General features: G+C 61.5%; 232 protein-coding genes, 2 tRNA genes and 4 pseudogenes (2 of these 238 running past the window's edge). 110 read left to right on the top strand and 128 right to left on the bottom strand.

Features of this window, described 5'->3' with window-relative positions:
• Window positions 1–277, top strand: partial view of an AI-2E family transporter gene (locus tag QEO92_RS03775; RefSeq protein ID WP_227702215.1) — the 3' end only. 884 nt of this gene lie to the left of the window's left edge; 277 of the gene's 1,161 nt are visible here — the last part of the coding sequence; its start codon lies beyond the left edge, outside the window; the stop codon is at window positions 275–277.
• Between the two features lie 23 nt (window positions 278–300).
• On the opposite strand, the gene QEO92_RS03770 is transcribed toward QEO92_RS03775, so the two are convergent.
• Window positions 301–687 (bottom strand): DUF930 domain-containing protein, encoded by a 387-nt coding sequence (locus QEO92_RS03770; protein ID WP_037157703.1) that lies wholly within the window; start codon window positions 685–687, stop codon window positions 301–303.
• 181 nt (window positions 688–868) lie between these two features.
• On the opposite strand from QEO92_RS03770, the gene QEO92_RS03765 reads away from it, so the two are divergent.
• The 5 genes from QEO92_RS03765 (at window position 869) to QEO92_RS03745 (ending at window position 4,859) form a co-directional block, all read left to right on the top strand.
• The gene (locus QEO92_RS03765; protein WP_037157706.1) at window positions 869–1,090 is read left to right on the top strand and encodes a type II toxin-antitoxin system HicB family antitoxin; all 222 of its coding nucleotides are present in this window, start codon (window positions 869–871) and stop codon (window positions 1,088–1,090) included.
• A gap of 86 nt (window positions 1,091–1,176) precedes the next feature.
• Window positions 1,177–3,285, top strand: a complete 2,109-nt coding sequence (locus tag QEO92_RS03760; protein WP_227702214.1) for a S9 family peptidase — start codon at window positions 1,177–1,179, stop codon at window positions 3,283–3,285.
• A gap of 100 nt (window positions 3,286–3,385) precedes the next feature.
• On the top strand, window positions 3,386–3,901 hold the full coding sequence (locus QEO92_RS03755) for a DUF1697 domain-containing protein (protein WP_227702213.1): 516 nt from the start codon (window positions 3,386–3,388) through the stop codon (window positions 3,899–3,901).
• Window positions 3,902–3,914: 13 nt separating this feature from the next.
• On the top strand, window positions 3,915–4,439 hold the full coding sequence (locus QEO92_RS03750) for a hypothetical protein (RefSeq protein WP_227702212.1): 525 nt from the start codon (window positions 3,915–3,917) through the stop codon (window positions 4,437–4,439).
• A gap of 150 nt (window positions 4,440–4,589) precedes the next feature.
• Window positions 4,590–4,859: a hypothetical protein gene (locus tag QEO92_RS03745; protein ID WP_052183127.1), complete on the top strand. Its 270-nt coding sequence runs from the start codon at window positions 4,590–4,592 to the stop codon at window positions 4,857–4,859.
• Between the two features lie 30 nt (window positions 4,860–4,889).
• Here the strand turns inward: QEO92_RS03745 and dmeF are convergent, their stop codons facing one another.
• Both dmeF and dmeR read right to left on the bottom strand, forming a co-directional pair.
• Window positions 4,890–5,876, bottom strand: a complete 987-nt coding sequence (gene dmeF, locus QEO92_RS03740; protein WP_227702211.1) for a CDF family Co(II)/Ni(II) efflux transporter DmeF — start codon at window positions 5,874–5,876, stop codon at window positions 4,890–4,892.
• Between the two features lie 21 nt (window positions 5,877–5,897).
• Entirely contained in the window at window positions 5,898–6,170 is a 273-nt protein-coding gene (gene dmeR, locus QEO92_RS03735; protein WP_227702210.1) for a Ni(II)/Co(II)-sensing transcriptional repressor DmeR, read from the bottom strand.
• 158 nt (window positions 6,171–6,328) lie between these two features.
• Here dmeR and QEO92_RS03730 point away from each other — a divergent pair, with 158 nt between their 5' ends.
• On the top strand, window positions 6,329–6,886 hold the full coding sequence (locus tag QEO92_RS03730; RefSeq protein ID WP_227702209.1) for an HAD family hydrolase: 558 nt from the start codon (window positions 6,329–6,331) through the stop codon (window positions 6,884–6,886).
• Window positions 6,887–6,943: 57 nt separating this feature from the next.
• On the opposite strand, the gene QEO92_RS03725 is transcribed toward QEO92_RS03730, so the two are convergent.
• On the bottom strand, window positions 6,944–7,102 hold the full coding sequence (locus QEO92_RS03725; protein WP_161784807.1) for a hypothetical protein: 159 nt from the start codon (window positions 7,100–7,102) through the stop codon (window positions 6,944–6,946).
• A gap of 142 nt (window positions 7,103–7,244) precedes the next feature.
• Between QEO92_RS03725 and QEO92_RS03720 the strand changes: the two genes are divergently transcribed.
• From QEO92_RS03720 to pip, 4 genes and pseudogenes are all read left to right on the top strand, one after another.
• Window positions 7,245–7,661, top strand: a complete 417-nt coding sequence (locus QEO92_RS03720; RefSeq protein ID WP_037157722.1) for a MerR family transcriptional regulator — start codon at window positions 7,245–7,247, stop codon at window positions 7,659–7,661.
• A gap of 31 nt (window positions 7,662–7,692) precedes the next feature.
• Window positions 7,693–8,044: pseudogene (locus QEO92_RS03715) on the top strand (type II toxin-antitoxin system RelE/ParE family toxin).
• A gap of 1 nt (window position 8,045) precedes the next feature.
• On the top strand, window positions 8,046–8,363 hold the full coding sequence (locus QEO92_RS03710; RefSeq protein WP_227702207.1) for a helix-turn-helix domain-containing protein: 318 nt from the start codon (window positions 8,046–8,048) through the stop codon (window positions 8,361–8,363).
• A gap of 68 nt (window positions 8,364–8,431) precedes the next feature.
• The gene (pip, locus tag QEO92_RS03705) at window positions 8,432–9,394 is read left to right on the top strand and encodes a prolyl aminopeptidase (protein ID WP_227702206.1); all 963 of its coding nucleotides are present in this window, start codon (window positions 8,432–8,434) and stop codon (window positions 9,392–9,394) included.
• Here pip and QEO92_RS03700 read toward each other — a convergent pair.
• Window positions 9,385–10,299, bottom strand: a complete 915-nt coding sequence (locus QEO92_RS03700) for a LysR family transcriptional regulator (RefSeq protein ID WP_227702205.1) — start codon at window positions 10,297–10,299, stop codon at window positions 9,385–9,387. The genes pip and QEO92_RS03700 overlap by 10 nt on opposite strands.
• A gap of 98 nt (window positions 10,300–10,397) precedes the next feature.
• Here QEO92_RS03700 and QEO92_RS03695 point away from each other — a divergent pair, with 98 nt between their 5' ends.
• The 3 genes from QEO92_RS03695 to QEO92_RS03685 all read left to right on the top strand — a co-directional run bounded on the left by QEO92_RS03695 (window position 10,398) and on the right by QEO92_RS03685 (window position 12,026).
• Window positions 10,398–10,892: a DUF6152 family protein gene (locus tag QEO92_RS03695; protein ID WP_227702204.1), complete on the top strand. Its 495-nt coding sequence runs from the start codon at window positions 10,398–10,400 to the stop codon at window positions 10,890–10,892.
• Between the two features lie 4 nt (window positions 10,893–10,896).
• Complete coding sequence (locus QEO92_RS03690; protein ID WP_037157728.1) at window positions 10,897–11,340, top strand: hypothetical protein; 444 nt, start codon at window positions 10,897–10,899, stop codon at window positions 11,338–11,340.
• A gap of 197 nt (window positions 11,341–11,537) precedes the next feature.
• Window positions 11,538–12,026 (top strand): GNAT family N-acetyltransferase, encoded by a 489-nt coding sequence (locus QEO92_RS03685; protein ID WP_407720806.1) that lies wholly within the window; start codon window positions 11,538–11,540, stop codon window positions 12,024–12,026.
• A gap of 248 nt (window positions 12,027–12,274) precedes the next feature.
• On the opposite strand, the gene QEO92_RS03680 is transcribed toward QEO92_RS03685, so the two are convergent.
• The 4 genes from QEO92_RS03680 to QEO92_RS03665 all read right to left on the bottom strand — a co-directional run bounded on the left by QEO92_RS03680 (window position 12,275) and on the right by QEO92_RS03665 (window position 15,107).
• The gene (locus QEO92_RS03680) at window positions 12,275–13,189 is read right to left on the bottom strand and encodes a cytochrome c (protein ID WP_227702203.1); all 915 of its coding nucleotides are present in this window, start codon (window positions 13,187–13,189) and stop codon (window positions 12,275–12,277) included.
• 64 nt (window positions 13,190–13,253) lie between these two features.
• Window positions 13,254–13,697 carry a c-type cytochrome gene (locus QEO92_RS03675; RefSeq protein ID WP_227702202.1) on the bottom strand — a complete coding sequence of 148 codons (444 nt, stop codon included), beginning with the start codon at window positions 13,695–13,697 and terminating at the stop codon, window positions 13,254–13,256.
• A 174-nt stretch (window positions 13,698–13,871) separates the two neighbouring features.
• Window positions 13,872–14,300, bottom strand: coding sequence for a c-type cytochrome (locus QEO92_RS03670; protein WP_407722039.1), 429 nt, complete (start codon window positions 14,298–14,300; stop codon window positions 13,872–13,874).
• 174 nt (window positions 14,301–14,474) lie between these two features.
• Entirely contained in the window at window positions 14,475–15,107 is a 633-nt protein-coding gene (locus QEO92_RS03665) for a LysE family translocator (RefSeq protein ID WP_227702200.1), read from the bottom strand.
• Between the two features lie 133 nt (window positions 15,108–15,240).
• On the opposite strand from QEO92_RS03665, the gene QEO92_RS03660 reads away from it, so the two are divergent.
• Window positions 15,241–15,939, top strand: coding sequence for a helix-turn-helix transcriptional regulator (locus QEO92_RS03660; protein WP_227702199.1), 699 nt, complete (start codon window positions 15,241–15,243; stop codon window positions 15,937–15,939).
• On the opposite strand, the pseudogene QEO92_RS03655 reads toward QEO92_RS03660, so the two are convergent.
• The 3 genes and pseudogenes from QEO92_RS03655 to QEO92_RS03645 all read right to left on the bottom strand — a co-directional run bounded on the left by QEO92_RS03655 (window position 15,936) and on the right by QEO92_RS03645 (window position 17,975).
• Window positions 15,936–16,778: pseudogene (locus QEO92_RS03655) on the bottom strand (metallophosphoesterase). The gene QEO92_RS03660 and the pseudogene QEO92_RS03655 sit on opposite strands and share 4 nt — an antisense overlap.
• A gap of 71 nt (window positions 16,779–16,849) precedes the next feature.
• Complete coding sequence (locus tag QEO92_RS03650; protein WP_227702198.1) at window positions 16,850–17,221, bottom strand: nuclear transport factor 2 family protein; 372 nt, start codon at window positions 17,219–17,221, stop codon at window positions 16,850–16,852.
• 151 nt (window positions 17,222–17,372) lie between these two features.
• Window positions 17,373–17,975: a superoxide dismutase gene (locus QEO92_RS03645; protein ID WP_227702197.1), complete on the bottom strand. Its 603-nt coding sequence runs from the start codon at window positions 17,973–17,975 to the stop codon at window positions 17,373–17,375.
• A gap of 172 nt (window positions 17,976–18,147) precedes the next feature.
• Here QEO92_RS03645 and QEO92_RS03640 point away from each other — a divergent pair, with 172 nt between their 5' ends.
• The 4 genes from QEO92_RS03640 (at window position 18,148) to QEO92_RS03625 (ending at window position 20,038) form a co-directional block, all read left to right on the top strand.
• Window positions 18,148–18,471, top strand: coding sequence for a hypothetical protein (locus tag QEO92_RS03640; protein WP_037157757.1), 324 nt, complete (start codon window positions 18,148–18,150; stop codon window positions 18,469–18,471).
• A gap of 92 nt (window positions 18,472–18,563) precedes the next feature.
• A complete protein-coding gene (locus QEO92_RS03635) occupies window positions 18,564–19,307 on the top strand; it encodes a sulfite exporter TauE/SafE family protein (protein ID WP_227705076.1) in 744 nt (247 codons plus the stop codon).
• Window positions 19,308–19,430: 123 nt separating this feature from the next.
• Complete coding sequence (locus QEO92_RS03630; RefSeq protein WP_037157760.1) at window positions 19,431–19,718, top strand: ribbon-helix-helix domain-containing protein; 288 nt, start codon at window positions 19,431–19,433, stop codon at window positions 19,716–19,718.
• The gene (locus QEO92_RS03625; RefSeq protein ID WP_037157763.1) at window positions 19,715–20,038 is read left to right on the top strand and encodes a type II toxin-antitoxin system RelE/ParE family toxin; all 324 of its coding nucleotides are present in this window, start codon (window positions 19,715–19,717) and stop codon (window positions 20,036–20,038) included. Before QEO92_RS03630 ends, QEO92_RS03625 begins: the two co-directional genes overlap by 4 nt.
• A gap of 24 nt (window positions 20,039–20,062) precedes the next feature.
• Here QEO92_RS03625 and QEO92_RS03620 read toward each other — a convergent pair whose 3' ends face one another.
• On the bottom strand, window positions 20,063–20,950 hold the full coding sequence (locus QEO92_RS03620; protein WP_037157766.1) for a branched-chain amino acid aminotransferase: 888 nt from the start codon (window positions 20,948–20,950) through the stop codon (window positions 20,063–20,065).
• A 186-nt stretch (window positions 20,951–21,136) separates the two neighbouring features.
• Between QEO92_RS03620 and tam the strand changes: the two genes are divergently transcribed.
• Complete coding sequence (gene tam / locus QEO92_RS03615; RefSeq protein WP_227702196.1) at window positions 21,137–21,907, top strand: trans-aconitate 2-methyltransferase; 771 nt, start codon at window positions 21,137–21,139, stop codon at window positions 21,905–21,907.
• A gap of 34 nt (window positions 21,908–21,941) precedes the next feature.
• Window positions 21,942–22,451: a P-loop nucleotide/nucleoside kinase family protein gene (locus tag QEO92_RS03610; protein ID WP_227702195.1), complete on the top strand. Its 510-nt coding sequence runs from the start codon at window positions 21,942–21,944 to the stop codon at window positions 22,449–22,451.
• A gap of 191 nt (window positions 22,452–22,642) precedes the next feature.
• Here the strand turns inward: QEO92_RS03610 and QEO92_RS03605 are convergent, their stop codons facing one another.
• The gene (locus QEO92_RS03605; RefSeq protein WP_227705075.1) at window positions 22,643–23,527 is read right to left on the bottom strand and encodes an alpha/beta fold hydrolase; all 885 of its coding nucleotides are present in this window, start codon (window positions 23,525–23,527) and stop codon (window positions 22,643–22,645) included.
• Window positions 23,528–23,720: 193 nt separating this feature from the next.
• On the opposite strand from QEO92_RS03605, the gene QEO92_RS03600 reads away from it, so the two are divergent.
• Together QEO92_RS03600 and QEO92_RS03595 are read left to right on the top strand one after the other, a co-directional pair.
• Window positions 23,721–24,443: a gamma-glutamylcyclotransferase gene (locus tag QEO92_RS03600; protein ID WP_227702193.1), complete on the top strand. Its 723-nt coding sequence runs from the start codon at window positions 23,721–23,723 to the stop codon at window positions 24,441–24,443.
• 107 nt (window positions 24,444–24,550) lie between these two features.
• Window positions 24,551–25,210 carry a glutathione S-transferase family protein gene (locus tag QEO92_RS03595; protein WP_227702192.1) on the top strand — a complete coding sequence of 220 codons (660 nt, stop codon included), beginning with the start codon at window positions 24,551–24,553 and terminating at the stop codon, window positions 25,208–25,210.
• A 12-nt stretch (window positions 25,211–25,222) separates the two neighbouring features.
• On the opposite strand, the gene QEO92_RS03590 is transcribed toward QEO92_RS03595, so the two are convergent.
• Window positions 25,223–25,558, bottom strand: a complete 336-nt coding sequence (locus QEO92_RS03590) for a hypothetical protein (RefSeq protein ID WP_227702191.1) — start codon at window positions 25,556–25,558, stop codon at window positions 25,223–25,225.
• 85 nt (window positions 25,559–25,643) lie between these two features.
• On the bottom strand, window positions 25,644–26,537 hold the full coding sequence (locus tag QEO92_RS03585; RefSeq protein WP_037157781.1) for a LysR family transcriptional regulator: 894 nt from the start codon (window positions 26,535–26,537) through the stop codon (window positions 25,644–25,646).
• A 204-nt stretch (window positions 26,538–26,741) separates the two neighbouring features.
• On the opposite strand from QEO92_RS03585, the gene QEO92_RS03580 reads away from it, so the two are divergent.
• The 4 genes from QEO92_RS03580 to QEO92_RS03565 all read left to right on the top strand — a co-directional run bounded on the left by QEO92_RS03580 (window position 26,742) and on the right by QEO92_RS03565 (window position 31,450).
• On the top strand, window positions 26,742–27,932 hold the full coding sequence (locus QEO92_RS03580) for an MFS transporter (protein ID WP_227702190.1): 1,191 nt from the start codon (window positions 26,742–26,744) through the stop codon (window positions 27,930–27,932).
• A 24-nt stretch (window positions 27,933–27,956) separates the two neighbouring features.
• Entirely contained in the window at window positions 27,957–28,994 is a 1,038-nt protein-coding gene (locus tag QEO92_RS03575) for an aldo/keto reductase (protein WP_227702189.1), read from the top strand.
• A gap of 140 nt (window positions 28,995–29,134) precedes the next feature.
• Entirely contained in the window at window positions 29,135–29,962 is an 828-nt protein-coding gene (locus tag QEO92_RS03570; protein WP_037157790.1) for an aldo/keto reductase, read from the top strand.
• 189 nt (window positions 29,963–30,151) lie between these two features.
• Complete coding sequence (locus tag QEO92_RS03565; RefSeq protein ID WP_227702188.1) at window positions 30,152–31,450, top strand: alpha/beta hydrolase; 1,299 nt, start codon at window positions 30,152–30,154, stop codon at window positions 31,448–31,450.
• Between the two features lie 56 nt (window positions 31,451–31,506).
• Here the strand turns inward: QEO92_RS03565 and QEO92_RS03560 are convergent, their stop codons facing one another.
• From QEO92_RS03560 to QEO92_RS03550, 3 genes are all read right to left on the bottom strand, one after another.
• Complete coding sequence (locus QEO92_RS03560; RefSeq protein WP_265105660.1) at window positions 31,507–32,898, bottom strand: Ig-like domain-containing protein; 1,392 nt, start codon at window positions 32,896–32,898, stop codon at window positions 31,507–31,509.
• 150 nt (window positions 32,899–33,048) lie between these two features.
• Window positions 33,049–34,062: a magnesium/cobalt transporter CorA gene (corA, locus tag QEO92_RS03555; RefSeq protein WP_227702187.1), complete on the bottom strand. Its 1,014-nt coding sequence runs from the start codon at window positions 34,060–34,062 to the stop codon at window positions 33,049–33,051.
• A gap of 226 nt (window positions 34,063–34,288) precedes the next feature.
• On the bottom strand, window positions 34,289–34,678 hold the full coding sequence (locus QEO92_RS03550) for a hypothetical protein (protein ID WP_227702186.1): 390 nt from the start codon (window positions 34,676–34,678) through the stop codon (window positions 34,289–34,291).
• A gap of 246 nt (window positions 34,679–34,924) precedes the next feature.
• Here QEO92_RS03550 and QEO92_RS03545 point away from each other — a divergent pair, with 246 nt between their 5' ends.
• Window positions 34,925–36,469, top strand: a complete 1,545-nt coding sequence (locus QEO92_RS03545; protein WP_227702185.1) for a helicase HerA-like C-terminal domain-containing protein — start codon at window positions 34,925–34,927, stop codon at window positions 36,467–36,469.
• Window positions 36,470–36,576: 107 nt separating this feature from the next.
• On the opposite strand, the gene QEO92_RS03540 is transcribed toward QEO92_RS03545, so the two are convergent.
• From QEO92_RS03540 to QEO92_RS03525, 4 genes are all read right to left on the bottom strand, one after another.
• Window positions 36,577–36,879, bottom strand: coding sequence for an alkylphosphonate utilization protein (locus tag QEO92_RS03540; protein ID WP_210049667.1), 303 nt, complete (start codon window positions 36,877–36,879; stop codon window positions 36,577–36,579).
• A gap of 81 nt (window positions 36,880–36,960) precedes the next feature.
• Window positions 36,961–37,770, bottom strand: coding sequence for a VOC family protein (locus QEO92_RS03535; RefSeq protein ID WP_227702184.1), 810 nt, complete (start codon window positions 37,768–37,770; stop codon window positions 36,961–36,963).
• Window positions 37,771–37,809: 39 nt separating this feature from the next.
• Window positions 37,810–38,280 carry a DUF1579 domain-containing protein gene (locus QEO92_RS03530; RefSeq protein ID WP_227705074.1) on the bottom strand — a complete coding sequence of 157 codons (471 nt, stop codon included), beginning with the start codon at window positions 38,278–38,280 and terminating at the stop codon, window positions 37,810–37,812.
• Window positions 38,281–38,324: 44 nt separating this feature from the next.
• Window positions 38,325–39,086 carry a DUF899 domain-containing protein gene (locus QEO92_RS03525; protein ID WP_227702183.1) on the bottom strand — a complete coding sequence of 254 codons (762 nt, stop codon included), beginning with the start codon at window positions 39,084–39,086 and terminating at the stop codon, window positions 38,325–38,327.
• Window positions 39,087–39,136: 50 nt separating this feature from the next.
• Between QEO92_RS03525 and QEO92_RS03520 the strand changes: the two genes are divergently transcribed.
• From QEO92_RS03520 to QEO92_RS03510, 3 genes are all read left to right on the top strand, one after another.
• Window positions 39,137–39,622, top strand: coding sequence for a MarR family winged helix-turn-helix transcriptional regulator (locus QEO92_RS03520; protein ID WP_227702182.1), 486 nt, complete (start codon window positions 39,137–39,139; stop codon window positions 39,620–39,622).
• 229 nt (window positions 39,623–39,851) lie between these two features.
• Entirely contained in the window at window positions 39,852–40,556 is a 705-nt protein-coding gene (locus tag QEO92_RS03515; protein ID WP_280107488.1) for an aldo/keto reductase, read from the top strand.
• Window positions 40,553–42,100: a GMC oxidoreductase gene (locus QEO92_RS03510; RefSeq protein ID WP_227702180.1), complete on the top strand. Its 1,548-nt coding sequence runs from the start codon at window positions 40,553–40,555 to the stop codon at window positions 42,098–42,100. Before QEO92_RS03515 ends, QEO92_RS03510 begins: the two co-directional genes overlap by 4 nt.
• A 124-nt stretch (window positions 42,101–42,224) precedes the next feature.
• On the opposite strand, the gene QEO92_RS03505 is transcribed toward QEO92_RS03510, so the two are convergent.
• Window positions 42,225–42,647 (bottom strand): organic hydroperoxide resistance protein, encoded by a 423-nt coding sequence (locus tag QEO92_RS03505; RefSeq protein ID WP_227702179.1) that lies wholly within the window; start codon window positions 42,645–42,647, stop codon window positions 42,225–42,227.
• 140 nt (window positions 42,648–42,787) lie between these two features.
• On the opposite strand from QEO92_RS03505, the gene QEO92_RS03500 reads away from it, so the two are divergent.
• The 3 genes from QEO92_RS03500 (at window position 42,788) to QEO92_RS03490 (ending at window position 44,106) form a co-directional block, all read left to right on the top strand.
• On the top strand, window positions 42,788–43,249 hold the full coding sequence (locus QEO92_RS03500) for a MarR family winged helix-turn-helix transcriptional regulator (protein ID WP_227702178.1): 462 nt from the start codon (window positions 42,788–42,790) through the stop codon (window positions 43,247–43,249).
• Window positions 43,250–43,326: 77 nt separating this feature from the next.
• A complete protein-coding gene (locus tag QEO92_RS03495) occupies window positions 43,327–43,533 on the top strand; it encodes a class I SAM-dependent methyltransferase (protein WP_227702177.1) in 207 nt (68 codons plus the stop codon).
• Window positions 43,534–43,539: 6 nt separating this feature from the next.
• On the top strand, window positions 43,540–44,106 hold the full coding sequence (locus QEO92_RS03490; protein WP_227702176.1) for a class I SAM-dependent methyltransferase: 567 nt from the start codon (window positions 43,540–43,542) through the stop codon (window positions 44,104–44,106).
• Between the two features lie 15 nt (window positions 44,107–44,121).
• On the opposite strand, the gene QEO92_RS03485 is transcribed toward QEO92_RS03490, so the two are convergent.
• From QEO92_RS03485 to QEO92_RS03435, 11 genes are all read right to left on the bottom strand, one after another.
• The gene (locus QEO92_RS03485; RefSeq protein ID WP_227702175.1) at window positions 44,122–44,529 is read right to left on the bottom strand and encodes a DUF6766 family protein; all 408 of its coding nucleotides are present in this window, start codon (window positions 44,527–44,529) and stop codon (window positions 44,122–44,124) included.
• Window positions 44,530–44,589: 60 nt separating this feature from the next.
• On the bottom strand, window positions 44,590–44,742 hold the full coding sequence (locus QEO92_RS03480; RefSeq protein ID WP_161784809.1) for a hypothetical protein: 153 nt from the start codon (window positions 44,740–44,742) through the stop codon (window positions 44,590–44,592).
• Window positions 44,743–44,798: 56 nt separating this feature from the next.
• Window positions 44,799–45,521, bottom strand: coding sequence for a L,D-transpeptidase (locus QEO92_RS03475; protein WP_037157833.1), 723 nt, complete (start codon window positions 45,519–45,521; stop codon window positions 44,799–44,801).
• 224 nt (window positions 45,522–45,745) lie between these two features.
• Window positions 45,746–46,570, bottom strand: a complete 825-nt coding sequence (locus QEO92_RS03470) for a L,D-transpeptidase (protein WP_227702174.1) — start codon at window positions 46,568–46,570, stop codon at window positions 45,746–45,748.
• A gap of 78 nt (window positions 46,571–46,648) precedes the next feature.
• Window positions 46,649–47,368, bottom strand: coding sequence for a nucleotidyl transferase AbiEii/AbiGii toxin family protein (locus QEO92_RS03465; RefSeq protein ID WP_227702173.1), 720 nt, complete (start codon window positions 47,366–47,368; stop codon window positions 46,649–46,651).
• Window positions 47,368–47,592: a hypothetical protein gene (locus QEO92_RS03460; RefSeq protein WP_227702172.1), complete on the bottom strand. Its 225-nt coding sequence runs from the start codon at window positions 47,590–47,592 to the stop codon at window positions 47,368–47,370. The genes QEO92_RS03465 and QEO92_RS03460 overlap by 1 nt, the downstream gene beginning before the upstream one ends.
• A gap of 62 nt (window positions 47,593–47,654) precedes the next feature.
• Complete coding sequence (locus QEO92_RS03455; protein WP_227702171.1) at window positions 47,655–48,608, bottom strand: alpha/beta hydrolase family protein; 954 nt, start codon at window positions 48,606–48,608, stop codon at window positions 47,655–47,657.
• Between the two features lie 18 nt (window positions 48,609–48,626).
• Window positions 48,627–48,881: a hypothetical protein gene (locus tag QEO92_RS03450; RefSeq protein WP_200884011.1), complete on the bottom strand. Its 255-nt coding sequence runs from the start codon at window positions 48,879–48,881 to the stop codon at window positions 48,627–48,629.
• Window positions 48,878–50,515, bottom strand: coding sequence for a cisplatin damage response ATP-dependent DNA ligase (locus tag QEO92_RS03445; RefSeq protein WP_037157839.1), 1,638 nt, complete (start codon window positions 50,513–50,515; stop codon window positions 48,878–48,880). The genes QEO92_RS03450 and QEO92_RS03445 overlap by 4 nt, the downstream gene beginning before the upstream one ends.
• 229 nt (window positions 50,516–50,744) lie before the next feature.
• Window positions 50,745–51,755, bottom strand: a complete 1,011-nt coding sequence (locus QEO92_RS03440; protein WP_037157841.1) for a ligase-associated DNA damage response exonuclease — start codon at window positions 51,753–51,755, stop codon at window positions 50,745–50,747.
• 40 nt (window positions 51,756–51,795) lie between these two features.
• On the bottom strand, window positions 51,796–53,322 hold the full coding sequence (locus QEO92_RS03435) for an MDR family MFS transporter (RefSeq protein ID WP_227702170.1): 1,527 nt from the start codon (window positions 53,320–53,322) through the stop codon (window positions 51,796–51,798).
• A gap of 117 nt (window positions 53,323–53,439) precedes the next feature.
• Between QEO92_RS03435 and QEO92_RS03430 the strand changes: the two genes are divergently transcribed.
• Genes QEO92_RS03430 through QEO92_RS03420 form a run of 3 tightly spaced genes read left to right on the top strand, consistent with a single transcriptional unit; the run spans window position 53,440 to window position 54,617 of the window.
• Window positions 53,440–53,985 (top strand): MarR family winged helix-turn-helix transcriptional regulator, encoded by a 546-nt coding sequence (locus QEO92_RS03430; protein WP_227702169.1) that lies wholly within the window; start codon window positions 53,440–53,442, stop codon window positions 53,983–53,985.
• A 56-nt stretch (window positions 53,986–54,041) separates the two neighbouring features.
• Window positions 54,042–54,287, top strand: coding sequence for a type II toxin-antitoxin system ParD family antitoxin (locus QEO92_RS03425; RefSeq protein WP_227702168.1), 246 nt, complete (start codon window positions 54,042–54,044; stop codon window positions 54,285–54,287).
• Window positions 54,288–54,617, top strand: a complete 330-nt coding sequence (locus QEO92_RS03420; RefSeq protein WP_037157853.1) for a type II toxin-antitoxin system RelE/ParE family toxin — start codon at window positions 54,288–54,290, stop codon at window positions 54,615–54,617.
• On the opposite strand, the gene QEO92_RS03415 is transcribed toward QEO92_RS03420, so the two are convergent.
• Window positions 54,614–56,131, bottom strand: coding sequence for a sensor domain-containing protein (locus QEO92_RS03415; protein ID WP_161784810.1), 1,518 nt, complete (start codon window positions 56,129–56,131; stop codon window positions 54,614–54,616). The two genes, QEO92_RS03420 and QEO92_RS03415, sit on opposite strands and share 4 nt — an antisense overlap.
• Before the next feature lie 230 nt (window positions 56,132–56,361).
• Here QEO92_RS03415 and QEO92_RS03410 point away from each other — a divergent pair, with 230 nt between their 5' ends.
• Window positions 56,362–57,741 carry a TIGR03808 family TAT-translocated repetitive protein gene (locus tag QEO92_RS03410; protein WP_227702167.1) on the top strand — a complete coding sequence of 460 codons (1,380 nt, stop codon included), beginning with the start codon at window positions 56,362–56,364 and terminating at the stop codon, window positions 57,739–57,741.
• On the opposite strand, the gene QEO92_RS03405 is transcribed toward QEO92_RS03410, so the two are convergent.
• Both QEO92_RS03405 and QEO92_RS03400 read right to left on the bottom strand, forming a co-directional pair.
• Entirely contained in the window at window positions 57,738–57,998 is a 261-nt protein-coding gene (locus tag QEO92_RS03405) for a type II toxin-antitoxin system RelE/ParE family toxin (protein ID WP_265105659.1), read from the bottom strand. The genes QEO92_RS03410 and QEO92_RS03405 overlap by 4 nt on opposite strands.
• 50 nt (window positions 57,999–58,048) lie before the next feature.
• A complete protein-coding gene (locus tag QEO92_RS03400; protein WP_227702165.1) occupies window positions 58,049–58,336 on the bottom strand; it encodes a ribbon-helix-helix domain-containing protein in 288 nt (95 codons plus the stop codon).
• Between the two features lie 179 nt (window positions 58,337–58,515).
• Between QEO92_RS03400 and QEO92_RS03395 the strand changes: the two genes are divergently transcribed.
• Window positions 58,516–59,175 (top strand): glutathione S-transferase family protein, encoded by a 660-nt coding sequence (locus tag QEO92_RS03395; protein WP_227702164.1) that lies wholly within the window; start codon window positions 58,516–58,518, stop codon window positions 59,173–59,175.
• A gap of 13 nt (window positions 59,176–59,188) precedes the next feature.
• Here the strand turns inward: QEO92_RS03395 and QEO92_RS03390 are convergent, their stop codons facing one another.
• Window positions 59,189–60,079, bottom strand: coding sequence for a LysR substrate-binding domain-containing protein (locus QEO92_RS03390; protein ID WP_037157869.1), 891 nt, complete (start codon window positions 60,077–60,079; stop codon window positions 59,189–59,191).
• 102 nt (window positions 60,080–60,181) lie between these two features.
• Here QEO92_RS03390 and QEO92_RS03385 point away from each other — a divergent pair, with 102 nt between their 5' ends.
• Entirely contained in the window at window positions 60,182–60,379 is a 198-nt protein-coding gene (locus QEO92_RS03385; protein ID WP_037157872.1) for a hypothetical protein, read from the top strand.
• Window positions 60,380–60,383: 4 nt separating this feature from the next.
• Here the strand turns inward: QEO92_RS03385 and QEO92_RS03380 are convergent, their stop codons facing one another.
• On the bottom strand, window positions 60,384–61,007 hold the full coding sequence (locus QEO92_RS03380; protein WP_227702163.1) for a glutathione S-transferase family protein: 624 nt from the start codon (window positions 61,005–61,007) through the stop codon (window positions 60,384–60,386).
• Between the two features lie 46 nt (window positions 61,008–61,053).
• The gene (locus QEO92_RS03375) at window positions 61,054–61,419 is read right to left on the bottom strand and encodes a DUF4406 domain-containing protein (RefSeq protein ID WP_227702162.1); all 366 of its coding nucleotides are present in this window, start codon (window positions 61,417–61,419) and stop codon (window positions 61,054–61,056) included.
• 128 nt (window positions 61,420–61,547) lie between these two features.
• Here QEO92_RS03375 and QEO92_RS03370 point away from each other — a divergent pair, with 128 nt between their 5' ends.
• Window positions 61,548–62,303 (top strand): DeoR/GlpR family DNA-binding transcription regulator, encoded by a 756-nt coding sequence (locus QEO92_RS03370; RefSeq protein WP_227702161.1) that lies wholly within the window; start codon window positions 61,548–61,550, stop codon window positions 62,301–62,303.
• A 163-nt stretch (window positions 62,304–62,466) separates the two neighbouring features.
• Here QEO92_RS03370 and QEO92_RS03365 read toward each other — a convergent pair whose 3' ends face one another.
• A complete protein-coding gene (locus QEO92_RS03365) occupies window positions 62,467–63,474 on the bottom strand; it encodes an asparaginase (protein ID WP_227702160.1) in 1,008 nt (335 codons plus the stop codon).
• Between the two features lie 98 nt (window positions 63,475–63,572).
• Here QEO92_RS03365 and QEO92_RS03360 point away from each other — a divergent pair, with 98 nt between their 5' ends.
• The gene (locus tag QEO92_RS03360) at window positions 63,573–64,310 is read left to right on the top strand and encodes a DUF3750 domain-containing protein (protein WP_227702159.1); all 738 of its coding nucleotides are present in this window, start codon (window positions 63,573–63,575) and stop codon (window positions 64,308–64,310) included.
• Window positions 64,311–64,383: 73 nt separating this feature from the next.
• On the opposite strand, the gene QEO92_RS03355 is transcribed toward QEO92_RS03360, so the two are convergent.
• The gene (locus tag QEO92_RS03355; RefSeq protein ID WP_081953003.1) at window positions 64,384–64,530 is read right to left on the bottom strand and encodes a DUF1127 domain-containing protein; all 147 of its coding nucleotides are present in this window, start codon (window positions 64,528–64,530) and stop codon (window positions 64,384–64,386) included.
• A gap of 182 nt (window positions 64,531–64,712) precedes the next feature.
• Between QEO92_RS03355 and QEO92_RS03350 the strand changes: the two genes are divergently transcribed.
• On the top strand, window positions 64,713–65,000 hold the full coding sequence (locus QEO92_RS03350) for a hypothetical protein (RefSeq protein WP_227702158.1): 288 nt from the start codon (window positions 64,713–64,715) through the stop codon (window positions 64,998–65,000).
• Between the two features lie 60 nt (window positions 65,001–65,060).
• On the opposite strand, the gene QEO92_RS03345 is transcribed toward QEO92_RS03350, so the two are convergent.
• The 3 genes from QEO92_RS03345 to QEO92_RS03335 form a co-directional block, all read right to left on the bottom strand.
• A complete protein-coding gene (locus QEO92_RS03345; protein ID WP_227702157.1) occupies window positions 65,061–66,062 on the bottom strand; it encodes an NAD(P)H-quinone oxidoreductase in 1,002 nt (333 codons plus the stop codon).
• A gap of 79 nt (window positions 66,063–66,141) precedes the next feature.
• Window positions 66,142–67,947, bottom strand: a complete 1,806-nt coding sequence (locus QEO92_RS03340) for a bifunctional diguanylate cyclase/phosphodiesterase (RefSeq protein WP_227702156.1) — start codon at window positions 67,945–67,947, stop codon at window positions 66,142–66,144.
• Between the two features lie 169 nt (window positions 67,948–68,116).
• On the bottom strand, window positions 68,117–68,665 hold the full coding sequence (locus tag QEO92_RS03335) for an HdeD family acid-resistance protein (protein ID WP_227702155.1): 549 nt from the start codon (window positions 68,663–68,665) through the stop codon (window positions 68,117–68,119).
• Between the two features lie 545 nt (window positions 68,666–69,210).
• On the opposite strand from QEO92_RS03335, the gene betC reads away from it, so the two are divergent.
• The 3 genes from betC to betA all read left to right on the top strand — a co-directional run bounded on the left by betC (window position 69,211) and on the right by betA (window position 74,104).
• The gene (gene betC, locus QEO92_RS03330; protein WP_227702154.1) at window positions 69,211–70,740 is read left to right on the top strand and encodes a choline-sulfatase; all 1,530 of its coding nucleotides are present in this window, start codon (window positions 69,211–69,213) and stop codon (window positions 70,738–70,740) included.
• A 1-nt stretch (window position 70,741) separates the two neighbouring features.
• The gene (gene betB, locus QEO92_RS03325) at window positions 70,742–72,205 is read left to right on the top strand and encodes a betaine-aldehyde dehydrogenase (protein WP_227702153.1); all 1,464 of its coding nucleotides are present in this window, start codon (window positions 70,742–70,744) and stop codon (window positions 72,203–72,205) included.
• Window positions 72,206–72,451: 246 nt separating this feature from the next.
• A complete protein-coding gene (betA, locus tag QEO92_RS03320; RefSeq protein ID WP_037157909.1) occupies window positions 72,452–74,104 on the top strand; it encodes a choline dehydrogenase in 1,653 nt (550 codons plus the stop codon).
• Window positions 74,105–74,273: 169 nt separating this feature from the next.
• Here betA and QEO92_RS03310 read toward each other — a convergent pair whose 3' ends face one another.
• Both QEO92_RS03310 and QEO92_RS03305 read right to left on the bottom strand, forming a co-directional pair.
• Window positions 74,274–74,744 carry a hypothetical protein gene (locus QEO92_RS03310; RefSeq protein WP_037157912.1) on the bottom strand — a complete coding sequence of 157 codons (471 nt, stop codon included), beginning with the start codon at window positions 74,742–74,744 and terminating at the stop codon, window positions 74,274–74,276.
• Window positions 74,745–74,751: 7 nt separating this feature from the next.
• Complete coding sequence (locus QEO92_RS03305; protein ID WP_037157915.1) at window positions 74,752–75,135, bottom strand: DUF6152 family protein; 384 nt, start codon at window positions 75,133–75,135, stop codon at window positions 74,752–74,754.
• Between the two features lie 202 nt (window positions 75,136–75,337).
• Between QEO92_RS03305 and QEO92_RS03300 the strand changes: the two genes are divergently transcribed.
• A complete protein-coding gene (locus QEO92_RS03300) occupies window positions 75,338–76,714 on the top strand; it encodes a chloride channel protein (RefSeq protein WP_227702152.1) in 1,377 nt (458 codons plus the stop codon).
• Between the two features lie 16 nt (window positions 76,715–76,730).
• Here QEO92_RS03300 and QEO92_RS03295 read toward each other — a convergent pair whose 3' ends face one another.
• Window positions 76,731–77,777 carry a sulfate ABC transporter substrate-binding protein gene (locus tag QEO92_RS03295; protein WP_227702151.1) on the bottom strand — a complete coding sequence of 349 codons (1,047 nt, stop codon included), beginning with the start codon at window positions 77,775–77,777 and terminating at the stop codon, window positions 76,731–76,733.
• Window positions 77,778–78,095: 318 nt separating this feature from the next.
• Here QEO92_RS03295 and greA point away from each other — a divergent pair, with 318 nt between their 5' ends.
• Both greA and QEO92_RS03285 read left to right on the top strand, forming a co-directional pair.
• Window positions 78,096–78,578, top strand: a complete 483-nt coding sequence (gene greA, locus QEO92_RS03290) for a transcription elongation factor GreA (RefSeq protein WP_227702150.1) — start codon at window positions 78,096–78,098, stop codon at window positions 78,576–78,578.
• A gap of 17 nt (window positions 78,579–78,595) precedes the next feature.
• Complete coding sequence (locus QEO92_RS03285; RefSeq protein ID WP_227702149.1) at window positions 78,596–79,336, top strand: carbon-nitrogen hydrolase family protein; 741 nt, start codon at window positions 78,596–78,598, stop codon at window positions 79,334–79,336.
• Window positions 79,337–79,372: 36 nt separating this feature from the next.
• Here QEO92_RS03285 and QEO92_RS03280 read toward each other — a convergent pair whose 3' ends face one another.
• Window positions 79,373–79,831, bottom strand: a complete 459-nt coding sequence (locus QEO92_RS03280) for an RrF2 family transcriptional regulator (protein ID WP_227702148.1) — start codon at window positions 79,829–79,831, stop codon at window positions 79,373–79,375.
• Between the two features lie 362 nt (window positions 79,832–80,193).
• Here QEO92_RS03280 and QEO92_RS03275 point away from each other — a divergent pair, with 362 nt between their 5' ends.
• Genes QEO92_RS03275 through cysN form a run of 3 tightly spaced genes read left to right on the top strand, consistent with a single transcriptional unit; the run spans window position 80,194 to window position 83,472 of the window.
• Window positions 80,194–80,979, top strand: a complete 786-nt coding sequence (locus tag QEO92_RS03275) for a phosphoadenylyl-sulfate reductase (RefSeq protein WP_227702147.1) — start codon at window positions 80,194–80,196, stop codon at window positions 80,977–80,979.
• A 38-nt stretch (window positions 80,980–81,017) separates the two neighbouring features.
• A complete protein-coding gene (gene cysD, locus QEO92_RS03270) occupies window positions 81,018–81,971 on the top strand; it encodes a sulfate adenylyltransferase subunit CysD (RefSeq protein WP_227702146.1) in 954 nt (317 codons plus the stop codon).
• A gap of 1 nt (window position 81,972) precedes the next feature.
• Window positions 81,973–83,472, top strand: a complete 1,500-nt coding sequence (cysN, locus tag QEO92_RS03265) for a sulfate adenylyltransferase subunit CysN (protein WP_227702145.1) — start codon at window positions 81,973–81,975, stop codon at window positions 83,470–83,472.
• 247 nt (window positions 83,473–83,719) lie between these two features.
• Here the strand turns inward: cysN and QEO92_RS03260 are convergent, their stop codons facing one another.
• The 13 genes from QEO92_RS03260 to QEO92_RS03200 all read right to left on the bottom strand — a co-directional run bounded on the left by QEO92_RS03260 (window position 83,720) and on the right by QEO92_RS03200 (window position 97,537).
• The gene (locus QEO92_RS03260) at window positions 83,720–84,676 is read right to left on the bottom strand and encodes a bile acid:sodium symporter family protein (protein WP_037159753.1); all 957 of its coding nucleotides are present in this window, start codon (window positions 84,674–84,676) and stop codon (window positions 83,720–83,722) included.
• A gap of 231 nt (window positions 84,677–84,907) precedes the next feature.
• Complete coding sequence (locus QEO92_RS03255) at window positions 84,908–85,234, bottom strand: DUF4387 domain-containing protein (RefSeq protein ID WP_227702144.1); 327 nt, start codon at window positions 85,232–85,234, stop codon at window positions 84,908–84,910.
• A 21-nt stretch (window positions 85,235–85,255) separates the two neighbouring features.
• A complete protein-coding gene (locus QEO92_RS03250; RefSeq protein ID WP_227702143.1) occupies window positions 85,256–86,614 on the bottom strand; it encodes an acyclic terpene utilization AtuA family protein in 1,359 nt (452 codons plus the stop codon).
• Window positions 86,615–86,780: 166 nt separating this feature from the next.
• Window positions 86,781–87,809 (bottom strand): sigma-54 interaction domain-containing protein, encoded by a 1,029-nt coding sequence (locus QEO92_RS03245; RefSeq protein ID WP_227702142.1) that lies wholly within the window; start codon window positions 87,807–87,809, stop codon window positions 86,781–86,783.
• A 9-nt stretch (window positions 87,810–87,818) separates the two neighbouring features.
• Entirely contained in the window at window positions 87,819–88,913 is a 1,095-nt protein-coding gene (locus tag QEO92_RS03240) for a C45 family autoproteolytic acyltransferase/hydrolase (protein WP_227702141.1), read from the bottom strand.
• A gap of 10 nt (window positions 88,914–88,923) precedes the next feature.
• On the bottom strand, window positions 88,924–89,928 hold the full coding sequence (locus tag QEO92_RS03235; RefSeq protein WP_227702140.1) for an ABC transporter ATP-binding protein: 1,005 nt from the start codon (window positions 89,926–89,928) through the stop codon (window positions 88,924–88,926).
• Window positions 89,925–90,932 (bottom strand): ABC transporter ATP-binding protein, encoded by a 1,008-nt coding sequence (locus tag QEO92_RS03230; protein ID WP_227702139.1) that lies wholly within the window; start codon window positions 90,930–90,932, stop codon window positions 89,925–89,927. The genes QEO92_RS03235 and QEO92_RS03230 overlap by 4 nt, the downstream gene beginning before the upstream one ends.
• Window positions 90,929–91,825 carry an ABC transporter permease gene (locus QEO92_RS03225; protein WP_227702138.1) on the bottom strand — a complete coding sequence of 299 codons (897 nt, stop codon included), beginning with the start codon at window positions 91,823–91,825 and terminating at the stop codon, window positions 90,929–90,931. The genes QEO92_RS03230 and QEO92_RS03225 overlap by 4 nt, the downstream gene beginning before the upstream one ends.
• Window positions 91,822–92,823, bottom strand: a complete 1,002-nt coding sequence (locus QEO92_RS03220; RefSeq protein WP_227702137.1) for an ABC transporter permease — start codon at window positions 92,821–92,823, stop codon at window positions 91,822–91,824. The genes QEO92_RS03225 and QEO92_RS03220 overlap by 4 nt, the downstream gene beginning before the upstream one ends.
• Before the next feature lie 17 nt (window positions 92,824–92,840).
• A complete protein-coding gene (locus tag QEO92_RS03215) occupies window positions 92,841–94,373 on the bottom strand; it encodes an ABC transporter substrate-binding protein (RefSeq protein WP_227702136.1) in 1,533 nt (510 codons plus the stop codon).
• A 272-nt stretch (window positions 94,374–94,645) separates the two neighbouring features.
• Window positions 94,646–95,350: an ABC transporter ATP-binding protein gene (locus QEO92_RS03210; RefSeq protein WP_227702135.1), complete on the bottom strand. Its 705-nt coding sequence runs from the start codon at window positions 95,348–95,350 to the stop codon at window positions 94,646–94,648.
• A complete protein-coding gene (locus QEO92_RS03205; RefSeq protein ID WP_227702134.1) occupies window positions 95,347–96,588 on the bottom strand; it encodes an ABC transporter permease in 1,242 nt (413 codons plus the stop codon). The genes QEO92_RS03210 and QEO92_RS03205 overlap by 4 nt, the downstream gene beginning before the upstream one ends.
• A gap of 7 nt (window positions 96,589–96,595) precedes the next feature.
• Window positions 96,596–97,537 (bottom strand): efflux RND transporter periplasmic adaptor subunit, encoded by a 942-nt coding sequence (locus QEO92_RS03200; RefSeq protein WP_227705073.1) that lies wholly within the window; start codon window positions 97,535–97,537, stop codon window positions 96,596–96,598.
• A gap of 212 nt (window positions 97,538–97,749) precedes the next feature.
• On the opposite strand from QEO92_RS03200, the gene QEO92_RS03195 reads away from it, so the two are divergent.
• The gene (locus QEO92_RS03195; RefSeq protein ID WP_227702133.1) at window positions 97,750–98,439 is read left to right on the top strand and encodes a TetR/AcrR family transcriptional regulator; all 690 of its coding nucleotides are present in this window, start codon (window positions 97,750–97,752) and stop codon (window positions 98,437–98,439) included.
• Window positions 98,440–98,532: 93 nt separating this feature from the next.
• Here QEO92_RS03195 and QEO92_RS03190 read toward each other — a convergent pair.
• Window positions 98,533–98,609: transfer RNA gene (locus QEO92_RS03190), tRNA-Pro, on the bottom strand.
• A gap of 259 nt (window positions 98,610–98,868) precedes the next feature.
• Between QEO92_RS03190 and QEO92_RS03185 the strand changes: the two genes are divergently transcribed.
• The 5 genes from QEO92_RS03185 to QEO92_RS03165 all read left to right on the top strand — a co-directional run bounded on the left by QEO92_RS03185 (window position 98,869) and on the right by QEO92_RS03165 (window position 103,575).
• Window positions 98,869–99,225 (top strand): hypothetical protein, encoded by a 357-nt coding sequence (locus tag QEO92_RS03185; RefSeq protein WP_227702132.1) that lies wholly within the window; start codon window positions 98,869–98,871, stop codon window positions 99,223–99,225.
• A 196-nt stretch (window positions 99,226–99,421) separates the two neighbouring features.
• The gene (locus QEO92_RS03180; RefSeq protein ID WP_227702131.1) at window positions 99,422–100,192 is read left to right on the top strand and encodes an ABC transporter permease; all 771 of its coding nucleotides are present in this window, start codon (window positions 99,422–99,424) and stop codon (window positions 100,190–100,192) included.
• Window positions 100,189–100,848 (top strand): ABC transporter ATP-binding protein, encoded by a 660-nt coding sequence (locus QEO92_RS03175; RefSeq protein ID WP_037157970.1) that lies wholly within the window; start codon window positions 100,189–100,191, stop codon window positions 100,846–100,848. The genes QEO92_RS03180 and QEO92_RS03175 overlap by 4 nt, the downstream gene beginning before the upstream one ends.
• On the top strand, window positions 100,845–102,182 hold the full coding sequence (locus QEO92_RS03170; RefSeq protein WP_407722036.1) for a KpsE/RkpR family capsule polysaccharide export protein: 1,338 nt from the start codon (window positions 100,845–100,847) through the stop codon (window positions 102,180–102,182). The genes QEO92_RS03175 and QEO92_RS03170 overlap by 4 nt, the downstream gene beginning before the upstream one ends.
• Window positions 102,183–102,267: 85 nt before the next feature.
• Window positions 102,268–103,575 (top strand): capsular polysaccharide export protein, LipB/KpsS family, encoded by a 1,308-nt coding sequence (locus QEO92_RS03165; RefSeq protein WP_227702130.1) that lies wholly within the window; start codon window positions 102,268–102,270, stop codon window positions 103,573–103,575.
• 15 nt (window positions 103,576–103,590) lie between these two features.
• Here QEO92_RS03165 and QEO92_RS03160 read toward each other — a convergent pair whose 3' ends face one another.
• Entirely contained in the window at window positions 103,591–104,622 is a 1,032-nt protein-coding gene (locus QEO92_RS03160) for a hypothetical protein (RefSeq protein ID WP_227702129.1), read from the bottom strand.
• Between the two features lie 171 nt (window positions 104,623–104,793).
• On the opposite strand from QEO92_RS03160, the gene QEO92_RS03155 reads away from it, so the two are divergent.
• The gene (locus QEO92_RS03155; RefSeq protein WP_227702128.1) at window positions 104,794–106,281 is read left to right on the top strand and encodes a ribose-phosphate diphosphokinase; all 1,488 of its coding nucleotides are present in this window, start codon (window positions 104,794–104,796) and stop codon (window positions 106,279–106,281) included.
• Window positions 106,282–106,356: 75 nt separating this feature from the next.
• Here the strand turns inward: QEO92_RS03155 and QEO92_RS03150 are convergent, their stop codons facing one another.
• The 3 genes from QEO92_RS03150 to QEO92_RS03140 all read right to left on the bottom strand — a co-directional run bounded on the left by QEO92_RS03150 (window position 106,357) and on the right by QEO92_RS03140 (window position 112,355).
• Window positions 106,357–109,587: an autotransporter outer membrane beta-barrel domain-containing protein gene (locus tag QEO92_RS03150; protein ID WP_227702127.1), complete on the bottom strand. Its 3,231-nt coding sequence runs from the start codon at window positions 109,585–109,587 to the stop codon at window positions 106,357–106,359.
• A 366-nt stretch (window positions 109,588–109,953) separates the two neighbouring features.
• Window positions 109,954–111,012: a helix-turn-helix domain-containing protein gene (locus QEO92_RS03145; protein WP_227702126.1), complete on the bottom strand. Its 1,059-nt coding sequence runs from the start codon at window positions 111,010–111,012 to the stop codon at window positions 109,954–109,956.
• Between the two features lie 116 nt (window positions 111,013–111,128).
• Window positions 111,129–112,355 (bottom strand): GGDEF domain-containing protein, encoded by a 1,227-nt coding sequence (locus tag QEO92_RS03140; RefSeq protein WP_227702125.1) that lies wholly within the window; start codon window positions 112,353–112,355, stop codon window positions 111,129–111,131.
• Window positions 112,356–112,586: 231 nt separating this feature from the next.
• On the opposite strand from QEO92_RS03140, the gene QEO92_RS03135 reads away from it, so the two are divergent.
• Window positions 112,587–112,802, top strand: coding sequence for a DUF2905 domain-containing protein (locus tag QEO92_RS03135; RefSeq protein WP_227702124.1), 216 nt, complete (start codon window positions 112,587–112,589; stop codon window positions 112,800–112,802).
• Between the two features lie 84 nt (window positions 112,803–112,886).
• Here the strand turns inward: QEO92_RS03135 and QEO92_RS03130 are convergent, their stop codons facing one another.
• From QEO92_RS03130 to QEO92_RS03115, 4 genes are read right to left on the bottom strand one after another with little or no spacing between them, the layout of a single operon-like run.
• A complete protein-coding gene (locus QEO92_RS03130) occupies window positions 112,887–113,693 on the bottom strand; it encodes a PfkB family carbohydrate kinase (protein ID WP_227702123.1) in 807 nt (268 codons plus the stop codon).
• A 7-nt stretch (window positions 113,694–113,700) separates the two neighbouring features.
• Entirely contained in the window at window positions 113,701–114,546 is an 846-nt protein-coding gene (locus tag QEO92_RS03125) for a carbohydrate ABC transporter permease (protein WP_227702122.1), read from the bottom strand.
• A complete protein-coding gene (locus QEO92_RS03120; RefSeq protein WP_227702121.1) occupies window positions 114,543–115,427 on the bottom strand; it encodes a carbohydrate ABC transporter permease in 885 nt (294 codons plus the stop codon). Before QEO92_RS03120 ends, QEO92_RS03125 begins: the two co-directional genes overlap by 4 nt.
• Window positions 115,428–115,438: 11 nt before the next feature.
• Window positions 115,439–116,686 carry an extracellular solute-binding protein gene (locus QEO92_RS03115; RefSeq protein ID WP_037157989.1) on the bottom strand — a complete coding sequence of 416 codons (1,248 nt, stop codon included), beginning with the start codon at window positions 116,684–116,686 and terminating at the stop codon, window positions 115,439–115,441.
• Between the two features lie 230 nt (window positions 116,687–116,916).
• Between QEO92_RS03115 and phnF the strand changes: the two genes are divergently transcribed.
• Window positions 116,917–117,666: a phosphonate metabolism transcriptional regulator PhnF gene (gene phnF / locus QEO92_RS03110; RefSeq protein ID WP_227702120.1), complete on the top strand. Its 750-nt coding sequence runs from the start codon at window positions 116,917–116,919 to the stop codon at window positions 117,664–117,666.
• A gap of 112 nt (window positions 117,667–117,778) precedes the next feature.
• On the opposite strand, the gene QEO92_RS03105 is transcribed toward phnF, so the two are convergent.
• Both QEO92_RS03105 and QEO92_RS03100 read right to left on the bottom strand, forming a co-directional pair.
• Window positions 117,779–118,336, bottom strand: coding sequence for a hypothetical protein (locus tag QEO92_RS03105; protein WP_227702119.1), 558 nt, complete (start codon window positions 118,334–118,336; stop codon window positions 117,779–117,781).
• Between the two features lie 658 nt (window positions 118,337–118,994).
• Window positions 118,995–119,069, bottom strand: a tRNA-Gln gene (locus QEO92_RS03100).
• A gap of 194 nt (window positions 119,070–119,263) precedes the next feature.
• Between QEO92_RS03100 and QEO92_RS03095 the strand changes: the two genes are divergently transcribed.
• A complete protein-coding gene (locus tag QEO92_RS03095; RefSeq protein ID WP_037157997.1) occupies window positions 119,264–120,175 on the top strand; it encodes an MBL fold metallo-hydrolase in 912 nt (303 codons plus the stop codon).
• Here the strand turns inward: QEO92_RS03095 and QEO92_RS03090 are convergent.
• Window positions 120,172–121,065: a DUF1499 domain-containing protein gene (locus QEO92_RS03090; RefSeq protein WP_037158000.1), complete on the bottom strand. Its 894-nt coding sequence runs from the start codon at window positions 121,063–121,065 to the stop codon at window positions 120,172–120,174. The genes QEO92_RS03095 and QEO92_RS03090 overlap by 4 nt on opposite strands.
• 196 nt (window positions 121,066–121,261) lie before the next feature.
• Between QEO92_RS03090 and QEO92_RS03085 the strand changes: the two genes are divergently transcribed.
• Window positions 121,262–121,528 (top strand): hypothetical protein, encoded by a 267-nt coding sequence (locus QEO92_RS03085; protein WP_037158003.1) that lies wholly within the window; start codon window positions 121,262–121,264, stop codon window positions 121,526–121,528.
• A 63-nt stretch (window positions 121,529–121,591) separates the two neighbouring features.
• On the opposite strand, the gene QEO92_RS03080 is transcribed toward QEO92_RS03085, so the two are convergent.
• From QEO92_RS03080 to QEO92_RS03060, 5 genes are all read right to left on the bottom strand, one after another.
• A complete protein-coding gene (locus QEO92_RS03080) occupies window positions 121,592–122,023 on the bottom strand; it encodes a GNAT family N-acetyltransferase (protein ID WP_227702118.1) in 432 nt (143 codons plus the stop codon).
• 197 nt (window positions 122,024–122,220) lie between these two features.
• Window positions 122,221–124,902 (bottom strand): pyruvate, phosphate dikinase, encoded by a 2,682-nt coding sequence (gene ppdK, locus QEO92_RS03075; protein ID WP_227702117.1) that lies wholly within the window; start codon window positions 124,900–124,902, stop codon window positions 122,221–122,223.
• A 371-nt stretch (window positions 124,903–125,273) separates the two neighbouring features.
• On the bottom strand, window positions 125,274–128,735 hold the full coding sequence (locus QEO92_RS03070; RefSeq protein ID WP_227702116.1) for a chromosome segregation SMC family protein: 3,462 nt from the start codon (window positions 128,733–128,735) through the stop codon (window positions 125,274–125,276).
• 36 nt (window positions 128,736–128,771) lie between these two features.
• Complete coding sequence (locus QEO92_RS03065) at window positions 128,772–129,476, bottom strand: DsbA family protein (protein ID WP_227702115.1); 705 nt, start codon at window positions 129,474–129,476, stop codon at window positions 128,772–128,774.
• A 146-nt stretch (window positions 129,477–129,622) separates the two neighbouring features.
• Window positions 129,623–130,132, bottom strand: coding sequence for a DUF721 domain-containing protein (locus tag QEO92_RS03060; RefSeq protein ID WP_227702114.1), 510 nt, complete (start codon window positions 130,130–130,132; stop codon window positions 129,623–129,625).
• Window positions 130,133–130,231: 99 nt separating this feature from the next.
• On the opposite strand from QEO92_RS03060, the gene mutY reads away from it, so the two are divergent.
• Window positions 130,232–131,317 carry an A/G-specific adenine glycosylase gene (gene mutY, locus QEO92_RS03055; protein WP_227702113.1) on the top strand — a complete coding sequence of 362 codons (1,086 nt, stop codon included), beginning with the start codon at window positions 130,232–130,234 and terminating at the stop codon, window positions 131,315–131,317.
• 19 nt (window positions 131,318–131,336) lie between these two features.
• Window positions 131,337–131,951: an HAD family hydrolase gene (locus QEO92_RS03050; protein ID WP_227702112.1), complete on the top strand. Its 615-nt coding sequence runs from the start codon at window positions 131,337–131,339 to the stop codon at window positions 131,949–131,951.
• 113 nt (window positions 131,952–132,064) lie between these two features.
• Here QEO92_RS03050 and QEO92_RS03045 read toward each other — a convergent pair whose 3' ends face one another.
• Window positions 132,065–133,195, bottom strand: a complete 1,131-nt coding sequence (locus tag QEO92_RS03045) for a site-specific DNA-methyltransferase (protein ID WP_227702111.1) — start codon at window positions 133,193–133,195, stop codon at window positions 132,065–132,067.
• Between the two features lie 180 nt (window positions 133,196–133,375).
• On the opposite strand from QEO92_RS03045, the gene QEO92_RS03040 reads away from it, so the two are divergent.
• Window positions 133,376–133,567, top strand: a complete 192-nt coding sequence (locus tag QEO92_RS03040; RefSeq protein WP_227702110.1) for a hypothetical protein — start codon at window positions 133,376–133,378, stop codon at window positions 133,565–133,567.
• Window positions 133,564–134,016: a hypothetical protein gene (locus QEO92_RS03035; protein WP_227702109.1), complete on the top strand. Its 453-nt coding sequence runs from the start codon at window positions 133,564–133,566 to the stop codon at window positions 134,014–134,016. The genes QEO92_RS03040 and QEO92_RS03035 overlap by 4 nt, the downstream gene beginning before the upstream one ends.
• A gap of 7 nt (window positions 134,017–134,023) precedes the next feature.
• On the opposite strand, the gene QEO92_RS03030 is transcribed toward QEO92_RS03035, so the two are convergent.
• Window positions 134,024–134,371, bottom strand: coding sequence for an antibiotic biosynthesis monooxygenase family protein (locus tag QEO92_RS03030; protein WP_037158031.1), 348 nt, complete (start codon window positions 134,369–134,371; stop codon window positions 134,024–134,026).
• Window positions 134,368–134,697, bottom strand: coding sequence for an NIPSNAP family protein (locus tag QEO92_RS03025; RefSeq protein ID WP_037158034.1), 330 nt, complete (start codon window positions 134,695–134,697; stop codon window positions 134,368–134,370). The genes QEO92_RS03030 and QEO92_RS03025 overlap by 4 nt, the downstream gene beginning before the upstream one ends.
• Window positions 134,698–134,767: 70 nt before the next feature.
• Here QEO92_RS03025 and QEO92_RS03020 point away from each other — a divergent pair, with 70 nt between their 5' ends.
• A complete protein-coding gene (locus QEO92_RS03020; protein ID WP_037158037.1) occupies window positions 134,768–135,451 on the top strand; it encodes an ArsR/SmtB family transcription factor in 684 nt (227 codons plus the stop codon).
• Here QEO92_RS03020 and QEO92_RS03015 read toward each other — a convergent pair.
• From QEO92_RS03015 to QEO92_RS03005, 3 genes are all read right to left on the bottom strand, one after another.
• Window positions 135,402–135,875, bottom strand: coding sequence for a DUF1284 domain-containing protein (locus tag QEO92_RS03015; RefSeq protein ID WP_227702108.1), 474 nt, complete (start codon window positions 135,873–135,875; stop codon window positions 135,402–135,404). The genes QEO92_RS03020 and QEO92_RS03015 overlap by 50 nt on opposite strands.
• Window positions 135,875–136,462, bottom strand: coding sequence for a biotin transporter BioY (locus QEO92_RS03010; RefSeq protein ID WP_227702107.1), 588 nt, complete (start codon window positions 136,460–136,462; stop codon window positions 135,875–135,877). Before QEO92_RS03010 ends, QEO92_RS03015 begins: the two co-directional genes overlap by 1 nt.
• Window positions 136,463–136,651: 189 nt before the next feature.
• Window positions 136,652–137,320: a GntR family transcriptional regulator gene (locus tag QEO92_RS03005; protein WP_037158044.1), complete on the bottom strand. Its 669-nt coding sequence runs from the start codon at window positions 137,318–137,320 to the stop codon at window positions 136,652–136,654.
• Between the two features lie 155 nt (window positions 137,321–137,475).
• Here QEO92_RS03005 and QEO92_RS03000 point away from each other — a divergent pair, with 155 nt between their 5' ends.
• Window positions 137,476–138,165, top strand: a complete 690-nt coding sequence (locus QEO92_RS03000; protein ID WP_227702106.1) for an HAD family hydrolase — start codon at window positions 137,476–137,478, stop codon at window positions 138,163–138,165.
• 27 nt (window positions 138,166–138,192) lie between these two features.
• On the opposite strand, the gene QEO92_RS02995 is transcribed toward QEO92_RS03000, so the two are convergent.
• Window positions 138,193–138,753, bottom strand: coding sequence for a PilZ domain-containing protein (locus QEO92_RS02995; protein ID WP_227705072.1), 561 nt, complete (start codon window positions 138,751–138,753; stop codon window positions 138,193–138,195).
• 139 nt (window positions 138,754–138,892) lie between these two features.
• Between QEO92_RS02995 and thrC the strand changes: the two genes are divergently transcribed.
• From thrC to QEO92_RS02975, 4 genes are read left to right on the top strand one after another with little or no spacing between them, the layout of a single operon-like run.
• Window positions 138,893–140,293 carry a threonine synthase gene (gene thrC / locus QEO92_RS02990; RefSeq protein WP_200884012.1) on the top strand — a complete coding sequence of 467 codons (1,401 nt, stop codon included), beginning with the start codon at window positions 138,893–138,895 and terminating at the stop codon, window positions 140,291–140,293.
• Between the two features lie 30 nt (window positions 140,294–140,323).
• Entirely contained in the window at window positions 140,324–141,622 is a 1,299-nt protein-coding gene (locus tag QEO92_RS02985; RefSeq protein ID WP_227702105.1) for a M16 family metallopeptidase, read from the top strand.
• Window positions 141,623–141,640: 18 nt separating this feature from the next.
• Complete coding sequence (locus QEO92_RS02980; protein ID WP_227702104.1) at window positions 141,641–142,252, top strand: GNAT family N-acetyltransferase; 612 nt, start codon at window positions 141,641–141,643, stop codon at window positions 142,250–142,252.
• Window positions 142,249–145,161: an EAL domain-containing protein gene (locus QEO92_RS02975; protein WP_227702103.1), complete on the top strand. Its 2,913-nt coding sequence runs from the start codon at window positions 142,249–142,251 to the stop codon at window positions 145,159–145,161. Before QEO92_RS02980 ends, QEO92_RS02975 begins: the two co-directional genes overlap by 4 nt.
• Window positions 145,162–145,164: 3 nt before the next feature.
• Here QEO92_RS02975 and QEO92_RS02970 read toward each other — a convergent pair whose 3' ends face one another.
• Complete coding sequence (locus QEO92_RS02970; RefSeq protein ID WP_037158057.1) at window positions 145,165–145,866, bottom strand: winged helix-turn-helix transcriptional regulator; 702 nt, start codon at window positions 145,864–145,866, stop codon at window positions 145,165–145,167.
• 216 nt (window positions 145,867–146,082) lie between these two features.
• On the opposite strand from QEO92_RS02970, the gene QEO92_RS02965 reads away from it, so the two are divergent.
• A complete protein-coding gene (locus QEO92_RS02965; protein ID WP_227702102.1) occupies window positions 146,083–147,237 on the top strand; it encodes an acyl-CoA dehydrogenase family protein in 1,155 nt (384 codons plus the stop codon).
• Window positions 147,238–147,472: 235 nt separating this feature from the next.
• Here the strand turns inward: QEO92_RS02965 and QEO92_RS02960 are convergent, their stop codons facing one another.
• The gene (locus QEO92_RS02960; RefSeq protein ID WP_227702101.1) at window positions 147,473–148,540 is read right to left on the bottom strand and encodes a zinc-binding metallopeptidase family protein; all 1,068 of its coding nucleotides are present in this window, start codon (window positions 148,538–148,540) and stop codon (window positions 147,473–147,475) included.
• Window positions 148,541–148,551: 11 nt separating this feature from the next.
• Window positions 148,552–149,157: a YqgE/AlgH family protein gene (locus QEO92_RS02955; RefSeq protein ID WP_037158068.1), complete on the bottom strand. Its 606-nt coding sequence runs from the start codon at window positions 149,155–149,157 to the stop codon at window positions 148,552–148,554.
• 164 nt (window positions 149,158–149,321) lie between these two features.
• Here QEO92_RS02955 and QEO92_RS02950 point away from each other — a divergent pair, with 164 nt between their 5' ends.
• Complete coding sequence (locus QEO92_RS02950) at window positions 149,322–150,179, top strand: protein-disulfide reductase DsbD domain-containing protein (RefSeq protein WP_227702100.1); 858 nt, start codon at window positions 149,322–149,324, stop codon at window positions 150,177–150,179.
• 117 nt (window positions 150,180–150,296) lie between these two features.
• On the top strand, window positions 150,297–150,782 hold the full coding sequence (locus QEO92_RS02945) for a peroxiredoxin (protein WP_227702099.1): 486 nt from the start codon (window positions 150,297–150,299) through the stop codon (window positions 150,780–150,782).
• A 94-nt stretch (window positions 150,783–150,876) separates the two neighbouring features.
• Here QEO92_RS02945 and QEO92_RS02940 read toward each other — a convergent pair whose 3' ends face one another.
• The 13 genes from QEO92_RS02940 to coxB form a co-directional block, all read right to left on the bottom strand.
• Window positions 150,877–151,185 (bottom strand): Dabb family protein, encoded by a 309-nt coding sequence (locus QEO92_RS02940; protein ID WP_037158073.1) that lies wholly within the window; start codon window positions 151,183–151,185, stop codon window positions 150,877–150,879.
• Window positions 151,186–151,247: 62 nt separating this feature from the next.
• On the bottom strand, window positions 151,248–152,057 hold the full coding sequence (locus QEO92_RS02935) for an endonuclease/exonuclease/phosphatase family protein (RefSeq protein ID WP_227702098.1): 810 nt from the start codon (window positions 152,055–152,057) through the stop codon (window positions 151,248–151,250).
• A gap of 3 nt (window positions 152,058–152,060) precedes the next feature.
• Entirely contained in the window at window positions 152,061–152,789 is a 729-nt protein-coding gene (locus QEO92_RS02930; protein WP_227702097.1) for a class I SAM-dependent methyltransferase, read from the bottom strand.
• Between the two features lie 23 nt (window positions 152,790–152,812).
• Window positions 152,813–153,253 carry a ribonuclease HI gene (gene rnhA / locus QEO92_RS02925; RefSeq protein WP_037158086.1) on the bottom strand — a complete coding sequence of 147 codons (441 nt, stop codon included), beginning with the start codon at window positions 153,251–153,253 and terminating at the stop codon, window positions 152,813–152,815.
• Window positions 153,250–154,230: a homoserine kinase gene (locus QEO92_RS02920; protein ID WP_037158093.1), complete on the bottom strand. Its 981-nt coding sequence runs from the start codon at window positions 154,228–154,230 to the stop codon at window positions 153,250–153,252. The genes rnhA and QEO92_RS02920 overlap by 4 nt, the downstream gene beginning before the upstream one ends.
• Window positions 154,231–154,371: 141 nt before the next feature.
• Window positions 154,372–155,376, bottom strand: coding sequence for a 4-hydroxy-3-methylbut-2-enyl diphosphate reductase (gene ispH / locus QEO92_RS02915; protein WP_227702096.1), 1,005 nt, complete (start codon window positions 155,374–155,376; stop codon window positions 154,372–154,374).
• A 70-nt stretch (window positions 155,377–155,446) separates the two neighbouring features.
• Window positions 155,447–156,226 (bottom strand): SURF1 family protein, encoded by a 780-nt coding sequence (locus tag QEO92_RS02910; protein WP_407720766.1) that lies wholly within the window; start codon window positions 156,224–156,226, stop codon window positions 155,447–155,449.
• 74 nt (window positions 156,227–156,300) lie between these two features.
• Window positions 156,301–157,176 (bottom strand): cytochrome c oxidase subunit 3, encoded by an 876-nt coding sequence (locus QEO92_RS02905; RefSeq protein WP_037158098.1) that lies wholly within the window; start codon window positions 157,174–157,176, stop codon window positions 156,301–156,303.
• 51 nt (window positions 157,177–157,227) lie between these two features.
• Window positions 157,228–157,833, bottom strand: coding sequence for a cytochrome c oxidase assembly protein (locus QEO92_RS02900; protein ID WP_227702094.1), 606 nt, complete (start codon window positions 157,831–157,833; stop codon window positions 157,228–157,230).
• 10 nt (window positions 157,834–157,843) lie between these two features.
• Entirely contained in the window at window positions 157,844–157,984 is a 141-nt protein-coding gene (locus tag QEO92_RS02895) for a hypothetical protein (RefSeq protein ID WP_200884033.1), read from the bottom strand.
• Window positions 157,981–158,937, bottom strand: a complete 957-nt coding sequence (locus QEO92_RS02890; RefSeq protein ID WP_227702093.1) for a heme o synthase — start codon at window positions 158,935–158,937, stop codon at window positions 157,981–157,983. Before QEO92_RS02890 ends, QEO92_RS02895 begins: the two co-directional genes overlap by 4 nt.
• 68 nt (window positions 158,938–159,005) lie before the next feature.
• Window positions 159,006–160,697 carry a cytochrome c oxidase subunit I gene (gene ctaD / locus QEO92_RS02885; protein WP_227702092.1) on the bottom strand — a complete coding sequence of 564 codons (1,692 nt, stop codon included), beginning with the start codon at window positions 160,695–160,697 and terminating at the stop codon, window positions 159,006–159,008.
• Between the two features lie 18 nt (window positions 160,698–160,715).
• Window positions 160,716–161,600: a cytochrome c oxidase subunit II gene (gene coxB / locus QEO92_RS02880; protein WP_227702091.1), complete on the bottom strand. Its 885-nt coding sequence runs from the start codon at window positions 161,598–161,600 to the stop codon at window positions 160,716–160,718.
• Window positions 161,601–162,011: 411 nt separating this feature from the next.
• Here coxB and QEO92_RS02875 point away from each other — a divergent pair, with 411 nt between their 5' ends.
• From QEO92_RS02875 to QEO92_RS02860, 4 genes are all read left to right on the top strand, one after another.
• Window positions 162,012–162,650 carry an invasion associated locus B family protein gene (locus QEO92_RS02875; protein ID WP_037159802.1) on the top strand — a complete coding sequence of 213 codons (639 nt, stop codon included), beginning with the start codon at window positions 162,012–162,014 and terminating at the stop codon, window positions 162,648–162,650.
• A gap of 46 nt (window positions 162,651–162,696) precedes the next feature.
• Window positions 162,697–163,191: a YcxB family protein gene (locus QEO92_RS02870; protein WP_227702090.1), complete on the top strand. Its 495-nt coding sequence runs from the start codon at window positions 162,697–162,699 to the stop codon at window positions 163,189–163,191.
• 79 nt (window positions 163,192–163,270) lie between these two features.
• Window positions 163,271–164,686, top strand: a complete 1,416-nt coding sequence (gene tldD, locus QEO92_RS02865; protein WP_227702089.1) for a metalloprotease TldD — start codon at window positions 163,271–163,273, stop codon at window positions 164,684–164,686.
• Window positions 164,683–165,129 carry a bleomycin resistance protein gene (locus QEO92_RS02860; RefSeq protein ID WP_037158112.1) on the top strand — a complete coding sequence of 149 codons (447 nt, stop codon included), beginning with the start codon at window positions 164,683–164,685 and terminating at the stop codon, window positions 165,127–165,129. The genes tldD and QEO92_RS02860 overlap by 4 nt, the downstream gene beginning before the upstream one ends.
• Here the strand turns inward: QEO92_RS02860 and QEO92_RS02855 are convergent.
• Window positions 165,110–165,418 (bottom strand): nucleoside triphosphate pyrophosphohydrolase family protein, encoded by a 309-nt coding sequence (locus QEO92_RS02855; RefSeq protein ID WP_037158114.1) that lies wholly within the window; start codon window positions 165,416–165,418, stop codon window positions 165,110–165,112. The two genes, QEO92_RS02860 and QEO92_RS02855, sit on opposite strands and share 20 nt — an antisense overlap.
• A gap of 124 nt (window positions 165,419–165,542) precedes the next feature.
• On the opposite strand from QEO92_RS02855, the gene QEO92_RS02850 reads away from it, so the two are divergent.
• A complete protein-coding gene (locus QEO92_RS02850; protein ID WP_037159805.1) occupies window positions 165,543–166,334 on the top strand; it encodes a sulfite exporter TauE/SafE family protein in 792 nt (263 codons plus the stop codon).
• A gap of 87 nt (window positions 166,335–166,421) precedes the next feature.
• Window positions 166,422–167,483 (top strand): polysaccharide deacetylase family protein, encoded by a 1,062-nt coding sequence (locus tag QEO92_RS02845; RefSeq protein ID WP_407720762.1) that lies wholly within the window; start codon window positions 166,422–166,424, stop codon window positions 167,481–167,483.
• A gap of 62 nt (window positions 167,484–167,545) precedes the next feature.
• Here the strand turns inward: QEO92_RS02845 and pdxH are convergent, their stop codons facing one another.
• The gene (gene pdxH / locus QEO92_RS02840; protein WP_037158116.1) at window positions 167,546–168,166 is read right to left on the bottom strand and encodes a pyridoxamine 5'-phosphate oxidase; all 621 of its coding nucleotides are present in this window, start codon (window positions 168,164–168,166) and stop codon (window positions 167,546–167,548) included.
• A 57-nt stretch (window positions 168,167–168,223) separates the two neighbouring features.
• Between pdxH and QEO92_RS02835 the strand changes: the two genes are divergently transcribed.
• The 4 genes from QEO92_RS02835 (at window position 168,224) to QEO92_RS02820 (ending at window position 171,673) form a co-directional block, all read left to right on the top strand.
• Complete coding sequence (locus QEO92_RS02835; protein ID WP_037158123.1) at window positions 168,224–168,682, top strand: RT0821/Lpp0805 family surface protein; 459 nt, start codon at window positions 168,224–168,226, stop codon at window positions 168,680–168,682.
• 298 nt (window positions 168,683–168,980) lie between these two features.
• Window positions 168,981–170,093 (top strand): DnaJ C-terminal domain-containing protein, encoded by a 1,113-nt coding sequence (locus tag QEO92_RS02830; protein WP_227702088.1) that lies wholly within the window; start codon window positions 168,981–168,983, stop codon window positions 170,091–170,093.
• A 152-nt stretch (window positions 170,094–170,245) separates the two neighbouring features.
• Entirely contained in the window at window positions 170,246–171,064 is an 819-nt protein-coding gene (gene fabI, locus QEO92_RS02825) for an enoyl-ACP reductase FabI (protein WP_037158126.1), read from the top strand.
• 21 nt (window positions 171,065–171,085) lie between these two features.
• Window positions 171,086–171,673, top strand: a complete 588-nt coding sequence (locus QEO92_RS02820) for a histidine phosphatase family protein (RefSeq protein WP_037158128.1) — start codon at window positions 171,086–171,088, stop codon at window positions 171,671–171,673.
• A 140-nt stretch (window positions 171,674–171,813) separates the two neighbouring features.
• On the opposite strand, the gene QEO92_RS02815 is transcribed toward QEO92_RS02820, so the two are convergent.
• Window positions 171,814–172,074 (bottom strand): DUF1344 domain-containing protein, encoded by a 261-nt coding sequence (locus tag QEO92_RS02815; protein ID WP_037158130.1) that lies wholly within the window; start codon window positions 172,072–172,074, stop codon window positions 171,814–171,816.
• A gap of 366 nt (window positions 172,075–172,440) precedes the next feature.
• On the opposite strand from QEO92_RS02815, the gene QEO92_RS02810 reads away from it, so the two are divergent.
• From QEO92_RS02810 to QEO92_RS02790, 5 genes and pseudogenes are all read left to right on the top strand, one after another.
• Complete coding sequence (locus QEO92_RS02810) at window positions 172,441–175,536, top strand: bifunctional diguanylate cyclase/phosphodiesterase (RefSeq protein WP_227702087.1); 3,096 nt, start codon at window positions 172,441–172,443, stop codon at window positions 175,534–175,536.
• A gap of 128 nt (window positions 175,537–175,664) precedes the next feature.
• Entirely contained in the window at window positions 175,665–176,762 is a 1,098-nt protein-coding gene (gene aroC, locus QEO92_RS02805) for a chorismate synthase (protein ID WP_037158133.1), read from the top strand.
• Between the two features lie 11 nt (window positions 176,763–176,773).
• The gene (gene ribB, locus QEO92_RS02800) at window positions 176,774–177,874 is read left to right on the top strand and encodes a 3,4-dihydroxy-2-butanone-4-phosphate synthase (protein WP_037158135.1); all 1,101 of its coding nucleotides are present in this window, start codon (window positions 176,774–176,776) and stop codon (window positions 177,872–177,874) included.
• 81 nt (window positions 177,875–177,955) lie between these two features.
• Window positions 177,956–178,209: pseudogene (locus tag QEO92_RS02795) on the top strand (BrnT family toxin).
• On the top strand, window positions 178,200–178,517 hold the full coding sequence (locus tag QEO92_RS02790; protein WP_037158139.1) for a BrnA antitoxin family protein: 318 nt from the start codon (window positions 178,200–178,202) through the stop codon (window positions 178,515–178,517). The pseudogene QEO92_RS02795 and the gene QEO92_RS02790 overlap by 10 nt, the downstream one beginning before the upstream one ends.
• A gap of 7 nt (window positions 178,518–178,524) precedes the next feature.
• Here QEO92_RS02790 and QEO92_RS02785 read toward each other — a convergent pair whose 3' ends face one another.
• The 11 genes from QEO92_RS02785 to QEO92_RS02735 all read right to left on the bottom strand — a co-directional run bounded on the left by QEO92_RS02785 (window position 178,525) and on the right by QEO92_RS02735 (window position 190,254).
• On the bottom strand, window positions 178,525–179,526 hold the full coding sequence (locus tag QEO92_RS02785; protein ID WP_227702086.1) for a Gfo/Idh/MocA family protein: 1,002 nt from the start codon (window positions 179,524–179,526) through the stop codon (window positions 178,525–178,527).
• A gap of 21 nt (window positions 179,527–179,547) precedes the next feature.
• Entirely contained in the window at window positions 179,548–180,723 is a 1,176-nt protein-coding gene (gene uxuA, locus QEO92_RS02780) for a mannonate dehydratase (protein ID WP_227702085.1), read from the bottom strand.
• 20 nt (window positions 180,724–180,743) lie between these two features.
• Complete coding sequence (locus tag QEO92_RS02775; RefSeq protein WP_227702084.1) at window positions 180,744–181,811, bottom strand: ABC transporter ATP-binding protein; 1,068 nt, start codon at window positions 181,809–181,811, stop codon at window positions 180,744–180,746.
• 4 nt (window positions 181,812–181,815) lie between these two features.
• Entirely contained in the window at window positions 181,816–183,039 is a 1,224-nt protein-coding gene (locus QEO92_RS02770; RefSeq protein ID WP_227702083.1) for an AGE family epimerase/isomerase, read from the bottom strand.
• A 4-nt stretch (window positions 183,040–183,043) separates the two neighbouring features.
• Complete coding sequence (locus QEO92_RS02765; protein ID WP_227702082.1) at window positions 183,044–183,940, bottom strand: carbohydrate ABC transporter permease; 897 nt, start codon at window positions 183,938–183,940, stop codon at window positions 183,044–183,046.
• Window positions 183,937–184,824 carry a carbohydrate ABC transporter permease gene (locus tag QEO92_RS02760; protein ID WP_227702081.1) on the bottom strand — a complete coding sequence of 296 codons (888 nt, stop codon included), beginning with the start codon at window positions 184,822–184,824 and terminating at the stop codon, window positions 183,937–183,939. Before QEO92_RS02760 ends, QEO92_RS02765 begins: the two co-directional genes overlap by 4 nt.
• Window positions 184,825–184,897: 73 nt before the next feature.
• Window positions 184,898–186,199: an ABC transporter substrate-binding protein gene (locus QEO92_RS02755; RefSeq protein ID WP_227702080.1), complete on the bottom strand. Its 1,302-nt coding sequence runs from the start codon at window positions 186,197–186,199 to the stop codon at window positions 184,898–184,900.
• Between the two features lie 105 nt (window positions 186,200–186,304).
• Entirely contained in the window at window positions 186,305–187,555 is a 1,251-nt protein-coding gene (locus QEO92_RS02750) for a neutral/alkaline non-lysosomal ceramidase N-terminal domain-containing protein (RefSeq protein ID WP_227702079.1), read from the bottom strand.
• Complete coding sequence (locus QEO92_RS02745) at window positions 187,552–188,691, bottom strand: N-acetylglucosamine-6-phosphate deacetylase (protein ID WP_227702078.1); 1,140 nt, start codon at window positions 188,689–188,691, stop codon at window positions 187,552–187,554. Before QEO92_RS02745 ends, QEO92_RS02750 begins: the two co-directional genes overlap by 4 nt.
• Before the next feature lie 2 nt (window positions 188,692–188,693).
• Window positions 188,694–189,473 (bottom strand): sugar isomerase domain-containing protein, encoded by a 780-nt coding sequence (locus QEO92_RS02740; RefSeq protein WP_227702077.1) that lies wholly within the window; start codon window positions 189,471–189,473, stop codon window positions 188,694–188,696.
• Window positions 189,466–190,254, bottom strand: a complete 789-nt coding sequence (locus QEO92_RS02735; protein WP_320443005.1) for a 6-phosphogluconolactonase — start codon at window positions 190,252–190,254, stop codon at window positions 189,466–189,468. The genes QEO92_RS02740 and QEO92_RS02735 overlap by 8 nt, the downstream gene beginning before the upstream one ends.
• Before the next feature lie 197 nt (window positions 190,255–190,451).
• Between QEO92_RS02735 and QEO92_RS02730 the strand changes: the two genes are divergently transcribed.
• From QEO92_RS02730 to glgB, 7 genes and pseudogenes are all read left to right on the top strand, one after another.
• Window positions 190,452–191,444 (top strand): LacI family DNA-binding transcriptional regulator, encoded by a 993-nt coding sequence (locus tag QEO92_RS02730; protein WP_037158179.1) that lies wholly within the window; start codon window positions 190,452–190,454, stop codon window positions 191,442–191,444.
• A 66-nt stretch (window positions 191,445–191,510) separates the two neighbouring features.
• Window positions 191,511–191,801 carry a DUF3175 domain-containing protein gene (locus QEO92_RS02725; protein WP_037158181.1) on the top strand — a complete coding sequence of 97 codons (291 nt, stop codon included), beginning with the start codon at window positions 191,511–191,513 and terminating at the stop codon, window positions 191,799–191,801.
• Window positions 191,802–191,844: 43 nt separating this feature from the next.
• Window positions 191,845–192,344, top strand: a pseudogene (locus tag QEO92_RS02720) (cupin).
• Between the two features lie 214 nt (window positions 192,345–192,558).
• Window positions 192,559–193,539, top strand: coding sequence for a Bug family tripartite tricarboxylate transporter substrate binding protein (locus QEO92_RS02715; protein ID WP_227702076.1), 981 nt, complete (start codon window positions 192,559–192,561; stop codon window positions 193,537–193,539).
• Between the two features lie 250 nt (window positions 193,540–193,789).
• Complete coding sequence (locus QEO92_RS02710; RefSeq protein WP_227702075.1) at window positions 193,790–197,041, top strand: alpha-1,4-glucan--maltose-1-phosphate maltosyltransferase; 3,252 nt, start codon at window positions 193,790–193,792, stop codon at window positions 197,039–197,041.
• Window positions 197,042–197,055: 14 nt separating this feature from the next.
• Complete coding sequence (treS, locus tag QEO92_RS02705) at window positions 197,056–200,358, top strand: maltose alpha-D-glucosyltransferase (RefSeq protein ID WP_227702074.1); 3,303 nt, start codon at window positions 197,056–197,058, stop codon at window positions 200,356–200,358.
• Window positions 200,355–202,562 carry a 1,4-alpha-glucan branching protein GlgB gene (gene glgB, locus QEO92_RS02700; protein WP_227702073.1) on the top strand — a complete coding sequence of 736 codons (2,208 nt, stop codon included), beginning with the start codon at window positions 200,355–200,357 and terminating at the stop codon, window positions 202,560–202,562. The genes treS and glgB overlap by 4 nt, the downstream gene beginning before the upstream one ends.
• 169 nt (window positions 202,563–202,731) lie before the next feature.
• Here the strand turns inward: glgB and QEO92_RS02695 are convergent, their stop codons facing one another.
• Window positions 202,732–203,925: a winged helix-turn-helix domain-containing protein gene (locus QEO92_RS02695; RefSeq protein WP_227702072.1), complete on the bottom strand. Its 1,194-nt coding sequence runs from the start codon at window positions 203,923–203,925 to the stop codon at window positions 202,732–202,734.
• Between the two features lie 108 nt (window positions 203,926–204,033).
• Between QEO92_RS02695 and QEO92_RS02690 the strand changes: the two genes are divergently transcribed.
• The 3 genes from QEO92_RS02690 to QEO92_RS02680 are packed head-to-tail and all read left to right on the top strand — an operon-like array spanning window position 204,034 to window position 205,904.
• A complete protein-coding gene (locus QEO92_RS02690) occupies window positions 204,034–204,711 on the top strand; it encodes an energy-coupling factor ABC transporter ATP-binding protein (protein WP_227702071.1) in 678 nt (225 codons plus the stop codon).
• Entirely contained in the window at window positions 204,708–205,313 is a 606-nt protein-coding gene (locus tag QEO92_RS02685; protein WP_227702070.1) for an energy-coupling factor transporter transmembrane component T family protein, read from the top strand. The genes QEO92_RS02690 and QEO92_RS02685 overlap by 4 nt, the downstream gene beginning before the upstream one ends.
• 27 nt (window positions 205,314–205,340) lie before the next feature.
• Entirely contained in the window at window positions 205,341–205,904 is a 564-nt protein-coding gene (locus QEO92_RS02680) for a biotin transporter BioY (protein ID WP_037158196.1), read from the top strand.
• On the opposite strand, the gene QEO92_RS02675 is transcribed toward QEO92_RS02680, so the two are convergent.
• Window positions 205,905–206,303, bottom strand: a complete 399-nt coding sequence (locus tag QEO92_RS02675) for an acyl-CoA thioesterase (protein WP_037158199.1) — start codon at window positions 206,301–206,303, stop codon at window positions 205,905–205,907. It lies immediately after the preceding gene.
• A 148-nt stretch (window positions 206,304–206,451) separates the two neighbouring features.
• Here QEO92_RS02675 and QEO92_RS02670 point away from each other — a divergent pair, with 148 nt between their 5' ends.
• From QEO92_RS02670 to QEO92_RS02650, 5 genes are all read left to right on the top strand, one after another.
• A complete protein-coding gene (locus QEO92_RS02670) occupies window positions 206,452–207,384 on the top strand; it encodes a histone deacetylase family protein (RefSeq protein WP_227702069.1) in 933 nt (310 codons plus the stop codon).
• A gap of 2 nt (window positions 207,385–207,386) precedes the next feature.
• A complete protein-coding gene (locus QEO92_RS02665) occupies window positions 207,387–207,641 on the top strand; it encodes an exodeoxyribonuclease VII small subunit (protein ID WP_210049403.1) in 255 nt (84 codons plus the stop codon).
• Between the two features lie 158 nt (window positions 207,642–207,799).
• The gene (locus QEO92_RS02660) at window positions 207,800–208,735 is read left to right on the top strand and encodes a TAXI family TRAP transporter solute-binding subunit (RefSeq protein WP_227705071.1); all 936 of its coding nucleotides are present in this window, start codon (window positions 207,800–207,802) and stop codon (window positions 208,733–208,735) included.
• Window positions 208,736–208,912: 177 nt separating this feature from the next.
• Window positions 208,913–211,024 (top strand): TRAP transporter permease, encoded by a 2,112-nt coding sequence (locus QEO92_RS02655; RefSeq protein ID WP_227702068.1) that lies wholly within the window; start codon window positions 208,913–208,915, stop codon window positions 211,022–211,024.
• Window positions 211,021–211,380 (top strand): DUF1850 domain-containing protein, encoded by a 360-nt coding sequence (locus QEO92_RS02650; protein WP_037158225.1) that lies wholly within the window; start codon window positions 211,021–211,023, stop codon window positions 211,378–211,380. Before QEO92_RS02655 ends, QEO92_RS02650 begins: the two co-directional genes overlap by 4 nt.
• A gap of 3 nt (window positions 211,381–211,383) precedes the next feature.
• Here the strand turns inward: QEO92_RS02650 and QEO92_RS02645 are convergent, their stop codons facing one another.
• Together QEO92_RS02645 and QEO92_RS02640 are read right to left on the bottom strand one after the other, a co-directional pair.
• Entirely contained in the window at window positions 211,384–211,734 is a 351-nt protein-coding gene (locus tag QEO92_RS02645; protein WP_037158228.1) for an HVO_A0114 family putative DNA-binding protein, read from the bottom strand.
• Window positions 211,731–212,021 carry a toxin-antitoxin system TumE family protein gene (locus QEO92_RS02640; RefSeq protein ID WP_037158232.1) on the bottom strand — a complete coding sequence of 97 codons (291 nt, stop codon included), beginning with the start codon at window positions 212,019–212,021 and terminating at the stop codon, window positions 211,731–211,733. Before QEO92_RS02640 ends, QEO92_RS02645 begins: the two co-directional genes overlap by 4 nt.
• A gap of 110 nt (window positions 212,022–212,131) precedes the next feature.
• On the opposite strand from QEO92_RS02640, the gene QEO92_RS02635 reads away from it, so the two are divergent.
• Together QEO92_RS02635 and dxs are read left to right on the top strand one after the other, a co-directional pair.
• Window positions 212,132–213,055 carry a pirin family protein gene (locus tag QEO92_RS02635; protein ID WP_227702067.1) on the top strand — a complete coding sequence of 308 codons (924 nt, stop codon included), beginning with the start codon at window positions 212,132–212,134 and terminating at the stop codon, window positions 213,053–213,055.
• 102 nt (window positions 213,056–213,157) lie between these two features.
• Window positions 213,158–215,077 (top strand): 1-deoxy-D-xylulose-5-phosphate synthase, encoded by a 1,920-nt coding sequence (dxs, locus tag QEO92_RS02630; RefSeq protein WP_227702066.1) that lies wholly within the window; start codon window positions 213,158–213,160, stop codon window positions 215,075–215,077.
• 12 nt (window positions 215,078–215,089) lie between these two features.
• Here dxs and QEO92_RS02625 read toward each other — a convergent pair whose 3' ends face one another.
• The 4 genes from QEO92_RS02625 to QEO92_RS02610 form a co-directional block, all read right to left on the bottom strand.
• A complete protein-coding gene (locus QEO92_RS02625; RefSeq protein WP_227702065.1) occupies window positions 215,090–215,677 on the bottom strand; it encodes a YceI family protein in 588 nt (195 codons plus the stop codon).
• Window positions 215,674–216,294 carry a cytochrome b gene (locus QEO92_RS02620; protein ID WP_227702064.1) on the bottom strand — a complete coding sequence of 207 codons (621 nt, stop codon included), beginning with the start codon at window positions 216,292–216,294 and terminating at the stop codon, window positions 215,674–215,676. The genes QEO92_RS02625 and QEO92_RS02620 overlap by 4 nt, the downstream gene beginning before the upstream one ends.
• A 65-nt stretch (window positions 216,295–216,359) precedes the next feature.
• On the bottom strand, window positions 216,360–217,355 hold the full coding sequence (locus QEO92_RS02615) for a DUF4424 domain-containing protein (RefSeq protein ID WP_227702063.1): 996 nt from the start codon (window positions 217,353–217,355) through the stop codon (window positions 216,360–216,362).
• Window positions 217,356–217,461: 106 nt separating this feature from the next.
• Window positions 217,462–219,399, bottom strand: a complete 1,938-nt coding sequence (locus QEO92_RS02610; RefSeq protein WP_227702062.1) for a methyl-accepting chemotaxis protein — start codon at window positions 219,397–219,399, stop codon at window positions 217,462–217,464.
• 154 nt (window positions 219,400–219,553) lie between these two features.
• Here QEO92_RS02610 and QEO92_RS02605 point away from each other — a divergent pair, with 154 nt between their 5' ends.
• Both QEO92_RS02605 and QEO92_RS02600 read left to right on the top strand, forming a co-directional pair.
• Window positions 219,554–220,309 (top strand): TlyA family RNA methyltransferase, encoded by a 756-nt coding sequence (locus tag QEO92_RS02605; RefSeq protein ID WP_227702061.1) that lies wholly within the window; start codon window positions 219,554–219,556, stop codon window positions 220,307–220,309.
• A complete protein-coding gene (locus tag QEO92_RS02600) occupies window positions 220,306–221,550 on the top strand; it encodes a class I SAM-dependent RNA methyltransferase (RefSeq protein WP_227702060.1) in 1,245 nt (414 codons plus the stop codon). Before QEO92_RS02605 ends, QEO92_RS02600 begins: the two co-directional genes overlap by 4 nt.
• Here the strand turns inward: QEO92_RS02600 and QEO92_RS02595 are convergent, their stop codons facing one another.
• The 3 genes from QEO92_RS02595 to QEO92_RS02585 form a co-directional block, all read right to left on the bottom strand.
• Window positions 221,551–221,853, bottom strand: a complete 303-nt coding sequence (locus tag QEO92_RS02595) for a hypothetical protein (RefSeq protein WP_227702059.1) — start codon at window positions 221,851–221,853, stop codon at window positions 221,551–221,553.
• Between the two features lie 85 nt (window positions 221,854–221,938).
• Window positions 221,939–222,646 (bottom strand): crotonase/enoyl-CoA hydratase family protein, encoded by a 708-nt coding sequence (locus QEO92_RS02590; protein ID WP_280107517.1) that lies wholly within the window; start codon window positions 222,644–222,646, stop codon window positions 221,939–221,941.
• Window positions 222,647–222,711: 65 nt separating this feature from the next.
• On the bottom strand, window positions 222,712–223,413 hold the end of the coding sequence (locus tag QEO92_RS02585) for an acyl-CoA dehydrogenase (protein WP_227702057.1). Its footprint extends 1,104 nt past the window's final position; 702 of the gene's 1,806 nt are visible here — the last part of the coding sequence; its start codon lies off the right edge, out of view; it ends in the stop codon at window positions 222,712–222,714.

Genomic DNA, 223,413 nt, shown 5'->3' with positions numbered 1-223,413 from the left:
CGCCGGCATCCTCACGCATGAAGCTCTCTTCATCGGGCTCATTCCGGCGGTCATCTTCTTCTCCGTGCATCTCGTGATGGAGAACCTGATCTTTCCGGCGATCATGGGCCGGCAATGGGAGATCAACCCCTTCATCGTCTTCCTCGCGATCCTGTTCTGGACATGGATGTGGGGAGCGGTCGGCGCCATGCTGGCACTGCCGCTTTCCCTCATCATGATGACGGTGCTTGCCGAGCTGTTTCCCGAACGGAAGACAACGCCGAACCTGCCGGGATGATGGCGAGGATCAACAGATGAACCTCAGTCGTAGAGGTAATATTGCTCCCACTGCTCCCTGGGGACTTTCGAACCGATCTTGAAGTCGAAGGACATGACCTTCAGGCCCTTGTCGCCCGTCTCGCATTGATATTTCAGGCGGTACCAGTCACCCCGGCTGCGAAAGACCGCACCGGGGGCGCGGACGGAATTGCCGTCCTCGATCGCTTCTGAAAACGTGTAGGCGATCACCTTGTCGGGTTTGAATTCACCCTCCTTCCGAATACGCTCCATCGCCTCCATATCGCAACGCTGCTCCCGGCGTTCGTCCGGAGCAAGTGCATTGAGCTGTCTTTCGATGCGTGCATCAAGGGCATAAGCTGGCAGGGCATAAAGAAAGGCGAGTGCTACCAGCGACCAACGTCTTGTCATGTCATTTCCCATCCAATGTGACTCGGACGGCGCGGAAACTAAGAGACGATCGGATCGTTGACCACCGACCAGAACGGGAAATAGGATGATGTGATCGGATGAGGTCAATGGGGTCGAGGTGAGCAAGCGTTTAGAGCGAATGCGCGCCAATCCCCAGGCGGATCGACGCGGTGAGAACCTCATGAGTCCGTTGCGATATGCAGTTCTTGTATCTCCCCTATCGCCTGAAGATGGCGGTGGTTTCCTTGCGACCGTGCCGGACCTGCCAGGCTGCATGAGTGACGGCGAAACGCCGCAGGAAGCCATTTCCAACGTTCAGGACGCAATCGAAAGCTGGATCGAGGCGGCGCACGACATGGGGTGGGATATTCCTCCGCCTTCAAAGCGGGCGGCAATCGGCTAAACGTCCCATACCCGCCTTCCCCGCTTGCTTCGCGCTCCGTCGCCCCCTATCTCTGGCACTCCTTTCATGAAATCCGGAGTGCTTCCTTGGACATCTCCCGCAAATCGCCGTTCGGCCCTCTTCCCAGCCCTCCGCTGGCCGCGAAGAAGCCGGTCTCAGATACACGCCACGGGATCACCCGCACCGACGACTACGCCTGGCTGCGCGCCGATAACTGGCAGGCAATGTTCAAGGATCCGTCGATCCTCGATCCTGAAATCCGCGCTTACCTCGAAGCCGAAAACGCCTATATGGACGCGGCGATGGGCGACACGGCGGAGCTCCAGAAAGTGCTGTTTGCCGAAATGCGTGGCCGCATCAAGGAGGACGACAGCTCGGTGCCGATGAAGGACGGGGCTTTCGCTTACGGCACGCTCTTCGTCACCGGCGGCGAACAGCCGCATTATTTCCGCACGCCGCGCGACGGCGGCGAAAAGCACGTGCTTCTCAACGGCGACGAGGAGGCGAAGGGCAAGGACTATTTCCGCCTCTCAGGCATCGATCATACGACCGACCACGCCAAAGGCATCTGGGGCTATGACGACAAGGGCTCGGAATATTTCACCCTGCGCATCCGCGATCTTGCAACCGGCGAAGACCTTTCCGACGTGCTGGAAAATACCGCCGGCGGCGGGGTCTGGGCCCCGGACGGCAAGAGCTTCTTCTATACGCTGCAGGACGAGAACCACCGGCCGTCCAAGGTCTTCCACCACATCGTCGGCCAGTCGCAGTCGGAAGACAGGCTGGTCTACGAGGAGAAGGATCCCGGTTTCTTCATGGGCGTTGGCGGCTCCTTGCTGGACGACTTCATCTATATCGACATCCACGACCACGAGACGTCGGAATACCGCATTCTTTCGACCAGCGACCTGACCGCCGAACCGAGGTTGGTCGCCGAGCGCGAGGAAGGCATCGAATATTCGATGACGGAGGGTGGCGACGTCTTCTATATCCTTACCAATGACGGCGGCGCCAAGGATTTCAAGATCATGCAGGCTCCGGTTAATGCACCGGGCAAAGAAAACTGGACCGAGGTCGTGCCGCACGAGCCGGGCCGGCTGATCATCAGTCACATGGCGTTTGCTCGCCATCTCGTCTGGCTGCAACGCAAGGACGGCCTGCCGCAGATCATCATCCGCGATCGCGAGAGCGGCGAGGAACACGCGATCGCCTTTGCGGAGGAGGCCTATTCGCTCGGCCTGCAGGGGGCGGCGGAATACGACACCGATGTCATCCGTTTCTCCTATTCCTCGATGACGACGCCCTCGCAGCTCTTCGACTACGACATGGTGACCCGCAAACGGGTGCTTTTGAAGACGCAGGAAGTGCCGTCAGGCCACAACCCGGACGACTACGTCACCCGCCGGGTGATGGCGCCGGCCCATGACGGCGAACTGGTTCCGGTCTCGCTACTCTATCGCAAGGATACGCCGCTCGACGGATCCGCACCCTGCCTGCTCTATGGTTATGGCGCCTACGGGATTACCATACCCGCTGGCTTCAATACCAATATCCTGTCTTTGGCCGACCGCGGCTTTGTCTATGCCATCGCCCATATCCGCGGTGGCAAGGACAAGGGTTTTGCGTGGTACGAAACCGGCAAGATGGAGCATAAACAGAATACGTTCAAAGACTTCATCGCCGCGGCTGACTATCTGAATCAGCAGAAGTTCACATCCTACGCGAACATTATCGCCGAGGGCGGTTCGGCAGGCGGCATGCTGATGGGCGGCATCGCCAACATGGCACCGGAAAAGTTCGCCGGCATCATCGCCGCCGTGCCCTTCGTCGACGTGCTGAACACCATGCTGGACGACACGCTGCCGCTCACCCCGCCCGAATGGCCGGAATGGGGCAACCCCATCGACAGTTTCGAGGAATACCAGTGGATCGCCACCTATTCGCCCTACGACAATATCGCGGCCAGACCCTATCCACCGATCCTGGCGCTTTCCGGCCTCACCGACCCGCGCGTCACCTATTGGGAACCGACCAAATGGGTGGCGAAGCTGCGCGAGAAGGCGCCGGAAGCAGGCCCCTATCTTTTGAAGACCAACATGGCGGCCGGCCATGGGGGCAAGTCGGGGCGTTTCCAGCGGCTGGAGGAGATCGCCTTCGAATATGCATTTGCGATCAAGGTGGCAGGGAAGATGTGAGAAGGTGGAGAGGACTTGCCATGCCAGAGGGGGCTGGCACGGCACATCGTCTCATGGGACAAAGCGGCACCGCAATAACGTTCGATCGGGGAGGAAACCAATGACCGTCTACGTCGCGCTCCTGCGGGCGGTGAATGTCGGCGGTACCGGTGCGTTGCCTATGACCGAGCTTAAAGGCATCTGCGAAGAGCTCGGGTTCACCGACGTGAAGACCTATATCCAGAGCGGCAACGTGCTGTTCCGCTCCGGTGAACCGGAAGCGGCGGTGGCCGAGAAGCTCGACGCGGCCCTGGAACAAAAATTCGGCAAGAGGCCGGGCGTCATGGTGCGCACGACCGCGGAACTCGAAGCGGTCGCCGAGAACGCCCCCTTCCCAGAGGCCAAGCCAAATGTCCTGCTCGTGTATTTCCTGACCGAGACCGCCCCAGCCGATGTGCTCACTAAAATGGTGGCGCCGGACGGCGAGGAAGCGGCCGTTGCTGGACGCGAGATCTACGTGCACTACCCGAACGGTTCCGGCCGCTCGAAGCTGAAACTGCCGGCCCTGAAGCCCGGCACCTCGCGCAATCTCAACACGGTGCGGACGCTCGCGGGCCTGGCCCGCGCGATGGAATAGGCGGATGGCGCAAATGGCGGGCATCATCATTCCGATCGTCTGTTACGCCATCATCTTCTATGTCGTCGGGACGATCTCCTGGTCCTTGTGGAAACAGCGGAAGAACAAGCCCCCGGCCTGGCCACCCTACCCGCTCATCAATGCGACCGAGGAGGAGATGGACCGCAGGCGGGATGAAGTGCGGGACATGCTCTCCCATAAGGCGCTCGGAGCCGAACGGGCACGGCGGCTCTGGGACAAGCTGCAGCGGGCGGAAATCGGCACGGGCCTCATCCACGAATTCCATCGCGATTTCTGCGGCCACGGTCTTATCCGCACGGAGGCCGGCGTCATCCTCTGCGACATCGAGGACGGGCATTTTCCGGGGCCGGCGATCGCTGCCTGGGACAACGAACGGGAGTTTGTCGATTTCTTCGCCCGCCAGAGCGATTTCACCATGAGTGGCTGGGAGCCAGCCGAGCCCGTCTTCTTCACGGAAGACAAATGGTATCGGAACAATCAGCGTCTTCGAACAGAGATCATCGACAGGTTTCTCTGAAGCCTGAACGGATAGGAAACGCTGCGAAGCACGGCGCGGTTGCATTTCCTTGTCAAGCCCCTACCCTCAAATCGACATTATGGACGCAAGCCTCGCACAAGGTTCAGCCGTTAACCATTCGTTAACCATTCTGAACACGGGCGTTCTGCCATGAAGATCGATAGCGGCCTCAACGGCTATTATTATCCGAACCGGACCCTCGACATGGACCGCAAGACCGAGGAAGCGCCTCAGCGCGAAACGGTGTCAGTTCAGCGTTCTCCCAATGCTTTGACGGGCAGCAGCACGCTGCTGTCGTCCTCGCTTGCCAATGCCCTGTGGGTAATCGAGAGCGGCGACACGGCCTCCACCGAAGCGGAAGCGCCGATGCCGACCGTTCCTCATGACTGGGTCGAAGGCGTTTACCAGGAATTCGCCTGAACCTGAGGCACCAAATCCCTGATTGCAGGTTCACGCCGCTTCCGCCGGCGTCACCTCCACTGTGACATGCGACAGATCCCGGATGCTCCGGAGTTTTTCCTTGTAGAAGGATGGCGCGCGGGGTTTTGACGTGACGAGCGCCACGATAGCCGCGCGATGACCCGGCCCGACCTGCCAGACATGCAGGTCCGAAATCCTGTCCTCCTCTGTCTCCACCTGCTGCCGGATTTCGTCGGCCAGATCCTCATCGTCCGGTTGGGCATCGAGCAACACCGTCGCAGTGGCGCGGATCAGCCCCCAGGACCAGCGGGCGATCACCAGGCCGCCCACCACGCCCATGACCGGATCAAGCCAGATCCAGCCATAGCCGCGGCCGAGGAACAGAGCAAAGATCGCCAGCACCGACGTCAAAGCATCGGCCAGAACATGCAGGTAGGCGGCCCGCAGGTTGTGGTCTTCGGCACCACGGCCATGATCGTGTCCACCATGGTGGCCGTGATGATGACCGCCATCACGCGCATGGGCGCCGTGATGACCATGATGGCCGCCATGATGATCGTGATGACCGCCCCTGAGCAGCCAGGCGCTCAGGAGGTTGACCGCAAGCCCGATGACGGCGACCGCGATCGCCTGATCGAAATCGATTGCAACCGGATGGGCAAGCCGCAGAAAACTCTCCCAGGCGATCAGGATCGCGATCAGGGCAAGCACGATGGCGCTCGCGAAACCGGCGAGATCGCCGAGCTTGCCGGTGCCGAACGTATAACGCGGATTGCGGGCCTGGCGGCGCGCATAGAGATAGGCCAGGGCGGAAATCAGCATCGCGCCCGCATGGGTCGACATGTGCCAGCCGTCGGCGGTCAGCGCCATCGAGCCGAAGATGGAGCCCGCAACGATCTCCGCCACCATCATCGTCGCGGTCAGCGCGATCACCAGCCAGACCTTGCGTTCGTTGCGTTCATGGTCGGCGCCTAAAAACACGTGGTCGTGTTTCAGCTCCTCGATGGAATGCGCCATCGGTTTCTCCTTTGCGTCCACTCAGCGGATGTAAGTTCTGAGCGCCTCGGCGAGTTCCTCCGCCGCCTGAGCGCGTTGCCTATCGTTTTCAGCATGCAGCACATGCTCGTGCAGATGCCCCTCCATCACCTCGCCGGTAAGCCCTGCAAGCGCGCCGCGGATCGAGGCGAGAAGCTGCAGCACCTCGCCGCAGGGCGCCTCCTTTTCCAGCGCCCGCTCGACCGCCTCCATCTGCCCCTTCAACCGGCGCACCCGCGCCAGAAGCTTTGGCTTTTCCCGAATGGTATGGGCCACGGACTGCTCCTGAATTTAATATAGGGGGGTACCCTATATCATGCCTGAGCTTGAGCGCAATCCGGGAGCCATCCCAAACGCGAGCGCAGGCTGGATGCAAGCCCCGGACAGGATTGGAACCCTAAGTCGATCTGAGCCTTACAACGAGGAGAGTCGAGATGACGACGATTGGCAGCACCAATTCATATTACGCATCCCTCCGCATCAATTTCGGCAAGAGCGACGACAGCAAGAATACGGACAACGGCGGCAACGTCGCAGGCTCTCGGCAGTCATCTCCCGGCGGCATGACCGGGAGCGACACGGTCTTTGGGGCCAAGCTCGCCGACGCGCTGTGGACAATGGAAAGCGAAGGCGTCGAACTGGAGCAGAATGCCGACGACACCTGGCTCGGCGAACCGCCCTCCACGACCTATGAAGACGAATTCCTGGAACTCTCCAAGAAAACCTATGCCGAACGCATCCGTGAACAATATCTCGAAGAGCATGGCCTCACCGAAGAGGATGTGAAGGCTATGTCGCCGGAAGATCGTGAAGCGGTCGAGGCGGAAATCCGTGAGGCGATCCTCGAAGCCATGGGCATCAATGGCCAGAAGCAGGAAATCGCGATGGACATGGGCGGCGGTGCGGCAGGCGCTCAGGCGGCGGGCATTCAGGCCTCCTCCCCCGGCAAGGCGGAGCAGGACGCCAAGGACGACCCGCTGCTCTCCATGTAGCCCCGGCAAAACAGGCCTTCTGCGGCCGCGGCCTTTTCAATCATGGCCGCTGCCGTTTTATGCTGTACTGTCGCCGTCGACATCACCATCGATCACGCGGGATGCGCAGCCTTCCGCATACCATTCCCATTCCGCCCGCGACCGCCGCAGCATCTCCATTGCGAGAAGCAGCCAGAAACCGGCCGCCAGGGCAATCAGCGCCCAGAACGGCCGCATGCAATCCCTCGAAAACCCTCCGAACCTTTCATGATCGTGGCTAAAGCACGCGCTCTTCATGTCACCTCTCCGCTTGTCTCCCTGCAGATGGCGACCTAGATAATTGCTATAGTCACTAGAGCTTCAAGAGGAATTTTGCGACATGCTGTCGATCGGCGATCTTTCGAAACGCACCGGCGTCAAGGTGCCGACCATCCGCTATTACGAGCAGATGGGCCTCATCGCGGCAGCCGAGCGCTCCGAAGGCAACCAGAGGCGCTACGAAAGAAGCGATCTCGAGCGGCTGGCCTTCATCCGCCACGCACGCGACCTCGGCCTCGACATCCCGGCGATCCGCGAGTTGATCGCGCTCAGCCAGCATCCCAGCGAGCCATGCGCCAATGCCGACCGGATCGCCGCCGACCATCTCGCCGCCGTACGCCAAAAGATCGAGAGGCTGAAGAAGCTGGAACATGAACTCGAACGCATCGTCTCCCAGTGCGACGGCGGCCATTCGATCGAGGACTGCTACGTGATCCGGTCACTCTCCGATCACGGGCTGTGCGAGAGCGAGCATTGATATTTCTAACCCAATGGGCTAGTCTTTGCACATGAAAGCGCTACAAACTGTCGCGGAACTACCCACTTTCGCGAATCAAAGCGGCAGCTGTTTTCTCCGCCGAGGAGAAGGAAGAGGTTATTTCCTTTCTGGCGGCAAACCCGTTGGCCGGCGACGAGATTCCCGGTACGGGCGGTGTGCGCAAGGTCCGTGTGCCCGCGAAGGGCAAAGGCAAGCGTGGTGGCGCTCGCGTCATCTACTACTGGTACAGTGAGAATGCGCCGCTCTATGCCTTGCTTGTCTATGCCAAGAACAGGAAGACTGATCTGACACCGGGCGAAGCCAAGGCTGTTTCATCGCTGGCCAAGGCCATCAAGGATCACCACAGGGCGAGGATGAAGTAAGATGTCCAAGATGTCGAAAAAGCCGAGTTTTGGTGCTGAGCTGATTCAAGCCATGTCCGAAGCGCTCGCTCATGCCAAAGGCGAGACTGCGAGCGGCACAATCGTCCATCACATCGACGTGGATATGCCTGACCCCAAGCTTATTCGCCAACAGCTTGAACTTACCCAGGACCAAATGGCGCGGGTGCTCGGCATGAGCGTCCATGGTTACCGCAAGTGGGAGCAAGGGCATCGCCGGATGAGCGGGCCGGCCGCCAACCTCCTGCGCGTCATGGAAAAGGAGCCCGAAGCGGTATTGCGGGCACTTTTAGCAGCGTGACGCCTGGCGTCGTACACCTGTCATGCGAAGACAGTAAGGGCCACCTTCCAACACAACCGGTTGCCCAGATGTCCGCCCTCTTCCCTCCCCTTTCCCCTTACGAAACCGGTTTCCTCGAAACCGGTGACGGCAACCGGATCTTCTTTGCGCTTTCGGGCAATCCGGACGGCAGGCCGGTGCTCATCCTGCACGGCGGGCCGGGCTCGGGCCTGTCGGAAAGCGCGAGGCGGCATTTCGATCCGAGGGTCTGGCGCATCATCCAGTTCGACCAGCGTGGCTGCGGCAAAAGCACGCCGAATGCCGGCGATTTCGACAACGCACTTGCCGACAACACGACCCGGCATCTGATCGGCGACATCGAAGGGCTGCGGGAAATGCTCGGCGTCAAACGCTGGCTCGTATTCGGAAATTCCTGGGGCGCGACGCTGGCGCTCGCCTATGCCGAGACTTTTCCCGAGCGGGCGAGCGCCATCATCCTCGCCGGCGTCACCACCACCCGCTGGAGCGAGATCAACTGGCTCTATAACGGGCTTTCGCTTTTCCTGCCGGAGGCATGGGAGAGATTCGTCGCGGCAATCCCCGAGCGGCTGCGCGGCGATCATCCCGTCGCCGCTTATCATACCCTTCTGAACGACCCCGACCCGGCCATCCGGCAGAAGGCGGCCTTCGACTGGCATGCCTGGGAAGCAGGTTCAATCTCCGCCGACAGCCAGGCCGGGCTACCGGAGCGCTGGCGGGACCCGGCCTTCGTGCTCGCCCGCGCAAGGCTCTGCGCCCATTATTTCCATCACCGCGCCTGGCTGGAGGACGGGCAGTTGCTTGCCGATGCACATCGGCTCGCGGAAATCCCGGGCGCGCTGATCCAGGGCCGGCTCGACCTGCAGGGACCACCGGCGACGGCCTATGCGCTTTCCAAGGCATGGCCGGGGAGTGAGCTCACCCTGGTCGACAATGCAGGGCATTCGGCGAGCGATCAGGGCATGGCGGAAGCGATCATGGCCGCCGCGAGACGTTTTGCGGATTACGACTGATCCGCCTGCCCATCCGGCGCAGCGACGTCCTTCAGGATATCCAACGCATCACGTAATGCCGTCGAACGGTTGCGAGGGTCGTAAAGGGCAGCGAGGCTGAGCGTCAGCGAGGCGGGATAGGGTTCGATCCGAAGCCGAACGGTGCCCGCGATGTCGATGCTTCTCGACTGGACCGGTGCCAGGCCGATACCCAGACCGGCAGCCACGAAGGAAAGCTGGCTGTGGAGACGGCCCGCCGTCGCGGCAACCGTTAGCGGGTGTCCTGCAAGCCTGCATTGATCCCTGATCGCGGCGTAAAGAGAAAGTCCCTGCCCTTCCGGAAAGAGGATCATCGGTTCTCTCGCCAGTTGCACGAAACCTATCTGCCGTTCCGCACTCAAAGGATGATCCTCCGGCAGCACCGCGTCGAACCGGTCTTCGGAGAGGATTTCGACGGAAAGCCGCGGTTGCGTTTCCACCGGCGGATGGCCGAGACCGAGATCGATCCGGCCAGCGGAGATCAGCTCGACCTGTTCATTGGTCGTCGCTTCATGGAGGTCGAAGTCGGCTTCCGGATTGGCCTGCCGCAACCGCCGGATCGCCGCCGGCAGGATGTGGTAGAGCGCGGCCGAGACAAAGGCGATCCGAAGCCGGTTGCCGGCTTTGCGGGCGGCCTGTCTGGCAAACTGCCGGGCGCGCTCCTCCGCGTTCACGATCGCGAATGCTTCCTCCCGAAAGGCCAGTCCGGCAGCCGTCAGAACGACGCGCCGGCTGGTGCGCTCGAACAGCCTGACGTCGAGTTCGTCCTCCAGGCGGGCGATGGCGCGGCTGAAATGCGGTTGCGCCATCCCGATCGCCCTCGATGCCCTGCCGAAATGCAGCGTCTCCGCCAGCGCGAGAAAATATCGGATCTGGTTGAAATCCATCGATGTCAATTCTGGTATCGGATGAGACCAGTCCGCATCATTGATGCATCGGTCTCCCATCGTCTACCTCTTCGGCATCACAATGAAAGGAGGCAGCGATGAAAATAAGGATTCTGGCAATGCTGTTTGGTGCGGCACTTTCCGGCGCTCTGCCGGTCGAGGCCCATCACGGATGGGGCTATTACGATACTGCCCGGCCTATCTATCTTTCCGGACGCGTCACTTCCGTCTCGTGGCGCAATCCGCATCCGGAGATCACAGTCGAGAACGAGACCGGCGCGCTTCCATCGACCTGGGACGCTCTTCCCGTGCCGGAGGAACTTGCGGAACTCGGCTTCGAGGCGACGCTTCGGCGCGTCCAGCCTGCCGCCCCGGCGGAGCGATGGACGCTCGATCTCGCACCGATCAACCGGCTGGAAGCCTGGGGCATGCCGCGCGAGCCAAAGGCGGGCGACGTCATCACTGCCATCGCCTTCCCCTCCTGCAGCGAGGAGGGCGTTGCGCGGCCCGCCCTGATCGTCCTCGACGGGGTCGGGGTCCGGCAGCAGTCGGTCGCGCTGCCCGCCGGCTGCAGCGGCGATCCGCGAGGGTGATGCAATGCTCGCCGCGCTCGAAAATCTGGATCTCGTGATCGCATTGCGCCGCTCCGTCTGGGCCTATCCGATCATAAGCTGGCTGCATATCCTCGGCATCGGCCTTCTGTTCGGCTCGATCGCCGTCGTTGATCTGCACCTTCTCGGGCTGATGAGGAAACTGGACGGGAGCGCCGTCCGGCGGTCGCTGGTGCCGGTCGCGATTGCCGGCTTCTGTCTTGCGGCGGCGACGGGCGTCCTGCTCTTTGCGCCGGCGGCGCGGGAATATCTTGCCAGCCCGTTCTTCCGGCTGAAGCTTCTGCTTCTTCTCCTTGCCGGAGGCAATGCCGTTCTGCTGCGCATGATCGACCACCGGAGCCTGCGCGCGGCTGCACCTCTCTGCGGCCTGGCATCGCTCGCCCTTTGGGTCTCCATCATCTTCGCAGGGCGGATGCTCGCCTTCGGATGATTGCGCTTGACAAGCCGCGCGAACGGGCGCATTTGAGCGCCATGATCAAGACGCGCACACACATCGCCTGCTCGTACTTTTGGGCCTACCTGTAAGGGGCGGCCGACAGATCATCATGTCAACAAGCCGCCGTCAGGCGGCTTTGTTGTTTCAGACGGCACCTGACGGCTACACAAGACCGAAAAAGGATGCCGGAAATGACCGAAGATACCGAAATCTCACTGCCACGGCCGCCCGTCGTGACGATCCGCAACGCTAAGTCGCGCGACCTGCCCGAGCTCAACGAGATGATCGCCTTGCTCGCGGCTCATCACAACGATCCCGCCGCCATCACGCCCGAGAAGCTCGAACGCGACCTTTTCGGCCCGATGCCGTGGATCACGGCGCTGGTCGCCGATACCGGTTCGGAACTGATCGGTTACGCCATCCTCGTGCCGCTCTACCGGGCGCAGGAAGGCGTACGCGGCATGGACCTGCACCATCTCTTCGTGCGCGACGGCCATCGCGGCCATGGGATCGGCCATCATCTCGTCTCGCGTGCCCGTGAGATCGCCAAGAATGCAGGATGCGACTATCTTTCGGTCAGCGCCGCAACCGGCAATGTCGCCGCCCACCGCTTCTACGAGCAGATGGATTTCAAGCCGCGCCCGGTCACCGGCATGCGCTATATGCAGGCGCTGGCGTAAGGCAAACCGGCCAGGGCCTATCCGGCGGCCTTGGTTTGTTGTTCAGATAGCGATGGAATTTACCCCCTCACCTGAAAAATCTAGCACTTAGCCTTCGGCTAAGATGCTGATTTTTCTTCCTCTCCCACCAAGGGAGAGGTAGGCGGCGGCAGCGCGGCATTTCTATCTCTCCCCTGGTGGGAGAGAAAGCGATTTCAACATTTAGCGAAGCTAAGTGTTGGAAATCGCAAGTGAGGGGGTCCGTGACCTCACCGCGACGGCACCGCCTTCAGATAGGCTGCGATCGCTTCCAAATCGCTCTTCGGCAGATGCGCCAAGTTCTGCTGTACCTCGACCATCGATCCGCCGACGGAATCATATTCCGGCGTGAAGCCGGTTTCGAGATAGCTGGCGATGTCGCCCTCGCTCCACGAACCGATATCCCGAGACCCCGGCGTGATATTGGGGATAGTGCCCCGTCCTTCCGGGTTGGGGCCGCCGGCCAGCCAGCGGTCCGGCTCGAAGCCACCGAGCGAATTGCGCGGCGTGTGGCATTCGCCGCAATGGCCGGGACCTTCCGCCAGGAACTGGCCGCGCCGGACCTTTTCATCGGCCGAGGCGAGTTCGACACGCGGCTGATCGTTGAAATAGAGGAATTTCCAGCCGCCCACTGCCAGCCGGATATTGTAGGGGAACTGCAATTCGTGCGGCGGCGCGACATTGCTGCTTGCCGGCAGCGTCTTCAGGTAGCCGAAGAGATCATTGATGTCCTTGGCCGAAAGCCTGGCATAGGAGCCGTAGGGGAAGGACGGATAAAGATGCTCGCCATCCCGCCCGACGCCCCGGGTCATCGCGTTGCCGAACTCGGCGAGCGTCCAGTCGCCGATACCGGCGCTCGGGTCTGGCGAGATGTTCGGAATATGGAAGGTGCCGAAGGGGCTCGGCAATGCACGGCCGCCGGCGAGCACTTTCAGCGCATCGCCGGTAGAGTTCTGGGCCGCGTGGCAGCTCGCGCAGCCGCCCGCCCAGAAGAGCTGCTCGCCGTTGACAATATCCGGTTCGCCGAGATCGGCCCAGTAGGTATCGGGATGCGGATCAGGCTTCGTCAGCGCCCAGGCTACCCCGACGCCGACAGCGACGATGACCACGCCGGCACCTAGGACTTTCGTCCACCGAGACGCCATGCTCTTCTCCTTCATCATTTCATGCAAAACCGGCGGCAGGCGAGCCGCCGGCTTCGGTTATCCGTCAATTGCTGGGAGCCCGGTAGGCCTTATGGCACTCGGAACAGATCGGTCCCAACTTTCCTAGTGCCGCTGCCACGCCAGCCTTGTCAGCCGGCAGGGTGGCAAGCAGGGCGCTGGCCTCAGAACCGAGCCTGGCTGCCAGGGCGCGAAAATCGTCAGGTTTTTGCCAGACTGCCGGCAAAGCTTTGGTATCGCCGGTGTCCGAACCCGGCGGGAACTGATCCGGAAAGGCTTTGATATTGGTGCTGATCGTCGTCAGCGCCGTCTTGACCACCGCCTCGTCATAGGGCTTCTCACCCTTGGCAATTGCCCCCAGCGCGCCGGCCGCCTGCCCATTCTGCTTCATCAGGCTCTGTCTGGCAGCGATCGGTTCCTGCTGCGCGAACGCTGCGGACAGACAGAGACAGGCGGCACCTGCCGCGATGACGTAAGACCTCAACCGCATATGCACATTCCTCCCATAAATCCGGCCTCCCATAAAGCGGGACGAGCTGCCCGTTGACGACGGCTCACGATGCGACGCGCATTTGGCCGGAGGAAGTAACAAGGCAGTGATAGTTTCCACATGAAGCAGCGGCGCGGTGGGTGAGGCGGCTGTTCGGCCGCCCTGCATTGCAGGTCAGCGCTTCAGACGATAGGTCTGGTGGCAGTCGCCGCAGGTTCCGCCGAGCGTCTTCATCGCAATGCCGACACCTGCCTGATCGGCCGGGACAGCCGCAAGCAGGTTCTCCGCGTCGGCTGCCAGCTTTTGCGCCTTGGCATGAAAATCGCTCGTGTTCTGCCAGATGGCCGGAGCAGCCTCCGTCTCCGCGCCCGTCTCGGTGCCGGCGGGGAACTGGTTGGGGAAAGCCTTCATCGTGGTGCTGATGGTCGTCAGCGCGGCTGTCACAGCCTGGGCGTCATAAGGCTTCTCGCCCTTTGCAATGCCCCCGAGGGTGCCGAGAGCCCCGCCGACGGCTTTCATCTGGCTCTGGCGAAGGACCTGCGGCTCTTCCTGCGCAAAGGCAGCGGACAGACAGAGACAGCCGAAACCGGCCGCGATGATCATGGATTTCAGGCGCATGCAAATATTTCTCCTCTTTGGCATCGAATCCGACGGTCATGATGCGCTGCACCATGACCGTCATCGCGATGACAATGAAGTAACAAAACGGTGAGAATATTAACAAAATCAGTCGTATAGCAAAAATGCCGCTCCACCGGACTGGCAACCCTAACGGCGTTACGCCTTCACCCCTTCCCAGAGCGTGAGAAGGCATACCAGCACCAGCAGAAGGCCGGCAATCCGCCCGACCCAGACGGTCGCCTTGCCGTTGCCGACCAGCATTTCCCGCGCCCGGCCGGCCGCCACCGCCAGCCCGCCGTAGACCGCGAACTGTGTTCCGGCGGTCATCGCCGCCATGATTGCCGCCTGAGGCGCAAGCGGCCCGAAATCCGGCCGCAGGAACTGCGGATAGACGGCGAGCATGAAGAGATAGGCTTTCGGATTGATGAGGCAGGTGACGGCGCCGCGCCGGAACGCCTCCCAGTTGGAGCGTGTATCGGCGGGGCCGACGTGATCGACAATGATCGAACTTCTGAGCAGGCCGAGACCGATCCAGGCCATGTAGAGTGCGCCGAGGATGAGCAGCGGCTTGAACAGAACGGGCATCAGGCTCGCCAGCAGACCGACGCCGAGCGCGCCGTACAGGGAATGCACGAGCCCTCCGGCCATGATGCCCGAGGTCGCCGCGAGACCTGCCATGCGGCCGCGGGTCAACGCGTTGGCGAGCACAAAGATCATGTCCATGCCCGGCACCACGATAATACCGAAGAGGAGCGTGAAATAGAGCCAGAGGTTTTCGGCGTATGTCATGTCAGTTTCTCTTGCCACATCGGAGGCTTCCAGAAACACGAAGCCTTGTTTTTCAATCGGATATGCGGTCCTATAGACCAGCCCAACTGACAGCGTATTGTCAGTTGGGATTGGCTGAGCGATGGGGAAAAGCATGCGCAAGGCTTCGCGCCTGTTCGAGATCATCCAGATCCTGCGGCTTGCGAAAAAGCCGGTGACGGCTGCCGAGATCGGCGCGCAGCTCGAAGTGACCGTGCGCTCCATCTACCGGGATATCGCTGCATTGCAGGCCATGCGGGTGCCGATCGAGGGCGGTCGCGGCATCGGCTATATCCTGCGCCCCGGCTTCACGCTGCCGCCGCTGATGCTCTCGATCGAAGAGACGGAGGCGATCGTGCTGGCACTGGCGCTTCTCGAACGCACCGGCGACACAGAACTCAAGCAGGCGGCCAGACAAGTGAACCGCAAGATCGCCGCGGTCGTGCCGCCGCCGCTTGCCGATATCTTCTCCGCCAATGCGCTGCATGCCTGGGGCGCGCCGGCGCCGGCGCCGGAAGCGGTCGATCTGGCCATGGTGCGCCGGGCGATCCGCGACGAGCAGAAGCTGGCGCTCGACTATCGCGACGAATATGCCCGCGCCACGGAGCGGACGATCCGGCCGGTCGCGCTTATCTACTATTCGCAGACGGCCAATATCGTCGCCTGGTGCGAACTCAGGCAGGCGATCCGCAACTTCCGCACCGACCGGGTGGAGCATTGCGAGCCGGTCGGGGATTTTTTCCGCGGCGAAGGCGACAAGCTGCGCCAACTCTGGGTACAGGGCTGGACGGTGAGTGCCGAAGCGGCTGGTTAAAGCGGCAGTGTCCGGCTTTCCTCGCGACCGTGGCCGATGATCGCGATGCGATCGGGAAAAATCTCGACGACGGCAAAGGTGTTTTCCTTCTCCGTGTCGACCATGCCCTTGAAATTCACGTACCAGGTGTTGCCGTTGCGGCCGAGATTGCCCGCATGGTTGTGGCCATTGAGATACGCGACGACATTGCCGGAGCGAGCGAAGAGATCGGTCAGACGCTCATGGCCCCAGAGATTGTGCTCGTTTTCCGGAAATAGCGGATAGTGGCCCATGACGATGACCTGTTCGCCTGCCGATCGGGCCTGCTCCAGCGTCTCCTTAAGCTAGGCGAACTGTTCTTCGCCGATGCCGCCATTCCACTCCCTGGCGTTGATTGCGCCTTGAGCCCGCAAGGTCTCCAATCGCTCCCGAGCCAACGTGCGCCGCGGGTGGCCTTCGGGCGCCGAAAACAGGCTGATCTCATTGCCCTCGATCACGATGAAACGAAAGCCGTCGCGGGAAAAATCGTGCCAGGCGGCGGGCATGCCGAGCCGCGCATGGATATCGGCCAGCCGGTCCGGCGCAACGGCGAAATCGTGGTTGCCCGGCATGAGGAAACTCTCGTGGCGCAGCTCATCATAAGCCGAAAGGACCGGGTCGTAGCTTTCCCAGTTGCGGTCGATGAGATCGCCGAGCGTCACCACGAAGGAGAGGTCTTCGCCGTTCAAGACGCCGATCGCCTCCCTCAGCTTGTCGAGGCTGTTGGCGTAGTAACGGTCCATCTCCAGCCACGGCGGCAGGTCGGCATATTGCGGATCGGCAATCACGCCGAAACGGAGAAGCGGTGTTTCGTGAGGCATGGAGAGGGGGGTATTTTGCGGTTGTGACAGGCGTGTGACGGACCGGGATGTCGGTCGCAGATGGCCATCGTTCAAGCAATCACCGTTCCCTGATGGAACAGTATTTTCCAACCCCCCGACGTGTTTCTCCAAAGCGTCGTACGCCAGGTGCGACGGTCCGGCTCCTCCAATATGTAGGACAGTTGGTATATTCCGTCCGCAAGGCGGCTGATCGCAAAATCACGGCAGGGCCAATCGTGAGGCTCCGGATCGCGGTATCGCTTGATGAGATTGTCGATTACGAACGCCCGCGTATAGACCCGGCCGCTCGCTCCAATCTCCCAGAACGCCTCGTCCGTCATGGCTTCCAGCGCTTCTCGGCTGGTGCCGAATTCGCGCCTGTGAAAAATCGGCTCCCGGGGGACAAGTTGCGCCAGCACGGCCGCGATAGAAGGTTCAACCATTTTGTCCCTCGCTTTCACATTCGCTAGAGGAACACATATTACGTTGATGCCTGCACGACAGGAAATCAACGTCACGGGATCATGGCCTCAAAACAAAAACACCCGACACCTTGCAGTGCCGGGTGCTGTGAAGATCAGCGATGGCCGCCGTTTACTTCGTCGCGGCTTCGTAGCGTTCGAGCACGTAATCCCAGTTGATCAGGCTGTCGACGAAGGCTTCGAGATATTTCGGACGGGCATTGCGGTAGTCGATGTAGTAGGAATGCTCCCAGACATCGACGCCGAGGATCGGGTCGGCGCCGTGCACGAGCGGGTTTTCACCGTTCGGGGTCTTGGAGATGACGAGCTTGCCGTCTTTCACCGAAACCCAGGCCCAGCCGGAACCGAACTGGGTCGTGCCGGCGGCGATCAAATCCGCCTTGAACTTGTCGTAGCCGCCGAGATCGCTGTCGATCGCAGCCTGCAGCTTGCCCGGCAGCGAGGTGCCGCCGCCGCCCTTCTTCATCCACTTCCAGAAATGGATGTGGTTGTAGTGCTGGGCGGCATTGTTGAAGAGGGTCTGATGGGTGCCGAAGGACTTCTTCACGACTTCCTCGACCGACAGGTCACCCATGCCGGCTTCGGCGGCGAGCTTGTTGCCCGTGTCGACATAGGCCTTGTGGTGCTTGTCGTGATGGAATTCCAGCGTTTCCTTCGACATGTAGGGCGAAAGTGCTTCGTAATCATAGGGGAGTTCAGGAAGTTCGAAGGCCATTGTCTTACTCCTTTTCAGCAAACACCTTGAACAAGGGTCGAGGCGGAACATAGGAGCGGAGCGGCCAAGAGGCAACGGTGATCTTGCCAAAAATCAAGCCCGCAGGGACAAGACCTTACCGAATTTTCGGCATACAAGAAACGGGCCGATTCATCCCTATGGAGCCTTTTTCATGAAGACCCGATCCGCCCTCGCCGCCATCCTGATCTCGGTCGGCGCTCCTGCCGTCCATGCCTCGTCCGACGACGCCTGGTCCGAATTCCGGACGGAGGTGGATAAGGCCTGCGTTTCGGCGGCAAAGGGTCTCATCGAGAAGGGCGAGGCGCTGGTCGACCCTTTCGGCAGCGAGAGTTACGGGCTTGCCGTCGTTTCCGGCAAGGCGGTCGGCGCGAAGGTGACGATCAGCGCTATCTGCGTCTTCGACAAGAAGACGAAAAAGGCCGAGATCGGCGGCGAGATCTCAGGCGACAGACTGATGGTGAAGACAGGAAAATAGAAGCCCGAACGCCTGAGGCGACTTCCGTTCCGGAACTTTTGGAAGAATGGGGAATTACAATCGGGCTGGAGGCAAGCCAGTTCGAGGAGCCGATGTTCGATTTCCTGCCATCCGACTTCCTCGTCTTCGTCGTCATCGGTTTCCTGGCCCAGATCATTGACGGAGCGCTCGGCATGGCCTTCGGCGTGCTGACGACGACCAGTCTGTTGACGATCGGCGTCGCCCCTTCGATGGCCAGCGCCATGACGCATGTCGCCGAATGCTTCACGACCGCGGCCTCGGGACTTTCGCATCTCTACCACCGCAATGTCGACTGGCGGCTCGTCCTCAGGCTGGCGCCCGCCGGCATGATCGGCGGAGCAATCGGCGCCTATGTGCTCGCCAATATCGACGGCAAGGCGATCGAACCCTTCGTCTCGGTCTATCTGATCGCCATCGGTTTCTTCATCCTCTACAAGGCCTTCCGCCCGCGATTCCCGCGCGACGTGCACGACTGGATCGTGCCCTATATCGGCGGCGCAGGCGGGCTCCTGGACGCCATGGGTGGCGGCGGCTGGGGACCGATCGTAACGAGCAGCCTGCTCGGCCGCGGCCACGACCCGAAAAAGGTGATCGGCTCCACCAACCTCACCGAATTCGCCGTCACCACGGCGATTTCGGCGACCTTCATCCTGGCGCTCGGCTGGGGCGAGCTTGCGCCGGCCCTGGGTTTGGTCGCCGGCGGCATCCTGGCTGCCCCGATCGGCGCGATGGTCGTCCGCAGATTACCCGTCAGGCCCCTGATGATCGCCGTCTCGATGATCATCATCGGCACCGCCGCGGTGCGGTTTGTTTGAGGGAGGAGGATCGCGGCGACATTGCCCCGTCTTGAACGAGTACCGCCGGTCTGATCCGACCAAACCGTAAATGGCGGACGTCCTATGGATGTGCTAGGCTTGTCGGCACACAGGAGCCCATTGATGCGCCCGAACCGATCCATCACCGTCTCACTGCCGGAAGACATGGCCGAGCTTGTCGAGAAAAAAGTATCTTCCGGCGAATTCGCCAATGAGAGCGAGGTCGTCGCCGAGGGCCTGCGCTATCTTGCCGATCACGATGCAGAAATCGAGCAGTGGCTGCGTGACGAGGTCGTGCCGACGCTGAGGGCGCATGACGCCGACCCAAGCCGCGCCCGCACGGTGGAAGAGACAAGAAAAGAGCTTGAGGAATACATCCGTACCCGGGATCGAAGATCGATCGGCGCATGACTTATACCGTCATCTTCTCCTTTGAAGCGCGAATGGATCTCGCCGATCTGTTCGACTATCTTGCGGAAAAGGCGGGGGAAGACTTTGCTCAGGCCTATATCCGCAAAATCATCGACCACTGCCACCGCTTCGATATGTTCCCCAGAAGAGGAACATTGCGTGACGATATAGAGCCAGGGCTCCGCCTTGTCGGATACCGCCGGAGAGCAACCATTGCCTTCCGCGTCGAAGAGCACACGGTCACCATTGCCCGCATTCTCTACGGCGGCAAAAGCCTCGGCGGACCGGATGATGCCGAGGAAGACGACGACCTTCTTTAGAACCGCCGACGCCCTCCCAAAACCTCAGGCATCGTCGCCGGTCTTGGAGCGCGCCCAATCCATGTAGATTTCCAGCGCCTTGCGGGCGACCGGGCCTTCCTGGAGCTGGCGCTCTTCGAAACGGTTGATCGGCACGATCTTGGAATAGTTGCCCGACGTGAATATCTCGTCGGCATCCATGAAATCATCCACGGTCAGCGTCATCTCGCGCACGTCGAAGCCCGATTGGCGCAACAGACCGATCACGCGCGAGCGGGTGATGCCGGCGAGGAACGTGCCGTTGGCAACCGGCGTCATCACCACGCCGTCCTTGACCATGAAGATGTTCGACGAGGCGGTCTCGGCGACATTGCCATTCATGTCGCGGGCGAGCGCGTTGTCGAAGCCGCGGTTACGCGCTTCGAGGATCATGCGGCCGCTGTTCGGATAAAGGCTGCCGGTCTTGGCGCCGGTCATCGCCACTTCCGGGTTCGGGCGGCGATAGGGGGAGACGGTGAGCGAGGAAGGCTTCGCGGTGTGCATCGGCGCCTCGAACATGCAGAGCGCGAAGCGGGTGGATTCCGGATCGGCGGCCACGACGCTGAAGGGCATGCCGTGTTCGGCCCAATACATCGGCTTGATGTAGATCGCCGTCCTGCCGTCGAATTTCGCAACGCCTTCCCAGGCGAGCGTCTCGATCTCTTCCGCCTTCATCACCGGGGTCAGGCCCATGTTCTTCGCCGACCGGTTGATGCGCTGGCAATGGAGGTCGAGGTCGGGCGCAATGCCGTCGAACCAGCGGGCGCCGTCGAAGACCGTCGAACCGAGCCACATGGCGTGCGAGGTCGGGCCGACGAGCTTCGGATTTCCCTCCAGCCATTCGCCGTCCACGAAAGTCCAGGTGGCGGTGCGGGCGGCTGTATTGACGGGCATTTCGGTCTCCTTGGATATTCCAGATTGCGGCTCTTCAAAATTGCGGTGAGTGAAGGCCCGCCGCCACGCCGAGGTCAAGCGATAATATGAAATGAGTCATCACAAAAATTGATGCTTTTATCCATGGAGGCCGGACCGGAGGAGTGGCATTTTCCACGCGGTGAAATCCAAAGGAGGGTATTCCGAATGGCGTGGTCTGCGGAGCAATATGTGAAATTTGAGGATGAGCGGACCCGCCCGGCCCGCGACCTTATCGCGCAGGTGCCGCTCGCCTTGGCGACGAAAGCCTATGATCTCGGCTGCGGGCCCGGAAATTCCACCGAACTGCTGGTGGAGCGCTTCGGCGCGGCGAACGTCATCGGCCTCGACAGCGACGACAACATGCTCGCTGCAGCGAGAAAGCGCCTGCCCGGCACCGAATTCACAAAAGCCGATCTCAATACCTGGACACCCGACCAGCCGGCCGACCTGCTCTATGCCAATGCCGTCTTCCAGTGGGTGCCGGACCATCTCGCGGTTCTTGCCCGCCTGATGGATCATCTGAAACCCGGCGGGACGCTGGCGGTGCAGATGCCGGACAATCTTTCCGAACCCAGCCATTTGCTGATGGAGGAAACGGGAGCTGCCGGCCCCTGGGCGTCTGCTTTCGAAGGCGGCAGGGTGCGGCGTCCGCTTCTTCCCTCGCCCGCTGCCTATTTCGACGCGCTGATGCCGAAATCCGCCCGCGTGGACGTCTGGCACACGGTCTACTACCACCCGCTCGCCAATGCGCCGGCGATCGTCGAATGGGTCAAGGCCACGGGATTGAGGCCGTATCTCGACGCGGCGGGACCGGAAAATGCCGAAGCCTTCATTGCCGATTATACGGCCCGCATCGCCAAGGCCTATCCGCCGATGGCCGACGGGCGGGTGCTCCTGCGCTTTCCGCGCTTCTTCGTCATCGCAGTGAAGGCCTGAGAACTGCTCCGGCGTCAAAAAGGGGACATGTCACATGCTGGTTATTCTGGGCGGACTGCCGGGGGTGGGGAAAACGACGCTCGCACGCGCGCTTGCACGGCGGATTGGCGCAGTGCATGTCCGGGTCGATACGATCGAGCAGAATATTCGGGCTTCCGGAGGCCCGAATTCCGAGGTTGGTCCGGCAGGTTACATGGTGGCCTACGGGATTGCCGAGGACAATCTCACCCTCGGCCAGACGGTCGTCGCGGATTCCGTCAATGGCCTGCAGATCACCCGGGATGCCTGGCTTGCAGTTGCGGAGCGATCGGGCATGCCGACCGTCGAGATCGAGGTAACCTGCTCGGACAGGATGGAGCATCGCCGCCGCGCAGAAACCCGTGCGACTGACGTTCCGGGGCTGATCAAACCCACATGGCAGCAGATCACCGACAGGACCTATGAAGATTGGGGTGAACGTCCTCTCGTGATCGATACCGCGACAGGGAGCGTCGATGAGCTGGTCACCGAGTTGGTCCTGAAGCTCGAACTCGGGCGGAAATAGCTCAGTCGCACCTTTTACGGGTTGGCCGGCGGCGGGGCGACAAGCGGATCTTGCGGTGAAGGCCCTCCAACGCGACTGTCACCCTGTGGCCAGTTGCTGTCATTCATCCAGATGATGCTCAGGACGCAGCCGATCAGGATTCCCAGTACCGCAATAAAAAGCCAACGCATCCGTTTGCATCCCTCCTCGTTTCAGGCCGCGTGAACCCGGCCGAGGAAGCCGCGAATGAACGGGGCCACCTCATTCAGGCTGGTTTCGAGCAGCCAATGGCCGCCATCGAGCAGATGCAGTTCCGCATTCGGCAGATCCCCCAGGAATGCGCGGGCGGATTGTTCCGGCATGTAACCATCCTGCGGCCCCCAGACGATCAAGGTCGGCGGCTGATGATCCCGCAGATATTGCTGATAACGAGGGAACCATCCGACATTCTCACGAAGACCCGCAATGATATCGACGGCGATCTCGCGGCGACGATCGTCCATCAGCGACCAGTGCAGTTTCCAGAGATCGGGCGAAATGCGTTCGGCAAGCTCCGGCCGGACGTCGTTGAGGAATTCCTCCCTGAAGCCCTCCTCGCTGACCGCGTCGGCAATCTCGCGTCGTCCCTCCGGCGTCGGGTTGCGCCAGTATTCCTGCAGTCCGGCATATTTCGGGCCAAGCACATCCTCATAGATATCGCCGTTCTGGATGATCAGGGCGGCGATCTTTTCCGGCCGCTTGATCGCCAGCCGGAGGCCGATCTGCGAGCCGAAATCATGAAGATAGATGGCGAATCGGCCGAGGCCGAACTTATCCGTAAACCTATCGAGGAAATCGGCAAAGCCGTCGAAATCGTAGCGGAAACTTTCCGGCGTGTCGGAGTAGCCGCATCCCGGGAAATCCGGCGCCACGAGATGCCAGCGGTCGGCGAAAAGCGGCATCAGCTCACGGAATTCATAGGACGAGCAGGGGTAGCCATGCGGGAGAAGCAGGGCCGGCGCACCCTTTCTTCCCGCCTCGCGATAGAACACCTTCATGCCATCGAGGTCGAGTTGCCTGTGCTTTACCCGCACAAGGTCCAGGCCGGCATCGGTCATCGTTTCCATGATCCTGTCTCCGTCATGATCCCCTCAAACTGTCTTTCAGCCTGAGACATTCCGTGACCATTTTATGGCAAGGCGGACGACAATATCCGGCGGTGCAGCAAAACGGATTGACTTGGACAAGGCTCGCCTGCACTCTCCGGCTTCCCTATTTTTCGTCGCACTGCCCGGAAAACCGCTCAGGACCATGCCGAAAAACCACGTCATGTCGCTCACGCAGGAGCTGGTCGATCTCTGTTTCCGCGAAGAGGCCGATCCCGGCCCGCCGCCGACCTGGGAACCACTCAATGACGCGGATTACGCCTCGCTGGCGGATCAGTTTACCGAAGCGCTCGGCGACAGGCCCCTGTGGATCTTCGCCTACGGATCACTGATCTGGAAACCCGGCTTCGATTCGGTCGCGTGCCAGCGCGCGACCCTCCATGGCTGGCACCGTTCCTTCTCGCTGCGGATCGAGCGCGGCCGCGGCACGCCGGATCAGCCCGGCCTGATGATGATGCTGTCACGCGGCGGGCGCTGCGACGGGGTGATCTATCAGGTCGCCGAGGAGGAGAAGCGCATCCAGATGGAAAAAGCGCTGCGCCGCGAGGTCAGCAACCGTGAAGGCCTCGGCTCGATGCGCTGGATGCCGGTGAAGACGCAAGGCGGCGAAACGATCCGCGCGCTGGTCTTCTGGGCCGGAGGAACAAGCCGGCGGATCATTCGCCCGCTTCTGCCGCTCCACGACGTGGCGCCGGTCCTTGCGCGCGCCTGCGGACATCGCGGCTCCTGCGCCGAATATCTCTACAACACCGTCGTGCATCTCGCGGAATTCGGCATCCGCGACCGCAACCTCTGGCGGCTGCAGGAACTCGTGGCCAGGGAAATCCGGGCGCTGCATGTGCGAGAGGCGGTTGGCGCAGAGGGTTGAAGGGTCGGAATTGGACCAAGCACGACCCGCATAAACCGGTTGCAAAGCCAGAGCAGTTGCGATATCCATCAACCGATTTCGTTTTGCAATCGGTCCGGGAGGCCGTCATGCGTCCGATCCTCTATTCGCACCCTTTTTCGTCCTATTGCCAGAAGGTGCTTGCCGCACTCTATGAGAACGGCACCGAATTCGATACCCGCATGCTGGGGCCGGAAGACCCATCGGCCTATGAGGAACTGTGCAAGCTATGGCCGGTCAAGCGTTTCCCGATGCTGGTGGACAAGGGCAAGCCGGTCTTCGAGGCGACGATCATCATCGAGTATCTGCAGGTGCATTATCCAGGGCCGCTGAAACTCATTCCCGACGATCCGGATCAGGCAATTGAAGTGCGCATGCTCGACCGCGTCTTCGACAACTACATTTCCACGCCCCAGCAGAAGGTCGTCTTCAATGCGCTCCGCCCCGAGGACAAACGGGATCCTTACGGCGTGGAAGAGGCGCTTAACATGCTGGACGCCGCCTATGGCTGGCTCGACCAGCGTATGGCAAACCGCGAATGGGCAGCGGGCGATACGTTCAGCCTTGCCGATTGCGCCGCGGCGCCGTCGCTCTTCTACGCCGACTGGACGCATGAAATCGGCGAGCGCTTCGCCAATGTGCGGGCCTATCGCAGCCGGCTGCTCGCCCGTCCCTCGTTTGCCCGCGCCGTGGACGAGGCGCGGCCCTACCGCCCGTTCTTTCCGCTCGGCGCGCCCGATCGGGATTGAGGGAAACCAGGATCAGAAATCGCTGTCGGCCACAACCACGTGGCCGTTCATCGCCGCCCAGATTCTCCAGACTTCACGGCGCAGGACCGCGCTCGGGCGCACGCCGCCGCTGCCGTAGTTCTTGTACTTGTCGCGATAGGCCTCGATGAAGACGGTAACCGCCTCCATGACATCGGCGTGCTGATCCATCTTGCGACGCAACTGCTCCCGTTCGGAATGGAGAATTTCAAAGCTCTGGATCAGCAGCCGCAGGTCCTCCATGGGCACGCTGAGATGCGGACGTTCCGACGAATCGGCGCTTACTTCCGCCCGGATGCGGGCCAGAACCTGGTTCAATTGTTCGGACATGGCGAGAATCTCCTGTCCCATTGGATTCCCGAAGAAAATCGGCCAAACCGTGGCACGAATGCGGCAATGACGACACACCTGGTCGTCAAAGTCGTGCAGCCAGGAAATCGATATAGGCGCGGATGCGCACCGCCAGATGCTCATGGCCGGCATAGACGGCGTGGATCTGCTCGATATCCTCTGGATTGAAATCCTCCAGGACCGGTACGAGACGGCCTGCCGCGATATCCGGCTCCACATGGAAGCGCCCGACGCGGCCGATGCCGAGCCCGTCTAGGCAGAACTGGCGGATGATCGAGCCGCTGCTCGCCTTCAGATTTCCCGAGACGGGAAGGATGTCGCGCCGTCCCGTCTGCGGATCACGAAACGGCCAGCCTTCGACCGCTCTTCTGAAGTTGAAATTGATGCAATTGTGATGGATGAGCTCGTCCGGTGTCTTCGGAAGCCCATGTCTTTCCAGGTATTCCGGCGAGGCCATGACCACCTGCCGGCTTTCACCGAGCTTTCGCGCCATCAGGGATGAATCCCTGAGTTGTCCATGGCGGATGGCGATGTCGACCCGCTCGCGGATGAGATCGACGATGTCGTCCGTGAGCGTGATATCGAGCTGCACATCCGGGAAAAGCCGCTGGAATTCGCCCGCCAGCGGCAGGATGTAGCGCTCGCCGAAACCGACCGAGGCGTTGATCGACAGAGGTCCGCGCGGCAGCATGCGCCCTCCCCCGGACACGACTTCCTCCGTATCGGCGATTTCGGCCAGGATGCGCTGGGCGCGGGCGAGATAGGTCTCGCCCTCGGGAGTGAGCTGCAGGAGCCGGGTGGAGCGGACGACGAGGCGCGTGCCGAGCCGGTTTTCCAGCCGCGTGACGAGCTTGCTCACCGCCGACGGCGAGAGCTTCAGCTTCCGCCCCGCCGCGGAAAAGCTCTTGAGCTCAGCCGCGAGCACGAAGACTTCCATTTCACCGGCACGGTTGTCCATGTTTGTCCTTCGCTTTCCGCTCGACGATCTTAACCATGGTGCCGTGCCCCCCCTCTGGCACGACCTACATTATTATCTGTGACTTCATTTCACAAATGATTATCCGCTTATGCGGCTACACAGGCAAGTGCCCCGCGCCGATATTGCGCCGCATCAATTCATCCTTCCTCCCAAGGATCATTTCCCAACCAAGGGGACCGCACCATGCCACTTGCTCTTTATGCCCTGACAGCCGGCGCCTTCGGGATCGGCGTCACGGAATTCGTCATCATGGGCCTGCTTCTGGAGGTCAGCGCCGATCTCGGCGTGTCGATCTCGGCGGCCGGCCTGCTCATCTCCGGTTATGCGCTCGGCGTCGTCATCGGCGCACCGCTGCTCGGCGCGATCGCCGGCAAATGGTCGAAGAAGACGCTGCTGATGAGCCTGATGGTGGTCTTCACCATCGGCAACCTCGCCTGTGCGCTTGCGCCCGACTACTGGACGCTGATGGCCGCCCGCGTTCTCACCGCCTTTGCGCATGCCTCATTCTTCGGTGTCGGCTCGGTGGTCGCCACCAGCCTCGTCGCGCCCAACAAGAAGGCGTCTGCCATCGCCGTCATGTTCACCGGCCTGACGGTCGCCAATATTCTCGGCGTGCCCTTTGGCACCTGGCTCGGCCAGGCCTATGGCTGGCGCTCCACCTTCTTCGCCGTCACACTGATCGGCATCGTCGCGCTTGCCGTCATCGTGGCCCTCGTGCCGAAAGACAAGGCAGCAACCGGCGATCAAGAGGAGGCTTCGCAGGGCGTCGCCGCCGTGCTCGGCCGCCGCGCCGTGCTGCTCGGCCTGCTGACCACCGTGCTCTCCTGGGTCGGCGTCTTCGCGGGTTTCACCTATGTCGCCCCGATCCTGACCGAGATCACCGGCTTTTCCGAAGCCGCAGTCTCGCCCATCCTGCTCGTCTTCGGCGGCGGGCTGGTGGTGGGCAACCTTCTGGGCGGCTGGCTCGCCGACCGCCATCTCCTGCCGACCGTCATCGGCAGCCTGCTGGCGCTTTCGGCCGTGCTTCTCGCCATGACCGCCGCGATCCACCAGCCGGTTCTTGCCGTCATCGCCATCGGCCTGTTCGGCGCGGCGGCGTTTGCCACCGTCGCACCGCTGCAGATGTGGGTGCTGCAGAAGGCGGAAGGCGCCGGACAGGGCCTTGCCTCCTCCTTCAACATCGCCGCCTTCAACCTCGGCAACGCGATCGGCGCCTGGCTCGGCGGCGCCGTGATCGACCACGGCCCCGGTCTCGGCGCGGTCACATTCGTCGCCGGCCTCGTGCCGCTCGCGGCGCTCGCCGTCGCGATTTTCGCGATCCGGCTCGACCGGCGCAATGCGGAAGCCGCTGCCCTCGCCTGCCCGGCTGAATAGCCTCCTCAAACAAGGACCACGACCATGGAATACCGCAATCTCGGCGCATCCGGCCTCAAGGTGCCGGTCCTCAGTTTCGGAGCCGGCACGTTCGGCGGCTCCGGCCCGCTCTTCAGCCACTGGGGAACCACGGATGTCGAGGAAGCCCGCCGCCTCGTCGACATCTGCCTCGAAGCCGGCGTCAACCTGTTCGACACGGCGGACGTCTATTCACACGGCGCTTCGGAGGAAGTGCTTGGCGAGGCCATCAAGGGCCGCCGCGACGCCGTGCTGATCTCCACCAAGGCAAGCCTGCCGACCGGCGACGGGCCGAACGACTGGGGCTCCTCGCGGCTCCGGTTGATCCGTTCCGTCGAGGCCGCGCTGAAGCGGCTCGGCACCGACCATATCGACATTTTCCAGCTCCATGCCTTCGATGCCTCGACGCCTGTAGAGGAAGTGGTTTCGACCCTCGACCGGCTCGTCGCTGACGGCAAGCTGCGTTACATCGGCGTTTCCAACTTCTCCGGCTGGCAGATCATGAAATCGCTCGCAGCCGCAGAAAAACACGGCTGGACCCGCTATGTGGCGAACCAGGTCTATTATTCGCTGGTCGGCCGCGACTACGAATGGGACCTGATGCCGCTCGGCGCCGACCAGGGGCTCGGCGCGCTGGTCTGGAGCCCGCTCGGCTGGGGGCGGCTGACCGGCAAGATCAGCCGGAGCAAGCCGATCCCGGACGGAAGCCGGCTGCACGAAACCGCAAGCTTCGGCCCGCCGGTCGATGACGAACTGCTCTACCGCGTGGTCGATGCGCTGGAAGAGGTCGCCGTGGAAACGGAAAAGACCGTGCCGCAGGTAGCGATCAACTGGCTCGTCGGACGGCCGACCGTCTCCTCCGTGATCATCGGCGCCCGCACCGAGGAACAGCTTCGCCAGAACCTCGGTGCGGTCGGCTGGTCGCTGACGAAGGAGCAGGTCGAAAAGCTCGATGCCGCAAGTGCCGTCACCGCTCCCTATCCACATTTCCCCTATCGCCGGCAGGAGGGCTTTGCCCGCCTCGACCCGCCGATGGCCGGGTGACCGGCATCATAAAAATCAGGACAATCCCATAGGCGCTTGCCCTACCAAAACACGGAGGTTGATCCCTCTAAGAATCGGTCCATCTAGTAAGGGCCTCATTTGCCCGCCCGCGCGCCGGGCGTTCCACAGGAGTTCTGTCCATGTTCACAGTCAGCGCCAACGGCGCCAATATCCCTGCCCTCGGTTTCGGCACATTCCGCATGCCCGATTCGGACGTGGCTCGCGTGCTGCCCGAAGCACTGAAGCTCGGCTTCCGGCATGTCGATACCGCGCAGATCTACGGCAATGAAGCGGCCGTCGGCGAGGTGCTCGCCAATTCCGGCATTCCGCGCGCCGATATCTTCCTCACCACCAAGGTCTGGGTCGACCGGGTGGGCCACGATGCTTTCATCGCTTCGGTCGACGAGAGCCTGAAGAAGCTGAAGACCGACCATGTCGACCTCCTGCTGCTCCACTGGCCGCAGAGCGAGATGCCGCTTGCCGACCGGATCGGCGCATTGAACGCGCTCGTGAAGGCCGGCAAGGTGAAGAATATCGGCGTTTCCAATTTCTCGACCGCCCTGATGGCGGAGGCCGTCAAGCTTTCCGACGCGCCGCTCGCCACCAACCAGGTGGAATACCATCCCTATCTCGACCAGACCAAGGTCCTGGCCGAAGCCCGCAAGCACGGCATGTCGGTAACCGCCTATTACCTGATGGCCGACGGCAAGGTGCCGAGCGACCCGCTTCTGAAGGAGATCGGCGCCAGACACGGCAAGACGGCCGCACAAGTCGTGCTCCGCTGGGCGATCCAGCAGAAGGACGTCGTGGCGCTTTCCAAGACCGCGACCGTTTCCCGGCTCCCGGAAAACTTCGACGTCTTCGATTTTGCGCTGTCGCTCGACGAGATGGAGGCGATCCATGGCCTTGCGAAGCCAAACGGCCGCATCGTCAATCCGGGACATCTCGCACCGAAGTGGGATGATTGACCTCCCGATTTGACGATCATCAAAAAACGGATGGGTGAAAAACCACCCATCCGTACACTCTGTTGGGAAGAATACCAAACATTCGCAGGTGCGGAATCGCTCTCGACCTCAAATGTTGCTCAATACAGAGATTGCCTCCCTCTCCGCCCACCGCATAAGTTCCAACCGTGGAGTAGGAGGAGACTTTCCATGTATTTCAAGATGCTAATGGCTTCGGTGGCCCTCGCCGCCGTCATATCTTCGCCTGTGTCCGCGCAGGAAAAGAAGGAGTGCCCGGCTTCGCTTCCGAAAGGAACGGAGTGCTTCGCCGGCGCCGATGAGAACGGCGCCTTCTACTGGATTGCCAGGCCTCAGAACTGGAACGGCATTCTCGTGGTGCATTCGCATGGCGGGCCGCGCACCGCCAAGCCCAAGCCGGATGATGCCGTCGAGGATCTCGAGCGCTTCGCCGTAACCGTTGAGGAGGGTTATGCCTGGGCGGGCTCCAACTATCGCCGGCCGGGCTATGGCGTGCGGATGGCGGCTGAGGACACCGACAACGTCCGCAAGGTTGCCGAGAAGCTGCTCGGCGAGCCACGGCTGACCCTGTTGCACGGCCAGTCCTGGGGCGGCAATGTCGCCGCCAAGACCGCCGAACTCTATGCGCTCGATGCAAACGGCAGGACGAATTACGACGGCGTGGTGCTGACCAGCGGCGTGCTTGGCGGCGGCACCGGCTCCTATGGCTTCCGTGCTGATCTTCGCGCCGTCTACCAGTATTACTGCAGGAACCATCCGCGTCCCGAAGAGGCTCAGTACCCCGTCTGGCAAGGCCTCCCAAAAGACGGAAAAATGGCTCGTGCGGAACTCGAAAAGCGCGTCGACGAATGCACTGGCGTCTCGCTCGCCAAAGACAAGCGCTCACCGGAGCAGGCGAAAAACCTCGCCAACATCCTTGCCGTCACGAAGGTGCCGGAGCGTAGTCTCGTCGGGCATCTCGCCTGGTCTACCAATCTCTTCCAGGACATCGTCTGGCGACGGCTCGACGGGCAGAATCCCTTCGACAATTCGAAGACGGTCTATTCCGGCTCGGATGACGATGCGGCTCTCAACAAGGGCGTCGAGCGGTTCAGCGCCGATGCCAAAGCGCGGCGGCTGCTCGCCTACGATGCCGACCTCACCGGCATGATCGTCGCGCCGACGATTTCCATGCACGCCATGGACGACCCGACAGCCTTCGTGGGGCTGGAAGCGCAATATCGCGAGACAGTCGCGAAGGCCGGCAATGCCGATCTGCTGGTCCAGACCTTCACCGACGAAAACCAGCATAGCAAGCTCTCGACGCCGCAATATGCGGCGATCTTCGCCGCCATGGTGGAATGGATCGAGAAAGGCAAGAAGCCCACCCGCACGTCGATCGCAGACGGCTGCAAGGCGGCCAGCAGCCGCTACAACAACGAACCGTGCCGGTTCGTCGTGGACTTCGAGCCACAGGTGGCGGGCAAGTAGGAATAGGCGAATTCACGAGCGGTTGCCGGCATGCCGAAGACCGCTCGTGAGCCGTGCTAGACGATATAGAAGTCGTCGGCGACAAGCGGGGTGCCGTCGTCCACGGTCGCAAAGATCACCGCTGCCGCGTCGCCGGAACCGTCCGCATCGAACATCAGACGGCCGGAGCAGTCATCGTAGATGATCCGATCATCTTCCTCCACGGCCGCCCTGCCCTGCGCAAAAGCGCCTGTATCCAGCGCGCCGGGCGCAAGGCCCGCGAAAGCCCAGCTATCGAGCTGGATGACATCATTCGTAGAAGAGAAGTCCGTTACTTTATCGTAATTCGCCCGACCGAGGAGGTCGAACAGGAAGGTGTCGCCGCCGTCCCCGCCTGCCAGGGTATCGCGGCCGGCTCCGCCGGACAGAATATCGTCGCCGGCGCCTCCGTAGAGGCAGTCCCTTCCCGCGCCGCCGATGATCTCGTCATCGCCCGCGCGGCCGCGCAGATGGTCATCACCCATTCCGCCATCGAGCAGATCGCCGAACCGGCTGCCGGTGATCCGGTCGTTGCCGCCCAATGCAGCGACAAGCATCGGATGATCCTCGGCACTGTAGCTGACGACGTCTCTCGCCTCGGTGAGCGTGATCTCTTCCGGCGGCGGTTCGACCGTGATGGTGATGGTCGCCAGATTGCTGTTGCCCTGGCCGTCGGTGGCGTAAACGGTAAACGTGTCGGTTCCGATGAAGCCGGGAGCGGGGGTATAGTCGAAGATATTGCCGCTCAGATAATCCTGGTGATGGTGCAGGCTGCCCCCGTAACTGCCTTGTGGAAAGGGGTAATAGCCGGCGTCATATTGCGTCTCCTGCCCCAGCATGCCGTGATCCGGGGCGTCAACCACAATGAAGCTCAAAAGGTCGTAATCGATATCCGAGGCACTGAACCGGACATCGACCAGGGATTCTCCCGGCAAAAGGGTGAAGTCGAGATCGCTGACGGTCGGCACATGGTTGACGAACGTATCGGGTTCAATCACGCCGTTTTCCAGGATGATCTGGTGCTGGCCGTACTGAGTGTTCTGCCCGCCGTAATATTCGTTGGCGCCGAGCCAGGTCACAGTGATGTCGTCTGGATCGACCGCCATGACCGAAATGATCTCGGTCGAAAGATAGGCGGCCTGGGCGGACAGGGCGCGGATAAAGTTGCCTTCGTTGTCAAAAACGAATGTTTCCAGCGTCGTGAAAAGCTCGGTCCTGCCGTCGTTGGTAAAGGTCGTGACGGTAAAGAAGCCGTCGAAGACATCGACCGAAGCCAGGTCGACCCACCCAAAAGGATAATCCGTGCGCGCGCCTGTCGGTCCGAGCACGTCTCCATCGGTTTCCGTTATGTTGAAAAGGATCGCGTCCGGGCTCTGGTTCTCACTGTCTTCCCATATTTCAAGCTCGCTGCCATTGCTCAAGGTAGGCATCGTATTCCTCCATGATCAGGGAAAAGGGTCTGCAGACATCCCAGCCAGGAGGGGAAATAGGCCGGCGCGCAAGCCGATCAAGCCTCGGCTCGAGGGCTGGACGTCTCCGCCAGCCCCCACCGTTACCAGCTTACCTGCCGGCCTCTTCTGTCAGAGCCAGCCCTTCCGCTTGAAATAGACATAGGGCATGATCATGGAGACGATCATCAGACCGATCGCCGCCGGATAACCGTAGTGCCACTGCAGCTCCGGCTGGTAGGCGAAGTTCATGCCGTAGACCGAAGCGACCAGCGTCGGCGGCAGGAATACCACCGCCGCCACAGAGAAGATCTTGATGATCTGGTTCTGCTCCAGGTTGATCAGCCCCAGCGTCGCATCCAGCAGGAAATTGATCTTGCCCGACAGGAAGGCGGAATGGTCACCGAGCGAGGTCGCGTCCCGCTGAAGCAGCTTCAGGCGCTGGCGCAGTTCCTTCGAGAGCTTGCGGTCGACGCCGTCGAGTGCTGCGTAATAGGCCACCACTCGGCTGACGCTGACGAGGCTTTCCCGCACGACGGTGATGAACTCGCCCTTCTGACCGACTTCGCGGATCAGTTCCTGCAGGTCGCGCGTCTTCTTGTCGGCCTTCGCCGCCTTGGCGCTGAAGATGCTCTGCGAGATCTGGTCGATCTCGGTGCCGAGCCGTTCCAGCGTATCGGCCATGCGGTCGATGATCGCCTCGACCAGCCCCGTCATGATGAGTTCGCCGCTCGCAGAATGCAGCCCTGCCCCGTTCGGCTTGCGGGCACGGGCGAGGAAGGCATCGAACGGGCGCGGTTCGGCATGACGCACGGTGACGAGAACCTGACCCTTGACGATGAAGGTGACCGGCACCTTGCGCGGCGTGCCGGCATCCGGCCGGGTCAGCACCGTCATGGTCATGAACTCGGCGCCGTCCTCCTGGTAAAGACGGGCGGAAAGCTCGATATCCTCCATCTCGTCGATACTCGGCACAGCGATGCCGAGGGTCTCGCCGACCGTGCGTTCCTCTTCAGGGGTGGGATTGATCAGGTCGTACCAGACAACGGCCAGCGCACCGTCCGCAACCGGCGCCGGCGCGACGACCGGCAGATCGGACGCGACCGGCACAAGACGATCGAGGTCATAGGCGTGGATACGCAGCATAGCGGCTCCTTTCGGACCATCGGTCCCTCAGGAGCGCGTATCCTTGAAAAGAAGGATCAGAGCCCCGAAGAGACAGGTCGGTATGTTGACGTCGAACTTCGACTGTCGGGGTTCATCTCTCTTGTCCTTTGAAAGAGCGACACCCGGACGGGTGCCGCTTCGCCGTTGAAATGTGCCTTAACAGGCCAAAAGTCAATGGCTTTTCTGTCGTGGCCGCGTCGCTGCCTCAGACGAACTGGGAGAGGCCCGGAACCGACGCGACGACCGTGTCGACCACCTCGTCGCCGGCATGTTCGCGGGCAACCGCGATCGTCTCCTTGGCAAGCGCGGTAATCTCGCCCATGCCGAGCCCCTGGCTCATCAACTGCTGGCCGAGCGCCATGACGCCGCCGCCGAAGCTTGCCATCAGCCCGCCGAGCAGGCCGCCGCTTCCCTCACCCTCGCCGTTGAACTGGGCCACCAGTTCCGGAGCGCCGGGAATCGCCTCGATCATCCGGGCGACGGCGCCGTCATCGGCTTCCCGCTGCAGGAAACCGAGCATCATGCCGATCGCCTTTTCAGCAACCTCCGGAGTAATTCCGACATTCTCGGCAACACGGGAGACCAGTTCGTTCATCGCTCTATCCTCTGTTTTTGACGTTAACGTCAACGTAAAGCAACCATCCAGCAAACTCAAGCCGGACCTGAGCCGGGCACAAGCCCCGGCGCTTTTCAGTTTTCACGGCAGAATCAACGCCGGAGACGTTGTTGCCGTTCGGCTCTATCCTTATAAGGGCATTACAAGAGTATTACGATGGACGGATGAAAGCGGCGCAGCCGGACGGGACGGAATGCCGCACGACATGGCAGGAGACGCAACCGCATGGACGATACGGCAAAGCTCTTTATCGGCGGCAGCCGCAATCCGGACGATTCACTCAACAAGGCTGAATATCTGGAACTGAAGTTCGGCAACCGCCACGGCCTCGTCACCGGCGCCACCGGCACGGGCAAGACGGTGTCACTGCAAATCCTGGCGGAAGGCTTTTCAAAAGCCGGCGTGCCCGTCTTCGCCGCCGACATCAAGGGTGACCTTTCCGGCATCGCGATGAAGGGCGAGCCGAAAGATTTCCTGCTGAAGCGCGCCGAGGCGATCGGCCTTACCGACTACGAATTCGAACAGTTCCCGGTGATCTTCTGGGACCTCTTCGGCGAAAAAGGCCACCGGGTGCGCACCACGATCGCCGAGATGGGGCCGCTGCTCCTCTCAAGGCTGATGGACGCCTCCGAGCCGCAGGAAGGCGTCATCAACATCGCCTTCAAGATCGCCGACGAGGCCGGGATGCCGCTGCTCGACCTCAAGGATTTCACCGCGCTGCTCAACTACATGGCGGAAAACGCGAACGCGCTTTCCAGCCAGTTCGGGCTCATTTCGAAGACTTCGGTCGCCTCGATCCAGCGCGCGCTGCTGGTGCTGGAACAGCAGGGTGCCGAGCATTTCTTCGGCGAGCCGGCGCTGAAGATCTCCGACATCATGCGCACGACCAATAATGGTTATGGGCAGATTTCGGTACTCGCCGCCGACAAGCTGATGATGAACCCGCGGCTCTATGCGACCTTCCTCCTCTGGCTGTTGTCAGAGCTCTTCGAGGAACTGCCGGAAGTGGGCGACCCCGACAAGCCGAAGCTCGTCTTCTTCTTCGACGAGGCGCATCTGCTTTTCGACGACGCGCCGAAAGTGCTGATCGAGCGGGTCGAGCAGGTCGTCCGGCTTATCCGATCCAAGGGGGTCGGCGTCTATTTCGTCACCCAGAACCCGCTCGACGTGCCGGAAAGCGTGCTCGCCCAGCTCGGCAACCGCGTGCAGCATGCGCTGCGCGCCTATACGCCGCGCGAACAGAAGGCGGTGAAGACGGCTGCCGACACCTTCCGCCCCAACCCTGCTTTCGACTGCGCTGAGGCGATCACCAATCTCGGCACCGGCGAGGCGCTGGTCTCCACGCTTGAAGGCAAGGGCGCACCTTCGATTGTGGAACGCACGCTCGTCCGCCCGCCGGCCAGCCGCATCGGCGCAATCACCGACCAGGAACGGCAGGCCATCATCGACAAGAGCCCTGTGCTCGGCGTCTATGACGAGGATCTGGACCGCGAATCCGCATTCGAAATGCTTTCGGCACGCGCCAAGCAGGCGGCCGATGCAGCCGCCGCGAAAGAGAAGAAGGACGACGCGGAGGCATCCGCGGGTTCCGGCTGGACGCTGCCGGGCTTTGGCACCGACGACGACAATCGGGGCGCCGCGAAGCCGCGCCGTTCCGGATACCAGCGCGAAACGGTCGTCGAGGCGGCGATGAAGAGCGTCGCGCGCACGGTCGCGACCCAGGTCGGCCGGGCGCTGGTGCGCGGCATTCTCGGAAGCTTGAAGCGGTAGGTGCGCCGAGACGCACGCAAGGTGCAGGGCAACTTACCCCTCTGCCCGGCAGGGCAGAGGGGTAGAGGCGGATTGCGTCTCAGATCAGCCAGGGCTTCGACCAGCCCTCACCGTTTGCGGACGAATTCCGTGCGCAGCACGAGACCCTTGATCGTGTCGTGGCGGCAGTCGATCTCTTCGGGATTTTCGGTCAGCCGGATCGACCGGATGACCGTGCCCTGTTTCAGGGTCTGATTGGCGCCCTTGACCTTCAGGTCCTTGATGAGGGTGACGGAATCGCCGTCCTTCAGGACGTTTCCGGACGCGTCGCGGACCTCGGCGGCCGCCTGGGCGGCGGCAGCCATTTCCGAAGCCGGGCGCCATTCGCCCGTCACCTCGTCATAGACGTATTCGTCGTCATCGCCTGCCATGGGCGTCTCTCCTGAAGCCAGAACCGGTTGAATGGCTGCCCGCTTACAGGAGCCGGGAGAGCCGCACAAGCCCTGCGGCATTTACCGCTTCGGCGCGACGAGCGAGAAATGGGCCCCCTGAGGATCGACGCAATTGACGATCCAGCTTCCGCCGGGAACCTCCATCGGGCCGTTGACGATCTTGCCATCGCCGGCGGTGACGCGCCCGATCGCCGCATCGATCGCCTCGACATTGAAGTAATAGCTCCAGCAGGCCATCGGCATGTCGGCCGGCTTGGTCATCATGCCGCCGACCGGACGGCCGTTGTGGGAGAAGATCTTGTAGACGCCCATCGGCCCCATGTCGAAGTCGTGATCGAGCGTCCAGCCGAACATCTTCGAATAGAAGTCGAAAGCTTCCTGGCCGTTGCCGGCATAGAGTTCGCGCCAGCCGACATTGCCGACCGCTTCCGGCGCCAATTCCTGCGGAGGGCTTTCCATCGGCAACGGCGTCATGATGCAGATGACGGCGCCATGCGGATCGGCGACGACCGCGAAACGGCCAACGCCCGGAATATCCTCCGGCTCGCGCTGCACGCGACCGCCATTTTCCGCAAAATCCTTCGCCGTCCGGTCGACGTCGTCGATTGCGACGTAGCCGGTCCAGTTCGGCGGGATCTTGCCTTCGAGCTCCGGCGGGAAATTCATCATGCCGCCGATGCCGGGGCAATTATCGCCCTCCCCCATTTCGAACAGGAAATAGGACATGCCCGGCATGCTTGCGTCTTTCACCTTCCAGCCGACCACCGACGAATAGAACTTGCCGGCGGCATCGGTGTCGGGCGTCATCAACTCACACCAGATGAATTTGCCATGGGTCTCGGAACGAGACCCTGAAGCGGTCTGCAACATGATTGTTTCCTCCGTGAGATAGGTTCGACGCAGGCAAGCTCAGCGCTTGCGGGTGTATTGCGCTTCCATGAACTGCTTCCAGGTGCCATCCGGCTGTTTGGCGCTGGAATTGAAGGTGCGGTGATCGTCATCCTTGAAGATGATCTGCTCGCGATATTCGCCGGTCTTGCCCGGTTCCGCGAAATCAGGACCGGTCGTGTAGAGGCTGAGCGTCGTGCCGTCCGCGGAAACCTCGCCCTCATAGACCCACAAATAAGCCATCATGGAGCCGATCCAGCTTCCGACATATTTGCCCCTGGCCGGATCGTAGCCGAGAGTGAGCATGGTGGTGGCGGCTCCTCCGCCTTGTGGCATGTTGCCGTTGCCCTCGGCGACGAACCAGATGCCGTGCAGCGAACGAACCACTTCCACCCATTTCTCGTCGCTACCCATGTCCGGCGAGCTGACTTCCCAGATGCCAACCATCCTTTCAAGAAAGCCGTGCTCGGCCTGTGGCTTGGCCAATTCCATTTCCATTATCGCTCCTCCTTGATGACGACCGATGATGAGCCAGCTTAATGGCAACAGGATGAACCCGCCTCCGGCTTCTGTTCATACTCGTCGTGGCGCTTGACGAAATTCATCGTCGAGCTCTCGTTGCGGCCGAGCGGCGCGCGATCGAGGATCATCAGCGTACCGATCATCTCCTCGCCGCCCCGGGCATAGCTCGAATAGGTGTGGAACACCTCGCCTTTCTCATTCTTGTAGAAAGCCGAAAGGCCCGGCAATTCATCATGCGCCTGTTCCGGGGGGATGGCGGAGAAATTGTAGAAGACTTTGTCCTTCGCAAGATCCTCCTTCGTGAAGGAGACGTGGAAATCGAAATTGAAATCCGAACCGAAGGACGAAACCCAGGGAAATTTCCAACCCATCCGCTTCTTGTAGGCCTCGATCTTGTCGAGCGGCGCGCGGGCGACCGCGACAAAGGTAACATCGTGATTGTTCAAGTGCGGCAGCGTTCCGTCGATATGATCCGACAGGAAAGAACAGCCGGGGCAGCCGGCATCCCATTCCGGACCGAGCATGAAATGATAGATGATCAACTGGCTGCGGCCGTCGAAAAGCTCGGCCAGCGTCTTCCTGCCCGTCGGCGTATCAAAGACGTAGTCCTTGTCCATCTTCACCCAGGGTAGCGCCTGGCGTTCAGCGCGCACCTTGTCGCGCAGATGGGTCTCCTCTTTCTCCATCGCCAGGAGCTTGCGACGCGCCTCCAGCCATTCCTCGCGAGATACGATCGAATTTTCTGGCGGATTCTTCGGCGAAACGGTGACGTCCATCATGTCCTCCCTTGCTTGACACGGTACGTTGATATCAACATAATAATTCCATGCTGTCAAACCCGACTCATCCGGCCTCGTCCACCATCGAAGCCATCCCTTTTTCGACGACATTGCATGTTCGCGATACCTGCCTTTGCCTTCACGTGCAGCGGGCGGCGCGAGCACTGGCGCGCCGTTTCGACAATGCAATGAAGCCGATCGGGCTCACCAGCGGGCAGTTTTCGATGATGATGGCGCTGAACCGGCCGCAGCCGGCAACCATGAGCCAGGTCGCAAGCGTGCTCGCGATGGACCGCACGACCTTGACGGCGGCCTTGAAGGTGCTCGAACGGCGCGGCCTCATCGAAACCGGAACCGATCCGAAGGACCGGCGCGGCAAGCTCCTGCGGCTGACGAATGACGGGATGACCATGCTTTCCGCCGCATTGCCGATCTGGACGCGCGTGCATGCCGAGATCGACGCCGAGCTTAACGAGAGCTTCGGCGACGACGAGCCGAACCGGCTGAGAAAGACGCTGAACGGGATCAGGTAGAAAGGCGATACGGCAGCCATCGGGACACTATCGCAAGGCGCATGGGTCCGTTTATTTTTCAATGAAATTTCACTGGACTTAAACAAAATCTCAGGCAGGCTGACGAGGTGTATTTGGAGATATAAATTTGAAGCAAGTAGTCATTCCTGGGATCAATTTACGTTGCTCGCGTTTTATTCTCGGAACCGCATCCCTTTTTAACGCCGGACGACCGGCTACTCGTTATCGGTTGCTGAAGGCTGCGGTTGACGCCGGCTTCACCCATTTCGATACCGCGCCATATTACGGCTTCGGCGCAGCCGAGCGGGATCTGAAGCAGGTGCTGTACGAGCATCCCGCTCTGACTGTCACGACAAAGGTCGGCATCTATTCGCCGGGCGGAGAAGCACAGCCAGATGCGCTGATCTTCCTACGCAAAGCGGCCGGCAGGGTTATAAAGCCCATATCCGCCCCCACCAAGACCTTCGACCTGGCAAGAGCCAAAGTCGCTCTGGAACGAAGCCTCAAACGGCTCGGAAGGGACCGCATCGACGTCTACACGCTTCACGAGCCGGACCCTGGCACAGTCCGTACCGACGAATGGCTCCGATGGCTCGAGGATTGCGTGAAAGCCGGGAAGGTCAAAAACTTCGGCCTTGCAAGCACGGCAGACAAGATAGCACCGATTGCCGAGCACTGCGTAGCCCTTTGCCAATATGTACAGGTTCTGGACAGCCTGGAAAACCGCGAAGCCGATGCGTTGTCGCGATATGGCCTGCCCATGCAGGTGACCTACGGCTATGTGAGCGGTGCCCGCAGCAGCGGCAACCATGCAAGTGTGGAAAATATCCTCATGGATGCATTGCGGCGGAACCGGTCGGGAGCCGTGATCGTCAGCACGCTCCGCCCGGAACGCTTGCCGCAATATGCCCGCATCGCCGAGTCCGTTGCATGATCAAGGATTTGAGCGGCGTCGGTCGGCTGGAAGCCAAGGCGGATATCCTGGTTATCGGCGGGGGAACGACAGGACTGCTTGTCAGTGTATGGCTGGCTGAAGCCGGGCATAATGTGATCTGCCTGGAGTCCGGCGGTTTCCACCAGAATGCGGAAGAACATCCGCTCAACGAAGTCGTACATCTGAAATCCATTTATGATGGAGCCGCCCACGGCAGGTTCCGATGCATTGGCGGCACGTCCACCAGATGGGGCGGAGCCCTTATCCCCTTTCAGAACGAAGATCTTGAGATGGCCAAATGGCCTGTGACCATGGAAGATCTTCGTCCGTTCATCCCTTTGGTGGAAAATGTCTTCGGTCTGGCCCAGGGCGATTACGAATTGGCGGACTTGTCGTCGACAACCCACACGGCCCGTCTGGCGAAATGGCCACCCTTCAAGAAGCGGAACATTTACAACCTTACGAGGGATCGGCTGGAAATCTTGCCAAACCTCGAAGTGTGGCTCAATGCGACCGTCACCGATTTCTCTCTCGATGGCTCCATGCTGCGGAAGATTACGGCAAAGACCCTGTCCGGCGACGAGCTGTCGGTTTCAGCCGATCGCTCCATCATATCCGCGGGCGCGATCGAAACGACGAGGCTCGCCCTGCTCATGGATGCGCAGCACAAGGGCATCATTTCCGTTCGCTCTCCCGAACTTGGCCGGAATTTCTGCGATCATCTGTCCACGCCCGTCGGCGAGATCGTCGCCTCCGCTTTCTCGGAACTCAATCAGCATGTCGGCTTCCGTTTCGAGAAGAACGGAACGATGCGCAACCTGCGCTTTGAACTGGGAGGCGATAGCGACCTGAGAGCAAAAATACGACCAAGCTTTGCGCATATCGCCTTCGAGACTGATGGAAAGGGCGGCTTCGACGTATTGCGCGGCGTCTTCCGTTCATTGCAAAAGAGGCGCCTGCCTGCCGCAAGTGACATCATGGGACTGGTTAGGACCGCACCATGGTTGGTCCGGGCGGTCTGGTCGCGCTATTACCGCAAACGCCTGCTTTTTCCGGACGGCGCCAAGCTCCCTTTGCATATGGTCATCGAGCAGGAACCCAGCGTCGAAAATCGCATCTCGCTTTCATCGGATCGGCGGGATGCATTCGGCAATCCGCTTGCGGTCATTTCCTGGGAAGTAACAGAAAGAGACAAGCAGAACCTGACCCGTTCGGTAGACGCTTTCGAGGCCATGTGGGGCAAGCTTTCTTTGTCGGCGATCACCCGTTTCAGGCGGATGGGCGCCGGGCAGGCGGAAGCAGCCCTGGCGCGCGGAGGAGGAATCTATCACCCGACCGGCTCGACCCGCATGGCCGCCACTGAAAAAGAAGGCGTGGTTGACGCCGATCTCAAGGTTTTCGCGGTGCCGAATGTGCAACTCCTTTCCACATCCGTACTCCCGACCGGTGGCGGCGCGAACCCGACAATGATGTTGCTGCTGCTTGCCGCACGCTGCGTCTCGCAGATCGGTCGCAAAGAAGTGACTGCTAACGCCGAAGGTTGACATTCGCCCGAACAGCAGACTGCCCGCAGCATCGCTACGGGCAGTCTGTTTCCGGGTTGTGCCGGTTTCGGATCGCTGAACATCGGAGCCGCAAATCTCGGAAACTTCGCTGATATCAAGCCGATCAGGCGACCGAGACCGGAACCTCGGTCGACGTGCGCATGGCGTGGCTGTAGGGGCAGACAATATGCGCCTTGGCAACGAGGTCTTCAGCGATCGAGCGCTCGACGCCAGGAATATCGACCGAGAGCGAGACTTCGATGCCGAAGCCGCCGCCATCTTCGCGCGGACCGATGCCGACGGTTGCCGTCACCTTCGCATCGTCGGGGATCTTCACCTTTTCCTTGCCGGCGACGAATTTCAGCGCGCCCAGGAAGCAGGCGGAATAGCCGGCAGCAAAAAGCTGCTCCGGATTGGTGCCGGTGGCACCGTCGCCGCCAAGTTCCTTCGGAACAGTGAGGTTTACATCGAGAACACCGTCTGCGGAACGGGCATGGCCGGCACGGCCGCCGGTGGCGGAAGCCCTGGTCGTGTAGAGAATGGGCATCTTCAAACTCCCTTCGGTATATATTGCTCGCAATTCAATTGCGCACAATCTAATTACGCGCATTGCAATCGGACGTCAAGCCTGCGAAAATGCAAACTCGGAAAAAGATAGAGCACAGATGCGTGAAGACAGGACCGGCCATGCAGAAAACCGCACGCGATTCGCAGAATTTCGAAATCAAGCTCGATGCGCAGCTCTGCTTTGCGATCTATGGTGCTGCGCATGCCTTCAACCGGACCTATAAGCCGCTGCTCGAGCCGCTGGGGCTCACCTATCCGCAATATCTGGTGATGATCGCGCTCTGGGAAGAAGACGGCCAGCCCGTGAAAGCGATCGGCGACCGGCTGGGGCTTGATTCCGGCACGCTCTCCCCGCTTCTCAAGCGGCTGGAGCAGGCCGGGTTCGTCGCCCGCAAACGGGACCGCGACGACGAGCGCCAGGTCAGGATTTCGCTCACGGGAAAAGGCGCCGAGCTCAAGAACGAGGCCGCCAACGTAACGGAAGCGATCGGCAAGGCCCTCGGCTGCGGCCTCGATGAAGCCGCGGCACTCCGCGACGGACTGGTGGCGCTCAAGGAGAGGTTATTGAGTGCGTGCGGATGAAGACGGAACTGTCATCCGTTTGACAAAGCTCCGGGGTAGCTATCGATCTTCGACTGCAGCAACAAAAGCGGGCTTTCATGAGCAAACGTGCCGGAGCTTCCTTCGAGGAAGCCGATGTCGTCGAAAACTACCCATACCGGCCGCCATATCCCGATGCCGTCTTCGAAAAACTTCTCGATATCGCCCCCGAACGGTCTACCCTTCTCGATATCGGTTGCGGTCCAGGCAAGATTTCCCGACCTCTCGTCAGGTATTTCGAAAAGGTCACAGCAGTCGATCCGTAGCGGCAGATGCTCACACTCGGCCAATCGCTTGCCGGCGGCGATGCGCCGAACCTGCACTGGATCGAAGGGTTTGCGGAGGATTTTCCGATCGGCGATGAGCGATTCGACCTGACGGTCGCGGCCGCCAGCGTCCACTGGATGGATCATGCGAGACTCTTCCCGCGGCTTGCGGCCCATGCCAATCCTGGCCATAGGTTTGCCGTGGTCTCCGGCGATACGCCCTTTGAGCCACCTTGGGAAACCGATTGGCGCGCGTTTCTCACGAAATGGGTGCCGGCGCTCACCGGCCGGCCATTCGATCCCGACCGGCAGGCTGACGAATGGGCGCGCTACCAAGCCTACCTCGACCTTGAAGGCGACGCGTTCCTCCTCTCGGCGCCCTTTCAGCAGAGCGTAGCCGATTTCATTCGCTGCCAGCATTCGCGGGATACGTTCGCTCCCTCAAAACTGGGTTCGCGCAATGCCGTATTCGATGCGGAACTCAGGGAAATCCTCATCCCCTATGCCAGCGATGGGACGCTCACCTTTGCTGTCCATACGAGAGTTGTCTGGGGCATCATCAAGACCGGTTAAGATCATCACGCCGGATTATGTCTTGTGCGCTTCGGGCTCATCCGTATGGCGGCCGGAATAGCGCTCATCCAGTTCCCGGATGACGCCGTCACCGTCCACCGGGTCCACCCTGCGCAGGATGACGTCGATCTTCGCCTCCAGCCGGTCGGAGCCCTCCTTGGATTGCGGCGAGCCCAGGAACAGGAAAAACGCCAAGCCGCCGACCTGCCACAGGAGCTGCAGGAATTCGGACTGCCAGTTCTCAAAGGTATCCCGCAGCATTTCCATCAGGTAACCCGAAAACTCGACCGCCTGCCCGTGTTCCACCTGTTCCTGAACGAAGGCGAACCAGCCGAACAGCCAGTGCCCGATCAGACTGAAAATGAAAAACGCCATCGTGATCCAGGCGTAGCTGTAAGCCCGCCATAGTGAGTTCTGCTGCATGGGCTCCTCCGAATCGCTTCCGCTTCAACGAGGGAGTTCCGGAGGAGGTTCCCGCAAAGGTCAGGCCATCACGAGATGAGCCGCCACGATCCGTTCGCTCCAGCGGCGGCGGGTATCCGCACAGGCGTATCCTTTTCTCGCAGATCGGCGATCCCGGTGCGGAAATTGCGCGGAGACCAGGCGTTTGACGAGCGCAGCATCGATTTCGAGCACGGGCGGCACCTCCTCCGTCACCAGATGGGTTCCGTTCAGGCTGATCTCAGGTCTGCTTACTGCCAGACCACCACACGCGCCTTCTGGGGCACGCGTTCGTAGAGATCGATAATGTCCTGGTTCATCAGGCGAACGCAGCCGGAAGAAACGGCCTTGCCGATCGAGTTCCATTCCGGCGAGCCGTGCAGGCGATAGAGCGTGTCCTGGCCGTTCTGAAAAATATAGAGCGCGCGGGCGCCGAGGGGATTTGTAAGCCCCGGCGGCATGCCGCCATTGTCCGCCGAATATTTCGCAAGCTCCGGCTGGCGGGCGATCATGTCGTTCGGCGGGGTCCATTTCGGCCATTTCTGACGCCATTGGATGACGCCTTCGCCGGACCAGGCGAAGCCTTCGCGCCCGATGCCGACACCATAGCGCATCGCCGAGCCGCCGGGCTCGACGAGATACAGGAAGCGGGACGGCGTATCCACGACCACGGTGCCGGGACGCTCGCCGGTCGGATCAAGAACGCGCTGGCGATAGTAGCGGGGATTGATCTGCTGATAAGGAATGGCCGGAATGACAAAACCGCCATCGACCACCGTGCCGTACATCTGATCCAGTTCCGGGCTGCTGCCGGGCAGGATAGCCGGCCGGCGGACGCTGCCTCCCTCCCGATAGGTGATCATCGTGTCGCCCGGCCCAGGCGCCGTCGAAGCACAGCCGGCCAAGGTCGAGGCCGTGCCGACGCCCAGGAGGGACAGGAAGCCCCGGCGGGAATAGAGAGTTTTATGGATCATGTGTGGAGGACCGCTCGATCGAAACGCCTGAACTCAAAAAAAGCATACTTCAACGGAAGGGCGGCTGAAAGGTTCCGAATCCCTGCCGTGGCGTTCGAGCATAGGTCTGCGATAATTAAGCAACTGTTCACAATATGAACACGATGTCTCAAACCGATGGGATGGAACGCGAAGGGAGCAGCCGAAACCGCCCCCCTGGACAATTCCACATCCCTTCCTGCGGTTCAGATGACGACGATCGGCGTGCCTGACGGAACCCGGTCGAAGAGATCGATGACATCCTGATTGAACATGCGCACGCAGCCGGATGACGTCGCCTTGCCGACCGATTGCCAATCCGGCGTACCATGGACGCGATAGAGCGTGTCCTTGCCATCCTTGTAGATATAGAGCGCCCGGGCGCCGAGCGGATTGTTGAGGCCCGGATTGTAACCGCCTTCGGAAGCGGCAAACTTGCGCAGTTCCGGCTGGCGGGCCACCATATCGTCGGGCGGCGTCCAGCGCGGCCACTTCGCCTTATGCTGGATGACGCCGCGGCCATGCCAGGAAAAGCCCGCCTTGCCGAGGCCTACGCCGTAACGGATCGCCTTGCCGCCCGGCTGGACGAAATAGAGGAAACGCTGCCGCGTATCGACGACGATCGTGCCGGGGGCCTCGCCGGTGCGATAATCGACCTCCTGGCGCAGGTATCGAGCATCGATTCGCGAATAGGGGACGGCCGGAAGCGTATGCCCCTCGTCGCGGACCACGCCATACAGGGTTCGATGCACGGGATTGGACACCGGCAGACCGTATGTCTGGTGGAAATCCGAAGGGTAGAGCTGGCGCCGCTGCGGGATCGCGCCCGGGGTCGGAGGCGGCTGGTTCGTCGGAGGATCGGCATAAGGGGGAACATAGAAGACCGGCGCCGTCTCCTGGACGAAGACGTCCGGGTTCATCCGGCTCGTATCGGTGACGAATGGCACCTGGCAGCCCGCCAATAGGACACCTGCCGCAAGAACGGAGGAAAGGCCAAGGATTCGGCGGAAAGGTCGAAGAGAAATCGGCATGAAACCCGCTTCCGGCAGATGATATCGGAAGAGAGATTGGCAAACGCGGCTGGCGCGAAGCTGGTGCAGGCGATCCGATCAGGATTCTGAGTCGGTCGGCAGTGGCCACAGTCGCGCAACTTCATCCCGCAGAAAAGAAATAGCTCGGGAAGCGATGTCTCGCTGCATCGTCAGGACATCGGCCGCCATGTCGCGTTCTCCGTCATCCTGCAATCGATCCACGACCCAGGCCAATTTCCGCTGTATGTCTGTACCGTAAGCCATTCTCGCCTTGTCGACTGCCTGCGCGGGAAACGGGCCGTGGCGTTCCATCAACATCCCGAGGTCGAAAGCATCCCGATAAGCCACCGAACGATCCTGACAGCGATCGGCATTGGCGAGGAGCTTTTCGGTAACCATATCCGCAGTGCTCAGGATCGGCACTCCCAGATCAGCATCTCTCACCCCATCCAGATCGACACGCCCTTCCCGGACGATTTCGAACCTGATCTGTTGCCCCTTGAATTCGAGCATCGTCCGGACGCCGTACTGATCGATCCGGAAATCGCGCAAAGCCTTCACGGGCTCGGGAAAAAATGCCCGGAGGCCTCGCTCCGCCGCGGCACTACGAAGTTCACGATACCCCTGTATCGAAGAGCAAAGGAAGTCGACATCCAACGACCGCCGGTATTCACCAAGCTTGAGGACGATCGCCGTCCCTCCGCCAAACCAGCAGCGGTTGGCCAGCAGATAATCGTGATCCATCAGTGACAACGCTTCGGCAATGACCCGGTGCTCGTGGTTCAGAAAAGTCTTCATCAGGACTTGAGCAATACGCCGTGGCCGAATTCGGCGACGAGATCGCGAATGAGATCGGCCTCCCGCGAGGTCAGGCGGTCCTCATCGACAAAACGCCAGTTGCGCTCGTAGATCGACAACACCTCCTCGGCCGGAATCGGACGCGCGGGGTCGCGGCTCCAGACAAGCTGTTTCAGCTCGGGATAATCTGCCGGAATGATCATGCGGCCTGCAACGATTTCCATTCCCGCAACATAGTGCGAAATATGTGGAAATGACAGGCCCAAGGCCTGCGGACAGCCGGATTTCAAGCCGCGATGCGGTTGAAGAAGCGGATGCTTTCGGCGACCGCGCCCGGCACGACGCCATTATGTGTGCCCGGCAGGGTCTTTGCCTCGATGGATAGGCCGGCTGAACGTGCCCTGTCCATCAGGAGCTGGTGGTCCTTGTCGAACGGCCGCTCCTCGCTGCCCCGCAACAGCAAGGTCGGGCATTTGAGGCTCGGGGCGAAACAGACCGAGGAGCGCATGATGAACTCTTTCGGATCGCTTTCATCAAAACGGATCTCGCCGCTGTAGCGACGGAAGTAGCGCCAGGCATCGACGCCGGCGGAAATCGGCACCGCTGCACGAAATTTCCGGCTCATCGCGGCGAGAAGTGCCAGCGTGCCGCCATTCGAATGGCCGGCGAGAAAAAAGCGGTTCCTGTCGATCCCCGGCAAGGACTCCAGATAGGTGGCCGCGGCGAGCACATCGGTTGTCTCGTCGTAGAAGCCTGAGTAGTTGCCCGCCTGGCCGTTCTCGCCCCTGAACGACGGCAGCATGACGACGAAACCGGCATCCGCATAAGGCTTCATCAGCTGCCAATGACCATCGCCGGTGGCATTGCCGCCATGCAGGAAAAGCACCGCCGGCTTGAGCTTCGACGACGGCTCGTAAGGGGATATCCAGGCGATCAGTTCGATCGAGCCCTGCGGACCGCCGTGGTAGAGGACACGCTTCGATCCGGCCGGCGTATCGAGCGGCGGAGCCTTTTCCGGCGAAGGACCCTTGCTGATCAGATTGGTCCGAAAACGCCGGCGGGCATCGGCATAATCCTCCCTTTCGAGCGGCGGAATCGCGGGTACCGGAAAGGCCGCACGCGCGGAGGCAGGCAGCATCACCGCAGCGGAAAGGCCGGCAGTGCCGGCGAGAAGCGCGCGGCGGGTCAGACCGCCATTCTCCGAGTTGTCTGAAATGGAAGAAATGCGGTCGTCTGCCATGCCTTTTACACCTGCCGACTATTGCGGGATATCCGGCATTTCATCACCGGGCTCCGGCGGTTGTCCATTCAAGGATTCGAGAACGCTCAGGGCCTTTTCAGGATTGCCGCGAGCGGCTCTCCTCTGAAGGGCCTTCCAGGCTTTACGCTGCCCAATACCTTCGGCGATGAATGAAACGAGCAATTGGTTGATGGAGACATTTTCCTCTTCGGCAGCAGTACGGGCCTGCTCCATCAGATAGTCCGGAATCGTCAAGAGATATTGATTCATCATTGCTCTCCTGTTGACGCTTTCGCGTCCACCATGGCCGTCAGTGTCGAAAGCCGGTCGGCGTCGCGCGGCAGCTTGTCCTGCCTGAGCCGCGCAATGCGCGGAAAGCGCATCGCAACGCCGGACTTGTGGCGGGTCGAGCGGTTGATGCCTTCGAAGGCGACTTCCAGCACGAAACCGAAATCCGGATCGGCCCGCACCGCCCTCACAGGCCCGAAACGATCGACCGTGTTGTCGCGCACGAACTTATCCAGGATTTCGAGTTCGGCGTCGGTGAAGCCGAAATAGGCCTTGCCCACCGGCACAAGCGCCTCGCCGTCCGCCGTCTCGGCCCAGACGCCGAAGGTGAAGTCGGAATAATAGCTCGACCGCTTGCCATGGCCGCGCTGCGCATAGAGCATCACCGCATCGATATTGTAGGGATCGCGCTTCCACTTGAACCAGGGTCCCTTGAGACGGCCGGCCTGATAGGGACTGTCCTTCTTCTTGATCATGACGCCTTCGATCACCGGATCAGGCGGCGAAATGCGCAGCCGGTCGAGTTCGTTCCAGGTCGAGAAAGGCACGAGTTCCGAGAGATCGAAACGGTCATGCGGCGCCTGAGCGATGACCTCGCCGAGACGGCCGCGGCGTTCGAAGAAGGTTTCCGCGCGGATATCCATGTCGCCCTCAAACAGCAGGTCATAAGCACGGACGAAGGCCGGATAGTCGTCCAGCATTCTCGCCGTCACCGTCTTGCGATTGAGCCGCTGCTGCAGGTCGGAAAAGGTGCGCGTCGGATTGTTGGAGCGCGCCGTGCCGCCGATCAGCAACTCACCGTCGATGACGCCCTCGAAATTGATCGCTTCGACCACGTCCGGAAAGGCGCCGGTGATATCATCGCCGGAGCGCGAATAAAGCTTCCTGGTGCCGCCATAGCTCGACATCTGGATGCGGATGCCGTCCCATTTCCATTCGGCGGCGTAATCGGCGGGATCGAGCTTCTCGAGATCGCCCTCCTCGACCGGATTGGCCAGCATGACGGAATGGAAGATCGCGGGAGTCGCAAGAACCGGTTTGTCCGCCCGGCCCTCCAGCCAGGCGAAGAGCGGTTCGTAAGGTGGCGTAAGCCCGTGCCAGAGCGTTTCGATCTCGGTCACATCCTTGCCGCTCATATCCGAGAGGGCCTGCTTGGCAAGCCTGGCCGAGACGCCGATCCGGAGCGCGCCCGTCACGAGCTTGAGGAAGGCGAAGCGGCTCGACGTATCGAGCCGGTCGAGCAGATCGCGGACGGCAGAGCGCACCTCGGTGCGACCGAGCGAATTCATCCGCGTGACGACCTCGCCGAGGCGCGGCTGGTGTTCATCGTCGATCGTGTCCTTGCGACCGCCGTCCCAGACGAGCGAAATGGTTTCGGCAAGGTCCCCCACATAGTCGTAGGAATACTGGAAGAGGATCGGGTCCATCCGCTCCAGCACCAGATCACGCAGCATGGCGGGCTTGACGCTTTTGAGATCCAAGGCGCCGGCAAGCGCCGCGAGGCCGTACCCACGGTCCGGATCGGGCGTATCGCGAAAATAGTCGGCGAGAAGCTTGAGCTTGCCATTGCGGGACGGCGTCAGCACGAGCCGGTCGAGGAGAGTGGCGAAAGCTTTCATCTCGCCACCTCATCGGAGACAGCACCCCCCTCTGCCCTGCCGGGCATCTCCCCCTCAAGGGGGGAGATCACAAGCTGTTGAACCTTCCCCCTTCGGTGAGCTTTCGTTGGGTTGTGTCGCCAGTTGTTTGGAGAGACCAGTGCGCCCAGCCGATCTCCCCCCTTGAGGGGGAGATGCCCGGCAGGGCAGAGGGGGGTGCTGACGGTTCGACGGGAAAAGACGATCACCATCAATCCCCCTCGTCCTCGTAACCGACGAGATGCAGCGGGCGGGCGGGGATGTTCTTCAGCTCGCACCAGCGCACCAGCGCCTCCTCGCGGCCATGGGTCACCCAGACCTCGGAGGGGCTGATCTCTTCGATAGTCGCCAGAAGCTCGGGCCAATCGCAATGGTCGGAGATGACCAGCGGCAGTTCGACACCGCCTTGTTTCGCCCGCTGGCGGATCATCATCCAGCCCGATGCGAAGGCGGTCAGCGGCTCGTTGAAGCGCCGTGCCCAGCGATCCTGGAAGGCCGATGGCGGGCCTACGACGACGGCTCCCTTGAAAGCGGCAGGATCGCTCTTCTCCATTGTTGCGGGGCGGATGTCGCCGAGGTCGATCCCCTGCCCGACATAATAGTCGCAGAGCTTCGCCAGCGCGCCGTGGATGAAAATCGGTTCGGAGTAGCCGCAATCGCGGATGAGCCTGATGACACGCTGCGCCTTGCCGAGCGCATAGGCCCCGACGAGGTGGCTGCGTTCCGGAAATTGTTTCAGCGAGGTGAGCAGCTTGGCAATCTCGTCCCTCGGGTCCGGGTGGTGAAAGACCGGCAGGCCGAAGGTCGCCTCGGTGATGAAGACGTCGCAGGCGACCGGCGCGAAGGGCGCGCAGGTCGGATCGACACCACGCTTGTAGTCGCCCGAGACGACGATGCGCAGCCCGCCCTTCTCGATGACGATCTGGGCCGAACCGAGCACGTGACCCGCCGGATGAAAACTCACGCGAACGCCGTCGATATCGATCTCCTCACCGAAGGTCGCCGCCTGTTCCGACCCGGCGAAACCGTCGCCGTAGCGCAGCCGCATGATGTCGAGCGTCTGGCGCGTGGCAAGCACTTTCGCATGGCCGGCGCGGGCATGATCGGAATGGCCGTGGGTGATCAAAGCCCGCTCGACGGGGCGCACCGGATCGACATGGAAGCGGCCGATGGGGCAGAAGAGCCCGGCCGGGGTGGGATGAAGCAATGCCTCGGGTTTCATGCCCCTCAAGATAGGCGCAAAAAGCGCACTTGGAAGGGCATCAGGCCGGGCCTGCCTTCTTTTCGACGACCTGCGCCGCCGGCAGGCGGATCGGCTTCAGCAGGCATGCGGCGAGAAGGCCGATCAGCGCCATGGCGCTTCCCGTCATGAAGACCGGCACGAAGGCTTCCGTGTAGAGCGTGTGAACCGCGATCCGCGACGCCTCCGGCAATCGAAGCATCATGGCCGGCGTGAGCGAAGCGATATCCTCGACGCCCGGAATGCTGGTGCCGACGCCCCTGATCCCGGCGGCAACGATCGCGCCATAGATGGAGATCGCGATCGAAGCGCCGGCCATACGCATCAGCGTCACGGCACCGGTCGCCGCACCGACATCTTCGCGCGGGGCGGAATTCTGCACGCCGATGATCGGCGCCTGCTGGCCGAAACCGATCGCAAGCCCCTGCATCAGCATGAACCCTAAGATGAAGGGAACCGGGGTTCCGGCCGGAAGCTGCGAGAAGATGAACAGCGCCACGACGTTCAGCGACAGGCCGATCAGCGTGAAGGGCTTATAACGGCCGCTGATGGAGATCAGCCTCCCGGTCGATATGGAACCGATGACGATGCCGGTGGTGGTGGCAATGAAGCAGAAGCTCGCCACGGATGGCGAAAGGCCCGTCGTCGTCTGCAGGAAAAGCGCGAAATAATTCGCCATGCCGATCGCCACCGCCCCGGTGCAGAAGGACACGACCAGGAACAGCGAAAAGGTCGAGTCCCGGAAGAGTTTCAAAGGCACGATCGGTTCGGGAACACGGCCTTCGACGACGACCCAGGAGATGGCGCAAAGCACACCGAAGGCCACGACCAGCATGGATTGCCAGGCGAGGAGCGAACCGAAGAGTGTGACGCTATCAGCCCAGACCACGATGCTCGCGACCACTGCGGCAAGCAGAATGGCACCAGGATAATCGATCTTCGGCCTGCGGACCGGACGGCGATAGGGCAGCAGGAGCGAGATGCCGGTCAGAGCGACGATGCCGATCGGCAAATTGATGAGAAAGATCGACCGCCAGCCGAACCATTCGCTCATGGTGCCGCCAAGCAGCGGGCCGAGGCTGCCGGACGCCATAATGACAAGGCTCGAATAGCTCTGATATTTCGCCCGCTCGCGCGGCTCGAATAGATCGGCGTTGATGGAAAAGATCGACACCATGATGCCGCCGCCGCCCATGCCCTGCAGCAGGCGCGAGGCGATGAGCGAATCCATCGACCAGGCAAGCCCGCACGTGAGAGAGCCGACGGTGAAGATGACGATCGCCGCCAGCATCACGTATTTGCGGCCGAAGAGATCGCCGAGCTTTCCGTAGATCGGCATCGTCGCGCTGGTCGCGAGGAGATAGGCCGAACCGACCCAGCCGAAACGCTCCAGTTCACCGAATTCACCGATGATCGTGGGCAATGCGGTCGAGACGATCTGGTTGTCCAGCGTCGCCATGAACAGCGCCGTCAGCAAAAAGCAGAAGATCACCAACCGCTGCCGGCGATCGGTGACAAGCGGCACAGGGGCCGGGCGGGTCATATCCATAGGTTAATCCAAAGTGTCGAAATTTTATGTGCCTCAAGCATATAATTGTCAATGGCACTTTGATGCCCAAAGCAAAGAATGGTTGGAACGGAGCGGAGGGTCTGATATTCTTGCCCGATGACCAAGAGCCTTTTGAAACAGGAATCTGCCGCTGCCCCTTCCCCCGAAGACGTAGCGCGCATCAGCGAGACGCTCGGCCGCATGCGATTGCTGATCGGCCGGCGTATCATCGGGCGCACGGCAATTGCCAATATCGCTCCGGGTCTCGACATTTCGCATCTCGACGTGCTGGACGTGATGCGCCGCATCGAGGGCGAGGTCACCGTCGGCGCGATCGCGGAGGCGATGCGCATCGACCCGTCGCGCGGCAGCCGGCTGGTGGCGGATCTCGTCGCCCGCGGCATCCTGCGCCGCGACGCATCCCAGGCCGACGGCCGCCGCTCGCTCGTCGTCCGGACCGAGTTCGGCGACAGGCTGCTGGCCGAAATCCGCGCTGTCAAACGGACGCTGCTTGCCCGCGTGCTGGAAGACTGGCCGGAGGAAGAGCTCAACGCCTTTTCCGCACTCTTCGAAAAATTCGTATCGAACTTCGAAGCCATCTACGTGGCGGCGGAGAAGACGCCGGGGTCCCACCTTTCCGACGCCCCCCGAGCTATGTCATAGATTGCGCATAAATTGCTATTCCGCTATTCTGAAGAGGGAATATCGGAGGCAAAATCATGAATGTTTCGGTCGGTCCCCGCTGGGAAAAATTCATCGAGGAAGCGGTGCAGGACGGGCGTTACGGCTCGGCCAGCGAAGTGGTGCGCGAAGGCCTGCGGCTGGTGGAAGAACGCGAAGCAAAGCTTTCGGCGCTGAGGGAGACGCTGCAGCGGTCCATTGAAGCCGGCGGTGACGTCAGCGAAGAAGAGCTGGATGCTTTTCTGGATGCCGAATTCGAGAAGCTTGAGAAAGAGGGCTATTGAGTGCCACGCATTCAATATCTCGATAGCGTGAAGGCCGATTTCAGGGAAATAGCCCATTACGTCTCAAGAGAAAGCGGCAGCGCGGCAATCGCACGACAGTTCGTGAAAGCATTGCGTCACAAATGCCGCAACCTCGCGACGCTACCCGGTACAATGGGCCGAGACCGCTCGGAACTCGGCCGTCGATTGAGAAGCGTCGCGTATCGGGGATACATCATCTACTTCCGTTATGCAGATGATCGCTTCCAGGTGATCAACATCCTCGAAGGCCATCGGGACACCGAACGGCATTTCGGCACCGGTGATACGGAGCCGGAAAGCGAGGACTAAATCCCTTCGCCGCCTGAAACACGCAGCCGGTCGCGTCCCTGGTCCTTGGCCTCATACATGGCGCGATCGGCACGTGCGAGCAGAGTTTCGGGCGTATCACCATCCTGCGGGAAGAAGGCGATCCCCATGCTGCAGGTGGCCGTGACGCTCCTGCCTTCGACGACAATCGGGCGGGACACCAAATTACGGAGCTCCTGCAGCCGGCGCACGACGCCCAGCTCATCCTGACCGGGATTACTGAAGACGATCGCGAATTCGTCGCCGCCAAGCCTAACCAGAAGATCGCTGGCGCGGATACAGTTCGCCATGCGGGACGACAGCGTCTTCAAGACTTCGTCTCCCGCAGCGTGACCGAGCGTATCGTTGATCTGCTTGAAATTATCGAGGTCGATATAGGCAATCGTGACCTTGCGGTTCTCGCGGCGGGCCTCATGCAAGGTGCGGCCGAACTGGGCCCAGAACAGCGTCCGGTTCGGCAGGCCGGTCAGCGGATCGTGGTGCGCCATATGCTGGATACGCTCTTCATTGCGGGCACGCTCAATCGCAATGCCGGCGATATCGGTCGCCATGGCCGTCAGCTCGAGCTCCAGATCCGTAGGCTCGCGCGGGCTGTCGGAATAGAGCCCGAAGGTGCCGAGCACCCGGCCGTCAGGCGCCAGGATGGGTGTCGACCAGCAGGAGCGGAAACCGAATATGATCGCGAGTTCGCGATAGTCGTCCCAGAGCGGGTCGGCCAGGACGTCCACGACGAAAACCGGAGAACGCCGCCAGGCGGCCGTGCCGCAGGAGCCGACCTTCGGTCCGATCTCCAGGCCGTCGATGAGTTTCACATACGCAGGCGGAAGCCGCGTGGCCGCGCCGTGACGCAGCCGGTTCGTATTCTCTTCAAGAAACAGGACGGAAGCCGTGATACCGTCCAGTTCTTCCTCCACCGTGCGGACCAACGCATCGAGAACCGTCTGGAGGGATTGGCCGCGAGCGATCATCTCCAACAGCCGGGCATGGCCGTGGCGGCGGTCGTCCTGTCGCTTGCGTTCGGTGATGTCCCGCGAAATGCCGACCAGGCCGACGATCTGGCCTTCCGCATCGCGCAACGGCATCTTCGATGTGGTGAGCCACAGCACGCGGCCATCCGGAAGCTTGATGCGTTCCTCGCGGCCCTGGATCGCAATGCCTGTCGACATGACCTCCTGTTCGACGGCAAAGAGTTCACGCGCGGTCTCGTGGGCGAGGATGTCGAAATCGGTCTTGCCGATCATGTCGGAACCGTCGTGGAACCTGCTGTTGCGGCCGGCGGCGGCGTTGGCGAAGACAAAGCGGCTCCGACGATCCTTCACATAGATGAAATCCGGAAGGTGATCGAGAAGACTATAGGCTTCGAGTTGACCTGTGACGGGGGTAATGTCGAAATCGGTATCGGTTTCAGTGGAGACACGAAGCAGGCGTGTGCAGAGTTCGTCCAGCGGATCGGAGGTGAAAGCCAGGGGCATGCTATGCGACAAGGGTCCCACCATCCCCACCTCTCCTTCCACTTTCATCCGAAAAATGCGCGAGAACCCGCCGCCCCATTGCGTATAGCATGACGCAGAATTCCTTATCGTTGCTTAAAAAGATTGTGAAATCTGCCATGCGTGGAGCATGTATAGAAGCATTTTCTAATCACCCGCTCAAAACTAATCCGCGTAACCATCATGCAAAGGTCTGGCATGGAAAATGCTTCGTTGATGTCAAAGGATAGCGTTGGATGATTTCGAGACGGGCAGTATTGACGATGATCGCCAGCGCAGCCGCCTGTGGAGGGGGGCCGCTCCGTGCGCTCGCGACCCCGGAGGGGTTTTCGACCGCCGATATGCGCGGGTCGATCGATGCCCGGGAACATGGCGTCACGCCCGAGGGCGGCGAGAAAGCAAGCCGTGAACTCGGCGAGATCATCACCAAGGCTGCGCGCCGGAACATGCCTGTCTTCCTGCCGCCCGGCAATTATCAGGTCTCCAATCTCGACCTGCCCGAGGGCACTCGGATCACCGGCGTGCCCGGTGCTTCACGCCTCGTCTATTCCGGTGACGGGTACCTCCTGAAAGCCGATGGCGTGCGTCGCATCGAGCTTACCAATATCGTGATCGACGGCGCCAGCCGCCGGCTCGACGACCAGAGCCCCGCGCTCGTCCACCTGCGCGATGTCGGCGAGGTGATGATCGACAATTGCGAGATCACCGGTGCGGGAAAGACGGCCGTCCAGCTCGAACGGTGTGGCGGAAGGGTCGAGCGAAGCCGGATTTCAGAGGCCGGCGAATACGGGTTCCTGGCCGTGGAAAGCACGGGGCTTTCCGTGACCGGCAACACGATCGTCGACTGCGGCAATGGCGGTATCCTCATCCATCGCTGGACGAAGGGCATCGACGGCACGATCGTCTCCGGCAACCGCATCCTCAGGACCGGCGCGACGAATGGCGGAACCGGCCAGTACGGCAATGCGATCAATCTCTTCCGCGCCGACAACGTGATGGTGACCGGCAACCACATCTCGCAATCGGCCTTTTCGGCGATCCGCGCCAACAGCGCCTCGAACGCACAGATCACCAATAACCAGTGTTTTGCATCGGGCGAAACGGCGATCTATGCGGAGTTCGCCTTCGAAGGCGCGATGATCTCCGGCAATCTCGTCGACGGCGCGGCGAACGGCATCTCGGTCGTCAACTTCAACGAGGGCGGTCGGCTTGCGACCGTCGCGAGCAACATCGTCCGCAATCTGAAACCCGTAGGCCCCTACGCGCTGGACGAGGCGATTTTCGGCGTCGGCATCAGCGTCGAAGCGGATACCGCAGTCACCGGCAATGTGATCGAGAACGTGCCGCTCTGGGGCATGGCGCTCGGCTTCGGTCCCTATCTGCGCAACGTGCTGGCGAGCGGAAACATCGTGCGGCAGGCGAAAGTGGGCTGCGCCGTGACGGTGGTCGAGGGCGCAGGCGACGCGCTGATCTCGGGCAATCTCTTCGAAGCGGTGCAGGACGGCGCGGTGATCGGATACCGCTGGAAAACGCCCTCCACCACCGAGCTTGGCCGCGGCGGCAACCAAGGCCGGGGGCTTGCGCATCTGACGATCGAGAACAACCGAATCGTTTAAACGAGATCGTCGGGTTCATCGCCGAAATCGACATCGCGGCCGCGATGGAAAATGCGGATGATCATCACGATGTCCTCCTCAATGGAGAAGGCAATCGTCGCCTTGTAACGATAGCCGACGAGGCGCAGGCCGGGCCTTATGTCATCGCGCAACATGCCGCGTTTCGGGAAAGTGGCAAATCCCAGACAATAACTTTCGATCTTGCGGACATATTCGCGTGCCGCTTCGACACCCATCCTGGGCGCCAGATATGTCATAATGTCTTCAAGATCCTTTGCTGCCTTCGGCCCGAAAATGACACGATGGCTCATGCTTTGTTTTGTTTTTCGAGGAGCAAAGTCGCACGGGCATCGAGCCGCTTACGGAGATCGTCCGGCGACAACGTCCGCTCCGGATGAGCCTTCAATTCATCGTAGGCCGGGCCCACCTCCTCCACCAGCCATTTCTCGATCGCCGCATCGCGGGCGATCAGCGTCCTCAGGCCATCGCGGATCACTTCGCTTTCAGTGGCATATTCGCCGGAAGCGACCTTGGCCTTCACCATCTCGGCCATTTCGATCGGCAGTGTGATGCTCAGCGACTGGGTGGTGCGCATGGGGCGGCTCCTTTAATGACGACACGATTAAATCCTATCGAAAACTTTCATCGTCGTCCAACGCGGATTGATCTTCCGTTTTTCCGCGCATGCCCGTAGCTTGCCGCCGACATCCATTCGCATGCCGTCACCCCGAAATCGGTTTGACTTTCAGGCTGCACGCCCAGGAGAAACGTAGAATGCTGAAAATCTATGGTGTCTATCGCTCGCGGGCGACCCGCCCGCTCTGGCTCGTCGAGGAACTCGGCATTCCGTTCGAGCATGTGCCGATCATCCAGGGCTACCGGGTGCCCGAACCGATGGCCCCCGGCGCGCGGGTCAACACGCTGTCGCCGGAATTCCTGGCGATCAACCCGATGGGCTCGATCCCCTCGATGGATGATGATGGTTTCGTGCTGCACGAATCGCTGGCGATCACGCTCTACCTCGCCCGCAAATACGGCGGCGAACTCGGCCCCAAGGATATCAACGAAGAGGCCCTGATGGTGCAGTGGTCGCTGTTCGCTGCCACCAGCATCGAGACGCCGGCACTCAAGATTTCCTCGACGATCGCCGGCGGCAAGCAGGATACGGAAGAGGGCAAGACCGATATCGATGTCTCGGCGCGCCTGCTGAAGCGTCCGTTCGACGTGCTCGAAAAGCATCTGTCGAAGAACAGCCACATGATCGACGGCCGGTTCACCGCGGCGGACATCAATGTGGCGGAAGTCGTGCGCTACGCACAGGGGCATGCGACCCTCTTCGACAGCCGCCCGGCGCTGAAGGCCTGGCTCGAATCCTGCCAGGCCCGCCCCGGCTTCAAGGCCATGTGGGACAAGCGTCTGGCCGAACCGGCCTAATTTTTCCCTGCCGTCAGGGCTCTTCCAGCTCGGCCAGTTCCGCTTTCAGCCATGTGTGGAAGGCCCTGACCTTGGGGGGCGGGCGGGATCCGGCCCGGGTGACAAAATAGTGCCCGAAGCCGGTCGCCGCACGGACGGAAAACGGTTCGACGAGCTTGCCGTGCTCCAGCGCGTAGGCCGCCAAAGTCTGCCACGCGAGCATCACCCCCTCGCCCGCGATCGTCGCATCCAGGCAGAGCGAGGCCTCGTTGAAGACGTGGCGGACGTTCAAAGGCCCGGGCGCGACGCCCGCCGCCTCGAGCCAGACATCCCAGGAGAACATTGCCCGGCCGTCAATGATGGCCGGCAGTTTGAGGATATCGGCCGGCTCCTTCAGCTTTGCCGCAAGAGCCGGCGCGCAGACCGGAAAGATGAGCTGCGGCAGCAGAAGCTCGGCATCGACACCCGGCCATTTGCCCGTGCCGACGCGAATGCCGAGATCGACACCATCGGTGACGAAATCGGCCATGGCCGTGGTGGCATCGATCCTCAGCCGGATCTCCGGATGGAGCGCCGAAAACCGATCCAGCCGATGGACGAGAAATCGGGCCGCGAAGACCGGCGCGACGGAAATCGTGAGCAACGTGTCGTCCCGCCGCTGCCCGAGGCCAATGGCCTCCGACAGCGAGTGGAAGCCTTCCGTCAGTCGTGCCAGCATGGGCCGCGCCGCATCGACCGGAACCATTCCCTTCGGCAGACGATGAAAGACCGGCCGGCCGAGCTGTGCCTCCGCCTTGATGACCTGCTGGCTGACGGCACCAACCGAGACGCCAAGCTCTTCCGCCGCCGCCTGCAGCGACCCCAGACGGCCTACCGCTTCCAGCGCCCGCAATCCGTTCAGATGCACGAGGTTGAGGTTTCTCATATAGTTTTTCTAAAGCCGGATACTCAAGAACTCAATTGAAAACCAAACTGGAAGCGCCGATATTCCCCCCGCAAATGATAACAAATTTGCAAGGTGGCACACATGGAATCGCTCAAGATTTTCTTGAACCCGACAATCTGGCTGAAATCAGCCAGGGCCTCCATGGAGAAGCGGTCCGATGATCCGTTCGATGATCCGGACATTCGCTCCATGAACCTCAGGCAGCTCGCCGACCTGCCCTTCCCGGGGATTTATGACAAGGCATGCCTGGAAAAGATGCCACTGGCAAAATGCGCCTGACGGATCAGGCTGCCTTTTCCTCGGCAAGCGCCTTCTGGACCGCCGGCCGCGCCTTCATCCGTTCGTAATGCGCCTGGACGCGCGGAAATGCGGCGATATCGACCTTGTCCCCTTCCAGCCAGCCGGCGATGGTGAAGAGATAGGGATCGGCGACGGAATACTGCTCGCCGAGCACATAGGGGCCCGCAAGAAAATCGTCCTCGATCAGGCGGAAGCATTCGCCCATGGTCTGCGGCACCTTGCGCAACATGTCCGCATGGGAGGACGGCTCGTCGGCCCATCTTGTGCCGCGGCGACCATGCGCATGCGCCACATGCACGGTCGAGGAGAGATAGGCGTTGAACGCCTGCATCCTGGCAAACAGGAACGGATCGTCGAGCGGGGCCAGCTTCGCCAGCGGCGCGGCCTGCGCGATGAAGGCAAGGATTGCGACCGTCTCGCTCAGCGCGCCCTTGTCTGTCACCAGAGCCGGCACGCGACCCTTCGGGTTGATCTTCAAATAGGCTTCGGAACGCTGCTCGCCTTCGGCGAAATTCAGCCGCTTCACCTCATAGGGCAGGCCGGAATCGGCAAGCGCGATATGGCTGGCGAGCGCACAGGTGCCGGGCGCGAAATAGAGCGTATACATGAAAATCCTCCGGTTTGAGGATGCCGTTGTAGCACAGGCTCACGTCTCAGGAAGCCTCAAAGACGCCTGGAACATCTTCCAATCGATACCAGACCGGAATGCCGCGTTCGGTGGCCAAGCGGACATCATTGTCGGCGCCCCTGGATTCGCCCGACAGGCGAAGCACACCATCGCAAAGCCGCAGCAGGCGTCCGGCGGCGGGATGGAAAATCTCCTCGTAGAGATCGTCTCCTATCTCCTTGCCGCCCGCCGCGCGCCACACCGGCAGAGCCACCCATTCACCGATCATCGGCACGTGACCCGCCCTGAACAGCGCGTAGGAGGGGGCTTCCAGCCGTCTCAGGTTCTCCGCCATCTTGTCAGGGTCATCACCCGTACCGGAACGATAGGGACCGGCAATCAAGATCAACATGTTCGTTTCTCCAGAACGTATCCGCATCTATCGCGGAACTGCACGAATTTGCCCGAAGTTCTTTACATATAGCGTAGTTTCAGGCATATTCGCGCTTATTCATGCAATTTCGTGCAGAGTCAAGAGCCATGCTGACGAGCCAACGCAAGAACCTCATTCTCGACATGCTGCGTCGGGAAGGTCAGGTCGTCGCCAAACGGGCGGCAGGAGAGTTTTCGCTGTCGGAGGACACGATCCGGCGGGATCTGCGGGAGATGGCGGCGGAAGGCCTACTCAGGCGCGTACACGGCGGCGCCATGCCCGTGACGCCGGACCTGCCGGATTTTACCGCACGCCAGGCGATTTCGTCTGACGTGAAGAGGAAGCTCGGCGCGGCGGCTGCCGCCATGGTCAAACCGGGTCAGATGATCTTTCTCGATGGCGGCACGTCGACGGCTGAAATCGCCCGGGCGCTGCCTCGCGATTTCGCCTTCACGGTCGCCACCCATAGCCCGACGATCGCTGCGGAACTGGAGCATCATCCGACCGCCGAGGTGATCCTGATCGGCGGCCGGCTCTACAAACATTCGATGGTGGCAACGGGTGCGGCTGCGATGAGCCAGATCGCGAATATGCGTCCGGACATCTTCTTCCTGGGCGTGACGGCGGCGCATCCCGTCCGCGGGCTATCCACCGGCGATTTCGAGGAAGCCGCAATCAAGCGGCATATTTCCGCTTGCTCGGCCGAGACGATCACGCTGCTGACGGTGGACAAGTTGGACGCCGTCTCGCCGCATGTGATCATGCCGGTCTCTGCGCTTTCGGGCATCATCATGCAGAGCGGCGCTGACGAGGCACGGCTGGCACCCTACCGGGCGGCGGGATTGGATGTGATGGAGGTGTAGCGGTTAGTGCTCACGCGCGACTGAGAAGACCGCTATCTTGTCCTGCGTCATCCTTGGGCTTGTCCAAGAATCCAAGCCATCTCAAAACATCAAGCCGTTGCAGATCCTCGGCACAAGACCGAGGATGACGGAGGAGAGGTTGGCACGCCGCCGGAAGGAAGCCTCACGCAAACAGCGCATCTGTGACGCGGACGTCGCCGACATGGATGCCGTTCCAGTTCCTCATGGACTTGTTGGCCATGGAGAGAAGCTTCGTCTGAACCTCGCCGCCCCTTTCGAAATAGCGGGAGATCAGCGCGAAGATCATGGCTTCCGCAGCGCGCGTCGTGCCGTCCTCGCATTTCACCGCGATCGCAAGCCCCTGATCCGGCAGGGCCGCGACGAAGACGCCCTCGGCGCCGGTCTTGGCGAAGATCTTGCCCGGAGCGACTTCCATCAGCTTCGTGCACGCGCGGTTGCTGCCGGCGACGTAGAAGGGCTCCGCCATGCAGGCCTCCATCAGCCGGCGCGACGCCCTGGCGCGCTCCGGCGAGAGCGAGCTTCCCGTCACCATTTTTGCAAAGCCGTGGGCCAGCCCCTTGAGCGGCACCGCATAGCTGGGAATCGAACAGCCGTCCGTGCCGCAATTCTGATGACCGAGGATCGCACCGGTCAGCGCTTCCATCGTACCCCGGATTTCGGCCTGCAGCGGATGGTCGTATTCGACATAGCCCTTCACATCCAAGCCCGCATGGACACAGGTACAGACGAAGCCGGAGTGTTTTCCGGAGCAGTTGTTGTGGAGCGCGGTCGGCTTTTCGATCGTGCGGGCCTGGTGGATCAAGGTGTTCTGGTCGGAGGACCAATGGGCGCCGCATTCGAGTGCCGTATCGTCACGGCCGGCTTTCGCCAGCATGGCGGCGGCTGTCGCCACATGCGCGTCCTCACCGGAATGGGAGGAGCAGGCAAGCGCCAGTTCCACATTGCCGAAACCGTAGGCATCAGCCGCACCGCTTTCGACGAGCGGCAGCGCCTGCATGGCCTTGCAGGCCGAGCGCGGGAAGACGGCGGCTTCGGCCTCGCCGAAGGAAAAGACAACCTTTCCGTCTCCGTCGACGACCACCCCCATGCCGCGATGGCGGCTTTCGACCAGCCTGCCTCTGGTAACTTCGACGGTAACGGGGTTTTGCATGGTCGGTCCTGAAATTGCTGTTTTCATTGATGCCTATGCGAAGCGCATACCACAGGCTCGTAAACAAGTCTGGCGCTATCTTCTCGGGGGAACCTTGCATGAAATCCGTTAAGCGGCTGTTTCTGGTCATTTTCATCATCTACCTCCTGCCGACATTCGCCTCGGCAGGTCTGTGGGCGATGAAGGACCGACCGTCGCGATGGAGCGAGGCGCGCTGGTCTTCCGCCGGGATTCTACCGAAGGCGGAACAGAGCGAACAAGCTGCGATCTACGTCTTTTCGGCGATGACCGGCGGGCTGAAGGGCGCCGTCGCGAGCCATGCCTGGATCGTCATCAAGGAAAAAGGCGCAAAAGCCTATACGCGTTATGACAAGGTGGGATGGGGCAAACCGATCCGCCGCAACGGCTATCCGGCGGACGCCTACTGGTATTCCAACACGCCCGAGCTGGTGACTTCAGTGACCGGTGCAAAAGCGGAACAGCTCATTGCAAAAGTCGAGGGTGCGATCGCCACCTACCCTTATGCGGAACCCGGCGGCTACACCATCTGGCCGGGGCCGAACTCCAATACCTTCGTGGCTCACATATTGCGCACGGTGCCGGAGCTTGACGCCGTGCTGCCGCCGCATGCGGTCGGCCGCGATTATCTTCCGGGTGACGAAGTCGTGCATCTCGACGAGGACTGGCGCGATCTGCACGTGACGCTGCGCGGGCTGATCGGCTTTTCGGCCGGCATGCGCAGCGGTCTGGAGGTGCATTTCCTGGGGCTGGTTGCCGGCCTCGACTTCGCCAAGCCGGGCATCAAGGTGCCGGCGGTGGGGCGTATCGGAATTTGAGGGGCAGCTATGCGAAAAATGCAAAACGCCCGCAACCTGGCGGGCGTTTGACAATCATATGGTCAATCGACGATCAGAAGCCGACGGCTTCGCGGGCAACGCGGCGGATATCGCTTTGTGCGATGCCGAGGTCGTTGAGTTCGCGCGGGGTCATACGGCCCAGTTCGGCGACCGTCTGACGATATTTACGCCAATTGTTAAAGGTGCGTGCGACGTTCATGATGATCCCCCTTTCCTGGGTTTTCGAAGCTTAGCAGCCAGTCCTTGGCGCTCTCGTTTGCTTCGATGATCTTCATATAGTCCCGCCCCGGTTGTTGTAAAAGTGCCTACTAGACACGCCACCCATGCAGTAAACGCATATCCAGGAGCGATCCAGATCAATGACTGGGCGAGAAAGGGAGATTGAATATCGACAACCGCAAAAAGGAAAAGGGTCGCTCACGCGACCCTTCCATGAGTTTGGTCCGGTTGAACGAACCCGGGCGCTACATGAGCCGCCCGAAGGAAGATGAAGTTCAGGCCGAGGGCTGCCCCGTCAAGACCATCACCTTTCCATTGCCCGTTACGCAGACCGAAATCTCATTAGACATTGGATCACCTTCCTTTCATTACGTTGACGATGAGATCAAGGTAGGTGCAAGCGGCCGAGTCTGCAAGGCACGTTATGTAAACAATCGCGCATTTAAGTGAGTTGCGCAGACTCAGTCCCGTCCCTAGAATTCGCCAGCTTCAACAACGGAAGCCCGCCTTTCAGCTCAATTTCAGAACGATCTTGCCGATATGGCTGCTGGTCTCCATCAGCCGGTGCGCCTCGACGACCCTGTCGAACGGCAGGACAGAATGGATGACCGGAGCGACCCTTCCCTCCTCCAGGAGCGGCCAGACCTGGGCCAGAAGATCGTCGCGGATGGCGCGTTTTTCCTCCGCTGTGCGCGGGCGCATCGTGGAGCCGGTGACCGTCAGGCGCTTGACCATGATCGGCGTGAGGTTCACCTTTTCCGCCGTATTCCCGCCGAGGAAGGCGATGATCGACAGGCAACCGTCCTTGGCGAGTACGGAAAGGTTCTTTTCGAAATAGGCGGCGCCGATCATGTCGAGGACGACATCGACACCCTTGCCGCCGGTCTCCTGCCGGATCACCTCGGCGAAATCCTCGGCCTTGTAATCGATGCCGAGTTTGGCGCCGAGCCTCTCGCAGGCCTCGCATTTTTCCTTCGAACCCGCTGTCGCATAGACCGTCGCGCCAAAGGCCCTGGCAAGCTGGATCGCCGTCGTGCCGATACCGCTTGACCCGCCATGGATCAGCACGCTTTCGCCTTCCGTCAGCCCCGCCATCTGGAAAAGATTGGCCCAGACGGTAAAGAAGGTTTCGGGAAGCGCCGCCGCTTTCACGGCGTCATACCCTTTCGGCCATGGCAAAGCCTGCCCGGCCGGCACGGCGCAGTATTCCGCATAGCCACCGCCGTTCGCCAAAGCGCAGACCTTGTCGCCGGGCTTGAACTCGCGCACCCCCTCGCCGAGGGCAACGACCTCGCCGGCAATCTCCAGCCCCAGGATCGGGCTCGCATCCTTCGGCGGCGGATAATTGCCGCTGCGCTGCGCCACGTCCGGCCGATTGACGCCGGCCGCCTCCACCTTGACGAGAATTTCTCCGGGCCGGATGGCCGGCAGCGGCCCTTTTGCTGTGACCATGACCTCCGGCGCTCCGAAGGAAGGCAGATCGATGAAACGCATTTCGGCGGGAAACGGCATGACGGGCTCTCCTGTGAGTGTCAGGCCACTGACTTAGGACAGTCCCTCACCGATAGGAAGGCGGCGTTCCGCCGCTCGGTCATTTTGTCTCGCCGAAGGCCGCGAAAACCAGGCCACCTTCGCTGTCTTTCGCATTGGCCTTGACGGCGGCGATCTCAGCTCCGATGCGGCCTAGATCATCGAGCAGCAAGCCCTGCGGTAATTCCAGAACCCCGATCGAGCAGCGCAGCAGCGGGAAATCCCGCTCGGCGCCATAGCGGTCGTGGCCACGGATCTTCCCCGCGATGCGCTCTTCCGGCGAATAGAGTTCAGCGACATCATCATGGAAATCGCTCAGCAGCCGTTCAAGGATTTCGTTCAGCTCCTCTCGGGTCCAATCGCGCACGCCGATGAAGAAGTCATCGCCGCCCACATGCCCCAGGAAAACACCGTCCGAGAAAAAATAACGCTTCATCAGCGCGGCAAACAGCGAAATCGCGTGATCGCCCATGTGGAAGCCGTAGTGGTCGTTGAACGGCTTGAAATTGTCGAAGTCGCAATAACAGAAGAAGCGGGTCTCATCGTCGTCGCGGCCGCTCTCCTGCATGAAATCGCGGATGGCACGGTTGCCCGGCAGGCCGGTCAGCGGATTCTGATCCTGGGCGATCTTCAACTGCTTCTCGTTGATGACCTTGATGAGCGAAGCCGCCGATACGACGCCGGCATAACGCATGTTCTCCGTCAGGATGATGCAGGCGCTGTTGTCCATATTGGCAAACAGGCTCATCAGTTCCTCCGCCTCCGCATCCAGGCCGATGACCGGGGCACGATCGACGAAATGCGAAATCGAGCGTTCGTAGACCTTGTTCTTCAAAAGGTCGCGACCGAAGGGCTGGTAGATATATTCCTTCAGGTGGTATTCGTTGATGACCCCGCGCGGCTCGCCATTGGCATTCAGCACCGGGAAGAAGGCCTGGCGCGGGTTGCGGCGGAAGAGCTCGAAGACGCTGTCGATGCTTTCGTTCTCGTAGACGGCCGGCAGGTGTTCGATCTGCTTGCGGATCAGTATCTCGTCCAGCGACTGGCTCGAGCGGCGGCCGCGGCCGATATCGGCGAGATGGGGAAAGGACGGCTGCAGTTCCGAGACGAACGTCGTCGGCCGGGCGATAAACCAGCCCTGAACGAGATCCACGCCATACTCACGGCACGCTAAGAATTCCGCTTCTGTCTCGATACCTTCGGCGATCACCCGAATGCCGAGCACATGGGCGATGTTGACGATGTTCTTGACGAGATGGCGCTTGCGCGGATTGCGGTCGACGCCGGCGACGAAATGCCGGTCGATTTTCAGATAGTCCACCGGATAATCGCAGAGCAGCTTCATTTCGCCATGGCCGACACCGAAATCGTCGATCGCAAGCTTGAAACCCTCCTTGCGCATCCATGTCACCAGATCGGCGAATTCGGGCACGCTGGTATTGTCGAAACGCTCGGAAAATTCGAAGCAGACCGAGGATGGCGCTATATTCGCCTTGCGCAGATGCTGCACCACCTTCTCGATGAAATGTTGGCCCTGATGAATAAGCCGCACATCAAGGTTGAGGAAGAGCGTCGCGGAGGAGAAGTCCGGCAGACTGGCGAACTTCGCCAGCGCACGGTTTGCCATCATCTGTTCGAGCAGCAGAAGCTGGCCGACCTCCTGGGCCTGGTCGAGCAGTTCGAGAGGAGAAGAGAAGCCGATCCGTTCCTGGCCACGCAGAAGGGATTCATAACCGAAGACCGAACCGGTGCCGACTTCGACGATGGGCTGGAACGCATTTTCAAGCACCAGTTTCGCAAGGGTGACAAGCTGGTCGCTTGCATATCGTCTAAAGACACCCGGTTCCAATATGGCCGCAGACGACATCTACTCACTACTCCACTGCGCAATGGCCTAAAACACAGTGGTGAGGCTCCCATCAATTCGTCAAAAATCCCTTTCACGAAAATGACGTTTCGATGAAAGTTCGATGACAGGAGAATGCATTTTTATACAATATTATAACGACTTAATCGTATCGATGCCGATCGCTCGCTCAGCCTTTGGCGGCAAGTGCCACGGCAATCAGCGCCCAGCCCTGCATCATGAGATCGACGGCCAGGAAGAGGCCGAGGATGAAGAGGCTGTTGACCGGCCAGCCGAGCGCGATCACCAGGCCCGCAAGCGCGGTCACGATGCCGCCGACGATGATCCAGCCGGAGCCGCGCACAGGCCGCATCCTGAAGCCGACCCAGAGGCGGAAAATCCCCGCGACGACGAGCGCCACGGCCATGAGGAGAGTGAGGACGGCCGCCGTCAGAGCCGGGTTCCAGAAGGCCAGCACCCCGGCAATGGTATAAAGAATGCCGCTCAGCGCCCAGAACAGCATCTGATCCCAGCCCTTCACCTGGAAGGCGTGGACGAGATAGGCGACGCCGCCGATCAGCATCATCATGCCGATGTATAGGACGGAAACCACGGTCGCCGCGAAGAGATTGGCGAGCGCCAGAAAGCCGAAAACCAGGAGAAGAATGCCGAGGGCGAGAAACCAGCCCCATTTGTCACGAATTGCTGCGACTGCCGGAGTATCGATACCGAATGCCATGACCAACCCCTCTCTTGTAACCCTACCCGAACTTATCCGATAGGATGTGGAGCGGATTTGACCAAGGTCAACGGCGCGCGCTTATGCGGCGTGATGGATCGGGATGTTTAGTCACCTGCAAGAGCCTGCGCTTTTGAGATAGGATGGTTCGCAATCGTTTCTTGATTGCGATCGAGATCAAAAATAACTCAACCTGGCGAGGGAATCTAAGGTGATATCGAGATGGTCACGGCAGGACGGCAATGCATATCCACGCTTCGTCTCAAGTGCGGGATTGGTCTATGCGATATCGCGGTCTATCTCCAGCATTGTCTGTGGGCAGATCCTCGGGACAAGCCCGAGGATGACGGTGGAGAGACCGAGCCTCAGGTCCCTGTAGAGAACCTTGAGCAAGTTGCGAGGGTTCTTGTTTTGCCAGCCTGTGCCATACAACCCGTCATCCTCGGGCTTGTCCCGAGGATCTACCAACAGACGGGCCGCCTACAAATGCCCGCCATGAGCAGGAGGCTGGATGCATCATACGCTGATCGGGCCGGAAGAGGACCATGCGCATGACCCGCCCCAACATCCTCATCGTCATGGTCGACCAGTTGAACGGAACGCTGTTTCCGGACGGACCGGCGGAATGGCTGCACGTGCCGCACCTCAAGGCGCTCGCCGCCCGCGCGGCTCGGTTTCGAAACAATTACACGTCCTCGCCGCTCTGCGCCCCGGCGCGCGCCTCCTTCATGGCCGGGCAGCTTCCGAGCCGCACGCGCGTCTACGACAATGCCGCCGAATACGCCTCCTCGATCCCCACCTATGCGCACCATCTGCGCCGCACCGGTTACTACACCGCGCTTTCCGGCAAGATGCATTTCGTCGGGCCGGACCAGCTGCACGGCTTCGAGGAACGGTTGACGACCGACATCTATCCGGCCGATTTCGGCTGGACGCCGGACTACCGGAAGCCGGGCGAGCGGATCGACTGGTGGTATCACAATCTCGGCTCGGTGACCGGTGCGGGCGTCGCCGAAATCACCAACCAGATGGAATATGACGACGAGGTCGCCTTCCTCGCAAACCAGAAGCTCTACCAGCTTGCCCGCGAAAACGACGACCAGGAGCGTCGGCCGTGGTGCCTCACCGTCTCGTTCACCCATCCGCACGATCCCTACGTGGCGCGGAAGAAATTCTGGGATCTTTACGAGGATTGCGAGCACCTTCTGCCCGAGGTCGGGGAAATCCCGCTTGAGGAACAGGATCCGCATTCGCAGCGGCTCATCCTTTCCTGCGATTACCGGAATTTCGACGTGACGGAAGAGAATATCCGCCGCTCGCGCCGGGCCTATTTCGCCAACATCTCCTATATCGACAAGAAGATCGGCGAGCTTGTCGATACGCTGACGCGGACGCGCATGCTCTCCGACACGCTGATCGTGTTCTGCTCCGACCACGGCGACATGCTGGGCGAGCGCGGGCTGTGGTTCAAGATGAACTTCTTCGAAGGTTCGGCGCGCGTGCCGCTGATGATCGCCGGCCCCGGCATTTCACCCGCCCTTTACACGGCCCCTGTCTCGAACCTCGACGTGACGCCGACACTCTGCGACCTCGCTGGCATTTCCATGGAGGAGATCGAGCCCTGGACCGACGGCGAGAGCCTGAAGCCGATGATGGAGGGTGGCACCCGCGTGAACCCGGTGCTGATGGAATATGCCGCCGAAGGCTCCTATGCCCCTCTCGTCGCGATCCGTGAGGGCAGATGGAAATATGTCCATTGCGAACTGGATCCGGAACAGCTCTTCGACCTCGACGCCGACCGACAAGAGCTGAAGAACCTTGCCGCAGATCCGGCCTTTGCGGATGTGATGGAAAGGTTTAGAGCAACGCGCAAAGAAAAATGGGACATGGCCGCCTTCGACGCGGCGGTGCGCGAAAGCCAGGCGCGGCGCTGGGTGGTCTACGAGGCGCTCCGAAACGGCGCCTATTTCCCCTGGGACCACCAGCCTCTGCAGAAGGCATCGGAGCGCTATATGCGCAACCACATGAACCTCGACAACCTCGAGGAATCCAAACGCTACCCGCGAGGCGAATGAGATGAAAGCCCAACCTGTCGCCAGCCATTTCATCGACGGTGAGTATGTCGAAGACGAAGATGGCGCCGTCATCGAAAGCCTCTATCCGGCGACCGGCGAGGTGATCGCCCGCCTGCATGCAGCAACGCCTGCCATCGTCGAAAAGGCGATCGCAGCCGCCAAGCGCGCCCAGCCGGAATGGGCCGCGATGAGCCCGACGGCTCGCGGGCGCATATTGAAACGTGCCGCCGAGATCATGCGCGAGCGCAATCGCGCGCTTTCCGAACTCGAAACGCTCGATACCGGCAAGCCGATCCAGGAGACGATCGTCGCCGACCCGACCTCGGGCGCGGACAGTTTCGAATTCTTCGGCGGTGTGATCGCGGCCGGCATGAACGGCAGCTACATTCCGCTCGGCGGCGATTTTGCCTATACGAAACGCGTGCCGCTCGGCGTCTGCGTCGGCATCGGCGCCTGGAACTACCCGCAGCAGATCGCCTGCTGGAAGGGTGCGCCGGCGCTCGCGGCCGGCAATGCCATGGTCTTCAAGCCTTCCGAGAACACGCCGCTGGGAGCGCTGAAGATTGCCGAAATCCTCATCGAAGCCGGTCTGCCGAAAGGGCTCTACAACGTCATCCAGGGTGACCGGACCACCGGTCCGCTTCTGGTCAACCATCCGGACGTGGCGAAAGTGTCGCTGACCGGCTCGGTGCCGACCGGCCGCAAGGTTGCGGCCGCCGCTGCGGGCAGTCTCAAACATGTGACGATGGAACTTGGCGGCAAGTCGCCGCTGATCGTCTTCGACGATGCGGATCTCGACAGCGCCATCGGGGGCGCCATGCTGGGCAATTTCTATTCGACCGGCCAGGTCTGCTCCAACGGCACGCGCGTCTTCGTTCAGCGGGGCATCAAAAGCGAGTTCCTGTCACGACTGAAGGAGCGGACCGAAAGGATCGTCATCGGCGATCCCATGGACGAGGCGACGCAACTCGGGCCGATGGTCTCCTTCGATCAGCGGCAGGAGGTGCTTTCCTATATCGACAAGGGCAAGGCCGAGGGCGCGACGCTTCTGACCGGCGGCGGCATTCCCAACCACGTTACCGGTGAAGGTTACTACATCCAGCCGACCGTGTTTTCCGATGTGACCGACGGCATGACCATCGCGCGAGAGGAAATCTTCGGGCCTGTCATGTGCGTGCTCGATTTCGACGACGAGACGGAAGTGATCGCACGGGCCAATGCGACCGAATTCGGCCTTTCGGCCGGCGTCTTCACCGCCAACCTGACGCGCGGCCATCGAGTGGTGGACCAGTTGCAGGCAGGCACGCTGTGGATCAACACCTACAATCTCTGCCCGGTGGAAATTCCCTTCGGCGGCTCGAAACAATCCGGCTTCGGGCGGGAGAACTCGCTCGCAGCGCTGGAGCATTATTCCGAGCTGAAGACGGTCTATGTGGGCATGGGGCCTGTCGAGGCGCCGTATTGATGTTCACCACGGCTGTTGTCGCGCAAGCTCGCCCCCCTCTGGCCTGCCGGCCATCTCCCCCACGGGCGGGGAGATCACAAGTGGCACGACCTTCCTGCCAATTGAACGTTGCACCCATCAACACGGCCTTTTGTTTGGCGAAGCGAGTGCGCCCAGCCAATCTCCCCACCTGTGGGGGAGATGGCCGGCAGGCCAGAGGGGGGCTGACCGCGCACGACCTCACGAAAACGTCTGGAGAAAACTGATATGCTTCAGGCAGATTTCGTCATCATCGGTTCCGGTTCGGCGGGCTCCGCCATGGCCTATCGGCTGTCGGAGGACGGCAGGTATTCGGTGATCGTCATCGAGGCGGGCGGATCGGATTTCGGGCCGTTCATCCAGATGCCGGGCGCGCTCGCCTGGCCGATGAGCATGAAGCGCTACAACTGGGGCTATCTTTCCGAGCCCGAGCCGAATCTCAACAACCGGCAGATCACCGCGCCGCGCGGAAAGGTGATCGGCGGGTCGTCCTCGATCAACGGGCTCGTCTATGTCCGCGGCCATGCGGAGGACTACAACCGCTGGGAGGCGCTCGGCGCGACCGGCTGGGCCTATGCGGACGTATTGCCCTATTTCAAGCGGATGGAGACTTCCGAGGGCGGAGAGGAAGGCTGGCGCGGCACGGACGGGCCGTTGCATGTCAAGCGCGGGCCGGTGAAGAACCCGCTGTTCCACGCCTTCATCCAGGCGGGCCGGCAGGCCGGCTTCGAGCTGACGGACGACTATAACGGCTCGAAGCAGGAAGGCTTCGGGCTGATGGAACAGACCATCTACAAGGGCCGTCGTTGGTCTGCGGCAAATGCCTATTTGAAGCCCGCATTGAAGCGCCCGAATGTCCAGCTGGTCTACGGCTTCGCCAACAGGATCGTGATCGAGGACGGTCGGGCGGTGGGCGTCGAGATCGAGCGGCGCGGCGTCACCGAAGTGGTCCGGGCGAACCGCGAGGTGATCGTCTCGGCTTCCGCCTTCAATTCGCCGAAACTGCTGATGCTCTCCGGCATCGGGCCTGCCGAGCATCTGAAATCGATGGGTATCGCGGTGAAGGCCGACCGGCCGGGCGTCGGCGCCAACCTGCAGGACCATATGGAATTCTATTTCCAGCAGGTCTCCACCAAGCCCGTTTCGCTCTATTCTTGGCTGCCGTGGTTCTGGCAGGGGGTTGCCGGCGCGCAATGGGTGCTGTGGAAGGGCGGGCTCGGCGCCTCCAACCAGTTCGAGGCCTGCGCCTTCCTGCGCTCCGCGCCGGGACTGAAACAGCCGGATATCCAGTATCACTTCCTGCCTGTCGCGATTTCCTATGACGGCCGCGCCGCCGCCAGAAGCCACGGTTTTCAGGTCCACGTGGGCTACAACCTGTCGAAATCGCGCGGGAACGTGACGCTGCGTTCCGCCGATCCGAAGGCCGATCCGGTGTTGCGTTTCAACTATATGAGCCATACGGAGGACTGGGAAAAATTCCGCCATTGCGTGCGACTGACCCGCGAGATCTTCAGCCAGAAGGCCTTTGACGACTATCGCGGGCCGGAAATACAGCCGGGAGAGAAGGTCGAGACCGATGAGCAGATCGACGCCTTCCTGCGCGAGCACTTGGAAAGCGCCTATCACCCGTGCGGCACCTGCCGCATGGGCCGCGCCGACGATCCCATGGCGGTCGTCGATCCGCAATGCCGGGTGATCGGTGTGGAAGGGCTCAGGGTCGCGGACTCATCGATCTTCCCGCACGTCACCTACGGCAACCTGAACGGCCCCTCGATCATGACCGGCGAAAAGGCAGCCGACCACATCCTCGGGAAAACGCCCCTGCCCCGCTCCAACCAGGAGCCCTGGGTCAATCCGCGCGCGGCGGTGAGCGACCGGTAGTCAGTGGCAATCTTCTTCGCACTGATGGCGGATAGCAAGGATGGTAACGGTTTTAACAGCTTCAATTTCGAAGAGGGCCACATAACCTGCCGAGCCAGTCGCGGTTTTCATGGCTGCACCTCATGCATCGCAATTGCAATGCATGAGGTGCTTATCCTTATCAAAAGGCCTAGAGAAACCCGATCCATCTTCCGGCGATCACCGCGCCGATCCAGATGAGGATGGAGAGCGTGGCGCCGATGCGAAGAGCGGCCGTCGGCGCGCCGCCGGAAAGGACCTCTTTCCAGCCCTTGCCGAAATGGACGACAGCGACGTTGCCGAGGCCGAGTGCAATGAACCCGAGCTTCACGAGGAACGCCGGATTGCCGGCATATTCCACCGGCTTGACGATGAAGAGGCAAAGGCCGGTGACGATGGCGAGCACCAACCCCAACCCGGCCACGCGCGAGAGGTAGGCGGCAACCGCAGACAAAGGCACGGCCGGCTCGAGGCCGAGAAGCAGGATATCCAGCGCCAGGATCGCGCCGAACAGCATGCCGAGCCCAAGAATGTGGGCGGCATTGACCAGGAGGTAGAGCGTCGATGACGTGATCAATGCCCGGGCGATCGGCGTTTCGGCGAGCGGAGCAAGAAATTCCATTCCCGCCTCAGTTCGTCCGGATGCGTTCCGGATAGATGTCGAAGGTCTTGCCCGCAACGACGATCCGGACCGCTTTCATGCGTTTCTCATTGCGGTCTTCGGAGCGGTTGCCCGTGGCGGTGATCTCGTCGCCGACCTGCGCCTGGCCTTCCACGAAGCCGGAGCGGCGGGTCTGGTTCGGATTACCAAGTTCGACGCGCCAGATGCCGTCTTCGGCCTGGACTTCCAGTGTCGGATGCGGCGGGGCAAAGGAAATCGAATGGATGGTACCCTTGAGGTCGATCTGGTCGGCCTCCGCCCAGGACCAGCCGTGATGGGCGGCGGCGGTGCCGGCGAATGCGGCAGCGATCGCAGCTCCGGCAAGAGTGCGGGTGATGGAACGATGAGGCATGGCGGCAGCTCTCCATTTTCTACATCCAGCTGCCCATCAACATGTGACGGCGAGACACCACCGCCAGAGTTTTTCACTGAATCTTGATATCATCTCCCGAAACTTACCCTGGAAATGAACTTTACGGCACATTCTGCGGCCCGCGGCTTGCAATCCATGCCGGGGAAGCGAATAAGCGGAGTCGATCCCAGCCAAGGTCGCCATGCCTGTTTCCTATCGCAAATCGAAGATGTTCCGCCGTTCGCGTGTCATGCGCGTATCCTGGAACGTGTGGAAACCACGGATTGTTTTCTGGATCGGCGCGATAGCAATCGGCTTTGTCAGCGTCGGCTTCGCCCTGGCTGCCGACAGGGCGCAGGACTTTTTCATGCAGCTGACCGAGCTCGGTCCCTATGCGTTCCTGCTGCCGCTCGTCCTGACGCCTGCCGGGTTCGCGCTGTGTGCCTGGCTGGCGTTCGCCGTCTTTCCGAATACCCAAGGCAGCGGCATTCCGCAGGCGATCGCCGCGCGGCACCTGCGCAACGATACCGATCGGCTGGGGCTTCTGTCCCTCAAACTTGCAGTCGGCAAGATCGTCCTCACCATCGTTGGACTGTTCTGCGGCGCCTCGATCGGCCGTGAAGGGCCGACCGTTCAGGTGGGCGCTTCGATCATGCTCGCCGTCGGCCGCGTCGGCGGCATGGCCCAGGCGCGCGGGCTCATTCTCGCAGGGTCCGCGGCCGGCATCGCCGCCGCCTTCAACACGCCGCTCGCCGGGATCGTCTTCGCCATCGAGGAGATGAGCCGAACCTACGAATCCCGCGCCAACGGCCTGGTACTGACGGCCGTCATCCTCTCCGGCCTCGCAGCGCTCGGGCTTGTCGGAAGCTATACCTATTTCGGGGAAACCTCGGTCATGGCCACCTCTCACCTCGACTGGGCGATGGTGGCGATCTGCGGCATTTGCGGCGGTGCGCTGGGAGCCGCGTTCAGCGCCGGCGCAATCCGCGCCTCCCGCAGGATCAGGCGGTGGGCGCATCCAAACCCATTGAAGCGGATGGTCTGGCTTGCTGCAGGCTGCGGGCTGGCGGTGGCGGTCATCGGCCTCATCTCCGGCGGCCAGACCTTCGGCACCGGCTACAAGGAAGCCAGCGCCATGCTGGAAGGCGCAACGGTATCGCCGACCTTCTTCATCGAGAAGCTCGGCGCAACCTTCCTGTCGATGATCTCCGGCATTCCCGGCGGCATTTTCGCGCCTTCGCTCTCGGTCGGCGTCGGCCTTGGGGCGACGCTCGGCACCCTTTTCGGCGCAAGCATCGCACTCTCGGCCTTGCTCGGAATGGCTGGCTACTTCGCCGGCGTCGTGCAGGCGCCGATGACGGCTTTCGTCATCATCATCGAGATGACCGGCGACCACGAGGCCGTCATCCCGATCATGGCCGCTTCCATGCTCGGCTATATCACGTCGCGCATGCTGTCACCCGAACCACTCTATCACGGGCTCTCGCGCGCCTTCATCGCGGCAAGCATCCGCGCCAGGCGGGCGGATCAGCAAGCCGGCAGCGCCCGAAGCCAGGGCGACGCCGTCACCGGTACCTGACGCATGAAGGCGGAAGTCAGCGCGCCCCCGCGACCTGGTCGAAGGTCCCGCCATTGCCGAAATGCTCGGGCTGCGCCTTCTTCCATCCGCCGAAGAGCGGATCGTTGATGGTCACGAGCCTGGTGTCCGGCAAGGCCTGAAGAAGAGACGGATCGACAAGATCCCGGTTGACCGGCCGGTAGAAATTCCTGGCGGCGATCGTCTGCCCCTCCTTCGAGTAGAGATATTGCAGATAGGCTTCGGCGAGTTTCCGCGTCCCGTGCCGGTCGACATTGGCATCGACGATTGCGACCGGCGGCTCGGCCAGGATCGAGATCGGCGGCACGACGACGTCGAATGCATCCTCGCCGAGTTCCTTGTGCGCCAGATAGGCCTCGTTTTCCCATGCGAGCAGGACATCGCCGATCCCTCTGTCCGTGAATGTCGTCGTTGCGCCGCGCGCGCCGGTATCCATCACCGGGACATGGCGAAACAGCTCGCTCATATAGGCCTTGATCTTCTGCTGATCGCCCTTGTATTCCTCGTTCGCCCAGGCCCAGGCCGCCAGATAGTTCCAGCGCGCCCCGCCGGAGGTCTTCGGATTTGGGGTCACCACTTCGACGCCGTCCTTGACGAGATCGCTCCAGTTCGCGATTCCCTTCGGGTTGCCCTTGCGCACCAGAAAGACGATCGTGGATGTATAGGGCGCGGAATTGTTCGGGAACTTCGCTTCCCAGCCGGGCTTTATCCTGCCGCTTATCGCCGAGATGGCATCGATATCACTGCCGAGCGCCAGGGTCACGACATCCGCCTCGAGCCCCTCGATGACCGAACGGGCTTGACGGCCGGACCCGCCATGCGATTGCTCGATGGAAACCGTCTCCCCCGTCTGCGCCTTCCAGTGTTTCGCGAAGGCGATGTTGTATTCCTCGTAGAGCTCCCGGGTCGGATCATAGGAGACGTTGAGGAGCCGGCTGTCGGCATTGGCCGGTGTGAAAAGCCCGACCGTCAGGGAAAGGCCGAGAGCAACGACGCCCAACCTTCTGAAGAACCCCTCGCCAAATTCCCGGGTGAACCGAAACATGGTGTTCCCTCCTGCTGGTTTCACCTAAAACTCTATCGACTAAGTCGTCTTAGTCAATCTGGTGCGAAGAGAACGCAAAATTGTTTCCCCTCGCCGATGCAGTCGGCAAAGAAAGCACTAGCGGTTGGGACATGGAGAGAATGGCTGGGTCGGAAATATCCCGCTTCAGAAAATCGCAATCCTGCCGCAGTCGGGATTCTTGGGAGGATTTCTCTTCGCATATTCTGCATCGGGCGATTGCAACTATATACCGTTCCAGCGAATCCAGGATCGCCGCCTCACCAACCAGACCAAGCCATACCTGAATGGAGTTCGAGATTGAGCGTTGCCTTCACCAAGGAAGAGAGTTCCGAGACAGCCTCGGAAACCCTGCTGCCCGACCGTCCGATTTCTCCCCATCCGAACCTCGTTACGGATGCGGGATTGAGAACACTGGAATTGCAACTGGCTCAAGCTCGCGAGGCCTACAATGCTGCAAATGCAATCGAAGACGTGAATGAGCGGCGGCGGCAGGCAGCAGGCCCTTTGCGTGATCTGCGCTATTTTGCGGAAAGAGTTCGCACCGCCCAGGTGATCCCCTACCCGACTTCAGCGGATACCGTGGCATTCGGCAGCACGGTCACCTTCAGCCGTGAGGACGGACGGATACAGAAATACCGTATCGTTGGAGAGGACGAAGCCGATCCCAAAGCCGGATCGATTTCGTATGTTTCGCCGGTTGCCCGTGCGCTTACCGGCAAGGCGGTCGGGGATGTTGTGACTGTCGGTGATCAGGAACTGGAAATCACCGCGATATCGTAGGACAGAAGCGAAAGCGCATGAAAACCGTCAGGATCGCCGCCGCACAGACGCCGGAATTCAGAAACGACATTGGGACCGCCCTTGCGTGTCTTCGCGAACTCGCCGCACGGGCAGAGGCCGAAGGTGCGAGGCTGCTGTGTTTTCCGGAAGGCTTCCTGCAAGGCTATCTACTGGATGAAGCCTCGGCGCGGCGTGTCGCGCTCGACCTCTCGCTGCCGGAATTCGAGGTGGTACTGCAGCAGTTTCCGAGAACCGGGCCAACGATCGTCGTCGGCATGATCGAGGCCGCGGGCGGTCGGCTCTTCAACACGGCATTGGTCGTCTCGCAAGGCAAGGTCGACGGCGGTTATCGGAAGATTCATCTGCTCGGCGGAGAGAGGATATTCGACGTCGGCCATCAGCAAACCGTCTTCGAGGTCGACGGCCTGCGCTTCGGGATCAATATCTGCTACGACACGAACTTTCCGGAGGCCGCGCGACAGGTCGCCGATCTTGGCGCCTCTCTGATCGTCTGCCCGACCAACAACATGATGCCGCGGCAGAAGGCCGAGATCTTCAGGGACGTCCACAATGCCGTGCGAGGCGAACGATGCCGCGAAACAGGCCTCTGGCTGATATCCTCGGACGTCACCGGCGAGCGCGACGGACGCGTTGCCTGGGGACCAACCGCTGTCCTCAACCCGGAAGGACAGGTTGTAGCACAACTGCCTTTGGAAAGCCCCGGATTGCTGTTTTTCGACGTTCCGACGGCAGGCTAGGCCAACACATCCGCCATCGGACAGAAGCGGAGAGTCTTACGCCGTCAGAAGCTCACGGGCGGCGGGGGGCTTGCTCTCGCCGGTGCCTTCGATGGCATCCGCGATCGTGGTGGTGAACAGCACATTGCGCGTGGCATCGGCAACGCGGGCAAAGACATGGCGAATCTCGCAAAGTTGCTCGCCGTCGCAATCCTCGCATTTCCGGTAGGCGGTCTGTGACAGGCAGGGAAGCGGTGCGATCGGCCCGTCGACGAGACGCAGCACTTCGCCGAAGGTGATGGCGTCGGCCGGTTTCAGCAGAAGATAGCCGCCCTGCTTGCCGCGGCGGCTGATGACGATGCCGGAGCGCTTCAGGTCGAGCAGGATCTGTTCCAGGAACTTCTTTGGAATACTCTGCTGAACGGCGATCTCGGAGATCAGCATCGGCTCGTCTGGATCGGCCTGCGCAAGGGCGGCCAGCGCCCTCAGCGCATATTTCGCTTTCTGGGATATCATCACGCAACCATCGACAAATAGCGCCGCCGCAGGGCCAAAGGCCTCACGGCGCCGCTCATTCAGCTTCGTTTGAGGCATCCACGGGGCCGCCGGACATGGCGCTCAGGGGGTGCATGCACGCAAGCGGAAACCCTGCCTTGCGAGCATGTATCCGGATTAGCCCAAATCATGAGAAATTACAAACCAATGCCGGGGTTTCCGGAGATAAATCCGGTCACTTTTGGTTAAGGCGGCAGGTTTTCTGTGTGAATGCCGCTTTGGAGAGATATTTGCTCTCCATCTCCATGGGAAGAAACGGGTTTTTCTGTCCTTTCGCGCCGCTTGCCGGGATAATCCAGCAATTGCTCACGGAATGAGACCCCATGACCCTTCATGACGCCGCAGGCCAGGACCGGTTGGCCCAAGCCCCGCCGGTAGTGGCTGACACCCTCGCCGCCCAACTCGAAAGCCTGGACCTTGCCGGTCGCCTGGCGCTGGCCGCCGGGCTTGGACATGCCGTCTTCACCACCTCGCTCGGCATCGAGGACCAGGTGATCACCGCTGCGATCGGAACGCACCGATTGCCGATCGAGATATCGACGCTGGAGACGGGCCGACTGTTCAAGGAAACCGTCGACCTGATCGGCGAGACCGAGGAGCGCTACGGCATCGCCATCCGCCGCTTCACGCCCGAACAGGGCGATGTGGACGCCTATGTCGCCAAATACGGCATGAACGGCTTCTACGAAAGCGTCGAGGCCCGCCACGCCTGCTGTCATGTGCGCAAGCTGAAGCCGCTTGCCAGGGCGCTTTCGGCCGCCGACGTATGGATCACCGGGCTTCGCCGCGGCCAGTCGGGCAACCGCGCCGCAACGCCGTTCGCCGAATATGATGCGGAGCGCAACCTCATCAAGATCAACCCTCTTGCTGACTGGGACATGGAGACGATCCGCGCCCATGTGTCGGCCGAGGCCATTCCCGTCAACCCGCTGCATGCCCGCGGCTATCCTTCGATCGGCTGCGAGCCCTGCACCCGCGCTATCAAGCCCGGCGAGCCGGAACGCGCCGGCCGGTGGTGGTGGGAAAACGACGAGAAGCGCGAATGCGGCCTGCATGTGCCGGAAAGCGCCGCCCAGCCCATCCCGCCGGTAAGCCAGATCGCCCGCTAACCCTTTATGTTTGTTTTCCAGACTGCCCGGAGACCGAAATGCTTTTGTCTGTACAGGAAACGGATGTGAAGACCCCGCCCGTTTCCAGACCACCGCTCGATCCGCATCTGAAAGCCCTCGAAAACGAAGCGATCCACATCTTCCGCGAAGTGGCGGCAGAATTCGAAAAGCCGGTGATGCTCTATTCGATCGGCAAGGATTCTTCCGTCCTGCTGCATCTCGCCCGCAAGGCCTTTTATCCTGGTCGCGTGCCCTTCCCGCTTCTGCATGTGGACACGACCTGGAAGTTCCGCGAGATGATCGCGTTCCGCGACGAGATTGCCGCGAAATACGACCTCGACCTCGTGGTGCATACCAATCCGCGCGGCGCTGCCGAAGGTATTACGCCCTTCAGCCATGGTTCGGCGATCTATACCGACATCATGAAGACCGAGGCGCTCAAGCAGGCGCTCGATGCCGGCGGCTATGACGCGGCTTTCGGTGGCGCGCGACGCGACGAAGAGGCATCGCGGGCCAAGGAGCGCATCTATTCCTTCCGAACGCCGGACCACAAATGGGACCCGCGCAACCAGCGCCCCGAACTCTGGAACGTCTATAACGGAATGATCAGACAAGGCGAGAGCGTGCGCGCTTTCCCGCTCTCCAACTGGACGGAAGTCGATATCTGGCGCTACATCCAGGCCGAGGATATTCCCCTCGTGCCGCTCTACTACGCCGCCGAACGGCCTTATGTGGAACGGGACGGGATGATGATCCTCGCCGAGGATCCGCGCCTTCAACTGCTTCCCGGCGAGGTCGTCCAACGGGGCATGATCCGCTTCCGCACGCTCGGCTGCTTCCCGCTCACCGGCGCGATCCGCTCGCACGCCACCACGCTTGAGGAGGTGATCGCCGAGCTCGAGATCGCCACCGTCTCCGAACGGCAGGGCCGCGCGATCGACCGCGACCAGTCCGGCTCGATGGAGAAGAAGAAACGCGAAGGATATTTCTGAGATGACCGCTCATGCCCAAACCGCTTCGGCCACCATCCTGCCCCTGGCCGAACCTTTAAAGGCGGTGCGCGACACACGACCGCTGCGCCTCATCACCTGCGGTTCGGTCGACGATGGCAAATCGACGCTGATCGGCCGCCTGCTGTGGGACACCAAGGCGGTGAAGGAAGACCAGGCGGCAACGCTTGCCCGTGACAGCGGCCAACAGAACGATCTCGGTCTGCCGGATTTCGCCCTCTTGCTCGACGGTCTGCAGGCCGAGCGCGAACAGGGCATCACGATCGACGTCGCCTACCGTTATTTCTCCACCGACCGGCGCTCCTTCATCGTCGCCGACACGCCCGGCCACGAGCAATATACCCGCAACATGGCGACAGGCGCCTCGACCGCCGATCTTGCGGTGCTTCTGGCCGATGCCCGCGCCGGCCTGCTCGAACAGACCCGTCGTCACGCGACGATCGCGGCGCTGATGGGCATCCGGCAGTTCGTGCTGGCGGTCAACAAGATCGACCTCGTGAACTACGACAAGGCTGTCTTCGAGAGGATTTCCCACGAGTTTCGCGAATTCGCCCTGTCGCTCGGCGTGCGCCAGATCACCGCGATCCCGATGTCGGCGCTGAAGGGCGAGAACGTCGTCTATCCGGCCGAAGCTGCGATGCCCTGGTACGACGGGCCGACCTTGATCGAGACGCTGGAGCTCGCAACGGTGCGATCCGGGCAAGCCGGCGGCTTCCGCCTGCCGGTGCAGCGCGTTTCGCGCCCCGGCGAAGGCTTTCGAGGCTATCAGGGCACGGTTGCCGGCGGCTCCATCAAGCCGGGCGACAGCGTCGCGATCCTGCCCTCAGGCACGGTCGCCAATGTCAAGCAGATCGTCACCTTCGATCTGGTGCGTAACGCGGCGGTTGCAGGCGATGCGATCACGCTGGTGCTCGACCGGCAGGTGGATGTGTCCCGCGGCGACATGATCGTCTCGATCGACAGCCAACCGATGACCGGCCACCATTTTGACGCCCAGCTCGTCTCGCTGCAGCCGGGCGGCATCGAACCAGGAAAACGCTATTGGCTGAAGAGCGGTTCGCGCCGCCAGCGTGTTACGGTCGAGCCCTTGTCGCAGCTCGAGCTTGCGACAGGCAAGTGGCTGCCGCATGCCTCGACGCTCTCGATGAACGCCATCGGCAAGGTGCGCCTTTCGTTCGAAGAGCTGGCGGTTTTCGACCCTTACGAACAGAACCGCTCGACCGGCGCCTTCATCCTGATCGATCCCGATACGCTGAACACCGTGGCAGGCGGGATGATCACCGCCAAGCGCGGCGATGTCGGCGGCATCCATCGCAGCCAGGGGGGAGAAGGCCAGCGCGTGGTTCTCTCGCTGCCGGCGGATCTTGCCGAACAGATCATGGCAAGCGAGCTTTTCACAAACCGCCGCGACGAAGCGGAAATCAGGCGCATGACTTCGAAACAGGCCGCGGAGATATTCTCGAACGCCGCAAGCGACATCTGAACGCTGGTGACGGTGATAGGAAAGGGGCCGTTTGGCCCTTCAGGCTGCTGACAAATCTCTCGGCACGCAGGACGTCATCCTCGAGCTTGTCCCGAGGATCTGCCGTCGCTTGCCAAACTCCTGGTTATATTGGGATAATTTCGAGAATATAGACGTGGTCAGATGCTCGGGACAGGCCCGAGCATGACGAAAGAGAACGTTGCCGCCCTTTGTCAGCAGTCTGAAGGGGCCGTTTGCCCCTTTTTTGTCAGTTGGCCGTAGCCGTCTCGCCGGTCCCCTCCTCGGTCCTGCCGGAAAAGAAGTTCGCAAGCAGGGCGCCGGAAATATTGTGCCAGACGCTGAAGATCGCGCTCGGCACGGCGGCCGCCGGCGAAAAATAGGCGGTGGCGAGCGCCGCGCCCAACCCGCTGTTCTGCATGCCGACTTCGATCGCGATCGCCTTGCGCTTGGCAAGCGAAAGCCCGCTTGCCCTGGCGGCGAAGAAACCGAGAAGATAACCGAGCCCGTTATGGAGCACGACGATGGCGAAGATCAGCAGGCCGGACTGGGCGATCGCGCCCTTGCTGGCGGCGACCACCGCCGAGACGATCAGCACGATGCCGATGACGCTGACGAGCGGCAGGGCCGGCACGGCAGCCTTCACGGCACCGGGCAGAAGCTTCTGCAATGCAAAGCCGAGAGCCAGCGGCACCAGGACGACCTTGACGATGCTGATGAACATCGCCCATGCATCGACCGGCAGATACTGGCTGGCGAACAGCCAGACGAGGAAGGGGGTGACGATCGGCGCGGCGAGCGTCGTGACACTGGTGCACGCGACTGACAGTGCGACGTCCCCTTTGCTCAGGTAGGTCATCACGTTGGACGACGTCCCACCGGGGCAGCAGCCGACCAGGATGACGCCTGCCGCGACCTCGGGCGACAAAGGAATGATCCTCGTCAGCAGCACGGCAAGCAGCGGCATGATCAGGAACTGGGAAACGACGCCGATGCCGACATCGAAGGGGCGCTTACCCACTTCCCTGAAGTCGTCGACGGAAAGGGTCAGCCCCATCCCGAACATGATGATGCCGAGCAGCGTGACGATATACGGACCGATCTGCCTGAACAGATCGGGCAGCAGATAGCCGAGCACTGCGAAACCGATGACCCACAGAGCGAAGGTCTTGCCGACAAAGGCAGAGAGCGTTGCGAGCGTTTTCAACATGGCCTCCTTCAAATGAAGGGCGCGCAATACGCCGACTGTCGAAGGCGTCAAGGCCAGCGAAGAGCAAAAGTGTCCATTTCCATGGCGGGATTCACGCTTCTCGACCATGATTGACGAAGAAACCCGTCAGAAGGCTTAAGGGACATTCCGGCGATACGATCTCGCAAAGCCCGGCCGCCGCCGATCAAACCGACGCAGGCCGGAAGCCGAAGGCATGCCTTTGCCTTCCTAATCCGGCATGTTCACTTCCACGTCCAGGAAGGGCGCGTATTGCTGCGCGCCGAAGATGTCCGCATCGCCGGGGCTGCCGCTCGGCCGGAGCCGAAGGATGGTGAACTTGATGGCGCAGGCGGGATCGTATTCGACGAAATCGGTCAATCGAGCCGGATCGGCGTTCAGGATGCGGCAGACGGATTGGCGCGTCAGCACCCCGGAACGCTTTACCTTTTCGTAAGTGTCTCGCTCCCGGAAGATGATGTCGAAGGTGATCTTGTCGGTTCCGGCATTCTTGCTGCGGATGGTCTTGGCGAGATCGGAGAGTTTCTTCACGCTCATGATTGGTTCTTTCCCGGCTTTTCAGCCGACGATCGCAGTATGGGTGGGGAAAAGTTCGAGCGGATCGCTGACGGCCATCGTGTGGTTGATCGTCCAGCGATAGGCCGGGCTTGCCGGCATCACCTCGTCCAGCACGAAGGAAACACCGCCGGCCGTGCCTTTGACATCCGGCAGCCGCGCATAGAAAAGCTGGCGCGTGCCGGTGATCGTGACTTCCTCAGCCATTTCCTTGGTCGGCGCCACGCCCTGCACGACGATCAGGAGTTCATGGCCGGGCTTGTCCTTCAGCGGCTCCAGATCGCCCATGATGCCATTGCGCCCGAAGACGTTGTAATGCAGTTCCCAACCCTCGTCACCGAAGCGCTCGCGGACCTGGGTGCGCGCCCATTCAATCACCTCGTCCACATGGGCGATGGTGTAGGGGTCACGGATACCGGCCATGCCGACAAAACGCTCGCCGATCTTGCCCGAGCCTTCCAGCTTAACACGGAACTCTTCGGCCGGAACGAAACGCATTCCGGTGACGCGGGTGGTCTTTTCGGAAACCTGCTCATAGACACAATCGGTCATGTCGAGCATGCCGCCCGCCACGAATTCATGGAACGGATTGGAGCGCTCGTACATCGCATGGCCGGCAACCGAGGCGATGGTGCAGCGCTGGGCGGGTGACATGGCCGTCACTTCCACCCAATCCTTCGTCACCTCCCCGAGCACCGTTTCCTTCGCTCCATAAGGTTCGGCGCAGAAGGAGGCGCATTCCAGCACCTTGCCGAGATAATAGGATTGTGCCTCGGGAAAGCCCCGTGCCAGTGCTGCGCCGGCGAAGACGGCGCTGTCGGAGGATCGCCCGCCGATGATGACGTCGCAGCCCTGATCCAGAAGCGCGCGGAACGGATGCACGCCCGCCATGGCGACGATACGGGACGTGGCGTCCAACTCCTCTTCCGTCAGCGCCTGCCGGGCATCGAGCCCCTGGATGGTCGAGCCGGAGCGGATCTTCTCGCGCACCAGTTCCTTGTCCACCTCGGAATAGAACCAGCCGAGCTTGAACGGCGGCAGTTTGTGGCGGGCGGCAATCTCGCGGATCATCTCCACATACATGTCGACGCGGCTGTTCGTGCCGGTATCGCCCGACGAGCCGATGATCATCGGCACGCCGATGCGGCGGGACGCGAGCAGCATCTCTTCGAGATCGTGCTCCTGCCAGGCTTTCGGACTGGCACAGATGTCATTGCCGAGTGGCACGGGACCGATATCGTCGCTGCCGGAATCGGCGGCTATGAAATCCGGCCCGGCCTCGACGCCGATGTGGAAGCTCCCGGGCTTCAGGGGCGCAAACCCCAGATGGCCGTTCGGGCAGATGATCTTCAGCGACTGCATGCATGTAACTCCCGCAGCAATGATTGTCATGGCAGCGATTATGCATGGCTCGTGCCAACCTGGTTTCGGGCTGGCAAACGTTTGTTTTTAAAGGAATTCCAGCATCTTTCGCATCATCGTGCATGGCCTCGCGCGAATTTCACGCCGCATGCAGGAAAATCGCGCATCAAGCGCCGGCCAGCCCTAGCTTGATCATCTGATGACGCAGAGCATGACGGCTGAGCTTCAAAGCGGCGGCGGCCTGCTGGACATTGCCGCCTGCGGCTGAAAGCGCCTGCTGTACGAGCTGTTTCTGGAAGGCGGCACTTGCGTTGTGAAAGCCAAGGCCGGCGAAATCCTGTACGCCCGCAACAGATGGTATCGCGGGAAGCACAGTGGCGGAATGGGCGCGGGCGGTGCGCAGGATACGATCCGGCAGGTGGCGCGGCAGGATCATGTCCTCCTCTTCCAGGATGAAGATGCGCTCGATCAGGTTTTCGAGTTCGCGCACGTTGCCGGGCCAGGGATAGGAGAGGAAAATCCGCGCCGCCTCGTCGCTCACGCCGCGGATCGACCGGCCGTATTGCTCGTTGAACTTGTCGATGAAATGCCGGGCGAGGATCAGCACGTCCTCGCCACGTTCGCGCAGGGAGGGAATGTTGAGCGCGATCACCTGCAGCCGGTAATAGAGGTCCTCGCGGAAGCGGCCGGAATTGACCTCCGACAGCAGGATCTTGTTGGTCGCCGCTATGAAGCGCACGTCGACCGCTGTCGTCTTCACGGCACCGACGCGGCGGAAATTCTGGGTGTCGAGCAGGCTTAACAGCTTTGCCTGCAAAACGAGATCCAGTTCGCGGATTTCGTCGAGGAAAATCGTGCCGTGATTGGCGGCTTCCACCAGCCCCGTCTTCTTCTCCGTCGCGCCGGTGAAGGCGCCCCGCTCATGGCCGAACAGCTCCGATTCCATCAGGCTCGACGGGATGGCGGCGCAGTTGAGATCGACGAATTCCTTTGTCGCGCGCGCTGATTGCTGGTGCAGCATGCGCGCCACAAGTCCCTTGCCGGTGCCGGTCTCACCGTAGATCAGCACGGTGCGGGTCGGACTTGCGGCGACGCGGGTCACGAGCTTGCGCAGCGCGTGAATGCTTTCGTGCGCGCCGATAATCTCGCCCTCGTAACGCGCCATGCGCGGCTCCTGATCCAGCTTGCGGGCCATCCTGCCACCTCAGCCGGTCAGATCGTAGACCCGCCACCGGCCTTCGCAGGGATTGCCCTCCAGAAAGTACAGCTGGAGCATATTACAGGCAAAGATCGCGGAGGAAATGGTGCGGGCTGCGTCCTTTTCGCCGTGCTGGCACAGCGGTCCGCAATGCGGCCCGTCCGCGGCATGGGTCGCCATCAGCCGCGCGGCACGGGGTACCGTCCAGTCGCCCACCGGCACCTCTCTCGAAAGGTAGGCGAAACGGTCGAAGGAATTGGCGTCGATGCGGTCGCCGTCATCGGTGAAATTGAAGGGGGAGAGTTCCGGCGAGACGAAATGGTTGGTGCGCCAGACGCGGCGCCCCTCCTCGACACCCAGAAGGTCCGTGCCGAACTCCACCGAGGCCACGTGTCCGTACCGGTCGGCGAGCGTGACCGAACCACCGCCGGCATGCCGTCTCGCCCGCAGGAACGCGATGGCCTCCGGCACCGAGCGACAGGTGGCGAGGATGCGCGTCATTGCAAAGTAACGCAGCCAGCCGATGCCATGGCGGCGGCTGCCGATATGGGTATCGACCAATGCGAGGCCGGCGGCATTGATGCCGCTCGAATAGGCGCCGGGGCTGCCTGCGCTGCCGACGCAGAGCATCCTGCCGGTCTCGATGTCCGGCCCCTCATGCAGAAAGACGCGCTGGATGCCGACATGGATGCCGGAAAAGTCGCGGTTCTTGACGACAAGCGGACCTTCCGGCCCCTCGCCAATCGCGAAGGTGGAGCAGCCGTCTGCATCGAGCCCCGCCCCCTTGCTCAGATCCCGGAGAAGGCTGAGATGCTGATGGATGAAAAGCTCGTCCTCCGGCAGGTCGAAGCCTTCGGCGATACCCGCAAGTTCCGCCATCGTGTGGGGATCGCTTTCCAGAAGGAAAGCGCGCTGGCGATGCAGAAATTCCAGCGCCGCTGCATCGAGCACGCCTTCGGCTCTCGCCTGCTCCACGCGGCCGATCGTGGCGGCGAAAACGGTCTCGTGCGCGACCCCGGCGGCAGCCTGCGCCAGGCCGCGCTCGAAGGCGGTGCCGGTGAGGCGGACGGGAAAAGCAGGTTCGACAACAAAGGCGGTCATGACGTCATCATCATCCTTGCACAAGCTCTTCGGCGAAATGGCAGGCGGCGGTGTGGCCTTCGCCGACCGTGCGGACGACAGGCACGTCCGTCCGGCAACGCTCCACCGCCAGCGGACAGCGGGTATGGAACTTGCAGCCGGGCGGCGGCGCCTGCGGAGAAGGCAGATCGCCGGTAAGCTTCACCCGCTTGCGCAAGCCCGGAGAATCCACATCCGGCACTGCCGACAGCAGGCTTTGCGTATAGGGATGGCGCGGCGATTGCAGCACCCGCTCCACCGGTCCCATCTCGACGATCTCGCCGAGATACATCACCGCCACACGATCGGAGAGATAGCCGATCACCGAAATATCGTGCGAGACGAAGAGATAGGTGAGGCCGAGTTCGCGTTTCAGCTCTATGAGCAGCTTGATGATCTGCGCCTGGATGGATACGTCGAGCGCCGAGACCGGCTCGTCGCAGACGATGAAGCGCGGGTTGCTGATCAGCGCGCGGGCAATGCCGATGCGCTGGCGCTGTCCCCCCGAGAACTGGTGCGGATAGCGGTCGAGATGGGCCGCCTTCAGACCGACGCGCTCCATGATCGCCGCCACCTTGTCGCGCGCTTCCCGGCCGCTCTTCGCCAGGTTATGCAGTTTCAGCGGCAGGCCGACGATTTCCGCCACCGTGCGGCGCGGATTGAGCGAGGCATAGGGGTCCTGAAAGATGATCTGCATATCGCGGCGCATGGCCTTGAGTTCTGCCGGGGAAAGCGCCGTCACGTCTGCGCCGTCGAAGGTGACGCGTCCGGCCGTCGGTTCGTGCAGGCGCAGGACGGCTCGCCCGAGCGTGGACTTGCCGCAGCCACTTTCGCCGATCAGCCCCAGCGTTTCGCCGCGGGCGACCGTGAAGCTGACGCCGTTGAGCGCCCGGATGCTGATCGCCGGCCGCCCGGCCAGGCGGTCCATGAGGCTCCGACGCCCGCCGTAATGCTTGACGAGGCTTTCGACCCTGATGAGTGGTTCCGACACGGTCATGGCCTTGTCTCCTCTTCGAGCCGGATGCAGCGGGCGCGGCGGGCAGCGCCGATTTCGCGCATGGCGATCGGCTGAAGGCAGGCATCGATGCGCTCGCGGCAGCGCGAATAGAACCGGCATTGCGGCGGCAGGCCGATCAGGTCCGGCACCTGCCCCTCGATCGGCTCGATCGGCTGGCCGCGCAGCGAAAGACGCGGGATCGAACGCAGCAGCCCCTTGGTATAGGGATGGCGCGGATCGCCGATCACCGCGGCGGTCGGCCCTTCCTCGACCACCTGGCCCGCATAGAGCACCATCACCCGGTCGCAATATTCCGACACCACGCCGAGATCGTGGGTGATCAGCACCACGCTCATGCCAAGCCTTGTGCGAATATCCGCAATCAGTTCCAGCACCTGCGCCTGGATGGTGACGTCGAGCGCCGTCGTCGGCTCGTCGGCGATCAGGAGCTTGGGCCGGCAGGCGAGCGCAATCGCGATCATGATGCGCTGACGCATGCCGCCGGAGAACTCGTGCGGGTAATATCTGAGCCTCTCATCGGCGGAGGGAATGCCGACCAGGGTCAGCATTTCCACCGCCTTTTTCCGTGCAGCTTCGGTTCTCGCGCGTCCACCGGAAGGCAAAGTCTCGTCATGCGCATAGAGCACTTCGAGGATCTGCTCGCCGACCGTCAGTGCCGGATTGAGGGCGGTCAGCGCGTCCTGCATGGTCATCGCGATATGGCGTCCGCGGATGCGGCGCAGTTCCTTCTGCGAAAGCGCGCGAAGATCGCGCCCCTCGAAGCGGATCGCACCCTCTTCGATGCGGCCGGGACTTCTCACCAGGCCCATGACTGAAGCAAAGGTGACGCTTTTGCCGGAGCCGGATTCGCCGACCACGCCGAGACATTCGCCGGGGCGGACGTCGAGATCGACGCCATCGACGGCACGCACCTCTCCGGCGCGCGTATCGAACACGGTGCGCAGGCCGCGCACTTCGAGAAGATTGCCCATCGCGCCGGTCATTCGTGGAACCTCGGATCGAAGGCGTCGCGCAGGCCCTGGCTCGCGACGTTGATGACCAGCACCAGCGTCAGGATGGCGAGCCCCGGAAAGGTGCTGACCCACCAGGCTTCGAGGATGAAGGCGCGCCCGTCGGCCACCATCGAGCCCCAGGAGGCGGTGGGCGGCTGCACGCCGAGACCGAGGAAGGAGAGGCTCGCTTCGAGAATGATGACGTCCGCCATGCGGATGGTGGCGACGACCAGAACGGCGGAGAGCACATTCGGCATGATCTCGCGGATCATGATATGGAAACGCGAGGCGCCGAGCGCACGCGCGGCCTCGACATATTCCAGTTCGCGCACGGCGAGCGTCTCGCCGCGCACCACGCGGGCCGGGATCACCCATTCCTTGTAGACCAGCGCCAGGATGATGTTGACCAGACCCGGCCCCATCATCGCCATCAGGCCGATGGCGAAGATGAGATAGGGAAAGCCGAGCAGGATGTCGATCAGCCGCGAGATCAGCGTATCCACCCAGCCGCGCAGATATCCGGCGGCAAGCCCGGCGAGAATGCCGATGACGGTGGCGACGGCAACGACCACCGTGCCGATGAAGATCGATATGCGGGCGCCGTAGATGATGCGCGAGAAGATATCGCGGCCAAGCGCGTCGCATCCAAGCAGATAGGCCCATTCGCCGCCCGGCATCCAGGCGGGCGGCTGGAGGCGACGGAACAGGTCCGTCTCGTTCGGATCCTGCGGCGCGATCCAGGGCGCGAAGGCGGCCATGACGACGAAGCCGAGCAGGATGACGGCGCTTGCCACGGCCAGGCGGTTTTCCGCGAAGGTGGCGAGGTTGCGCCGGAAAAGCGAGGCGGCGGGCGAAGCCGTCGCCGGATCGGATACGGCGCTCATAGTTTCACTCTCGGATTGAGGACCGTGTAGAGAATGTCGGCCACGAAATTCATCAGCACGTAGGTGACGGCGTAGAGAAGCACGGCCGCCTGCACGAGCGGGTAGTTGCGCACGAAGATGCTCTCCACCACCAGCCGCCCGAGGCCGGGCCAGCCGAATACGGTCTCGACGATCATGTTGCCGCCGAGCAGCGAGCCGGTTTCGATCGCCGCGACCGAAACGGTCGGGATGAGCGCGTTCTTCAGTGCATGTCGGAAGAGGATGCGCCTGCGGCTGATGCCCTTGGCCTCGGCGAAGGCGACGTAGTCCTGCCGCATTACCTCCAGCATGGCGGTGCGTGTGACGCGCGTCAGAATCGCCGTCATCGGCAGGCCGAGCGTGATCGCCGGCAGCAGGATATGCTTCAGCGCGTCGAGGAAGGCGGAGAAGCGGCCTTGGAGCAAGGTATCGATCAGCAGGAAGCCGGTGACGGACGGCACCTCGCTTTCGAAACCGATGCGTCCCGAAACCGGCAGCAGCCTCAGATGCACGGCAAACAGCATCAAAAGCAGGATACCGAACCAGAACCCCGGCAGCGACACGCCGAATAGCGAGCCGACGGTAGCGATGCGGTCGATGATCGTATTCTTGTGGATGGCCGCCGCCACACCGAGCGGAATGGCGGTGGCGAGCGCGATCAGCATCGCCACGAGGCTCAGTTCGATGGTCGCCGGCAGGCGCTCTGAAATCACCTCGCTGACCGGGCGCCGATGAAAATAGCTGGTACCGAAATCCCCCTGGACGGCATTGCCGAGAAAATTCAGGAACCGTTCCGGCAAAGGCCGATCCAGGCCGAGATCGCTGCGCAACAGCGCTTCCTGCTCGGCCGTCATGTTCTGGTCGCCGATCATGATCTCCACCGGATCGCCCGGTGTGAGCGCCAGCATCAGAAAGACGATGAGGCTCACACCGAGAAGAACGGGGATCAATTGCAGCAGACGTTCGAGAAACCTACCCACGTCCTGCCCTGTCCCGCTTATTCAACGCAGGCGTCGTGAAGATTGATGCGGCTGTCGGCGCTTGGCTTCCAGCCCTTCACGCGCTTCGAAACCCCATAGATATCTTGGGGAACCCAGAGATAGACATAGGGAAGGTCAGCATTGATGATCGCTTCGGCCTTGTTGTAAAGCCCGGCGCGCTTTGCCGTATCGAGTTCACTGGAGGCCTGGTCGAGCAGCTTGTCCAGTTCGGGATTGGCGTAATGAGCGGAATTGCCGCGATCGCCGCTGCGATGGGTGGGCAGGAAGATATCGTAGGGATCGAGCGAGCCGTTGCCCCAGGAGGTGAAATACATGTCTCCCTTGGGGTTTTCGTCCTTCGGGTCCCACTTGGCTTTCAGAATGGCCGACTCGCTGACTTCCACCTTGGCGCGGATGCCGCTCTTCGCGAGCACGGAGGCGATTGCCTGGACCGTATCCTTATAGGCACCCTCCGTGTCGATCACCACATCGATGCCGTCGGGATAACCCGCCGCGGCAAGCAGGGCCTTGGCTTTCTGCGGATCATAGTCGTGAGACGGCAGCTTCGAAGCCCCGAAGGCGGCCGGGCTCAGGATACCGTCGATGGACACGGCGTTGCCGCCGAGGATGCGGTCGATGATCAGCTTCTTGTCGAGCGCGTAGGCAACCGCCTGACGCATTTTAATGTCACCAAAGACCTTGCCCTTGTTGTTGAGCGCGATGAAGAAGCTGCGCGTGCCGTTGACGGTCATCACCTCGGTATCGGGATTGTTCTTCACCTGCGCGATAGAGAAAGGCGGCAGCTCGTTGATGATGTCGACATCGCCGGAGAGAAGCGCCGCGACGCGAGAGGCGGTTTCCGGAATGACCTTGAAGATCACGCGATCGACACAGGCCTTGCCGGCAGGCGGGATGTCCGACGCGCCGCCATAGTAGCCGTCGAAGCGCTCCATGATGATGGAATCGCCCTTGCGCCATTCGGTGAGTTTGAACGGACCATTGCCGTTTACCTGGGTCGCCAGGCCGGCCGTGCCGACCTTTTCCACGAAGGCCTTGGAGACGATTTCCTGCACCGGCAACATGGCCGGCAGGATCGGCCAGGGCTCGCCCAGGGTGACGATCACCTTGTTGCCCTCGACTGCCGTCGACTTCAGCGGCCCGAGCAGGCTCTTGCGCGGACTTGTCTGTCCGTCGCCCATGGCGCCTTCCACTGTCAGCCGGTCGAGCGTGAACTTGACATCCTCCGCCGTCAGGTCCGAGCCATCGTGAAACTTGATGCCCTTGCGGATGACGAACTCGAAGGTGGTCGGCGAGGTCTGCGTGAAGGATTCGGCGATCTCCGGGACAATCTTCATATCGGCATCGCGGGTGAGGATGCCGTCATAGAGATTGCGGATGATCGTTTCGGTTTCGCGGTTGCGGTGATTGGCCGGGTCGAGCGTGAGAGCATCGGCGGTGAAACCGACGCGAATTTCCGAGGCGTCGACCGCCTGCAGAGGCAGGATGACGGCGAGCGCCGAGGCAAAGAGAAGGTTCTTGAAATTCCCCATTATCGTTCTCCTGTTCTTGCCAGAGATCATGCATGAATCCTGCACTTCCTGCTGGTCGAATCTCGTTACGCAAACACCGTGCCAGTCCCTACAAGCTGGAAAGTCTCGAATTTTATCGAGACAAATCAGACGCATGCATCGAAAGCGCGGCTGCACGAGCTATAACGTCGCACATCGCGCGTTGATTTCACGCGACGCGCGTGAGACTGACGCAGGCGAGCGTAGCCGGTCAGCGGCGTGCGTACTGCCCGCCGTAAGGACGGCATCCGTCTTCAGCCGGGCTTTGGGGTTTCTGTCGGGAGGTTGCCGTCAAGCATGCCGTCGATCAGATGAAGGCGGCGGTCCATGCGTGCGGCCATATCGAGGTCATGGGTGACGGCCACGACGGTCTTGCCGCGCTCGCGAACAAGCGCCTCGAGGATTGTGAACACCTGCTCCGAGTTCCTGCTGTCCAGGCTTCCGGTCGGTTCGTCGGCCAGAATGAGCGGCGGGTCGTTTGCCAGCGCGCGCGCAACGGCGACACGCTGGCGCTGGCCGCCGGACATCTGGTCGGGGCGTTTGTCGAGATGATCGCCGAGACCGAGCGACCGGAGCAGTTCGCCGGCCCGCTCGCGCATGGCAGGACGGCTCAGTTTCGCAAGCCGGCGCATCGGGATCTCGACATTCTCCCGCGCCGTGAATTCCGGCAGCAGGAAGTGGAACTGAAAGACGAAGCCGATCGTCGAAAGGCGGATCGCGGCGCGCTCCGCCTCGCTCATCCCCTCCGTCTCCCGGCCGGCGACGAAGAGCGTTCCTTCCGTCGGCCGGTCGAGCAGGCCCAAGAGATAGAGAAGCGAAGACTTGCCGGAGCCGGAAGGGCCGGTGACGGCAACGAATTCCCGCTCGCCGATCGCAAGCGTGATATTCTTCACGAGCGTCACGGGCACGGTCTCGCGGAGGATGCGCGTGAGGTTCCTCGCCTCGATCAGATTGCTCATGTAGCCCCCCTGATGATGTCGACGGGATTGACCCGCGCCGCACGCCTTGCCGGAAGATAACCGGCGACCGCCGCCGATCCGAGCGCGAAGGCCGAAGCGATGACATAGTGGAGAACACTCCAGGCGATCGGCAGCCGGGTCATCTCCTGGCCGGTGGCGGCGATCTCGAAACGCACCAGCGACAATCCATAAACGAGCAGAAAGCCGATCAGCCAGCCGCCAACCGAGCCGGCGGCGCCGATGGCAAGGCCTTCCAGCAGGAACAGGCGGCGCATGTCGCCGGCGGGAAAGCCGAGCGATTTCATGATCGCGATATCGCGCGCCTTCTCATGCGTGATGGTGGAGATGATATTGAAGATGCCGAAACCGGCGACCAGCAGGATGGCGCCCACGACCGTGTACATGATGACGTTGCGCACGACGAGCGCCTCGAGGATCGATTCATTCGCCTCCTGCCATGCGACGGCCTTATAGCCGAGCTCGGCCTCCGCGCGCTGCGCCACCAGCGGCGCCCGATTGGGATCATCGAGTTTGATGCGAATCTCGTTGATGGCGTTCGGCCGCTCCGAGAGAATCTGGGCGTTCTTCAAGAGGACATAGGCCTCGCCCTCATCGCGCGCCGTCGAGCCCGTGTGAAACAGTCCGGCGATCTTGAAGTTTCGCGTAAGCCCCTGGGCAGAGACGACGGTAATGGTGTCGCCGAGACCGGCCCCCAGGCGGTTGGCCATGGTGTCGCCGATGAGGACATTGTTACCGCCCACAGCCAGCGCCGAGAAGCTGCCTTGCCTGAAGTCCTCCACGATCGGCGACACGCCGACCTCGACCGTGGGTTCGACGCCGATTACCGAAGCCCCCACTTCCCGGCCGGAATAGCGGATGACCCCCTGCAATTTCAGGCTGGGCGCCAGACGGCCCGGAATCCACGCGCGCAGCCACGAGAGTGCCGCCGTCGGGTTGATGATGCCGCGCCGGTCGTCGCGTGGGCGAAGCCCCGCAATGGCGACCACGTCGAAGGCATCCTCCGCGGGCTGGCGGCGGGCAGTGCGCTGCTCGTCGGTGATCTGGACATGCGGCATGGTATCGACAAGCTGCCGGACGAAATCGTCCTGGCCTCCCTGCATCAGGGCCGCCATGGCGATCGAAAAACCGACGCCGATCGCCACGCCGAACGCGGCGACCAAGGTCTGGCGGCCGCGCCCGGCGATATGGGTCAGGGCAATTTCGAAGATGAGACGCATCGCCACCTCACCCTGTCTTCGCGTCCGATACCTTCACGCGCGCACCATCGGTCAGGTTGGCCGGATACGGCGTGATGACAAGGGTCGTCTCGTCGATGCCGGACAGAACCTCGATACCCTGCGGTCCGCGAATACCGGCGCGGATGTCGCGGCCATACGCCCTGTCGCCGTCGACGACGAAGACCCTGCTGTTTTCGACCGCAACGGAGGGCAAAAGGAGCGCATTGCGGGAAACCCTGACGATGGCGTTCACATCCGTCGACATGCCGATCCTGAGCGGCGTGTCGTCCGGCAGGCGAAAGCGGACGCGATAGGTTTTCGTGACGGGGTCTCCCTTCGGGGTAATGCTGTCCACCTCTGCATCGAGCTGCCGTCCCGGAAAGGCATCGGATCTCAGCAGCGCATTCTGCCCGACGACAATCCGGGGGATATCCTCTTCATTGACATCCGCGACCACGATGAGAGGGCTCGGCTCCCCCACCCAGAAGAGTGCCGCGCCGAGTTCGGCGATCTCCCCCACCTCGCCATCCCGCCTCAACACCACGCCGTCGCTCGGCGAACGGAGAATATAGCTGTCCAGCCTCGCCTGCTGTCCGGCGACAAGCGCCTCCAGCTGGACGACCTCGCTACGCGCCCGATCGAACTCCTGCTGGCTGACAACATTCCGTGCCGAAAGCGCGGTGTGGCGGCGGAGCTCCTCTTCCGCAAACGCCAGCCGCGCACGAAGCTCGCCGAGCGCCGCCTTCGCCTCGGTATCGTCAAGGCGGGCGAGCTCGTCGCCCTTGGCGACACGCTCGCCTTCGCAATTGCAATGCCAAACGATCCGCTCGCGAATAAGCGGCGTAACCTTGGCCCAGACGCGCGGCTCAACGATGCCGCTTGCATAGACTACTTCGGCGGCATCGCCGCGCGACGGCATTGCGACCAAAACGGCTGCCGGCCTCAGCATATACCAACCAGCCGCAGCGGCCACTGCTGCGACAGCCGCGGTCGCAATCACAAATCTCAAGCCTCGCAAGGTGACCTCCAGCGGTGGCGCCCCTTTTTACAACGCCTCTAGCATCAGACCGACCGTCAGTCTATATAAATGGCATACAGGCGCAACGCTGGATTTTGTCGCATTCGGGACGACATTGTCCGGCCTAACTGGGGAAAAGGATCGTGGTCCGGATCAAAAAACCGCCAGAGGTGCGGTCGAACGAGCTGCTGGACTGCGCACAGCGCCTGTTCTTCACGCGTGGCTACGAAAGCACCACCGTCAACGACATCATTCGCGAGGCCGGCGTCTCCAAAGGCGCCTTCTATCACTATTTTCCGTCGAAAGAGGCATTGCTTGAAACGCTTGCCGTCCGGCTGTCCCGCGAGAATCTCAAGCAGCTCCGACCGCTCTTCGACGATCCGTCGATCAACGCCATCGGCAGGCTGAATGCGCTCTTCGCAGGCTCGCGGCGGCTGAAGGTCGAACTCGCGCCGCAACTGAGAAACACGTTCAATGTCCTGTTCAAGCCGGAAAACGTCGTGCTTTTCCACCGCATCAACGAGGCGCTGACGGCAGTCGTGCAGCCTTTGCTTGCCGATATCCTGAAGCAGGGCCATGAGGAGGGAAGCCTCAACGCACCGGATCCGCAGGCCTTTGCGCTGATGCTGCTCGAGCTTCGATTGAGTGTCGGCAAGGTCATGCACCAGGCGCTGAAACAGGCCGAAACCGGGGACATCGACGGAGCAGTCACGATGCTGGACGACTGGATGCTGACTTACGGCATCGCCCTCGACCGGATTCTGAAGCTGCCCGAGGGGACCCTGCAGGTGGCAGAACCAGGCTTTGCCCGGGCCTTCCTCACTTCGGAGTGACGCGCTTACCCAAGCAACGAGAGCATCTCTCAAACGAGAACCATCCCCGTAACGGGCTGGAGCCGACTTTTGCGAAATATCAGGTGATCAAGCTGGTCGGAGTGGAGTGATTCGAACACTCGACCCCCACGTCCCGAACGTGGTGCGCTACCAGACTGCGCTACACTCCGTGACCAGCGGCGCCTCTATAGACCAGCATTTTTCATTCCACAAGCGGCAGTCATGAAAAATTTGCGACAGGGACGCGATCCGTCCCTTAGGTGCCCGGAAAGGCCTCTCGAACCAAGGCGTTGCAAAAAAGCGGCGTTGGAGAAATTTGATGCCGATGGCTCTCGGCTATCTCGCGAAACCGGCAAGAAATCTGTTAGGTGCGATCTCGAAAGACATGCCTCCCAGGCACCATAGAAGACAACAGGGTTTTTCCAGACCATGAGCCGCCGCGCCATCGCATCGACCGCCGTTTTCGCCCTTGCCCTTTCAGCCTGCACCACCGCCGGCATCGCCAGCAACCCGATCGAGAGCCGATGGGTGGGGCATTCGGCCGGAGAGTTCTTTGCGAAATTCAGCCCGCCGATCAGCGACAGCAACGAAGGCTCCGTGACGGTCTACAACTGGCGCGGCGGCTATAAGCGCATCAAGCAACAGAACGGCCGCACCGCGAGCGTGAGTTGCTCGGCAAAAATTACCGTTTCCGATAATTACACCATCCGCGACATCACAATCGTTTCCGACCGCCCCGGCGCCAATGGCCCGAGCTATTGCACGGAACTGCTGACGGCGAATTGAGCGAGCAGCGGCGTCGCCTCCAATCATTGACCTTGCAGGAAGACGAGCGGAAACCGCGTCGTTGGAACCGGTGCAGGCACAGGGCATTGTCGCCGATTGATGTTGTCTCTGGCATCTTCCGGCGAAACAGCTTATTTTCGACACGATAACCGGCCATGAACTTCGATGTCGTGCCGGGCTAGCCGTACGAGGTCACTTGTATTATCTCACAACGCATATCCGTGTCGTGGCGGCGCTGGTGGTCCGCGAAACGTCCACCCGCTTTGGCAGCAAGCCGGGCGGGTACATCTGGGCTTTTCTCGATCCCGCCTCCCATATCGCTTTTCTGTCTCTGATCTTCATGGCGATCGCCCACACACCGGCCCTGGGAGCGAGCTTTCCGCTGTTTTTCGCGACGGGCTACATCGCCTACCAATTCTACCAGGCGATGGCCGGCTATCTGAACAGCGCCGTCAACGGAAACCGCGCTCTCCTGAGCTATCCGAACGTCGCACCCATCGACACTGTGCTCGCGCGCTATATCCTGCAACTGGGAACCACTGCCGTCGTCGCCTTCTGCGTCTTCACGGCCATTGGCCTAAGCTTGAAGACACCCCTGACGATCGAATGGCCCTACATCATAGAAGCGGCGTTTGCCGCCAGCCTGCTGGCTCTGGGAAATGCTCTCGCAAACAATGTGCTGTTTCCAAAGTACCCCCTGTACGAGAAATTCTTCGAAATCGTCACGCGCCCGCTCTTTCTTGTCTCCGGCGTATTTTATCTGCCGGACACCCTGCCGCATCCGGCACAAGAGGTGATCCTGCTCAACCCCCTCGCGCACGTCGTCATGCTGTTTCGCAAGGGGTTCTACCCCGAATATCGTGCCATCGGCTATGATGCGGGCTATCTTTACGGCATTGCATTTTCTCTGCTGTTTGGAGGATTGCTCATATTCACGAGCTCCGGGAAGGTATTGAGAGGACGATGATCAGGCTGGAACGTGCGACGAAGTTTGTGCGAATGAAGGGAATTTCGAAGCCCATCATCAATGACGTTTCCTTCGTCATTCCGCGCGGCAGAAGCGTCGGGCTCCTGGGTCGCAATGGTGCGGGCAAATCGACATTGCTGCAGATCATTGCCGGCACGCTGGAGCTGGACAAGGGGCGCATCGTCCGCCAGGGCAAGATATCCTGGCCGCTCGGTTTCCAGGGCAGCTTCCAAGGCAATCTTTCGGGGGAGCAGAATGTCCGCTTCGTCGCCAGGATATATGGTGTCGACACGGAGGAGCTTGTTGCCTATGTTGCCGACTTCGCGGAACTCGGTGCCTTCTACAAGGCACCCGTCCGCACCTATTCATCCGGCATGAGGGCGCGGCTCGCCTTCGGCGTCAGCATGGGGGTCAGGTTCGACTATTATCTCGTCGACGAAATCACCGCGGTGGGAGATACAAACTTCAAGCGGAAATCCCAGCAGGTCTTCAAGGAGCGGCTCGCGGATTCCGATGTCATCATGGTCTCCCACAGCGCCACCACATTGCGGGACTATTGCGAATCCGGCATCGTTCTCGAAGACGGAAAATTAACATATTATGATAATTTAGAAGATGCTATCGCCGTTCACGAGCGCAACATGACGAGGCAATAGACGTGACAGACCAAGCCCAAGGCAAGAAGACTGGCGAAGTTGTTACCCACCTTCAGCTGGCGCCCGAAGCGAAACCGCTTCACAAGCCCAAAAATCTGCGTCTGCTTGAGGGGCTTCTGGAAAGCCCCATGCCTGTTGCGGAGCCCTCCCCGCCTGTCATCGAGGCCGAACCGCAGGCAGCCAAAGCGACCCGCGGCTGGATCGGCAAGCTGCGCCTCCGGCATCTGGCGATCGTCTCGGGCTTCGTGGCTTTCGTTGCACTGCCGGCAGTCTTGACGTCTCTCTACATGGCGTTCATCGCTGCCGACCAATATCACAGTTCGGCTTCCTTTTCCGTCCGCAGCATCGAGTCTTCCCAGCCCTCGGACCTTCTGGGGATGTTTTCCCAGGCCTCCGCCGGCAGCACGTTTTCCGATTCCTACGTCCTGCTCGACTTCATCCGCAGCGAGCGGATGGTTCAGGCGGTGGACGAGGCCTTCGGGCTGGATTCCGTCTTCGCTCCGCGAGGGCTGGATTATTTTTATGGTATCGGCCGGGACCTTCCCATCGAGGACAAGCTCGAATACTGGCGAAGCATGGTCAACGTCAATTTCGACCATACGTCCGGTATCATGGAGCTTGAGGTCAAGGCCTTCACGCCGGAGGACTCGCAGAAGATCTCGGCATTTGTCATTACGCAGAGCGAAAAGCTGGTAAACGAACTCTCGTTGTCGGCACGCAACGAAGTCCTGAAAGTTGCGCAGAGCGAGGTCCGCATGGCGGAAGAGCGTTTATCAAACGCCAGACTGGCGCTCAGAATCTATCGGGATTCCTCGCAGGAAGCAGACCCGGTGGAAGGGGCAAAACTCGCGACCCAACTGGTGGCAGGGCTCGAGGAAAAACTCGTTCAGCTGAAGACCGAGCTTTCCACCGCACTCACCCAGATGGGCGAGGATACGCCGCGCGTCCGGGTCATGCGCTCGCAGATCGCAAGCCTGGAAAAGCAGATCGAGCAGGAAAGACAGAGGTTCGGCAGCGGCACGGCCAGCAAGCAGAGCCGAACGGCTGCAGCGTCCTTCACCGACGTCGCGAGCCGTATCCAGCAGTATGAGACGCTGGAGACAGATCGCGAATTCGCCGAACGCGCCTATACCTCGGCGCTGACGGGGCTGGAAAAGGCAAGAATCGAGGCCAATGCCAAGCAGCGCTATCTCGCCGTGTTCATCCAGCCGACGCTGTCGGAACTGGCGCAGTATCCGAGCAGGCTCCTGAATTCCATCCTGGTGTTCCTGGGCGCCCTGCTCGCCTGGGGTGTCGTGGTCATGGGATATTACAATATCCGGGACCGGAACTAGCCGCCGGACGATCGAAAAGAACGGCTTGATATGTGACATTCATTCCGCTGGCGGGTAAGTAAACCGCCGTGCGGGATGATTTGTCTTGGGAAAGCTTGCCGGCGAGATGACGACGAATGAAAAGCCGGACTTAACAGGCCGGGACGTTTTCGCTTTCCATCTGAGACGGTGGAAACAAGCGATTCTCCGAGCGTATTTTCCCCAGGCCCGCTTCACCTTCCTGCCGCTCTATCTGACCGACAAGGTTTTCACGCGTAAGTGGGCCGCCGCCATCAAGGCTTCCCCCAACCCGGCTCTTCTCGTCTGGGGTCTGAATGTACCTCCCGCGGCCCTTGCCTTTGCCAGGAAGAATTCGATCCCGCTCTACTTCATCGAAGACGGCTTCATCCGCTCGCTGGTTCCCAATGCCAGCCATAGCGCCCCCTTTTCACTGACCATCGATTCCCGCACGCCCTATTTCGACAGCCGCGAGGCATCGGATCTCGAATGCTTGCTCAGTTCCTACGAGTTCGCGGGCGATCCGGACCTGATGGGCCGCGCGCGCGACGGCATCAGGGCGCTGCTTGCTTCGAAGCTCAGCAAATACAATGCCGACGACACACGGACAATCGGAACCGTGCCTGTTCAAAAAGACAAGCGCAGAATTCTCATCATCGGCCAGGTGGAGGACGACGCGTCCATCCGGTTCGGATGCGATCGACCGATAACGAACAACGACGTCGTCCGGACCGCGGCGGCCGAGAATCCCGGTTGCGAGATCCTTTACCGACCCCATCCGGACGTGCTCAATGGAATCCGCAAGCGCCTTTCCGATCCGGCGAGGGTCGCGCATCTCTGCAAGATCGTGACCGATCCGCTTCCCCTGCCGGACCTTCTGGAGACGGCCGATCATGTCTATACGATCACGTCGCTTGGAGGATTCGAGGCGCTTCTCCGGGATATTCCCGTCACCGTCATGGGGTGCCCCTTCTATGCCGGATGGGGGCTGACGGACGATCGCCAGAAAAACCCGCGGCGCCGCCGCAAACTGCGCCTCGAGGAACTCTTCGCGGGCGCATATCTTCTGTACCCGCGCTACTTCAACCCCGTGACCGGAGAGGAAATCGGCTTCGAGGATTGTCTTGAACTGGCGACCGGGTGGAGAAAAACCCGCATGCCGGAAAGCCGCATCGTGCCGGTATCTGTTCCCGAAAAACCGGGCTTCCAGTTTTCAGGGCCATACGGGATCATGGGATGGCGCCACGTGCTCACGGAACCCCTGGCGCGCGTCATCGGAATGATCGGCGACGAGGCCGATGCCGAGGATTTCAGAAAAAATCCGATCCTTTTCTTCCGGGAGCTTTCGAATCCGACCTTCAGGAAAATCGGTCGACTGCTCTATCCCCTTGACTAGGGTCGGACTCTGGCATCAGCCGGTGTAATTCGTCTCGGCTATCCCGCAGCGGTAAAGCGCGCCGCGTGCAAGCCCAATGTATTTGCTCGTCTTTTTCTCCCATATGGCCGGGGACAACCTCGCCGATCCGTCGAGCAGGTGCGAATAGGCCATGCGCGCCCGCATCGTCGCCCTGAAGGCCGTGTAGAACTCCTTCTGCTCCCGCGATATGTGGTCCTCAAGCCGTTTACGCAGGAGTTGAAAAAGCGTCTCGCCGACGGTGGGCGAGCCCAGGAATGCGCATTCCATTCCCAGGAAGGCAATCTCGTCGAACGGGTCGATGATCCTCAGCCGGCGATCGAATTCGAGGCAGTCGAAGATCGCAATGGGATCGCAGAAACAGATATGTTCCGGCCGCAGATCCCCGTGTCCCTCCACATAACGTCCGTCGTTGATCCGTTGGATGATCCTCTCCCGAAAGCAATGCAGGGCGCGGTCGACATCGTCCAGCAGATGCCGGACCGCCTCATGATCGATTTCGAATTCCTCGTGCCGCAGCACCTGTCTGTTGATGTCGTTCTGGCATTCGAGCATGCGGAAATGATCGAGGGGATCAATCGCCGGCCGCTCCGCCGAGCGGTAGAACGCAGCGAGGAAATCGGCCAGCCTGTGCAGGTGGTCGTCGCCGACAGCACCTGTCTTCAGCAACTGGCTGAGCATGAGATGTTCGGGCAGGCGGCGCATTTCCAGCAGCCATTCCTCGACCGTGCCCTGCCCTCCGATGACCAGGCTGCCGTCCGGCAGGCTGACCAGAGGCACGACCCGAAGATAGGTATCCGGCGCCAGGCGGCGATTGAGGCGCAGTTCTTCCAGGCAGTTCCATTCCCGGGCGGCAAGCGTCGAAAAATCGAAGAAGGGGCCGACCGTCGGCTTCTTCAGTTTATAAACGCGGTCGCCACACAAAAAGACCCAGGACATGTGGGTCTCCAGGGCCGTCACCTCTGAGCCGCGTCCCTGATATGCTTCCGGCTTGCGCAGAAAGCTGATCTTTTCATTCAAAGAATGCACGCCGGTTCCTTTTCGATAACGAAACAGCGACAGATGTTAATCTGGTGCCCGCCGCGGGCTTTGACATCCCTCAATTCGCCGGAATCGATAACGGCCGGCTGATTTGACCTTGATCATCGCCGCGGCCTTCGCGCGATCTAAAATAACCGCCATGAGTTGAGGAGCATTCCCATGACGACGATGGCAAAGACCAAGAAAGCCCTGACACGCCTCTTCCAGCGACTGGACAGCGTACCGAGCCCCACAGACGAGCGATTGGCGGCTGTGCTTCAGGAATGGCTGGACAGGCGCCAGCAGCTCATCGCGCCGGCGCCGCAAGCGCTCATGACGGCTGGAACATCAGCCGCCGAAAAGGCCTTCATCTTCCGGAAGGACCCCGATGCGCCGCGGCATTATCTGCTTTCGTCCGGAGCGGATGCCGCCGCAACCCTGATCGGCAGGATTTCGACGGGGAACCAACTGGATGCGGCGGCAGACCGCAGGGGCGCGGTGCGGCTGCGCCGGCTGTTCGATATGGTGGGTGAAACCGGTGAGCCCATTCTCGGCATATTCAGTTCGAAATCGGCCGAGGCCGGGCCAATCCATACCGAACTGCTTGTCGCGCCGCTTTCCAGCAACGGGAAATCCGTCGATGCCTTCCTGGCTTCAGCCAGCGTGCAGCGGACCGAACCTGCTCCCGCAAGGACGCCGGTCCGGTGGCCCCAACCGCATCCCATGCTATTTGCCTTCGAAAGCAGCAGGATTTTCGGTGAGCGCGTCGCAGCCCGCCTCGGCCTCTCGCTGAGCCCGATCGAGGAACGTTTCTTCGAGGACGGTGAGGAAAAGACCCGCCCTCTGGCGCATGTCCGCGGGCGGGACATCCATGTGATTTCCAGCCTCGACGGAACCGATCGGGAGAGCGTGCATGACAGGCTCTGCAAGCTCTTGTTCTTCATTGCGACCCTGAAGACGAACGGAGCATCCCGCGTGACCGCCGTGACCCCTTACCTCGCCTATATGCGCAAGGACCGGCAGACGAAGGAACAGGACCCGCTGACCGCAGCCTATGTCGCCCGGCTTTTCGAGGCCGTGGGCACCGACCGGCTGATCACCATGGAGAGCCACAATCTGGCGGCCTTCCAGAACGCCTTCCGCTGCCCCACCGTCCATCTGACGGCTTACGAAGCCTTTGCCGCCCATTTCGCCGGCCTGCTGCAATCCGCAGAGGTGACGGTCGTCTCCCCTGACCTCGGCGGTGGAAAGCGCGCGGACATGTTCCGGGTCGTCCTGGAGAAGGTCCTTCGGCGGCCGGTCGCGAAAGGCTTCGTCGAAAAGCAGCGCAGCCAGGGCGTCGTCAGCGGCGATCTCTTTGCCGGCGACGTCCAGGGGCGGGTCGTCATCATCATGGACGACCTGATCAGTTCGGGAACCACCATGGCCCGTGCTGCAGAGGCCTGCAAGCAGCGTGGCGCAACCGGAATCCATCTCTGCGCCACCCATGGACTGTTTTCAAAGGAGGCTGCCGGGCACCTGGCACTGCCCTTCATAGACAGCATCGTGGTGGCCGACACCGTCGAGACAGGCAGACGTTACGGCGGCGACAAGCGGCTTACCGTCATTCCGGTCACAAGCATCTTCGCCGACGCGATCGCGGAATGCTGCGAGACGGTCGCCAGGTGAACGATCGCATGCCGGAGGGCATCAGGGGCGCGGGCTGACCGCACCCCTGTCGATCCGCAACATCCTTTCACGCACTCAGAATTTCACCGCGACATTGGCCTTGGCGCTGTGATCGCTGACTCCGGAGCCGAATTGGCCCTTATACGAGACGCCGAAGGTCGCCTGCGGCGTCAATTTCAGGTCGAGCCCCGCCTCGATGACGGCGGCATCCTCTGCAATTGGGACGCCGGCGACGGTGAAGGCACTGCCTCCGTCAAAGGCCATGGTTGCGGCCGGCACCACGTCGCCGAAAGCATGCCGCCAGCCGATCATGCCGGTGAGCCTGACGGTTCTGGCCTCTCCCACCGCCAGCTCAGCTCCGGCTCGGAGCCCCAGCGTAGTGAAGGTGGTATTCGTCGTCTGGCTGCCCGCGCTTAAAGCCGCATCGCCGCCATCTTCCGTGAAGCCGCCTGTGTCGAGATTGACATGGGCGAGATTGGCGAAGGGTTCGATGCTCGCATTGCCAAGGCCGAACCGATGGCCCACCTCGCCGAACACCTGCGCCGTAGCAGCGTGATAGTCCACGGTGAGACTGTCCGAGAAGCCGGTGAACTCGGCCGAACGGCTCATCTCGAGGTCATGCCAGCTATAGGTCCCGCCGAACCGCAGCCCGAACCCGCCCCACCGGCCACCGCCATAGGCGCCGAGATGGTAGCTGTCGGCCGAACCCGACGAGGACCGGTCGTCCACGTCGAAATTCGAATGGCTATAGCCGGCCAGAAGCCCGAGCCGAAGGTTTTCCGTCGCCAGCGCGTCGCCGCCGAAAAGGAAGCCGCCGATCGACCGGTCCATCGTCGCGGCATTGCCATCGCCATCCCACTGACCCCAGGAGCCGAAGCCCTGGCCCCATACCGCGAAACGGTCGGTGGCGGCGGGAGCCGCTTCCGGCCCGCCGGGACCATAGGCAAAGACCGGAACCGCGCTGGCGGTGGTCTCCTCGAAGGCCGTGCGAATACGGTTCATCGCTGCATCCCGGACGAAGCGGCTGTCCTCGATGAGCGCCGTCTTGGCGGAGGCGTGGATTTCGCCCGAAATGGCATCGAATGCTTCCCGCGCCTCCTCGATGCTGCCGAGGACGGCGATTGCGGAAAAGAGGTCGCCGCCGCCCACCGACTGGATGCCGGCGGCGGCCGCCTTCTGGTTGGGAGTCAGCGCCACGTCGAGGAAATCCGTCGTCTGATCGAGCGTCACGTAGGCGTTGTTGGCGTCGTAGCTCAGCGTCGGCGTGATGAAGATGGAGTTGATGGCAAACGTGGCCGCATCGAACGTGCCGTTGACGCCGCCGGCCGCAGTCAGGATGGTATAGGCGGTGCCGACCGCAACGTCCGGATACGGGGTGACGTTGACGGTGCCACCGTTGACGGTGGCGATGCCTGCCGCATTGACGAGATCGCTGTTGCCGAGGGCGTCGACCTCGACTTCATAGAGCGAGCCGGCATCGAAGGTGATATCGCCGACATTAAGGGTGCCGATGGAATTGCCCGGCGCGATCGTGGCACCGGAGGCGAGCGTCACCGTGCCGAGGGTTCCCGTGCCCGCGAGCGCGCCGCCGGAAAGTACCGAAACCGATCCGCCCAATATGGCATTGGCAACCAGTGTCGCACCGTCGTCGACGGTCGTATTGCCGGTGAACCCGGCAGAATCGCTGGCGAAAATCGTCGTGCCGGCAAGCAGGTCGATCGCGCCGAAACCGTTCATGGCCGTGGCGAAATAGAGGTTCGGATCGGTATGGTTGAAGACGAGCGTGCCATCGCCCGCTCCGAACTGGATGCTGGCGGTAAAGAGGTTGCCGGCACTCGCCGCCGCCGATCCTGCCGCCGCACCTATATTGACCACGCCCGTGGAGCCGGCGACGGTCGCGATGTTGGTGACGCCGTTGCCCACCAGCACCCAGACATTGGCCTGGTCCGAAATCGTCAGCGTGCCGTCGCCCTCGCCGCCGACGAAGAGGTCGCCGCTGGCGTACCAGGTCGATCCGCTGTCGCGAACGGTCACCTCGCCGGTTGCGCCGGCATGTGCGCCGATGGCGCTGTCGATCGAACCCAGCGTCGCACCGCTCTGCACCGTCACATCGCCCGTGCCCCGATAGCCGACAAAAAGATTGCCGGTATTGTACCAGGCCGCGTTAGCGCCCGAGACGCTGACCGAGCCGATGCCGGTCGTTTCCCGGCCGAGATATGCTTCGGTACTCTCCAGCATGCTGCCGGAGACGATGACGGACCCCTTGCCGAAATCACCGGCCACGAGGGTGCCGGCGGCGGCGGACGAGCCGTTCGTGATCTGCAATCCGGCCTCGCCGGTCGCCCCTGTGCCCAGAGAAATAGCATGTCCGGTGCCACCCAGCGCACCGCCGTTTTCGACTATGAGATAAGCATAACCGTCGACGCCGGCGCGCAGTTCGTCGAAAGTCAGCCTCGCCCCTTCGCCGTTGACGACCACCAATCCATAACCGGTCAGGGTATTGGCAACCACGAGGTCCTGCGCGACGTCGAATGTCGCGCCGTCCCGTATATCCAGCATGCCGTTGCCGGCATTGCCGACGATGGCGTTGCTGGTCGCCTCCCAGTTCGTTCCCTGACCGGACACATTGACATAACCGCTCTTGTGCGTGCCAAGTCCAAGTGTGAGATCGCCGCCATGCACTACCGAGGCGCCGTCTTCGACATAAACGGTGCCGGTGCCCTGCGAACCGACGGTCACCTGCTGAGCCGTCACCCAGCTCGTGCCCTCGCCGGTCACCGTCAGCGTGCCCTCGCCACCCTCGAAATGGCCGATGACGAGGCCGGCGTCCGTGTTCAGCGAAGCGCCATTGCCGACGGTCAGGAATCCGGTTCCTTCCAGGCCGATCTGCATGATCGATCCCGTCGAGGTCAGGTTCGAGCCCGTTCCGGAAACCGTCACCGAGCCATTGCTCCCGACGAGGCGGCCGACCTGGACGACGGCGGGAATGACGATGCCGCCATTCTCGATGACCAGCGTGCCGGCGCCCGCGTCCCCGACGACAAGGTCTTCGGCTCCGAGATTCCATGGCGAATTCTGGTCTCCGGGAACAGTGACCGTCTGGCCGCCATCGATGACCTCGTCGGCCGCGGCCGGGCCGGCGGCCACTGCCAGGGCAAGCGACGAGGTGCTGGCGAGGACCGCGCTCAAAGCCGCGCGGCGCGGGCGGTTGCCGAGGGGGTTCGCACCCTGGCGCGGCCGATCGCCGATGCCGTCCTTTGCTTCTCCAGCAGGACCGCCCAAAAGATCGCAATTATTGAATGCCATAAATCCTCTCCGATGACCCCAGACACGCGAGGGCATTTCCGCACGCGGACACGCAACGTCATTTCAGGAGAAGAAGACCCCGCCCCCTGAACCTCTCGGTCGCTTTTCGGGCGGGCAACGGCATGATTTCAAGAACTATATGCCGGCCGCGTTCAAATGTGGCCGCAGGTGCAAGGAATGTGACCGAAGGCGCAAATACATGCGGGTTTGCAGGCGGAGAGACGCTGGAGGCTCCTTCAAGCGCTTCCGGAATCGGCCGCGCCCGCGGCTTGATTCTCTATGATTTTTTCGCGCAAACGCGAGCTTGTCCGGACCGTCGGATCGCAGGCACCCAGGGACCAATCGACGGCGACCGCCCCTGTCCCCTCACCGCAGCTTGCGTATCCAATGCCACATGGTCTGCCCCTCGCCATATCCGGCAGGCAGGCTGCGTCCTTCCGCGGCGAGCGCCCGCATCTCCCGCGGGGTCACGTCAAAAGATCGCCGAAAGGCGCGGATGAAACTCTTTCGATGGCTGAAACCGTAACGTTCGGCAATTTCGGCAATGCTTTCCTGCCGGTGGTCGGGATCAACGAGTTCTGCCCGGCAGCGACGAAGCCTTTCCTCCTGGATATAGGAGGAGAAACCGCCATAGGGCTCGAAAAGATAATAGAGCTTGCGGGTGGAAATGCCGAAAGCCCCGGCGACCGTCTCGGCGGTCAGGCCCCGATCGACGATATGAGCATCGACATGGCGACGGATTTCACCAGTCAGCGCCAACCTGATCGAAGCGGCATTCTCTTCCGTGACTGCTGCATTCATCGCCGCGGCAGCCAGTTCCAGGGTCGGCCCGACCACAGCCTCGGCGTCCTGGCGGCTCATGGCGGGTGCACCGTCATAGAGGCCCTGTAGATGATTGCGCAGCAGGGCAACCAGCGGGGTCTTGCCTGAAATGACGCGCATGTTCTGCTCGTCCGGCGCTTTTAATAAAGGAGCAAGCAGGCGGCGCGGCATCGTGAGATTGAGGCTGTCGAAATCGGAGGTCCCCGTCGACTGCGGCTGCGCCAGATCGGCGACGATCAGATCACCCGATCCGGCCGCATCGTCCGACCCGCCATCGCGTCGCCCGTGGCTCCCCTGCAGGCAGATCTGCAGCGTAATATGGTCGAGACCATCCCGGCCGATCCGGGCACGCGACCGGTCGAAGCTTTGTGCCGTGCATCTGTACGAGGTCAGGACGACCTCGCCGAAATGGAAAGCCTCCGCATGAAATTGAAACCGGTCGTCGACCTTGTTGCGCAGGCGGACATCATAAAGGACCCCGATGTTCTCCTGCCAGACGGCGATCGCCTCCCTGGCCGCAAGGCCCTCGATATGCAGCACCGAGCGCGGAACTCCGGCGAGCGCCGCATGCTCCCATACTCCAGGATTGAGACTGTCTTCCACCCCGCCATCCCCTCGCCCGGCCACGATCCGAATTCGTCAACCTATCACCGAAACAGGCGCTTACACCAATAAGCAGCATTTGTCAGATGTCAGGTCAGATCATACCCCTGGTCGGTTCACGCCCGAAGACCACCGGCAGCAATGGATAACGAAGACCGTACATGCGACCCAGCGTGAGCCGTCTTTTCACTGCTTCCAGGGCCGACCACCGTGTTGCGGCCGCCAGCCTTGGCTGCGTAGAGCCTCTGATCCGCTCTTTCCATCGCCGCTTCCACGGTTTCTTTAGCGCTCAGTTGTGCGATGCCGAAGCTTGCCGTCATCACCCGCGTTCCGGACGAAAACTCAAACGGCGCCACCTGGAATTCAGCGCGTATACGCTCGGCGACCTCCGCCGCCTGATCCTCGTCTGCATCCGGAAGGATGATCGTGAATTCCTCGCCACCGGTTCGCACGACCAGGTCCTGCGAACGCACGTTCACCTTGAGCAGTTGCGCGAAGCTTCGCAGGACTTCGTCGCCGGCGCTGTGGCCGAAGCGATCGTTGACGCTCTTGAAATGGTCGATATCGCAGACAATGACGCTGACGGACGTGCCGGATCTCTTGCGAAGCAGATGCTTCAGGCGTTCATCGAGCCCGCGCCTGTTCAATGCGCCAGTCAACGGATCACTATCCCGCTCCCGCCTCAGATCATCCATGACATCGGTCAGCGCGGCCGTTAACAGCAGGAATGCCAGCCCGGCGCCAAAAATGGCCAAGGAGAACTGAAGAACGTTCCAGAAAAGGGAAGTCCTGAACGCTTCGAGACTGCCGGGAGCGGAAAAGCCGACCGTGATGATCGTGCGCGGGAAAAACTGGACTGAAAACCCGAAGAGCGTCCAGAAAAGCAGGCGATCGACAAGCCGCTCATGCCGTAGCGACCTGAGCCGCAGTGCGGCCATCAGCAGGATGGCACCGTAACCGAAATTTTGTACATAGATACGAGCCAGCAGGTTCGGCGCAACATAGCAGAAATACCAGAGTAGACCGGTGACGGCGCAGAGAATGGCTCCGTCGAGGCGCAATCCCAGCCGCTTTCCCGATCGCAGCAACATTCCCTCGGCCGTTGCCAGGACCGCGACAGTATAAAGGAAACCGGAAAAAATGGCGTTCGGCCCCGTTCCGCTCGGCCACCCCAATATCTGGGAGGCCGCGGCCGAAGCAAAGACGGTACAACCCAGGGCGAGGAGAAGAAGATAGGGCCGTCTTCTCTCAAGAGCCCATGCCCACAGGAACATGAGCCCGAACAGCACGAAAATGCCTGGCCAGATCAGAACCCTTGCCAAACTCGCTATCGAGTTGTCCATTTCGCTACCACTCGCGGGCAGTCATTGCCGGATATCTCAGTTGCGGCGCGAATAGCAAAACTCTGCTGTATGGCAGATGAATATTTCATCTCGGATTTTAATCGTTCCAGGGAATTTCGCCCAAAGATTGCATATCCTCAGACAGGAACCCTTCCGCGGCCATCAAGATGACCTACATATCCGGCGGGCGCTTCCGCCACGCGAGGCGAATGCGTTATCGAAAGAAGGGGCATGAATCGGACCCTGATCATTGTCGGACTGGTTATCGTCGCAATCGGCCTCCTCTGGCCCTGGCTGTCGCGCCTTGGCCTTGGGCGCCTGCCCGGCGATATCGTGATCAGGCGCGGAAATTTCACCTTCTATGCGCCGATCGCCACCGCGCTATTGGCCAGCGTCGCGCTTTCGGTGATCGTCTGGCTGCTCAGGCGGTACAGCGGTTCCAGTTAAAACTGAGCCGTTGGAACCGCTCTATCTGTTTGTTTTACGCATTATCCTGACGCAAAACCGCTTCGCACTTTTGCTGGAAATGCGCTAGGAAGAACGGTGTTGACGCAGCCAATCGGCGGTCACCCGACTGGCCTCGGCGAGAGCGGAGACGGGATCACGACCGCCGAGCAGCGCAAAAAGGAAAGCGCCGCTGAAACGGTCGCCGGCGCCGATCGTATTGGCGACCTGCACCATCGGCGCCGGATCGACATGGATCGTCCGGCTGCCGTCAAAGAGGATCATCGGGCGCGGCCCATCCGTCAGGACCAGGCCCTTCAGGCGCGGCCCCGCAAGGGCCTGAGCACGCTTCCAGACGGATTCGAGATCGTCGGCGGCATCGGTGCGGGAGGTGACGACATAGTCGGCCGGCCTGGGCGTTGCGGGGCGAAGCGGCAGTTGCGAAACCACCAGCGGAATATCGCCAAGCCTCGATACGAGCGCCTCTTCAAGCTGAAGGGCATTGAGATAGGCGGCGTCGCCCGCAAGTTCTCCCCGCACGGACAAGGTCGCGCGCGGCCCGTCCGCCGGCGCCAGGATCGTTCTTTCGCCACCCGGTTCGAGAAGGATTTCCAGCGGCACGGTTTCGCCGGGCATCATCGCCACATGGCGCGTGTCGAACCCCGCCGCACCGAGCGCCTTCAGCGCGGAAAGGCCCTGTTCGTCCTGCATGAGGCGGGTCACCAGCGCGACCGAGGCTCCGAGTTCCAGAAGCTGGCTGCCCGTGTGGAAGCCGCCGCCGCCGAGGTGGACGCTGCGATCGGAAAAGCGCAGCCGTCTGCCCGGCGTCAGATGATCGTCGAGTTGCCAGATGCGGTCGTGATTGACGGATCCGATGACGATGGTTCGGTACATGAGGCGTTTATCTCTCGTCGAGGCCGGGCGCCAGCGCGTCGACGATGAAACGCTGCGCGCTGAGGAATATGACGAGGACGGGCACAATCGACAACAGGCTGGTGGCCATTAGCGGGCCCCAGACGCGTTCCGTGCCTTCGAGATCGGCAAAGGTGGCGATCCCGGTGGTCAGCGTCTTCTTGAACCCGTCTTCGAGAACGAGCTGGCCCCAGAGATAGATGTTCCACGCCCCCATGAAGGAAATGACCGAAAGCGCCGCGATGGCCGGAACGACATTTGGAATGCCGATCTCCATGAACTGCCGCCACAGGCCGGAACCGTCGATCCTGGCCGCCTCGAACATCGACGCAGGCAGGGAGCGGAATGCCTGGCGCATGTAGAAGACATAAAAGCCGATATAGGGGATCGATGGAATGACCATGGCTCCATAGGTGTCGAAAGCCTGCATCTTCACCACGGCGATATAGGTCGGGATGATGGCGAGCACCGTCGGAAACGACATGGTGGCGATCACGAACCAGAAGAGCGGCCGCCGGCCCGGAAATTCCATGCGGCCGAAGGCGAAGCCGGCCGGGACCGCCAGAAGCAGCTTTCCGAGCGTGATCAGCGTGGCGGTGAGGATCGAGTTCCACAGCCACATCCAGATCGGATGCCGGCTCGCGGCGATCGTGAAATTCGAAAGCGTCGGGTCCTCCGGCCAGAGGCGGACGGCCCTGGCGGTGATGATTTCGTTCGGCGTGAAGGCCGAGGAGACCATCCACACGAGCGGAAAGACGGTTGCAATGCTGGTGGCCAGCAGGACCCCGTGAATCAACAGCCGGTGGACCGAGCGGCGAAGCGGAACGGCACTCATCCGTAATGCACCCTTTTTTCCCCGACGCGGAACTGCAGCCAGGTGACGAGCAGCACCACGACGATGATGATGACCGCGACCGCGCTTGCCGGTCCGAACTGGAAGAACTGCAAGCCCTGCTGCCAGAGGAAATAAAGCAGGCTGGAGCTTCTCCCCGCCGGACCGCCATGGGTCAGCACGTCGATGACGCCGACGATATCGTCGAGAACATGGAAGAGCGTCGTGACGCTGATGAAGAAGGCCGTCGGCGTCATCAAAGGAAGGCTGATCGTGAAGAAATGCCGACGGGGACCGGCGCCGTCGAGCTGCGAGGCCTCGCGCAGTTCATGGGGAAGATTGGCAAGTGCCGCAAGCCAGAGAAGCATGTTGAGGCCGAAGGTCTTCCAGAAGGTCACCAGGCAGACGCAGAGCAAAGCGAGGTCCGGGTCGGTGTGCCAGCGGGACTTCGGAAAGCCGAAAAACCCGAAGATCTCGTTGAACAGGCCGTTGACCGGATTGAGCAGCCAGGACCAGGCGACCCCCGCCACGGAATAGGCGAGGATCGTCGGCAGGAACAGGCTGCCGCGATAGAGGCCCTGAACCGGGCTGTGGCGCACCGCATGGATCATCACCGCCAGGACCAGCGGCAGGATGATCTGGGCCGGGATGAGGATCACGCAATAGAGCACGGTATTCCAGGCGGCCGTCCTGAAATCGACATTGTCCAGAATGGCCGAATAGTTGTCGACGCCGACGAAGCGGACTTCGGCGGACAGAAGGTTCCAGTCGAGCACGGAAAGCAGCGCCGAAGCGAAAAGCGGTCCGTAGAGAAAGATCGCGACGGAAAGAACGGCCGGCCCCACGAAGAGATAGGGGGCCAGCCTTCTGAAGCCTGACGGCATGATGCTTCCGCTCACGCCGAGACCAGAGCGTCCAGTTCCTGGTGGGCGCTCTTCATGCCGTCCGCGACCGATACTTCCTTGAGCAGCATGCGGGAGACCCATTTGCGCCAGATCGCCTGGCCTTCGAGGCCGCGCTTGCCGGGCCAGATGGTCTCGGCGGTCAATCCGTCCGCAAGCTGCCCGGCCGCCGGCTTCATGAAGTCGTTGATCAGCGGAATGTCGTGGACCGAGGTATTGAGATAGCCGACAGCCGACCAGATCGACTGCCCTTCCTTCGAGGCGCAGAATTCCAGGAAGGCAAGCGAGGCTTCGGCCTGTTCCTTGTTCCGGGCATAGACGGCGAGGAAATTGCCGCCGCTGTTCATCCTGCGCGAATGGCCGGCAAGGCCGGGGAATTTTGCGGTGACCGCCTTTGCCCCGCCGAAGGGGAAGGTCGCCGCGCGCGTCGAACTCGTGGTGCAGATGGCGAGCGCGCCGGATTCGAAGGCGGCGTCCTGATCCTTGGCGCTGACGGGAAGCCAGAGGCCCTCATGCGCCGGCGCGCAATATTCCATCATGCCCGCCACGGCTTCCGGGCTGTTCAAGGCCAGCTTGCCTTCCGGATCGATGATGTAGCCGCCGGCATTCTGGATGAAGGACTGGCTCGTCCATTCGTTGTTGGAAAGCGCCAGCGCCGAACGGTAGGTCGGGTGCTTGTCCTTAAGCTTCGCGTCGAGCTTGCGGGCGTTGTCGTAAAGCCATGCGGTGTCCGGATTTTCCGGCAGGGCAGGATCGAGGCCCGCCTCTTCCCACAGCTTGCCGTTGATGAAGGTGATCGGCGTCGACATGGCCCAGGGCAGGCCGATCAGCGCGCCGTCGATGGTCACCAGCGGCAGGACCGACGGGCGGAAATTGGCGAGGATCGCCGCCGCCCTGCCGGCGTCGATCTCCCGCAGGTCGCGGGCGCCGAGCGTGCGCTTGGCGAAATAGCCGAATTTCCAGCCGGTGATCATCATCGCGGGCGGACGGCCGGCCGCCGTGCTTGCCACCGCCTTGGCGATCGCCGCCTCGTAATCGCCGTCAAAACGATTGGTCACGGTGACGCCGAGCTTCTTCGCATTGAAGGCGTCGACCACTTTCTGGAAAGGCTTGTCGGAACCCCAGGGGCTCGACACTTCGATGGCTGCGTCGGCGGAACGCGCGGGCGACGCCGCCACCATGCCTGCACCAGCCGATGCCGCAACCGCGGCCATGAATTTCCGGCGACTCATCTCGACCATTTTTCGCTCCATATCATTCGAATGTAATCCGAAACATCCGAATATCTCGGTAGCGTCGATCGGTGACACCTGTGTGAAGTTCCGCCGCTTGCGTGGCCGATATTTTCGATTTTATCGCCCGCTCCTGACGGGCGGATGACAGAAGAGTGACCGGCGGCCGTGGTTGCAACCCGGTCATCCCGAAGGTATCGAACATTCGAATGACACGAGCCGAATCGGACAGGCAGGACATGGAGAAGAAATCCCCGCACGGGCAGTGGCAGCAGGTCGAGGAGGACATCGCCGAGGACATATTGGCCGGCCGGCTTTCGCCCCAGACCCAGCTTCCGAAGGAGGCCGAGCTCATGGAGCGTTTCGGCGTCGGGCGCCACACGATCCGGCGCGCCATGTCCAGCCTCCAGAGCCGCGGGCTGGTGCAGGTCGAACAGGGCCGGGGGACCTTCGTGCGGGACGGGCGCCTGGAATACCGCCTTTCCGAGCGAACCCGCTTTTCCCAGAACCTGCTCGACCAGGGGCGCGAACCCTTCGGCCAGGCCGTGCGCGAGGAGGAGATCGCCGCTTCGGCCACCGTTGCCGAAGCGCTCCGGCTGCCGCGCGGCGAGCCGGTCTATCACATCGTCCGGCGCGGCTTTGCCGATGAGGAGCCGATCAACCTCTCCGACGCCTATTATCCCGTCCGCCGCTTTCCGGGCTTCGACAAGGCGAGGCGCAGCGGGCGGAGCGTCAGCGTGATCCTCGCGGAATACGGCGTTCCCGACTACATCCGCCTGCGGACCGACATCCTGGTACGGCTGCCGACGCCCGACGAGGCGCGCCAGCTTTGCCAGGACATATCCCAGCCGATCATCGCGCTGAAAAAAGTGGATGTCGACATGAAGGGAACGCCGATCGCCTATTCGGAAACGGTGTGGCCCGGCGAACGGGTGCAGTTCTCGATCGACAATACCAGCCAGCTCCTCGACGCGCTTGCGGGGAAGTGAGTGTAGCCGTCAGGCTGCGATTGGGGGCGGGAAGGTGTTTGCAAAATCATCATTACCGTTGTGACCGTGCTGGCGTTCGGCTTGGTTTGGCGGCTGCGTGCATAGGCCCCCCTCAAACCAAGCGGAGGAAAGAGGAAATCGCCGCACCTGCCCCAACAGCGTAAACTGTATAAACTGCGAACAAGATAGGTGGAGCGACCTCAAGCCCAAGCATGACTGAAATTCGAATGAAGCGCGATATACGGTTAATGTCGGACATTCTGGCGCTGGCGCGGCCTCTAAACTCTTCTTCCTTTCCGATTAAAGCCCTTTCCCCATAAAATTGCTTAACTTCCTCCATAAGTTGTAAAAGGTCTTGGTGAACTTCGGCAACTCGCGTGGAAAAGTATTGCTCCAAGGCGCGAACAATAAAGACGTAGCTAAAATAAGCTAAGAACAGGCTTCCAAATCCGATCACTGCGGAGCGATCAACCCTGAGCGTCAGGCCGGAAACGGTCACGCTATCTCCCACAATCTGGAGATGATTTATCAAAAGTAAAAAAGCAGCTGTCGCCATGAGAGCCTTCCGGCTCTTCGCAAAATCATCGTGATCAAGCAAAGGATACATTTTTACACCTCCGTCGCGCGTGCTTTTTCTTCGAATCATCTCCCTTGCGCTTTTGATGATCACGCGAGCTACCGACCTCAATCAAGCCAGCTTGGCCTTTATCCCATAGGATTGACTCTTTCGGAGGCGAGAACAAAATAGGAACATATTCCAGTTCTTAAGAGTGTCAGTCATGCCCGCCAGTCCGACCCAAGCCAGCCGAAGAAGACTTTGCGCAGGCATTCTTGATGCTCACGGCGGGGATGCTCTGGCCGCTCTCCGCACCGTCATAGCCGACGCCGCATTCCTCCATGATCAGCTTGAAACAGCTTCAGCCCTGATAGGGCGCGGCCGGAAACCGAAGTTCCAGCGCGAGGCATAGGGTGAAGCACAGTCGCGGCATAGACCTAATCGCGCCCCTCAGCCCCGCCGACTATCGGGCGCACGACGGCCGGCAATATGAGACCCTGAAGAGCCTCAAAGAATGGGAAGTGTTAGGCGCAAAGTGCGGGAAATGTGGCCGCGTGTCATGGCTGGACAAGCGGGCGATAGAGCGGGAATGGGGGAATCATTACCTCATGAACCTTCGCCACAAGCTCAGGTGCGCGTGCGGGAACAAGGAAGGGAACTCTGTTTTGATAGGCAAGTTGCCGCGATGATGCGGATTTATCACCGGAACACTGTTACGGTCAGCACTTTCCAATGTTCACTAAATAATTGAGTTTATTTATAAAATATTATGTGGCTGGGGCGCCTGGATTCGAACCAGGGGATGGCGGTACCAAAAACCGCTGCCTTACCGCTTGGCTACGCCCCAACGCGCGGGCGATATATCGGTAAAAAAACCGCCCGGACAAGCGGGCCTGCTGTAGCAAAGCTTTCTCGCCCCCTCAACGCCTAACTTTGCGATTTTTCCGATTTTCCGATGGCTGTTTTTGAATGCGCCGCAGCAGAAGCGGTGCTAGAGCGTTTCGGAACAGATCGGAAAATCAGGCAAGCGCCGGGGCCGGCATGGCAGAGGACCTCACTTTCGACATGGAATTTTCGCCAGCCTACGGCATGGCCGTGCCCGTGGCCGACGGTGTGCAGCGGCTCACCGTCAACAACCCCTCGCCGTTCACCTTCCACGGCACCAATACCTATATCGTCGGTCGTTCCTCGGTCGCGGTCATCGATCCGGGGCCGGAGAACAACGCGCATTTCGATGCCTTGATGGCCGCACTCAGGGGCCGCGAGGTCACCCATATCTTCGTCAGCCACACCCATCGCGACCATTCGCCGCTTGCCCGGCGGCTCAAGGATGCGACCGGCGCGCTCACCGTCGCGGAAGGGCCGCACCGCGCCGCAAGGCCGCTGCATGCGGGCGAGGTGAACCCGTTCGCGGAAAGCTCGGATACCGGCTTCGTGCCGGATATCGCGGTTGCGGACGGCGAGACCATCGAAGGAGACGGCTGGGCGCTTGCCGCCGTCCACACGCCCGGCCACACGGCCAATCACGCGGCCTTCGCGCTCCAGGGCACGGGCGTGCTCTTCTCCGCCGACCACGTGATGGCCTGGGCGACGACGATCGTGGCGCCGCCTGACGGTTCCATGGCGGATTTCATGGCCTCGATCGAAAAGCTCCTGGAGCGGGACGACCGCATATTCCTTCCCGGCCACGGCGGACCCGTGAAGGAACCCGCCTCGTTCCTGCGCGGCCTGCGAACCCATCGCCGCATGCGCGAACGCGCCGTCCTGGAGCGCATCCGGGCGGGCGACCGGCTGATACCCGACATGGTGAAGGTGATCTATGCCAGCACCGATCCGCGGCTGCACGGCGCCGCGGCACTCTCCGTGCTCGCGCATCTGGAAGACCTCATCGAGAAAGGCCGGGTGGCGACCGAGGGCCCGCCGTCGCTTTCAGGCGCATATCGGCCGGCTTAGTTTCCGGCAATGCCCAGAAGTTCCGTATCGAGCCGGTCGAGGAAATCCTCGGCGATGGCCTCGCCCATGCCAAGATCGTGCGGGCCGTAGCGGGACGCGACGCGGATATCGACCGAGGTGGTTTCGGCATCTTCCCGCAGGCGGATGACCAGATCGAAGCGAAGCCCCAGAACCAGCGTGCGGGTCTCGCCCTGCAGCAGGACGTCGCCGGCATTGCCGAAGACCGGAGAAAGCAGTGGCTCCGGCCGCTGCAGGGGAACCGGCGCCACGTCCGGCACGGGTGCCTGCTCGTCCTCCGGCGCCGGGCGTTCGGCGATATCGGGCTCGACCAGTTCGACGCCTTCCTTCCTGGTGATCGAGATGCGGGCGGAAAGCACCGCCTTCTGCACGCCCTCGTAGACGCGGTCGAGCGCTCCCTCGTAGCGCCGGCCGGTCAGGCCGGGATAGGCGACGAACTGGGCGCGGCGGTCGGCCGGCGTGACGGCATCGGGCCGCGGCAGCCATTGCTGCCTCGCATGCGCCTCGACAACCCAGGGCGGCGGATCGGCAAGGTCGGTTGAGATGTCATGGAGGGCCGGCAAGGTGTAATAATAGAAAGCGCCGGTTGCCACGACCCCAAGCGGAATGGCCGCGTAGAAGAGCCCCTTGCCGGCCGCGACGCCGCCTTCCGCGCCCACCTGCCAGAGACGGGCGAGGCCGATCAGCGAGAACGGTACCGACACCGCGGCGATCGCCGCCGAAAGGAAGGTCAGCGACAGGAAATCCGGCGTCGTCAGCGGGCCGAGGCGATGCGCCAGCACCGCGATGACGAAGAGCATGAGCGCCGAAAGGCCGAGCCTGCGGGCGGCATAGGCCGAATGGGAAACGGGCCGGACGAAACGGACGGTCATCGGATCGGGCAGGCTCCATGGCAAAAGCACAGCGGGTACTCATATACACGTTGTGCGTCTCGGATCTTGTCTCTGCGCATGTCGTTATCCCGGAACCGGTTTCCACTTCCGGGCGTCATGCTTTCATGTGTAAAACAGCTCGGCCGGGAATGGAATCCTCAGATTCGCACCCGGCCACTGAAAGGGAGTTCCTGCCATGCGTCTTTACCGCCTCGTTGTGCTTGCTGCGCTTGCCGCTCCGCTTGCAGCCTGCCAGACCATGACGCCCGAGGAACGCCGCGCGGCCGACGAGAGCACCTGCGCCGGCTACGGCTTCCGTCGCGGCACCGAGGCGATGGCGCGCTGCATGCTCGACCTGGAACTCGACCGCCGCGCCGAGTCGCGCGCCTTCCAGATCCGCAGCAGTTCGATGATGTGGAGCCCGATGGTGGTCGAACGCCGGGTGATCGTCGAGCGGAAGTAGCCGGGCGCCACGCATCCGGCTTTCGCCGGCATCGCGGCGGAGTCACCGAGACCGGCGGGAACGTCAGAAATTCCGCATTTGGTAATGCGGGATGCCGACCTCGAAGAACTCGTCGCCATGGATCTGGAAGCCGAAGCGCTCGTACATGGCCGTCTTGTCGCTCTGCGCCGTCAGATAGAAGCGGTTGCCGCGCACATCCCTGTGCGCTTCCATCGCGTGGCGGATCATGGCGCTCGCAACCCCCTTGCCGCGCCAGGGAAGGCTCACCACCACCCGGCCGATCCTGACGTAATCATCCGCATGGATGACGCGCAGCGTGCCGCAGACCTCGCCCGACACAATGGCAACGAAATGGAAGGCGTTCAGATCATCCGCGTCGAATTCCATGTCGGCGGGGACGTTCTGCTCGACGATGAAGACTTCGCGGCGCAACCGGAACCCTTCGTTGCAGAGCGTGCTGAAGACGGGGACGGGAAGGACTGTGATGTTGGTCATGGCGTTTCCGATTGTTGGCCTACCCCCTCACCAACAAAATCTACGACTTAGCTTCGCTAAGCTCGTGATTTTGTAACCTCTCCCACCAAGGGAGAGGTAGGCTGCGGCGGCGCCTCACCTTATCTCTCCCCTTGTGGGAGAGAAAGCGATTTCAACATCTTAGCAAAGCTAAGTGTTAGAAATCGCAAGTGAGGGGATCATAACGGATCACCGGTTCTTTTCCCGATCGCCGCCTGCGCCGCTGCGAGCCGCGCGATCGGCACGCGGAAGGGCGAGCACGAGACGTAATCGAGACCGGAATCCTCGCAGAAATGGATCGAGGCCGGATCGCCGCCATGCTCGCCGCAGATGCCGAGTTTCAGATCATTGCGGGCCTTCCGGCCGCGCTCCGCTGCCAGCCGGATCAGTTCGCCGACACCATCGAAATCGAGCGAGATGAACGGGTCGTGCTCGATGATGCCCTTTCTCTGATAGGTGGGGATGAAGGCCGCCGCATCGTCACGCGAGATGCCGAACGTGGTCTGGGTCAGGTCGTTGGTGCCGAAGGAGAAGAATTCCGCCGTCTCGGCGATCACATGAGCGCGGATCGCCGCACGCGGCAGCTCGATCATCGTACCGACAAGATAGTGGATCGGTGTGCCGCTTTCCTTCGCCACATCCTCGGCGACGCGGTCGATCACGTCCTTCACATAGTCCAGCTCGGTGCGGAGGCTGACGAGCGGCACCATGATTTCCAGTTCCACCGGCTCACCGGTCACCTTGGCCGCCTCCACGGCCGCCTCGAAGATGGCACGGGCCTGCATTTCGGCGATCTCGGGATAGGAAATCGCCAGCCGGCAACCGCGATGGCCGAGCATCGGGTTGAACTCGTGGATCGCATCGATGCGTCGGGCTAGAAAGGCTGGCGACATGCCCATGGCTTTCGCAACGTCGGCAATCTCGGCCTCCGTCTTCGGCAGGAATTCGTGCAGCGGCGGATCGAGCAGCCGGATCGTCACCGGCAGGCCGTGCATGATCGAGAAGAGCTCGACGAAATCGGAACGCTGCATCGGCAGGAGTTTCGCAAGCGCCGCACGCCGGCCGCCCTCGTCCTCGGCAAGGATCATCTCGCGCATCACCTGAATGCGATCGCCTTCGAAGAACATGTGCTCGGTGCGGCAGAGCCCGATGCCTTCCGCGCCGAAGGAACGGGCGGCGCGGGCGTCCTGCGGCGTGTCGGCATTGGTGCGCACCGTCATGCGGCGGCACTTGTCGGCCCAGGCCATCAGCTTGCCGAAATCGCCGGAAAGCTCCGGCTGTATCATCGGCACGGCACCCTCCAAGACCTGGCCGGAGGAGCCATCGATGGTGATCGTATCGCCCCGCTTCAGCGTCATCCCGGCGACGCCGATCAGCACCTCATTGCGCATGTCGACGCGCATGGAGCCGGCGCCGACCACGCAGGGGATGCCCATGCCGCGGGCGACGACGGCCGCGTGGCTGGTCATGCCGCCGCGCGTGGTCAGGATGCCTTCTGCCGCGTGCATGCCGTGGATATCCTCGGGGCTCGTTTCGATGCGAACCAGGATGACCTTGCGACCTTCGGCTTCCGCCTGCACGGCCTCTTCCGCCGTGAAGACGACCTCGCCGGTCGCCGCCCCTGGGGAAGCCGGCAGGCCGGACCCGATGACATGGCGCTCGACGCGCGGATCGATAGTCGGATGAAGAAGCTGGTCCAGCGAAGGCGGCTCGATGCGGCAGACAGCCTCTTCCTCGGTGATCAGTCCTTCAGCGACCATATCCACGGCAATCTTCATTGCGGCACGGGTGGTGCGCTTGCCGGATCGCGTCTGCAACATCCAGAGCTTGCCGCGCTCGACGGTGAATTCGAGATCCTGCATGTCGCGGTAATGCGCTTCCAGCCGTCCGCAGATCTCCTTGAACTCCGCAAATGCCTCCGGCATCAGCTTCTCCATGGACGGCTTTTCCGAACCGGACGCGAGGCGTCCCTCTTCGGTGATCGATTGCGGCGTGCGGATTCCCGCCACGACATCCTCGCCCTGCGCATTCACCAGAAACTCGCCATAAAGCGCCCTTTCGCCGGTGGACGGATTGCGGGTGAAGGCCACGCCGGTCGCCGACGAAGAGCCAAGATTGCCGAAGACCATGGCCTGGACGTTGACGGCCGTGCCCCATTCCTCCGGAATGCGATGCAAGGTGCGATAGGTCTTGGCGCGCGGGTTCATCCAGCTCGAAAAGACGGCGGCGATTGCCCCCCAGAGTTGAACGTGCGGGTCCTGCGGGAAGCTCTCGCCGAGTTCCTCCTCGATCATCTGCTTGTAGATGCCGACGACATGCTGCCATTCGACGGCGGAAAGATCCGTATCGTATTCGTGGCCAAAGCGCGCCTTCTCATCCTCGAGGATTTCCTCGAAAACCTCGTGGTCGAGGCCCATGACCACATCAGCATACATCTGGATGAAGCGGCGGTAGCTGTCCCAGGCGAAGCGCGCATCGCCCGCGTCATGGCCGAGCGCCTGCACGGTCTCGTCATTGAGGCCGAGATTGAGGACAGTATCCATCATGCCGGGCATGGAGGCGCGCGCGCCCGAACGAATGGAGAGCAGCAGAGGCTTGGGATGCCCGCCGAATGTGCGGCCGGTCAGCTCTTCCATGGCTGCAATGCCTTCAAGGACCTGAGCTTTCAGCTCTTCTGGAAGTGCCTTGTCATTGTCGAAATAAAAGGCGCAGGCTTCGGCAACGATCGTCAGTCCCGGCGGCACAGGCAGGCCGAGACTCGCCATTTCCGCAAGATTGGCGCCTTTGCCGCCAAGCCGCTCGACATCTGCGGAACGGCCTTCCGCCTCGCCTCCGCCGAAGCGATAGACCCACTTCGTCATACTGCTCTCCACCCCTACGCAGTCTCTTTTTGCAATAACTACAAGTTTTATGATGGTTTGGGAACGGATGAAGGCAGGATTATGTTGCATCGCAACATAATCGATGACGAGAGCGTTAAAGGAAGGTGCAGGGCGGCCCAGAAAACAAAGCTTTGCGGGGCCGGATCACAGGCGGCCCCGCAAAGCTTTCCGCCCAGGACAGGAAACCCGGACGGGGGGTAGGAAACTCGATCGCCGTGCCTCGCTTAACGCCAAAGGACGACATTTATTCGAAATCCACGATCACAAGACACTAATAACCGAAAAATTGCATCCCCCATATGGGTGATTCTACGTAATCGTGAGCATTTTTATGAAACTCGGTAAATTGCTCAACTCGCCTCACGCATCAGTTCTGCTGTCTGCAGATCGACGGATACGAGCTGGGAGACCCCCTGTTCGGCCATCGTGACGCCGAAGAGCCTGTTCATGCGGGCCATGGTGATCGGGTTGTGGGTGATGATGACAAAGCGGGTTTCCGTGGAGGCCGCCATTTCATCCATAAGGTTGCAGTAGCGCTCCACGTTGTGGTCGTCCAGCGGCGCATCCACCTCGTCCAATACGCAGATCGGCGCCGGATTGGTGAGGAAGACGGCGAAGATGAGCGCCATGGCGGTCAGAGCCTGCTCCCCACCGGAAAGCAACGTCATGGTCTGCGGCTTCTTGCCCGGCGGACGGGCAAGGATCTCAAGCCCGGCTTCGAGCGGATCATCCGATTCGATCAGCTGCAGTTCGGCGGTGCCGCCGCCGAACAGGTGCGTAAAGAGCCGCTGGAACTCGGCATTGACCACATCGAAAGCAGCCAGCAGGCGCTCGCGGCCTTCGCGGTTGAGGCTCTGGATCGCGCCGCGCAGCTTGCGGATCGCATCGATGACGTCGGCGCGCTCGCGCATCAGTATATCGAGCTTGTCGGACAGTTCCTTCTGCTCCTCGTCAGCGCGCAGGTTGACGGCGCCGAGCCGCTCGCGCTCCATCCGCAACCGATCGACCTCGCGCTCGATCTCGCGGATATCGGGCATCGGCGCCTCGGGCCTGAGGCCTGCAAGCCGAAGCACCTCATGCGGCGCGACATTCAAAGTCTCGCGGATCCGCTGCTCGCTCTCGTGACGCTTCTCGGCAGCCGACACCAGGCGTTCTTCGGCCCTGCCGCGCTTTTCGCGCGCTTCGGCAAGCTCGGAAAGAGCGATCGCGGCAATCCGATCCGCCTCGCGCTGGCGGGTTTCGGCTTCGGCCAGCCGATCGGCGGCGGCGCGACGGGCCTCCTCCGCCTTCTGCAATTCGCTGAGCAGCGCACGCCGCTTGTCATCGAACTCTTCGGGGGCGGCCTCGAGGTCGACGATCTCCTCGCGGGCCTCTTCTTCGCGCTCACGCAGGTTTGCAATATGATCGGCAGCACTCGCCGCCCGCGCCGTCCAAGAGGCGCGCTCCTGCGCAATCGCGGCAAGCCGGCGCTTGCGAGCCTCGGTCTCGCGACTCAGACCCTCGTAGCGGGCACGCGCCTCGGCAAGCAGGCCGCGATCGGTCGCCACCACCGCCTGCTGTTCGCGGAGCCGGTTGTCGATGTCGGAAATATCCGGCGCATCTTCAAGCTCGGCCCGGGCGTTCTCCTCCTGCAGTCCGATATCCTCGATCTGCGTGTTGAGCTGGTTCACCGCTTCGGTGGCGACATCGCGGCGGCGCATCAGGTCGCCGGCGGCGCGCTCGGCGGCGGCCAGCGCATCGCGGGCTTCGGTGAGCCGTCGAGCGGCAAGCCGGCTGCGGTCGCGGGCGTCGTTGAGCTGCCGTTCCCTCGCGACGATCTCGGCGGCGGCCGAAGTGAGCGCCACTTCGGCTTCCGAGAGCAGAATGCGGGCCTCGTCGATCTCCGCTTCCAGTTCCGATAACCGGTTCTTCTGGGAAAGCCTGAGCGCTGCAGCGCCCGGCGCTTCGGAACCGGTCACATGCCCGTCCCAGCGATAAACGCCACCTTCCCTGGTCACCAGCCGCTGGCCGGGCGCGAGCTCGCGCATCAGGCGATGCGCGTCCACCTCGGCAACGACGCCGATCTGCGCGAGGCGACGGGAGAGTTCCGGCGGCGCGGTCACACGGGCGATCAGCGGTTCTGCGCCATGCGGCAGAACCGGATCGGCGGAGCCATCGCCGTTCTGTGACCAGTAGGTCGGCGCGGAACTGTCGATCGGGCTTTCAAGATCGTCGCCGAGTACGGCGCCAAGTGCAGCTTCGTACCCACGATCGACGCTGATCATTTCCGCAACCGCGACGAAATCCCCCGAAGCAGCGCCGGCGGCCAGCATTTTCGAAATGGTGCGCCCTTCGGTCTCCAGCGCGTTGAGCGCCGAACGGGCGGTATCCACTGGTCCCCGGGCCATCTGTTCATTGGATCTAGCGGAAGCAAGTGCGGCTTCCACCTCCTCAACGATCACTGCAGCATCCTCGACGGCGATTTCCGCCGCCTCCACCGCTTCACGCTTCTCGGCGGGATCGTCGAGGCCGGAAAGACGCTCGTTGATCGCGTCAAGCTCAGCGGTCGCATCGGCAAGCTGCCGGTCGAGACGCTGGCGGCGTTCGGCGAGATCGCGGATCAGCCGTTCGAGCTGATTGCGGCCAGCGGCAGCTTCTGCGCGCTCCGCGGTGATGGCGGAAAACAGCTTCTCACTTTCGGCGAGTGCCGCGGCGGCCGTTTCGAAGGCCTCGCGCAATTCGTCCGCTTCCAGGCCGGAATCGGCCAGCATATCGCTGAGTTCGGCTTCCTCCTGGTCCAGCTTTTCAAGGAAGACGGCATTGTCGGCGGCGAGCTGCTCCTCGCGACGGATGTCCTCTCCGAGCTGAGCGAGCCTCCGGGTAAGCTCGTCGCGACGCTTCAGGAGCCGGTTTGCCTCCTCCTCCAGTTGCCCGCGAGCGATCTGGATGCGCTGCAGGGCCGCGCCGGCTTTCGCCTCCTCCTCGCGCAGCTCCGGCAGCTTGAGACTTGCGACGGCCTGGCTCTTGGCCGCCTCCATCTGCGCCTGCGCCTTCTCTACGACGATGGCCGTCACCTGGTTGAGCGCGCTTTCCGCTTCACCTTCCGCCTCCTTTGCCTGCACCCAGCGAATATGCAGCAGCATAGCCTCGCGGGCGCGGATATCGGCCGACAGCGTCTTGAAGCGGTTCGCCTGACGAGCCTGACGCTTCAGGCTCTCGATCTGTGTTTCGAGCTGGGTCAGAACGTCGTCCAGGCGTTCGAGATTGCCCTCTGCCGCGCGCAGCCTGAGTTCCGCCTCGTGACGGCGGGAATGCAGGCCGGAAATGCCGGCCGCCTCTTCCAGGAGCTGGCGGCGAGCTTGGGGTTTTGCCTGGATGAGCTCGCCGATCCGCCCCTGCCCGACCATGGAAGGCGACCGCGCACCGGTCGAGGCATCGGCAAAGAGAAGCTGCACGTCCTTGGCGCGCGCCTCCTTGCCGTTGATGCGATAGATGGAGCCGGATTCGCGCTCGATGCGCCGGCTTACCTGGATTTCGTCGGCATCGTTGAAGGCGGCGGGCGCGGTGCGGTCGGAATTATCGAGATGGAGGCCGACCTCGGCGGTGTTGCGGGCCGGGCGATTGCCGGAGCCGGAAAAGATCACGTCATCCATCCCGGACGCGCGCATGTTCTTGTAGGAATTCTCGCCCATCACCCATCGAAGCGCTTCGACAAGGTTGGACTTGCCGCAACCGTTCGGGCCGACCACACCGGTCAGCCCGCGCTCGATGATGAATTCCGTCGGCTCGACGAAGGACTTGAATCCGACAAGGCGCAGCTTGGTGAACTTCATGCCGCGCCCCTCACCTTCCCTTCAGGGAAGGTGTGCTCACAACAGGCTGTCGATGAGCTTGGACATGGATTCAACCGACATGTCTCCCGAATACTTCTTGCCGTTGATCAGGAAGGTCGGCGTGGAATTCACACCAAATTTGTCCGCGCCCCGCTTCACGACCTCGTTTACTTCATCGAGAAGCTTCTGGTTCGTCAAGCAAGCCTCGAAACTCTGCTGTGAGTAACCTGCCAGTTTGACGCTCTGAAGCAGGGCATTGCGGACATTGCCGTCGGCCGGAGCGGCCCAGGCGCGCTGCTGCTTGAAGAGCATCGAAACCATCGGGAAATATTGGGCAGGCGTCGAAAGCTCCTGCGGGTTCTGCGGATTGCAGCGGGCCAGCATGAAGGCGGCCGTCGCAACCGGATCGAACGGGAACTCGCGGATGATGAAGCGGACTTTGCCGCTATCGATATACTTGGTCTTGATGGCCTCGAAGGTATTGTTGTGGAAATTGGCGCAATGCGGGCAGGTCATCGACATGTATTCGATGATTTTCACCGGGGCGTTCTCTTCACCGAGCGCCATTTCCGCCAGCGGACCAGGCTTCAGCGCCTCGGCCATATCCACGTCGCCTTGCGATTCCGGCATTTCCTGCGCGAAGGCTTGTGAAGCGCCGAGCGGTAGCACCAGGCAAAGAGCGGCCGCGGCCCCTCCGCCGAGAAGTGCGCGCCTGGTGGTGGTGATATCGTTCATCTGCATGGAACACCCGTGTGCGAGAGAGCTCGAATTGTTTGACATTCCGTATCGCGGCACCCGAACGCGAACAAGCTGTCGATAGGCAAAACTCTTCAAAGAATTGTGACAAATCGAAAGTGTATCAGAGATGAACGCAAGGTTCCCCGCGTTCATGCCTTGCGCTTCTTCTGCAGGACGGCGGTGCCCAGCCGGGCCACCGCCTTTTTCAGCGCCTCGCTTTCGATGCCTTCCATCATCGTTTCGAGGCGTCTCGCCGCCTCGCCCTTCAGCGGCGGCGGCCGCTTCGGATGTCTGGAGGTTGGCGAGACGGGCTTCTGGACGATGCGGATCTGCCGAACAGCGGGAAAACCGAAAAAGCCGTTGATGCGGGCGATCAGTTCGCCCTGGGCATGGGTGAGAAACAGCGCGCGAGCGCCTTCGCAGGCAATCGTCAAAACGCCGGGCTGATAACTCGTTTCGCCATACCCATCATTGCGCGGCCAGACGATCTTCTCCGGCCGCGTGCAATCGGCAAAACCCTCGCCGGCGATCTCGTCCCAGGAGCCGAGCAGCGCCGTCGATATGCCGGCACGGCGGGCCAGCACCGGATCGATGATGCCGTTCGCGACCTCGGAAATCTGGACGACGCCTCGCCGGGCGCCTTTCTTTGGATAACTCATCGCTCTTGTCGGATTCCTGGCCGCATTCGTCCGCGCCATCCTTGATGGCGGCGCATTCCTGTTTCAAGTATAGGGCATCTCCTCCCGTAACGGCAAACGATGCTCCAGACGCTCCCCGCACTCCATGCCCCGAAGCTTCTTTCCTGGTACGACCGGCACCACCGGGAATTGCCCTGGCGGGTGAACCCGGCTGCCGCGAAGGCCGGAAAACGGGCCGATCCCTACCATGTCTGGCTCTCGGAAGTGATGCTGCAGCAGACGACCGTGCAGGCCGTCAAACCCTATTTCGCCAAATTCCTGGCGCTCTGGCCCAAGGTGACCGATCTGGCGGCCGCCCCGGTCGAGGACGTGATGGCCGCCTGGGCCGGGCTCGGATACTACGCTCGCGCCCGCAACCTCAAGAAATGCGCCGAGACAGTGGCCCTGGAACATGGCGGCGTCTTCCCGGATACGGAGGAAGGACTGAGGGCGCTTCCCGGCATCGGCGACTATACGTCAGCGGCCATTGCGGCGATCGCCTTCAACCGGCAGTCCGCCGTGATGGACGGCAATGTGGAGCGGGTGATCTCGCGGCTCCACGCCATCGATGCGCCGCTGCCGGGCTCCAAGCCCTTGATGAAGGCCAGGGTCGCCGAACTGACGCCTTCGGATCGGCCGGGCGACTTCGCCCAGGCGATGATGGATCTCGGTGCCACCATCTGCACCCCCAAAAGGCCGACCTGTGCACTCTGTCCCTTCCGTGACGACTGTCTTGCCTTTGCCGAACACGACCCGGAGAGCTTTCCGGTCAAGGCGGCGAAGAAGGAAAAGCCGGTTCGGTTCGGCGCGGCCTTCGTCGCCGTGACGCCCGGGGGCGAAGCGCTTTTAAAGCGCCGCATCGAAAGCGGCTTGCTCGGCGGCATGACGGAAGTGCCAACCACTGCCTGGACTTCGCGGGTGGACGGCGGCACGACGGCAGACCATGCTCCCTTTCCTGCCGGCTGGGAAGCCTGCGGCACGGTCGTCCATGTCTTCACCCATTTCGAACTCAGGCTTTCCGTCTTCCGGGCGCTGACCGAGAAGGTCGCCGTCGATGACGGGTGGTGGGAGCCGGTCACAAATCTTGAGGCCCAGGCATTGCCGACTGTCATGAAAAAAGCAATTGCGCAGGCTATTTCGCGAGCCTTCGAAAAACATCCGAACTGATTCTTTCAAGGAATACTCAATGGCGGCCACGATCGACCACATCGTCTTCGACATCGGCAAGGTGCTGATCCACTACGATCCGAACATTCCCTTCAGCCGCATCATCCCCGATGAAGAAGAACGCAAATGGTTCTTCCTCAACGTCTGCACCCATGAATGGAATCTGGAACAGGACCGCGGCCGCACGTGGGAAGATGCCGAAGCGCTGCTGATCGCCGAACATCCCGAGCGCGAGGAACAGATCCGCGCCTTCCGCAAATACTGGCACGAGATGGTTCCGCATGCCTATGACGGCTCGGTGGCGATCATGGAAGGCCTGATCGACGGCGGTCGCGACGTGACGATGCTGACCAACTTCGCCGCCGACACATTCGTCGACGCCAGGAAACTGTTTCCCTTCCTGGACAAGCCGCGGGGCGTCACCGTTTCCGGCGAGATCGGCCTCATCAAGCCGGACGTGGCGATCTACGAAAGGCATGCCCGCGATTTCGGCCTCGTTCCCGAAGCGACGATCTTCATCGACGATTCCTACCCGAATGTGGAAGGCGCCCGCGCCGCCGGCTGGCAGGCGGTGCATTTCAAGGATCCCGAAACGCTTAGAAAGGACCTCGCCGGTTACGGCGTGGAGGTCTGACCGAAAGAAATATGGCGCCCGGGGTCAGCCTCCCCGAGCGCCAATTCTCCTCACCCGGGACTAGAGGTACATGACCGGGCAAGGAATTTGTGCGATCTGGCGGGACCGGTGGATCAGTCCAATTTTGCCAGGTCGTTGCGGATGACGGTCCTGAGTTCATCGATGGGCTTGAGCGATTGCCCGTCGTCGAAGTGCCAGAACGTCCATCCGTTGCATGCATCAAAGCCCTGCACTTTCGCGCCCAGGCGATGAATGGAGCCGGCCTCGCCGTTCGCCGAAAGCGTGCCGTCGGCACGGATGATGGCGCTGAAACGACGCCTTGCGTCGGTCAGTACCTGGCCTGGCCGGACGAGACCCGCCTCGATCAGCGCGTTGAAGGCCACGCGAGGTTCGGCCTTCTTGCCGGTCATGACCGTCAGTTCCGCCTTGCCGAGCGGTTCGACGGCCGCGATGCGGGCGGCGGCGGCATCGATGTAATCCTGTTCTCGCTCGATTCCGACGAAATTGCGGCCAAGACGCTTCGCCACCGCACCGGTCGTTCCGGAACCGAAGAAGGGGTCGAGGATGACGTCGCCGGGCTTGGTGGACGACATGATGACGCGGGCAAGCAGCGCTTCCGGCTTCTGGGTCGGGTGGACCTTCTTGCCATCGTCATCCTTCAGGCGCTCGGAACCGGAGCAGATCGGAAAGAGCCAGTCGGAGCGCATCTGGACGTCTTCGTTCGACGCCTTCAGCGCATCATAGTTGAAGGTATAGCTTTTCGCCTTGGCGTCACGGCTTGCCCAGATCATCGTTTCATGGGCGTTCTGGAACCGGCGGCCCTTGAAATTCGGCATCGGGTTCACCTTGCGCCAGACGATATCGTTGAGCAGCCAGAAATTCAGGTCCTGCATGATCGCGCCGACGCGGAAGATGTTGTGATAGGAGCCGATGACCCAGATGGTGCCGTTCGGCTTCAGCACACGGCGGCAGGCGAGCAGCCAGGCGCGGGTGAAGGCATCGTAGACCTCGAAGGAGGAAAACTGGTCCCAGTCATCGTCGACAGCATCGACCAGCGACTGATCGGGACGGTGCAGCGTGCCGCCAAGCTGAAGGTTATACGGAGGATCGGCAAAGATCGCATCGACGGAGTGATCCGGCAGCGCTTCCAGAGCGGCGACGCAATCGCCCTTGATGATGGAGTTGAGCCAGGAAACCCGACGGACCTGCCCCTGCAGATCGGCCAGCGGAAGAACTGCTGCCATAAGATACTCGCTACGCTGTACTCGAACGAATTTACTGGCCGTTATGGTTACCCAGCTTGGTTACCAAAAGCTGAAAGCATTGAACGATTTCGAGAAAAAATTCGAGGGCGTGGAAAGAGCGACTGACTTGATCATTTCAATACGTATCGTATCTTTTAGAAACAACGATGGAGTGCAATCATGGCCTTCGCAAAAGCGTCAGCAAAACGGAAAGAATATCCAGCGAAAAAGGTTCTGTTCGCCGGCGAACTCAGCGAAGCGGAAATGGCGGCGATCCGCATTGCCAAGATTGAGGCAACCGCGTCCTACGAACTCGATGATCTTGATGAGAAAGGCAAGCTCATCTCTCGGAAACCGGATCAGAATTCTTGAAAATTCCACGCTCTGCGCCTGTCGGAAGCGTCATCGCCTACGAATATCTTTGGCATTCTCAATCCGGAATACGAGACGACGGCGAGAAAGCGCGTCCCGCCGTCATCATCCTTTCGGTCACGCACGAAGATGGCAAGCAGATCGTCTATTGCCTCGGTATTTCCCATAGCGAGCCCAGATCCGCTCAGCGGGCCTTGCCCATGCCGATAAAGCTGCTGCGGCATCTCGGTCTCAGCGATGCACCGTCCTGGGTTTATACCGACCAACTCAATGTCTTTGTCTGGCCAAGTCCCGACCTGCGCCCGGCATCTTGGCTATCGAGCCGGCCGGACGCAGAGGATAGCTGTGTCATCGGGGTCTTGCCCGGAGACTGGTTCGAGATGCTCAAGGCCCATCTCGAAGAGAGTCACAAGCTCGGGCGGCTGGCCTTAATCAAACGCGACGGCTAACCTTCCTTCACGCCGCATGCACCTTGCGGCTGTCCTCCGGCGCCTCGTCGCGCTCGAACATGCCGTAGTCGCGCAGCACATGGCCGATGCGGAGGCGATAATCGGCGAATATGCCGTTACGTCCCGCCTGTTGCGCGGCGCGGTGGGCTTCCAGATTGCGCCACTGGCGCACCGCCTCCTCGTCCCGCCAGAAGGAGAGCGAGAGGAGTTTGCCGCGCAGGGTGAGGCTCTCGAACCGCTCGATCGAGATGAATCCATCGATCTTTTCGAGTTCCGAGCGCAGTTCTCCCGCAAGGTCGAGATATTTGTGGCGTTCGCCCATATAGGGCACGACTTCGAAGATGACGGCGATCATGGCTTTACGAAAGCTCCGTGGGGAGTGGACACATTCTTCAGGAAGATCCGGTCTTCCTTCAGAATAAAACGCTCGCGTTTTGCGAAGGCGTAGTTCTGTTGACCAAGCGGATCGGCCGCCAGCCGGGCGCGGTAGCTTTCGTAGGCCGCCAGGCTCTCGATATTATAGACGCCGTAGGCGGTCGTGGCCGAGCCTTCATGGGGGCCGAAATAACCGATGAGGTCGGCGCCGCAACGCGGGATCGCCTGGCCCCAGTTGCGGGCATATTCGGCGAACTCCGTTTTCCTGAACGGGTCGATCTCATAGCGAATGAAACACGTGATCATGGCTTTCTCCTGTCTTGCAAGGGTGTTTTGCCATATTGCCGAACGAAGATGCTTCGGTTAGGATCGAAGTATGAAAGAAGGTCCGGACATTGCCCGCATCGGAACATTGATCGGCGATCCCGCGCGCGCCAACATGCTGACGGCGTTGATGGGCGGCCAGGCGCTGACGGCGACCGAGCTTGCGCAAGCAGCCGGCGTGACGCTGCAGACGGCGAGTTCGCATCTTTCGAAACTGGAGGATGGCGGTCTCATCGCCCAGCGCAAGCAGGGACGGCATCGCTATTTCACGCTGGCCGATGCGGCGGCCGGCGCACTGCTCGAAAGTCTCATGGGGTTTGCCGCAAGCCGCGGGCACCTGCGCCACCAGCCCGGACCGAAGGATCCGGCGTTGCGCAAGGCGCGAGTCTGCTACGATCACCTGGCCGGCGACTACGGCGTCAGAATGCTTGATAGTTTCGTCAAGCGCGGTGCGATTGCGACCGACGGCGAGAACCTGGCGATGACCGAGGAAGGCCGGACGGAACTCGGCAGGATCGGCATCGATGTGGGAACACTTTCCTCCAGCCGCCGGCCGATCTGCAAATCCTGCCTCGACTGGAGCGAGCGGCGCTCGCATCTTGCCGGCACGCTCGGCAAGGCGCTGCTGTCGCATTTCCTCGAAAAAGGCTGGGCAAGGCGCAGCGGCGAAAGCCGCGCCGTGCTGTTCACGCCCGAGGGCGAGCGGAAATTCCTGGCGCTGTTTCCGGCGGATTGAGCCTTCGTCCCCGCACCAGCGCCCCTTGATATCCCTCTCCCGCGATGCGGTCGCAAAGCCCGCCCCATTCGCAACCGGCGCAGGCGCGGCGCGTCGAACCGGCGGAAAAAGCTTCACGCAGCCTATCGAGCAGCGCCGGATCGGAAGCGATCACCGATCCTGCCTCAAGCTCACAACCAAGCAGCTTGCCAAGATCGGCAAGCGCCGCCGCATCACGACCGACAACCGATGCTGCGAGGCAATGTGCATTCTCATCCCGCAGAAGCGGCGCGCAGATATCGTCCGGGCCGGAGACGATCTCGATCGGCTCGCCAGCGGAAAGCCGGGCTGCGATCCGGCGATAGTTGGCGACGAAGGCCGGATTGTAGCCTTCGCCGACAAAGGTCAGCATGCAGAGAAGATGATGCGGCCGCAGCCTGACCATTACTCTGCCGCAGTACGATTGCGGGAGGCGAGCACGGCCAGGACGGCCGCCGCGAGACCTGATTTCAGCGCCGCACCGAGGATGAAGGGCGCAACACCGGCCCAGAACGCCTTTTCAGCGCCGATCAACGCCGCGAGCCAGACCCAGCCGAGCGCTAGGCACAAGAGGTTTGCGGCCAGATGCGCCGAAAAGCTGGCGACAAGGCGGCGCCCGGTCCAGCCGCGCTCGGCAAGCGAGCCGGCTGCGGCGGCGACCAGCGGGAAGGAAAAGAGATAACCGGCCGTAGCCCCCATGAAAGGAGCAATTCCGCCCGCGCCGCCCGCCAGAACCGGGGCGCCGAGCATGGCTTCACCGAGCCATGCGAGAACCGTCACCGCGCCGAGCCGCCAGCCGTAGAGCACGCCGATCATGGTCACCGCGAAGGTCTGCATGGTGACCGGCACCGGCACCATCGGCACGGAAATCTGCGAGGCGATCGCCAGCGCGAGCGTGCCGGCCAGCACGAACACGACCTTCGCCAGGACGGTCCTGCCGGCCAGCCGCAGCGGATCGAATGCAAGGGCTTCATGGGAATTGGTCAGGGACATCAAGCGCTCCTTTTCAAATTATAGATAATTTTGATTCCCATCTATTTCATGAAGCACATTCACACCCTTCGCAAGTGGCTTTGTCGCGATCAATCGCCAGCCGCTACGCGTTAGAGATCAAAAAATCAGATATATCTGGCGCTTTTGAGAGATTTCGCAGGGAAATAAATTATCTATAATTTTTGATCATCAACCGACGATGGCGAAAGTCTCGCGCGACATACCCGCCCGAGAAGGCTGCGGGCCGCGGCCGATCCATTGGACATGCTTCTGGAGGATGGCCGCAGCCTCCTCCGCCCTTCCCTGACGTAGCGCGGCAAGAATGGCGCGATGATCGTGGTCGGTCCGCTTCTCCCAGCCGGATTGCCAGGCGGAGAACAGGAAACGGGCGCTCGCTGCGTGCAGGTCGTCGATCGAGGCAAGCAGCCGCTTCATGCCGCAGGGAGCGAGGATGAGGTTGTGGAACCGGCGGTTCGCCTCTTCCCAGGCCTGAACGTCGGCTGCCGCATCGCCCTCGCGGGTCGCCTCTTCCGCCGCATCAAGGATGGCCGGCGTCAGATGGCGCGCGGCATGGCGAAGCGCCAGCACTTCCAGCGCGGCACGCATTTCCGCCACTTCGCGGACTTCGGCGAGATCGAAGGATGCCACGCGAACGCCGCGGCGCGGCTCGCTGATCGCCAGCCCCTGCGCCTCCAACCGCCGGAAGGCTTCGCGCACCGGCACGTGGCTCGTCTGGAATTCCTCGGCGATATGATCCTGGCGAAGACGTGCGCCCGCGGCGAGCTCGCCGCGCACGATGCGATCGGCAAGTACCCGGCTGATGCGGCTGGCGATGGTGTCTTCCGGCTCCTTGCCCATGTTCGTTCCTTAGATGGCCATCCCTGCCTTGTCGAGAGCCGCCCGCTTCGCTTGCACCTGCCATGCAGGCGGATTGGTTGAGCTTTTCGCCCCGGTCGTATAAAAGGCCCGCCTCACTTCCGCATAAGGCATTCCATCCACACAAGGCTTCCATCATGAGCGGCTTCGACCTCATCATTTTCGACTGTGACGGCGTGCTCGTCGATTCCGAAATCATCGCGGCGCAGGTCGAATCGCGGCTTCTCACCGAAGCGGGTTATCCGATCAGCATCGAGGAAATGGGCGAGCGTTTCGCCGGCATGACCTGGAAGAACATCCTGCTGGCCGTGGAGAAGGAAGCGAACATACCCCTTTCCGCCTCGCTGCTCGACAAATCGGAGAAACTGCTCGACGCCCGCCTTGCCCGCGACGTAAAGATCATCGACGGGGTGAAATTCGCGCTTGCCCGCCTCACGACGCAGCGCTGCATCTGCTCCAATTCGAGCAGCCACCGGCTCGACATGATGCTGGAGAAGGTCGGCCTCAAGCCCTATTTCGCACCGCATATCTATTCGGCCAAGGATCTCGGGGGTGACCGGGTGAAGCCGAAGCCGGATATCTTCCTGCACGCCGCCGAACAGTTCAAGGTTTCGTCAGACAGGGTGCTTGTCATCGAGGATTCCGTCCACGGCATCCATGGCGCGAAAGCCGCCGGCATGCGCGTCGTCGGCTTCACCGGCGCGTCGCACACCTATCCCAGCCATGCGGACCGGCTGACGGATGCCGGCGCGGAGACCGTGATCTCGCGCATGATGGACCTGCCGGCCGTGGTCGCAGCACTCGGGGAATGGAGCGGCGCGCTCTGAACCGGCCCGTTCGGTCAGGAGATGGTATCAGCTCCGACGGGCCGGCTTCTTTGCCGGGCCCGTCTCGAAGCCGAGACGCACGCGGGTGAAGCGCGAGGCGCCGCCCGGCGCATTCGGAATCTGCACGTCCGGCTTGTTGAAGATGAACTGCGTGCCGCCAGCCGGCATGTCGACCGGGAATGCCATCTTCTGTGAGTAGATGACATTGTCGCCGTCGATCACTTCGACGAGCACCGGCAGCGTGACCTTGCCGGGCGTACCCGCGGGACCCTGCACGATGCGACCCTGGGCGACCATATTGATGGTCAGCGTCGTTTCGTTGGCGGTGCATTGGCGCGTCGCGTCGGCGAGCGAGGCCTGGTAGAGCAGCTTTTCCGGATTATCCTGGCCGCCGCGCGCATAGGCACGGTATACGGCGGTCTGGTCCAGCATGACCACCTGTGGGCAGTAAGCCTGCACGACGGGGGTCACCGGCTGCTGGGCCTGCGCGGCGGAGGTCAACCCTTCGGTGGATGATGAGGAATTGCAACCTGCGAGAGCCGCCACGAACGATGCCGCCAGAAGACCACGTGAAATCTTGCCAAACACTCTACTCAACCCTCTTCCATCCCACGTTCCAGCCCATTTCCGGGCATTGCCTTTCGGAGAACCGGAGCGCCGTTTTCCGCTCTTTCACCGCACATTTTCATGGTCTATATCAGCGGCGCGAATAAAAATCGATTGGGGATTGAAGGTCGTGGACTACATTTCTACCCGGGGCGAAGCCGCGTCCCTCCGTTTCAGGGATGCCATGCTGGCCGGGCTCGCACGCGACGGCGGCCTTTACGTGCCACGCGAATGGCCGGTGCTGACGAAGAAGGAGATCCGCGCGCTGCGCGGCAAGAGCTACCAGGAAATCGCCTTCGAGGTCCTCAAACATTTCGTCGACGGCGAGATTCCGGATGACGTGTTCAAGGCGATGATCGACGAGGCCTATGCCACGTTCCGGCATCCGGCCGTGGTGCCGCTTGTCCAGACCGGCCCCAACGATTTCGTGCTCGAACTCTTCCACGGCACGACGCTTGCCTTCAAGGACGTGGCGATGCAATTGCTGGCGCGGCTGATGGATTACGTTCTCGCCGAGCGCGGCGAGCGCGCCACCATCGTCGGCGCCACCTCTGGCGATACGGGGGGAGCGGCCATCGACGCCTTCGCCGGACGCGAGCGCACCGACATCTTCATCCTCTTCCCGCATGGCAAGGTCTCGCCCGTGCAGCAGCGGCAGATGACCACGTCGAAAGCGGCCAACGTGCATGCGCTGGCGATCAAGGGCAATTTCGACGACTGCCAGAACCTCGTCAAAGAGATGTTCAACGACGCAGCCTTCCGCGACCGCCTGAAGCTTTCGGGCGTCAATTCGATCAACTGGGCCCGCATCATGGCCCAGGTGGTCTATTACTTCACCGCCGCTGTTTCGCTCGGCGGGCCGGACCGAAAGATCTCCTTCACGGTGCCGACCGGCAATTTCGGCGACATTTTCGCCGGCTACGTCGCAAAGAAGATGGGCCTGCCGATCGACCGGCTGGTGATCGCCACCAACGACAACGACATCCTCGCCCGCGCGCTGAAGAGCGGCCGCTACGAGATGAAGGGTGTCAAGGCGACCACCTCGCCTTCGATGGACATCCAGATTTCCTCGAATTTCGAGCGGCTGCTGTTTGAATCCTGTGGCCGCGACGCTGCCGCGGTGCGGTCGTCCATGGCAGGCCTGAAACAGTCCGGGGCCTTCGAAATCAAGCCTGAGGCGCTCAAGGCCATCAAGCGCGAATTCCGCGCCGGACGGGCGACGGAACGCCAGGTGGCCGCGACAATCCGAGAGACGCTTGCCGAAACAGGCTACCTCATCGACCCCCATACGGCGACCGGTGTTTTCGTTGCGAAGAAGAACGCCCGAGGCTCGAGTCCGATGGTGACGCTTGCCACCGCGCATCCGGCCAAATTCCCGGCTGCGGTAAAATCCGCTTGCGGAATTGATCCGGCGCTTCCATCATGGCTTGCTGATCTTATGGAAAGGGAGGAGCGCTTCGATATCTTGGAGCCTGAGCTTAAGGCCGTCGAAACCTTCATCGGCCAGCATGCCCGCGCTTGAAGTCGTCGGTAGCGCCGGAAAGACATAAAGATGAATGTAGAAATCACCCGGCTTTCCTCCGGGCTGACAGTCGTCACCGAGACCATGCCCCATCTGGAGAGCGTTGCGCTGGGTGTCTGGATCAAGTCCGGTTCGCGTAACGAGACCGAGGACGAGCACGGGATCGCCCACCTCCTCGAGCACATGGCCTTCAAAGGCACCGCGCGCCGCAGCGCCCGCGATATCGCCGAGGAAATCGAAAATGTCGGTGGCGAACTCAACGCCGCCACGTCCACCGAGACCACCTCCTATTACGCCCGCGTGCTGAAGGATCATGTGCCTCTCGCAGTCGATATCCTCGCCGACATCCTGACGGAATCGGAATTCGACGAGGAAGAACTGCGCCGCGAAAAACATGTCATTCTGCAGGAGATCGGCGCGGCCAACGATACGCCGGACGACATCATTTTCGACCGCTTCTCCGAGGCCGCCTATCGCGGCCAGACGATCGGCAGGCCGATCCTCGGCACGCCAGAAACGGTGAAAGGCTTCACACCCGCGCAGATCCGCAACTATCTCTCGCGCAACTACACGACCGACCGGATGTTCGTGGTGGCCGCCGGCGCCGTCGATCACGGAGCCTTCTGCAAGCAGGTGGAAGAACGCTTCGCGAGGCTGCCCCGGACGCCGAGCACCACTCCCGTGCTGGAAACCGCCCGGTACATCGGTGGCGACGTGCGCGAAGACCGCGACCTCATGGACGCGCAACTCCTGATCGGCTTCGAAGGCAAGGCCTATCACATGCGCGACTTTTACTGTTCGCAAATTCTCGCGAACATCCTGGGCGGCGGCATGTCGTCGCGCCTCTTCCAGGAAGTGCGAGAGCATCGCGGCCTCTGCTATTCGGTCTATGCCTTCCACTGGGGCTTTTCCGATACCGGCATCTTCGGCATCCATGCCGCCACCGGCGGCGACGACCTGCCGAACCTTGTACCGGTCGTGATCGATGAGTTGCGCAAGGCATCCGAAACGATCGACCAGCAGGAAATCGACCGCGCCCGCGCCCAGATCCGCGCCCAGCTCCTGATGGGCCAGGAAAGCCCGGCGGCGCGCGCCGGCCAGATCGCCCGGCAGATGATGCTTTACGGGCGGCCAATCCCCAACCCCGAAATGATGGAAAGACTTGCCGGCATCACCACCGAACGGCTCACCGATCTTGCCGGACGGCTGTTTTTCGATACAGTTCCGACATTATCCGCCGTCGGCCCGATCGAGCAACTCGCGCCGTTGGCCGACATCACCACGGCGCTTTCCTCGCCAGGGTTCCAGACGAAGAAGGCTGCCGGCTGATTCCGGCTGGAGCATGGCATGGCAAAGTCGGTGTTTCGGTTCTTGTCGCGGCAGCCGGACACACCAGAGCTTTATGGCGAAAACCACCTGCTCCGGCTTCCGCGCCACTCCGACTACAGGCAATGGTACAAGCTGCGTTCGGAAAGCCGAGCCTTCCTGCAGCCCTGGGAGCCGGTCTGGCGGCCGGACGAACTGACCGAGGCTTCGTTCCGCGCCCGCGTCATCAGAAGCGGGCAGGAATATGCGTCGGGCCTCGCCGTACCGCTCCTCCTCTTCCGCCGGGAGGATGACGTGCTGCTCGGCGGCCTCACCATCGGTTATATCCGCAGAGGTGCTGCGCAAAGCTGCATGATCGGATACTGGATGGGTGAAAAACATGCGAGGCAAGGCCATATGTTGGCCGCATTGAAGTTGGCTATCCCCTATATCTACGGCGGGCTTCAGTTGCACCGAATTGAGGCAGCCTGTATTCCGGAGAATTGGAAAAGTGTCCGGCTTCTCGAAAAAGCCGGCTTCGAGCGGGAAGGTCTTTTGCGGAAATATCTCAAAATCAACGGCGAATGGCGCGACCACCTGATGTTTTCCCGGCTGCCGGAAGATGGTGAATTCGGGAAGATGCTGAAACCATGAGCGCCCGTCTCTTGTGCGTTCGCTCGTTGATCCGCTGGCTTCCGGGGCTCTTCGCCTTCCTTGTCGCCCTCTTGGTGCTCGCTGCAGCGCCCGTGGCCCAGGCGGCGGAGCCGGTCAAAATCTCGCGTGACGACACGGCGCTCGACCTCACCAAGACGACCGATATCTACACCAATCAGGGCGAGGCCTTTCAGGTCTCCACCGCTGCCGGCGCCGATGGCATCCGCCGCCGTATCGAGGTGCGCGCCAGCTCTCCCCGTCACCAGGGCGACTGGGCGGTCTTCGCACTTTCCAACGTGTCGGAAGAACAGCTCGAACGGGTGATCGTCGCGCCGCACTTCCGCCTGGTGAACTCCAAGATGTTCTGGCCGGATCTCGGTTCGCAGCGCATCATCTCCATCACGCCGTCGGAAGGGTTTGCGCTGGACCGGGTGCCTAGCCCGGATGCGGACGTCTTCCGCATCACGCTCAATCCCGGTTCAACCATCACCTTCGTCGCGGAACTTGCCACACCTTCGCTGCCTCAGATCTACCTATGGCAACCAGATGCGTACAAAGACACGGTCAACTCGTTCACGCTCTATCGCGGCATCGTGCTCGGCATTGCCGGCCTGCTCGCCGTCTTTCTGACCATCCTCTTCGTGGTGAAGGGCACTTCCATGCTGCCGGCGGCGGCGGCGCTTGCCTGGGCGGTCCTCGCCTACATCTGCGTCGACTTCGGTTTCCTCGACAAGCTGATCACCATCACCGCGAGCGACCAGCGCATCTGGCGCGCGGGTGCCGAAGTGGCGCTCGCCTCCTCGCTTGTCATCTTCCTGTTCACCTACCTGAACCTCAACCGCTGGCACGTGCATCTGGGCTATGCGACGCTCGCCTGGATCGTCGGGCTCGTACTGCTCGGCGGCGTGGCAATCTATGACCCGTCTGTCGCAGCCGGCATCGCCCGTCTTTCCTTCGCACTGACCGGCACGGTCGGCATCCTGCTCATCATCTATCTCGGCTTCAACCGCTATGACCGGGCGATCCTGCTCGTGCCCACCTGGGCGCTGATCCTCGTCTGGCTGTTCGGCAGCTGGATGACGGTGACCGGGAGGCTCGACAACGATATCGTCCAGCCGGCGCTCGGCGGAGGCCTCGTCCTGATTGTTCTCCTGATCGGCTTCACGGTGATGCAGCACGCCTTTGCCGGCGGCGCCTATCAGCAAGGCCTGTTCTCCGATCTCGAACGGCAGTCGCTGGCGCTGACGGGCAGCGGTGATACCGTCTGGGACTGGGACGTGGCACGCGACCGCGTCGTCACGACGCCGGATATTTCCGCCCGCCTCGGACTGGACCCCGGCGCCATGCACGGACCGGTGCGCAACTGGGTGCCGCGGCTCCACCCGGACGACCGCGACCGTTTCCGCGCCACGCTCGACGTGCTTCTCGAACATCGCCGCGGCCGGCTGAACCACGAATTCCGCATTCGCGCCGAGGACGGTCATTTCCACTGGCTGCATATCCGTGCCCGGCCGGTGCTCGGCTTGAACGGCGAGATCATCCGCTGCGTCGGCACGATCGTCGACACTACCGAACAGAGGAATTCCGTCGAACGCCTGTTGCAGGACGCCCTGCACGACAATCTCACCGGCCTGCCGAACCGTCAGGTTTTCCTCGATCGCCTTCAATCCGTGCTGACGCTTGCGCCCAACGGCGATACCGTGCGGCCGACCGTCATGGCAATCGATATCGACCGCTACAAGCAGGTCAACGATTCGCTGGGAATCGCAGCAGGCGACAACATCCTGATCGCGCTGACGAGGCGGCTCCGACGCCTTCTCAAACCGCAGGATACGCTGGCGCGGCTTGCCGGCGACCAGTTCGGCCTCATTCTCGTATCCGAACGGGACCCGGCCAAGGTGGCGGACTTCGCCGATGCCGTTTCCAAGGCGATCATGGTGCCGATCAACTTCGCCAATCGCGAAATCATCCTGACCGCCTCGATCGGGCTTTCCTCCTGGGTCGACCAGCAGGAAAGCGCTGCCGGCATGCTCGCCGATGCCGAGCTTGCCATGTACCGGGCAAAACGGGGCGGCGGCAACCGCGTCGAGCCCTTCCGCCCCGCCTTCCGCACCTCCGGCACCGATAAACTGCAGATCGAGACGGATCTCCGCCGCGCTATCGAACGCAAGGAACTGTCGCTCGCCTACCAGCCGATCATCCGGTTGACGGATGGTGAAGTCGCCGGTTTCGAGGCGCTGATGCGGTGGGACCACCCAAAGCGCGGCAGCATACCGCCCTCGGAATTCATCCCGATCGCAGAGATGTCGGATCTGATCGAACCGCTCGGCCTGTTCGCCATGGACCGCGCCGCCTCCGACCTGATGAACTGGCAGCAGCAGACGGGCGAGCTGCCGATCTTCGTCTCGGTCAACCTGTCGAGCGCACAGCTTCTGAACGCCGAACTCTACAACGACGTGAGGACTCTGTTCCAGAAGACGCAGATCAATCCGGGCCAGATCAAGCTGGAACTCACCGAATCGCTGATGATGGAAAATCCGGAGCAGGCGCGCCTCGTGCTTGCCAAGCTCAAGGAGACGGGCCTCAGCCTGGCGCTCGACGATTTCGGCACCGGCTATTCCTCGCTTGCCTATCTCACGCAATTCCCCTTCGACACGATCAAGCTCGACAAGGCTCTGGTCAGGGATGCCACGGAAAAGCGGGCAGTCCTGCTACGATCGGTGATCGCCATGGCCCGGGCGCTCGAAATGACAGTGGTGGCGGAAGGTATAGAGACCGACGAGGATGCAGCGGAACTCGCCAAGATGGGCTGCCATTTCGGCCAGAGCTATCTTTTCGGCCCACCCGCCCCGGCAGACGCCGTGCTCAAGCTGCTGAAGGAACGATTTCCGCTGACGAAACGGGCGTAATCTTCACGCCGCCCTTCCCGCGCTCGGCCGTTCGCGGGCAAAGGGGCTCAATCCCAGCCACCGCTGCATGGAGGCCCCCATTTCGGGATCGCCGTCGAGTTCCAGCCGACCGGCATCCATTTCGGAGCGCACAGTCGCCACCCCCATCCAGATTGCCGTCATCGTGCGGAGCTGGCAGGTCACATAAAGATCGACGTCAAAGCCTGGATCAGTCGAACAGATATCGACATCGCCCTCCTCGACGACGAGCCAATAGCGTTGTCGTGCCGGCGGCTGCTCGGGATAGTGGAAGAGAACGGTAGATCGCCGCGCAGGCAGCGGCATCGGATCGAGATTGCGGCGCATGTCCCACATCAGGAGCGCGGGATCGAGCTTTTGAAGAGCGTGCTGGGTTTCAACCCACTGGTGTCCCCAGAAGCCAAGGGTCATGACGACGTCGCGGAGGTCTTCTCCGGCCGGCGTCAGGTGGTATTCGATGGCGCCGTCCGATGCTTTGCGGGTCTCGATGATCCCGGCCTGTGTCAGCTCCTTCAGGCGCTTCGAGAGCAAGGTTGGCGACATGCGCGGCACACCGCGCCTCAGATCGTTGAACCGGCGGCTGCCGCACAGGAGTTCCCGGAGAACCAACGGTGTCCAGCGCGTACAAACGACCTCGGCAGCCATCGCAACCGGGCAGAACTGACCGTAACTTGCGGTCATTTCCATCATGGAAGACCTCCGCGCCAATATCCGAAGCAGAATATTCCTCTTCTTCATAAGCACCAAGTCCATTTTCTGTACCATTGATTGTGCTGGGTGATTCCCCACTCGAGCCTCATGCCGAAAAGGCCACCGGCCGAACGGCAGTACACTTCCTGTACTTGCGGCTATCCGATCGGACGCGAACAATCCGCCTATTCTCAACAGGAGGAGGATAGGAACATGGTTACAACAACCGGACTTTCACCCTTGCACACCGTTCATGCGGAACTCGCGGGCATTGCCCGGTCGCTCGGGCCGACATTTGCCGAGCGAGCCGAAACAGCCGATGACAACGACGCTTTCGTTGCCGAAAACTATCGCGACCTGCGTGAAGCCGGCCTGGTCGAGGCCGGAGTTCCAACGGATCTCGGCGGCGGTGGCGCCGAGATCGCCGAACTTTGCGCCATGATCAAGGAACTTGCCCATCATTGCGGCTCGACCGCGCTGGCATTTTCCATGCACACGCATCAGGTGGCAATCCCCGCCTGGCGCTGGACCCGCCAGAAGGCCGCGCCCGTGGTGCCGCTCCTGAAACGCGTCGCAGCGGAACGGATCATTCTTCTGTCCAGCGGAGGCTCCGACTGGATCGAGGGATCGGGCAAAGCCGAGAAGGTCGATGGCGGTTACCGGATCACCGCGCGCAAGATCTTCACGTCCGGCTCGCCCGTGGGCGATATCCTGATGACGGGCGCTGTTCTTGATGAACCCGATGGGCCGAAAGTCATCCATTTCGGCGTGCCGATGAAATCGCCGCATGTCAAAATCCTCGACACCTGGAAAGCGATGGGCATGCGCGGCACGGGTTCGAACGACGTGATGATCGAAGGCCATGTGGTTCCGGATGATGCCGTCGCGCTGAAGCGCAACCAGGGTGAATGGCATATGCTCTTCCACATCATTTCGATGATCGCCTTCCCGCTGATCTATTCCGCCTATATGGGCGTGGCGGAAAGCGCCCGCGATATCGCCCTCCAACTGGCAAAGAAACGAGAGCCGGATGCGCATATTATCGCGCTGGCGGGAAGGATGGACACCGAACTCAGGGCAGCGCAATACGCCCATGCCGGCATGATTGCAGCGGCGAAGCGGGGCGAGCCTTCTCCGGCAACCACAAACGAGATGATGATCGGCAGGTCGCTCGTGGCGCGCCATGCAATTGCGGCGACCGAACTTGCCATGGAAACGGCAGGGGGTGCCGCCTTCTACCGGGACAAAGGTCTCGAACGCCGCTTCCGCGATATCCAGGGGGCACGCTATCATCCGATGCGAATCGGCGCGCAGCAGGAGTTTGCCGGCCGCACGGCGCTTGGCCTGGATACGCTCAAGACCTATTGAAGCGCGTCGCGATCTTTCAGTTTCGCTTGCTACGCTTCAGGTTCCTGTTCTGACATATGTCGTCATCGCAAAACCGCTGCACACTTTTGCGCGACATGCGTTGGAGCCAGGGGCCTCTTGACAGGGATGTCAATTTACCCCCTAATTTTAAGGGGTTCTAAATACTTCCCTGACCTGCCCCGCCTTTCGATCCACCGGAGGGCGGGTTTATTTTTGGGAGAGGCCGAGAGTTCATTCATCCCTGATGCTCATGAATGAGCCGATGCACGAATTCCAGCTTGCCGACGACCGCCGATGTCAGGATGAACGGATAGAGATCCGGAACTCCCATCGAGCGGTGCACGCTGTTCAGTGCCATGCTGAAAGGAACCCAGGCCGAGACAAGCTGTTCTGCGCTCTGCGCATTATAGGGATCGAAAGCGATTTCGGCCGCCAAGGCCTCATGCTGCCTCGTCGCGATCGACATGCCATAGGCGCGTGCCGTTTCCAGCGCATCGGCGATGTGAAGGTAATGCGCGAAGGTTTCGGCGAAGTCTTCCCAGGGATGGGTGCTCGCATAGGTGCTGATGAAGAATTGCTGCCAGTCCGGCGGAGGACCCCACTCGTAATTCTGCTTCAGCGCCTCGGCATAGTCCCGCCTCTCGTCGCCGAACACGGCACGAAACGCCTCCAGCCTGCCGCCGTCGCGCACCAGTTTGTCCCACATGTAATGCCCGATCTCGTGGCGGAAGTGGCCGAGCATGGTGCGATAGGGTTCGTTCATCAGGACCCGCATCCGCTCGCGGGTAACATCGTCGGCTTCCGCGGCGCGGATGGCAATCAATCCGTCCTCATGGCCGGTTATCGCCGGTACGACCGTGCCGTCCTGCTGCACCTCGTCCACCAGGAAATCGAAGACAAGGCCGCCTTCCGGATCCTCCTCGCGATTGGTGCGCGGCAGGTTCCAGCGCAGAAGCGAATAGAAGAGATGCCGCTGCGCCTGGCTGATGCGGCGCCACTGGCCAAGGCCGGCCTCCGTCGAGGCATCCGGCACAAGACGGTTGTGCCGGCAGGCGGGGCAGAAAGGGTGCGGATGATCCGCAAGCACGGTCCAGTTGCAGATGTCCATCGCGGCATTGGCGCAGAGCCGCACCTTGCGGGCGGGTTCGGCGACAAGATGCCATGTACCCTCCCCCGCATCTTCCACGAGCGCATGCATGGCGAGCATTTCCGGCACGAAGGCCAGCTGATGACCGCAATTCACACAGGAGCGGTTGTCGAAATGAATGGGCTGTCCGCAATGATCGCATTCGTAGAGGCGCATGGACGATCAACTCAGGCGTGACCTGCCTCGCTGGACAGCATCTCCGGGCTGACGCCAAGCAGCGCCAGCGCCCGTTCATATTTGCCCTCCAGCGCGCGGTCGAAGATCAGTTCGTCGTTCGCGGGGCAATTCAGCCACCCGTTGCTGGAAATCTCCAATTCAAGCTGGCCCGGACCCCAGCCGGCATAACCGAGCAGCATGGTTGCCCGCGCCGGCCCGCGCCCATTGCAAATGGCCCGGATGATATCGAGCGTAGCGGTCAGCGAAATGTCGTCACTGACCGGTATCGAGGACTCGCTGACGAAATCGTCCGAATGCAGCACGAAGCCGCGGCCGGTTTCCACCGGTCCGCCCGCGAGGATGGGAAAATCTCGTGTATCGCCGGGCAGCATGATCGCTTCCTGCTGATCCATAAGCTTCAGGTGCAGGAGAACGTCCGTGAAGGAGATGGGTTGTGCGCGATTGATGATAAAGCCCATGGCGCCCGCGGTGGAATGGGCGCAGATATAAACGACCGCACGCGCGAAATTGCTATCCTTCATGCCGGGCATGGCAATCAGGAACTGGCCGTCGAGGAACCCCCGTTCGCACTTGTCCCTCAAGGTCGAGAAAGCCATCATGTCTCCAGCCTGCCTTCCAGCCCGAACTCCGGGCTTGAAGGGTTTTGAATCCACCATCTGATCAAGATGGGGCAGTCGGCCCCATCAATCAACCGAAAATGATCGGCTTTTCCCGGCTCATGACTAGTCCCGGTGAACCAGATCGATTAAACCTTTGGCCGATGACAGCAAAATCGGCCCGTAGCTCTTCGATCCGCACCTTCGTTGCACTTGCCGCATGCCTTGTGGCGGGCATCACGGTCAGTTTTGCCAACACAAGCCGTGCCGAGATCACACCCTGGGCTACAAACGAAGGCGGCCGGATGCGGATCGTCGCGTTGCCTCCGGAGCCTGACGGTACGGTGCGAGGCGCGTTGCAGATCGAACCGAAGCCCGGCTGGATCACCTACTGGAAGGAACCCGGCGACGCCGGCATTCCGCCGCAGGTCGTTTTTTCCAAGGCAAGCGGTGTGACGCTCAGCCATGTCTCCTATCCCGTTCCGAAGCGGATCGACAACGGCAAACTGCGCGATATCGGTTACGACCGGCCGGTAACCCTGCCTTTCGAATTGAAGGTAGACGGTCCCCACAAGTCGCTGAACCTCGGCGCGTCTGCCTTCGTGGGCCTCTGCCGCAATATCTGCATTCCCTTCCAGGCGGAGTTTTCCCTGGCGCTCGGCTCTACGAAGGGGACCCCGGCCGAGGAAGCGATGATCCTCAACATAGCCGCTTCCAGGCTTCCCGAAGGACCTTCGGACGATTTCGCCGTCACGCATTATGCGATGACCCACGGCCGCAACATCTTGAGTCTGAAGTTGAAGCTGCCGGAACAGACATCCGAGCCGCCGCAGGTGATCGTCACAGGGCCAGAGGGCCATGTGCTCTTCGACGGCATCAACGGCCGCCAGGATGGCGACGGCTATGCACTCGACATGCCGGTCGGCAAACTGCCCAAGAACTACGATATCAACGGCAAACGCTGGGGTATCCTGGTGATCGCCGGCAACCGCGCCATGGAAACCTCGCTGGCCTTCGAGTAAATGGCCTCACAGCAGGCTTTCTGCTCCACCTCTCCTTGTCATATGTCAAGTCCGGACTATAGTGCGCCGCAACTGGCGGGCCGGAGGTATGAGCCTGCCCAACCGAGGAGAGTTCCCATGACCATTGCCGTCGGCAGCAGACTGCCCTCCGCCACATTCAAGGAAAAGACCACGGACGGTCCCGTGGAAATCACCACGGAACAGCTTTTTGCCGGCAAGAGGGTCGTCCTCTTTGCCGTTCCCGGCGCGTTCACGCCCACCTGCACGCTGAACCACCTGCCGGGCTATCTCGAAAACCGGGATGCGATCCTGGCGAAGGGTGTCGACGACATTGCCGTCCTTTCCGTCAACGACTGGCACGTCATGGGGGCCTGGGCCCAACAGACGGGCGGACTCGGCAAGATCCACTTCCTCGCCGATTGGGACGGCGCGTTCACCAAGGCGCTCGGGTTTGACCTCGACCTTTCCGCCGGAGGCCTGGGGGTTCGCTCGAAGCGCTATTCGATGCTCATCGAGGATGGCGTGGTGAAGTCGCTCAATATCGAGGAAAGCCCCGGACAGGCGACCGTTTCCGGCGCTGCAGCGATGCTGGAACAGCTTTAGGCGATACCTGCAATCTGCTTCAGGGGCGCTTCGGCGCCCTTTTTTCTCCCGCGCCAGACCGGCAGACGATGGCCGCGGGCAAGCGTCCGCAGCCTCACAAAGCCATATCGAAGACCATCAGCCCCGAAAGCCCGCCATCGGCGGAGGCGATAATACGATCGCCGACAGCGACATGGTCTGGATGGACCAGATAGGCGTCGCGCGCCTCCGGGCTCTCGAAGGTCACGATGAAACCATCGAGAAAGCCGCCGTTCAGGCCTTCCGGCGAAACGTTCGGGCCGTATTTGAAATCGAGAATGCCGGGGGTGACGTTTTTCAACGCGGCGACCGCGTCATAGATCGCCTGCTTGTCGGCATGCTGGAGAGCCGCCTTGAACCGAACGAAGACGCAATGCAGGATCATGAGGCTCTCCCGGTTTTGGTTTGCGGCAGAATAGTGGCTGGCACGGCAAGCGCAACCACGTGTCAGGCGATTTCCAGAAGAAGCGCACGGTGGTCCGAGACTTCCGGTTCGGCGACAACCTCGAATTTCTCGATCCTCACCTGGGGCGTCACCAGGAGATAGTCCGCATAGCGGCCCTCCTTCGGATACCAGGAGGTGCGCGTATCGGTGAAACCACGCGTGGTGACGAGATCGGTGAGGCCGAGTCTTTCGAGAATCGCGAAGGTCTCACTGTCCGGCAGGAGATTGAAATCACCGCAGACGACCAGTCCATCCCCCGGCTGCCGGACCTTTTCGATAAGACCTGCCAAAGCGTGAGCCTGCGCCAGCCGCGCCGGCGTGTCACCCTTGCCTGCGAGATCGCGCAGGCCGTGCATCTGCACGATCGTCACCGCCGAGCCCGTATTACCGCGAAAGATGCGGATACCATGGGCATTGCGGGGACGCGGATGTTCACCGAAACCGGAGACAGGAAAGTCTCCGTGGATGAAGCCCTGCACCTGGCCGATCACCGGCAGGCCCTGACGGACGAAGGTTGCAAGTCCCCATTCGGATGCTATTTCGCGATCGCCATCATAGAGCGGGCCGCGTGCGGCGGGAGCGAAAAAGGCATGATGGCCACGTAGAATCGCAGTCACATCCTCCAGCAAGCTGGCGCGCTGCGGCAACTTGAAGTCACCCTCGCGGAAGGTCAGCCAGCCGCCGCCGGAACCCGCGACATGGGTGACTTCCTGAAGGCAGAGCACATCCGGATCGGCCGCCTCGAGGTATTGCACCAGCGGCTCGTGGACGCGACCACCCCAGGCATTCAGACAGATGAGACGAAGGGCCATGGGTCAGCGCTCCGCCGAAACGATCAGGAACATCGGCCGGTCCATCTCTTCGGCGAGATCGGGATTGGCGGCGATCTGATCCGGCGAGGGATGCCATTCGATGACGCGGCGGATAGCAAAGCCGTTGTCGATCAGCGCGTTCAGCGTCGTGCCGAGGGTACGGTGATATTTGACGACGCCCTTGGCGAGCCAGTCGGTCGTGCGTTTACCCTCGACCGAATAATCATCCACCGGCCAAAATCTCTTGCCAGTTCCATCCGTCTGCCAGCCCGGATTGGCCGATGCCATGTAAATCGGGTGCTCGATCATGAAAACGAATTTTCCATCCGGCAAAAGCGCATCATGCACCTGCAGCACCAGGCGATCGAAATCTTCCAGATAGTGAAAGGCAAGCGCGCTGTAGGCGAGATCGAAGGCTGCATTGGGCAGCTCCACCTGTTCCAGATCGGCGATCTCGTAGGTGACGGCCGGATGAGCATTCTCCGTCTGCCCCCGGGCGATCATGTTTTCGGAAAGGTCGAGACCAAGCACCGCTGCGGCGCCCTCTTCCGCCGCAAACCGTGCAAACCAGCCGAACCCGCAGCCGAGATCGATGACGCGCAGCCCCTTCATCGGCGGCAGCAAGGTGCGGATATCCGGCCATTCGGCAGCACCGGCAAGGCCATATACCGACCTGCCGAGCTGGCTGTAACCGGCGAAAAATTCCGGTCTGTCATAGATGTTCTGGGCCATCGTTCCCTCCGCGGCCGGTCGATCTACTTCTTCTTGAACGGCGCCATGCCGAGCCTGGCGAGTTCGTCGGCGCGCTCGTTTTCCGGATGGCCGGCATGGCCCTTGATCCAGTGCAGCGTCACCTTGTGCTTGCTGCGCGCTTCCTCGAGCTGCTGCCAGAGTTCGGCATTCTTGACGGGCTTCTTGTCTGCGGTCTTCCAGCCGTTCCTTTTCCAGCCGAAAATCCACTTGGAAATGCCATCCTTCACATAGGCGCTGTCGGTATAAAGGTCGACCTCGCAGGGCTGCTTGAGCGCGCTGAGCGCCTGGATCGCAGCCATCAGCTCCATGCGGTTATTGGTCGTTTCCGCCTCGCCGCCGAACATTTCCTTTTCGCTTTCGCCATAACGCAGGATGGCGCCCCAGCCGCCCGGGCCGGGATTGCCGGAACAGGCCCCGTCGGTAAAAATATCGACATGCTTCATGACGAGATCGCTTCCGATGCCAGGCCATATTCGGCGGCAGAGGCGATCTGCCGGTGGAAGCGCAACTTGCGCAGGTATTCGAGCGGGTCCTTCTTGACCACCAGCGCGCCGGGCGGCGTCGTCAGCCAGTCGTAAAGCCTTGTCAGGAAGAAACGCAGCGCCGAACCGCGCGACAGGACCGGGAGGGCAGCAATCTCCTCCGGCGAAAGCGGACGCACGCTCTGATAGCCTTCCAGCATCGCCATGCCCTTGGTGAGGTTGTAGGCGCCGTCCTTTTCGAAGCACCAGGCATTCAGGCAGATCGAGACGTCATAGGCGAGCAGGTCGTTGCAGGCGAAATAGAAGTCGATCAAGCCGGAAAGCCCGTCGCCTAAAAAGAAGACGTTGTCCTGGAAGAGGTCGGCATGGATGACACCTGCCGGCAGATCCTTCGGCCAATTGCCGGCCAGAAAATCGAGCTCGGAGGCGATCTCGTCCTGTAGTCCCTTTTCCACCTCGTCGGCACGGTCGGCGGATTTCGCCCAGAGCGCCTTCCATCCTTCGAGCGACAGCGCATTCGGCCGCGTCAGCGGAAAGCCCTCGCCCGCAAGATGCATCTGAGCAAGCGCCTTGCCCACTTCCCGGCAGTGCTTCGCCTCCGGCTTCCTCAACCACATGCCTTCCAGGAAGGAAATGAGCGCAGCCGGGCGGCCGGAAAGCTCGCCGAGCAACTGACCGTCGTGACGCGGCAGCGGCAACGGGCAGGACAGGCCACGCGCATAAAGATGCTGCATCAGGCCAAGGAAGAACGGCAGGTCGGCCTTCTCCACCCGCTTTTCATAGAGCGTCAGGATCAGCGGCCCGCGGGTCGTATGCAGCAGGAAATTCGAGTTCTCGACACCTTCGGCGATGCCCTTGTAGGAGGTCAGCTCACCGACATCGTATTCGGTCAGGAAATGTTTGAGGTCGTCCTCAGTGATATCGGTGTAAACGGCCAAGGTGTCATTCCGCTGTGATTCTGCCGGCAGAGGTATTACGGCTCTTCCTAACCACTCCCCCCGCCCTTCGCTAGGGCTCAGGGCGTTCGAAGCTGAAATCGATTCATTGGATCGATTTCTCCGGCTCCGCCGGAACGCTTCTCACCCGTTCACCCATTCCATGTCCGCATGGGTCAAGGGCACGCCGCGCAGTTCGCGATTGACGAGGAAATTCTCGTTCTCCTCCGCCGTGATCGCCAGTTCGATCTCGGCAGCGAACCGTTCCTTGAAGGCCGCGATGATCTCGTCGACGATGACCTCGGGAGCCGAAGCGCCGGCGGAAAGACCGAGGGTGCGGATGTCGCCGATCTCGTCCCAGTTCAGTTCCGAGGCCCTCTGCACCAGCAGCGAACGCTTGGCACCGGCGCGCAGAGCCACCTCCACCAGCCGTTTGGAATTTGACGAATTCGGTGCACCAACGACGATGAAGAGGTCGCAGCCCGGTGCTGCTTCCTTGACCGCCTCCTGGCGGTTGGTGGTCGCGTAGCAAATGGAATCAGCCGCCGGGGCGGTAAGGTTCGGAAAGCGCTCCTGCAGCCTGGCGATCACGCCCGCCGTATCGTCCACCGACAGAGTGGTCTGGGTGACGTAGCCAAGATTATCGGGATCGGCGGGCTGGTACCTGTCGGCATCCTCAACCGTCTCGATCAGCGAGACAGTACCGGGAGGGAGCTGGCCCATCGTGCCGATCACTTCCGGATGACCGGCATGACCGATGAGGACGACATGGCGGCCGAGCCGCTGGTGACGCATGGCCTGCTTATGAACCTTGGAGACCAGCGGGCAGGTCGCGTCGAGATAGAAGAGATTGCGCGCCTCGGCATCCTGCGGCACGGATTTCGGCACGCCATGGGCGGAGAAGACGACCGGCTGCTCGCGATGCTCGGCCGGGATCTCGTCAAGCTCCTCCACGAAAATCGCGCCCTTCGCCTCCAGTCCCTCGACCACGTAGCGGTTGTGGACAATCTCGTGGCGAACATAGACCGGGGCGCCATAGGCTTTCAGCGCCAGAACGACGATCTGGATCGCCCGGTCGACGCCGGCGCAGAACCCGCGCGGGCCGCAAAGGCGGATCGTCAGGGGGGGCTTTTTCACCTGGATATTCATTCCGGTCCCATGGTCATTGCTTGCGCTCCATATAGGCGAGCGAATCCGGCTGCGCCAAGGAAAATGTTGCCTATTGCCCGGACGCGCTCGGACGTTTACGCCGCATCCAGACGCCCGCAACCACCACAACCAGCGCCGCCGCCAGCCCGTACCAGGTGATGGCATACTGGAGGTGGTTGTTCGGCAGTTCGAACTGGGTCACGCCTCCCCTCGGCCAGCCGCCCGGATTTTCGACGGAAGCATCGGCATCCACGAAGAAGGGAACCATCTTCGATGCATCAAGCCCGACGCTCGAAACCATGGCGTCCAGATCCTTCCAGTAGAAGATGTTCTTGGCGAGATCGTTGTCCGGCACGATATAGGAAGGCTTTCCCGCGAGCCGCGAACGGGCATAACCGGTGACGGTCTGCTCGCCCGAGATCTCGCCGGCAGCACGGGTCGCCGGGTCCTTCATTTCATAGGGGACGAAGCCACGGTTGACGAGAAGGATGCGGCCGTCGGCAAGCGTCATCGGCGTGTAAACGTAGAAACCGGTCTGCCCCTCGAAGGTCGCGAAGAAATGCCGCTCCTTTGTGTGATCGAACGTGCCGGTCACCGAGACACGGCGGTACTCGATTTCGCCGCTGCTCTTTTCGATCGCTTCGACATCCGCAAGCGCGACCGGCGCCGCCGCACGGCGCTCGGCGATGTCAGCAAGCAGGCCTTCTTTCCAGTGCAGGCGTTCCACCTGCCAGGTGCCGAGCGACAGCAGGATCGCCAGCGCCGCAAGAATTGCGGCAGCAGTGGCAATTACCCTGCTGCGGCTGCGGGCCGGCTCGCCGCCCGATGCGGTTTCCGGAGAGGCTTTCATCACCATCGAATTCCTGTCCTCAAAAAAGCGGAAGGGCGGCTTTCGCCGCCCCCGCCAATCTCTAGCACCTGGCCTCAGTGGGCGAGCGGCGCGCCCCAACCGCCCCAGATGTAGACGGCGAAGAAGAGGAACAGCCAGACGACGTCGACGAAGTGCCAGTACCACGCAGCGGCTTCGAAGCCGAAGTGATGGGTGGGGGTGAAGCCGCCGTTCAGCGCACGCAGCAGGCAGACGGCCAGGAAGATCGTGCCGACCAGCACGTGGAAACCATGGAAGCCCGTCGCCATGAAGAAGGTCGCGCCGTAGATCGAGTTGGCGAACTCGAAGGGCGCATGCGCATATTCATAGGCCTGGACGCAGGAAAACAGGATGCCGAGCGCAACCGTCAACGACAGGCCGGCGATCAGTCCCTTGCGGTCATCGTGAAGCAGCGCGTGGTGCGCCCAGGTCACGCAAGTACCGGAAAGTAGCAGGATGACCGTATTGTAGAGCGGCAGGTGCCACGGATCGAGCACTTCGATGCCCTTCGGCGGCCACTGGCCTCCCAGCACCTCGGTGCGCGTCGCCTGGATCGCCTCGTTGGAGAACAGGCTGGCATCGAAGAAGGCCCAGAACCAGGCGACGAAGAACATCACTTCCGAAGCGATGAACATGATCATGCCATAGCGAAGGTGCAGCGATACGACGCGGGTATGCGCGCCGGCACGGCCTTCCTTGATCGTATCCGACCACCAGCCGATCATCGTGTAGATGATGATTGCGAGACCGATGAAGAACAGCCACGGCGTGGCAAAATTCACGCCGAAAATCTGGAATGCGCTACCATGCAGGTAGCGCATGTAACCAACGCCGCCGAAGGTGATGACAAAAGCGCCGAGCGAGGCCAGGATCGGCCACGGGCTCGGATCGATGATGTGGTAGTCGTGCTGTTTCTGATGCGCATCGGCCATGTCAGAATTCCCCGGATGAATGCCTGTTTCGCCGGAACCCGGCGAACCCTCTCAAAGTTTCTTGTCCACCGCCTTATTGCCCTCCGGCAGAGCGGCGACCGGCTTGCCCGGCTCGCTCGGATAGAAGGTGTAGGACAGCGTGATCGTCTTGATATTCCTGGTCTCGTCCGCCTTGGCGATCTCCGGGTCAACGTAGAACACCACAGGCATCTTGACCGTCTCGCCCGGCTGCAGCGTCTGCTCGGTGAAGCAGAAGCACTCGACCTTGTTGAAATAGGCGCCCGCTTCCATCGGCGTCACGTTGAAGACGGCCGAACCCGTCGTCGGACGCGGCGAACGGTTGGTCGCCGTATATTCGATCTGTATCGTCTCGCCGATCTTGGGATTAACCATCCTGGCCGGCTTGAACTCCCAGTTCAGGCCCGACGAGATATTCGCGTCAAATGTGACCTGGATAGTCCTGTCCAGGATCTTTTCGGAATACTGCTCTACCCGCTGGGTCGTGCCGTTATAGCCCGTCACCTGGCAGAACAACCGGTAAAGCGGCACGGAAGCATAGGCAGCACCGACCATGCCGGCGACGAAAACAGCGCAGCCGGCGAAGATCGCGCTGTTGCTGACCCGCTTTGCCTGACCGTTCTGAACGACATCCGTCATCGCTTCGCTCCTAGCCTCCAATATTGCCGATTTTCACCAGCGTCATGACGTAGAAGAGGATCACCAGCCCGGCGAGGACCAGCCCGAGCGCGATATTCCGATTGCGGCGCGATTTTTTCTGCGCGTCGTTGAGCTTGATGGTTTCGATCACAGCATACCCCCGAGGAGGCTAGGCAATCCCTCGAAAAGCCGATCCGCCAGCAAAGCCGAGAAGATCGCGAACAGATAGAGAATCGAATAGGCGAACATCTTCTTCGCCGGGACCATTCTTTCATCGCCGTCGGGCATGCGCCGGACGGCGATGGAACAGTAGATGAAGACCGCGCCGAGCAGGGTAGCGAAAATGCCGTAACCCAGTCCGGCAAGACCCGTGAAGGCCGGCGCGACGGCTGCCAACGCCGTCAGCACGGCATAGACGACGATCTGGTTCTTCGTGGATGCTTCGCCAACGACATTCGGCATCATCGGAACGCCGACGGCGCCGTAGTCCCGCATCTTGAAGAGTGCCAACGCCCAGAAATGCGCCGGCGTCCAGAGAAAGATGATGAGAAAGAGCAGGATGCTATCCACCGAGACGCCGCCCGTGACACAGGCCCAGCCGATCATCGGCGGGAAAGCGCCGGACGCGCCGCCGATGACGATGTTCTGCGGCGTCGAGCGTTTCAGCCACATCGTGTAGACGACGACATAGAAGAAGATGGTGAAAGCGAGCAGGCCGGCCGCAAACCAGTTGACCGCAAGCCCCAGGATAACGACAGAGAAGACCGAAAGCGTCAGGCCGAAAGCGAGCGCCTCCTGCGGCAGGATGCGCCCGGCCGGAATAGGACGCTTGGCCGTGCGGGTCATGACGGCGTCGATATCGGCGTCATACCACATGTTGAGCGCACCGGAAGCACCGGCACCGACTGCAATACAGAGGATGGAGATCACGCCGAGCACCGGGTTGAGATAACCGGGCGCCAGCATCAGGCCGGTAAATGCGGTGAAGACCACGAGCGACATGACCCGCGGCTTCAGAAGCTCGAAGAAATCGCGCGCACTCGCTTCCGAGAGGCGCACGCCTCCATCGGTGCCGAGAGCGTCGTGATTGCCGATAACCGTCATTGAACCGTCCTGTCTGGTAGTCCGGGGCATCGCGGGTTCCGCGATGCCCTCTCTCAAGTTCGAGCCGCTCAGCGGATGCGCGGCAGCTGCTCCCACTGGTGGTAGGGCGGCGGCGAGGAAAGCTGCCATTCGAGCGTGGTGGCACCCTCACCCCAGGGGTTGTCGCCGGCGACGCGCTTCCTGGCGAAGGCTTCCCAGACGCCGAAGAGGAAGATCAGCACGCCGACGAAGGAGATGTAGGAACCGATCGAGGAAACGTAGTTCCAACCCTCAAAGGCATCAGGATAGTCGATGTAGCGGCGCGGCATGCCGGCGAGACCGAGGAAATGCTGCGGGAAGAACACGAGGTTCACGCCCACGAACATGACCCAGAAATGCAGCTTGCCGATGAATTCGTTGTACATGTAGCCGAACATCTTCGGGAACCAGTAGTACCAGGCCGCGAAGATGGCGAAGACCGCGCCGAGCGACAGGACGTAGTGGAAGTGTGCCACGACGTAATAGGTGTCATGCAGCGAACGGTCGAGGCCGGCATTGGCGAGCTGGACGCCCGTGACACCGCCGACGGTGAACAGGAAGATGAAGCCGATCGCCCAGACCATCGGCGTGCGGAAGGTCAGCGAGCCGCCCCACATCGTCGCAATCCAGGAGAAGATCTTGATGCCGGTCGGAACCGCGATGACCATCGTCGCGAAGACGAAGTAGCGCTGCGCATCGAGCGACAGGCCGACCGTGTACATGTGGTGGGCCCAGACGATGAAGCCGACGGCGCCGATCGCGACCATGGCATAGGCCATGCCGAGATAACCGAAGACCGGCTTTCTGGAGAAGGTCGAGATGATGTGACTGATGATGCCGAAGCCGGGCAGGATCAGGATGTAGACTTCCGGATGACCGAAGAACCAGAACAGGTGCTGGTAAAGGATCGGATCGCCGCCGCCTTCCGGCGCGAAGAAGGTCGTGCCGAAGTTGCGGTCGGTCAGAAGCATGGTGATGCCACCTGCCAGAACCGGCAGCGAGAGAAGGAGCAGGAAGGCGGTAATCAGAACGGCCCAGGCGAAAAGCGGCATCTTGTGCAGCGTCATGCCCGGAGCGCGCATGTTCAGGATCGTGGTAATGAAGTTGATCGCACCGAGAATCGAGGACGCACCCGCAATGTGGAGCGAGAAGATCGCGAGGTCGATCGCCGGGCCGGGATGACCCGCGGTCGCGAGCGGCGGGTAGAGCGTCCAGCCCCCGCCTGCACCATAGGCGCCCGCCGGTCCCTCAACGAACATCGAAAGAAGCAGCAGGAGGAAGGCAGGAGGAAGCAGCCAGAAGGAGATGTTGTTAAGACGCGGGAAGGCCATGTCCGGCGCACCGATCATGATCGGAACCATCCAGTTGGCGAAACCACCGATCATTGCCGGCATGACCATGAAGAAGATCATGACCAGCGCGTGAGCAGTCGTAAACACATTGAACATGTGCTTGCCGCCGTCGATCGCGGCGTCACCTTCGAAGCCATAGACCATCGAAGCCAGGCCATGGAAAATCTGGATGCCCGGCTCCTGCAGTTCCATACGCATGGCGACAGAGAGAAGGCCGCCGATGATACCCGCCATGATCGCGAAGATCAGATAGAGCGTGCCGATGTCCTTGTGGTTCGTCGAGAAGAACCAGCGGGCAGCGAAGCCCGGCTTATGGGAATGATGATCGTCGTGAGCATGCGCATCGTGAGAGGTGCGAGCATGAGCGTGATCGTCGTGAGCGGATGCCATTGTTCTCACTCCTCCTGATTACTTGGATTCGTTTGCCGCAACCGCGAGATTGCCGGCAGGCCTGTCGACCGCAGCCATCAGGGCCTTGTTCGCACCTGGAAGATCGCTCCCTGCCTGCGCAAGCCAGGCATTATACCTGTCTTCAGAGACAACACGGATGGCGATCGGCATGAAGGCATGATCCTTGCCGCAAAGCTCGGAGCATTGACCATAATAAAGACCTTCGTTCTCGGCCTTGAACCAGGTCTCGTTCAAACGACCCGGAACGGCGTCGATCTTGAGGCCGAAGGCCGGCATCGCGAAGGCATGAATGACGTCCGACGGCGCGGCGGTCACCAGCAAGCGGATCGTCTTGCCGACCGGAACGACCATTTCGTTATCCACGGCAAGCAGGCGCGGATAAGCGGCGACATCCGTCTTGCCGGCAGCGGTGCGATCTTCTTCCTTCAGCATGAAACTGTCGAAGGCGACCGGGTTCTCGCTACCTTCATATTCATAGTTCCACTGCCATTGGGTGGCAGTGGCTTTTACCGTCATGTCCGCATCCGGAAGCTCAAGCTGGGCGTTCAGAAGGTTGAAGGAGGGGATGGCGAGGAAGAAGAGGACGAGGACCGGGCCGAGCGTCCAGACGATCTCGATCATCGTATTGTGACTGGTGCGTGACGGCACGGGATTGGCACTCGACCGGAACTTCACCACCACCACGAGGATGAGCGCCAGGACCAGGAGCGTGATCGGCACGATGAACCAGAGCGTATAATGCTCGAACCACCTGATCTGGTGCATGATCGGCGTCGCGGGCGCCTGAAGGTCTATCTGCCACGGATGCGGCTGGGCCGCATACCCGGCAGAAGCAAAGAGCAGACAGATGAGCGCCGTCATCACTGCATAAGCTCTGTTCATCACTACATTTCTCCCCATGCGTTTGATCTAGGACAAACCGAACGCAGAATCCAAGCTATATACGGTCTGCTTCAATCACAGTTTGCCTGCCGCCGCAATATCTGGCGGGAAAAGCCCGTGCGGCATTTTTGCGCCTCCCGGAAACCCTTGAATCGTGGCAAAAGACCAGGTTCGGCAAAGCCGGATTTCCGGCGCCCGTCTTGTATTTGCGGAAATCTCAATATTTCCCGGCATGCACCGGATCGCTTTACCGCCAGAATCCGGTGATTTCCTTGTGCGTGAATCAGCAAGACATCACATCGCACTATGGGTCCCATTTTCGCCGTACTCGGCTGGAAAGACGGCGGGGCTTTTCAATTCGTCTGGTGGACGTCAAGAATAGCCGCACTGATTCGTCTTTCAGAGGTTTCCATGGGTCGTCCCTCCCTGATCCGCGCTGGTCTTGCCGTGATGCTTGCAGCGGCTACATCGCTTCCGGCATTTGCGCAGCAGCCCGGTCCGCGGCCAATGCCACAGCCGTCGCAGGACTCCACCCGGCAACCGGCGCCGCAAGCAGCTCCCTCTGCCCCAAACGGCACGGGGACCCAGCAGCCGCCGGCCCAGAAGCCTCAACCACCAGCAGGCAATGTCCGGGAGAATCACGGCGCCTGGTCGATCATCTGTGACCGACCGGCGGGCGCCTCCGCCGAGCAGTGTGCACTGATGCAGAACGTGATCGCCGAGGACCGGCCGGAGGTCGGCCTCTCGGTCGTCGTGCTGAAGACAGCCGACCGGAAGGCGAAGATCCTTCGCATCCTGGCACCGCTCGGCGTGCTCTTGAAGGATGGCATGGAACTTTATGTGGACAACAACAATATCGGCCGCGCCTATTTCACCCGCTGCTTCTCGGAAGGCTGCTATGTGGAGGTGGAAATCGACGACGAGCTGATGCGCATCCTGCGCGCCGGCAAAAACGCCGTCTTCGCGCTGCGCGAATCGGCGGACCAGGATCGCGTCGGGATTCCAATCGAGCTTACCGGCTTCGGCGAAGGCTACGACGCGCTCCCCTGAGCGGCGTATAATAATAAAGTGAACACGCGCACTGGGACGACGGCTCATGGAACTGCAGGGCAGCCATCACTTCCCCGTCCGTTTCGATGACGAGGTCGTGCGCGATGCGGTGCGCGCCTTCGTCATCCAACGTACCGTGCGCGAGCAGAAGATGAAGTGGGGCGCGGCTGCGCTGATGCTGGTGGCCTGTCTTGTCTTGCTCCTGCAGGGCAATTTCACGCTCGCCATCCTGGCAGTCGTCGTAGCCTGCTTTCCGGCACTTTTCAGCGCCATCGTCTGGCGCGCCCATTCCGCCAATGCATTCGGCCGCTACGGACGGATGAAAGACCGTCGCGCGGATGTGAGTATCGACGCGGAAGGTTTCGGCATCGCCTCCGATCTCGGCACCGGAAACCTCACCTGGCGCAATGTCACCGAAATCTGGGAGCGTCCGCGTTCCTTCATGCTCTTCAGCGGCTCAAACGCCTTCAACATCCTGCCGCGCGAAACCATGCCGAAAGAGGCCCAGGCCTATCTGAGCGCGCGTTCAGTTCGAAGATAGACTTGCTTCGCCCCCGCCCCGGACCTACATCGGACGGGAGAGCGCGCGCGTCTTTCGCAGCGACGCCCAAGGAGCATCTATGAACACCGATCTTCTCAACCTTTTCGACTGCGACGAGACGAAGCTGCGTTCGATCCTTTCCGAAACGCTGTCCGGCGCCGACGACGGCGAGCTTTTCGTGGAGCACGCCCAGGCAGAATCACTCACGTTCGACAACGGCCGGCTGAAGGGCGGTTCATTCAATACAGACCAGGGATTTGGTCTACGGGCGGTCGCCGGTGAGGCTGTGGGTTACGCGCATGCGGGCGAATTGTCCGCAGCTGCCCTTTCACGCGCCTCGCATGCAGTCCGCGCCGTCACCGCCGGTTATGCCGGCTCCTATGCCGCCGCCCCTCAGCGCACCAACAAGAAATACTACGGCGACGAGAACCCGATCGGATCCCCAAGCTTCGAAGAGAAGGTCAAGCTTCTGACGGATATCGATGCCTATCTGCGCAACAAGGACGACAAGGTGCGGCAAGTGACCGCCACCGTTTCCGCAAGCTGGCAGGTGGTCGACATCCTGCGTGCCGACGGCCATCGGGTGCAGGATATCCGCCCGATGACCCGCATCAATATCTCTGTCGTCGTCGGCGAAGGCGACCGGCAGGAGAGCGGCTCCTTCGGCACCGGTGGACGCATCGGCTTCGGCGATTTCGTGACGGAAGGCAACTGGCAGACAGGCGCCGACGAGGCGCTGCGTCAGGCGCTTGTGAACTTGACCGCAATCGATGCGCCGGCCGGCACGATGGACGTCGTGCTCGGCTCCGGCTGGCCGGGCGTCATGTTGCACGAAGCGGTCGGACACGGGCTGGAAGGCGATTTCAACCGCAAGAAGACCTCGGCTTTCGCCGGTCTTCTGGGTGAGATGGTCGCCGCACCCGGCGTCACGGTCGTCGACGACGGCACGATCGATAACCGCCGCGGCTCGCTCACCATCGACGACGAGGGTACGCCCTCCGGCTATAACGTGCTGATCGAAAACGGCAAGCTCGTCGGCTACATGCAGGACCGCCAGAATGCCCGGCTGATGGGCATGAAGCCGACCGGCAACGGCCGCCGGCAGGGTTATGCCCATGTGCCGATGCCGCGCATGACCAACACCTACATGCTCGGCGGCGACAAAACGCCGGAAGAAATCATCGCGTCGGTGAAGAAGGGCATCTACGCCGTATCCTTCGGCGGCGGCCAGGTGGACATCACCTCCGGCAAGTTCGTGTTCGGCTGCACCGAGGCCTACATGATCGAAGACGGCAGGATCGGCCCTGCTATCAAGGGCGCCATGCTGATCGGCAACGGTCCGGATGCGATGAAGCGCGTCTCCATGGTCGGCAACGACATGAAGCTCGACACCGGCATCGGCAATTGCGGCAAGGGTGGCCAATGGGTTCCGGTCGGCGTCGGCCAACCGCACCTGAGGATGGACCAGGTGACGGTCGGCGGCACGAAGGCGTGACGCCGCATCGTTCCAATGCGCTGATCCCCGAGCTTTCCGTCAGCGATTGGAGGAAAAGCCGAGATTTCTATTGTGATTTGATTGGTTTTTCAGTCGTCTACGATCGGCCGGAAGAAGGTTTTGCTTTCCTGGCGCTCGACGAGGCGCAATTGATGATCGATCAGATCGGCATCGGCCGGGATTTCGATATAGCCGGAGCACCACGCGAATATCCGTATGGACGCGGGCTCAACCTGCAGATAGTGGTTCCGGCGCTCGACCCGATCCTCGCCCGGCTCGAAACCGCCGGAGTCTCACTCTACCTCGATCCCGAAGAGAAATGGTATCGCCGCGAGAAGAACGAGGCCGGCAACCGCCAGTTCATCATCGCCGATCCGGACGGCTATCTCCTTCGGCTCTTCGAGGATCTTGGTGAGCGCCCGCTCACTCGGCATCCAGCCTGAACAGCCATTTCCGTTCAATCGCCGCGGCAAGATCGATCCGGTTGTTGCGGGCAAAAAGCAGGATATGCCCGAGGAGATCGGCGGTCTCGTCGGCAAGATCGCGATTGAGGTCGTCCTCGCTCCGCCCCTTCTTGCGGCCGCGGCCGGTCGCGCGATTCCAGGCCTGGGTGAGTTCACCCACTTCTTCCTGCAGTTTCAGGACAAACCAATCGGGGTCGCGCTCGATGCCGTGGGTTTCGACATAAGCGGCAGATGCGGCCTCGAACTGGCCGGCAAGTCTCTCCAGCATACGTTCTCCTTTTGTGCCAGAAGGAGGCGGTGATTCGTGATCCTTGTCCAGAGTGTTGCTTGACACCCCGGTGCAAATCCCGACAGGTGCAGGCCATCGCACGAATCCGCATGACGGCCTTCCCATGAACTCGCCCTCCCCGGTCGCCGCCTTTCTGGAATCATGGCTTCCGGGCCATGGACCCGCCGAACTCGCCTTCGTCTTCGTGTCGGCGCTGATCGCGGGCTTGGCGCGCGGGTTCTCCGGCTTCGGCGGGGCACTGATCTTCGTCCCGCTCGCCAGCGCCGCCACGAGCCCGAAAATCGCCTCCGCGTTGCTCCTCGTCATCGACGGGACGATGACGCTCGGCATGCTGCCAGGCGGCTGGAGACGGGCCAACCGGCGCGAAGTCTATACGATGCTGATCGGCGCGCTGGTGGGCGTTCCGGCGGGCACGGCGTTGTTGGCTCTTCTGCCTTCCGTGACGCTGCGCTGGATCATCTCGGTCGTCGTGCTCTGCCTGCTCGTTTTCCTGATCTCCGGCTGGCGTTATCACGGCAAGCCAAAGACGCCGCTGACAATCGGCGTGGGGGCACTCGCCGGACTTTTCGGCGGGGCCGCGCAGATGTCCGGCCCACCGGTCGTCGCCTATTGGCTAGGTGGCGCCATTCCACCGCTGACGGTACGCGCCAACCTCGTGGTCTATTTCGCGCTGGCGACCGTGATTTCAGCGACCTCCTACATCGTCGGAAGCCTGCTCACCGTGGAAGTCCTGGCCATGGCACTGATCGCCGGGCCGGGCTATGGCCTTGGCCTCGCTGCCGGCTCGCAGCTCTTCGGTTTTGCATCCGAAGCGACATTCCGGCGCATCTGTTTTCTGCTGATCGCGATCGCTGCCATCGTCGGCCTGCCTCTCTTCGACGCGTTCCGTCCCTGACAGGATTCCGCATTTCATTCTTCAGCAAGGCTTAACAGGTCCGCGAGTAGGGTCGCGCCATTCGCAAAGAATACGGGCGTGATCTCAGTGAGGAATAAGAAGCGGAGGCTGCAGGCGCTCTGGCGCCGGGACGTCAAACGCCGGCTGGTCGCCGGCGGCCTCGATATGGCTGCGGCTCTCGCGCGGGCCGGAATGATGCCGAACGCGCGCGGTCGCGGCGCGATCTTCACCCTCCATCACGTCCGGCCGAAAAGGACGCGCCCGCTCCAGCCGAGCGAGCATCTCGAGGTCACGCCGGATTTCTTAAATGACGCCATCGAGCGGCTCTTTGCGGAGGGCTACGAATTCATCCCTCTTGCGGATATCCCGTCGCGCCTCGCCAGTCCGACGAAACAGCCCTTTGCCGCCTTCACGCTCGACGACGGCTACAGGAACAATGCCGAATACGCGCTGCCCGTCTTCGCGCGCCATGGCGTGCCCTTCACGGTCTTCGTCACACGCGGATTTGCCGAGCGCACCCATTCGCTTTGGTGGGAAACGCTTGCCGAACTGCTCGGCCGGGAGCGGGAAATCTCCTTCGATTTCGGACATGGCGCCAAGATCACGGGCCTGACCTCGGAAGCCCTGAAATTCGATGCCTTCGACCGCTTCTCCAGATATGTCGAGGAGACCGAAGAGGCGATTGCCGTCTCCAACATCGACGCGCTGGCGCGCAGGCACGGCATCGATCCGCTGAAAATCACCGCCGATCTCACCATGGACGCTCAGGAACTCAGGGCGCTCGCCGCGCATCCGCTCGCCTCGCTCGGCGCGCATACGCTGAGCCACCGGGCGGTCGCCCGTCTTTCCCTGGAGGAAGCCAGCGATGAAATGCGGCAATCGGCAGATTATGTGGAGGCGCTGACAGGCGAGCGCCCAAAGGCGATCGCCTATCCCTACGGCACGCGTCTGGCCGTATCGGAACGCGACTCCATGATCGCGCGCGAACTCGGCTTCTCGGTCGCGGTGACGACGCAGCCCGGCACGCTCTGCGAAAAATATGCGAACCGGCTGACCGCCCTGCCGCGCATCTCGCTCAACGGTTATTACCAGCAGCCGCGATATGTCTCGGCACTCGCCTCCGGGATACCCTTCGCGCTCGGGCGATAACGCTTCCATCTTCCCACATGTCGTTATCCCGAAACCAGTTCCGTTTTCGGGCAACATGCGTCTCACGGATACATCCGCACCTTCTCCCAGGGACCGCCCGGTACGGGGCGGCGGAACTCGATTCGATCGTGCAGGCGGAACTGGCGGTCGTGCCAGAACTCGATCGAAACGGGCTTGATGCGGAAACCGGACCAGTAAGGCGGGCGGGGAATGTCTCCGATCGCGTACCTGGCCGTATATTCGGCAACCGCCTTTTCCAACGCGAAACGGCCTTCGAGCGGCCGGGACTGTTTCGACGCCCAGGCGCCGATCCGGCTGCCACGGGCGCGCGATGCATAATAGGCATCGGCCTCGGCGTCGCTCACCACCTCCACCTCGCCCCGCAGGCGCACCTGGCGGCGCAACGATTTCCAGTGGAAACACATCGCCGCCTTCCTGTTTGCGAGAATTTCACGGCCCTTCTGGCTTTCGAAATTGGTATAGAAGACAAAACCGTTCTCGTCATAACCCTTCAGAAGGACCATGCGGACATTGGGCATGCCGAATTCATCCACGGTCGCCACGGCGACGGCATTCGGATCATTGAGCTCCGTACGCTCCGCGTCCTTCAGCCAGGTTCCGAACAGTGCGAAAGGTTCGGTCTCCTCGGTGAAGTCACCACTTGTTAACTCGCTTTCAGACATATTGACTAAAATACTCCCGAAAAGTGCCCGAAGCTTCTCCATCGGACAGGATGCAAGGTGGTAGTGATATCAAAGTCGAAGAGTCGTACAAAGAGGTCCCTTGCCCTCAGCAAACGCTTCACCGCAATCCTCCTTATCGGTCTCTCACTTGCCGGCTGCACCAGCAGTCTGGATCTCTTCGGCAGTGCGGAAAAGATCGACCGCACCATCGCGACCGGCACCGTGCCCGGCACGGCCCAGCATACGGGTGCAGCACTCTCCGACGAGGCGACGGTCCGCAACGCTGTAACCTCCGCTGATCTCGCCAAGCTCGGCGAAGCATCGGTTCCGTGGGCGAACACCGCAACCGGCAGCGCTGGCGTCGTCTCGCAGATCCGCGAAGCCCGGAATGAAGGGCATATCTGCCGCGACTTCATGACGACGCGGCATTCCTATGAAGGTGTTGCAATGTTTTCCGGACAGGCCTGCCTTACCGGCAGCGGAGACTGGATGCTCACCGCGTTCGACCGACAATAGCCCGCGCCATCCTCACGGCGCGCGCCGGGATATTCCGCCTTTGCCTGCGCGCACCTACGAACAGAATTCCTTCCATGAAACTCTGAACCACTCTCGAAACGGTTTCTTAACCTTAACAACTACCGAGCCTGGTCGCGTAACTACTGATTCAGGAGTCTTGACCTAGATTTCTACCGAACAAGCAGACCATTTGCCGGAACATGAAGAACCGGCGAGTGGCTGTCGGAATTGTGACGAGTATCGGAGGGTCCAAGAATCAAGCGGGGGCCCGCCGCTTCAGGTAACCGGTGGTCCCACAATGCGTGATCCCTATTCCGTTCTGGGCGTGAAGCACAATGCCGACGCCACTGAAATCAAATCGGCCTGGCGCAGCAAGGCAAAGACGCTTCATCCCGATCACAATCAGGATGATCCGTCGGCGGCGAGCCGTTTTGCCGAAATCGGCCAGGCCTACGAGGTCCTGAAGGACCCCGAGCGGCGCAAGCGCTACGATCGTGCTGCTGAAATGCAGCAGACGATCCTGCAGCAGCGTCAGGCTGCGCAAGAAGCAGCCGAACGCGCCAAAGCCACCAAAGCCAATGCGGAAAAGATCATGGAGGAGCTGGCGCGCGCCAACGCGCGGCGGGCCCAATCCCAAGCTCAATCATCTCAAGATCAGCCTCAGAATCAGTCAGGTTCGGCGGGAGAGACACCGGAGGAGGTGATCGAACGCATCTTCGGTGCAGCCGCAGCCGATCAGGCGAGGGCCCAGGGTCAGGCGAAAGGATCGGCACAGGCTGCCGGCGATACTGCCGAAACGGCAAAAGTCGACCCGAACGGCGAAAAACCTCCCCTGCCGGTCATGGCGGTAGACCTCATCGCCTCGCTCGTACGCCGCATCCGCGGCACCTCTCCAGCTCCTGAAAAGGCACCGGATTTCTCCGTGGACGCGATAGTGACCGTCGAAGATCTGCTGAAGCAGAGCTGGGTTACGGTCAAGTTGAGTGACGAGCGCGAGGTCCGATTCGCCCTGGAAAAGGGCATGACCGAAGGTCAAGTGGTACGCCTCAAGGGTCAAGGCATCAAACTTGCCGGCATGAAACCGGGCGATCTTCTCGTCACGCTCAAGGTTGCCCATGACACCGCGTTCCGCATCGAAGGTTTCGATCTCCGTACGGTCCTGCCTATCTCTCTGGAGGACGCCGTGCTGGGTGCAGAAGCAACCGTCGAGACGCCCGAAGGCAACCACAGCATCACCATTCCGGCCTGGTCCGGTTCCGACCAGACGATCAGGCTGATCGGTTTCGGTCTCTATAATGAGGCCGGAGATCGCGGCGATCTCGTCGTCGAACTGCGCATTATCCTGTGGGAAAAGCCGAACGAAAAGGTCACCGACCTGATGCGGCACATGCGTCACGGGCTCTACGTGTAGCGGATTACGCCCGAATATGACAGTTCCGCGTCGGTTTACACCGCTATGCACCCTTGATTACGTCCTTTAACACGAGATGAATGAAGCCAGCTTGAACGCTGGGGCTGCCTATGTCATAGGCAGCATTCGTCTAAAGTTTCAGGGGACTAGGCATGGTTCAGGCTTCCGGCCTCATGGCAGGCAAACGCGGCATCATCATGGGTGTTGCGAACAACCGTTCCATCGCATGGGGCATTGCCAAGGCCATTCATCAGCATGGCGGCGAAGTCGCATTCACCTACCAGGGTGATGCACTGAAGAAGCGTGTCGAACCATTGGCCGCCGAACTTGGCGCTTATATGGCTGGCCATTGCGATGTCAGCGACGAATCGACCGTCGACGCGGTCTTCGAAAACCTCGAAAAGCACTGGGGAAAGATCGACTTCCTCGTGCATGCGATCGGCTTTTCCGACAAGGACGAACTGACCGGCCGTTATGTCGACACATCGGCGGAAAATTTCGCCAAGACGATGCAGATCTCGGTCTATTCCTTCACCTCCGTCGCAAGGCGGGCGGAAAAGCTGATGACCGATGGCGGCTCGATGCTGACGCTCACCTATTACGGCGCGGAAAAGGTCATGCCGAACTACAATGTCATGGGTGTCGCCAAAGCCGCGCTGGAAGCGAGCGTCAAATATCTGGCGGTCGACCTCGGGCCCAAGAATATCCGCGTCAACGCCATTTCCGCCGGCCCGATCAAGACGCTGGCCGCTTCCGGCATCGGCGACTTCCGCTACATCCTCAAGTGGAACGAATATAATGCGCCGCTGCGCCGCACCGTCACCATCGAGGAAGTGGGCGATGTCGGGCTCTACATGCTTTCCGACCTCTCCCGCTCGGTCACCGGCGAAACACACCATGCCGACAGCGGCTACCATGTCGTCGGCATGAAGGCCGTCGACGCGCCCGACATCTCGGTCATCAAGGACTGACCGGCTTTCAGGACGTTTGCCGTGCTCATCTACATGATCCGCCACGGGCAGACGGACTGGAATGCCGAAGGGCGGCTTCAAGGCCAGAAAGACATCCCGCTCAATGCGCTCGGCCGGTCGCAGGCGGTGCGCAACGGCGAGCGGTTGCGTGAAATGATCGGTGCAGCGGAGGGTTTTGCCTTCGTCGCAAGCCCCCTGTCGCGTACCCGCGAAACCATGGAACTCCTTCGCGCCGCCATGGGCCTCGATCCCGAGGCGTATCAAATCGACGAGCGGCTGAGGGAACTTTCCTTTGGCGATTGGGAAGGGCATACGCTCAAGGAAATCAGCCGTATGTCTCCGGATCGCAAGCGTGCGCGGACGCGAGAGAAGTGGAGCTTCATCCCGCCGGGAACGACCGCCGAAAGCTATGAAATCCTCTGCTGGCGGATCGGCGCATGGCTGCAATCCGTCGATGGCCCGACCGTTTGCATCAGTCACGGTGGCGTCATCCGGTCGCTCTTCCGACTGGTCGGCAACCTTGCCGAGGATGACGCAGCCACCGCCCCCACTCCGCAGGACCGGATCCTCAGGATCGATACGGACCATAGCCGTATGGAGTGGTTTTAGCGCATCTGCGCCCGGATGGATGCAGAAAGGTTGCTCCTACAAAACTACACGTTGTGCATTTCTAAAATTGACGCCGATTGCAGGCAGATGCCGCAATCTCCGAAATATATTTCAAATTACTCTTTTCTGATGTTTTCGGCTTACTGGACGACTTCCAGATCGTCGACGATCCGATTGCCATCCACAACGGTGTAGAAAACCAACACCTTCACGCCCGCCTCCAACCCTTCGAAGTTGAATTCCTCGGGCACCTTGTAGGTCTTTCCGTCATCCAACGTCAGGCTGTACGCCTTCGTATCCACCGACTTGATCGTCGCCTCGACATCCGCGCTTTGCGCCCAGCTGTTCAAGGGTGAAAAGATGCTGGCCGTGGTAAGCAGTGCAGCAATCAGGATACGCATCGTCGGTGCCTTTGGCGAAGTCGAGGTTGTTTTGTTTCGATGCACAGATAGCCCCCGGATTGTGGCGAAAATCGCCCGCCACCATGACATTTTCGGTACAAGTAATGACCTGATAGTTAACGCTTTTCAAGATTCTGGCGGCACCTTGCGGCTGGACTGCACAATTTCCGTCAGATCGGGTGAAGTATTTCCGGCGGCAAAGGGCCACGAGGTTTCCAGGTTGCTGTGCAATCGGAAATTAACTCCCTTCCAATAGGCTTTTTCTCCATATCACAGAGGTTAACGAAGAGGTCTGCGCGATTGAAATTCCGGCTTCCGTCCGTTTCCAGATCCCTGCGCCCTTTTCGGAGCACCAAGGCCCCTACAATGATCGCATTCGTCATCGCGCTGCTGGTGATTGTGATCGGCGTTATCATCGACCGGCGCCACACTGAAGACCATCGCAGCGAATTGCGGGCGACGACGGAAAAGGTGGCAGGCCTCCTGGCGCAGCGACTCGCATCCCGCATCGAGACCGACGCCATGACGGCCGACCATCTTGTCTACGCATTGAGGGACGATGCAAAAGGCTCGCCGCTCGCTTTCAAGAATTATGCCGACAAGGCGTTCCGAAACTGGAGGCATTTTTCCGCGGTCGCGATTGCGCCGGAATTCCGTCTCGGCCAAGTCGTCACCCGCGAGGGCATCATCGATGGCGCGTCGGAGACGATCGGCGACATCGATCTTCCACGTCTTGCAAACGATCTGAAATCGGTCGCAGGCCGCGACCGGGTCTCTCTGCTGAGCGGCACGCAGGAAAACCATCTCACGTTGGTCGTGCCGGTGGCCACGGAAGATGAAAGTGCGGATCTTTGGGGCGCGATCGCGGTCCTCATTGACAAGAAAGGGCTCATGGAAGCCTCCGGCGTCACTTTCTCTCCGGATTCGGCCCTAAGCCCGAACCTCATCGATCTCGGATGGTTGAACGTGGTTCTGCGCGACGCCGACAAACCCGGATATTTCGCTTTCTACGGGGACGATTCCATCGATGAACAATCCCCGATGGAATGGACCGTTCCGTTGAAGGGCGCCAATTGGACCCTGCTCGCAGTCCCTTATTCCGGCTGGGATATCGCACCGCCGAACCAACTGCATGTCCGGCTGTGGATTGCGCTTGCCGCACTTGCGATCATCATACCGATCTTCGTCGCGACTTCGCTTATCTCAGAACGCAACCGCAATATTGCGGCGCTGAAAGCGCGCGAGCTTAACCTCCTTGAACTTTCGCAACGCTTCACCCTTGCCATGGAGGCTTCGAATATCGGCATCTGGGAGGTGGCTGGCGACAATCACGATCTCTTCTGGGATGAACGCGCCGCCAAGCTGCACGGGAAGGATGCCGCCAGCGGAGGCAATCGCCTCAATGATTGGCTGAACTCAATCTTTCCGGAAGACCGGGCGGCGGCGGAAACGCACTTCTTCAACTGCACCTGCAGCAACACGCCGCGCAGCGAGGTCTATCGCGTGCAATTACCGAATGGCGCCTTGCGATATCTGCGATCGGCCGGAGCGAACTACCGCCACGCCAATGGCACCCACCGCACCACAGGCATCGTCTGGGACGTGACTGCCGACATGGTGATGACGCAGACGCTGCGGAACGCCAAGGAAAACACCGACATCAAGAACGCCGAGCTGGAACTCGCCCTCGATGAACTATCGAACCGCGAGCAGGAACTGGAAGAGCTCTCGACCAAGCTCGATCTCGCACTTGCCTCCTCCAATTGCGGCATATGGGAATCCAACCCTGTCACGCATGTCGAAATCTGGGATGAGCGGATGTGCCAATTGCATGGGATTCCATTTGCGAACGGCGGCATCCATGCGGATCAGTGGATCAACCTCCTCCACCCCGAAGATCGGGAAAGGGCCAAGCGGACCTCCTATCATTTTGCGGGCAGCTTCCGCCCCGATCCGCTTGTCGCCCGTGTTCCGCAGCCGGACGGCTCCATCCGCTATATCCGCTCGATCGGCAAGCTGCATGTGACTCGTGACGGAACGAAAAAGGTGGTCGGTATCGCCTTCGACGTCACCCAGGACGCGATCCTCACCCAGCAGCTCAAGGCCGCCAAAGATGAAGCCGACGCCAAGAACGCCGAGCTGGAACTCGCCAAGAGCCGTATCGAGCACAATTCGCTGCACGACCCGCTGACACTGCTTGCCAATCGCCGCAAGCTCGACATGGAACTCGATCGTCTGTCACGTTCCAGCCAGAACGAGCGGCAGAAATTCTCCATCCTGCATCTCGATCTCGACCGCTTCAAGCAGATCAACGATACGCTCGGCCACGCGGCTGGCGACGCCATGCTGGTGCATGCGTCACACATCCTGTCGCGCAACGTCCGCGGCTCGGATGTGGTTGCACGCATCGGCGGCGACGAATTCGTTATCCTTGCCTCCGGCAATTCCAGCGCCGAACAGATGGCACAGCTTGCCCAGCGCATCATCGCGGAATTCCACCAGCCGATCGATTTCGAGGGCTTTTCCTGTCGGTGCGGCGTCTCGATCGGGATTGCCCAGGCGAGCGGCCTGAATGTCGACGCGCGCCGCACCCTGGTCAACGCCGACATCGCGCTTTATCGGGCGAAAGGCATGGGCCGCAACCGCTATGAATTCTTCACGCAGAACCTGCAGGCCGAGATCGTCAATCAGAAGCGGACCGCCGACGAAGTGCTTGCAGGCATCGACAACTACGAGTTCGCAGCCTGGTACCAGCCGCAATTCTGCGCCCGGACCAACGAGTTCACCGGGGTGGAGGCTCTCATCCGCTGGAATCACCCGCATCACGGAATCCTCACCCCCGATCGGTTCCTGAAAATCGCCGAGGACCTCAACGTCTCGGCGACGCTTGACCAGATCGTGCTCGAGACCGTCTTGAAGGACAAACTGCGCTGGATTGCGCTCGGCATCAGGATCCCCAAGGTTTCCGTCAATGTTTCCTCCAAAAGGCTGCATGACGAGACGCTGATCGACACGCTGAAGGCCCTGCAGATCGAGCCTGGCGAAATTTCCTTCGAACTGGTTGAATCGATCTTTCTCGACGAAAGCGAAGACTCGGCGACCCGCAATCTCGAACGCATCAAGGAACTTGGCATCGATATCGAGATCGACGATTTCGGCACGGGCCACACGTCGATCGTCAGCCTTCTGAAGCTGAAGCCGAAGCGTCTCAAGATCGACCGCCAGCTTGTCATGCCGATCCTGAGCTCGCCGCAGGAACGCGCGCTCGTCCGTTCCATCATCGACATCGCCCGGTCGCTCGGGGTCGAGACCGTGGCGGAAGGCGTGGAAACGATGCAACATGCGAGCCTGTTGCGCGAACTCGGTTGCGACCTGCTGCAGGGCTACGCGTTCTCCCGGCCGCTTTCCTTCAGCGACTTCACGCAAGCCGCACTCGCCGGCTGGCGGAAAGCCGCCGCATAGACACATCGTTCACCCGTCGGCGGCAGCCGTTCACGCAAGAAAAGCTTGTCGCATGGCCGCCTTTTCCATATGACAGCCGCGTCAGCAGTCGGCGGGAGGCCAACTCCGCCATAGCCGGTTATAACGTCATGTCGCATAACACGTTCGGTCACCTTTTCCGCGTCACCACCTGGGGTGAGAGCCATGGTCCGGCGCTCGGCTGCGTCGTTGACGGCTGCCCGCCCGGCATTCGCTTCACCCAAGCCGAAATCCAGGCATGGATGGACAAGCGAAAGCCCGGCCAGTCGCGCTTCGTGACCCAGCGGCGCGAGGACGATATCGTCAAAGTGCTATCCGGCGTAATGATGGATGAGGACGGTGAGACGATGATCTCAACCGGCACGCCGATTTCCATGCTGATCGAAAATACCGACCAGCGCTCCAAGGATTATGGCGAGATCGCCCGCCGCTACCGCCCGGGACACGCGGACTATACCTATGACGTGAAATACGGCATCCGCGACTATCGCGGCGGCGGACGCTCGTCCGCCCGCGAGACGGCTGCCCGCGTGGCGGCAGGAGCGCTCGCCCGCAAGGTTGTTCCGGGGCTCAATGTCCGCGCCGCGCTGATCCAGATCGGCAAGCACCGGATCAACCGCGCCAACTGGGATTGGGAGCAGGTCGGCCAGAATCCGTTCTTTTCCCCCGATGCCCAGATCGTGCCGGTCTGGGAGGAATATCTGGATTCGATCCGCAAGGCAGGTTCGTCGATCGGCGCGGTGGTGGAAGTGATCGCCGAAGGTGTGCCCGCCGGTCTCGGTGCTCCGATCTACGGCAAGCTCGATCAGGATATCGCCGGTCTTCTGATGTCCATCAACGCGGTCAAGGGTGTGGAGATCGGCGAGGGTTTTGCTGCAGCGGAACTTTCCGGCGAGGAGAATGCCGACGAGATGCGCATGGGCAATGACGGCAAGCCGATCTTTCTCTCCAATCACGCCGGAGGTATTCTCGGTGGCATCTCGACCGGCGAGGCGGTGATCGCCCGTTTCGCGATCAAACCGACCTCCTCCATTCTCACCGAACGGCATTCGATCGATGCGGACGGCAACAATGTCGAAATACGCACCAAGGGTCGTCACGATCCCTGCGTCGGTATTCGCGCGGTGCCGATCGGCGAGGCCATGGTTGCGTGCGCCGTTGCCGACCACTATCTCCGCCATCGGGCACAAACCGGGCGCACTCTTTAGGAACGACATCCATGGCCTATGACCAGAAACGCGTCGTCGACGCCATCCGAGCCTTCGAAGCCGGCGAAATCGTCGTGGTTACCGACGATGACGACCGAGAAAACGAGGGCGACCTGATCGTGGCGGCCGTTCACTGTACGCCGGACAAGATGGCCTTCATCGTGCGTCATACATCCGGCATCGTCTGCGCACCCATGCCGCGCGAGGAGGCCAAGCGCCTCAATCTCAACGCCATGGTGGCCGAAAACGACAGCGCGCATACGACCGCCTTCACCGTCACCGTCGATTTCAAGCACGGCACGACGACCGGGATTTCAGCGGAGGACAGGACCCTCACCGTCCGCAATCTGGCCAATCCCAATGTCGGCCCCGGTGATTTTGTACGGCCCGGCCACATCTTCCCGCTGATCGCCCGCGAAGGCGGCGTTCTGATGCGTTCCGGCCATACGGAAGCGGCTGTCGACCTCTGCAAGCTCGCAGGCCTGCCGCCAGTCGGCGTGATCTGCGAACTCGTCAACGACGACGGCACCGTGACCCGCGGTCAGCAGGTTGCGGACTTCGCCGCCAAGCACGAGCTTAAGCAGGTTTCGGTTGCCGATCTCATCGCATACCGCCAGCGCAAGGAAACGCTCATCGAACTGCAGTCCAGTTTCGACATCGAGACCATGCACGGCAACGCCAAGGCACATGCCTATTCTCTTCCCTGGGATCCGATGCAGCATGTGGCGGTGATCTTCGGCGACATTCGCGACGGCGTCGACATTCCCGTCCGGCTCCATCTCGAAAACGTCACCCGCGACGTTTTCGGTGCCCAGAGGCCGCTCGACCGCTACATGGCGAAGATTGAAGAAGAGGGGCGTGGCGTCGTCATCTACCTGCGCGAAGGCTCCGTCGGCGTCGGCCAGAAGGATCATGGCCGCAAGCTGCGCCACGACCAGGAAGGTCATGCCGAGGCACAGGCGCGCGAAAGCGAATGGCTGGAAATCGGCCTTGGTGCACAGATTTTGAAGGATCTCGGCGTCACGTCGATCAAGCTCCTGACCCGCAGCGAGCGCCACTATGTCGGCCTCGAGGGTTTCGGCATCAAGATTTCCGAGACCGTGATCTGCTGATCGCCTTTTAGTTGCATTCGGTTTTATGCGCGCTAGATTGCTACTCTGTTGAGGGGCGGCAATTTTTCGTGTACGAATAATATGAAGATCGTCTGGGACGAGCCGAAGCGGATAGCGAATGTCGAGAAGCATGGTCTTGATTTTGAGGACATTGCTTATTTCCACTGGGAAACGCCGTTATGGAGCGAAGTCATTCCGGCCGCACCAAGGCAATCGGCTATTTCGAGGACGGCACGGCGGTTGTCATTTTTGCGAGGCTGGGTACTGAAGCCATTTCAATCATCAGCTTCCGGCCCGCTAACCCAAAAGAAAAGAGGCTCCTGACATGGCAGTGAAGCGTCAGACTCTCAAGGAATTCCAGCCCGGTCGCGGCTACACCAAAGAAGATTGGGACGCGGTTGACAGCCCGCCGCTCACCGATGAAGAACTCGCACGCATGCGTCCGGCGCGCGAAGTCATGCCGTCCGAGTTCTTCGAGGCGATCGAGGAGATGCGTCGCGCCCGCGGACGACCCAGGGTCGATGCGCCGAAGGTTGCCGTGACGCTCAGGCTCGATCCGGACGTGCTCGCAAAATTCAGGGCCTCGGGCAAGGACTGGCGTACCAAGATGGCCGAGGAACTGCGCAAGGCCGCAGGCCTCTGACATCGCCCTAACGGCTCGCCGCGAGGATCGCTTCGATGAAACTGTGGGCCTTCAGTGCATCGTCGCCCGTGACGCGGAGAGCTGCGCCGTTTTGAACAGCATCGATGAAGTTTCCCATCAGCGCCCGGTGCATCTCGTGGCCGAAAGCCATGGGATCGGCGCCTGCCCCGCTGCCAATCTTCTCGCCGCCTTCACTGACGCTCGTGCCGTCCACGAAGGCGGCTTCTAGCTTGTCGCCGGTGAAGACCGCCGCACCCTTTGTGCCGATCAACTCGATGCGCTCGGCCAAGCCGGGATAGGCGCAGGTCGTGGCATTCAGCGTGCCGATCGCGCCGTTCTCGAAGGAGAAGGCGGCCGTCACCAGATCTTCCGTCTCCATCGTATGGATGGGCGTGGCGCGGACGAAGGAAGAGACATCTTTGGGAGTCCCGGCAAAACTGAGAAGCAGGTCGATCGTGTGGATGCCCTGTGTCAGCAATACACCGCCGCCGTCGCGGGCGCGGGTGCCTCGCCCTTCGACATCGTAATAGCTCTGGGGGCGCCAGTTGCGGATCGCCGCCGAAGCTTCGACCAACTGTCCCAGCCGCCCCGACTTGACGATCTCATCGAGCTTCAGGGCCGCCGATCGGAAGCGATTCTGGAGGACCATGCCAAGCAAGACGCTTGCTTCTCTCGCCGTCCGGACGATCGCTTCGGAGCGCGCAAAGGAGATATCGAGCGGCTTTTCGAGCAGAATGTGCTTGCCGGCTTCCGCGGCCCGCCGGACGAGCTCCAGATGGGTGTTCGGAGGCGTCAGGATCAGCACCGCCTCGATCGTCCTGTCGGCAAAGATCGCGTCGAGGTCGCCGCTCGTCTGGATCGGATATTGCGTGGCGAATGCTTCGCGCCGGGCATTGCTCCGGCTGTAGGCCGCTACGCATTCGATCCTGTCGGAAAGGTCGAGCAGCGCGCGGGCATGATGTCCCGAAGCCATGCCGAGCCCGATCATCGCCACCTTCAACCTTGCCATCATCCCCTCCCCGGAATGGTTTCAGCCGAGAACTTCAATCGTCCGCATGATGCCGCGTAGCTCCGCAAGCCCCTTCAGCCGGCCGATGCAGGAGTAGCCGGGATTGACCTTCCTGCCTATGTCGTCGACGATCGCATGACCATGGTCCGGCCGCATGGGTATCTGCCAATCCGCCCGCCCGTCCGCCTTGCGGCGCTTCTCCTCCGCCATCAGTACCATCACTACACGAACCATATCCGTATCCCCTTCCAGATGCTCGGCCTCGTGGAAGGAGCCGTCACCTTCCCTGGTGACGTTGCGCAGGTGCGCAAAGTGGATATCCGGGCCGAATTCCTTCGCCATGGCGACCAGATCGTTTTCCGGGTTGGCGCCGTAGGAACCGGTGCAGAGCGTTATGCCGTTCGAAGGAGACTTCACGGCGGCAAGCAGCGCGCGGGCATCGGATGCCTTGCAGACGACGCGCGGCAGGCCGAAAAGCGGGAAAGGCGGATCATCCGGATGGATCGCCATCTTCACGCCCGCCTCTTCGGCCACCGGAATAATCTCCTTGAGGAATGCGAAGAGGTTTTCGCGGAAACCATCCTCCGACAGTTCCCTGTAGATATCCAGCATGCGGTTGAGGCTCTGCCGGTCGTAGACGAATTCGCGCGCAGGCACCCATTCGATGAGGTTGCGCTCCAGCCTTGCAAGATCACTCCCGCTCGCCGTTTTCAGCCACGCCGCCGCCTTTTCGATCCGGTCGGCGGGATGGTCCCGTTCGGCGCCGGGGCGTTTCAGGATGAAGACGTCATAGGCGCAGAACTCGACAATATCGAAGCGTAGCGCCGTGCCGCCATGCGGCATGCGATAGTCGAGGTCGGTACGCGTCCAGTCGGTGATCGCCATGAAATTGTAGCAGACCGTCCTGATGCCGGCCCTGGCGACGGCGCGGATGGACGCCTTGTAGTTGTCGATCAGTTCGCGATAACGGCCGGTGCGGGTCTTGATATCTTCATGGACGATGATGCTTTCCACCACCGACCAGGTAAGGCCGGCTTCTTCGATGATCGCCTTGCGCTTCAAAATCTCGTCGTCCGGCCAGATGCGGCCATCGTTCAGGTGATGCAGCGCGGTGACGATGCCCGTCGCGCCCGCCTGCTTCACATGCGAAAGGGCTACCGTATCGTCCGGTCCGAACCAGCGCCAGGTCTGTTCCATCGTATTTTACCTTATGCTTGTCAGCCGAGCCGCATGCCGGTGGCGGCATCGAAGACATGACTGTTGGTGGGCGCAAGCGCCAGATTGAGCACTTCGCCGGTCCTGATGAAAAGCCGCTCGCGCAGTTGCGCGGAAATTTTCTGCCCGTCGACCGTGCCCTGCACGAAGGTTTCCGAGCCGGTCGGCTCGATATTTGTCACGGTCATCGGAATGCCTTCCCCTGCCGGGGCAATCGTCAGGTGCTCCGGACGGATACCGTAGGTGACCGCAACACCGGAGGCAGCGGAGGCTTCGGAGCCGAGCGGCAGGCGAACACCGTTTTCGGTCACGACCGATTTACGATCCTCGGCGACCTTGGTCGAGAGGAAGTTCATCGACGGCGAGCCGATGAAGCTCGCGACGAAGGTATTGACCGGCTTGTCGTAAAGGTCGAGCGGCGCGCCCACCTGTTCCACGACGCCATCCCTCATCACCACGATCCGGTCTGCCATGGTCATGGCCTCGATCTGATCGTGGGTGACGTAGACGGTGGTCGTCCTGATGCGGGCATGGATGTCCTTGAGTTCGGCGCGCATCTGCACGCGCAGCTTGGCATCCAGGTTCGACAGCGGCTCGTCGAATAGGAAGACTTTCGGGTTGCGCACGATCGCGCGGCCCATGGCGACGCGCTGCCGCTGACCGCCGGAAAGCTGTTTCGGATAACGCTGCAGGTAATCGGTGAGGCCGAGGATGCGCGCGGCATCCGTCACGCGGGAGGCGATCTCCTCCTTCGGTTTCTTCGCCAGCCGCAGCGAGAAGCCCATGTTTTCGGCGATCGTCATATGCGGATAGAGCGCATAGTTCTGGAAGACCATGGCAATATCACGGTTCTTCGGCTCGACATCGTTGATGACGCGGCCGCCGATGCGGATCGTGCCGCCGGTGATTTCCTCCAGGCCTGCGATCATGCGCAGAAGCGTGGATTTGCCGCAGCCGGAAGGGCCGACGAGCACGACGAAGGCACCATCCGGCACGTCGACGGAGACGCCCTTGATGGTTTCGAAATCGCCATAGGCCTTGCGGACATTCTGGATTTCAACGGAAGCCATGAATTTATCCTGAAATTGCGTGTGTCTGGGGGCTGAGCCGGTCGGCGGCGCGGAGGGCTGCGAGCAGGCTGAGGCCGGTGTGATAACCGGGATCGAGGTCGGGCGTGGCGGGGACGAAATCGGCCGGTCCGTCTTTCGTCATGGTCTGGTAGGCGATCGGCGGCGTACCGCGCCAATAACGTTCGAAGAAAGCTGCATGCGCCGCTTTCCATATCTCCAGACTCTCGGCGCTGCGGGTGCGCTCGTGGCAAAGCGCGGCGGCGCGGATCGTCTCCGGCAGCGACCACCAGGGGCAATAGGGGCTCTGCGGCTTGCCGGTCGCAATCGAGACGGTCAGCGCGATGCCCGGCCCGACAAAGCCCTTGCGGAACGAAGAGACAAGAACGCGTTCCAGCGTTTCGATCAGCGCCGGATCGCAATTGTCGTCAAGGTAGTCGAGCGCGAAGCCCACGAATTCGATGCCGTGGCCGACATTGCAGGCGTCCTCGCCCGGCACGTTGCGGAGCAGCCCGGTTCCGGCATCGAGATGGAGGTCGATGACATGGGCAATGAAGCGGTCGGCATATGCGAGATGCGCCGTATGGCCGAAGCGTTTCAGCATGCCGGCGGCGCCGAGCAGGATCATGCGCGGGCCGAAATCATTCGCCTGCATGGCGAGACTGTCGAGCGACAACGGCCGGCGCTCGTCCATCTGGAAACGGCCGTGCTCGATCGAGGCGATGACCCCGTCGAAATAGGCGAGATGGTCGGCCAGGCCGGCCAGGCCGTAACGGCTTGCGGCGGCGACCAGACCCTTGGCCACGAAGGCATCCGAATAGGTGTAGATCAGCGCCGGCCTTTCCTGGGGCCGGACGGTGCCGGCGGCATCCGCATAGACCGGCACCATGTCCCGGCCGTAGCAGAAATAGGCATGGCCGTCCGGCTTCTGCAGGGCGGCGAGCAGGTCGTAGAGGTGCCGGCCAGCCGTATCCAGCTTCTCGGCGAGCGGTGGCAGTTCGTGCTCAAAGAACTCGGCGTGGCCGACCAAGGCTTCAAGCCCGCGCCCCTGAATCCAGCCGTAGGTATAATCCTGGCCGCGGATGCCGTCTTCGGGACCATAATCCTTCAGCGTCAGGCTGTTCTGCTTGGTATTCAGGAACCCGCCGAGCATCGGCCGCTGCAACATCCAATAGAGCGTGCCGGCATTGGCCGCAGCATAGACGGTACGCGCTTCTTCGAAGAAATCCATCGCATCACTCCTTCAAACCGGTGCTTGCGACACCCTGCACGAAGTTGCGGCGCAGGATGACGAAAAGCAGGATCGAAGGAATAAGTACCGTCGCCGAAGCGGCGCTCAAGCGGCCGAGATCAACCGTGAAACCGGTCTGGAAGAGCGCCAGCCCCACTTCGATCGTGTAGCTCGTTCGGGTCGTGGCGACGATCATCGGCCAGGCAAAGGCAGTCCAGGCCTGGAAGAAGGCGAGCACTGCAAGCGCGCTCAGCGCGCCGCGAAGGAGCGGCAGGACGATGTGCAGAAAAATCCAGAATTCGCCGGCGCCGTCGATACGCGCCGCCTCCAAAAGCTCGTCCGGGATCGAATGGATGACGTTCTGGCGGATCAGGAAGATGCCGAAGCTCATCACCAGATAACCGAGCAGCAGGCCCCAGACGGAATTCAGGATGCCGAGGCTTTTTGCCTGGAAATACAGCGGGATCATGTAGACCTCGAACGGTACGATCGCCGTCGCGAGGAACAGTGCGAAAATGACGTTCAAGGTTCCGAAGCGGAATTTTCCGAAGATATAGCCTGCAATCGCCGATGTCGCGACGATGGCAAGCGTCGAAAGGATGGCGAAGGCGAGGCTGTTGCCGATCCAGCGCAAGAGCGGCGTCTCGCCGAGCACGGCCGAGAAATTCTCCAAGGTCGGATCGCGAGGGATGATGGTCGGCGGCCAGGCAAGCATTTCGGCCGGCGTCTTGAAGGCGTTCGCCACCAGGAAGACGAGCGGCAACAGCATCAGCAGCGAGACGACGATGAGGAAAGCATCGATCGCGAGATTGGTGAGACGCTTCCTGCGGCGCAGGCGGCGGCCTTCGGCAAGCTCGTCCGGCGTCGGCTCCACATGAATGGTCGCAATATCGGTCGTCATGCCTTGCCCCTTTCCCGCAGCATCGAGAACTGGATCAGCGTCAGCACAAGCACGATGACCAGAAGCACCACGGCTTCCGATGCAGCATAGCCGACGCGGTAGTTGCGGAAACTGTTTTCCAGCATGTCGAGTACCAGCACGCGAACCTGTCTTCCAGGCGCGCCTTGCGCGTCGGATGCCAGCACGAAAGCCTGGGCATAGACGTTGAAGCCGGATACCAGCGTCACGACCGAGACATAGAGCGTGATCGGTTTCAGCATCGGGATCGAAAGATGCCAGAAGCTCTGTGGGCCGGAGGCGCCGTCGAGCTTTGCCGCTTCGTAGAGAGAAACCGGCAGGTTCTTGAAGCCGACGATATAGATCAGCACCGCATAGCCCAGCGCCTGCCAGGAGCAAAGCACGATGATGCAGATGACTGAAAGAACCGGGTCGAACAGCCAGTTCTGCGCCGGGATGCCGAAAAAGGTCAAAAGGGCGTTGAGCGGACCGAGCCGCGCGTCGAAGATCCACTTCCAAGCCATCGCGGCGGGCACCAGTGAGACGACATGGGGAATGAAGACGGCGGTCTCATAGAACCCCGCCATTCGCGATCGCGTGCGATGGAAGATCAGCGCGGCGATGACGAGCGCCATCGGGATCGTCAGCAACAGCACGCCAAAAGCGATGATCGTCGTGTTGACAAGCGCGTCGAGAAACAGGTGGTCGCCCATCAGTTCGCGAAAATTCGCGAGGCCGATGAACGGCTTCCGCTTCGAGAGGATGTCCCATTTGAAAAGGCTGAGCCTTAGCGTGTCGGCGATCGGATAGAGCCGCACGTAGGCGAAGATCGCCAGCGTCGGCAGGATCGCGAGGATCGCAAAAATGAATCTTTTGCGCTTCAGCATATGGTCATCCCCGAAGAGCGCCCGGGACGATGATGCCCCGGGCGGATGCAATTGGCGAGTGGCAGGTAAGCGATTATTTCGCCAACAGGCCTTCGCGATCGAGGATCGTGTCGACCTCATCGCTTGCCTTCTTCAGGAAGGCGTCGATCTTGGCGTCGTCACCGGCCATAGAGGCATCTCCGAAGGCGACGACAAGCTGCGCCGCTACGCGGGTCAGGATTTCCTCGATCGGGCCGATCGACGGCAGCGTGAAGAACTCATACCCCTGCGGATAATCGACGAAGGCCGCGAAAGCCGGCTGCTTGGTGGTCACGCTCGAATAATCGACGCCCGAGCGGTTGGGCAGCCAGCCCACATTCTCAAGCAGCCAGACGAGGTTTTCCGGCGAATTGGTCGCCTTGGCGAATTCCCAGCCTATGTCCGCATCGTCACCGGCCACGTAGAGGTTGGTCGGCAGGGCGATCGAGCCCTTCGGCAGCGGCGCGGTTGCGTATTTCAGATCCGGTGCCTTCTTGGCGATATCGCCGATCACCCAGGATTCGCGGATGAACATGGCCGTCTGGCCGCGCTCGAAGGCATCGGCGTCAGCCGGCATTTCCGGCGTCACGGTCTTCAGCGTAAAGATGTTCTCGAGATACTGCTTCAGCGCCTTGCGGCCGGCCTCGTTGGCGAAATTGGTCTTCCACTTGCCATCACCGGCCGGAACCAGGATCGAGCCACCGAACTGATGCATGTTGATCCAGAATTTTTCCGCAATGCCCTGACCGCCGCCGGAAAGACGCAGGCTCCAGCCGGAAACGGTCGTTCTGCCGGAAGCGTCGCGCTGGGTCAGCTTCTCGGCATATTTGGAATAATCTTCCATCGTCTTCGGCGGTTCGGTGAGGCCTGCAGCCTTGAACATGTCGGTATTGTAGAAGAGTGCACCCTGGCCGCGGAAGAGCGGCACGCCATAAACCGTATCGTCGTAGCTTGCCGTGTCGCTGAAGAACTTGTCGAAGTTCTTCGGGTCCTTCACGAAAGTCGCGATATCGTCCGGCGCTTCCGGAAGAAGATCGTTCTCAAGGTAGCGGGTCGCGGTCGAGCCGGAAAGCTCGATGACGGTGACACCTTCCTGCCCGCCCGTAAGGCCGAGCGCCACGCGCTTTTCATGTTCGCGAAGAGCGATCGCCTCGACCTTCACCTCAAGGTCCGGATGGGCAGCCTTCAGACCCTGCGCGACATGCTCGTAGAATGGCGCCATTTCCGGATAACCGCTCCAGACCGTCAGCGTCTCGGCCGAAGCGGAAGAAACGCCGGACAGCAGAGCGGCGCCGAATACCGCGTTCAGGAGCAGCGCGCGGGTGGAAATCCTGTTCTTTACTGATGCGTTTTTCATGTCCCTGTTCCCTCTTGTTGTTGACAAAAAAACTCTCATGCAACCGGTTGCGTGTCAAGCATCGGATGGCTGTTCGTGTCAGTGGAAATCATGTGTTCACTCTCCTCAATTGCCGGCAGCAAGCTCGATGGCGCAGGCGGCCAACGTCTCGGCGGAGCCCGGCGCGAACGTTGCCGCCAAACCGTAATAGCGGTGCGCCTCATCCACCTCATAACCGCCGTGCAGGAATTCACTTGAAGGCGGGATGTAGCCCGGATTATCGTCGGCAAAACCGACAACGAAGGCCGGTTTTTCGGGACCGATTGCTGCGCGGATCGCAAGCGCGGTTTCGGCAAATATCTCGCCGGGCAGCGCCACGACCGGCACGCCGCCCCAGTCGAGCACGGTAACGCGGGCGGAAAGCGGTTCGGGCTCACCAGACGCGACAGCGCGAGCCCATTCAGCCCAATATCCAAGCAGGCTTCTACGGGCAGGCTCGGCCGTCAGTGCTTCTTCCCGCCAGCGTTTTTCGAGAATTTCGGGCACTTCCGTCTCGCGTCGCCGAAAGCCGAGGGTGACGGTGCCGTTTCGCGCTGCAACGGTGCCGGAAATCGTTTGCTCGGAGGCTGCCAGGGCCGCGTCGGCGACCTTGCGGCCAATGCGTTCTGCGGCTTCGAAAGTCCGGTCCGGATTGGCCGAGAGCGTGATCGAGGCATGCGCCGAATGGCCGGTATTGGTATCTCCGACGCAGCCGGTCATGAACAACGCGACCGCACCGGGATAGGCTTCTTCCAGCGCCTGCCGCACGAAATGCGGATAGTCTGCCGTCCAGAGCAGGTTGTCGGCGGCGAGCACGACCGGGTGACAGGCATAGGCCGTTACGACCGCGATCATGGCACCGTTCTTGTCGCGAATACGCAGCAGCGGCAGGGGGGCGTCCACCGGCCCGCCGGGATGGCGGCGATTGCGGGCAATCCCCGGATCACTTCCCCGCCCTATCGTCATCGTCGCATGCTGACGCGCCGCGGCGGCCTTGTCGACGGCCGCGATACAGGCATCTTCCAGCCGCTCCAGGTAAGCGGGGTCGGCGGCAATGCTGAGCCGGCCGGCCATGGAAACCGGACCACCGTGATTATGGAGCGCGGCGACCACGACATTTTCCGCCGGCAACACGCAGCGCTTTCTGATCCGGGCGCTCATGGCCGCGTCGATGCCGATGACATCGGCCACGACCACCGCCGTTTCCCCGATCACCACGGCCCGCGCCGTCAGCGCGTCATGCGCACCTTTCGCCGGCAGGCTTCGGGCGGCAAAGCCGGACATGGCAAGACCTGGCGGCGGCGTGATATCGACGCTGGCGGCACCGGCTCGGATCATCCGCAAAACGCCTTCTCGCCATGAACCCAGGCCTCGCGAACCTTCAACTCACGTTCGCCTTCCGACCAGTCGAAGCGGATGAGATCGGCACGGGCACCGACCTCCAGCCTTCCGCGCCCGCCGACGAAACGTCCGGGATTTTGGGTCGCCAGAACCAAGGCATCCGCCAGCGGAATGCCCGCCATGTCGGCGGCGATCGCCACATTGGCGGAAAGCGGCAGGCTGGCGCCGGCGAGATAGGGCGTGCCGGCAACACTGATGCGGCCTTCCGGCGAAACCTCGACGCGGCCGCCGACGGGCTGGTCATAAACGCCGGGCGGCATGCCGGCGAGCGCCACCATGTCGGACACAAGGATCGCCCGATCGATGCCTTTGGCGCGCAGCATGGCCTTGAACGTATCAGCCGGCAGGTGCCAGCCGTCGGCGATGAAGCTCGCCGTCAGCCGATCGTCGGCAAGCTGCGCCCAGATGAAATTCGGATGGCGCGGCAGCATGGCCGCCGCCCCGTTGCCGAGATGGGTGGAGAGCACCGCACCTGCTTCCGCCGCCGCATGGATTTGCTCCGGTGTCGCGGCCGTATGGCCGAGCGCGACATGAACACCGTGCGTCGCAAGAGCGCGGATATAGTCGCTACTGCCATCGTGTTCCGGCGCGATCGTCACCATGGATACGAGATTGCCGCAGGCCTGTTGCCAGCGATCGAATTCCGCAATCGAAGGCGGACGGACATGCTCCAGCGGATGCGCGCCGCGCGGGCCGTCCTTGTCTGAGATCGACGGGCCTTCGACATGGACGCCCGGCACCATTTCAGCGATCAACCGATGGCCGGCACGGATTTTCGCGATGGCTTCCAACGCCTGGAGGATCGCTTCCTCCGAGGCGGTAATGATGGTCGGCAGCCATGTGGTCACGCCGACGCCTAGAAGCTCTTCGCAAAGTGAGAGAACGATTTTCGGCGTCACCTCGCCGTTGTTCAGGTCGAAGCCGCGAAAACCGTTGACCTGCAGGTCGACGAGACCCGCCGAGAGAAAATGCGAGCTGGTGTTTTCTGCCGGGCGGATGGCGGAAATCCTGCCGTCCGCGATCTCGATCGCGATACCTTTGCCGGTGCGGGGATCGATACCGTCGACGATCATGGTCAGAGCGCCCTCACCCGCCCCTGGAATTTGCCGATGAAACGGGCATTCGCCTCGTCGCCGCCCGGCGCGTTGCCGCTACGCCAGACCGGCGGTTCGATGCCGCGCTCGACAAGCTTGGCGACCGTGCGGATCACCAGGCAATTGAGCGTGAAAGCATTGGCGAACGTGGAGATCGCCGCGATGTTCTCGCTCATGCCCGGCACGGCGACCACCGCGTCGCCAATCGGTACCTTGCAGTCAACGGCAATGTCGACGATGTCGTGCAGATTCTGCCTGGTCGGATGCCGCGCCGGATGATCCGGCGACGTGTTCGAGGCATGCTCACGGGAGCTGATGCCGATCAGGAATGTGCCGCGCCGACGCGCCTCCAGCGCCGCATCGATCAGCGCCGCATTGATCCCGTAAGCATTCACCAGGATCAGCAGGTCGTTTTCGCCGAGCCGCTGGTTGGCGATCACCACCTTGCCGTAACCGGGCGTGCGTTCGATCGCCATGGAACGCAATGCCCCGTTCGAAAGCAAGGTGCCTTCGTCCAGTATGGCACTGATATGCATCAGTCCGCCGGCGCGGAAGAAAACCTCCTGCGAGGCAAGGTTGGAATGGCCGCCAGGGCCATAGATATGCACCAGACGGTCGGCGGCGATCTGATCCGCGAGCTTCGAAGCCGCCTGATCGAGCGGAGTCTTTTCCTCCTCCAGCACCCGGCGCATCAAGGCTTGGGTCGAGGCGAAATAACCTTCGCAGAGCTGATCCGCATCGATGACGGTCTTGTCAGGCATCGGGGTCGGAGTCCTTGTCGACATAGAGGGTGCATGCGGCGTGGTAGCGCAGGACGCTCGCCGGGCATTCGGTGGTCAGCGGACCGTAAAGCGTCTTCGAAACGGCATCGCGCTTGACGGCGCCCGGCACGACGCAGAACAGCCGGTCGGCTCTGAGCAGGCGCGGCACCGTCAAGGTGATCGCCTCGTGAGGCACGGAGGCGAGATCGGGAAAACACTCGTCATCGACCTGCTGCTGGCGGCAGACATCGTCCAGCTCGACGATCTTGACGTCCAGCGGATCGGCGAAATCCGCAACCGGCGGGTCGTTGAAGGCGATGTGGCCGTTGACGCCGATGCCGAGGCAGACGAAATCGATCGGCGCCTCGTTCAACAGGTCGGCATAGCGGCGGACCTCGGTCGCGGCATCCGGCTCCGGCGTGATGCGATGAACGGCTGCGAAGGGCAGCTTGCCGAAGACGTGCGCGTCCAGCCAGTTGGCAAAACGGGCGGGCGAAGACGGTGAGAGCCCGATGTATTCATCCATGTGGAAAGCTGTGACGCGACTCCAATCGATGCCCGGCTTGGCGCAGAGCGCCTCCAGCATATCCGCCTGGCTGGGGGCGGCCGCAAACACCATCCTCACACCGGATTGACGGGCAAGACGCTCGGTCAAAGCAGCCGCAATATCCGCTGCCGCAGCAATCCCCATCTCGGCCCGTGTTGCAAAGCTCTCGACGACAAGCCGATCGAAGGTCTGCCGCGTTCTCGGCGAAGGGCGAAGGACGGTGGCAAGGTTCAATGCGGTCTCCATATCCTCATCTCAAGCGACCGGGAGATGCGCTTCCGCATCCGGTACAGTCCCTTTTTCTTGTTGATGAAAGATTTTCATGCAACCGGTTGCATGTCAAGTGGATGAATGGCAGTCTTCGGGCTTGAATTGATGGAGCTTCAGGATTCGTGGTAGTCGGGTTCAAAACGGGCGAGTTTCCAGAATCCATGATCAAGCGAGCCAAGGGCGTCACCATCAGCCAAGTCGCGGAGGCGGCCGGCGTGGCGCGTTCCAGCGTCTCGCGCGCCTTCACGCGGCCGGACATGCTCTCGCCCGAAACGGTCGAGCGGATCATGAAGGCGGCGGAAGCGCTCGGCTACGTGCCGAACCATACGGCACGGGCGCTCAGCACCGGCCGCCACGGAAATGTCGGGCTGATCGTGCCGGATATCGCCAACCCTTTCTTCCCGCCGATGATCCGGGCTGCCCAGCTGGAAGCCGACCGCTCCGACTTCTGCATCTTCCTCGGCAATACGGAGGAAAACCCCAAGCAGGAGGACAAGCTGGTCGGCCGGTTCGCGGGCCAGGTGGAGGGGCTCGTGCTCGCCTCCTCGCGTCTTTCCGACGAGCGCATCCGCGCCCATGCCGGGAAATTGCCGCTCGTACTGATAAACCGCGACCTCGATGGCATTCCACGCGTGCTGATCGACAGCGGTTCCGGCGTGCACGAGGCAGTGGAGCATCTGGCCAAGCTCGGGCATCGCAAGATCGTCTATGTCAGCGGTCCCTCGACCTCCTGGTCGAACAAGCAGCGGCGTTCCGCCGTGCGGGCGGCCGCATCCAGCCTGGGTATCGAAGCCGAGACAGTGCCGGCCGTGCTGCCGAGCTACAATTCCGGACGCAACGCCGTCGGTGCGATCCTTGCAACCGGGGCAACGGCGGCGATCGCCTTTGACGACCTGACGGCACAGGGCGTGCTTGCCGGCCTTGCCGAAAAACATGTGAGCGTGCCCGGCGATTTCAGCCTGATCGGCTGCGACGACGTGCTCGGAGCCGTCACCTATCCGGCCCTCACTTCCGTTTCCAACCGTTCGATGGAAGCAGGCCGCGTTGCCGTCTCGCTGCTGCTCGACATGCTGCAATCACGCGCCATCCGTGATGTGCGCTATGTACTGGAAACCCATCTCGTGGTGCGGAACACGACGGCAGCCTTGCGATAAAGCACCGGGAACCTTGGCCCGCGGGACAGGTTTGGGGAGCATTCCAACCTTTCGCGGGAGGCGTTGATGCCCAAGAAGAAAAAGAAATGGTCGCAGGATGTGACTGAACACAGTGATGCCATGGACCTTCAGGAGGGCGTGTTCAAATCGCGCAGCCCCAAGAAGATTGCAGATTCGCTGAAACATTCGGCCAAAACCAGCGAGAGGCGCAAGTCGAATCCCTTCCGTTCGGCCATGTCGATGCTGACTTTCTATATCAATCGCGCCGGTGGCCAGCTTTCCAAATCACGGCGCGCAACGCTGGAAAAAGCCAAGGATGAGTTGCGCAAGGATTTCGGCCATGACCCGAAGCATTAAAACCGTGCCGCCGAGCCTTGATCCTGCCGCACCCGCCGCTGCCATGACCGTCGACACCATCTTCCTTGAACCCAGCGGCCAGGTGCCGAACCATCCGGGCCTGCCGGTGCTCATCTATCGCAACGCGATCCCGGCGGAAGGCGAGATGGCTCCCAAGTTCGAGACGTGTTTCAGCAAGAATGGCTGGCAGGGAACCTGGCGCAATGGCGTTTTCGATTACCAGCATTACCATACCGGCGCCCACGAAGTGCTAGGCATCGCCGCCGGCCGGGCGCGGCTTCTGATCGGCGGGCCGGATGGCGTGGAACTCAGCGTCAACGCCGGCGATTGCCTCGTGCTGCCGGCGGGAACCGGCCACAAGCGGATCGATGCGAGCCGCGATTTCCTGGTGGTCGGCGCCTATCCGCCCGGCCAGCATCCGGATATCCAGACCGGCCCGGCAAGCGAGGCCCAGCTGCAAAAAATCGCACATCTCCGATTCCCGCCACAGATCCGGTGGAAGGTGAGAACGGTGCGCTGAAGCGGTTCTGGGCACGCCGATAGGCCAAAAAACGAGCATCGGAACACGACATCATAAGCGGACCCGCTCAGGCCATTAGATTTAAGCCGGAGCGCATTTTCCCGCAGGGAGATTGTTTGACGCTCCTCAAAATATATGGCTACCTTATACCGGAGCGCGAACGGGAGGAGACTGTCTCGCGTCATACTTTCCGGCCTCGCCCCTGATGTGCCGGACTGACTCTAGGAGGAGAGTGCAGTGAACCGCTTTCTCGCAAGCGCCCTGGCGCTGATGATTACCGCATGCCTGTCAGCGGGTGGCGCGCGCGCAGCCGAGGACAATTATCCCAACAGGCAGATCACGCTGATTGCAGGCTTCCCCGCCGGCAGCGGTGCGGACGTCTATGCCCGCTTTTTCGCAAAGAAGCTCGAAGAGGCGCTCAAGCAGACCGTCATCGTCGAGAACAAGCCGGGCGGTCTCGGGAGCCTTTCGGTGGTCGCGCTGAAGAACGCGAAACCGGACGGTTATACGATGCTGATCGGCAGCGCCGACCAGTTCACCGCTGCTCCGCACGTCTTCCAGAATCCGCCCTACGATCCGCTCAAGGATTTCGACTACGTCGCCCCGGTCTTCAGCCAGGCATTCATGATGCTGGTGAACGCCAAGTCCCCCTATATGCATATTTCCGACCTGACCAAGGCGATGAAGGAAAAGGGCGACAAGGCATCCTATGCCACGCCGAACTTTCCGGCGACCATTCTTGCCGAGATGTACAAGGCCAATGCCGGCGGCCTCGATACCCTGCAGGTGCGCTACAAGACCAGCGCAGATACGCTGAACGATTTCTCAAGCGGGGCGATCGACTACATGGTCGGTGATCCGGTCTTCGGGCTGGCCCGCTCGCGTGACGGCACGTTGCGCATCCTTGCCGTCAGCACGGCAAAGCGTATTTCATCGGTCCCGGATATCCCGACTTTCGAGGAAGAAGGCGTGCCGAATGTGGACGTGCGTATCTGGTGGGTCCTGGCCGCACCCAAAGGCACGCCCAAACCAATCCTCGAAAAGATGCACAAGGTCATGACCGAGGTCACCACCAGCGACGATGCCCGCAAGTTCGTCGGCACCAATGGTGGTGAACCGATGACGCTCGACAGTCCGCAGGCCACTCTCGACTATGCGACCATGGACGTGAAGCGCTGGGAAGAGTGGGCGAAGATCGGAAAGATCGAGAAACAATAAGTAAAGCTTCGTGGGGACGGAGGCGGAAAAGGGTCGAAGGTAAATCTTCGGCCCTTTTTCTTTGTTGCTTTTTTAGAGGTTAGTCGCCCCTTCTGTCGGCACTGCCCCAGCTAGTCCCGATTCTGAACAACCTGTGATCGTAGTCCATCCTGCCGTTTTCCGGCGGGAAGTGAAATTCAGTACCGATTTCGCCGGAACAAGCCTCCCTGCCTTGGAGTTACACGCAAAACTCTACGGCAAGGCACAACCGATGAACACGCGCCCCCAATTCGCCTCACGGACCTCGCTCTCGCAACTGCCACCGCAGATTTATTACGTTCATCCGTTGATACTGAAAGGCCTGGGCGCCTGGCGTGAAGTCTTTGCGCATGCCAAAGACCTCGGCTTCGACACCGTGCTGACCGCTCCCCTTTTCGCACGCGGCCGCAATGCCAGCGTCTTCGTGACGAGAAACTTCGACCGGCTCGACCCGGAGCTGGAATTGGGTACCTCCGTCGAGGATGGGTTCAAAGCGCTGATCGAAGCGGCCCGGGCGCAGGATCTCAGGCTGATGCTCGATCTCATCATCGATCGAGTGGCTGATGACGAACACACCGGCTCGATCGCCGCAGACCCCCGCGTGGCGCCGCAGGAAAGCCTGAGCCGCCGCATCGATTTCCTGAGCGAAGCCCGGCATGTCGAGGATTGGCGCAACCGCATGGCGTGGCTCGCCGGCCTTGGCATCGCCGGCTTCCGCTGCCTGGGGATCGGCCGCATTGCGCCGGAGGCGTGGTATAACCTCATCGTTTCGACCCGCAGAGCAGCACCGGAAACAAGCTTCCTTGCCTGGACGCCTGGCAGTGCCTTCGAGGATCGGAAGGCCCTCAAGGGCGCCGGCTTCGATGGCAGCTTCTCGTCCTTCGCCTGGTGGAATCTCGAAGAACGCTGGATCATGGATGAATACCAGATTCAGCGGCAGATCGGCTACCAGATCACCTTCCCGGAAGCGCCATTCGGCAAACGCATGGCCCATGGCACGGACAGCTGCGAGGTGCTGCAGCGCAAGGCGATCCGGGCACTGAAGCTCGCTTCGACCTTTGCAAGCGGACTGATGATCCCGATGGGGTTCGAATATGGTGCGGCCGTTCCGCTCGACCCTTTGCACGGTGACGGGTTAGGCCTGCGCGGACTGCAGGATCAAGGCGCGTTCGATCTTTCGGGCGACATCCGCGCGTTGAACGCCAGCACCAACAAGACCGTCGCCGGTTTTGCCCGCCAGCCGTTGAGGCTCATCTCCGCCAGTCAGACACCAGCCGTCGCGTTGCTGCAGACGGATCAGGAGGACTTGCGTGCCTCGCAGAAAATCCGCGTCGTGGTGCTTAATCGCGACCTGCGCAAGGTTACCAGCGCGCCCTTCAACGTACTTCGCGAAGCCGCCTCCTCTTTTCTGCCGCTGACGGCACTGGACGACGAAAATGAAGTCTTCGCCGCTGAAATCGAGCTGAAGCCCGGCGAACTGCGCATCTTCGAGGGCCGGTCATCCGTCCCGGTCATCGATGCTGTCCCGGTGCCTACCGCCCAGGAAGCTGCCGCTTCGCCGCGCCTTGCGATCGAAAAGATCACGCCTTCGGTCGATGACGGCCGCTTCGTCGTCAAGCGTGTCGTCGGTGAAACCGTGAAAGTCGAGGCCGACATTTTCAGTGATGGGCACGATCCGCTTTCGGCGGCCCTGCTCTGGCGCGCGGCCGATGATGAGAACTGGCATGAAGTCCGCATGCAGCTTATCGAAAACGATCGCTGGCAGGCCGAATTCACGCCGAGACGCATGGGCCGGCATGAATTCGCGGTCGAGGGCTGGCGCAGTACCTTTGCCATCTTCCGCTACGAGTTCATCAAGAAGCACGAGGCGCGGCTCGATCTTCGCCTGGAAATCCAGGAAGGCATCAACCTCGTGCTCGATGCGCTCGACCATGCATCCGGCCAGATCAAAACGCGGCTGCAAGCTCTGTTCGACAAGCTGACGGAGGTGCAGGATACCCAGCGCACGGAAATCCTGCTGGCGGCAGAAACAGCCGAACTCATGGCGGAAGCCGACCGCAAGCCGCATTGCGTACGCTCCCAGGTCATCCCGGTCGACGCGGAACGCACGGCAGCCGCATTCGCAAGCTGGTACCAGATTTTTCCGCGCTCCCAGAGCGGCGATCCGGGCCGGCACGGCACGTTTGGCGACGTGGTCCGTCGCCTGCCGGCGATCCGCGAGATGGGCTTCGATGTGCTCTATTTCCCGCCGATCCATCCGATCGGCAAGACGAACCGCAAGGGCAAGAACAACAGCCTGCGGGCAGCACCGGAAGATCCCGGCAGCCCTTATGCGATCGGCTCCGAGGCGGGTGGCCATGACGCGATCCACCCCGAGCTCGGAACATTCGAAGATTTCCGCCGGCTGATCGATGCCGCAAAGGAGCATGGCCTCGAAATCGCTCTCGACCTCGCGATCCAGTGCTCACCCGATCATCCCTGGCTGAAGGAACATCCCGGCTGGTTCGACTGGCGGCCGGACGGCACGATCCGCTATGCGGAAAACCCGCCGAAGAAATACGAGGACATCGTCAATGTCGATTTCTATGCCTGTGACGCGGTCCCGTCGCTCTGGATCGAATTGCGCGACGTTGTCCAGAAATGGGTGGATCAGGGTGTCAAACTCTTCCGCGTCGACAATCCGCACACCAAGCCCTTCCCCTTCTGGGAATGGCTGATCGCCGATATCCGCTCGCGACACCCCGACGTGGTCTTCCTGTCGGAGGCCTTCACCAAGCCGAAGGTCATGTACCGGCTCGCCAAGATCGGTTTCTCGCAGTCCTATACTTATTTCACCTGGCGCAACGCCAAGTGGGAACTCGAAGAGTATATGCGCGAGATCACCACCGAAGAGCCGAAGGATTTCTTCCGGCCGCATTTCTTCGTCAACACGCACGACATCAACCCGGATTTCCTGCAGAACGCGCCGCGCCCGGCCTTTCTTATCCGCGCCGCGCTCGCCGCAACGCTTTCCGGCCTCTGGGGCGTCTACAACGGCTTCGAACTCTGCGAAGGCAGGCCGGATGCCAAGCGCAAGGAATATGCGGATTCGGAAAAATACGAGATTCGCGCCTGGGACCATGACCGGCCGGGCAACATCAAGTCCGAGATCACCATGCTCAACCGCATCCGCCGCGAGAACCCGGCGCTGCATTCGCATCTCGGCATCCAGCGTCTCACCGCCTGGAACGACAACATCATGTTCTACGAGAGGGCGAGCGCGGGACGGGAGAACGTCCTGCTGATCGCGGTGAACCTCGATCCCTACAATGCCCACGAAGCGGATGTCGAAATTCCGCTCTGGTCATGGAACCTCCCCGACCACGCCGCGCTTGATCTCGAAGACCTGATCACCGGGCACAGGTTCACCTTAGCCGGCAAGATGCAGAGGATCAGGCTCGATCCTCATGCAGGACTGCCCTTTGCGATCTGGCGCGTGAGATAAGGGAGGAAAGCAAAATGGACATGACGACCACTCGCGGCCAGAACCAGGCCCAGCCCCACGAGACGGACCCGCTGTGGTACAAGGACGCAATCATCTACCAGCTCCACATCAAGTCCTTCTATGACGCCAACGGCGACGGCATCGGCGACTTCAAGGGCCTGCACGAGAAGCTCGACCACATCGCCTCGCTCGGCGCCAACGCGATCTGGCTTTTGCCTTTCTTTCCTTCCCCCCGCCGCGACGACGGCTACGACATTGCCGACTACGCGAATGTCAGCCCGGATTACGGCACCCTGGACGAGTTCAAGGCCTTCGTCGATGCAGCCCACGAGCGGGGTATCAGGGTCATCATCGAACTCGTCATCAACCACACTTCCGATCAGCATCCCTGGTTCCAGAGGGCCCGGCATGCCCTGCCCGGGTCGCCGGAACGGGATTTCTACGTATGGTCGGACGCGGATCACAAATTTCCGGAGACGCGGATCATCTTCCTCGACACCGAGAAATCCAACTGGACCTGGGATCCGGTCGCGGGGGCCTATTACTGGCACCGTTTCTATTCGCACCAGCCGGACCTCAACTTCGACAATCCGCTGGTGCTCGAAGAACTGCTCGGCATCATGCGCTTCTGGCTGGAGACCGGCATAGATGGCTTCCGGCTCGATGCGATCCCCTACCTCGTCGAGCGCGAAGGAACGATCAACGAGAACCTGCCGGAGACGCACGACGTCCTGAAGAAGATCCGCGCCGCGCTCGATTCCACCCATCCGGGCAGAATGCTGCTCGCCGAAGCGAACCAATGGCCGGAGGATACAAGCGAATATTTCGGCAATGGCGACGAATGCCACATGGCCTTCCACTTCCCGCTGATGCCGCGCATGTACATGGCGATCGCCAAGGAAGACCGCTTCCCGATCACCGACATCATGCGGCAGACGCCGGAAATTCCGGAGAATTGCCAGTGGGCGATCTTCCTCAGAAACCATGACGAGCTGACGCTCGAAATGGTGACCGACGAGGAACGCGACTATCTCTGGAACATCTATGCCGCTGACCGCCGTGCGCGTATCAATCTCGGCATCCGTCGCCGCCTATCACCGCTGATGGAACGCGACCGCAGGCGCGTGGAGCTCATGAACGGGCTGCTTCTTTCCATGCCCGGCACACCAGTCCTCTATTACGGGGACGAGATCGGCATGGGCGACAACATCTATCTCGGCGACCGCGACGGTGTCAGGACCCCGATGCAATGGTCGCCGGACCGCAATGGCGGCTTTTCCAAGGCCGACCCGGCGAAGCTCGTGCTGCCACCGATCATGGACCCGCTCTATGGCTACGAAGCCCTGAACGTCGAGGCCCAGAGTGCCGACGCCCATTCGCTGCTCAACTGGACGCGGCGGATGCTGGCGCTGCGCAACAAGCACCCTGCCTTCGGCCGTGGTTCGCTGAAATTCCTGGCGCCCGGAAACAGGAAAATCCTCGCCTATCTGCGCGAATACGATGACGAGACGATCCTCTGTGTCGCCAATCTCTCACGCCTGCCGCAGGCCGTGGAACTCGACCTCGCGCAATTTGCCGGCCGTGTGCCGATCGAGCTTTCCGGCATGTCGCCCTTTCCCCCTATCGGGCAGCTCACCTATCTCCTGACATTGCCGCCCTATGGTTTCTTCTGGTTCCAGCTCGCGGCGGAAGCGGATGGTCCGGTCTGGCGCACCGAGCCGCCGGAGCAGATGCAGGACATGGTGACGATGGTCGTGCGACGCGACCTGCAGGAATTGATCGACGAGCCGCGCCTTTCGAATACGCTTTCGAATGAGGTGCTGCCACCTTATCTCGGCAAGCGCCGCTGGTTCGGCGCCAAGGGTGAAACGCTACGGGGCGCCTCGCTCGTTGCGGCAACGCCGATTCCCTTCGCCAGCAACCTCCTACTTGGCGAACTCGAGGCGGACTTAAGCGGACGCAAGGATACCTACCTGCTGCCGCTTGCCGTCTCCTGGGACGACAGCCAGCCAACGGCGCTCGCCCATCAGCTGGCTCTCGCCCGCCTCCGCCAGGGCCGCCGCGTCGGCTTCCTGACCGACGGCTTCGCGATGGAGAGCCTGGCACGCGGCGTCATCCGCGGGCTCTGTGAACGGTCGGTGATCTCCGGACGTGCCGGAACGCTGGAGTTTTTAGGTGCCGACCAGCTCGACTGCATGAGCGTCGCCGACGACATGCAAGTGCGCTGGCTCTCCGCTGAGCAATCCAACAGTTCCCTGATCCTTGGCGATATGGCGATGATAAAACTCATCCGCCACATCTTCCCGGGCATCCATCCTGAAGTGGAGATGACCCGTTACCTTACCAATGTCGGATACAAGAACACGGCACAGCTGCTCGGCGAGGTGGCCCGCATCGCGCCGGACGGTAATCGATATACGCTGATCATCGTGCAGAGCGCCATCCGCAATCAGGGGGATGCCTGGAACTGGATGCTCAGCAACCTGCGCCGCTCGATCGATGAGGTGATGGTGACCGGCATCGACGGCGACATGGCGGACGAATATTTCAAGCCGCTCGCCGACTTCGTCGCCAAAATCGGCCGGCGGCTGGGTGAACTGCATGTAGCACTGGCGCAACCAACAGACAACGAGGATTTCAAGCCGGTCTGGGCGACCGCCGCTGATGCGGACAAATCGCGCGAGGCGGTGACCACACGGATTTCCGAAAGCTTGTCGATCCTTGCCGATAGTATCGAAGCGCTGGAGTCGGACCTGGCCGCCGAGGCAAAGTCGCTGCTGGAGCGCCGCAATGATCTTCTGCGGCTCGGAGAACATCTTGCAGGAGCCATCGACGGCACGCTGCTGACACGCAATCACGGCGATTTCCATCTCGGGCAGATTCTGGTGGCGGAAGGCGACGCCTATATCATCGACTTCGAAGGCGAACCGACCCGCGATCTCTCCGACCGCCGCGCCAAAGCCAATCCGTTGCGTGACGTCGCCGGGCTTCTGCGGTCGCTCAGTTATCTCGCGGCCTCTGCCGATCTCGATCGGGAGGTTGTGAGCGAAGTGGATGATGTCCGCCACAACGCGCTCGTTGCCCGTTTCACCAAAATGGCCGAGCCCGCCTTTCTGCAGGCCTATTTCGACGCCACGGAAAGTTCGGACGCGTTGAAGATATCCAACGAGGTCCGCGACCGCATCCTCGACCTCTTCCTCCTTGAAAAGGCGGCCTACGAGATCGCCTATGAAGTCCGCAGTCGGCCGCACTGGCTGCCGCTTCCAATTGCCGGCTTCTCGGCGATCGCCTCGAGACTTCTGGAGAACGCCCGATGAGATATGAGCGCTCCGACCTGATGATCGGTACCGTCCGTGAGGGCTTGCAGGCCCTTGTGGAAGGGCAGCACGGCGATCCTTTCTCGATCCTCGGACGCCACCAGTACGGCGACCTTACCATCGTGAGAGCCTTTCTGCCGGGGGCCCTTTCGGTGCAGGTCGTGGAGGCAGATACGAGCAAGGTGCTGGCCGAACTGGAAACCATCCATGAGGGCGGATTGTTCGCTGGCGTGACCGGCAGCACTACGCCCTATCTTTTCCGCATTCGATGGCCGGACGCGGTGCAGGAAACGGAAGACCCTTATTCCTTCGCTCCGCTGCTCGGCGATCTCGACCTGCATCTCATCGCTCAGGGCACCCATTACGAGCTTGGACGAACGCTCGGAGCGATCCCGATGGAGGTCGACGGCGTCGAGGGTGTACGGTTCGCGGTCTGGGCGCCCAATGCCCGGCGCGTCTCGGCCGTCGGCGATTTCAATTCGTGGGACGGCCGCCGCCACCCCATGCGGCTCCGTCCTCAGGCCGGCATCTGGGAGCTTTTCGTTCCCCGGCTCACCCATGGCGAACGCTACAAGTTCGAAATCATCGACGCCCATGGCAATCTGCTGCCGCAGAAGGCAGACCCCGTCGCTCGCGCCAGCGAGGCCGCACCTTCGACCGCTTCGATCGTCGCCTCCTCAAAACCCTTCCGCTGGACCGACGAGGAATGGATGCGCGCCCGCCGCGCCGACCTCATCGGCGACGGTGCCATCTCGGTCTATGAAGTGCATCCCGGTTCGTGGGTGCGGATCACCGACGAGGGTAACCGGGTGCTCGACTGGGTGGAGCTCAGCCAGCGGCTCGTTCCCTATGCCGAAAGCCTCGGCTTCACCCATATCGAGCTCCTGCCGATCATGGAACATCCCTTTGGCGGCTCCTGGGGTTATCAGCCGCTCGGTCTCTTCGCGCCGACCGGCCGCTACGGCACGCCGGAAGATTTTGCCTATTTCGTCGATCGCTGCCATCAGGCGGGCATCGGCGTCATCCTCGACTGGGTGCCGGCACATTTCCCGACCGACGTCTGGGGGCTTGCCCGCTTCGATGGCACCGCTCTTTATGAGCATGAGGACCCGAGGGAGGGATTTCACAGGGACTGGAATACACTGATCTACAATCTCGGCCGCAACGAGGTGAAGGGGTTTCTGATCGCCAGCGCGCTCGAATGGCTGGAGCATTTCCATATCGACGGGCTGCGCGTCGATGCGGTCGCCTCCATGCTCTACCGCGACTACAGCCGCAATGAGGGCGAATGGATCCCGAACCGGTATGGCGGGCGCGAGAACCTCGAGACGGTCGAGTTCCTAAAGCATCTGAACAGCATCATCCATGATCGCTGCCCGCATGCCTTTATGGTGGCCGAGGAATCGACCGCCTGGCCGGATGTGACGAAGAAGCCGGAAGAAGGCGGCCTCGGCTTCGATTTCAAGTGGAACATGGGCTGGATGCATGACACGCTGCATTACATGCAGGACGATCCCGTCTATCGCAAATACCATCACCACGCGATGACCTTCGGCATGATCTACGCCTATTCCGAGCGCTTCATGCTGCCGCTTTCCCACGACGAGGTGGTGCACGGCAAGGGCTCGCTGCTCGGCAAGATGCCGGGCGACCATTGGCAGAAACTCGCCAACCTGCGCGCCTATTACGGCTTCATGTGGGGTCATCCCGGCAAGAAACTGCTCTTCATGGGCGGCGAGATCGCTCAGGAGACGGAATGGAGCCATGACGCCTCCGTCCACTGGGACCTGCTCGACCGGCCGGATCATGCGGGCCTCCAACGGCTGGTCGGCGACCTGAACAGGCTTTACACGCAGGAGCCTGCCCTGCAGTTCGGTGACCTGCATCATGAAGGCTTCGAATGGGCCGTGGCCGACGACGCGGAAAATTCCGTCTACGCCATGTTGCGAAGCGCGGAGGACCGTTCCGCATACATCCTGATCGCATCCAACTTCACGCCGTTGCCGCGGCATGGCTACCGGATCGGGGTTCCTGTGGAGGGGCGCTGGGACGTGGTTCTGAACACTGACGCTGCAATCTACGGCGGCTCCAATTTCGGCCAGGTGGAAGCCTGGACGGAGCGCCAGCCGGCGCATGGCAAGGCCTTTTCCGTATCGCTCGTCCTGCCGCCGCTTGCGACGGTGTTTTTAAGGCAGAAACAGTAGCCGCTCCGGCGTTGCCCCTCATCCGCCTGCCGGCACCTTCTCCCCGTTCTGGCGGGGAGAAGGGATATGCCGTGCCGCTTTCGCCTCAGCGTGACGTAGGCACGTCCCCTCTCCCGCTTGCGGGGAGAGGGTTAGGGTGAGGGGCCAAATAAACCGCATCGACTGGCCTCTATTCCCCCCGCCAGCCGTCCTGATAGGTCACCTTGTCGACGCCGGCGAAACGCGCGATGCGCAGCAATTCAGCTTCCAGCTTTTCCAGTCGTCCGGAGGACGGACGCACACCCTTTTCCAGCCACAACCGCCTGACGTCCAGCGCACCCGTCTTGCGATCGGCCTTCATATCTATGCGCCCGATCATCCGGTTGCCTTCAAGCAGCGGGAAGACGTAATAGCCGTACTGCCGCTTCGGCTCCGGCACGAAAACCTCAATGCGGTAGAAGAAGTTGAAGAGCCGCTGGGCGCGGTCACGATCGCGCAAGAGCGGATCGAAGGGGCTGAGTACCCGCACGCGCGCCGGCGGCTCCGGAATATCGCCGAGGTTGTCGGGGAATCCGGTGAAAGCGAAGGAGGGTCGCGGTTTTCCGCCGTTGGCTGAGGCGATCAGCACCTCCGTCAGTTCGTCACGATGGCTTTTCACCCAGTCCTTGGCCTCGTCCGGCGTCACCAGATCCCAGAAGGCGGCGATCTCGCCGGATGTGGCAAATCCCAGCCTCTTCAGCGCGCTGCGGCAGGCCCAGTCGATGAATTCCTCATGGCTTACGTTCGGCTCATGGTGGTGCGGCGGGATAACCCGTTCCATCAGATCATAGATCTTCTGGAAGTTGGCGCGGCCGGCGATCGCGAGCTTGCCGGTATGCCAGTAATATTCGAGCGCCGTCTTGTTCGGATGCCAGTTCCACCAGCCGCCGGACTTGTGGTCCTCCACCTTCATGTCGCGCGACATGATCGAACCGTTTGCGACGATATGCTGAAACGTTTCTTCGAAGGCTGCGTCGAAACCTTCGCCATGCCATTTTTTCCAGCGCTCGGCGATGATCGGTTCGCGACGGCGGAAGCGATGTTTCCAGTAACGGAAAAGACGCGCCGGAATGATCGACGCGTCGTGTGTCCAGTGCTCGAAAAGGTCACGATCCTTTTCCAGAAGGGCGGTCAGATGCTCCCGCTTGTAGGTCTGGTTGCGCGAGAACAGGATCATGTGATGGGCGCGCTCGACGGTCGCGATACTGTCCACCTGGACGAAGCCCAGATCGTCGATGAGCTGCAGGAGACCTGGCTTGGTGAGCGCGCGGCCGGGCGGCTCGGAAAGCCGCTGCCGTTCGAGGAAGATGTGTCTAGCCTGATCATTCGGAATGAGAATCGCCATAAAGGTAGACTAGGATGCCGCCGCCTGATATTCAATGTTCATGTTTGGTTCCGAATTCCCCTTGCCCATCATCCGGTTTATAGACCGCTGAAAAAGCGAGGATGAGGCTTGGATATCCGGTTCGAACAGGCAGAAGCGCGCTTCGAGGAACGTATCGTGCTCCATCCGCTGACGCTTTCGCTAACCGAGCGGCGCATCGGCGTGATCGGACTCAACGGTTCCGGCAAGACGACGTTCGCGCGCATGATCAACGGTCTGGTAGCACCATCCGCAGGACGCGTGGTCGTCAACGGGTTCGATACAGTGAAGGACGGCGAGAAGGTGCGGGCCGACGTCGGCTTCATCTTTCAGAACCCGCAGAACCAGATCATCCTGCCGATCCTGAAGGAGGATATCGCGCTCGGGCTCAAACCGCGGAAACTGCCGAAGCAGGCGATAGAGGCTGCCGTCAACGGCATTCTCGCCCGTTTCGGCATCGGCCATCTCGCCGGACGCCGGGCGCACGAGCTTTCCGGCGGCGAATTGCAGCTCGCAGCCCTTGCCTCCGTGCTCGTCACCGAGCCCGGTATCCTCATCATGGACGAACCGACCAATCAGCTCGATTTGAAGAACCGCGATCTCGTGGAACGCACGATCCGCGGCCTCGACGAGAATATCATCGTCATCAGCCATGATCTTTCGCTGATCGCCGATTTCGACCGGGTTCTGCTGTTCCATGAGGGCCGGCTCGCTGCTGATGGACTTCCTGGGGGAATTGTTGCCCGATACCGGGAAATCGCCGCATGAAGACGCTCTATGTCGAAGGCGACACGTTCCTGCACCGGCTTTCGCCGCGGGCAAAGCTCCTCGGGCTTGCGGCGATCAGTTTCCTGCTGTTCCTGATCGATGCGCCCGCTTTTCTTGCTGTTGCCGCTATCCTCGGCGCAGGTGCCTACGCCTCGCTCAGGCTCGGATGGCGGCAATCCTGGCTTCGTTTGCGGGTGATCATGCTGACGATCGTGGTCGTTGCGGTTTTTACCCTCTTTCTCAACAGCTCCGGGCAAGCGCTTGTTGTCCTCCTGCGGCTGACTGGGCTGGCGCTTTTTGCCGCAGCCGTCACAGCGACGACGAACATCGGAGATTTCATCGATGAGATCACGCTGGCCGCCCGCCCACTGGAACGGATCGGTCTTGTTCGGGCGGCCGATATCGGCCTTTCGATCGGCCTTGTGATCCGTTTCGTGCCGGAAATCCTGAACCGCTACCAGGCCATCCGTGATGCACACTACGCCCGTGGGTTGAGGCCGGGGCCATTGACGCTCGTGGTGCCCTTGATCATCCTGACGCTCAGAAACGCCGACGAGATCGCCGCCGCCATCGACGCCCGCGGCATCCGGGCACGAAAATGACATCGTCACGAAGTTGAGGTGAAAACCATGAGCACTCGCGATCTTGTTCTGGCTGCGCTGTTCGCCGCCATCATCGTCGCCCTTGGACTAGTTCCGCCGATCATGCTCGGCTTCATTGCGGTGCCGATCACCGCGCAGTCGCTGGGTGTCATGCTGGCGGGTGTCGTGCTGGGCGCCAAAAGGGGCGGTTTCGCGGTCCTTCTCGTCCTGCTTCTCGTCGCAATCGGCCTGCCGGTGCTTTCCGGCGGGCGTGGCGGCCTTGCCACTTTCGCCTCACCCACCGCCGGTTATCTCGTCGGCTGGTTCTTCGCAGCCATCGTCACCGGTTATCTTTCCGAGCGCTTTGTTGACCGCTCGCAGAGCGGCATCGTGCAGATCGCCGGCTTTTTCCTCGCCGCTCTGCTTGGCGGCGTGGTGGTCGATCATGCGTTGGGCATTCTCTATCTCGCCTACGGCATGGGCACCGGGCTTTCGACCGCCTTCATGGGCGATCTCGCCTTCATTCCGGGCGACGTCCTTAAAGCGCTGATCGCGGCTTTTGCCGGCCGGGCAGTCATGGTCGGCTATCCGCTGCTGCCGCAACGGGTCTGATCAGTCCAGGAACTGATAGAACCAATCCCGCAACTCTTCGGGAAGAGCGACCGGCTCTCTGCTTTGCGGATCATGAGCCGTCAACACGACCTCCGCTTCCGCCACGGCCTGATCTTCCCGCACCATATGCACCAGAAAACCTGCGGACTTTCCGCCGATCTTGCTGACGCCGACATGGGTATGCACAAGATCGCCAAGCTTCAGCGGCGAGTGGAAGGTGCAGGTGATCTTGCTCACCGTGAAGATCGGATCGTCCTTGCGGAGTTTGCGGCGGCGCCAGAACTCCGTGACGGCCTCCTCTGCCCGCACGACATAGGCCGACCGGAACATTTCCCCATGCATGTCCACATCGCGGAAGGGCACGCGGAATTCCTGCGATTTGACCGTATCCTTGACCACTACACCCTCTAAGTTGAGAACTTAGCCATGTAAGACCATTCCTTCAATCTAAACAAGCACCGGAACGAAGGCAGGCGGCTTGAAAAAAAGCGGCATCTGCGCCATGTCCAGATCGTCCGCCCCGGATTGCACCTCAAGAGGCCGCCCCATGACCACGCGCCTTTACGAACACCAGATCTTCCTCGAACATCGCACTCCGGAAGGCCATCCCGAGCGTGCCGACCGGCTGCGATCCCTGGCGATCGCGCTTCAGCATCCGAATTTCGACAGGCTTGACCACAGGGAGGCCCCGCAGGCCAACGAGGACGCGGTTCTGCTCGCCCATCCGGAAGAACACCTTCGCGCCGTCATGCGGGAAATCCCCGAAGAAGACATCATTCGCCAGATCGAGGCGGACACCTATGTCAGTCCGAAAAGCCTGCAGGCCGCGCTGACCGCCATCGGCGGGGCGATGGCCGCCGTCGACGACGTCATGTCGGACAAGGTGGACAATGCCTTCGTCGCGGCGCGTCCGCCCGGCCATCACGCCGAAAAAGACAAGGCGATGGGCTTCTGCCTGTTCAACAATGCCGCCATCGCCGCCCGCCATGCACAGCGGACGCACGGGGTCGAGCGGGTCGCAATCGTCGACTGGGACGTGCATCACGGCAACGGTACGCAGGACATCTTCTGGAACGATCCCTCCGTGCTGTTCTGCTCCACGCATCAGATGCCGCTTTACCCCGGCACCGGCGCCGTGGACGAAACCGGCGAGAAGAATAATGTGGTCAATGCGCCGCTCTCACCCAACAACGGCAGCGAGCATTTTCGTGACGCCTTCAAGAGCCGCGTGCTTCCGGCGCTCGAGAACTTCCGGCCGGACTTCATCATCATCTCGGCCGGCTTCGATGCCCATCACCGTGACCCGCTGGCGCAGATCAACCTTGTCGGCGATGATTTCGACTGGGCAACCGGACGCGTCATGGAGATTGCGGGCAAATATGCCAACAACCGGGTCGTCAGCCTGCTCGAGGGCGGATATGATCTTGAAGGTCTGGCCGAATCGGCCGGCATGCACATTATGAGACTGATGAGAGGATAGGAATGACCGAGAACAACGAACCCATCGATGTGAGCGGCTATTCCTTCGAAAAGGCCGTCGCCGAACTGGAAAGCATCGTCGCACGGCTGGAACGCGGCGACGTGGCGCTCGACGAATCCATCGCCATCTACGAGCGCGGCGAAGCGCTGAAGAAGCATTGCGAGGCCCTTTTGACCGCCGCCGAGAACCGCATCGAGAAAATCCGCCTCGACCGCGCCGGCAAGCCGCAGGGCGTCGAGCCGCTCGACGGCGAGTAGTCTCGATTTACCACGAAAGTCGTACGACCCCCGCCATGGTCAGGTCACAAAGCGATTGACGCACCGTGACCGCCTCCCCATGATAGCTGCCATTCGAATGGTTGCCTTGGGAGGAACAAATCGTGATGTTTGGCGTGAAATCCAGCAAAATCAATCTCATGTTCGCCGCGACACTGGCCGTTTCGACGGCCTTTTCGGCGGCCGGCGCGAAAGCTGCAGAATTCATCAACGTGCTGACCGGCGGAACGTCCGGTGTTTACTATCCGCTCGGCGTGGCGCTTTCGGAGATCTATGGCCAGGGTATCAAGGACGCCCGCACGCAGGTGCAGGCCACCAAGGCATCTGTCGAGAACCTCAACCTCTTGCAGGCAGGCCGTGGCGAAATCGCCTTCTCGCTCGGCGATTCCGTCCAGGCGGCATGGGAGGGTAATACCGAGGCCGGTTTCCCCGGCAAGCTGGACAAGCTGCGCGGCATCGCCGCCATCTATCCCAACTATATCCAGGTGGTAGCGAGCGCCGATTCCGGCGTGAAGACGCTTGCCGACCTCAAAGGCAAGAGCCTCTCCGTGGGCGCTCCGAAATCCGGCACCGAGCTCAATGCACGCGCCATTTTCGAGGCCGCCGGCATGTCCTACAAGGACCTCGGCAAGACCGAATATCTGCCGTTCGCCGAATCCGTGGAACTCATCAAGAACCGCCAGTTGGATGCGACGCTTCAATCCGCCGGCCTCGGCGTGGCCTCGATCCGCGACCTCGCCACATCACTGAAAATCAATGTCGTGGCCATCCCGAAGGCGGAAGTCGAGAAGATCGGCGCTCCCTATATTCCGGCCGTCATTCCCGCCGGCACCTATGAGGGCCAGACCGCCGAGGTGGAAACTGCGGCCGTCGGCAACTTCCTCATCACCCATTCGGGCGTATCGGACGAAACCGCCTACCAGTTGACGAAGCTGCTCTTTGAAAACCTGCCGAAGCTGACCGCCGCGCATGCCGCCGCCAAGGCGATCGACCCGAAGAAGGCTCTCGACGGCATGCCTGTGCCGCTGCATCCCGGCGCCGAGCGCTATTACAAGGAAATCGGCCTCATGAAGTGATTTCGGCTTGAGGGGCCATAGCCCTTCATCCGGTCGTCACCACCTTCTCCCCGCCTGCGGGGAGAAGGACTTATGCCGCAACGCATCCACCTCTCCTCGATGGCCCTGGGCACGTCCCCTCCCCCCGCGAGGAGGGAGAGGGTGAGGGTGAGGGGCAACGGAAATTCCGGAGTAACGATGTCCGAATCCACAATACCGCAGCACCAGAACGGGCCGCATTCGGCTGAAGAAGCGATCGAGGGCTTGCCGGCCGGTTTCGGCGAAGGGATCACTGGACGCCTTGCCTTCTGGATCGCATTTGCCTTCACACTCTTCCAGCTCTGGACCGCGGCCTATGGTACACTTGCAAGCCAGATCGTGCGCGCCATGCACGTGGCCTTCCTGCTTCTCCTAGGTTTCGCGCTGTTCGGCAATCTCGTCGCCAAGACCGCAGCCGGGAAAATATGGTTCTGGGCGCTCGGTGTTCTCGGCTTCCTTACCGGCGTCTACAACTGGGTATTCTATGAGGATCTGATCCAGAGAAGCGGATTTCTCACCACCCCGGACCTGATCGTCGGCACCGTGCTGATCGTGCTCGTCTTTGAAGGCGCGCGACGCCTTATGGGACTGCCGCTGACGATCATCGCCGCCATTTTCCTGGCCTATTGCTTCTTCGGCCAGTACATGCCCGGCCCCTTCGTGCATCGCGGCTACGATTTCGAGCAGATCATCGAGAATTTCGCCTACGGTACCGAGGGCATATACGGCACGCCGATCTACGTTTCCGCCGCCTATATCTTCATCTTCGTCGTATTTGCCGCCTTCCTGGAAAAGGCGGGCATGCTCAACCTATTCAATGATTTCGCCCTCGGCCTCGTAGGTACGTGGCGCGGCGGACCTGCCCAGGTCTGCGTCATGTCGTCGGCGCTGATGGGTACGATCTCCGGCTCCGGTGTCGCCAACGTCGTTGCTTCCGGCCAGTTCACCATTCCGCTGATGAAGCGCTTCGGTTTCCGTTCGGCCTTTGCCGGCGGCGTGGAGGCGACTTCTTCCATGGGCGGACAGATCATGCCGCCTGTCATGGGCGCGGTCGCCTTCATCATGGCCGAAACGCTGAACGTCTCCTATGCGGAGATCGTCAAGGCGGCGGTCATCCCAGCGATCCTTTATTTCGGCGCCTGTTTCTGGATGGTTTTCCTCGAAGCCGGCAAAGCCGGCCTCAAAGGCATGAACAGGGCCGAATTGCCGAACCCCTGGGCGGCTGTGAAGGAACACTGGCCGCTCATCCTGCCGCTCGCCGCGCTGGTCTATCTTCTCTTCGCCGGCTATACACCGATCTTCGCCGGCACGATGGGGTTGGCCCTGGTTGCGGTTCTCGTCCTCGGCATGCCGCTGGCGGCAAGCATCGGGCCATTCGCCTTCCGCCTCGTCTTCTGGGTCCTGCTCGGTCTCGCCGCGGCGTCATTCCTGCGCTACGGGGTGAATTTCCTGGCAATCGTCATCCTGGCGCTCATCGCGGGCTGCATTTTCGCGAAGGGCGGTCGGGAGACGCTTGCCCTCTGCCGCGACGCCATGGCTGAAGGCGCCAAGAATGCACTTCCGGTCGGGATTGCCTGCGCCATCGTCGGAATCGTCATCGGCACGCTGACACTGACCGGCATCGCATCGACTTTCATCGGCGCGATCATCCGCATCGGCGAACAGCACCTCTTCCTGTCGCTGGTGCTGACAATGATCACCTGCCTCATCCTTGGCATGGGCATTCCGACCATTCCGAACTACATCATCACGTCGTCGCTTGCTGGCCCCGCCCTGCTCGAACTCGGCGTGCCGCTGATCGTCAGCCACATGTTCGTCTTCTATTTCGGCATCATGGCGGACCTCACCCCACCTGTGGCACTCGCCTGTTTCGCGGCCGCGCCGATGGCCAAGACATCCGGCCTGAAGATATCCATCGAGGCTTCGAAACTGGCAACGTCCGGCTTCGTCGTGCCTTTCATGGCCGTCTATACGCCGGCTTTGATGCTGCAGGATCCGGGAGCCATTGCCGCCGCATGGGGCTATCCGGTCGAGGTGGCTTATCTCTTCCTGAAAGCCTGCTTCGGCATCGCACTTTGGGGAACGGCCGTCGTCGGTTTCCTGTTCGCCCGCATGGTGATCTGGGAGAGGCTCCTTGCCTTTGCCGCCGGCGCGAGCCTCGTGATGGCGCTTCCCTGGACCGATGAACTCGGATGGGCGATCGGCATCGTCCTCGTCGCACAGCACTGGTGGCGGAACCGCAACGCCCCCGCCGCTCCTGCGTTGTCATGAGCCTCTGCATCCTGGCGGGCGGCAAAGTAACAGCGCTCGCCGCGTCGCTCTTTTCGCTCTCCTGGACGCATTCGGTACAGAAGACCGAATGGCGCGAGACCTGGGCCGTGACGGACAAGGGGCTTGAAATCCGCGAGGCCGCCGTCAAGGGCTCCGGCGCCGGCATGGAGCCCGGCCCGGATGCAATCCTTCGTGATGGGTGGTGGGTCTGGCACCCGGCGCTGGCGCCGCAGAAGCGCGTCTCGCTCGCTGCGTCGGGCATGACGCCCAGCGCATGGCGGCTCTGCCATGAAGGTGGATGCATGGAACTGGGGGCGAAGGCGGGGGATGAGGTGGTGCTGAGCGGGTGCCCCTGATAATCAAAGGGAAATAACAGTACGGATTTCGTCGTAACCAGCATGCAATCCGGTTTCATCCTGCTCAATCAGACCAGCCCGGCCCAAGATTTCCACATCTTCATGGACGCGCCGGTAATCCCGGCCAAGGGCTCGTGCCAGAGCCGCCACGCTTACCTGCGGATGCTCATGCAAATAACGCAGCAGCTCCAGCCGCTTGCCGGTCATCGCACTGGAGAAAGCATCCCAAGTGACAAAGGTCAGGTGATCTTCCGAGACCGCCTCGCCTCTCTCCGCCCGATGCCAGGCATCCGCTACGCGTTTTGCGACATTATCAAAGGAGCCGCCGATATGCAGTTCGATATCCTTGCTCATATCTTCTCTCCTCTCAGCACCTCGACATCCCGGCGGAAATCCGCCAGCAATTGCTCGATCGAGACAAATTGATAACCTTCCTCCCGACTGCCATGGTGTCGGTGATCACCCTTGCCACGCTCGTTATCGTAACCGACTAGCCGCTCGCCGGGACGACCGTAGAACAGGGAATATTTCAAGAAATGTTCTGACGGCGGCACCTTCTTCGGCACCCGCCAAACCCTGATCTCCAAAATCGCTCCGTCGCCAAAGACGATGCGTTCACGGATGATCCTCTCAGCTTTCATAGAAGGCTTATGACATACAATGCCATATGACGTCAATCGTCATAGGAGATACGGTTGTTTGTAGTCCCGCTTCCACGCTAGATTCCATTCACATCAGATGGAGACTAGCCATGTCCTTCTTTCCCGGAAAAGACCCGGTCGCGGGTGATGCTTTCGCCTGCGATGCGATCGAAAACCTGATCATCCCGCGCACCAGCGATATCGGCGGCTTTGCCGTACGGCGCGCACTGCCGAGCCGTCAGCGGAGGCTGGTCGGGCCGTTCATCTTCTTCGACCGGATGGGACCGGCTCTGCTTCGCGCTGACGAGGCGCTGGACGTCAAGCCGCATCCGCATATCGGGCTTTCCACCGTCACCTATCTCTTCGACGGCGAAATCAAGCATCGCGACAGTTTGGGCACGGAACTCGTCATCCGCCCGGGCGACATCAACCTGATGACCGCCGGCCGCGGCATCGTGCATTCGGAGCGCACCCCGGAAAACCTGCGCGGCCATCCGCATTCGGTCTCCGGCCTGCAGACCTGGCTGGCGCTGCCGGATAATAGGGAAGAGATCGACCCGACGTTTGATCACACCGGCAAAGAGATGATGCCGCTGATCGATGCGGACGGCATAAAAGGCCGCGTGGTGATCGGCGCCTTCGAAGGCCTCGCCTCGCCGGTCTCGACCTTTACCGATACGCTCTATGTCGATCTGTGGCTTGATGCCGGTATACGCTTTCCCTTCGCGGCCACGCATGAGGAACGGGCGGTCTATATCCTCTCGGGCGAGCTCGTCGTCGCAGGCGACCGTTTCGCGGCTGACCAGCTTCTCGTCTTCCGGCCAGGCGACGCGATCACGCTGGAAGCGGGACTTCAGGGCTGTCACCTGATGCTGTTCGGCGGAGCGGCGCTCAATTCCAGGCGCTATATCTGGTGGAACTTCGTCTCCTCCTCTAAAGAGAGGATCGAAAAGGCGAAGGAGGAATGGCGCACGGGCCGCTTTGATATCGTTCCGGGCGACGAGGAAGAGTTTGTCCCCTTGCCCACAGCCTAAAATCGATTAGAAACCTGTGATAGGACAACTTGAAAAAGCCTGTTTTCTTCTCATCTTGTGGAAGGACAGACTTCCGGACAAGAGCAGAAAAGGCCACAATCCGTGACATCAATGCCCTCCACGCCGTTGCTCGACAAGGTCAATCTTCCTTCCGACCTTCGCGCAATCGATGACCGCGACCTGACGCAGCTTGCACGCGAAGTGCGCGACGAGATGATCGATGCCGTGTCGCGCACCGGCGGGCATCTGGGCGCGGGTCTCGGCGTCGTGGAACTGACGATCGCCATCCACAAGGTGTTCAATACGCCGGACGACCGGCTGATCTTCGATGTCGGGCATCAGTGCTACCCGCACAAGATCCTGACCGGCCGGCGCGACCGCATCCGCACCTTGCGGCAGGAAAACGGGCTTTCCGGCTTCACGCGGAGGGCTGAAAGCGAATACGACCCGTTCGGCGCAGCGCATTCCTCCACCTCGATCTCGGCCGGCCTCGGCATGGCGGTGGCCGCCGATCTTTCCGGCTCGAAGCGCAATGTGATCGCCGTCATCGGCGATGGCGCGATGTCCGCCGGCATGGCCTATGAGGCGCTCAACAATGCCGGCGCGCTCGATGCCCGGCTGATCGTCATCCTCAACGACAACGACATGTCAATCGCCCCCCCGACGGGTGCGATGAGCGCCTATCTGGCACGGCTCGCTTCCGGCCGGACCTATATGGGTTTCCGCGAGCTCGGCAAGAAGCTGACCGCCTATCTCGGCCACGGAATCGATAAGGCGATCACCCGGGCCGTCGAGCATGCCCGCGGCTACGTGACCGGCGGCACCATGTTCGAGGAAATGGGCTTCTACCATATCGGTCCGATCGACGGACATTCCTTCGACCATCTGTTGCCGGTGCTGCGCAATGTGCGCGACAATGCCCGCGGCCCGGTGCTGATCCATGTCGTCACGCAAAAGGGCAAGGGTTATGCGCCGGCGGAAGCGGCCGCCGACAAATATCACGGCGTCAACAAGTTCGACGTCATCACCGGCGCCCAGGCGAAATCGAAGCCGAACGCACCAAGCTACACCAGTGTTTTCGCCGATGCCCTGGTGCAGGAGGCGGGCTTCGACGATAAGATCGTCGGGATTACCGCCGCCATGCCGAACGGCACCGGCATCGACAAGCTGGCGGAGGCCTTTCCCACCCGTACCTTCGACGTCGGCATTGCCGAGCAGCATGCCGTCACTTTCGCGGCCGGCCTTGCGGCGGAAGGCTTCAAGCCGTTCTGCGCGCTCTATTCCACCTTCCTGCAGCGGGGTTACGACCAGGTCGTCCACGACGTGGCGATCCAGGGACTGCCTGTGCGTTTTCCCATCGATCGTGCCGGTTTCGTCGGCGCGGACGGGCCGACCCATGCGGGCTCGTTCGACACGACGTTCCTTGCGACGCTTCCTGGCATGGTGGTGATGGCGGCGGCCGACGAGGCAGAGCTCAAACACATGGTGCGCACCGCCGCCGCCTATGACGAAGGCCCGATTTCTTTCCGCTATCCGCGTGGCGAAGGTGTCGGTGTCGAGCTGCCCGAGCGTGGCCAGATTCTTGAGATCGGCAGGGGCCGGATCATGAAACAGGGTGCGAAGGTAGCGCTGCTCTCCTTCGGCACCCGGCTCAAGGACTGTCTGCTGGCAGCCGAGGACCTCGATGCCGCGGGGCTCTTCACGACGGTCGCGGATGCGCGCTTTGCAAAGCCTCTGGATCGCGACCTGATCCGCCAGCTCGCCCGCCACCACGAAGTGCTGATCACGATCGAGGAAGGTTCGGTCGGCGGCTTCGGCAGCCACACGCTGCAGTTTCTCGCCACCGAGGGCCTGCTCGACAGCGGGCTGAAAATCCGCTCCTTGGCTCTGCCGGACATCTGGATGCAGCAGGCAAGCCCGGATGTTATGTATGCGAAGGCAGGCCTCGATCGCGCCGGAATCGTCTCGACCGTGTTCCAGGCGCTCGGCCAGACCCGGATCGGCGTCGGCTTCGCAGGCTGACGTCGCCGGTCCTCAGTTCCGCTCGCCCTTGATCATCATGTCGAACTGCACGACGTTGGAATAGATCGGCGTGCCGACATCCATGGCATAGCGCGAACGAAAGATCCTGCCGCTGACGTTGAAGGCGATCATGCGGCCGTTCCATGCCGTCAACGTCACATCGAAACTCTCCGACATGCTGCGTCCCTTGGCGGTCAGCGTGCCGGTAATACGGGCGCTATCCGGCCCCGTCTGCTCCACGTGTTCGGAGCGGAACGAGATCGTGTCGAATTGACTGGAATCGAAAACCGCCCCCGAGCGCAGGAAGGCATCGATACGATCCTGGCCGGTCATGACGCTTTCAGGCTTCAGCTCGAAACTCACCATGGAATGAGCAAGATCGCCGGCCTTCAGATTGAAGATGCCGGAAAACTTGCCGAACTTGCCCTTGATGCCGCCGCCGCCAACCTGACCGACGCTGAAGGCGATGCTCGAACCGGGCGTAATGGCATAACGACCGGCGGCCTCGGCAAGGCTCGGAACCTCGACGGCCGACTGGCCGTCCTGTGGAAACGACGCAGCGAAAAGCAATGCGGTGAACAAGACTGTCTTGCGGGTCATGACCGCCACTCCCTGATGGATGTTTTAACTGGATGACGCCGGCCTCCGAATATACGGGTCAGCACATCGTCGTGCCGGCGATAATGGTGGTAAAGCGCGGCACCTGAATGCAGGAACACCAGCGCCAGCGTGGAATAGGCAAGCACGGCGTGGGCCGTCGTCCACCAGGCTTCAGCCGCGTCCGATTTCGGCACCGGCAGATGCGGGACGACGACGAGGTTGAAGGCGAATGTCGGAATTTCCAGGGGCGAGACCGAAGCGATCATCCAACCAGCCAGAGGAACTGCAACCGCGAGCACCAACAGCGCATGGTGCATCATCTTTGCGGCGCGGTGTTCGAGCGGACTCATGCCGGTTGCCGGCCTCACCCGAACCAGCGCCAGTGAATGGATGAGGCGGGTTGCGGCAAGCAGTAGCGCCAGGATGCCGAATGACTTGTGCCACTGGAAAAGCGAGAATTGCAGGCCCGGATCGATGGACGGCCGGGTCATGACGAAACCAAGCACGATCAGGCCGAGAATGATAAGGGCGATCAGCCAATGCAGGATGATCGTAAGGGGATTGTAACGATCGGCAGGATGACGCATGACCGGCTTTCCGGAAATTTCATGCTTCAATCATCCTCCTCAACGAGCGCCCCAGCAAATCGCGAACGATCACGCCGCTTCAACAGTCGCTGAGATTATCGGTCTGCCGCCGCCAGGAAGAGGATGTGCAGGTCTTTTTCTGGAGAGAAATCCTCTGCCTTCATCTCGAAGGTGGTCGGACCGGTTTTCTTGACCCCGCTGCCGCAAAAGCTGACGTAGTCCTGCGGCTGGCCCTTGTCGATCGTCAGCTTGAACTTGCCGATCGGGCCGCTCCAGTTGGCGCCGGTCGTCAGGATATAGGAGACCCACTGCTCGGTATAATTCGGTCCCGACCTGCTGGCCGCAGCCTCGAGCTTCGCCGCCGTCTTCATGAAGGCGCCGTCGATGCAATAGCGTTCGACATACTCCTTATAAGTCGTGCCCGGCTTTCCCTGGTCGATGAAACTCATGGCCACCGTGCCGCCAACGCTCGGCTTGTAACGGTGGCTGACGCGCACCGGTTTGCCGGCCGGAAACATCGTCTTCCACCAATATACGGAGCGAAGGGTCCAGGCAGGCCGCAAGTCCTCCTGCCACCCCTGGCCCGCATCATAGCGATCCACGTAGATGAGACCTTCGGCGATCCACTCGGCCTTCACGTCCTCCGGCAGGCCCTTGAGCGCGGCGAACGTCTTTTCGCTATAGGGGAGAAGCGGAATGTTACGGGCGAGAAGTTCATCGGTGCGGTCGATGCCGGCCGCGATCACCCGCTGCTGCAGTTCCGGCTTGATCTGCCTACTATCCTGCACGACCGAAAAACCGAGGAAATTGTCACTTTCGACGTCGTCAAGGGCGATGTCGCTTTCCAGACTGCCGACGATATCCGGCATCGGGAAGGCGACGACGCTTTCAATATCCTTGTCGCCGGTGTTCCTGAAGACGTAGTCGACCAGCACCTCTTCGCGGGAGATGTAAAGATTTTCCTCCTCCATCGCGACATCGGAAGTCTGGACGTAGGTCAGCCCGCCGGCCCCCAACTCTGCCATCGAGTCATTGGCGAGTGCCTGGGGTGCCGAGAGCAACAACCCGCCAATCAGCAAAGTCCAGCGCATATGATCCCCTCCTGTCTCTTAGGCTGAAAGATAGACCGGATTCTCCAAAAGAGAAGGCAGGCCGGATAGTTCTCCGGCCTGCCTTGAAAGATCGTTCGAAGGAGGATCAGAATTCAGACCACTCTTCCTTCACGGCAGCGACGCTTGCCGCCTTGCCGGAAAAAGCTCTGGCGACGGTGGAGCGCAGCGCATTGGCCGGAGATGCGGCCGGACGGGCTTCCGCCGATGCGGCGACAGGACGCGATGCAGCGGAAGGCGAACCGCCGACGTTGAACTGCCGAAGCAGGGCATCAAGGGCCTGGGCTTCCTGGGCGAGCTTGTGGCTTGCTGCAGTCTGCTGTTCCACCATGGCGGCATTCTGCTGAGTGCCCTGATCCATGGTGTTGACCGAAGTATTGATCTCCTGCAGCCCCGTGGACTGCTCGCGGGTGGAGATGACGATCGCGTGCAGGTGCTCGTTGATCTGCTGCACCTCTCCTACAATGGCCGCCAGTGCTTCCCCGGTCTCGCCAACCAGAGCCACGCCGGCATCCACCTGCTGGCTGGACGTGGTAATGAGCGACTTGATCTCCTTTGCCGCATTGGCCGAGCGCTGCGCAAGTTCGCGGACCTCCTGAGCGACAACGGCAAAACCCTTGCCTGCATCGCCTGCGCGGGCTGCCTCGACGCCGGCATTCAGGGCAAGCAAGTTGGTCTGGAAGGCGATATCGTCGATGACGCTGATGATGTTGATGATCTCGCCGGAAGATTTCGAGATCTGCTCCATCGCCGAGACCGCGCGACGAACCACCTCACCCGATTTCTCCGCGCCGATACGGGCACGCTCGACACGCTGGCCAACGTCTTCGGCACGGCGGGCGGATTCCTTTACAGTCGTCGTCACCTCTTCAAGTGCTGCCGCCGTCTCTTCGACGGAAGCGGCCTGCTGCTCCGTGCGGCGGCCGAGGTCATCGGCAGCGGCGCGGATTTCAGCGGAACCGGCGCTGATGGCGGACGCATTTTCGCCGACCGCCCGAAGGGCTGCCTGCAGCTTGTCGAGCGCCTGGTTGAAATCGGTGCGAAGCCGGTCCAGGCGGCTCGCGAAGGGCTTTTCGAGGCGATAGGCGACATCGCCATCGGCGAGGTTCGCGAGGCCGGTCGCAAGCGAGTCCATGGCGAACTCGATCTCGGCAGCTTCGCGAGCCTTCTGAGCATCATTGGCAAGACGATCCCGCTCGGCAGTCTCCCGCAAAGCGTCCGTATCGTGAGCAAGACGCAGTTTTTCGATAGCCGCATCCTTGAAGACGGCAACGGCCTTGGCCATCCGACCGACCTCGTCGCCGCGGTCCAGAGCCGGCACGTCGATATCGTTATTGCCACCGGCAAGCTGGGTCATGGCCTCGGTCATGCCGACGATCGGCGTGACGATGGCGCGGGAGAGAGCCCAGACAAGTCCGGCAGCGATGAGGCCGGCAAGTCCGCCGCCGATCAGCAGCGTGAGGAGCAGGTCACGATGCGCTCCAGCCTGGGCGTCCTGCAAACCGGTCGTCAGAGCCAGTGCCTGCTTCTTGATCTTGGCCGCTGCATCGCGGAAGCCGTCAAGCTGGCCTTTGGCCTGATTGCGGCCGATCTCGATCACTTCATCGATCGGCTTGTCGGTGTTCTTGCGCGCATCCAATTGCGGTACGGTGAGTTGGGTATGGAAAACATCCGCAGCCGTCCGCATCTCGTCCAGCGAAGCGATCAGGTCGGGCATGCCGGCAGCCGCCGTCCTGGCGGCATCGATCGCGGCGATCATCCTGTCACGATTGTTGAAGACGTCATTATAGGTGCTGTCGCTCTTGAAGAGCAGGAAGCCGCGCTGGTTCACGGCCTGCTCCAGCATGGCTTCCAGCGCATTCTCCACCTGGGTCAGGATGGTCTGCGAGGCGACCTGCTGCGCCGAAGCACGGCTGGATTTCAAGGCCTGCCAATAAACACCGGCTGAGGCCAGGAGGCAGACGGACATCAAAGCTACGAAGGTGGTGATCAGCTTTTTATTGAGGGAGAGATTCTTAAGTGACATGACTACTTTCGCTTTTCTCGGATGACACGGCTTGAGCGTCTCCTCCGCGTGCCAGAAAAGCTCAAGTCGATTAAAATTACGTTGAACATGCCGCTTAAGTTTTCACCCGCGACATACTTGCCAGGGACAGCAGAGCCGGGCATTGACTGCCGGTATGTCCAACACTTCTGAAAATCAGCGCCTCGACCAGCTTTTGGTATCATCGGGACTCTTCGAAAGCCGGTCGCGGGCGCGCGACGCGATTACCCGAGGCACCGTTACCGTCAACGGCCAGGTCATCACCAAGGCCGGGCAGAGCTTCCCGAGGGACGCCACAATCACCGTAGACGATCCGGCCAAGGCCTATGTCTCCCGCGCGGCACTGAAGCTGGTCTCGGCGCTCGACCACTTCGAGCTCGATCCGAAGGGCAAGACCTGCCTCGACATCGGTGCATCGACCGGCGGATTCACCGAGATCCTGCTGCAACGGGGAGCCGCACATGTCACCGCGATCGACGTGGGGCACGGCCAGATGCACGGACGGATCGCCGGCGACCCGCGTGTCACCAATATCGAGGGGCTGAATGCACGCAACCTTACCGCGGACGACCTTAGCGGCAAGGTGATCGATTTCGTCGTTTCGGACGTTTCGTTCATCTCGCTGAAGCTGGCACTGTCTCCGGCATTGAACCTTGCCCGGCACGGCGCCATATGCGTGCTTCTCGTCAAGCCACAGTTCGAGGCCGGCCGCGAAGCGATCGGCAAGGGCGGCCTTCTGCGGTATCCGGACACCGCTGCCATTGTGGCGGCAGAACTTGAACGTTGGCTGGTGGAAGACATGGGCTGGACGAGCCTCGGCCTCATCCCCTCCCCCATCGCCGGCGGCGACGGCAACCAGGAATTCCTGCTCGCAGGGCGGAAACCATCATGAGCACAGAAACGGTGAAGATCACACGCCTCGGCACGCAGGGCCACGGCATCGCAGAGGGCGCACAGGGACCGATCTACGTGCCCTACGCGCTGCCGGGCGAGACGGTGGCGATTGCCCGCAACGGCGGCCACGGCACGCTGATATCGATCACGGAGACTTCGACCGACCGCGTCGCGCCCCTCTGTCGGCATTTCGATCCGGATCGCGACGCCTGCGGCGGCTGTTCGCTGCAGCATCTGGCGGATGCGCCCTATCGCGCCTTCAAGCGTGATCTGGTCATCGAGGCGCTGAGATCCAGGGGGCTGACGCCGGAGGTCGGCGCACTCATCGCCGCTCATCCCGGCGAACGGCGGCGCGTCGTCCTCTCCGCCCGGAAGACGGAGAAGGATTTCCTGCTCGGCTTCAACCGCGCCGAAACGCATCACATCGTCTCGATCGAAGAATGTCCGATCGCCTCGCAAGGAATCATGGTGCGGCTCGGAGCAATCCGGGCGATCGGGCAAGTCCTTGCGACCGGTTCCGATACCTTCCGCATCACGGTGATCGAAACGCTTTCCGGCCTCGACCTTGCCGCCGACGGCCTGAAGCCACTTTCCGACAAGCAGCGCCGCGCCGTGACCGAGACCGTGCTCAGCCTCAAGGGGATCGCCCGTGTCTCGGTGAACGGCGAGGTGGTCATCGAGCCGCAGAAGCCGCTGATCGATTTCGGCGGAGTGAAAGTCGCTCCGCCGCCGGGCGCCTTCACCCAGGCGACGAAACCGGCTGAGGACGCGATGGCCGAGCTCGTTCTCGCCCACGCGGGCAAGGCTAGGCGCGTGCTGGACCTTTTCGCGGGTTCGGGCACGTTCGCGCTGCGACTGGCCCGGATCGCCAGGGTGCATGCCGTCGAAAGCGAGGAAAAGCCGCTGAAGGCGCTGGAGCATGCCGCCCGCAACATGCAGGGCCTGAAACCCGTCACGATCGAGAAGCGCGATCTCTACCGCCGGCCGATGATGGTCCAGGAGTTGAAGAATTACGACGCCGTCGTCTTCGATCCGCCGCGCGCCGGCGCGGAAGCACAGATGAAGGAGCTTGCCCGCTCCACCGTGAAAACAGTCGCGGCAGTGAGCTGCAATCCGCTCACGCTCGCCCGCGATCTCAGGATTCTCGTCGACGGCGGCTATCGCATCAAATCAGTCGCGCCGATCGATCAGTTCCTCTGGTCACCACATGTGGAAGCAGTGGCGCTGCTGGAGAAATAGTCACCATCCTGCCAGATCGAGCGTGCCGCTTCCCACGACGTTCGGGCAACGGCAACGGCCACCGACGCGGCCCGCATCGGCACGGCAGACATAGGGCCGCGTGCGGTCGTCACTCTGGCGCGGCGGCACGACGCAGACATAGCGTTGCGGCCGCGGCGGACGATCGTCGGTGCGTGACTGGGTATTCCCCTGATACTGGACCAGCGACATGGCAGCATCGCCGCCAGCCATCGAGAACTCGCCGGCACCGGCGGCAGAGCTTGAGATCAGCAGGATCGTCAGGCCCGACAGGATTTTGCGCATTGAGATTCTTCCTCTTTCCAGGAGGAATCTAACTCTGCTCATGCACCAAAAGAAGACGGTGGCCCGACATTCCCGCGCGGCAGCGTTAACGCCGCATGAAGGCCTCGAAGGCTGCGCGCGCCTCGGCGCTCCTGAGCTGTACAGTGAAATGCACCAGCTCTTCGTCCATCCGGGCCAGAAGAGCGTCGCCATTGCCCTTCATGAGGTTGCGGGTGATCTTCAGTGCATGCGGCGGCTTCTTTGCGAGACTGTCGGCCAGAGCCAGGGTCTCCTTCTCCACGGCTTCCGGCTCCACCACTTTCCAGATCAGGCCTGCGGCACATGCGGCTTCGGCCGAGATGCTTTCACCGGCCACCAGCATGGCGAAGGCGCGCTGATGCCCCAGCACCCGAGGCATGAGCAGGCTGGATCCGGCTTCAGGAACCAGGGCCAGATCGACGAACGGCGTTCTGAACAGGCTGCGCGAGGAGGCAATCGTCATGTCGCAATGCAGGTTAAGCGTGGTGCCGATGCCGATCGCCAATCCGTCGACGCCGGAAATCAGCGGCTTCTCGATTGTCGCAAGCGCCTGGAGAAACTCGAACGCCGCTGGAGGCCCGCCGCCTTCCTTCAGCGCAAAATTCAGGAAGTCGCTCAGATCGTTGCCTGCGGAAAAGCAGCCTTCCGTGCCAAGAAAAGCAACGACGCGAACGGCCTGATGATTGGCGGCCTCGTGCAGGGCCTGCGTCATCCGCGCATACATGGCCGTGGTGATGGCGTTCTTCTTTTCCGGCCGGTTGAACCGGATCAACATGACGCCCGGATGGGTTTCGGGATGCTCTACAAGGATATGATCGTCGCTCACGGGCAGGCTTCCTCTCAGGCAAGAATGGCGCGGGCGGCTTCAAGGCTCGCCGCGCCGGAGATAACACGATCCTTGAGCGCCGAGGTCTCGGCGAGCAGGTTTTCCGCCATGAAGCGGCAGAGCGCGACGCGCTTTTCCGTGCCGCCGTCACCGATATCCACCAGGGCACCTTTCGCAAGGTAGCAGCCGGTGAGTGTCAAGCCGAACAGGCGCTGATAGGGTGTCGCCCCGGCGAGCGCATCCGCGCTTCTTCCGTCAGCCTGCACCTCGAGGAGCCAGTTGGTAGCAGCCTCCAGTGCGAAGACTGCGGCGCGCAACCGGTCGCCGCTTTCACCGAAAGCCGTATCGTTCGAGGCGGCGACGCTCTCGGCGATCTCCTTCAGTTCGCCAATGAAACCGCGTACCTGTTCACCGGACGACAGCGGCAGTTTTCGGGTGACCAGATCGATCGCCTGGATACCGTTGGTGCCCTCGTAGATCGGCGCGATGCGGGCGTCGCGCAGATAACGGGCAGCACCCGTCTCCTCAATGAAGCCCATGCCGCCATGCACCTGGATGCCCAGCGAGGCGACCTCGACCCCGATATCTGTTGCAAAGGATTTGGCAACCGGCGTCAGAAGTGCGGCCCGCTCGGACCAGTGGCGAGCTTCGTCGCCTTCAGTGTGATGCGACATGTCGATTGCGTAGGCGCAGGCATAGCAGATGGCGCGTGCCCC

This window comes from Neorhizobium petrolearium (assembly GCF_029854435.1).
In the GTDB taxonomy this organism is placed as follows: Bacteria; Pseudomonadota; Alphaproteobacteria; order Rhizobiales; family Rhizobiaceae; genus Neorhizobium; species Neorhizobium petrolearium.
Note: the sequence above shows the minus strand (reverse complement) of the source record. Positions and strands in the feature narration are given on the sequence as shown.

Coding starts and splice junctions, on each gene's coding strand:
- cysD (WP_227702146.1), top strand. CDS start 81,018: ATGCTTTTGTCTGTACAGGAAACGGATGTGAAGACCCCGCCCGTTTCC.
- ispH (WP_227702096.1), bottom strand. CDS start 155,376: ATGAATATCCAGGTGAAAAAGCCCCCCCTGACGATCCGCCTTTGCGGC.
- QEO92_RS03275 (WP_227702147.1), top strand. CDS start 80,194: ATGACCCTTCATGACGCCGCAGGCCAGGACCGGTTGGCCCAAGCCCCG.
- QEO92_RS03095 (WP_037157997.1), top strand. CDS start 119,264: ATGGCAGAGGACCTCACTTTCGACATGGAATTTTCGCCAGCCTACGGC.
- betB (WP_227702153.1), top strand. CDS start 70,742: ATGAAAGCCCAACCTGTCGCCAGCCATTTCATCGACGGTGAGTATGTC.
- QEO92_RS03245 (WP_227702142.1), bottom strand. CDS start 87,809: ATGGCCCGCAAGCTGGATCAGGAGCCGCGCATGGCGCGTTACGAGGGC.
- QEO92_RS03550 (WP_227702186.1), bottom strand. CDS start 34,678: ATGAACGAACTGGTCTCCCGTGTTGCCGAGAATGTCGGAATTACTCCG.
- QEO92_RS03545 (WP_227702185.1), top strand. CDS start 34,925: ATGGACGATACGGCAAAGCTCTTTATCGGCGGCAGCCGCAATCCGGAC.
- glgB (WP_227702073.1), top strand. CDS start 200,355: ATGAGATATGAGCGCTCCGACCTGATGATCGGTACCGTCCGTGAGGGC.
- QEO92_RS03470 (WP_227702174.1), bottom strand. CDS start 46,570: ATGCCGATTTCTCTTCGACCTTTCCGCCGAATCCTTGGCCTTTCCTCC.
- QEO92_RS03460 (WP_227702172.1), bottom strand. CDS start 47,592: ATGGAAATCGTTGCAGGCCGCATGATCATTCCGGCAGATTATCCCGAG.
- QEO92_RS03365 (WP_227702160.1), bottom strand. CDS start 63,474: ATGCAAAACCCCGTTACCGTCGAAGTTACCAGAGGCAGGCTGGTCGAA.
- QEO92_RS03210 (WP_227702135.1), bottom strand. CDS start 95,350: ATGAGCAATCTGATCGAGGCGAGGAACCTCACGCGCATCCTCCGCGAG.
- QEO92_RS03400 (WP_227702165.1), bottom strand. CDS start 58,336: ATGCGCACCACCCAGTCGCTGAGCATCACACTGCCGATCGAAATGGCC.
- QEO92_RS03720 (WP_037157722.1), top strand. CDS start 7,245: ATGCTGTCGATCGGCGATCTTTCGAAACGCACCGGCGTCAAGGTGCCG.
- QEO92_RS03125 (WP_227702122.1), bottom strand. CDS start 114,546: ATGAGTGCCGTTCCGCTTCGCCGCTCGGTCCACCGGCTGTTGATTCAC.
- QEO92_RS03305 (WP_037157915.1), bottom strand. CDS start 75,135: ATGCCTCATCGTTCCATCACCCGCACTCTTGCCGGAGCTGCGATCGCT.
- QEO92_RS03575 (WP_227702189.1), top strand. CDS start 27,957: ATGGAATACCGCAATCTCGGCGCATCCGGCCTCAAGGTGCCGGTCCTC.
- QEO92_RS03085 (WP_037158003.1), top strand. CDS start 121,262: ATGCGTCTTTACCGCCTCGTTGTGCTTGCTGCGCTTGCCGCTCCGCTT.
- QEO92_RS02910 (WP_407720766.1), bottom strand. CDS start 156,226: ATGAAAGCCTCTCCGGAAACCGCATCGGGCGGCGAGCCGGCCCGCAGC.
- QEO92_RS03225 (WP_227702138.1), bottom strand. CDS start 91,825: ATGAGCGCCGTATCCGATCCGGCGACGGCTTCGCCCGCCGCCTCGCTT.
- QEO92_RS02730 (WP_037158179.1), top strand. CDS start 190,452: ATGATCAAGCGAGCCAAGGGCGTCACCATCAGCCAAGTCGCGGAGGCG.
- QEO92_RS03430 (WP_227702169.1), top strand. CDS start 53,440: ATGACCAAGAGCCTTTTGAAACAGGAATCTGCCGCTGCCCCTTCCCCC.
- QEO92_RS02590 (WP_280107517.1), bottom strand. CDS start 222,646: ATGTTGATCCGGTTCAACCGGCCGGAAAAGAAGAACGCCATCACCACG.
- QEO92_RS03635 (WP_227705076.1), top strand. CDS start 18,564: ATGTTCGATTTCCTGCCATCCGACTTCCTCGTCTTCGTCGTCATCGGT.
- QEO92_RS03045 (WP_227702111.1), bottom strand. CDS start 133,195: ATGGCAGCAGTTCTTCCGCTGGCCGATCTGCAGGGGCAGGTCCGTCGG.
- QEO92_RS03620 (WP_037157766.1), bottom strand. CDS start 20,950: ATGCCCGTCAATACAGCCGCCCGCACCGCCACCTGGACTTTCGTGGAC.
- betA (WP_037157909.1), top strand. CDS start 72,452: ATGCTTCAGGCAGATTTCGTCATCATCGGTTCCGGTTCGGCGGGCTCC.
- QEO92_RS03230 (WP_227702139.1), bottom strand. CDS start 90,932: ATGACCGGCGCGATGGGCAATCTTCTCGAAGTGCGCGGCCTGCGCACC.
- QEO92_RS03030 (WP_037158031.1), bottom strand. CDS start 134,371: ATGATCGCCGTCATCTTCGAAGTCGTGCCCTATATGGGCGAACGCCAC.
- QEO92_RS03205 (WP_227702134.1), bottom strand. CDS start 96,588: ATGCGTCTCATCTTCGAAATTGCCCTGACCCATATCGCCGGGCGCGGC.
- QEO92_RS03015 (WP_227702108.1), bottom strand. CDS start 135,875: ATGGTCAGGCTGCGGCCGCATCATCTTCTCTGCATGCTGACCTTTGTC.
- QEO92_RS03115 (WP_037157989.1), bottom strand. CDS start 116,686: ATGGTCGAGATGAGTCGCCGGAAATTCATGGCCGCGGTTGCGGCATCG.
- QEO92_RS03600 (WP_227702193.1), top strand. CDS start 23,721: ATGCCGAAAAACCACGTCATGTCGCTCACGCAGGAGCTGGTCGATCTC.
- QEO92_RS02810 (WP_227702087.1), top strand. CDS start 172,441: ATGATCGCATTCGTCATCGCGCTGCTGGTGATTGTGATCGGCGTTATC.
- QEO92_RS03090 (WP_037158000.1), bottom strand. CDS start 121,065: ATGACCGTCCGTTTCGTCCGGCCCGTTTCCCATTCGGCCTATGCCGCC.
- QEO92_RS03645 (WP_227702197.1), bottom strand. CDS start 17,975: ATGGCCTTCGAACTTCCTGAACTCCCCTATGATTACGAAGCACTTTCG.
- QEO92_RS03120 (WP_227702121.1), bottom strand. CDS start 115,427: ATGCCGTCAGGCTTCAGAAGGCTGGCCCCCTATCTCTTCGTGGGGCCG.
- QEO92_RS02745 (WP_227702078.1), bottom strand. CDS start 188,691: ATGATCGTCGACGGTATCGATCCCCGCACCGGCAAAGGTATCGCGATC.
- QEO92_RS03700 (WP_227702205.1), bottom strand. CDS start 10,299: ATGGATTTCAACCAGATCCGATATTTTCTCGCGCTGGCGGAGACGCTG.
- QEO92_RS03475 (WP_037157833.1), bottom strand. CDS start 45,521: ATGATCCATAAAACTCTCTATTCCCGCCGGGGCTTCCTGTCCCTCCTG.
- QEO92_RS02680 (WP_037158196.1), top strand. CDS start 205,341: ATGAGCACTCGCGATCTTGTTCTGGCTGCGCTGTTCGCCGCCATCATC.
- QEO92_RS03340 (WP_227702156.1), bottom strand. CDS start 67,947: ATGTCGTCTGCGGCCATATTGGAACCGGGTGTCTTTAGACGATATGCA.
- rnhA (WP_037158086.1), bottom strand. CDS start 153,253: ATGAAGCATGTCGATATTTTTACCGACGGGGCCTGTTCCGGCAATCCC.
- QEO92_RS03730 (WP_227702209.1), top strand. CDS start 6,329: ATGACGACGATTGGCAGCACCAATTCATATTACGCATCCCTCCGCATC.
- QEO92_RS03510 (WP_227702180.1), top strand. CDS start 40,553: ATGATCAAGGATTTGAGCGGCGTCGGTCGGCTGGAAGCCAAGGCGGAT.
- QEO92_RS02685 (WP_227702070.1), top strand. CDS start 204,708: ATGAAGACGCTCTATGTCGAAGGCGACACGTTCCTGCACCGGCTTTCG.
- QEO92_RS03150 (WP_227702127.1), bottom strand. CDS start 109,587: ATGGCATTCAATAATTGCGATCTTTTGGGCGGTCCTGCTGGAGAAGCA.
- QEO92_RS02955 (WP_037158068.1), bottom strand. CDS start 149,157: ATGGCTTTCTCGACCTTGAGGGACAAGTGCGAACGGGGGTTCCTCGAC.
- QEO92_RS03725 (WP_161784807.1), bottom strand. CDS start 7,102: ATGCGGCCGTTCTGGGCGCTGATTGCCCTGGCGGCCGGTTTCTGGCTG.
- QEO92_RS03580 (WP_227702190.1), top strand. CDS start 26,742: ATGCCACTTGCTCTTTATGCCCTGACAGCCGGCGCCTTCGGGATCGGC.
- QEO92_RS03080 (WP_227702118.1), bottom strand. CDS start 122,023: ATGACCAACATCACAGTCCTTCCCGTCCCCGTCTTCAGCACGCTCTGC.
- QEO92_RS02940 (WP_037158073.1), bottom strand. CDS start 151,185: ATGATCCTGCATTGCGTCTTCGTTCGGTTCAAGGCGGCTCTCCAGCAT.
- QEO92_RS02965 (WP_227702102.1), top strand. CDS start 146,083: ATGGTTACAACAACCGGACTTTCACCCTTGCACACCGTTCATGCGGAA.
- QEO92_RS02710 (WP_227702075.1), top strand. CDS start 193,790: ATGAACACGCGCCCCCAATTCGCCTCACGGACCTCGCTCTCGCAACTG.
- QEO92_RS03155 (WP_227702128.1), top strand. CDS start 104,794: ATGACGACGATGGCAAAGACCAAGAAAGCCCTGACACGCCTCTTCCAG.
- QEO92_RS02945 (WP_227702099.1), top strand. CDS start 150,297: ATGACCATTGCCGTCGGCAGCAGACTGCCCTCCGCCACATTCAAGGAA.
- QEO92_RS03005 (WP_037158044.1), bottom strand. CDS start 137,320: ATGGGCAAGGAGCCGGAAGACACCATCGCCAGCCGCATCAGCCGGGTA.
- QEO92_RS03240 (WP_227702141.1), bottom strand. CDS start 88,913: ATGACCGCCTTTGTTGTCGAACCTGCTTTTCCCGTCCGCCTCACCGGC.
- QEO92_RS03565 (WP_227702188.1), top strand. CDS start 30,152: ATGTATTTCAAGATGCTAATGGCTTCGGTGGCCCTCGCCGCCGTCATA.
- QEO92_RS03380 (WP_227702163.1), bottom strand. CDS start 61,007: ATGTATACGCTCTATTTCGCGCCCGGCACCTGTGCGCTCGCCAGCCAT.
- QEO92_RS03765 (WP_037157706.1), top strand. CDS start 869: ATGAGTCCGTTGCGATATGCAGTTCTTGTATCTCCCCTATCGCCTGAA.
- QEO92_RS03530 (WP_227705074.1), bottom strand. CDS start 38,280: ATGGAATTGGCCAAGCCACAGGCCGAGCACGGCTTTCTTGAAAGGATG.
- QEO92_RS03440 (WP_037157841.1), bottom strand. CDS start 51,755: ATGAAACCCGAGGCATTGCTTCATCCCACCCCGGCCGGGCTCTTCTGC.
- QEO92_RS03065 (WP_227702115.1), bottom strand. CDS start 129,476: ATGCAGATGAACGATATCACCACCACCAGGCGCGCACTTCTCGGCGGA.
- QEO92_RS02625 (WP_227702065.1), bottom strand. CDS start 215,677: ATGACCCGCAAGACAGTCTTGTTCACCGCATTGCTTTTCGCTGCGTCG.
- QEO92_RS03415 (WP_161784810.1), bottom strand. CDS start 56,131: ATGGTGGGACCCTTGTCGCATAGCATGCCCCTGGCTTTCACCTCCGAT.
- QEO92_RS03630 (WP_037157760.1), top strand. CDS start 19,431: ATGCGCCCGAACCGATCCATCACCGTCTCACTGCCGGAAGACATGGCC.
- QEO92_RS03300 (WP_227702152.1), top strand. CDS start 75,338: ATGCCTGTTTCCTATCGCAAATCGAAGATGTTCCGCCGTTCGCGTGTC.
- QEO92_RS02890 (WP_227702093.1), bottom strand. CDS start 158,937: ATGACGGTTATCGGCAATCACGACGCTCTCGGCACCGATGGAGGCGTG.
- QEO92_RS03625 (WP_037157763.1), top strand. CDS start 19,715: ATGACTTATACCGTCATCTTCTCCTTTGAAGCGCGAATGGATCTCGCC.
- QEO92_RS03010 (WP_227702107.1), bottom strand. CDS start 136,462: ATGTCCCTGACCAATTCCCATGAAGCCCTTGCATTCGATCCGCTGCGG.
- QEO92_RS03695 (WP_227702204.1), top strand. CDS start 10,398: ATGAAAATAAGGATTCTGGCAATGCTGTTTGGTGCGGCACTTTCCGGC.
- QEO92_RS03450 (WP_200884011.1), bottom strand. CDS start 48,881: ATGATGAATCAATATCTCTTGACGATTCCGGACTATCTGATGGAGCAG.
- QEO92_RS03235 (WP_227702140.1), bottom strand. CDS start 89,928: ATGACCGTGTCGGAACCACTCATCAGGGTCGAAAGCCTCGTCAAGCAT.
- QEO92_RS03570 (WP_037157790.1), top strand. CDS start 29,135: ATGTTCACAGTCAGCGCCAACGGCGCCAATATCCCTGCCCTCGGTTTC.
- QEO92_RS03540 (WP_210049667.1), bottom strand. CDS start 36,879: ATGGCAGGCGATGACGACGAATACGTCTATGACGAGGTGACGGGCGAA.
- pdxH (WP_037158116.1), bottom strand. CDS start 168,166: ATGTCTGAAAGCGAGTTAACAAGTGGTGACTTCACCGAGGAGACCGAA.
- QEO92_RS03000 (WP_227702106.1), top strand. CDS start 137,476: ATGAGCGGCTTCGACCTCATCATTTTCGACTGTGACGGCGTGCTCGTC.
- QEO92_RS03680 (WP_227702203.1), bottom strand. CDS start 13,189: ATGGCGTCTCGGTGGACGAAAGTCCTAGGTGCCGGCGTGGTCATCGTC.
- QEO92_RS02660 (WP_227705071.1), top strand. CDS start 207,800: ATGTTCGCCGCGACACTGGCCGTTTCGACGGCCTTTTCGGCGGCCGGC.
- uxuA (WP_227702085.1), bottom strand. CDS start 180,723: ATGGAACAGACCTGGCGCTGGTTCGGACCGGACGATACGGTAGCCCTT.
- QEO92_RS03355 (WP_081953003.1), bottom strand. CDS start 64,530: ATGAACGTCGCACGCACCTTTAACAATTGGCGTAAATATCGTCAGACG.
- QEO92_RS03255 (WP_227702144.1), bottom strand. CDS start 85,234: ATGAGCGTGAAGAAACTCTCCGATCTCGCCAAGACCATCCGCAGCAAG.
- QEO92_RS03370 (WP_227702161.1), top strand. CDS start 61,548: ATGCTGACGAGCCAACGCAAGAACCTCATTCTCGACATGCTGCGTCGG.
- QEO92_RS03675 (WP_227702202.1), bottom strand. CDS start 13,697: ATGCGGTTGAGGTCTTACGTCATCGCGGCAGGTGCCGCCTGTCTCTGT.
- QEO92_RS02650 (WP_037158225.1), top strand. CDS start 211,021: ATGAGCCTCTGCATCCTGGCGGGCGGCAAAGTAACAGCGCTCGCCGCG.
- QEO92_RS03605 (WP_227705075.1), bottom strand. CDS start 23,527: ATGACCGATGCCGGCCTGGACCTTGTGCGGGTAAAGCACAGGCAACTC.
- QEO92_RS03455 (WP_227702171.1), bottom strand. CDS start 48,608: ATGGCAGACGACCGCATTTCTTCCATTTCAGACAACTCGGAGAATGGC.
- ribB (WP_037158135.1), top strand. CDS start 176,774: ATGGCCTATGACCAGAAACGCGTCGTCGACGCCATCCGAGCCTTCGAA.
- QEO92_RS03060 (WP_227702114.1), bottom strand. CDS start 130,132: ATGAGTTATCCAAAGAAAGGCGCCCGGCGAGGCGTCGTCCAGATTTCC.
- coxB (WP_227702091.1), bottom strand. CDS start 161,600: ATGAACAGAGCTTATGCAGTGATGACGGCGCTCATCTGTCTGCTCTTT.
- QEO92_RS03670 (WP_407722039.1), bottom strand. CDS start 14,300: ATGATCATCGCGGCCGGTTTCGGCTGTCTCTGTCTGTCCGCTGCCTTT.
- QEO92_RS02950 (WP_227702100.1), top strand. CDS start 149,322: ATGACAGCAAAATCGGCCCGTAGCTCTTCGATCCGCACCTTCGTTGCA.
- QEO92_RS03435 (WP_227702170.1), bottom strand. CDS start 53,322: ATGGATATGACCCGCCCGGCCCCTGTGCCGCTTGTCACCGATCGCCGG.
- QEO92_RS03375 (WP_227702162.1), bottom strand. CDS start 61,419: ATGTTGATCTTGATTGCCGGTCCCTATCGTTCCGGTACGGGTGATGAC.
- QEO92_RS02725 (WP_037158181.1), top strand. CDS start 191,511: ATGCCCAAGAAGAAAAAGAAATGGTCGCAGGATGTGACTGAACACAGT.
- QEO92_RS03520 (WP_227702182.1), top strand. CDS start 39,137: ATGCTGTCAAACCCGACTCATCCGGCCTCGTCCACCATCGAAGCCATC.
- QEO92_RS02775 (WP_227702084.1), bottom strand. CDS start 181,811: ATGGCTTCCGTTGAAATCCAGAATGTCCGCAAGGCCTATGGCGATTTC.
- QEO92_RS02985 (WP_227702105.1), top strand. CDS start 140,324: ATGAATGTAGAAATCACCCGGCTTTCCTCCGGGCTGACAGTCGTCACC.
- QEO92_RS02830 (WP_227702088.1), top strand. CDS start 168,981: ATGCGTGATCCCTATTCCGTTCTGGGCGTGAAGCACAATGCCGACGCC.
- phnF (WP_227702120.1), top strand. CDS start 116,917: ATGGAGAAGAAATCCCCGCACGGGCAGTGGCAGCAGGTCGAGGAGGAC.
- QEO92_RS02935 (WP_227702098.1), bottom strand. CDS start 152,057: ATGGCCCTTCGTCTCATCTGTCTGAATGCCTGGGGTGGTCGCGTCCAC.
- QEO92_RS03310 (WP_037157912.1), bottom strand. CDS start 74,744: ATGGAATTTCTTGCTCCGCTCGCCGAAACGCCGATCGCCCGGGCATTG.
- pip (WP_227702206.1), top strand. CDS start 8,432: ATGTCCGCCCTCTTCCCTCCCCTTTCCCCTTACGAAACCGGTTTCCTC.
- QEO92_RS02640 (WP_037158232.1), bottom strand. CDS start 212,021: ATGAAAGCTGAGAGGATCATCCGTGAACGCATCGTCTTTGGCGACGGA.
- QEO92_RS03770 (WP_037157703.1), bottom strand. CDS start 687: ATGACAAGACGTTGGTCGCTGGTAGCACTCGCCTTTCTTTATGCCCTG.
- ctaD (WP_227702092.1), bottom strand. CDS start 160,697: ATGGCATCCGCTCACGACGATCACGCTCATGCTCGCACCTCTCACGAT.
- QEO92_RS03395 (WP_227702164.1), top strand. CDS start 58,516: ATGCTGAAAATCTATGGTGTCTATCGCTCGCGGGCGACCCGCCCGCTC.
- QEO92_RS03505 (WP_227702179.1), bottom strand. CDS start 42,647: ATGCCCATTCTCTACACGACCAGGGCTTCCGCCACCGGCGGCCGTGCC.
- QEO92_RS02980 (WP_227702104.1), top strand. CDS start 141,641: ATGGCAAAGTCGGTGTTTCGGTTCTTGTCGCGGCAGCCGGACACACCA.
- ppdK (WP_227702117.1), bottom strand. CDS start 124,902: ATGACGAAGTGGGTCTATCGCTTCGGCGGAGGCGAGGCGGAAGGCCGT.
- QEO92_RS03130 (WP_227702123.1), bottom strand. CDS start 113,693: ATGTACCGAACCATCGTCATCGGATCCGTCAATCACGACCGCATCTGG.
- QEO92_RS03610 (WP_227702195.1), top strand. CDS start 21,942: ATGCTGGTTATTCTGGGCGGACTGCCGGGGGTGGGGAAAACGACGCTC.
- QEO92_RS02960 (WP_227702101.1), bottom strand. CDS start 148,540: ATGCGCCTCTACGAATGCGATCATTGCGGACAGCCCATTCATTTCGAC.
- QEO92_RS02755 (WP_227702080.1), bottom strand. CDS start 186,199: ATGAAAAACGCATCAGTAAAGAACAGGATTTCCACCCGCGCGCTGCTC.
- QEO92_RS03660 (WP_227702199.1), top strand. CDS start 15,241: ATGCGCAAGGCTTCGCGCCTGTTCGAGATCATCCAGATCCTGCGGCTT.
- QEO92_RS03250 (WP_227702143.1), bottom strand. CDS start 86,614: ATGCAGTCGCTGAAGATCATCTGCCCGAACGGCCATCTGGGGTTTGCG.
- QEO92_RS02605 (WP_227702061.1), top strand. CDS start 219,554: ATGTCCAACACTTCTGAAAATCAGCGCCTCGACCAGCTTTTGGTATCA.
- QEO92_RS02855 (WP_037158114.1), bottom strand. CDS start 165,418: ATGCTGGAGAGACTTGCCGGCCAGTTCGAGGCCGCATCTGCCGCTTAT.
- QEO92_RS03535 (WP_227702184.1), bottom strand. CDS start 37,770: ATGTTGCAGACCGCTTCAGGGTCTCGTTCCGAGACCCATGGCAAATTC.
- QEO92_RS02900 (WP_227702094.1), bottom strand. CDS start 157,833: ATGACGGATGTCGTTCAGAACGGTCAGGCAAAGCGGGTCAGCAACAGC.
- QEO92_RS03750 (WP_227702212.1), top strand. CDS start 3,915: ATGGCGGGCATCATCATTCCGATCGTCTGTTACGCCATCATCTTCTAT.
- QEO92_RS02645 (WP_037158228.1), bottom strand. CDS start 211,734: ATGAGCAAGGATATCGAACTGCATATCGGCGGCTCCTTTGATAATGTC.
- fabI (WP_037158126.1), top strand. CDS start 170,246: ATGGTTCAGGCTTCCGGCCTCATGGCAGGCAAACGCGGCATCATCATG.
- QEO92_RS03140 (WP_227702125.1), bottom strand. CDS start 112,355: ATGGACAACTCGATAGCGAGTTTGGCAAGGGTTCTGATCTGGCCAGGC.
- QEO92_RS03295 (WP_227702151.1), bottom strand. CDS start 77,777: ATGTTTCGGTTCACCCGGGAATTTGGCGAGGGGTTCTTCAGAAGGTTG.
- QEO92_RS02905 (WP_037158098.1), bottom strand. CDS start 157,176: ATGGCCGATGCGCATCAGAAACAGCACGACTACCACATCATCGATCCG.
- QEO92_RS02815 (WP_037158130.1), bottom strand. CDS start 172,074: ATGCGTATCCTGATTGCTGCACTGCTTACCACGGCCAGCATCTTTTCA.
- QEO92_RS03640 (WP_037157757.1), top strand. CDS start 18,148: ATGAAGACCCGATCCGCCCTCGCCGCCATCCTGATCTCGGTCGGCGCT.
- QEO92_RS03425 (WP_227702168.1), top strand. CDS start 54,042: ATGAATGTTTCGGTCGGTCCCCGCTGGGAAAAATTCATCGAGGAAGCG.
- QEO92_RS03070 (WP_227702116.1), bottom strand. CDS start 128,735: ATGAAGTTCACCAAGCTGCGCCTTGTCGGATTCAAGTCCTTCGTCGAG.
- QEO92_RS03685 (WP_407720806.1), top strand. CDS start 11,538: ATGACCGAAGATACCGAAATCTCACTGCCACGGCCGCCCGTCGTGACG.
- QEO92_RS03215 (WP_227702136.1), bottom strand. CDS start 94,373: ATGGGGAATTTCAAGAACCTTCTCTTTGCCTCGGCGCTCGCCGTCATC.
- QEO92_RS03755 (WP_227702213.1), top strand. CDS start 3,386: ATGACCGTCTACGTCGCGCTCCTGCGGGCGGTGAATGTCGGCGGTACC.
- cysN (WP_227702145.1), top strand. CDS start 81,973: ATGACCGCTCATGCCCAAACCGCTTCGGCCACCATCCTGCCCCTGGCC.
- QEO92_RS02670 (WP_227702069.1), top strand. CDS start 206,452: ATGACCACGCGCCTTTACGAACACCAGATCTTCCTCGAACATCGCACT.
- QEO92_RS02750 (WP_227702079.1), bottom strand. CDS start 187,555: ATGATCCGAGCCGGTGCCGCCAGCGTCGATATCACGCCGCCGCCAGGT.
- QEO92_RS02665 (WP_210049403.1), top strand. CDS start 207,387: ATGACCGAGAACAACGAACCCATCGATGTGAGCGGCTATTCCTTCGAA.
- tldD (WP_227702089.1), top strand. CDS start 163,271: ATGAACACCGATCTTCTCAACCTTTTCGACTGCGACGAGACGAAGCTG.
- QEO92_RS03650 (WP_227702198.1), bottom strand. CDS start 17,221: ATGGTTGAACCTTCTATCGCGGCCGTGCTGGCGCAACTTGTCCCCCGG.
- QEO92_RS02615 (WP_227702063.1), bottom strand. CDS start 217,355: ATGCGCTGGACTTTGCTGATTGGCGGGTTGTTGCTCTCGGCACCCCAG.
- QEO92_RS03280 (WP_227702148.1), bottom strand. CDS start 79,831: ATGATATCCCAGAAAGCGAAATATGCGCTGAGGGCGCTGGCCGCCCTT.
- QEO92_RS02695 (WP_227702072.1), bottom strand. CDS start 203,925: ATGGCGATTCTCATTCCGAATGATCAGGCTAGACACATCTTCCTCGAA.
- QEO92_RS03465 (WP_227702173.1), bottom strand. CDS start 47,368: ATGAAGACTTTTCTGAACCACGAGCACCGGGTCATTGCCGAAGCGTTG.
- QEO92_RS02975 (WP_227702103.1), top strand. CDS start 142,249: ATGAGCGCCCGTCTCTTGTGCGTTCGCTCGTTGATCCGCTGGCTTCCG.
- QEO92_RS03175 (WP_037157970.1), top strand. CDS start 100,189: ATGATCAGGCTGGAACGTGCGACGAAGTTTGTGCGAATGAAGGGAATT.
- QEO92_RS03665 (WP_227702200.1), bottom strand. CDS start 15,107: ATGACATACGCCGAAAACCTCTGGCTCTATTTCACGCTCCTCTTCGGT.
- QEO92_RS03485 (WP_227702175.1), bottom strand. CDS start 44,529: ATGCAGCAGAACTCACTATGGCGGGCTTACAGCTACGCCTGGATCACG.
- QEO92_RS02760 (WP_227702081.1), bottom strand. CDS start 184,824: ATGCTGAAGCGCAAAAGATTCATTTTTGCGATCCTCGCGATCCTGCCG.
- QEO92_RS02655 (WP_227702068.1), top strand. CDS start 208,913: ATGTCCGAATCCACAATACCGCAGCACCAGAACGGGCCGCATTCGGCT.
- QEO92_RS02970 (WP_037158057.1), bottom strand. CDS start 145,866: ATGGAAATGACCGCAAGTTACGGTCAGTTCTGCCCGGTTGCGATGGCT.
- treS (WP_227702074.1), top strand. CDS start 197,056: ATGGACATGACGACCACTCGCGGCCAGAACCAGGCCCAGCCCCACGAG.
- QEO92_RS02875 (WP_037159802.1), top strand. CDS start 162,012: ATGGGTCGTCCCTCCCTGATCCGCGCTGGTCTTGCCGTGATGCTTGCA.
- QEO92_RS03500 (WP_227702178.1), top strand. CDS start 42,788: ATGCAGAAAACCGCACGCGATTCGCAGAATTTCGAAATCAAGCTCGAT.
- QEO92_RS02610 (WP_227702062.1), bottom strand. CDS start 219,399: ATGTCACTTAAGAATCTCTCCCTCAATAAAAAGCTGATCACCACCTTC.
- QEO92_RS03745 (WP_052183127.1), top strand. CDS start 4,590: ATGAAGATCGATAGCGGCCTCAACGGCTATTATTATCCGAACCGGACC.
- QEO92_RS03525 (WP_227702183.1), bottom strand. CDS start 39,086: ATGGACGTCACCGTTTCGCCGAAGAATCCGCCAGAAAATTCGATCGTA.
- QEO92_RS02600 (WP_227702060.1), top strand. CDS start 220,306: ATGAGCACAGAAACGGTGAAGATCACACGCCTCGGCACGCAGGGCCAC.
- aroC (WP_037158133.1), top strand. CDS start 175,665: ATGTCGCATAACACGTTCGGTCACCTTTTCCGCGTCACCACCTGGGGT.
- QEO92_RS02850 (WP_037159805.1), top strand. CDS start 165,543: ATGAACTCGCCCTCCCCGGTCGCCGCCTTTCTGGAATCATGGCTTCCG.
- QEO92_RS03285 (WP_227702149.1), top strand. CDS start 78,596: ATGAAAACCGTCAGGATCGCCGCCGCACAGACGCCGGAATTCAGAAAC.
- QEO92_RS03710 (WP_227702207.1), top strand. CDS start 8,046: ATGTCCAAGATGTCGAAAAAGCCGAGTTTTGGTGCTGAGCTGATTCAA.
- QEO92_RS03185 (WP_227702132.1), top strand. CDS start 98,869: ATGAGCCGCCGCGCCATCGCATCGACCGCCGTTTTCGCCCTTGCCCTT.
- tam (WP_227702196.1), top strand. CDS start 21,137: ATGGCGTGGTCTGCGGAGCAATATGTGAAATTTGAGGATGAGCGGACC.
- QEO92_RS03690 (WP_037157728.1), top strand. CDS start 10,897: ATGCTCGCCGCGCTCGAAAATCTGGATCTCGTGATCGCATTGCGCCGC.
- QEO92_RS03020 (WP_037158037.1), top strand. CDS start 134,768: ATGAAAGAAGGTCCGGACATTGCCCGCATCGGAACATTGATCGGCGAT.
- QEO92_RS03040 (WP_227702110.1), top strand. CDS start 133,376: ATGGCCTTCGCAAAAGCGTCAGCAAAACGGAAAGAATATCCAGCGAAA.
- QEO92_RS02785 (WP_227702086.1), bottom strand. CDS start 179,526: ATGGCAAGGTTGAAGGTGGCGATGATCGGGCTCGGCATGGCTTCGGGA.
- QEO92_RS03050 (WP_227702112.1), top strand. CDS start 131,337: ATGGCGGCCACGATCGACCACATCGTCTTCGACATCGGCAAGGTGCTG.
- QEO92_RS03360 (WP_227702159.1), top strand. CDS start 63,573: ATGAAATCCGTTAAGCGGCTGTTTCTGGTCATTTTCATCATCTACCTC.
- QEO92_RS03490 (WP_227702176.1), top strand. CDS start 43,540: ATGCTCACACTCGGCCAATCGCTTGCCGGCGGCGATGCGCCGAACCTG.
- QEO92_RS03495 (WP_227702177.1), top strand. CDS start 43,327: ATGAGCAAACGTGCCGGAGCTTCCTTCGAGGAAGCCGATGTCGTCGAA.
- QEO92_RS03385 (WP_037157872.1), top strand. CDS start 60,182: ATGGAATCGCTCAAGATTTTCTTGAACCCGACAATCTGGCTGAAATCA.
- QEO92_RS02740 (WP_227702077.1), bottom strand. CDS start 189,473: ATGCCTGACAAGACCGTCATCGATGCGGATCAGCTCTGCGAAGGTTAT.
- QEO92_RS03200 (WP_227705073.1), bottom strand. CDS start 97,537: ATGCTGAGGCCGGCAGCCGTTTTGGTCGCAATGCCGTCGCGCGGCGAT.
- QEO92_RS03595 (WP_227702192.1), top strand. CDS start 24,551: ATGCGTCCGATCCTCTATTCGCACCCTTTTTCGTCCTATTGCCAGAAG.
- QEO92_RS02770 (WP_227702083.1), bottom strand. CDS start 183,039: ATGGATTTCTTCGAAGAAGCGCGTACCGTCTATGCTGCGGCCAATGCC.
- QEO92_RS02790 (WP_037158139.1), top strand. CDS start 178,200: ATGGCAGTGAAGCGTCAGACTCTCAAGGAATTCCAGCCCGGTCGCGGC.
- QEO92_RS03445 (WP_037157839.1), bottom strand. CDS start 50,515: ATGAAAGCTTTCGCCACTCTCCTCGACCGGCTCGTGCTGACGCCGTCC.
- dmeF (WP_227702211.1), bottom strand. CDS start 5,876: ATGGCGCATTCCATCGAGGAGCTGAAACACGACCACGTGTTTTTAGGC.
- QEO92_RS03585 (WP_037157781.1), bottom strand. CDS start 26,537: ATGGACAACCGTGCCGGTGAAATGGAAGTCTTCGTGCTCGCGGCTGAG.
- QEO92_RS02765 (WP_227702082.1), bottom strand. CDS start 183,940: ATGACGACCGATATTGCGACCATTCATGTGGAGCCGACGCCGGACGAG.
- QEO92_RS03335 (WP_227702155.1), bottom strand. CDS start 68,665: ATGGCATTCGGTATCGATACTCCGGCAGTCGCAGCAATTCGTGACAAA.
- QEO92_RS03405 (WP_265105659.1), bottom strand. CDS start 57,998: ATGACATATCTGGCGCCCAGGATGGGTGTCGAAGCGGCACGCGAATAT.
- QEO92_RS03390 (WP_037157869.1), bottom strand. CDS start 60,079: ATGAGAAACCTCAACCTCGTGCATCTGAACGGATTGCGGGCGCTGGAA.
- QEO92_RS02595 (WP_227702059.1), bottom strand. CDS start 221,853: ATGCGCAAAATCCTGTCGGGCCTGACGATCCTGCTGATCTCAAGCTCT.
- QEO92_RS02635 (WP_227702067.1), top strand. CDS start 212,132: ATGTCCTTCTTTCCCGGAAAAGACCCGGTCGCGGGTGATGCTTTCGCC.
- QEO92_RS03135 (WP_227702124.1), top strand. CDS start 112,587: ATGAATCGGACCCTGATCATTGTCGGACTGGTTATCGTCGCAATCGGC.
- QEO92_RS03025 (WP_037158034.1), bottom strand. CDS start 134,697: ATGATCACGTGTTTCATTCGCTATGAGATCGACCCGTTCAGGAAAACG.
- QEO92_RS03345 (WP_227702157.1), bottom strand. CDS start 66,062: ATGCCGTTTCCCGCCGAAATGCGTTTCATCGATCTGCCTTCCTTCGGA.
- mutY (WP_227702113.1), top strand. CDS start 130,232: ATGCTCCAGACGCTCCCCGCACTCCATGCCCCGAAGCTTCTTTCCTGG.
- betC (WP_227702154.1), top strand. CDS start 69,211: ATGCGCATGACCCGCCCCAACATCCTCATCGTCATGGTCGACCAGTTG.
- QEO92_RS03590 (WP_227702191.1), bottom strand. CDS start 25,558: ATGTCCGAACAATTGAACCAGGTTCTGGCCCGCATCCGGGCGGAAGTA.
- QEO92_RS03560 (WP_265105660.1), bottom strand. CDS start 32,898: ATGCCTACCTTGAGCAATGGCAGCGAGCTTGAAATATGGGAAGACAGT.
- QEO92_RS02870 (WP_227702090.1), top strand. CDS start 162,697: ATGGAACTGCAGGGCAGCCATCACTTCCCCGTCCGTTTCGATGACGAG.
- corA (WP_227702187.1), bottom strand. CDS start 34,062: ATGCTGCGTATCCACGCCTATGACCTCGATCGTCTTGTGCCGGTCGCG.
- QEO92_RS02930 (WP_227702097.1), bottom strand. CDS start 152,789: ATGGCCCAGAACATCTATGACAGACCGGAATTTTTCGCCGGTTACAGC.
- QEO92_RS03410 (WP_227702167.1), top strand. CDS start 56,362: ATGATTTCGAGACGGGCAGTATTGACGATGATCGCCAGCGCAGCCGCC.